Origin of the sequence: Sulfitobacter sp. G21635-S1 (assembly GCF_027213915.1) — a bacterium.
Classification (GTDB): Bacteria; Pseudomonadota; Alphaproteobacteria; order Rhodobacterales; family Rhodobacteraceae; genus Sulfitobacter.
Genome location: NZ_JAPWGV010000001.1, coordinates 225,667 through 454,717, shown reverse-complemented (window position 1 = coordinate 454,717; position 229,051 = coordinate 225,667). Strand labels below are relative to the sequence as shown.

General features: G+C 62.1%; 219 protein-coding genes and 2 pseudogenes (2 of these 221 running past the window's edge). 136 read left to right on the top strand and 85 right to left on the bottom strand.

The window, feature by feature from the left end:
* A protein-coding gene (locus O4H53_RS02175; RefSeq protein ID WP_269361043.1) for an ABC transporter substrate-binding protein crosses the window boundary here: on the bottom strand, positions 1-205 show its beginning. 1,361 nt of this gene lie to the left of the window's left edge; 205 of the gene's 1,566 nt are visible here — the first part of the coding sequence; its start codon is at positions 203-205; the stop codon falls past the left edge of the window.
* Positions 206-318: 113 nt separating this feature from the next.
* The gene (locus O4H53_RS02170) at positions 319-1,014 is read right to left on the bottom strand and encodes a GntR family transcriptional regulator (RefSeq protein ID WP_269361042.1); all 696 of its coding nucleotides are present in this window, start codon (positions 1,012-1,014) and stop codon (positions 319-321) included.
* A 109-nt stretch (positions 1,015-1,123) separates the two neighbouring features.
* On the opposite strand from O4H53_RS02170, the gene O4H53_RS02165 reads away from it, so the two are divergent.
* Genes O4H53_RS02165 through O4H53_RS02140 form a run of 6 tightly spaced genes read left to right on the top strand, consistent with a single transcriptional unit; the run spans position 1,124 to position 7,702 of the window.
* Positions 1,124-2,152: a histone deacetylase family protein gene (locus O4H53_RS02165; protein WP_269361040.1), complete on the top strand. Its 1,029-nt coding sequence runs from the start codon at positions 1,124-1,126 to the stop codon at positions 2,150-2,152.
* Entirely contained in the window at positions 2,149-3,711 is a 1,563-nt protein-coding gene (locus O4H53_RS02160; protein WP_269361038.1) for an acetolactate synthase large subunit, read from the top strand. Before O4H53_RS02165 ends, O4H53_RS02160 begins: the two co-directional genes overlap by 4 nt.
* A complete protein-coding gene (locus tag O4H53_RS02155; RefSeq protein WP_269361036.1) occupies positions 3,708-4,997 on the top strand; it encodes an ArgE/DapE family deacylase in 1,290 nt (429 codons plus the stop codon). The genes O4H53_RS02160 and O4H53_RS02155 overlap by 4 nt, the downstream gene beginning before the upstream one ends.
* Positions 4,997-6,082 (top strand): phosphotransferase, encoded by a 1,086-nt coding sequence (locus O4H53_RS02150; protein WP_269361034.1) that lies wholly within the window; start codon positions 4,997-4,999, stop codon positions 6,080-6,082. Before O4H53_RS02155 ends, O4H53_RS02150 begins: the two co-directional genes overlap by 1 nt.
* Complete coding sequence (locus O4H53_RS02145; RefSeq protein WP_269361033.1) at positions 6,079-7,389, top strand: aspartate aminotransferase family protein; 1,311 nt, start codon at positions 6,079-6,081, stop codon at positions 7,387-7,389. Before O4H53_RS02150 ends, O4H53_RS02145 begins: the two co-directional genes overlap by 4 nt.
* 25 nt (positions 7,390-7,414) lie before the next feature.
* The gene (locus tag O4H53_RS02140) at positions 7,415-7,702 is read left to right on the top strand and encodes a cupin domain-containing protein (RefSeq protein ID WP_269361031.1); all 288 of its coding nucleotides are present in this window, start codon (positions 7,415-7,417) and stop codon (positions 7,700-7,702) included.
* 103 nt (positions 7,703-7,805) lie between these two features.
* On the opposite strand, the gene O4H53_RS02135 is transcribed toward O4H53_RS02140, so the two are convergent.
* On the bottom strand, positions 7,806-10,193 hold the full coding sequence (locus O4H53_RS02135) for a molybdopterin-dependent oxidoreductase (protein ID WP_269361019.1): 2,388 nt from the start codon (positions 10,191-10,193) through the stop codon (positions 7,806-7,808).
* A gap of 275 nt (positions 10,194-10,468) precedes the next feature.
* Between O4H53_RS02135 and O4H53_RS02130 the strand changes: the two genes are divergently transcribed.
* The 8 genes from O4H53_RS02130 to O4H53_RS02095 all read left to right on the top strand — a co-directional run bounded on the left by O4H53_RS02130 (position 10,469) and on the right by O4H53_RS02095 (position 18,369).
* The gene (locus O4H53_RS02130; RefSeq protein ID WP_269361017.1) at positions 10,469-11,473 is read left to right on the top strand and encodes a 2-hydroxyacid dehydrogenase; all 1,005 of its coding nucleotides are present in this window, start codon (positions 10,469-10,471) and stop codon (positions 11,471-11,473) included.
* 4 nt (positions 11,474-11,477) lie between these two features.
* Entirely contained in the window at positions 11,478-12,155 is a 678-nt protein-coding gene (locus O4H53_RS02125) for a class II aldolase/adducin family protein (RefSeq protein ID WP_269361015.1), read from the top strand.
* Between the two features lie 8 nt (positions 12,156-12,163).
* On the top strand, positions 12,164-13,675 hold the full coding sequence (locus tag O4H53_RS02120) for an FGGY family carbohydrate kinase (RefSeq protein WP_269361013.1): 1,512 nt from the start codon (positions 12,164-12,166) through the stop codon (positions 13,673-13,675).
* Positions 13,676-13,730: 55 nt separating this feature from the next.
* On the top strand, positions 13,731-13,904 hold the full coding sequence (locus tag O4H53_RS02115) for a hypothetical protein (RefSeq protein WP_269361012.1): 174 nt from the start codon (positions 13,731-13,733) through the stop codon (positions 13,902-13,904).
* Positions 13,901-15,391: an FAD-binding oxidoreductase gene (locus O4H53_RS02110; RefSeq protein WP_269361011.1), complete on the top strand. Its 1,491-nt coding sequence runs from the start codon at positions 13,901-13,903 to the stop codon at positions 15,389-15,391. The genes O4H53_RS02115 and O4H53_RS02110 overlap by 4 nt, the downstream gene beginning before the upstream one ends.
* A gap of 31 nt (positions 15,392-15,422) precedes the next feature.
* Positions 15,423-16,460, top strand: a complete 1,038-nt coding sequence (locus O4H53_RS02105) for a TRAP transporter substrate-binding protein (RefSeq protein WP_269361010.1) — start codon at positions 15,423-15,425, stop codon at positions 16,458-16,460.
* Positions 16,461-16,524: 64 nt separating this feature from the next.
* The gene (locus O4H53_RS02100; RefSeq protein ID WP_269361009.1) at positions 16,525-17,064 is read left to right on the top strand and encodes a TRAP transporter small permease; all 540 of its coding nucleotides are present in this window, start codon (positions 16,525-16,527) and stop codon (positions 17,062-17,064) included.
* Positions 17,065-17,082: 18 nt separating this feature from the next.
* Complete coding sequence (locus tag O4H53_RS02095; protein ID WP_269361008.1) at positions 17,083-18,369, top strand: TRAP transporter large permease; 1,287 nt, start codon at positions 17,083-17,085, stop codon at positions 18,367-18,369.
* A 71-nt stretch (positions 18,370-18,440) separates the two neighbouring features.
* Here the strand turns inward: O4H53_RS02095 and O4H53_RS02090 are convergent, their stop codons facing one another.
* The 7 genes from O4H53_RS02090 to O4H53_RS02060 form a co-directional block, all read right to left on the bottom strand.
* Positions 18,441-20,372 (bottom strand): propionyl-CoA synthetase, encoded by a 1,932-nt coding sequence (locus O4H53_RS02090; RefSeq protein WP_269361007.1) that lies wholly within the window; start codon positions 20,370-20,372, stop codon positions 18,441-18,443.
* A 75-nt stretch (positions 20,373-20,447) separates the two neighbouring features.
* Positions 20,448-21,188, bottom strand: coding sequence for a FadR/GntR family transcriptional regulator (locus tag O4H53_RS02085; RefSeq protein WP_269361005.1), 741 nt, complete (start codon positions 21,186-21,188; stop codon positions 20,448-20,450).
* 159 nt (positions 21,189-21,347) lie between these two features.
* The gene (gene ggt, locus O4H53_RS02080; RefSeq protein WP_269361004.1) at positions 21,348-22,934 is read right to left on the bottom strand and encodes a gamma-glutamyltransferase; all 1,587 of its coding nucleotides are present in this window, start codon (positions 22,932-22,934) and stop codon (positions 21,348-21,350) included.
* Between the two features lie 15 nt (positions 22,935-22,949).
* Complete coding sequence (locus O4H53_RS02075; protein WP_269361002.1) at positions 22,950-23,699, bottom strand: GntR family transcriptional regulator; 750 nt, start codon at positions 23,697-23,699, stop codon at positions 22,950-22,952.
* A complete protein-coding gene (locus O4H53_RS02070; RefSeq protein WP_269361000.1) occupies positions 23,696-24,418 on the bottom strand; it encodes an ABC transporter permease in 723 nt (240 codons plus the stop codon). The genes O4H53_RS02075 and O4H53_RS02070 overlap by 4 nt, the downstream gene beginning before the upstream one ends.
* Positions 24,418-25,113: an ABC transporter permease gene (locus O4H53_RS02065; RefSeq protein WP_269360998.1), complete on the bottom strand. Its 696-nt coding sequence runs from the start codon at positions 25,111-25,113 to the stop codon at positions 24,418-24,420. The genes O4H53_RS02070 and O4H53_RS02065 overlap by 1 nt, the downstream gene beginning before the upstream one ends.
* A 62-nt stretch (positions 25,114-25,175) precedes the next feature.
* Positions 25,176-25,961: an ABC transporter substrate-binding protein gene (locus O4H53_RS02060; protein WP_269360996.1), complete on the bottom strand. Its 786-nt coding sequence runs from the start codon at positions 25,959-25,961 to the stop codon at positions 25,176-25,178.
* Between the two features lie 461 nt (positions 25,962-26,422).
* On the opposite strand from O4H53_RS02060, the gene O4H53_RS02055 reads away from it, so the two are divergent.
* Positions 26,423-27,694 carry a serine hydrolase domain-containing protein gene (locus O4H53_RS02055; RefSeq protein WP_269360995.1) on the top strand — a complete coding sequence of 424 codons (1,272 nt, stop codon included), beginning with the start codon at positions 26,423-26,425 and terminating at the stop codon, positions 27,692-27,694.
* 146 nt (positions 27,695-27,840) lie between these two features.
* Here the strand turns inward: O4H53_RS02055 and O4H53_RS02050 are convergent, their stop codons facing one another.
* The 8 genes from O4H53_RS02050 to O4H53_RS02015 all read right to left on the bottom strand — a co-directional run bounded on the left by O4H53_RS02050 (position 27,841) and on the right by O4H53_RS02015 (position 32,266).
* Complete coding sequence (locus tag O4H53_RS02050) at positions 27,841-28,155, bottom strand: NIPSNAP family protein (RefSeq protein ID WP_269360993.1); 315 nt, start codon at positions 28,153-28,155, stop codon at positions 27,841-27,843.
* A 29-nt stretch (positions 28,156-28,184) separates the two neighbouring features.
* The gene (locus O4H53_RS02045) at positions 28,185-28,622 is read right to left on the bottom strand and encodes a nitrile hydratase accessory protein (RefSeq protein ID WP_269360992.1); all 438 of its coding nucleotides are present in this window, start codon (positions 28,620-28,622) and stop codon (positions 28,185-28,187) included.
* On the bottom strand, positions 28,615-29,286 hold the full coding sequence (nthA, locus tag O4H53_RS02040) for a nitrile hydratase subunit alpha (protein WP_269360990.1): 672 nt from the start codon (positions 29,284-29,286) through the stop codon (positions 28,615-28,617). The genes O4H53_RS02045 and nthA overlap by 8 nt, the downstream gene beginning before the upstream one ends.
* Positions 29,287-29,348: 62 nt before the next feature.
* Positions 29,349-30,008: a nitrile hydratase subunit beta gene (gene nthB, locus O4H53_RS02035; protein ID WP_269360988.1), complete on the bottom strand. Its 660-nt coding sequence runs from the start codon at positions 30,006-30,008 to the stop codon at positions 29,349-29,351.
* The gene (locus O4H53_RS02030) at positions 30,005-31,417 is read right to left on the bottom strand and encodes an amidase (protein WP_269360986.1); all 1,413 of its coding nucleotides are present in this window, start codon (positions 31,415-31,417) and stop codon (positions 30,005-30,007) included. The genes nthB and O4H53_RS02030 overlap by 4 nt, the downstream gene beginning before the upstream one ends.
* Positions 31,414-31,632: a hypothetical protein gene (locus O4H53_RS02025; protein ID WP_269360984.1), complete on the bottom strand. Its 219-nt coding sequence runs from the start codon at positions 31,630-31,632 to the stop codon at positions 31,414-31,416. The genes O4H53_RS02030 and O4H53_RS02025 overlap by 4 nt, the downstream gene beginning before the upstream one ends.
* Before the next feature lie 2 nt (positions 31,633-31,634).
* Positions 31,635-31,991: an EthD domain-containing protein gene (locus O4H53_RS02020; RefSeq protein WP_269360982.1), complete on the bottom strand. Its 357-nt coding sequence runs from the start codon at positions 31,989-31,991 to the stop codon at positions 31,635-31,637.
* The gene (locus O4H53_RS02015; protein ID WP_269360980.1) at positions 31,988-32,266 is read right to left on the bottom strand and encodes a hypothetical protein; all 279 of its coding nucleotides are present in this window, start codon (positions 32,264-32,266) and stop codon (positions 31,988-31,990) included. The genes O4H53_RS02020 and O4H53_RS02015 overlap by 4 nt, the downstream gene beginning before the upstream one ends.
* 26 nt (positions 32,267-32,292) lie before the next feature.
* Here O4H53_RS02015 and O4H53_RS02010 point away from each other — a divergent pair, with 26 nt between their 5' ends.
* The 9 genes from O4H53_RS02010 (at position 32,293) to O4H53_RS01970 (ending at position 41,276) form a co-directional block, all read left to right on the top strand.
* On the top strand, positions 32,293-33,177 hold the full coding sequence (locus tag O4H53_RS02010) for an SMP-30/gluconolactonase/LRE family protein (protein WP_269360979.1): 885 nt from the start codon (positions 32,293-32,295) through the stop codon (positions 33,175-33,177).
* Between the two features lie 77 nt (positions 33,178-33,254).
* The gene (locus O4H53_RS02005; protein WP_269360977.1) at positions 33,255-34,007 is read left to right on the top strand and encodes an RraA family protein; all 753 of its coding nucleotides are present in this window, start codon (positions 33,255-33,257) and stop codon (positions 34,005-34,007) included.
* 150 nt (positions 34,008-34,157) lie between these two features.
* Positions 34,158-35,090 (top strand): LysR family transcriptional regulator, encoded by a 933-nt coding sequence (locus O4H53_RS02000; RefSeq protein ID WP_269360975.1) that lies wholly within the window; start codon positions 34,158-34,160, stop codon positions 35,088-35,090.
* Positions 35,091-35,352: 262 nt separating this feature from the next.
* Complete coding sequence (locus O4H53_RS01995) at positions 35,353-36,381, top strand: extracellular solute-binding protein (RefSeq protein ID WP_269360973.1); 1,029 nt, start codon at positions 35,353-35,355, stop codon at positions 36,379-36,381.
* Between the two features lie 411 nt (positions 36,382-36,792).
* Complete coding sequence (locus tag O4H53_RS01990; RefSeq protein WP_269360971.1) at positions 36,793-37,383, top strand: DUF4286 family protein; 591 nt, start codon at positions 36,793-36,795, stop codon at positions 37,381-37,383.
* A 129-nt stretch (positions 37,384-37,512) separates the two neighbouring features.
* Positions 37,513-38,541 (top strand): ABC transporter substrate-binding protein, encoded by a 1,029-nt coding sequence (locus O4H53_RS01985; RefSeq protein ID WP_269360969.1) that lies wholly within the window; start codon positions 37,513-37,515, stop codon positions 38,539-38,541.
* A 13-nt stretch (positions 38,542-38,554) separates the two neighbouring features.
* Positions 38,555-39,394, top strand: a complete 840-nt coding sequence (locus O4H53_RS01980; RefSeq protein WP_269360967.1) for an ABC transporter permease — start codon at positions 38,555-38,557, stop codon at positions 39,392-39,394.
* Positions 39,391-40,191, top strand: coding sequence for an ABC transporter permease (locus O4H53_RS01975; RefSeq protein ID WP_269360965.1), 801 nt, complete (start codon positions 39,391-39,393; stop codon positions 40,189-40,191). The genes O4H53_RS01980 and O4H53_RS01975 overlap by 4 nt, the downstream gene beginning before the upstream one ends.
* 29 nt (positions 40,192-40,220) lie before the next feature.
* Entirely contained in the window at positions 40,221-41,276 is a 1,056-nt protein-coding gene (locus O4H53_RS01970) for an ABC transporter ATP-binding protein (RefSeq protein ID WP_269360964.1), read from the top strand.
* A gap of 109 nt (positions 41,277-41,385) precedes the next feature.
* On the opposite strand, the gene O4H53_RS01965 is transcribed toward O4H53_RS01970, so the two are convergent.
* Entirely contained in the window at positions 41,386-41,997 is a 612-nt protein-coding gene (locus tag O4H53_RS01965; protein WP_269360962.1) for a cupin domain-containing protein, read from the bottom strand.
* 244 nt (positions 41,998-42,241) lie between these two features.
* On the opposite strand from O4H53_RS01965, the gene O4H53_RS01960 reads away from it, so the two are divergent.
* The 5 genes from O4H53_RS01960 (at position 42,242) to O4H53_RS01940 (ending at position 46,984) form a co-directional block, all read left to right on the top strand.
* A complete protein-coding gene (locus O4H53_RS01960; protein ID WP_269360960.1) occupies positions 42,242-42,979 on the top strand; it encodes an ABC transporter substrate-binding protein in 738 nt (245 codons plus the stop codon).
* 67 nt (positions 42,980-43,046) lie between these two features.
* Entirely contained in the window at positions 43,047-43,703 is a 657-nt protein-coding gene (locus tag O4H53_RS01955) for an amino acid ABC transporter permease (protein ID WP_269360958.1), read from the top strand.
* Positions 43,700-44,431, top strand: a complete 732-nt coding sequence (locus O4H53_RS01950; RefSeq protein ID WP_269360956.1) for an amino acid ABC transporter ATP-binding protein — start codon at positions 43,700-43,702, stop codon at positions 44,429-44,431. The genes O4H53_RS01955 and O4H53_RS01950 overlap by 4 nt, the downstream gene beginning before the upstream one ends.
* A gap of 12 nt (positions 44,432-44,443) precedes the next feature.
* Positions 44,444-45,700, top strand: coding sequence for an NAD(P)/FAD-dependent oxidoreductase (locus O4H53_RS01945; protein WP_269360955.1), 1,257 nt, complete (start codon positions 44,444-44,446; stop codon positions 45,698-45,700).
* A 129-nt stretch (positions 45,701-45,829) separates the two neighbouring features.
* On the top strand, positions 45,830-46,984 hold the full coding sequence (locus O4H53_RS01940) for an HPP family protein (RefSeq protein WP_269360953.1): 1,155 nt from the start codon (positions 45,830-45,832) through the stop codon (positions 46,982-46,984).
* Positions 46,985-46,996: 12 nt separating this feature from the next.
* Here O4H53_RS01940 and panC read toward each other — a convergent pair whose 3' ends face one another.
* The 21 genes from panC to O4H53_RS01835 form a co-directional block, all read right to left on the bottom strand.
* On the bottom strand, positions 46,997-47,884 hold the full coding sequence (gene panC / locus O4H53_RS01935; protein ID WP_269360952.1) for a pantoate--beta-alanine ligase: 888 nt from the start codon (positions 47,882-47,884) through the stop codon (positions 46,997-46,999).
* Entirely contained in the window at positions 47,885-48,709 is an 825-nt protein-coding gene (panB, locus tag O4H53_RS01930) for a 3-methyl-2-oxobutanoate hydroxymethyltransferase (protein ID WP_269360950.1), read from the bottom strand. It lies immediately after the preceding gene.
* Between the two features lie 105 nt (positions 48,710-48,814).
* The gene (nadC, locus tag O4H53_RS01925) at positions 48,815-49,663 is read right to left on the bottom strand and encodes a carboxylating nicotinate-nucleotide diphosphorylase (RefSeq protein WP_269360948.1); all 849 of its coding nucleotides are present in this window, start codon (positions 49,661-49,663) and stop codon (positions 48,815-48,817) included.
* Positions 49,660-51,225, bottom strand: coding sequence for an L-aspartate oxidase (locus O4H53_RS01920; protein ID WP_269360946.1), 1,566 nt, complete (start codon positions 51,223-51,225; stop codon positions 49,660-49,662). Before O4H53_RS01920 ends, nadC begins: the two co-directional genes overlap by 4 nt.
* A 4-nt stretch (positions 51,226-51,229) precedes the next feature.
* Positions 51,230-52,282: a quinolinate synthase NadA gene (gene nadA, locus O4H53_RS01915; protein ID WP_269360944.1), complete on the bottom strand. Its 1,053-nt coding sequence runs from the start codon at positions 52,280-52,282 to the stop codon at positions 51,230-51,232.
* A 163-nt stretch (positions 52,283-52,445) separates the two neighbouring features.
* A complete protein-coding gene (locus tag O4H53_RS01910) occupies positions 52,446-53,165 on the bottom strand; it encodes a 2OG-Fe(II) oxygenase (RefSeq protein ID WP_269360942.1) in 720 nt (239 codons plus the stop codon).
* Between the two features lie 7 nt (positions 53,166-53,172).
* A complete protein-coding gene (ada, locus tag O4H53_RS01905; RefSeq protein WP_269360940.1) occupies positions 53,173-54,234 on the bottom strand; it encodes a bifunctional DNA-binding transcriptional regulator/O6-methylguanine-DNA methyltransferase Ada in 1,062 nt (353 codons plus the stop codon).
* A gap of 92 nt (positions 54,235-54,326) precedes the next feature.
* Positions 54,327-55,085 (bottom strand): SDR family oxidoreductase, encoded by a 759-nt coding sequence (locus O4H53_RS01900; RefSeq protein ID WP_269360938.1) that lies wholly within the window; start codon positions 55,083-55,085, stop codon positions 54,327-54,329.
* 107 nt (positions 55,086-55,192) lie between these two features.
* A complete protein-coding gene (locus O4H53_RS01895) occupies positions 55,193-55,813 on the bottom strand; it encodes an alpha-ketoglutarate-dependent dioxygenase AlkB family protein (RefSeq protein ID WP_269360937.1) in 621 nt (206 codons plus the stop codon).
* Between the two features lie 146 nt (positions 55,814-55,959).
* Positions 55,960-56,472, bottom strand: a complete 513-nt coding sequence (locus O4H53_RS01890; protein ID WP_269360936.1) for an RES family NAD+ phosphorylase — start codon at positions 56,470-56,472, stop codon at positions 55,960-55,962.
* Positions 56,472-56,822 (bottom strand): MbcA/ParS/Xre antitoxin family protein, encoded by a 351-nt coding sequence (locus O4H53_RS01885; protein ID WP_114277505.1) that lies wholly within the window; start codon positions 56,820-56,822, stop codon positions 56,472-56,474. The genes O4H53_RS01890 and O4H53_RS01885 overlap by 1 nt, the downstream gene beginning before the upstream one ends.
* Positions 56,823-56,930: 108 nt before the next feature.
* Positions 56,931-60,026: an efflux RND transporter permease subunit gene (locus O4H53_RS01880; RefSeq protein ID WP_269360933.1), complete on the bottom strand. Its 3,096-nt coding sequence runs from the start codon at positions 60,024-60,026 to the stop codon at positions 56,931-56,933.
* Complete coding sequence (locus O4H53_RS01875; RefSeq protein ID WP_269360931.1) at positions 60,023-61,186, bottom strand: efflux RND transporter periplasmic adaptor subunit; 1,164 nt, start codon at positions 61,184-61,186, stop codon at positions 60,023-60,025. Before O4H53_RS01875 ends, O4H53_RS01880 begins: the two co-directional genes overlap by 4 nt.
* A gap of 96 nt (positions 61,187-61,282) precedes the next feature.
* A complete protein-coding gene (locus O4H53_RS01870; protein ID WP_269360930.1) occupies positions 61,283-62,023 on the bottom strand; it encodes a tyrosine-protein phosphatase in 741 nt (246 codons plus the stop codon).
* Between the two features lie 5 nt (positions 62,024-62,028).
* Entirely contained in the window at positions 62,029-62,835 is an 807-nt protein-coding gene (locus O4H53_RS01865; protein WP_269360928.1) for a metallophosphoesterase family protein, read from the bottom strand.
* Positions 62,832-63,617: an ATP-binding cassette domain-containing protein gene (locus tag O4H53_RS01860; RefSeq protein ID WP_269360926.1), complete on the bottom strand. Its 786-nt coding sequence runs from the start codon at positions 63,615-63,617 to the stop codon at positions 62,832-62,834. Before O4H53_RS01860 ends, O4H53_RS01865 begins: the two co-directional genes overlap by 4 nt.
* Positions 63,614-64,585 (bottom strand): ABC transporter ATP-binding protein, encoded by a 972-nt coding sequence (locus O4H53_RS01855; RefSeq protein ID WP_269360924.1) that lies wholly within the window; start codon positions 64,583-64,585, stop codon positions 63,614-63,616. Before O4H53_RS01855 ends, O4H53_RS01860 begins: the two co-directional genes overlap by 4 nt.
* A complete protein-coding gene (locus tag O4H53_RS01850; protein ID WP_269360922.1) occupies positions 64,586-65,410 on the bottom strand; it encodes an ABC transporter permease in 825 nt (274 codons plus the stop codon). It abuts the gene before it with no gap.
* Positions 65,407-66,351: an ABC transporter permease gene (locus O4H53_RS01845; protein WP_269360920.1), complete on the bottom strand. Its 945-nt coding sequence runs from the start codon at positions 66,349-66,351 to the stop codon at positions 65,407-65,409. Before O4H53_RS01845 ends, O4H53_RS01850 begins: the two co-directional genes overlap by 4 nt.
* 59 nt (positions 66,352-66,410) lie before the next feature.
* On the bottom strand, positions 66,411-67,904 hold the full coding sequence (locus tag O4H53_RS01840) for an ABC transporter substrate-binding protein (protein ID WP_269360918.1): 1,494 nt from the start codon (positions 67,902-67,904) through the stop codon (positions 66,411-66,413).
* 139 nt (positions 67,905-68,043) lie between these two features.
* Positions 68,044-69,702: a Na/Pi cotransporter family protein gene (locus O4H53_RS01835; protein WP_269360916.1), complete on the bottom strand. Its 1,659-nt coding sequence runs from the start codon at positions 69,700-69,702 to the stop codon at positions 68,044-68,046.
* Positions 69,703-70,061: 359 nt separating this feature from the next.
* Here O4H53_RS01835 and ugpB point away from each other — a divergent pair, with 359 nt between their 5' ends.
* Positions 70,062-71,369 carry a sn-glycerol-3-phosphate ABC transporter substrate-binding protein UgpB gene (ugpB, locus tag O4H53_RS01830; RefSeq protein ID WP_443069507.1) on the top strand — a complete coding sequence of 436 codons (1,308 nt, stop codon included), beginning with the start codon at positions 70,062-70,064 and terminating at the stop codon, positions 71,367-71,369.
* A 19-nt stretch (positions 71,370-71,388) separates the two neighbouring features.
* On the opposite strand, the gene O4H53_RS01825 is transcribed toward ugpB, so the two are convergent.
* Together O4H53_RS01825 and O4H53_RS01820 are read right to left on the bottom strand one after the other, a co-directional pair.
* Positions 71,389-71,751, bottom strand: a complete 363-nt coding sequence (locus tag O4H53_RS01825; RefSeq protein WP_269360914.1) for a type II toxin-antitoxin system RelE/ParE family toxin — start codon at positions 71,749-71,751, stop codon at positions 71,389-71,391.
* Positions 71,735-72,010, bottom strand: a complete 276-nt coding sequence (locus O4H53_RS01820) for a ribbon-helix-helix domain-containing protein (RefSeq protein WP_269360912.1) — start codon at positions 72,008-72,010, stop codon at positions 71,735-71,737. The genes O4H53_RS01825 and O4H53_RS01820 overlap by 17 nt, the downstream gene beginning before the upstream one ends.
* 51 nt (positions 72,011-72,061) lie before the next feature.
* Here O4H53_RS01820 and ugpA point away from each other — a divergent pair, with 51 nt between their 5' ends.
* The 7 genes from ugpA (at position 72,062) to O4H53_RS01785 (ending at position 78,823) form a co-directional block, all read left to right on the top strand.
* Positions 72,062-72,943: a sn-glycerol-3-phosphate ABC transporter permease UgpA gene (ugpA, locus tag O4H53_RS01815; protein ID WP_269360910.1), complete on the top strand. Its 882-nt coding sequence runs from the start codon at positions 72,062-72,064 to the stop codon at positions 72,941-72,943.
* Positions 72,944-72,951: 8 nt separating this feature from the next.
* The gene (ugpE, locus tag O4H53_RS01810; protein WP_114277507.1) at positions 72,952-73,788 is read left to right on the top strand and encodes a sn-glycerol-3-phosphate ABC transporter permease UgpE; all 837 of its coding nucleotides are present in this window, start codon (positions 72,952-72,954) and stop codon (positions 73,786-73,788) included.
* Positions 73,789-73,791: 3 nt separating this feature from the next.
* Positions 73,792-74,793 (top strand): sn-glycerol-3-phosphate ABC transporter ATP-binding protein UgpC, encoded by a 1,002-nt coding sequence (ugpC, locus tag O4H53_RS01805; RefSeq protein ID WP_269360908.1) that lies wholly within the window; start codon positions 73,792-73,794, stop codon positions 74,791-74,793.
* A 110-nt stretch (positions 74,794-74,903) separates the two neighbouring features.
* Positions 74,904-75,956, top strand: coding sequence for an extracellular solute-binding protein (locus O4H53_RS01800; protein ID WP_269360906.1), 1,053 nt, complete (start codon positions 74,904-74,906; stop codon positions 75,954-75,956).
* 65 nt (positions 75,957-76,021) lie between these two features.
* Positions 76,022-77,116, top strand: a complete 1,095-nt coding sequence (locus O4H53_RS01795; protein WP_269360904.1) for an ABC transporter ATP-binding protein — start codon at positions 76,022-76,024, stop codon at positions 77,114-77,116.
* Positions 77,109-77,972, top strand: coding sequence for an ABC transporter permease (locus tag O4H53_RS01790; RefSeq protein WP_443069504.1), 864 nt, complete (start codon positions 77,109-77,111; stop codon positions 77,970-77,972). The genes O4H53_RS01795 and O4H53_RS01790 overlap by 8 nt, the downstream gene beginning before the upstream one ends.
* Positions 77,969-78,823: an ABC transporter permease gene (locus tag O4H53_RS01785; protein ID WP_269360901.1), complete on the top strand. Its 855-nt coding sequence runs from the start codon at positions 77,969-77,971 to the stop codon at positions 78,821-78,823. Before O4H53_RS01790 ends, O4H53_RS01785 begins: the two co-directional genes overlap by 4 nt.
* Before the next feature lie 31 nt (positions 78,824-78,854).
* Here the strand turns inward: O4H53_RS01785 and hemE are convergent, their stop codons facing one another.
* Entirely contained in the window at positions 78,855-79,895 is a 1,041-nt protein-coding gene (gene hemE / locus O4H53_RS01780; protein ID WP_269360899.1) for a uroporphyrinogen decarboxylase, read from the bottom strand.
* 96 nt (positions 79,896-79,991) lie between these two features.
* On the opposite strand from hemE, the gene hemC reads away from it, so the two are divergent.
* The 3 genes from hemC to O4H53_RS01765 all read left to right on the top strand — a co-directional run bounded on the left by hemC (position 79,992) and on the right by O4H53_RS01765 (position 83,251).
* Positions 79,992-80,939 (top strand): hydroxymethylbilane synthase, encoded by a 948-nt coding sequence (hemC, locus tag O4H53_RS01775; protein ID WP_269360897.1) that lies wholly within the window; start codon positions 79,992-79,994, stop codon positions 80,937-80,939.
* A 272-nt stretch (positions 80,940-81,211) separates the two neighbouring features.
* Positions 81,212-81,712 carry a hypothetical protein gene (locus O4H53_RS01770; protein ID WP_269360895.1) on the top strand — a complete coding sequence of 167 codons (501 nt, stop codon included), beginning with the start codon at positions 81,212-81,214 and terminating at the stop codon, positions 81,710-81,712.
* A gap of 3 nt (positions 81,713-81,715) precedes the next feature.
* A complete protein-coding gene (locus O4H53_RS01765; protein WP_269360893.1) occupies positions 81,716-83,251 on the top strand; it encodes a glycosyltransferase family 2 protein in 1,536 nt (511 codons plus the stop codon).
* On the opposite strand, the gene O4H53_RS01760 is transcribed toward O4H53_RS01765, so the two are convergent.
* Positions 83,217-83,486 carry an IS66 family insertion sequence element accessory protein TnpB gene (locus O4H53_RS01760; RefSeq protein WP_269360891.1) on the bottom strand — a complete coding sequence of 90 codons (270 nt, stop codon included), beginning with the start codon at positions 83,484-83,486 and terminating at the stop codon, positions 83,217-83,219. The two genes, O4H53_RS01765 and O4H53_RS01760, sit on opposite strands and share 35 nt — an antisense overlap.
* 125 nt (positions 83,487-83,611) lie before the next feature.
* Here O4H53_RS01760 and O4H53_RS01755 point away from each other — a divergent pair, with 125 nt between their 5' ends.
* A complete protein-coding gene (locus tag O4H53_RS01755) occupies positions 83,612-84,568 on the top strand; it encodes a GAF domain-containing protein (RefSeq protein WP_269360890.1) in 957 nt (318 codons plus the stop codon).
* A gap of 129 nt (positions 84,569-84,697) precedes the next feature.
* Entirely contained in the window at positions 84,698-86,221 is a 1,524-nt protein-coding gene (gene exaC, locus O4H53_RS01750; protein ID WP_269360889.1) for an acetaldehyde dehydrogenase ExaC, read from the top strand.
* Positions 86,222-86,683: 462 nt separating this feature from the next.
* On the opposite strand, the pseudogene O4H53_RS01745 reads toward exaC, so the two are convergent.
* The 4 genes and pseudogenes from O4H53_RS01745 to O4H53_RS01730 form a co-directional block, all read right to left on the bottom strand.
* Positions 86,684-86,812 (bottom strand): annotated as a pseudogene (locus tag O4H53_RS01745) (transposase); the annotation flags it as partial.
* Between the two features lie 333 nt (positions 86,813-87,145).
* A complete protein-coding gene (gene cls / locus O4H53_RS01740; protein ID WP_269360888.1) occupies positions 87,146-88,579 on the bottom strand; it encodes a cardiolipin synthase in 1,434 nt (477 codons plus the stop codon).
* Positions 88,576-89,259 (bottom strand): endonuclease/exonuclease/phosphatase family protein, encoded by a 684-nt coding sequence (locus O4H53_RS01735; protein ID WP_269360887.1) that lies wholly within the window; start codon positions 89,257-89,259, stop codon positions 88,576-88,578. The genes cls and O4H53_RS01735 overlap by 4 nt, the downstream gene beginning before the upstream one ends.
* 291 nt (positions 89,260-89,550) lie before the next feature.
* Positions 89,551-90,135 (bottom strand): TetR/AcrR family transcriptional regulator, encoded by a 585-nt coding sequence (locus O4H53_RS01730; protein WP_269360886.1) that lies wholly within the window; start codon positions 90,133-90,135, stop codon positions 89,551-89,553.
* A 76-nt stretch (positions 90,136-90,211) separates the two neighbouring features.
* Here O4H53_RS01730 and bdcA point away from each other — a divergent pair, with 76 nt between their 5' ends.
* The gene (bdcA, locus tag O4H53_RS01725; RefSeq protein ID WP_269360884.1) at positions 90,212-90,919 is read left to right on the top strand and encodes an SDR family oxidoreductase; all 708 of its coding nucleotides are present in this window, start codon (positions 90,212-90,214) and stop codon (positions 90,917-90,919) included.
* Positions 90,920-91,063: 144 nt separating this feature from the next.
* Here the strand turns inward: bdcA and O4H53_RS01720 are convergent, their stop codons facing one another.
* Complete coding sequence (locus O4H53_RS01720) at positions 91,064-91,621, bottom strand: TetR/AcrR family transcriptional regulator (protein ID WP_269360883.1); 558 nt, start codon at positions 91,619-91,621, stop codon at positions 91,064-91,066.
* A 98-nt stretch (positions 91,622-91,719) separates the two neighbouring features.
* On the opposite strand from O4H53_RS01720, the gene O4H53_RS01715 reads away from it, so the two are divergent.
* Complete coding sequence (locus tag O4H53_RS01715) at positions 91,720-92,388, top strand: glutathione S-transferase (protein WP_269360881.1); 669 nt, start codon at positions 91,720-91,722, stop codon at positions 92,386-92,388.
* Positions 92,389-92,396: 8 nt separating this feature from the next.
* Here the strand turns inward: O4H53_RS01715 and O4H53_RS01710 are convergent, their stop codons facing one another.
* The gene (locus tag O4H53_RS01710; RefSeq protein WP_269360879.1) at positions 92,397-93,296 is read right to left on the bottom strand and encodes a LysR family transcriptional regulator; all 900 of its coding nucleotides are present in this window, start codon (positions 93,294-93,296) and stop codon (positions 92,397-92,399) included.
* A gap of 100 nt (positions 93,297-93,396) precedes the next feature.
* Between O4H53_RS01710 and O4H53_RS01705 the strand changes: the two genes are divergently transcribed.
* The 3 genes from O4H53_RS01705 (at position 93,397) to O4H53_RS01695 (ending at position 94,665) form a co-directional block, all read left to right on the top strand.
* A complete protein-coding gene (locus O4H53_RS01705) occupies positions 93,397-93,804 on the top strand; it encodes a RidA family protein (RefSeq protein ID WP_269360877.1) in 408 nt (135 codons plus the stop codon).
* 155 nt (positions 93,805-93,959) lie between these two features.
* Positions 93,960-94,238, top strand: coding sequence for an ATP-binding cassette domain-containing protein (locus tag O4H53_RS01700; protein ID WP_269360875.1), 279 nt, complete (start codon positions 93,960-93,962; stop codon positions 94,236-94,238).
* Between the two features lie 34 nt (positions 94,239-94,272).
* Positions 94,273-94,665: a metallophosphoesterase family protein gene (locus tag O4H53_RS01695; RefSeq protein ID WP_269360872.1), complete on the top strand. Its 393-nt coding sequence runs from the start codon at positions 94,273-94,275 to the stop codon at positions 94,663-94,665.
* 331 nt (positions 94,666-94,996) lie between these two features.
* Here O4H53_RS01695 and O4H53_RS01690 read toward each other — a convergent pair whose 3' ends face one another.
* Positions 94,997-95,968: a threonine ammonia-lyase gene (locus O4H53_RS01690; protein ID WP_269360871.1), complete on the bottom strand. Its 972-nt coding sequence runs from the start codon at positions 95,966-95,968 to the stop codon at positions 94,997-94,999.
* 409 nt (positions 95,969-96,377) lie between these two features.
* On the opposite strand from O4H53_RS01690, the gene O4H53_RS01685 reads away from it, so the two are divergent.
* The 5 genes from O4H53_RS01685 (at position 96,378) to O4H53_RS01665 (ending at position 102,969) form a co-directional block, all read left to right on the top strand.
* Complete coding sequence (locus O4H53_RS01685) at positions 96,378-97,334, top strand: TAXI family TRAP transporter solute-binding subunit (RefSeq protein ID WP_269360870.1); 957 nt, start codon at positions 96,378-96,380, stop codon at positions 97,332-97,334.
* Between the two features lie 82 nt (positions 97,335-97,416).
* Entirely contained in the window at positions 97,417-99,489 is a 2,073-nt protein-coding gene (locus O4H53_RS01680) for a TRAP transporter permease (RefSeq protein ID WP_269360867.1), read from the top strand.
* A complete protein-coding gene (locus O4H53_RS01675; protein WP_269360865.1) occupies positions 99,486-99,878 on the top strand; it encodes a DUF1850 domain-containing protein in 393 nt (130 codons plus the stop codon). The genes O4H53_RS01680 and O4H53_RS01675 overlap by 4 nt, the downstream gene beginning before the upstream one ends.
* Positions 99,879-99,883: 5 nt before the next feature.
* Positions 99,884-101,677: an ATP-binding protein gene (locus tag O4H53_RS01670; RefSeq protein WP_269360862.1), complete on the top strand. Its 1,794-nt coding sequence runs from the start codon at positions 99,884-99,886 to the stop codon at positions 101,675-101,677.
* On the top strand, positions 101,674-102,969 hold the full coding sequence (locus O4H53_RS01665) for a sigma-54-dependent transcriptional regulator (protein ID WP_269360861.1): 1,296 nt from the start codon (positions 101,674-101,676) through the stop codon (positions 102,967-102,969). Before O4H53_RS01670 ends, O4H53_RS01665 begins: the two co-directional genes overlap by 4 nt.
* Positions 102,970-102,996: 27 nt before the next feature.
* Here the strand turns inward: O4H53_RS01665 and phnE (O4H53_RS01660) are convergent, their stop codons facing one another.
* The 4 genes from phnE (O4H53_RS01660) to phnD form a co-directional block, all read right to left on the bottom strand.
* Positions 102,997-103,797 carry a phosphonate ABC transporter, permease protein PhnE gene (gene phnE / locus O4H53_RS01660; protein ID WP_269360859.1) on the bottom strand — a complete coding sequence of 267 codons (801 nt, stop codon included), beginning with the start codon at positions 103,795-103,797 and terminating at the stop codon, positions 102,997-102,999.
* Entirely contained in the window at positions 103,794-104,588 is a 795-nt protein-coding gene (gene phnE / locus O4H53_RS01655) for a phosphonate ABC transporter, permease protein PhnE (RefSeq protein WP_269360857.1), read from the bottom strand. Before phnE (O4H53_RS01655) ends, phnE (O4H53_RS01660) begins: the two co-directional genes overlap by 4 nt.
* A complete protein-coding gene (gene phnC, locus O4H53_RS01650; RefSeq protein WP_269360855.1) occupies positions 104,585-105,358 on the bottom strand; it encodes a phosphonate ABC transporter ATP-binding protein in 774 nt (257 codons plus the stop codon). The genes phnE (O4H53_RS01655) and phnC overlap by 4 nt, the downstream gene beginning before the upstream one ends.
* An 81-nt stretch (positions 105,359-105,439) precedes the next feature.
* On the bottom strand, positions 105,440-106,420 hold the full coding sequence (gene phnD / locus O4H53_RS01645; RefSeq protein ID WP_269360853.1) for a phosphate/phosphite/phosphonate ABC transporter substrate-binding protein: 981 nt from the start codon (positions 106,418-106,420) through the stop codon (positions 105,440-105,442).
* Positions 106,421-106,675: 255 nt separating this feature from the next.
* On the opposite strand from phnD, the gene O4H53_RS01640 reads away from it, so the two are divergent.
* Together O4H53_RS01640 and O4H53_RS01635 are read left to right on the top strand one after the other, a co-directional pair.
* Positions 106,676-107,401 carry a response regulator gene (locus O4H53_RS01640; protein ID WP_269360851.1) on the top strand — a complete coding sequence of 242 codons (726 nt, stop codon included), beginning with the start codon at positions 106,676-106,678 and terminating at the stop codon, positions 107,399-107,401.
* Positions 107,398-109,881: an ATP-binding protein gene (locus O4H53_RS01635; protein WP_269360850.1), complete on the top strand. Its 2,484-nt coding sequence runs from the start codon at positions 107,398-107,400 to the stop codon at positions 109,879-109,881. Before O4H53_RS01640 ends, O4H53_RS01635 begins: the two co-directional genes overlap by 4 nt.
* 21 nt (positions 109,882-109,902) lie before the next feature.
* Here O4H53_RS01635 and O4H53_RS01630 read toward each other — a convergent pair whose 3' ends face one another.
* The gene (locus O4H53_RS01630; RefSeq protein WP_269360848.1) at positions 109,903-110,841 is read right to left on the bottom strand and encodes a nucleoside hydrolase; all 939 of its coding nucleotides are present in this window, start codon (positions 110,839-110,841) and stop codon (positions 109,903-109,905) included.
* 153 nt (positions 110,842-110,994) lie between these two features.
* Between O4H53_RS01630 and O4H53_RS01625 the strand changes: the two genes are divergently transcribed.
* Genes O4H53_RS01625 through O4H53_RS01595 form a run of 7 tightly spaced genes read left to right on the top strand, consistent with a single transcriptional unit; the run spans position 110,995 to position 117,431 of the window.
* On the top strand, positions 110,995-111,969 hold the full coding sequence (locus tag O4H53_RS01625) for an isopenicillin N synthase family dioxygenase (RefSeq protein ID WP_269360846.1): 975 nt from the start codon (positions 110,995-110,997) through the stop codon (positions 111,967-111,969).
* A gap of 46 nt (positions 111,970-112,015) precedes the next feature.
* Positions 112,016-113,062 (top strand): extracellular solute-binding protein, encoded by a 1,047-nt coding sequence (locus O4H53_RS01620; RefSeq protein ID WP_269360844.1) that lies wholly within the window; start codon positions 112,016-112,018, stop codon positions 113,060-113,062.
* Between the two features lie 58 nt (positions 113,063-113,120).
* Positions 113,121-114,197 carry an ABC transporter ATP-binding protein gene (locus O4H53_RS01615; protein ID WP_269360843.1) on the top strand — a complete coding sequence of 359 codons (1,077 nt, stop codon included), beginning with the start codon at positions 113,121-113,123 and terminating at the stop codon, positions 114,195-114,197.
* Positions 114,194-115,033, top strand: a complete 840-nt coding sequence (locus tag O4H53_RS01610) for an ABC transporter permease (protein WP_269360841.1) — start codon at positions 114,194-114,196, stop codon at positions 115,031-115,033. Before O4H53_RS01615 ends, O4H53_RS01610 begins: the two co-directional genes overlap by 4 nt.
* 3 nt (positions 115,034-115,036) lie before the next feature.
* Positions 115,037-115,813, top strand: a complete 777-nt coding sequence (locus O4H53_RS01605; protein ID WP_269360839.1) for an ABC transporter permease — start codon at positions 115,037-115,039, stop codon at positions 115,811-115,813.
* A gap of 5 nt (positions 115,814-115,818) precedes the next feature.
* Positions 115,819-116,511, top strand: coding sequence for a GntR family transcriptional regulator (locus O4H53_RS01600; RefSeq protein WP_269360838.1), 693 nt, complete (start codon positions 115,819-115,821; stop codon positions 116,509-116,511).
* The gene (locus O4H53_RS01595) at positions 116,508-117,431 is read left to right on the top strand and encodes an NAD(P)-dependent oxidoreductase (RefSeq protein WP_269360837.1); all 924 of its coding nucleotides are present in this window, start codon (positions 116,508-116,510) and stop codon (positions 117,429-117,431) included. The genes O4H53_RS01600 and O4H53_RS01595 overlap by 4 nt, the downstream gene beginning before the upstream one ends.
* Before the next feature lie 63 nt (positions 117,432-117,494).
* Here the strand turns inward: O4H53_RS01595 and O4H53_RS01590 are convergent, their stop codons facing one another.
* Positions 117,495-118,208: an SDR family NAD(P)-dependent oxidoreductase gene (locus O4H53_RS01590; RefSeq protein WP_269360836.1), complete on the bottom strand. Its 714-nt coding sequence runs from the start codon at positions 118,206-118,208 to the stop codon at positions 117,495-117,497.
* A 15-nt stretch (positions 118,209-118,223) separates the two neighbouring features.
* Positions 118,224-119,150 (bottom strand): MBL fold metallo-hydrolase, encoded by a 927-nt coding sequence (locus O4H53_RS01585; protein WP_269360835.1) that lies wholly within the window; start codon positions 119,148-119,150, stop codon positions 118,224-118,226.
* A 413-nt stretch (positions 119,151-119,563) separates the two neighbouring features.
* On the opposite strand from O4H53_RS01585, the gene O4H53_RS01580 reads away from it, so the two are divergent.
* A complete protein-coding gene (locus O4H53_RS01580; RefSeq protein WP_269360833.1) occupies positions 119,564-120,259 on the top strand; it encodes a GntR family transcriptional regulator in 696 nt (231 codons plus the stop codon).
* A gap of 42 nt (positions 120,260-120,301) precedes the next feature.
* On the opposite strand, the gene O4H53_RS01575 is transcribed toward O4H53_RS01580, so the two are convergent.
* The gene (locus O4H53_RS01575) at positions 120,302-121,540 is read right to left on the bottom strand and encodes an iron-containing alcohol dehydrogenase (RefSeq protein WP_269360831.1); all 1,239 of its coding nucleotides are present in this window, start codon (positions 121,538-121,540) and stop codon (positions 120,302-120,304) included.
* Between the two features lie 5 nt (positions 121,541-121,545).
* Positions 121,546-123,030 (bottom strand): NAD-dependent succinate-semialdehyde dehydrogenase, encoded by a 1,485-nt coding sequence (locus tag O4H53_RS01570; protein ID WP_269360830.1) that lies wholly within the window; start codon positions 123,028-123,030, stop codon positions 121,546-121,548.
* Between the two features lie 407 nt (positions 123,031-123,437).
* Between O4H53_RS01570 and O4H53_RS01565 the strand changes: the two genes are divergently transcribed.
* From O4H53_RS01565 to O4H53_RS01545, 5 genes are all read left to right on the top strand, one after another.
* Entirely contained in the window at positions 123,438-125,042 is a 1,605-nt protein-coding gene (locus O4H53_RS01565) for a flavin-containing monooxygenase (RefSeq protein WP_269360829.1), read from the top strand.
* A 226-nt stretch (positions 125,043-125,268) separates the two neighbouring features.
* On the top strand, positions 125,269-126,657 hold the full coding sequence (locus tag O4H53_RS01560) for an amidohydrolase family protein (RefSeq protein WP_269360828.1): 1,389 nt from the start codon (positions 125,269-125,271) through the stop codon (positions 126,655-126,657).
* Positions 126,658-126,660: 3 nt separating this feature from the next.
* Positions 126,661-127,656 carry a CobW family GTP-binding protein gene (locus O4H53_RS01555; protein WP_269360827.1) on the top strand — a complete coding sequence of 332 codons (996 nt, stop codon included), beginning with the start codon at positions 126,661-126,663 and terminating at the stop codon, positions 127,654-127,656.
* Positions 127,657-127,669: 13 nt separating this feature from the next.
* Complete coding sequence (locus O4H53_RS01550; protein ID WP_269360825.1) at positions 127,670-127,957, top strand: YciI family protein; 288 nt, start codon at positions 127,670-127,672, stop codon at positions 127,955-127,957.
* The gene (locus O4H53_RS01545; RefSeq protein WP_269360824.1) at positions 127,954-128,958 is read left to right on the top strand and encodes a Gfo/Idh/MocA family protein; all 1,005 of its coding nucleotides are present in this window, start codon (positions 127,954-127,956) and stop codon (positions 128,956-128,958) included. The genes O4H53_RS01550 and O4H53_RS01545 overlap by 4 nt, the downstream gene beginning before the upstream one ends.
* A gap of 79 nt (positions 128,959-129,037) precedes the next feature.
* Here O4H53_RS01545 and O4H53_RS01540 read toward each other — a convergent pair whose 3' ends face one another.
* The 4 genes from O4H53_RS01540 to O4H53_RS01525 form a co-directional block, all read right to left on the bottom strand.
* Positions 129,038-130,057, bottom strand: a complete 1,020-nt coding sequence (locus O4H53_RS01540; protein ID WP_269360822.1) for an ABC transporter permease — start codon at positions 130,055-130,057, stop codon at positions 129,038-129,040.
* Between the two features lie 35 nt (positions 130,058-130,092).
* Positions 130,093-132,639 carry an ATP-binding cassette domain-containing protein gene (locus O4H53_RS01535; protein ID WP_269360820.1) on the bottom strand — a complete coding sequence of 849 codons (2,547 nt, stop codon included), beginning with the start codon at positions 132,637-132,639 and terminating at the stop codon, positions 130,093-130,095.
* A gap of 65 nt (positions 132,640-132,704) precedes the next feature.
* Positions 132,705-133,883: a substrate-binding domain-containing protein gene (locus O4H53_RS01530; protein WP_269360819.1), complete on the bottom strand. Its 1,179-nt coding sequence runs from the start codon at positions 133,881-133,883 to the stop codon at positions 132,705-132,707.
* A 296-nt stretch (positions 133,884-134,179) separates the two neighbouring features.
* Entirely contained in the window at positions 134,180-134,899 is a 720-nt protein-coding gene (locus tag O4H53_RS01525) for an SDR family NAD(P)-dependent oxidoreductase (RefSeq protein WP_269360818.1), read from the bottom strand.
* Between the two features lie 216 nt (positions 134,900-135,115).
* On the opposite strand from O4H53_RS01525, the gene O4H53_RS01520 reads away from it, so the two are divergent.
* From O4H53_RS01520 to O4H53_RS01505, 4 genes are read left to right on the top strand one after another with little or no spacing between them, the layout of a single operon-like run.
* A complete protein-coding gene (locus O4H53_RS01520; protein ID WP_269360816.1) occupies positions 135,116-136,033 on the top strand; it encodes an NAD(P)-dependent oxidoreductase in 918 nt (305 codons plus the stop codon).
* A 35-nt stretch (positions 136,034-136,068) separates the two neighbouring features.
* Positions 136,069-137,796, top strand: a complete 1,728-nt coding sequence (locus O4H53_RS01515; RefSeq protein WP_269360814.1) for an extracellular solute-binding protein — start codon at positions 136,069-136,071, stop codon at positions 137,794-137,796.
* Between the two features lie 21 nt (positions 137,797-137,817).
* Positions 137,818-138,879 carry a maleylacetate reductase gene (locus O4H53_RS01510; protein ID WP_269360813.1) on the top strand — a complete coding sequence of 354 codons (1,062 nt, stop codon included), beginning with the start codon at positions 137,818-137,820 and terminating at the stop codon, positions 138,877-138,879.
* Between the two features lie 14 nt (positions 138,880-138,893).
* Positions 138,894-139,793, top strand: coding sequence for an intradiol ring-cleavage dioxygenase (locus O4H53_RS01505; RefSeq protein ID WP_269360812.1), 900 nt, complete (start codon positions 138,894-138,896; stop codon positions 139,791-139,793).
* Between the two features lie 53 nt (positions 139,794-139,846).
* Here the strand turns inward: O4H53_RS01505 and O4H53_RS01500 are convergent, their stop codons facing one another.
* Genes O4H53_RS01500 through O4H53_RS01485 form a run of 4 tightly spaced genes read right to left on the bottom strand, consistent with a single transcriptional unit; the run spans position 139,847 to position 144,305 of the window.
* On the bottom strand, positions 139,847-140,146 hold the full coding sequence (locus O4H53_RS01500) for an AtuA-related protein (protein ID WP_269360810.1): 300 nt from the start codon (positions 140,144-140,146) through the stop codon (positions 139,847-139,849).
* Positions 140,133-141,476: an acyclic terpene utilization AtuA family protein gene (locus O4H53_RS01495; RefSeq protein ID WP_269360808.1), complete on the bottom strand. Its 1,344-nt coding sequence runs from the start codon at positions 141,474-141,476 to the stop codon at positions 140,133-140,135. The genes O4H53_RS01500 and O4H53_RS01495 overlap by 14 nt, the downstream gene beginning before the upstream one ends.
* Positions 141,473-143,332 carry a TRAP transporter permease gene (locus O4H53_RS01490; protein WP_269360806.1) on the bottom strand — a complete coding sequence of 620 codons (1,860 nt, stop codon included), beginning with the start codon at positions 143,330-143,332 and terminating at the stop codon, positions 141,473-141,475. The genes O4H53_RS01495 and O4H53_RS01490 overlap by 4 nt, the downstream gene beginning before the upstream one ends.
* A 10-nt stretch (positions 143,333-143,342) precedes the next feature.
* Positions 143,343-144,305, bottom strand: coding sequence for a TAXI family TRAP transporter solute-binding subunit (locus tag O4H53_RS01485; RefSeq protein ID WP_269360804.1), 963 nt, complete (start codon positions 144,303-144,305; stop codon positions 143,343-143,345).
* Positions 144,306-144,397: 92 nt separating this feature from the next.
* Between O4H53_RS01485 and O4H53_RS01480 the strand changes: the two genes are divergently transcribed.
* Positions 144,398-145,306, top strand: a complete 909-nt coding sequence (locus tag O4H53_RS01480; protein WP_269360802.1) for a LysR family transcriptional regulator — start codon at positions 144,398-144,400, stop codon at positions 145,304-145,306.
* 69 nt (positions 145,307-145,375) lie between these two features.
* On the opposite strand, the gene O4H53_RS01475 is transcribed toward O4H53_RS01480, so the two are convergent.
* Positions 145,376-146,077, bottom strand: a complete 702-nt coding sequence (locus O4H53_RS01475; RefSeq protein WP_269360800.1) for a helix-turn-helix transcriptional regulator — start codon at positions 146,075-146,077, stop codon at positions 145,376-145,378.
* Positions 146,078-146,186: 109 nt separating this feature from the next.
* Between O4H53_RS01475 and O4H53_RS01470 the strand changes: the two genes are divergently transcribed.
* A complete protein-coding gene (locus O4H53_RS01470; protein WP_269360798.1) occupies positions 146,187-146,564 on the top strand; it encodes a GFA family protein in 378 nt (125 codons plus the stop codon).
* 4 nt (positions 146,565-146,568) lie between these two features.
* Here O4H53_RS01470 and idi read toward each other — a convergent pair whose 3' ends face one another.
* On the bottom strand, positions 146,569-147,093 hold the full coding sequence (gene idi / locus O4H53_RS01465; protein WP_269360796.1) for an isopentenyl-diphosphate Delta-isomerase: 525 nt from the start codon (positions 147,091-147,093) through the stop codon (positions 146,569-146,571).
* 270 nt (positions 147,094-147,363) lie between these two features.
* Here idi and O4H53_RS01460 point away from each other — a divergent pair, with 270 nt between their 5' ends.
* The 8 genes from O4H53_RS01460 (at position 147,364) to O4H53_RS01425 (ending at position 153,475) form a co-directional block, all read left to right on the top strand.
* Positions 147,364-147,819, top strand: a complete 456-nt coding sequence (locus O4H53_RS01460; RefSeq protein ID WP_269360794.1) for a c-type cytochrome — start codon at positions 147,364-147,366, stop codon at positions 147,817-147,819.
* Positions 147,820-148,122: 303 nt separating this feature from the next.
* A complete protein-coding gene (locus O4H53_RS01455; protein ID WP_443069506.1) occupies positions 148,123-149,277 on the top strand; it encodes an ABC transporter substrate-binding protein in 1,155 nt (384 codons plus the stop codon).
* Positions 149,278-149,327: 50 nt separating this feature from the next.
* Positions 149,328-150,245 carry a branched-chain amino acid ABC transporter permease gene (locus O4H53_RS01450; RefSeq protein WP_269360789.1) on the top strand — a complete coding sequence of 306 codons (918 nt, stop codon included), beginning with the start codon at positions 149,328-149,330 and terminating at the stop codon, positions 150,243-150,245.
* 1 nt (position 150,246) lies between these two features.
* Positions 150,247-151,233, top strand: a complete 987-nt coding sequence (locus tag O4H53_RS01445; protein WP_269360787.1) for a branched-chain amino acid ABC transporter permease — start codon at positions 150,247-150,249, stop codon at positions 151,231-151,233.
* Positions 151,223-151,981: an ABC transporter ATP-binding protein gene (locus O4H53_RS01440; protein WP_269360786.1), complete on the top strand. Its 759-nt coding sequence runs from the start codon at positions 151,223-151,225 to the stop codon at positions 151,979-151,981. Before O4H53_RS01445 ends, O4H53_RS01440 begins: the two co-directional genes overlap by 11 nt.
* Positions 151,978-152,667, top strand: coding sequence for an ABC transporter ATP-binding protein (locus tag O4H53_RS01435; RefSeq protein WP_269360785.1), 690 nt, complete (start codon positions 151,978-151,980; stop codon positions 152,665-152,667). Before O4H53_RS01440 ends, O4H53_RS01435 begins: the two co-directional genes overlap by 4 nt.
* A 3-nt stretch (positions 152,668-152,670) precedes the next feature.
* A complete protein-coding gene (locus O4H53_RS01430) occupies positions 152,671-153,090 on the top strand; it encodes an acyl-CoA thioesterase (RefSeq protein WP_114276739.1) in 420 nt (139 codons plus the stop codon).
* On the top strand, positions 153,080-153,475 hold the full coding sequence (locus O4H53_RS01425; RefSeq protein WP_114276740.1) for a RidA family protein: 396 nt from the start codon (positions 153,080-153,082) through the stop codon (positions 153,473-153,475). Before O4H53_RS01430 ends, O4H53_RS01425 begins: the two co-directional genes overlap by 11 nt.
* A gap of 71 nt (positions 153,476-153,546) precedes the next feature.
* On the opposite strand, the gene O4H53_RS01420 is transcribed toward O4H53_RS01425, so the two are convergent.
* From O4H53_RS01420 to O4H53_RS01410, 3 genes are all read right to left on the bottom strand, one after another.
* Positions 153,547-154,005, bottom strand: coding sequence for a MarR family winged helix-turn-helix transcriptional regulator (locus O4H53_RS01420; RefSeq protein ID WP_269360782.1), 459 nt, complete (start codon positions 154,003-154,005; stop codon positions 153,547-153,549).
* 64 nt (positions 154,006-154,069) lie between these two features.
* Entirely contained in the window at positions 154,070-154,762 is a 693-nt protein-coding gene (locus tag O4H53_RS01415) for an aspartate/glutamate racemase family protein (protein ID WP_269360781.1), read from the bottom strand.
* Between the two features lie 18 nt (positions 154,763-154,780).
* Entirely contained in the window at positions 154,781-155,539 is a 759-nt protein-coding gene (locus tag O4H53_RS01410; RefSeq protein WP_114276744.1) for a DeoR/GlpR family DNA-binding transcription regulator, read from the bottom strand.
* Between the two features lie 252 nt (positions 155,540-155,791).
* Between O4H53_RS01410 and glpD the strand changes: the two genes are divergently transcribed.
* The 9 genes from glpD (at position 155,792) to O4H53_RS01365 (ending at position 166,277) form a co-directional block, all read left to right on the top strand.
* Positions 155,792-157,375 (top strand): glycerol-3-phosphate dehydrogenase, encoded by a 1,584-nt coding sequence (gene glpD / locus O4H53_RS01405; RefSeq protein WP_269360779.1) that lies wholly within the window; start codon positions 155,792-155,794, stop codon positions 157,373-157,375.
* Positions 157,376-157,386: 11 nt separating this feature from the next.
* Entirely contained in the window at positions 157,387-158,475 is a 1,089-nt protein-coding gene (locus O4H53_RS01400; protein WP_269360778.1) for an ABC transporter ATP-binding protein, read from the top strand.
* A 10-nt stretch (positions 158,476-158,485) separates the two neighbouring features.
* Positions 158,486-159,562, top strand: a complete 1,077-nt coding sequence (locus O4H53_RS01395; RefSeq protein ID WP_269360777.1) for an ABC transporter ATP-binding protein — start codon at positions 158,486-158,488, stop codon at positions 159,560-159,562.
* A 76-nt stretch (positions 159,563-159,638) separates the two neighbouring features.
* Positions 159,639-160,508, top strand: a complete 870-nt coding sequence (locus O4H53_RS01390) for a carbohydrate ABC transporter permease (RefSeq protein WP_269360775.1) — start codon at positions 159,639-159,641, stop codon at positions 160,506-160,508.
* Between the two features lies 1 nt (position 160,509).
* Positions 160,510-161,376 (top strand): carbohydrate ABC transporter permease, encoded by an 867-nt coding sequence (locus tag O4H53_RS01385; RefSeq protein WP_269360774.1) that lies wholly within the window; start codon positions 160,510-160,512, stop codon positions 161,374-161,376.
* Positions 161,377-161,490: 114 nt separating this feature from the next.
* Positions 161,491-161,763: a DUF2160 domain-containing protein gene (locus O4H53_RS01380; RefSeq protein WP_269360772.1), complete on the top strand. Its 273-nt coding sequence runs from the start codon at positions 161,491-161,493 to the stop codon at positions 161,761-161,763.
* 78 nt (positions 161,764-161,841) lie between these two features.
* Complete coding sequence (locus O4H53_RS01375) at positions 161,842-163,563, top strand: ABC transporter substrate-binding protein (protein ID WP_269360770.1); 1,722 nt, start codon at positions 161,842-161,844, stop codon at positions 163,561-163,563.
* Between the two features lie 75 nt (positions 163,564-163,638).
* A complete protein-coding gene (gene glpK / locus O4H53_RS01370) occupies positions 163,639-165,126 on the top strand; it encodes a glycerol kinase GlpK (protein WP_269360769.1) in 1,488 nt (495 codons plus the stop codon).
* Positions 165,123-166,277, top strand: coding sequence for an iron-containing alcohol dehydrogenase (locus tag O4H53_RS01365; protein WP_269360767.1), 1,155 nt, complete (start codon positions 165,123-165,125; stop codon positions 166,275-166,277). The genes glpK and O4H53_RS01365 overlap by 4 nt, the downstream gene beginning before the upstream one ends.
* A 72-nt stretch (positions 166,278-166,349) precedes the next feature.
* Here the strand turns inward: O4H53_RS01365 and O4H53_RS01360 are convergent, their stop codons facing one another.
* Positions 166,350-166,772, bottom strand: a complete 423-nt coding sequence (locus O4H53_RS01360; RefSeq protein ID WP_269360765.1) for a MarR family winged helix-turn-helix transcriptional regulator — start codon at positions 166,770-166,772, stop codon at positions 166,350-166,352.
* A 62-nt stretch (positions 166,773-166,834) separates the two neighbouring features.
* On the opposite strand from O4H53_RS01360, the gene O4H53_RS01355 reads away from it, so the two are divergent.
* From O4H53_RS01355 to O4H53_RS01300, 12 genes are all read left to right on the top strand, one after another.
* On the top strand, positions 166,835-167,992 hold the full coding sequence (locus O4H53_RS01355) for a substrate-binding domain-containing protein (protein WP_269360763.1): 1,158 nt from the start codon (positions 166,835-166,837) through the stop codon (positions 167,990-167,992).
* 87 nt (positions 167,993-168,079) lie between these two features.
* Positions 168,080-169,729, top strand: coding sequence for a flotillin domain-containing protein (locus tag O4H53_RS01350; RefSeq protein ID WP_269360761.1), 1,650 nt, complete (start codon positions 168,080-168,082; stop codon positions 169,727-169,729).
* Between the two features lie 43 nt (positions 169,730-169,772).
* Entirely contained in the window at positions 169,773-170,993 is a 1,221-nt protein-coding gene (locus O4H53_RS01345) for an urea ABC transporter substrate-binding protein (RefSeq protein ID WP_269360759.1), read from the top strand.
* A 66-nt stretch (positions 170,994-171,059) separates the two neighbouring features.
* Entirely contained in the window at positions 171,060-171,926 is an 867-nt protein-coding gene (locus O4H53_RS01340; RefSeq protein ID WP_269360758.1) for a branched-chain amino acid ABC transporter permease, read from the top strand.
* Positions 171,926-172,951, top strand: a complete 1,026-nt coding sequence (locus O4H53_RS01335; RefSeq protein WP_269360756.1) for a branched-chain amino acid ABC transporter permease — start codon at positions 171,926-171,928, stop codon at positions 172,949-172,951. Before O4H53_RS01340 ends, O4H53_RS01335 begins: the two co-directional genes overlap by 1 nt.
* Complete coding sequence (locus O4H53_RS01330; RefSeq protein ID WP_269360754.1) at positions 172,944-173,660, top strand: ABC transporter ATP-binding protein; 717 nt, start codon at positions 172,944-172,946, stop codon at positions 173,658-173,660. The genes O4H53_RS01335 and O4H53_RS01330 overlap by 8 nt, the downstream gene beginning before the upstream one ends.
* Complete coding sequence (locus O4H53_RS01325; protein ID WP_269360751.1) at positions 173,660-176,044, top strand: amidase; 2,385 nt, start codon at positions 173,660-173,662, stop codon at positions 176,042-176,044. The genes O4H53_RS01330 and O4H53_RS01325 overlap by 1 nt, the downstream gene beginning before the upstream one ends.
* Before the next feature lie 11 nt (positions 176,045-176,055).
* On the top strand, positions 176,056-177,816 hold the full coding sequence (locus O4H53_RS01320) for an AMP-binding protein (protein ID WP_269360749.1): 1,761 nt from the start codon (positions 176,056-176,058) through the stop codon (positions 177,814-177,816).
* Positions 177,817-178,162: 346 nt separating this feature from the next.
* Positions 178,163-179,809, top strand: a complete 1,647-nt coding sequence (locus tag O4H53_RS01315; protein WP_269360748.1) for a GMC family oxidoreductase — start codon at positions 178,163-178,165, stop codon at positions 179,807-179,809.
* A gap of 11 nt (positions 179,810-179,820) precedes the next feature.
* Positions 179,821-181,446, top strand: coding sequence for a long-chain fatty acid--CoA ligase (locus tag O4H53_RS01310; protein ID WP_269360746.1), 1,626 nt, complete (start codon positions 179,821-179,823; stop codon positions 181,444-181,446).
* Position 181,447: 1 nt separating this feature from the next.
* Positions 181,448-183,181, top strand: a complete 1,734-nt coding sequence (locus O4H53_RS01305) for an aldehyde dehydrogenase family protein (protein WP_269360744.1) — start codon at positions 181,448-181,450, stop codon at positions 183,179-183,181.
* Positions 183,182-183,200: 19 nt separating this feature from the next.
* Entirely contained in the window at positions 183,201-183,836 is a 636-nt protein-coding gene (locus tag O4H53_RS01300; protein WP_269360742.1) for a TetR/AcrR family transcriptional regulator, read from the top strand.
* A 17-nt stretch (positions 183,837-183,853) separates the two neighbouring features.
* On the opposite strand, the gene O4H53_RS01295 is transcribed toward O4H53_RS01300, so the two are convergent.
* Positions 183,854-184,465, bottom strand: a complete 612-nt coding sequence (locus tag O4H53_RS01295; protein ID WP_269360740.1) for a helix-turn-helix domain-containing protein — start codon at positions 184,463-184,465, stop codon at positions 183,854-183,856.
* 150 nt (positions 184,466-184,615) lie between these two features.
* On the opposite strand from O4H53_RS01295, the gene O4H53_RS01290 reads away from it, so the two are divergent.
* The 15 genes from O4H53_RS01290 (at position 184,616) to O4H53_RS01220 (ending at position 200,150) form a co-directional block, all read left to right on the top strand.
* The gene (locus O4H53_RS01290) at positions 184,616-185,761 is read left to right on the top strand and encodes an NAD(P)/FAD-dependent oxidoreductase (RefSeq protein ID WP_269360738.1); all 1,146 of its coding nucleotides are present in this window, start codon (positions 184,616-184,618) and stop codon (positions 185,759-185,761) included.
* Positions 185,758-187,041, top strand: coding sequence for a TRAP transporter large permease (locus tag O4H53_RS01285; protein WP_269360737.1), 1,284 nt, complete (start codon positions 185,758-185,760; stop codon positions 187,039-187,041). The genes O4H53_RS01290 and O4H53_RS01285 overlap by 4 nt, the downstream gene beginning before the upstream one ends.
* Before the next feature lie 35 nt (positions 187,042-187,076).
* On the top strand, positions 187,077-188,048 hold the full coding sequence (locus O4H53_RS01280) for a TRAP transporter substrate-binding protein (RefSeq protein WP_269360736.1): 972 nt from the start codon (positions 187,077-187,079) through the stop codon (positions 188,046-188,048).
* Between the two features lie 4 nt (positions 188,049-188,052).
* Positions 188,053-188,577, top strand: coding sequence for a TRAP transporter small permease (locus O4H53_RS01275; protein WP_269360734.1), 525 nt, complete (start codon positions 188,053-188,055; stop codon positions 188,575-188,577).
* Positions 188,574-190,022 (top strand): M81 family metallopeptidase, encoded by a 1,449-nt coding sequence (locus O4H53_RS01270; RefSeq protein ID WP_269360733.1) that lies wholly within the window; start codon positions 188,574-188,576, stop codon positions 190,020-190,022. Before O4H53_RS01275 ends, O4H53_RS01270 begins: the two co-directional genes overlap by 4 nt.
* 13 nt (positions 190,023-190,035) lie before the next feature.
* Positions 190,036-191,538, top strand: a complete 1,503-nt coding sequence (locus O4H53_RS01265; protein WP_269360731.1) for an amidohydrolase family protein — start codon at positions 190,036-190,038, stop codon at positions 191,536-191,538.
* Positions 191,535-192,434: a CobW family GTP-binding protein gene (locus O4H53_RS01260; protein ID WP_269360729.1), complete on the top strand. Its 900-nt coding sequence runs from the start codon at positions 191,535-191,537 to the stop codon at positions 192,432-192,434. Before O4H53_RS01265 ends, O4H53_RS01260 begins: the two co-directional genes overlap by 4 nt.
* 272 nt (positions 192,435-192,706) lie before the next feature.
* Positions 192,707-193,582: a GNAT family N-acetyltransferase gene (locus O4H53_RS01255; protein WP_269360727.1), complete on the top strand. Its 876-nt coding sequence runs from the start codon at positions 192,707-192,709 to the stop codon at positions 193,580-193,582.
* Positions 193,583-193,966: 384 nt separating this feature from the next.
* Complete coding sequence (locus O4H53_RS01250) at positions 193,967-195,139, top strand: DSD1 family PLP-dependent enzyme (protein ID WP_269360726.1); 1,173 nt, start codon at positions 193,967-193,969, stop codon at positions 195,137-195,139.
* Positions 195,139-195,534 (top strand): RidA family protein, encoded by a 396-nt coding sequence (locus O4H53_RS01245; RefSeq protein ID WP_269360724.1) that lies wholly within the window; start codon positions 195,139-195,141, stop codon positions 195,532-195,534. Before O4H53_RS01250 ends, O4H53_RS01245 begins: the two co-directional genes overlap by 1 nt.
* A gap of 9 nt (positions 195,535-195,543) precedes the next feature.
* A complete protein-coding gene (locus O4H53_RS01240) occupies positions 195,544-196,401 on the top strand; it encodes a GNAT family N-acetyltransferase (protein WP_269360722.1) in 858 nt (285 codons plus the stop codon).
* A 9-nt stretch (positions 196,402-196,410) separates the two neighbouring features.
* Positions 196,411-197,688 carry an NAD(P)/FAD-dependent oxidoreductase gene (locus tag O4H53_RS01235; RefSeq protein ID WP_269360720.1) on the top strand — a complete coding sequence of 426 codons (1,278 nt, stop codon included), beginning with the start codon at positions 196,411-196,413 and terminating at the stop codon, positions 197,686-197,688.
* A 2-nt stretch (positions 197,689-197,690) separates the two neighbouring features.
* Positions 197,691-199,145, top strand: a complete 1,455-nt coding sequence (locus O4H53_RS01230; RefSeq protein ID WP_269360718.1) for an aldehyde dehydrogenase family protein — start codon at positions 197,691-197,693, stop codon at positions 199,143-199,145.
* A gap of 106 nt (positions 199,146-199,251) precedes the next feature.
* On the top strand, positions 199,252-199,842 hold the full coding sequence (locus tag O4H53_RS01225) for a TetR/AcrR family transcriptional regulator (protein WP_269360717.1): 591 nt from the start codon (positions 199,252-199,254) through the stop codon (positions 199,840-199,842).
* Positions 199,843-199,856: 14 nt separating this feature from the next.
* Positions 199,857-200,150, top strand: a complete 294-nt coding sequence (locus tag O4H53_RS01220; RefSeq protein WP_269360715.1) for a YciI family protein — start codon at positions 199,857-199,859, stop codon at positions 200,148-200,150.
* 50 nt (positions 200,151-200,200) lie between these two features.
* On the opposite strand, the gene O4H53_RS01215 is transcribed toward O4H53_RS01220, so the two are convergent.
* Positions 200,201-201,535, bottom strand: coding sequence for an aspartate aminotransferase family protein (locus O4H53_RS01215; protein ID WP_269360713.1), 1,335 nt, complete (start codon positions 201,533-201,535; stop codon positions 200,201-200,203).
* Positions 201,532-202,290, bottom strand: coding sequence for a 3-keto-5-aminohexanoate cleavage protein (locus O4H53_RS01210; protein WP_269360712.1), 759 nt, complete (start codon positions 202,288-202,290; stop codon positions 201,532-201,534). The genes O4H53_RS01215 and O4H53_RS01210 overlap by 4 nt, the downstream gene beginning before the upstream one ends.
* Positions 202,291-202,518: 228 nt before the next feature.
* Between O4H53_RS01210 and O4H53_RS01205 the strand changes: the two genes are divergently transcribed.
* The gene (locus O4H53_RS01205; protein WP_269360710.1) at positions 202,519-203,406 is read left to right on the top strand and encodes a MurR/RpiR family transcriptional regulator; all 888 of its coding nucleotides are present in this window, start codon (positions 202,519-202,521) and stop codon (positions 203,404-203,406) included.
* A 135-nt stretch (positions 203,407-203,541) separates the two neighbouring features.
* Here O4H53_RS01205 and O4H53_RS01200 read toward each other — a convergent pair whose 3' ends face one another.
* Positions 203,542-204,681: a tyramine oxidase subunit B gene (locus O4H53_RS01200; RefSeq protein WP_269360708.1), complete on the bottom strand. Its 1,140-nt coding sequence runs from the start codon at positions 204,679-204,681 to the stop codon at positions 203,542-203,544.
* Between the two features lie 544 nt (positions 204,682-205,225).
* Between O4H53_RS01200 and O4H53_RS01195 the strand changes: the two genes are divergently transcribed.
* Complete coding sequence (locus O4H53_RS01195) at positions 205,226-205,999, top strand: aspartate/glutamate racemase family protein (protein WP_269360707.1); 774 nt, start codon at positions 205,226-205,228, stop codon at positions 205,997-205,999.
* A 341-nt stretch (positions 206,000-206,340) separates the two neighbouring features.
* On the opposite strand, the gene O4H53_RS27160 is transcribed toward O4H53_RS01195, so the two are convergent.
* Positions 206,341-206,442: a helix-turn-helix domain-containing protein gene (locus tag O4H53_RS27160; protein ID WP_443069505.1), complete on the bottom strand. Its 102-nt coding sequence runs from the start codon at positions 206,440-206,442 to the stop codon at positions 206,341-206,343.
* Positions 206,443-206,830: 388 nt separating this feature from the next.
* Here O4H53_RS27160 and O4H53_RS01190 point away from each other — a divergent pair, with 388 nt between their 5' ends.
* The 7 genes and pseudogenes from O4H53_RS01190 to O4H53_RS27155 all read left to right on the top strand — a co-directional run.
* Positions 206,831-207,508: a GntR family transcriptional regulator gene (locus tag O4H53_RS01190; RefSeq protein WP_269360705.1), complete on the top strand. Its 678-nt coding sequence runs from the start codon at positions 206,831-206,833 to the stop codon at positions 207,506-207,508.
* On the top strand, positions 207,508-209,100 hold the full coding sequence (locus O4H53_RS01185; protein ID WP_269360702.1) for a gamma-glutamyltransferase family protein: 1,593 nt from the start codon (positions 207,508-207,510) through the stop codon (positions 209,098-209,100). Before O4H53_RS01190 ends, O4H53_RS01185 begins: the two co-directional genes overlap by 1 nt.
* 1 nt (position 209,101) lies before the next feature.
* The gene (locus O4H53_RS01180) at positions 209,102-209,638 is read left to right on the top strand and encodes a TRAP transporter small permease subunit (RefSeq protein WP_269360700.1); all 537 of its coding nucleotides are present in this window, start codon (positions 209,102-209,104) and stop codon (positions 209,636-209,638) included.
* Positions 209,635-211,191: a TRAP transporter large permease gene (locus O4H53_RS01175; protein ID WP_269360698.1), complete on the top strand. Its 1,557-nt coding sequence runs from the start codon at positions 209,635-209,637 to the stop codon at positions 211,189-211,191. Before O4H53_RS01180 ends, O4H53_RS01175 begins: the two co-directional genes overlap by 4 nt.
* Positions 211,192-211,220: 29 nt before the next feature.
* On the top strand, positions 211,221-212,300 hold the full coding sequence (locus O4H53_RS01170) for a TRAP transporter substrate-binding protein (protein WP_269360697.1): 1,080 nt from the start codon (positions 211,221-211,223) through the stop codon (positions 212,298-212,300).
* Between the two features lie 129 nt (positions 212,301-212,429).
* Positions 212,430-213,875: an amidase gene (locus O4H53_RS01165; protein ID WP_269360696.1), complete on the top strand. Its 1,446-nt coding sequence runs from the start codon at positions 212,430-212,432 to the stop codon at positions 213,873-213,875.
* Positions 213,876-213,900: 25 nt separating this feature from the next.
* Positions 213,901-214,149 (top strand): annotated as a pseudogene (locus tag O4H53_RS27155) (aminotransferase class III-fold pyridoxal phosphate-dependent enzyme); the annotation flags it as partial.
* A 97-nt stretch (positions 214,150-214,246) separates the two neighbouring features.
* Here O4H53_RS27155 and O4H53_RS01160 read toward each other — a convergent pair.
* A complete protein-coding gene (locus tag O4H53_RS01160; protein WP_269360694.1) occupies positions 214,247-215,134 on the bottom strand; it encodes a LysR family transcriptional regulator in 888 nt (295 codons plus the stop codon).
* Positions 215,135-215,231: 97 nt separating this feature from the next.
* On the opposite strand from O4H53_RS01160, the gene gstA reads away from it, so the two are divergent.
* The 5 genes from gstA to O4H53_RS01135 all read left to right on the top strand — a co-directional run bounded on the left by gstA (position 215,232) and on the right by O4H53_RS01135 (position 219,211).
* Positions 215,232-215,846: a glutathione transferase GstA gene (gstA, locus tag O4H53_RS01155; protein ID WP_269360692.1), complete on the top strand. Its 615-nt coding sequence runs from the start codon at positions 215,232-215,234 to the stop codon at positions 215,844-215,846.
* Positions 215,843-216,223 carry a nuclear transport factor 2 family protein gene (locus O4H53_RS01150; protein ID WP_269360690.1) on the top strand — a complete coding sequence of 127 codons (381 nt, stop codon included), beginning with the start codon at positions 215,843-215,845 and terminating at the stop codon, positions 216,221-216,223. The genes gstA and O4H53_RS01150 overlap by 4 nt, the downstream gene beginning before the upstream one ends.
* A 3-nt stretch (positions 216,224-216,226) precedes the next feature.
* Entirely contained in the window at positions 216,227-216,457 is a 231-nt protein-coding gene (locus O4H53_RS01145) for a tautomerase family protein (protein ID WP_269360689.1), read from the top strand.
* Positions 216,458-216,581: 124 nt separating this feature from the next.
* Entirely contained in the window at positions 216,582-218,294 is a 1,713-nt protein-coding gene (locus O4H53_RS01140; protein WP_269360687.1) for a thiamine pyrophosphate-binding protein, read from the top strand.
* 68 nt (positions 218,295-218,362) lie between these two features.
* Positions 218,363-219,211, top strand: coding sequence for an IclR family transcriptional regulator (locus tag O4H53_RS01135; RefSeq protein WP_269360685.1), 849 nt, complete (start codon positions 218,363-218,365; stop codon positions 219,209-219,211).
* A 6-nt stretch (positions 219,212-219,217) separates the two neighbouring features.
* On the opposite strand, the gene O4H53_RS01130 is transcribed toward O4H53_RS01135, so the two are convergent.
* Genes O4H53_RS01130 through O4H53_RS01120 form a run of 3 tightly spaced genes read right to left on the bottom strand, consistent with a single transcriptional unit; the run spans position 219,218 to position 222,231 of the window.
* The gene (locus tag O4H53_RS01130) at positions 219,218-220,699 is read right to left on the bottom strand and encodes a tripartite tricarboxylate transporter permease (protein WP_269360683.1); all 1,482 of its coding nucleotides are present in this window, start codon (positions 220,697-220,699) and stop codon (positions 219,218-219,220) included.
* Between the two features lie 21 nt (positions 220,700-220,720).
* Complete coding sequence (locus tag O4H53_RS01125; protein ID WP_269360682.1) at positions 220,721-221,212, bottom strand: tripartite tricarboxylate transporter TctB family protein; 492 nt, start codon at positions 221,210-221,212, stop codon at positions 220,721-220,723.
* A 56-nt stretch (positions 221,213-221,268) separates the two neighbouring features.
* On the bottom strand, positions 221,269-222,231 hold the full coding sequence (locus O4H53_RS01120) for a Bug family tripartite tricarboxylate transporter substrate binding protein (protein ID WP_269360680.1): 963 nt from the start codon (positions 222,229-222,231) through the stop codon (positions 221,269-221,271).
* A gap of 148 nt (positions 222,232-222,379) precedes the next feature.
* Between O4H53_RS01120 and O4H53_RS01115 the strand changes: the two genes are divergently transcribed.
* Positions 222,380-223,147: an SDR family NAD(P)-dependent oxidoreductase gene (locus O4H53_RS01115; protein WP_269360678.1), complete on the top strand. Its 768-nt coding sequence runs from the start codon at positions 222,380-222,382 to the stop codon at positions 223,145-223,147.
* Positions 223,144-224,076 carry an NAD-dependent epimerase/dehydratase family protein gene (locus O4H53_RS01110; protein WP_269360676.1) on the top strand — a complete coding sequence of 311 codons (933 nt, stop codon included), beginning with the start codon at positions 223,144-223,146 and terminating at the stop codon, positions 224,074-224,076. The genes O4H53_RS01115 and O4H53_RS01110 overlap by 4 nt, the downstream gene beginning before the upstream one ends.
* 22 nt (positions 224,077-224,098) lie before the next feature.
* Here O4H53_RS01110 and O4H53_RS01105 read toward each other — a convergent pair whose 3' ends face one another.
* Positions 224,099-226,045, bottom strand: coding sequence for a sensor histidine kinase (locus tag O4H53_RS01105; RefSeq protein WP_269360674.1), 1,947 nt, complete (start codon positions 226,043-226,045; stop codon positions 224,099-224,101).
* A 355-nt stretch (positions 226,046-226,400) separates the two neighbouring features.
* On the opposite strand from O4H53_RS01105, the gene O4H53_RS01100 reads away from it, so the two are divergent.
* The 3 genes from O4H53_RS01100 to O4H53_RS01090 are packed head-to-tail and all read left to right on the top strand — an operon-like array spanning position 226,401 to position 228,624.
* The gene (locus O4H53_RS01100) at positions 226,401-227,105 is read left to right on the top strand and encodes an ABC transporter permease (RefSeq protein ID WP_269360672.1); all 705 of its coding nucleotides are present in this window, start codon (positions 226,401-226,403) and stop codon (positions 227,103-227,105) included.
* Complete coding sequence (locus O4H53_RS01095; RefSeq protein ID WP_269360670.1) at positions 227,105-227,815, top strand: ATP-binding cassette domain-containing protein; 711 nt, start codon at positions 227,105-227,107, stop codon at positions 227,813-227,815. The genes O4H53_RS01100 and O4H53_RS01095 overlap by 1 nt, the downstream gene beginning before the upstream one ends.
* Positions 227,815-228,624: a substrate-binding domain-containing protein gene (locus O4H53_RS01090; RefSeq protein WP_269360668.1), complete on the top strand. Its 810-nt coding sequence runs from the start codon at positions 227,815-227,817 to the stop codon at positions 228,622-228,624. Before O4H53_RS01095 ends, O4H53_RS01090 begins: the two co-directional genes overlap by 1 nt.
* A 44-nt stretch (positions 228,625-228,668) precedes the next feature.
* Here O4H53_RS01090 and O4H53_RS01085 read toward each other — a convergent pair whose 3' ends face one another.
* Positions 228,669-229,051, bottom strand: partial view of a DUF6505 family protein gene (locus O4H53_RS01085; RefSeq protein WP_269360666.1) — the 3' portion only. The gene runs 115 nt beyond the window's last position; the window shows 383 of its 498 coding nt (coding positions 116-498); its start codon lies off the right edge, out of view; its stop codon occupies positions 228,669-228,671.

Here is a 229,051-nt window from a genome sequence, read left to right as displayed (position 1 = left end):
CATAGCGCAGCAGGCTTTCGTAGATGTCGCCCGCGACCATCTGGGTTGGGCCGTTCTGCACGATGCCCAGCATCAGCCCCGGCGGTTCCGGCTGGATGACGACGTTCAGCGTGCCGCCCGCCTGCGGCTCCCCGTCCTGCGCGGCCAGCGGCCCCGCAAGCGCCAGGGCCGCGATCGCGGCGATGATCTTGAATGGTCTTAGCATAGTTTCTTTCCCCGTCTGTTGATGTCCATTGGGACTGTTTATGCAGTTCAAGCGTGAACCGTTCTTCGTTGATGTGCCACCCCAGCTTCTGGGAAGTGGCACATCCAGGCGCGTCATTTTTGTTCAAGCGTCTGGATATACCGGGTAATTCCATTTCTTGGTTTTTCGATATCCGCCTGCATCGCAGCGCGGGCCGCAGCGGAATCATGGGTTTCGCAGGCGGCGATGATCTGATGATGCTGCTCGACCATGTCATTGTGGGTCTTGGCGTAATAGCCCGAGATCAGTGGCCCGGTACGCAGCCACAGGCGGCTCAGCACGCCCAGAAGGATCGGCATGCCCGCGATTTCCGCAAGGGCGAAGTGGAACTTCTGATTCATTTCGATCGCCAGCGGCCATTTGCCGGCGGCAGATGCCTCTTCGTTACGCAACACGATGCGTTTGAGCATGGCAACGTCCTTGTCCTGTGCGACTGCGGCGGCACCGGCGGCGGCAAGGCCTTCAAGCTCTGTCCGGATGGCGGTGATCTCAAGATAGGCGGCGGTCGTCAGCACAGGAACGCGCAGGTCTCGCATGCTGCGCTGTTCCAGCGCGTTGTCCTGCAACAGCCGCTGCACCGCGTCACGTACCGGCGTCGAGCTGGTCCCGAGCGAGTCGGCCAGACCCCGTATCGTCAGCTTCTGATTCGGCTGCAGCTTGCCCCGGATCAGGTCCTGCGAGACCCGTCCATATATGGCATGACCCAGCGAATCCTTGTTCAGTTCTTTCATCTCACCCCTGTTGGCGGTGGTGCTATTTTGATGCATCATGCATCAAAATTGTTGATGCGGCAAATCTTAACTGCAATAGTCTGCCCAACCGCCCGGCGGCGGAGCGGGCGATGCCCGAAATTTGCACAACAAGCGGAAGGTCCCCCGGATGAAAGTCTATTTCGACGCGCGACAACTGGGCCACGCGCCGCAGGTCTACTTCAGGCGGGGCGCTGCCATGCCGCATCAGGAGCAGCCCCAGCGGGCCGAGATCCTGCGCGACATGCTGCTGTCGGAAGGGTTCGAGATTTCAGCGCCGGGCGATCATGGGGTCGGCCCGATCAAGGCGGTGCACAATCCCGGCTACGTCGATTTCCTGCCCGATGCCTATGACCGCTTTGTCGAAAGCGCAGGGGCGGAAGCGCTGGCGATCCCTACGATGCATCCCGGTGTCCGCCGCGGGAAGGAGCCGCGCGACATCCACGGCCAGCTGGGATGGTGGATGACCGACACCTCCACGCCGCTGACGCCGGGCAGCTGGGATGCGGCCTATTGGTCGGCGCAATCCGCGGTGGAAGCAGCAGAGGCGGTGTTGTCGGGCGAAAGGGCGGCCTATGCGCTGTGCCGGCCGCCGGGGCACCACGCAATGCGCGATTGTTCCAATGGCTTTTGTTTCTTCAACAACGCCTGCATCGCGGCGCATCACATGACGTCAAAGTACCGCAAGGTCGCGCTGATCGACGTGGATGTGCACACCGGCAACGGATCGCTCGATATTCTGTACGAACGGGGCGACATCTTCTTTTGCTCGCTGCATCCCGATCCCGCCACCTATCCTACCTTCTTCCTTGGTCACGCCGATGAAACAGGTGAAGGCGCGGGGGCGGGCACAAAGCTGAACCTGCTGCTGGAGCAGGGGGCGAGCCAGGATGACGTGCTGGCCACGCTCGACAAGGGCATCGCGGCGGCGCGTGCCTTCGGGGCGGAGGCGCTGGTGGTCTCGCTCGGCTTCGACATGGCGGCGGATGATCCCCTGGCGGCGGTCGCGGTCTATCCCGACGGTTTCGCCACCATGGCGCGCAAGCTGGCAGACATGGGCCTTCCGACAGTGCTGGTACAGGAGGGCGGATACCTTGGCCCGTCGCTTGCCGACAACGGGCGTGCGTTTCTGACAACCTTCCGCAAGGCGATCCAATGAAAGACCATCCCGTGATGATGAACGGCGCCGAAAGCGTCGTGCGCAGCCTGCATGATGCGGGTGTCGATGTGTGTTTCGCCAATCCCGGCACCTCCGAGATGCAGTTCGTCGATGCGCTGGACCGGACCAAGCTGATGCGCTGCGTGCTGGGGCTGTTCGAAGGCGTCGTGACCGGGGCCGCCGATGGCTATGCGCGGATGGCGGGCAAGCCTGCGGTAACATTGCTGCACCTCGCCCCCGGATTTGCCAACGCGGCGGCCAATCTGCACAACGCGCGCAAGGCGCGGGTGCCGATGGTGAACCTCGTGGGCGATCACGCACTGCGCCACCAGCAATACGACGCGCCGCTGTCTGCGGATGTGGAAGGCGCCTGCGCGCCGTTTTCGGATTGGGTCCGGTCGGGCAAGGATGCGGGCAGCTTCGCTGCCGACGCGATGGAGGCGCTGCGCATCGCCAGGGGCAAGCCGGGCCGCATCGCAACCCTGATCGCACCCGCCGATATCGGCTGGGACGCGGGCGGCGTGATGGCGTCTGAGCTGCCGTCTGACGGTCCGGTCGCGCTGGATGCCCAGGCGCTCGACAGGGCCGTTGTGGCGCTGGAGCAGGGCGCAGGCACGGTGATGATCGTGGGCGACGGGGTGCTGGAGGATGTCGGCGCGCTTGCCCTGTTGCAGGGGATCGCGGACAAGACCGGGGCGAAGATCCTCGCGCCGACCTCGAACCGGCGGATGGAGCGCGGGCAGGGGCGGTTCCCGGTCGCCAAGATCCCCTATCCGATCAACGACGCCATCGCGAGCCTCGCGCCGTTCAGTCACGCAATCCTGATCGACGCCAAGCCGCCGGTGGCGTTCTTTGCCTATCCCGGCAAACCGAGCATGTTGCTGCCCGAAGACTGCGAAATGGTGACGCTTGCCGGGTTGGATGGTGACGGGCCTCTGGCGATTGCGGCGCTGGCCGACCGGGTCGGGGCATCGGCGGCGCAAGCGCCCAATGTCACCATGCCGGACCGGCCCGCGGCGGGCGCGATCACGATGCAGAACATCGCGGTGGCCATTTCCCGGGCGCTGCCCGAGGATGCAATCGTTGTGGATGAAGCGGTCAGCTGGGGCGGTGCGCTCTACGCGGCGGGCGACGCGGCGCGGCCGAATTCCTGGCTGTCTCTGACAGGCGGCTCCATCGGCATTGGCATCCCTCTGTCGGCAGGGGCAGCCATCGCGCAGCCTGACCGGCCCGTGATCACTTTGCAGGCCGACGGATCGGCGATGTACACGCTGCAAGGGCTGTGGACGCAGGCGCGGGAGGGGTCGAACGTGACGACGATCATCCTCGCCAACCAGGCCTATGAGATCCTGAAAGGCGAATTGCACAATGTCGGCGCACAGCCGGGCGAGGACGCGCTGAGCATGCTGAATCTTGACCGTCCGGCGCTGGATTTCGTGTCGATTGCCAAGGGAATGGGTGTACCGGGTCGCCGGATCGAGGATGTGCGCGACCTGATCCAAGCCATCGAGGACGCGGCCAAGGAGCCGGGGCCGTTTCTGATAGAGGCGCTGCTATGACGATTTCCCCCGAATTGCGCGAGCGCATCCTGCAATCCGTTTCCGAGGGCTTCGACGATCAGGTGGCCTTCACGCGGCAGTTGGTACAGATACCGTCGCTGCGTGGCCGGGAACATGCAATTCAGGACCTGCTGTTCCGAGCGTTGCGCGAGCGGGGCATGACCGTTGACCGTTTCGCCATGGACCGCGCGGCAATCGAGGCGCATCCGGGCGGGTCGAAATTCTCGGACGATCATTCCGATGCGCCCATCGTTGTCGGCATTCATCGCCCGACCACGGAAACGGGCCGGTCGCTGATCCTGCAGTCGCATCTTGATGTGGTGCCCGAAGGGCTGGCGGAGATGTGGCGCGATCCGCCGTTCTCGGGCAAGGTTGAAGGCGACTGGATGTACGGGCGCGGCGCGGCCGACATGAAAGCGGGCGCGGCGGCGAACCTCTTTGCGCTCGACGCGCTGCGGCGGATCGGGCTGCAACCGGCGGCGACTGTCTATGTGCAGTCGGTGGTCGAGGAGGAATCGACCGGCAACGGCGCCCTGCAGACCTGGCTGGAGGGCTACACCGCCGATGCCGTGCTGATCCCGGAGCCGGAGGACGAAAAGCTGGTGCGCGCCAACACCGGCGTGATCTGGTTCCAGGTCAAGCTGCGCGGTGTTCCGGTGCATGTGCGCGAAATGGGTGAGGGAGCCAATGCCATCGACGCCGCCTACCGCGTGATCGCGGCGCTGCGCGAGATCGAGGCGGACTGGAACGCCGCCAAGGGCGCACATGCGCATTTCGAGGACGAGGCGCATCCGATCAACCTCAACATCGGCAAGATCGAGGGCGGCGACTGGGCCTCCTCGGTGCCGAGCTGGTGCACGATAGACTGCCGTGTCTCGATCTATCCGGGGCAGGGCGCGGAAGAGATGGCGCGCGAGATCACCGACCGGATCGCGGCCTTCGCCAAGGCCGACAGTTTCCTGTCGAACGATCCGCCCGTGGTCGCATTCAACGGCTTTTACGCCGAGGGTTACGTGCTGGAGCCGGGATCGGAAGCCGAGGGCGTTCTGGCTAGGGCGCATGAGGCGGCAATCGGCGTGCCGCTGCAAAGTTTCATGACGGCAGGGTATCTCGATACGCGGGTCTATGCGATCTACAACAAGATCCCGGCGCTTTGTTACGGGCCGATTTCGCGCAACATTCACGGGATCGACGAATGCGTGAGCCTGCCGTCGGTCAAGCGGATCACGCAGGCGATGGCGTTGTTCATCGCCGAATGGTGCGGTGTCGAGCAGGTTGAGGGCTGATGCACAAAGCCGCCGCCTTGCCGCAGTCCGGTCTGTCAGACGCCGCAGGTCGCGCCGACCTGTTGTCTCATGACGCGCCGGCGGTCAGCGCCGATCTGGCGGCGGAACTGGCGCGAAACCTCTACGGGGTCGACGGGCAGGTGCACCGGCTGACAGCCGAGAAGGACGCGAATTATCGGGTGACGATGGCGTCGGGCGAACAGGCGCTGCTCAAGATCAGCAACGCCGCCGAAGACCGGGCCGTGACCGATATGCAGACCGCCGCGCTGATGCATATCGCGGCGGTCGATCCGTCCTTGCCGGTGCCGCAGGTGCGCTGGTCGCTGAACGGGGAGGCCTCGGAGCTTGTCAGCCTGTCGTCCGGTCAGACCCATGTGGTGCGGTTGCTGAGCTATCTGGACGGCACGGTGCTGAGCGCTGCAACCGGCGGCGGTGCCCTGCACCGCGAAATCGGCACGCTGCTGGGACGGCTTGCGCTGGCCCTGCGCGGGTTTTCGCACCCGGCGGCGGGACATGTGCTGCAATGGGACATCCAGCAGGCCCACCGCCTGCGCCCGATGCTGGAGGCGGTGGCCGACCCCGCTCTGCGCGCCCGCCTGACAGCGCTGATCGACCTGTTCGAGGCGGACATCCAGCCGCGTCTTACGTCGTTGCGGGCGCAGGTCGGGCATAACGATTTCAACCCGCACAACCTGCTGGTGGACAGCGCAGAGGCGACGCGGCTGACGGGGATCATCGACTTTGGCGACATGGTGCTGACGCCGGTGGTCTGCGATCTTGCCGTGGCCTGTTCCTACCAGATCGCCGATACCGACCGCCCGTTGGACGATGTGGCGCGGCTGATCGCGGGGTTTACCGAGGTCTTGCCGCTGGAGGATGAGGAATTCGCGCTGCTGCCCGATCTCATACGCCTGCGCCACGCGACCAGCCTGACCATCGGCGCCTGGCGCGCGCGGCGGTATCCCGACAACGCCGCCTATATCCTGCGCAACACGGCCGTATCGCTGCGCGGGCTGAACGCACTGGACAGGATCGGCACGGAGGGGGCACTGGCGGCCCTGTCGCGCAAGGAGAACATGAGATGACCATGGTCAACGCCTTTGACAGCAGCCGCTCAGGCGGGCTCGACTCCGAGGATGCCGCACTGATCGCGCGCCGCGAAAGGGTCATGGGCCCGGCGTACCGCCTGTTCTACCAGGAGCCGCTGCATCTGGTGCGGGGCGAGGGCGTGTGGCTGTGGGACAAGTCGGGCAAGCGCTATCTCGATTGCTACAACAACGTCGCCTCCGTCGGGCATTGTCATCCGAAGGTGGTGCAGGCCGTTACGGCGCAGATGAGCGTGCTGAACACCCACACCCGCTATCTGCACGACGGGGTAGTGGCCTATGCCGAACGGCTGCTGGCGACGATGCCTGACGCGTTGGGGCATGTGATGTTCACCTGCACCGGGTCCGAGGCGAACGATCTGGCGCTGCGCATCACCCGGTCGCATCTGCGGCGGCAGGGGGTGATCGTGACCAAACTGGCATACCACGGCCTGACCGAGGCGGTGTCGGAGCTGTCGCCTTCGCTGGGTGATTTTGTACCACGGGGTGACCGGGTGCGGCTGATCCCGGCGCCGAACGCCCTGACAGTGCCACCTGCAGAACAGGGGGCGCGGCTGGCCGCTGATCTGGGCGAGGCCATCGCGGCGATGCGACGCGACGGGATCGAACCGGCGGCCTTCATCGTCGATACCGTGTTTTCCAGCGACGGGCTTTATCCCGATCCTGCGGGTTTCCTGAAACCCGCGGTGGATCTGATCCGCGCAGAGGGCGGCATATTCATCGCAGACGAGGTGCAGCCGGGGTTTGGGCGCACGGGTGAAGCGTTCTGGGGTTTCCAGCGACACGGGCTGGTGCCGGACATGGTCACGATGGGCAAGCCGATGGGCAACGGTTTCCCGCTGTCGGGTGTCGCCATGCGGCCCGGGCTGGTGGCCGAGTTCGGCAGCAAGGCGCGCTATTTCAACACCTTCGGCGGCAACCCGGTCGCCGCCGCCGCCGGCATGGCGGTGCTGGATGTGATCGAAGGCGATGGGCTGCAGGACAACGCGCTTGAGGTCGGTGCCTTCCTGAAGGACGGTCTGCGCGACATTGCGGGACATGTGCCGGGAATCGTCGATGTCCGGGGCGCAGGTCTGTTCCTGGCCGTCGAGATCGAGAAGCACGGCGCGCCGGATGCGGACCGCGCGGCCTTTGTCGTCAACCACCTGCGGCAGAACGGCGTGCTGATCAGCGCGACGGGGCCGGGGGCCAATGTCCTCAAGATCCGCCCGCCACTGGTGCTGCAACGGGCGGAGGCGCAGATGTTCCTCGACGCTGTCGCCGCAGCCTTTGCGGCGGGCGCCTGACACGGAAACCATGAAGGAGAATTCAATGTCGAAACCACAGGCAAAGGCGGTACCGCTGGTCGAGGACGACCGGGTGCGCGTTACCCGGTTCGAATTCGAACCGGGGGCGGAGACGGGGTGGCATACCCATGAATACGATTATGTCATCACCGCCGTGACGGATTGCACGTTGGAGCTGGAAGACCCGGGTGGAGAGGTCCGTCAGGTGACGGTGAAATCCGGCGAGGCCTATCGGCGCGACAAGGGCGTGAAGCACAATGTGGTGAACGGCGGGGCATCCCCGATGGCGTTTATCGAGGTCGAACTGAAATAGGCCTTGCTCGCGCGTATGTGTCCCTAACTTGCTGCTTAGGGTCACTTTGCCCCGGACATGCCCTGGCAGAGATTGCCCGGCTCAACGTAAGGAGGCAAAGCGCCTATAAATCCAGGGGCACACCTCTCGGGTCGATGATTGCAGCATGAAGCTGGTCTTCTGTTCCATCCTCTCGCGGCAGGATCTCCTTGTGGGGCACCACCGCTGGAACAGGTCCTTCGATACGGGAGACCGAAACCAGCGCGGTCTGACCCGAGCAACCCTGGCTGAAAGGGGAGGCGCCCCTGTCCGAGGTCACAGCATTGGGATTGCCGTTCAGGCACACCAGCCCATGACCCTCCAGATGCCTTGGTGCATACCACGCGCCGGTCGACAGCTGGATCACACCAGAAGCGACCCCCGGATCTGGAGAGGCAACCGCGAGCGTCGCGCCCCTGTCGTTCCAGATCTTGACGACGTCGCCTTGTGCAATTCCTAAACGGTCAGCGTCCCTGTCATTGAGGCGCGCGACTTCGCGACCGTCCACCTTGTGCGACATGCTGGTGGGCCCGAAATCGAGCTGGCTGTGCAACTTGCCGATCGGTTGATTGGCAATGAGTTGAAACGGACGGGCCTCAGCGCCCGTACCGCCAAGCCATTCCCTGGGTTCGATCCATGCAGGATGGCCTGGAAGGCCGGATGCGGCGACTTTTTCGGAATAAAGTTCAATCAGGCCGCTGTCCGTGGTCAAAGCATTGGTTTCGGAATTGCGATGGAATGCTTCCATCATGCCGGGGGTTTTCGAGACAGGCAGCTTGAGCGGGCCGCCGGTCATGAAATCCGCGAAGCTCGGGGGGTTCTCGCCCCGGTTTTTCATCGCGCGTTCGGTTTTTGCATAGATGTGTTCAAGCCAGCCACGGCTGCTGCGTCCTTCGGTGAACATGTCCAGGCAACCAAGTCGTTGTGCAAGCGCACAAAAAATATCGTAGTCGTCCCTTGCTTCGCCGAAGGGGGCAGTCAGCCTTTCCATCGGAACCAGATAGGGATCGCCTGCGCTGGCGCCGATGTCTTCACGTTCGGCGGTAATTGTCGCCGGAAAGATGATGTCGGCATGTGCGGTGGTCGCCGTTCCCACGCTTTCGTGCAGTATGATCGTATCGGGCCGCGCGAAGGCTTCGGACAGTTTTGCCAGGTCCTGGTGATGGTGAAACGGGTTTCCACCGGCCCAGTAGACCAGATTAATCTCTGCGTAACGTCGCTCTTCTCCGCGATAAGTATAGGTCGTCCCCGGATTCAAGAGCAGGTCGGAAATACGGGATACGGGAATGAAGTCGCCTGACCGGTTGCGCCCTTGCGGGAGCGTCGGAACCGGAACCGCAAGCGGGGGTTTGCCATGATTGCCCATGGAGCCAAGGGCATATGTGAACCCCGCCCCTTGCTGATCGGCGCGGCCAAGCATCGCCGAGAGGGCAAGCGCCATCCAGACCGGTTGTTCGCCGTTCTCTGCGCGTTGCAATCCGTATGCGACGGTTATCAGTGTGCGCTTGCCTGCCGCCTCGTCTGCCAGGTGACGGATTTCACCGGCCGTTACACCGCAGATGCCTTCGGCCCATTCGGGTGATTTGACGATGTCGTCTGCCCTGCCTTCCAGATAATCGCGCAGGACGTCCCAGCCAGAGGTATAGCGTGCAAGATATGCTTCATCGGCCTGCCCGGTGACGTGCAGGTGATGGGCCATGCCCAGCATCAAGGCTGTATCTGTTCCGGGCCTCGGGCGGATGCGGGTTGCGTTCCCGGCAGCAGAAAAATCGTCGTCCAGCGGGCTGACGGATACGAATTGGCAGCCGCGTGCCAGCCCCTGTTGGATCGAGTCGCGTGCAATGTGTTGGCTTGAACCGCCAGGACTGACCGACAGGTTGCGCAGCGGCAACCCGCCAAAGGCTATGACCAGCTCGGTGCGATCGCGGATGTGCTCCCACCAGTTGCCTTCGCGCGTGATCCGGGTGGCGTTTCCGACGACCGTGTCCAGTATGACCGACCCGGCGGCAGTGGAATAGGTGTCGACGGATGCAACATATCCGCCGAACGCCGTGTTGAGAAACCTGTGGACCTGGCTTTGGGCATGGTGAAATCGCCCGGCCGAAGACCAGCCATAGGAGCCACCAAACACATGCTTGCCTGGCACCTCGCCCCGGGGTTTTTGGCCTGCGGTGCCGCCACCCAGCCTGGAGAGTTCTGCCGCTGCAAGATCGAGTGCGGCGTCCCATTCCATCTCTACATAGGTGTCGCGGCCGCGGCGGTCATCGGGGCCGGGGCCGTCGTTCAGCCAGCCTTTTCGGACCAGCGGCTTCGAGAGGCGCGATGGATGCGCCAGCGCGGATGGGATGTTCCTCAGGATCGGGGAGGGGTCGGGATCATCCTTGAATGGCTGAACGACAAGTGCGTCACCGTCGAAATTGGCGGTGAATGCGCCCCAATGGCTGCTGTGACTCTTGGGTGTTGCTTTGTTCACGGTGACCTTCCCTTGATTTTCGCCTGCCCTGGGGCCGCTTGTCACAGGTTGACAAAAATCGGATTGACAGTCGAATGTCAATATTTATACAAGTTGTAGCACTTGAGTTGTAAATATTAGTTGTCAGATGTTCACCAAGGTCCCGAGGTGGAGCGGGCCCGGTGCGCAGTTGTGCAGCTTGGGAAAGTGTTCGGGCGCAAGCGCCCGCCAAGGAGGAAGCTGTAAAGATGGCGGGGGAAGCCCAACCAAGAATCGGGATCATCGGCGACGGGTTCATGAACCCTGGATTTTTTCGCAAGGCGTTGGAGGCGCAGCCGGGTCTGCGTAAGGCAAGCTTCAAGGAGCTTGAGCTGGGCTGGCCGATTTCGGTGACCTCGACAAAAAAGGATCCGGACCTGCCGATTGGCGAATTTGTCGGGCGGCCCGAAGATTATTTTGACTTCATTTCCGACCTGGATGTTCTGGTGACCCATCTTGCGCCCGTCACGGCGGACAGCCTTGATCATGCACCTGATCTGAAAGTGATCGGGGTGTCGCGGGGCGGACCGGTCAACATCGACAGCGCTGCCGCTGCCAGGCGTGGTGTCGTTGTCGTCAATGCGCCGGGGCGCAATGCATCGGCCGTCGCCGAATTCACGATTGCCTCTCTTCTTGCAGAGACGCGCAACCTTGTTCGCGGGCACATGAATGTGCTGGGCGGGGCGTTCAAACGCGAGTTCTACCACATTGATCACGTCGGTCCGGAGCTGTGCGAACTGACGCTCGGCATCATCGGTTATGGCGATATCGGGATGCGTGTCGCGCGTCTTGCGGCGGTGTTCGGGTGCCGGATCATCGTGTCCGATCCGTTCAAGGAACTGACCGAGGAAGATCGCGCCCTCGGGATCGAGAAGGTCGCGCTTGATGCGCTTATATCGACAGCTGATGTGGTGACCCTGCACCCAAGGGTGACCCCCGAAACGCGGGGCATGATCGACCGCTCCCGCATCGAAAGCATGAAAAAGGGGGCTTATATCGTCAACACCACCCGTGGTGAGGTGCTGGATTACGATGCCCTCTATGACGCCTTGAAGTCCGGGCATCTTTCCGGTGCGGCGCTGGATACGTTCAACCCCGAACCGCCCCCTGCCGACTGGCCGCTACTGAAGCTGCCGAATGTTACGCTGTCGCCCCATATCGCCGGCGCCTCGCGCTATAGCGTGGTGAAGGCCGCCAACATGATCGCCGAAGACGTCGCACGCTTCTTCGACGGCGAACCCCCCCTCTATCAAGTGAGATAAGACATTGGATAAACAAGAGCTTGCTCTGCGAACCGAGCTGATCGAAGCCTGCCGGGCCATGAACGGGCTGGGTATCAACAAGGGCACCGCCGGAAACATCTCGGTGCGTTTTGGTGACGGTTTCCTGATTTCGCCGACGGGTATTCCATACGACAAACTGTTGCCAGAGCATGTGGTCTACATGAACTGGGACGCGGGATTTGACGGTGATGTGCGCCCGTCCAGCGAGTGGCGGTTTCATCGGGATATCTTGCAGGCGCGCGAAGATCTGAATGCGGTTGTGCATACGCATTCCACCAATGCAACTTCAGTGTCGATCCTGAACAGGGATATTCCGGCGGTTCACTATGCAATCGCAGCGGCGGGCGGGCCTTCGATCCGTTGTGCGCCTTACGAGATCTTCGGCTCGCAGGAGCTGGCGGACAGAATCATCATCGCGCTGGAGGGCCGCCGGGCCTGTCTTCTTGCGCATCACGGCGTGATTGCCGCGCATGTTTCCATTGGCCGCGCCCTGTCTCTGGCGGTCACGGTCGAGGAATTGGCGACGCACTACCTGAATTGTCTTCCGATGGGCGAGCCTCCGGTCCTGACGGATGAACAGATCGCCGATGTTGTCGAGAAGTTCAAAACCTATGGCCAACAATCCGCGGCAACGGAAAAGTCGCTGAAGGCGGCAGAGTGACCTGAATTATGGAATCCGATCTGGTCCTCTGCCTCGATTCCGGCACCACAAGCGTCAAGGCGGCGATCTATGATCGTCACGGCAAGATGCTTGCGCGTTCTGAGGTCGAAAATTCCGCTCTTGAGCGGTCGGGCGACCGGGTAGAGCAGGACATGGCCCGCTCTGTCGCGGACGCGGAGAGAGCCATTCGGGCCTGCACCGGGCAGGTAGCGGCGAAACCGTCGGTTCTGGCGTTGACAGCACAGGGGGATGGGCTCTGGCCGATCGGTGCTGACATGTTGCCAGCCGGGAAAGCCCTGACCTGGCTGGACGGGCGGGTTCGACCGATGCTTGCTGCGATGGAGGCAGAACTGGATGCGATCGAGGCAATCACCTCCGCCCGACCCACAGCGGCATCCCAAACCGTGCAGCTTCTGTGGCTTCAGCAGAACGAGCCGGAGCGGTTTGCCACCATCAGATATGCCTTGCGGTTGAAGGAGTGGCTTTTCCTTGCGATGACCGGCGTCCTGCGGGCAGAACCGAGCGGCCTGTTGCCTGCGTGGGGTGACTGGCGCATTGGCCAACCGTCGGGCGAAATTGCCGAGATTCTCGGCCTTGAAAAAGGCATCGGGGTTCTGCCTGAAATCGGGGCGGGTGCGGACTGCGTTGCCGGTCTGTCAAGAGATGCCGCCGCGCGGTTGGGGTTGCCGGACGGCATGCCAGTCGTTCTTGGGCCGGGAGATGTGCAATCAAGCCTGATCGGGCTTGGCGTGGGGCCGGGCCTGTCGCGGTCCCGGGGTTCGATCTTTGGAACAAGTGCAATCCACGGCGGGTACTTTGAATCCATCGATGACGTGAGCGAAAAACTGTCCGGCGCGATGGTGCAGCTTTCTGCCACCGGGCAGGGGTTTGTCTGTTTTCACCCCAGTTTCAATGGCGGCACGACCTTCCGTCATGTGCGCGACCTGTTGAAGGGCGAACTGCCCGAAAACTATGGCCCTGCATATTCCTCGCTTGTCCTGCATCCGTTCTTTGAGCCGGGTGGCGAACGGGCACCGATAACCCATCCCCATGCCTCGGCTGCATTGTTCGGGATGAGCTCGGCGACCCGCTCTGACGAGCTTGGCTGGGCAGCGCGGGAGGCCTTGGCGTTTCTGACCAGGATGAGCCACGCCGATCTGGGACTGGACGAAGGGCAGGTTGTGGCCGTGGGAGGTGGCGTCGCGCGTGACGACGTCTTCATGCAATTGCTCGCCTCGGTGCTGGAGCGGCCGGTGCGCCCGCAAAAAGGGGGCGATACAGCTTTGCGGGGGCTTGCTGCGGTCGCGATGGGCATCCTTGAGGCGGGCGGAGCAAAGGGCAGGGTGGTCGACGCTTACCTTTCGCCGGCCGACGGCGAGGTTGCGCCAGAGGAAGGCGCGGTCCGCGAGTACCTGGGGCTGAAATTCGAGTTGTTTGAGCGCTTGTTGAAGGACAACGCGCGCCATTGGGGCGCGCTGGACGAGGTGGGGGAGGCCGCACGAAAGCTGAGGGGGAGCTAGCAGTACGGTGCTGCAACAGGGCGCCGAAAACAGACGGCTGCCAAGGGAGGAATAAATGAAGGTCACAAAGGCCGGAGTTTCCAGCGTTTCCGTCGATCTTTCGGCGGATTGCCTGCGCACGACCACCGGGGCGGCACCAAAACGCATTGGTATACCGGAAGATCTGAAACGCGATACAGACCGCGCCACTGAGGCGAAGGCCGCGCCATGGGCCGGGGGTGCCGCATGATCGCCATCAGCGATCATAAAACCGGCACGCGCGCCCCGGTTGCGCAGCAGGATGACCTGTTGCAGAAACTCGGGGCGATCTGTGGCCAGAGCAACCTGTTGACGGGCCGTCAAACCAGCAGCTACGCGCGTGACTGGCGTGGTCAGTACCCTTCGCACCCTCTGGCTGTCGTGCGGCCCGGCACGACGCAGGAGGTGTCTTCGATCCTGAGCCTGGCGAATGAGCACGGATGCCCGGTTGTGCCACTCGGTGGTAACACCGGATTGGTGGGAGGCACGCAGACCGACGGCGGGTTGATGGTGTCGCTGGAGCGGATGAAACGGATCCGGGCCATCGATCCCGCGGGGCGCACTGCCTCGGTCGATGCAGGCGTCATCGTCGAAGAAGTGAATTGCGCGGTTGAGCGGTTTGGCCTGCGCTTTCCCCTGGCTTTCGGTGCCGATGGTTCGGCGATGATCGGCGGGGCGCTTTCGACAAATGCAGGCGGGGCGAATGTGCTGGCCTTTGGCATGGCACGTGCGCTCTGCCTGGGGCTGGAAGTGGTTCTGCCCGACGGTCGCATTCTGGACGACATGGTTGCGCTGCGAAAAAACAACACAGGATACGACCTCAAGCACCTTTTCATCGGGGCGGAGGGCACGCTTGGCCTGATCACGGGCGCTGTGCTGACCTTGACCGACCTTCCGACGACATATGCAACGGCGTTGATCGGCGTGAACGCCCTTGATGACGGTTTGAAGGCGCTTGGCCGGTTGCGCCGGGCCTGCGGCAGCCAGCTCGAAGCATTCGAAGTCATGCCCGAAAGCTATCTTAAGCGATTGCTGGGCAGCCAAGAGGCGCCGAACTTCCCGTTCCCGGAGGTGCCCGGCGCGGCAATTCTTGTGGAACTTGCATCCTCATCGCCAATTGATTGCACGCCAAATGACAAGGGCGAAACACCATTGATTGAACGTCTGGCCACGGAGCTGGGCGATTGCATCGGGACGGGCGTCGTGACCGATGCGGTCATTGCACATAACGCCCAACAGCGTGCGGCGCTCTGGCGTCTTCGCGATACCGCGCCGGAACTGACAAAAGGCCTTACCCCGGTCGTCGCGGCGGATGTTTCCGTTCCGCTGGATCTGATTGGTGAATTCGAGCCAAGCCTCCAACAAAGCATCAGGTCCATGGACCCCGATGCGTTGTTCTGGACTGTCGGACATCTGGGTGACGGCAATCTGCACATTGTTGTTTGTACCGGCGACAAATCCCCCGAACACATGGCCCGCGTTCGCAACGTGATCGACGAAACGACCATGCGCTTTCAAGGCGCCTTTTCCGCCGAACACGGTGTCGGAATTCAAAAGCTTGAGAGCATGTCCGCCTTCAAATCACCCGTGGCTCTGGATCTGATGCGGGGCATCAAGGCGGTTTTCGACCCGAAGGGGATCATGAACCCAGGCAAGGTACTGCCGGATCGTTTGCCCGGCACAATGCACGAAAAGTAAGAAAACACAGACAGTTAAGAGGAGAAACACTGTGAAGATCAGACATGAAAATCTACTGAGAGGGCTGGCTGTAAGCACTTGCGCCGCCATGACTGCATCCATGGCTTTTGCAGCCGATTACACGATGAAATTCTCGATCAGCGATACTGAAATCGCGGAAGAGCATTTCACCCACACGCCGCTTCGCGCCTTTGAAAAGGAGATCGAGGAAAAGAGCGGAGGCCGCATTGAAGTACAAGTGTACTGGAGCGGTCAGCTGGGCAAGACCGACAGCGTGGTCAACATGGTGGCAAACGGACTTGTCGAGGCCATCATGGGGGCCGATGGTTTTGCATCGCCCTATGACCAGAATATCCAGGTGCTTGGTATCCCTTATCTCTTCAATGACAGGGCCGCGGCATATGAAGTTCTGGATGGTGAATGCGGACAGATGTTGTCCGACAGTCTGGCTGCCAAAAGCGGATTGCGCGCGGCGGTCTGGCACGAAAACGGCGGGTATCGGAACTATTCGGCGAACACTGCGCTGACCTCGGTCGAGGATCTCAAGGGATTGAAGATCCGCACCATGAACAACCCGGTTCACATGGAAATCGTGAACGCGCTTGGTGCCTCGCCTACCCCGATTCCCTGGCAGGACCTTTATACAGCGTTGCAAACGGGTGTCGTGGACGGTCAGGAAAACTCGCTTGCAATCTTTCGCATTCCAAAGCTGGAAGAGGTGCAAAAGCACATCATCATGGATGGCCACGTGTATTCTCCCGGTGCCTTGTACTTCAGCCAGTCCTGGTGGGACTCGCTGCCCGAGGACCTGCAGGAGATCGTGCAAACCGCCTCGGAGAATTTCCGTGACATGAACCGGGAGATCTCGACCAAGGCCGAAGAGTCTGACCGCGCTTATCTGGAGGCGCAGGGTGTCTCTATCTATGATCCCACGCCCGAGCAAAAGCAGCAGTTCCGCGACCTGACCCAGGCTCCGGCAATGGAGTACATCAAGGACAACGTCGACGCCGAAATACTGTCGTGCTTCCTGGAGGCTGCAGAGGTCGCCAACGCCAAGTCGGGTTCATAGGCACCACCGCCGGGCTGCCCTGACAACAGGGTGGCCCGCCACTTATCATTTGGGAGGAGATCTGATGGCCAAGGCGTTGCTGGTGTTTTGCCGCGCAATTTCATGGGTTCAGCTATTGCTGTTGCTGACCATGCTGGGCGTCATGGCGAGCCTTGTGTTCACACGTTACGTGTTCGCTTATTCGCCACCATGGTCAGAAGAGCTTACCCGGTTTGCGATGATCTGGCTGGTCATGTTGGGCGGTGCTGTCCTGGCCTTGTTCGACGATCACATCACCCTGTTCGTCTTTGTCGAATTGATGGGCCCGCGTGTCAGGGCCGCCCGAAACATCCTGGTGCGCCTGATCATGATCGCGACCAGCGGCGTCGTTGCCTACAAGGGCATCAAGTTCGCGGATGGCATGAGTGGTGTCATCGCCTGGGGTCTGAACATTAACATGACCATCCCCACCTATTCGGTGACGGTCGGGTTTGGGCTCATCTTGATTTTCAACCTGATCTTGCTGATCGACGATGTCGCCGCGCTGTTTGGAAAAAGAGCACAGCTGGTTCCGCGTCAGGATCAAGTCATGGACGGTTCGTTCCGCCCGCAAGATGATCTCTGATTTGAAGGAATTCCAGAAGTGACCATTGGCATCGTCCTTATCGTTCTTTTCGGAATGATCCTCATCGGAGTACCGATTTCCTTTGCCATGCTGGCGACAACCGGACTCTATTTTCTGACCAGCCCGACACCGTTTTTCATCGAGCTTTTGCCTGCCAAGATCTTCGAGGGTCTGGACAACATCATTCTGATCGCGATCCCGTTCTTCCTGCTGGCTGGCGAGTTGATGAGCAGATCCGGCATGGCAGACCGGTTGATGCATTTCTCCAACCTCGTGATTGGCCGCGTGCGGGGCGGATTTGCCTATGTGAACGTGATGGCGAGCCTGTTGTTTTCAGGTCTGACGGGTGTCGCCGTGGGCGACATTGCAGCACTTGGCAAGATCGAGGTGCTGGCCATGGAGAAAGCGGGCTATCCGCGTCATTTCGCTGCTGCCGTCACCGTCGCCTCGTCTCTGGTTGGTCCGATTATTCCGCCGAGCGGCGTGATTATCCTGTACTGCGCGATCATGAATGTTTCGGTCGGGGGGATGTTTCTTGCCGCTCTGGTTCCGGGCGTCATCCTGGCTCTGGCCGACATGCTTGTGATCGCGTTCCAGGCCAAGAAGAGGAACTTCCCGCTTTCGGATGTCGACCGGTCGCTGCCTGCTTTCGTCAAGGGGACACGCGACGCGGCACTGGCGCTCCTGATGCCCGCCTTCCTGATCGGCGGCATCGTGGGTGGGGTGACAACCCCGACAGAGGCGGCCGCGGCATCCGTCGTCTACGCCCTGATTGTATCGGTTCTGATCTATCGGGCGCTTTCAGTGAAGGAAGTCGGAAAGATCTTCATGAACACCACCTTCGAGGCCGCGCGGCTTTTGTTCATGATCGCGGGCGCCTTGTCGATGACGTGGATTTTCGCGCTTGAGGATCTGGCGGGGCAGGTGGCCTTCATCTTTGATTTTGCCAAGGGATCCCCCTTGTTGCTGATCCTTTTGATCAACTGCCTGTTCATCCTCCTTGGCATGTTCATGGATGCTGCGCTTGCGTTGATCCTGTTCGGGCCAATCGTGGCGCCCTTGGCCTACAGCGTCGGAGTGGACCCCCTGCAACTGGGGATCATGCTGATCATCAATGTCACTGTTGGACTTGCCACGCCGCCGATAGGTTACGTGCTGTTCGCGATGTGCAGCGTTGTCAGGCTGAATTTCAGCAAGCTGGTGGCAGAGCTCATTCCATTCCTGATGATCAAGGCCGTTCTGTTGATCATCATCGGTCTTGTGCCTGCGCTCACGACCTGGGTGCCGGGTTTGTTCGGGTTCTGAGAATGACGAAGGGACCATCCGGCACGCGCACCGTGCCGCGTTGAACCCGGCTTGCACCGCCGGGCAGAAGCCTATGACGAGATCGCCGCATCCGGTTCCGAGGCCTCTTGCAGGCGCGGATAGCCAAGCGAGGCCAGGGCGGCAGTCACCTCGTCCAGGATCGCAGGATCGTCGATTGTTGCGGGCACCTTGAACGGCTGGCCATCGGCAATCTTTACCATCGTGGCGCGCAGGATCTTTCCCGAACGGGTCTTTGGCAGCCGGTCCACTGGTGTGGCCTGCCGGAACGCGGCCACCGGACCGATCCTGTCACGCACCATCTGAACCAGTTCTGAAACGACTTCCGACGGGTCGCGGGACACGCCCTCGTTCACACAGTAGAGCGCGACGGGGATCTGGCCCTTCAAAGCATCCGCAGCGCCGATCACGGCGCATTCTGCCACATCAGGGTGATCGGCGATGACTTCTTCGATCGCGCCGGTGGACAGTCGGTGCCCCGCAACATTGATGACGTCATCGGTGCGGGCCATGATGTAAAGGTATCCATCGTCGTCGATCATGCCGGCATCGCCGGTTTCATAATAGCCGGGGAAACTCTCCAAATAAGACTTTTCGAACCGCTCATGTGCGTTCCATACGGTCGTGAAGCAGCTCGGGGGCAGGGGCAGCTTGATGGCGATGGCACCCAGAGATCCCGGCGGCAGGATTTGTCCGGCCTCGTCCAGAATTTCGATTTCATATCCCGGCATGGGGACCGTCGGCGAGCCGGGCTTGATCGGCAAGAGTTCGATCCCGGCCGGGTTGGCGGCAATGCTCCAGCTGGTTTCAGTCTGCCACCAATGGTCGATTACCGGCTTGCCGGTCTTTTCCTCGGCCCATTCGACAGTCGCCGGGTCCGCGCGTTCACCGGCGAGAAACACCAGTTCAAGCGCGCTCAGATCGTAATCCTTCAGCAGCTCGCCCCTGGGGTCGGCGCGTTTGACCGCGCGAAATGCGGTTGGTGCCGTGAAGAAACTCTTTACCTTATGTTCGGAGATCACCCGCCAGAATGCACCGGCGTCAGGTGTGCCGATGGGCTTGCCTTCATAGAGGATCGTGGTGCTGCCGTTGATCAGCGGCCCGTAGCAGATATAACTGTGTCCGACCACCCAACCGACATCCGACGCAGCCCAGAACACATCACCGGGTTGCACGTTGTAGATGTTTCGCATCGACCAGGACAATGCGACCAGCTGGCCGCCGGTCGGACGTACCACACCTTTGGGGTTCCCTGTCGTTCCCGAGGTGTAAAGAATGTAAGCCGGATGTGTGCCTTCGACCGGAACGCAGGCTGCGGGTTCGGCATCTTTCTGAGCATCGAACCAATCGAAATCACGTCCTTCGACCAATGTTGCGCGTTCCTGCTCGCGCTGAAGAATGAGACAGAATTCAGGTTTGCAATCGGCAAGTTCGATGGCCTGATCGAGCAGCGGTTTGTAGTGGACGACATGGGTCGGCTCGATTCCGCAGGACGCCGCGAGAACTGCCTTTGGCGTGCAGTCGTCCAGTCTCGTGGCAAGTTCGTTTGCAGCAAAGCCGCCGAACACGACAGAATGAATCGCGCCGATCCTTGCACAGGCCAGCATGGCGACCAGTGCTTCGGGGACCATGGGCATGTAAATGACGACGCGGTCTCCCTTGGTGATCCCCCTTTCCGCCAGGGCACCTGCAAGCCGCGCGGTCCGGGATTGCAGATCGGCAAAACTGATGTGTTCGATGGTGTTGGTGACCGGGCTGTCATAGATGATTGCGGTCCGGTTGCCGTTGCCCGCTTCGACATGCCGGTCGACGGCGTTCCAGCAGGTGTTGACCGTGGCGTCGGCGAACCATTCGTGGACGCCATCGCTGTTCTTTGACAATCCGGTCTTTGGCGGTTGGATCCAGTCGATGGCTTCGGCCTGGCGCAGCCAGAATGCATTCGGCGCGTTCCGCCAGTCTTCGTAGACTTCTTTGTAGCCGGTCATCTGATTTTCTCCGCAGTACATCCTGCGTTGCCCGTGAGGGTTCCGTATCCGGATGGGTTCCGTTTGCTGTGTTGGTCAGTTGTTCAAATCTTTGGTCGCGGCTGTCAGTCTGCGCCGTGACCGCGACAGATGAATGCGCATCGCGGCAGTCGCCATCACCGGATCACCCGTGACGATGGCTTCGTAGATTGCGTTGTGTTCTTCCAGAACGCGGCCGATCCTGCCCTTGTTCCGGTCCCGCGCCATGTTGAGCGACACGGTCAAGAGCCGCACCGTTTGCTCCTGGATCATGCGCATCGTGTCTATGTAAAAAATGTTACCGGTTGCCGCGGCAATTGATTGGTGAAAGGCCAGATCGCTTTCCGGTGTGATGAAGTCTGAAACCGCCTCGGTCGAAAGGCGGTCAAATGCCGATTTGATCGCGATGAGCTGTTTGTCCGACCTGCGCTGCGCTGCGAGGCCTGCAGCGAGCCCTTCGATCTCGATCCGGTATTCCAGGCATTGCAGGAGCACGTCAATGTCGCCGGGCTGGACAAAGTCAGCCAGCCGCTGAGAGGGGCGGCGTTTGATGTAAGTACCGCTGCCGCGTTTGCGTTCGACAATGCCGTCGGCACCAAGCCGGGACAGGGCGACACGAACAATGGGCCGGGACACACCAAGCATGCGACAATAGTCGTTCTCGGAGGGCATCTTTGCGCCGACTTCCAGGGGTCCGCTGACAATTTGCGACAGTATTTCGTCATAGACATGATCGGCGAGCGGGCTGTTCGAGCCTGCTGCTCCCGCCTGGTCCTTGTCTTCGTCGCTGTCACGCATGCCTTCTCCTCCGCATCCCTCGCCATCGTGGCAATTGAAGCTTGAAGAAGAATTATTACAGATTTTACCAAACGTAAACTTAGTACTTGTTTTATTTGGTAATTTCGGCGCGCAATCCGTTCCTTAGATGGCCGGGTTCATCGAAAGCTTCTTGCGGCTCTAGTAGCCAGCGACACAGCCATCCTTTCTGGGATCGGAGGCGCCGATCAGGGTGCCGCGCGCATGGTCGATCCGGATCGCCTGCGCACCGCCAAGCGGGTCTTCGGCCAGACGCAGGCTGTGGCCCTTGGCTGCAAGGCCGCGCAGCACTTCGGCCGGCACGCTGCGCTCGACCTCGACAACATCGCCCAGGGGAAACACGCGCGGCGCATCCAGCACGCCTTGCAGGTCGCACCCGTGATCGAAGAGGTTCGATATGACGCGGGCCTGGCCCAGCGGCTGATAATCTCCGCCCATGACGCCGAAGGACAGCACCGGCTTGCCCTGTTCTGTTACCATGCCGGGCATGATCGTGTGCATCGGGCGCTTGCCCGGGGCAAGCACGTTGGGATGATCGGGATCGAGAGAGAAGGAATGGCCGCGGTTCTGGAACAGAACGCCGGTCTCTGGGCAGAGAATACCGCTGCCGAAACTGTCGAAGATCGAGTTGATGAAGCTGACCGCATTCATGTCGCGATCCACTACGGTCATATAGACGGTGTCCGAAGTCCTGAGGCCAAGCGGGCCGATGTCGGTCATGGCGCGGTCGGGCATGATCCGCGCGCGCAATTCATCCGCCCAAGGCTTGGACAGGATCTGCTCGACCGTTATCTTCATGTCACCCAATTCGGTGATGTGCCGGTCGCGCATGGCATAGGCCAGACGCGCGGTCTCGATCTCCAGATGCAGCGCCTCGGCGCTGCCGGGGGTAAGTGCGGACAGGTCGAACCCTTCCATCAGGTTCAGCATCATCAGCGCGGTCAGGCCCTGATTGTTGGGCGGCACCTGATGCACATTCCGTCCCCGGTAATCGGTCGATATCGGCCTGACAAAGTCGCCCGCGACCCCGGCGAAATCCGTGGCAGTATGAATGCCGCCCTGCGCCTGCAACGTGCGCACCATCGCCTCGGCCACAGGCCCTTCGTAAAAACCGCGCGGGCCCTTGGCTGCGATGATCTCCAGCGTCTCGGCCAGATGTTCCTGGCGGTGGATCATACCCTCGGCCGGGCTGTCACCATCCGGCAAAAAGAGCGCGCGCGCGGCGTCCCGCTTGGCCAGATGCGCACGGGCTTTGCGCCAGTCACGGGCGACACGGGCATGGACGGGATAGCCGTTTCGGGCATAGCCGATGGCAGGCTGCAGCAAACGGGCCATGTCCAGACGCCCGAACCGGCTGTGCAACCGGAACCAGCCGTCAATCGCGCCGGGCAGCGTGACCGCGTGGATGGAATCCACCGGGATGTCGGTGAAGCCCTGTTCACGCAAACGATCCACCGAAGCAGCCGCAGGGGCGCGACCGGACCCGTTAAAGGCGATCACGCCGCCACCGCCATTTGGCGCGACCAGCGCAAAGCAATCGCCACCGATCCCGGTCATCTGCGGCTCGACCACCGCCATGACAGCCGACCCCGCAATGGCAGCATCCATCGCTGAGCCGCCCTCGCGCAGGACCTGCATGGCGGCTTCGGTCGCCAGAGGATGCGAGGTTGCCACCATGGCCTCCATCGCATGGACAGCCGACCGGCCGGGGAAATGAAAGTCACGCATTGGGGGCTCCGTCGTTTATTTGTCTTTGCGCATCGGGATGCGGCTGCCGCGAGACCGGCGCAGGTCCGCGACCTCGCGGATCATCTGCATGTTGTCGCGCGACGAGCGCACATGCGCCCGCGCCGCGGCCATCGCCCGGGGGGCGTCGCGGTCCAGCATGGCTTCGACGATGGCGCGGTGTTCGGCCACGGCCATGGTCCATTGATCGATCCAGCGCACCTCGACCCAGAGCGCAAGGCGCAACTGGTCGTAGACGCGGCGGGTGATCTCGATCAGCGGGGCATTGTGCGTGGCGGCCAGGATCACCTCATGCACCTCAAGCCCCAGCTCCAGCTCGCGCGCATAGACTTCCGGTGTGCGTTCATGGGCCTGATCCAGCGCATAGATGTCATCCATGACCCGGGCCAAAGCCTGCAATTCTTCGTCGCTTGCCGTTTCTGTCGCAATCTCGGCGGCCATGGCGTCAAGCCCTTCACGCACCACCAGCAAGTCGCAGACCGCGTCCACATCCAGATTGGCCACCGAGTAGCCGCTGTTGGGCTGGCTGACGACAAGCCCTTCGCGTTCCAGACGGTTCAGCGCCTCGCGCAGCGGAGTGCGGCCAATGCCGAACTCCTGGATAAGGCGCGCCTCGGACAGGCGTTCCCCGCGTTGCAGGTTGCCGCTCAGGATCGCGTCCTTGAGGGTCAGAAAGGCTTTTTCCCGCAGAACACCCCGTTTCTTGGGCGAGGTGGCAGGTGCGGAGTGCGGTATTGTTTCACTCATCTGATGTTCCCTGCGAGCTTGGGTTTGTTGACGGCGGCGGGTCGGATCAGATGCGCGCCAAGCCTTTTTTCGATCCGTCCGGCCAGGAAGATGAACCCGTATACCAGAATAAGGTAGAGCAGTGCCGCAAGGCCAAAGGCTTCGAAAAAGGTAAAGTCGCGCGCGCCCACGGTGCGCGCCACACCGGTGATATCCATGATCGTGATGATCGAGACAAGAGATGTGGCCTGGATCTGGTAGACCACTTCGTTCGTGTAAGCAGGCCAGCCGATGCGGATGGCGCGGGGCAGGATCACCAAGCGCAACAGCAGATACCGGTTCAGGCCAAGCGCCTTGGCCGCCTCGATTTCTCCTTTCGGGATCGCCTGGATCGCGCCACGCAGGATTTCGGAGCTGTAAGCGGCGGTGTTCAATGTCAGCGACAGCAGGGCGCAGAACCACGGATCGCGGAAGAAGGTCCAAAGGCCCAGAGCGCCCAGTTCATGGCGGAACTGCCCGCTGCCGTAGTAGATCAGGAAAATCTGGGCCAGCAGCGGTGTGCCCCGGAAGAAAAAGACATAGCCCGTGGCGGCGCTGCTCAGCACGCGTTTGCGCGACAGCCGCGCAAGTGCGATCGGCAGCGCCATGAGCAGACCACAAGAGCAGCTGAACAGGGCCAGCTGGATGGTCATCCACGCCCCTTCAAGAAATCGGGGCAGGTTCGCAAGGATGAAATCCATCAGCTTCTGGCCTCGGTCGTGCCGCGCGCAGCCCAGCGTTCAAGCCGCGCTTGACCCAGCATCGAAATGGCGGTGATCGCAAGATACAGAAGGCAGGCCGCGAAAAAGAAGGTGAAGGGCTGCCGCGTGGACCGTGCCGCGATGTCGGCATTGCGCATGAGTTCGGGCAGCTGGATGATGGAAATCAGGGCTGTGGCCTTGACCAGCACCATCCAGACATTGCCGAGGCCGGGCAGCGCATAGCGCATCATCTGCGGCAGTTCGACCTTGCGGAAGGTGATCACCGGGTTCAGCCCCAGCGCATAGGCGGCCTCGCGCTGCCCCGGTGGCAGGGCCAGATAGGCCGCGCGAAAGACCTCGCAGGCAAAGGCCGCGTAGATCACCGTCAGCGTGCCAATGCCCGCAACAAAGGGGTTGATCGACAGCGACAGGTCGTACCCAGCCTTGGCCGCCGTGTTCTGCACCAGTGTCGGCAGGCCGTAGTAGATCAGCAGCAGCAACACCAGTTCCGGCACACCGCGCACGAAGGTCGTATAGACCTCAATCAGGACCTTTCCTGCACGCGGGGCAAAAAGTTTGCCAAGGGCCGCCAGCAGGCCAAGGGCCAAAGCGCCCAGCATCGACGCAATCGCTACGCCAAGCGTCAGCACCAGGCCATCCAGCAGCAGCCAGCCATATCCCTGAAAATCGGGCATGTGATCCTTTCGGGGGTAAGTTGGGGGTCACGGGGCCGGGCGCCATGCCCGGCCCCCATGGTTCAGCTGCCGTAAACGTCGAGGCCAAACCACTTCTGCGAGATTTCCTGATAGGTACCATTGTCGCGCAGCGCCTTGATCGCCTCGGAAAAGGCGCCAGCGAGGGCCTGATCATCCTGCCGCACTGCAACGCCCGCGCCATAGCCGAAATACTCAGGATTGGTGAATTCCGGGCCACGCAGCTCGAAACCCGCACCCTCCGGCGTGCCAAGGAAGCCGTCCTGCAAGGCAACGACGTCGCCCAGAACCGCATCGACGCGGCCCGAGGCAAGATCGAGATAGGCTTCGTCCATCGTGCCGTAAAGCCGCACTTCGACATCGGGCATTTCAGCGGTCAGGTAGCGTTCAAAGCTGGTTGCGCGCTGGGTGCCGACAATGGCCCCGGACAGGCCGTCAGCCGAGATGTCCAGGTTGCTGTCTGTCGCGACCACGAAACGCGAGGGCACGTTATAATACTTGTCCGAAAAGGAGATGACCTTGCGGCGTTCGTCGGTGATGTAGAGCGAGGCGATGATCGCATCGTATTTCTTGGCCTGCAGGCCGGGGATGATGCCATCCCAGTCTTGCGTGACCCAGGTGCACTCAACCTTCATATGGGCGCACATGGCGTTGCCGAGATCAATCTCGAACCCGGCCACATTGCCGTCGGATTCGGTAAAGTTGAATGGGGGATAGGCGCCTTCTGTGCCGATCACCAGCGCTTCGGGCAGGTCCTGTGCGACGGCGGAAAATGCGAATGTCAAAGCGGTGATGGCACCCGACAGCGCCGAAGCAAATGAAGTCTTCATGGTGTTACTCCCTGTTTTTGATTGCGCGTGTTGGGCGCGCTTGGGGAAACTTGGATACAAAATAGTATACAATCAAGAATATTATTTAGAATCCCCGAAGTTTCCGCGAGTCCGGCAAGCGTTTTTCCTGCCTGTGCCGCATTTTTGATCATGAATTTTCTAGGGCTTTGGCCCCGCGACGGCTTTGGCGCTCTTGCGCGGCGGGATCAGCCCATGGGCGTCTCGGGCGCGTCACCGACAACTTTGCCGCACAGGAGTGCCGCTACGTCACTTGGCCACAGGCTGCAGCAGCGATTGCCTGAAGTTCGCTACGTATGGCACCAATTTGAGGGTAAGGATGGCCTCACCATAATGACGAGGCCAACGCATGTCTTTCGGTAGAGGGAGAAATATCGAAAGAGCCGGTGGGCAGAACGGCTACCGCCTGTGCGTTTCGCAGTTTCTAAATGGGAGGAATGAACATGAAGATTTTGAGAACAGGTGTGGTCGCTGTCACACTTGCCCTAACGGGTGTCACGGCGGGCTGGGCCGAGAACCTGCCGCGCGGCGACGCTGCGGCGCTGGGTCTGGACCCTGCGCGCGTGGCCCGGATGGACGCCACATTCGGTGCGATGGTGGACAAGGGGATGACACCCGGCGCCGTCATCATGTTGATCCGCGACGGCCAGATCGCCCATCTGTCGACCATGGGCAAGATCACCCCAGATGGCGCGCCGATGACAGAGGATGCGATCTTTCGCATCTACTCGATGACCAAACCGATCACCACCGTCGCCGCGATGATGCTGGTGGAGGAAGGCCGCCTGATGCTTGAGGCGCCGGTGGCCACCTATCTGCCTGCCTTCAAGGACATGACCGTGGTGACCGGCGAGACCGATGCCGAAGGCAAGCCTGTTACCCGTCCGGCCAAGGGTGTGATGACCATCCGTGACCTGATGCGGCACACGTCCGGGCTGACCTACGGGTTCTTCGGCGCGGGTCCGGCGCGCGATGCCTATAACGCCGCCGATGTCTGGTCGTCCGAGAACACCGGCATCGAACAGGCCAACCTGTTGGCCAGCCTGCCGCTGGAGCATGACCCGGGAACCACATGGGAATATTCGCGCTCGACCGACGTGCTGGGGGCCGTGATCGAAGTCGTCTCGGGCCAGAGCCTGGAAGAGTTCATGACCGCGCGGATCTTTGAACCGCTGGGCATGACCGACACCGCGTTCTACGTGGACGACGAGGCGGATTACCCGCGCATCGCCGAAGCCTTCCCGGATCAGGCGCAACTGGGTGCCGGGGACATATTCGATCCGCGCGTGCGCAAGCCCAATCAGTCGGGCGGCGGCGGGCTCATGTCCACCGTGCATGACTATGCCAAGTTCGCGCAGATGATGCTGAACGGGGGCGAGTTGAACGGCACGCGCCTGCTGTCGCCGAAAAGCGTGCAACTGATGACTTCGAACCAGCTTGAGGGCATCGTGCCCGGCAAGTACTACCTGCCCGGCCCCGGCTACGGCTTTGGTCTGGGATATGGTGTGCGTCTGGCCGACGGCAACGCACCCTCCCTTGGCAGCAAGGGCGATTACAACTGGGGCGGCGCCGCCGGCACCGGCTATCACGCCGACCCGGCCGAAGACATGATTGCCCTGCTGATGATCCAGTCGCCCGCCAACCGCGGCCCGCTGCGCATCATGTTCAAGACACTGGCATTTTCCACGATCGCCGACAGCCACCTGGACGACTGAGGCAGGCAAGCGTCGCGCATTCGCTTGCGAAGCTGGCGCTGAATATCTGGAGACAAAGACTACCGGGAAGATTCTCGGTAGTCTTTTTATGGGGATGCGCGTCTAATCTGTTGATATTATTTTTTAATCGACTTCACGCCGGGGGTTCAGCGGAGCGCCGAAAAGGATGTCGGTTTCAGTATCTTGTTTTCCTGCGCGCTGAATGTGCCCCGGTTGGCAACAACAAATGTTTGCCAGTCCGGATCCGCCAGCATTGCGGCGCGGCGCGTTTCGCGGTCGGCGATGTCTTCATAAGCCCAGATATGGACAACCTGGTTCTGCGGGCCGATATCCGACGTGAAAGAGCCGATGTAGTTGCCGAGATGGCGCAGTTGCACGGGCAATCCGTCCCTCTCGAAACGCATGAGGTAGTCTTCCATCAGGCCGTGTTTGACGGTGTATGTGCGGTGGTCAAGGATCATGGCGAATTTCCGGTTGTTCGGGTCTCAATTTAACGGTGGTTCTGATGCTGGTGGATTTCGGCGTGGACGGCGCTCTTGTCGAAATCCACCTCCTGCAATTCGATGGGCTGTCCGTGTTTCGTGCGCGCTGCCGCATTATGCCAGGCCTTCCTGTAGCGAAGCTGGTTCTCGCGGGAGGCGAGCGCCTGCATTTCGGCCATCGTCTCCAACGCATCCAGCCAATCCTCGTAATAGGTCTGGCTGGTGTCCGGTTTGCAGGCCTCCCGGCTCTGGCGCCGCTGCGCAGAGAAGACTTCCCCCCATTCCTGCCAGGAGAAAGCGCCGGCTTCGTTCAGCGCCACCGTCATGCTGAAAATCTGTGCCTGCCAGGGTTCGGCAAATGCGACATTGCCCTCGGCTGCCCATGTCCTGGGTTCGGTCCGGTCTGCAGGCGATCCGGCTACCCGCGAAAGATGATCATCAGACATGCCGCACCCCTTTTCCAGCTGCGCGCGCAGCCGATGCATCGGCTGGCGTCAGCGCCTGCCGGACGCCGACCATGGAATCCCGGATGACCAGCTTTTCCAGATCCTGCGCGCTCCAGCCATCGGTGCCCGCAGGACGCATCGGGACAACGATGTACCTCATTTCCGAGGTCGAGTCCCAGACCCGGATCGTCATGTCATCAGGAAGCGTGAGTCCGAATTCCGCCAGGACCTTGCGGGGCTCGATGACGACACGCGCGCGATAGGCAGAGGATTTGTACCAGGAGGGCGGCAGCCCAAGCACCGGCCAAGGATAGCAGGAACACAAGGTGCACACGACGACGTTATGCACCCGAGAAGTGTTGGCCAGGGCAACGATGTGTTCGCCTTGCCGCCCCGTGTATCCCATTGATGCAATAGCCGCTGTGGTGTCGCGCAGCAGCCACTCCATAAAGGAAGGATCCGACCAGGCGCGGGCCACGACTTTCGCGCCGTTGCGTGGACCGACCTGCTCCTCGTAGGTCTGAAGAATTGTTTCAAGCGTCTTCGGGTCGATGTAACCCTTCTCCGTCAAGAGGCTTTCCAGCGCCCGGACACGTGATTCCGTTTCAGTCAGATGCGAATGATCATGATCGTGATCCTGTCCGGTGTGATCATCTTCAGTCATGTTGTTCCCGTTGGTTTGATGAATTGTGGTCGCATTGGCTTGCACAGGCCTGATGGCGGGGCTCAGGCAGGTTCGAGGTAGGGTTCGAAAGCGTCGATGACGACCTCAAGCCCCGCTTCTGCGTTCTTGCCCCAGATTTCCGTGCCGGCGAACCGGACCGCATAAAGCCACTGCGGATTTTCGTCACCGTGACAACTGTCGTCCGGATAGACGTGGCTGCCCTGCACGAGCGTGATCACGCCCTCGCATCCGCGCACATATCGCGGCAGGCGCGTATGGGTTTCGGGATTGATGCGGCGCGCGCGGACACGGTCGCCGACCTTGAAGCGCGGTTCGTTTTCCGTCGGGCGCATGGAGGAGCTGCCCTTTGCCGCCATGACCGCGATTTGTTCCGGTTTCATTGCGCTCAATCCGGACCGGGGCGGCTGGCTGACGACACCGGAAGAAATCTCCTCGGGAGAGGCCAGGTCGTATTTCAGTGCCTGCCGTTCCATTCTGAGCAGGAAGCGGTAAAAGTATCCGCCCGGCGCAAGATAGTCCTCCGGCGCCGTCGTCTCCATCTCCGCCCGGGTCATGTCGATGTTCCACAGACCTAGGCCACCAAGTGCGACGTTCATGGCAAAGACGTGCCGTTCCCAATCGTGGTGAAAGGGCTCGGGTCCGTCTATGTCAGGAATGGCCCCGAAACCGTGCATCCCACCCATGTCGTGAATTCCGTTCATGCGGGCACCCCCTGACCGGGCTGGTATTGGACGTTCGGCAGTCCGATCTTTTGCCAGCCAGTCAACCGTTCGACCGTGTGGGCCACCTGAAGAAGGGTTGCTTCTTCAAACAAGCGACCCACGAGTTGCACCGCCAGCGGCAGGCCGTTTGAATCCAATCCGACCGGGACGCTGATCGCCGGATTGCCCATGACATTCTGCGGGTTCGTCATTGACGGAGTGGCCGGATCAAACGGCGTCGCCTCCTGCGTCAAGGAAGGTGCAGAGCCCGGGGTCGTGGCGCAAAGGATGACATCACAGGTCCGCAAGACGCCGGAGACGGCCTCGGCGAGGAGACGCCGGGCTTTCAATGCGGCGAGGTAATCCGGCGCAGAATAGGCGGGCGCGAGGGCCAGTCGGCGCGCCGACAGCGGCCCGAAGTCCTCGATACGGTCCCGCATCCTTTGTTGGTGGACATGATACCCTTCGATGATCAGCAATGCCCGAACGACGGAACCGAATGAAAGAAGATCCGGCGTGGAGACTTCGAAAACCTCGGCCCCTTCGGATCGCAGAAGGTCCGCCGTTCGCTCAACCGCGGCAAGCGTTTCCGCCGAAGCCGTTTCCAGCAGCGGCACGGCAATGCCAACACGCGTGCCGGCGACCGACCGTTCCAGCCCTTCAAGGTAATTCGGGACGGGTCCGTCATGACAATCAGGATCGCCAGCGTCATGCCCCGCGAGCACCTGAAGGGCAATTGCCGCGTCGGACACGCTGCGCGCCAAGGGGCCGCAGTGGTCAAGCGATGCGGACAGGGGGAAACAGCCACGGCGGGTGACACGGCCAAAAGTCGGTTTCAAGCCAACCGTCCCGCACCATGAGGAGGGCGTGCGGATCGAACCGCCGGTGTCGGTGCCCAGCCCCATTCGGACCAGCCCGGCGGCGATGGCGACAGCCGAGCCGCTGGAGGAACCGCCGGTGTAATGCTCCAGATTCCATGGATTGCGTGCGAGGGGAAACGCGAGGTCCGGATCCGGTCCGTAGAGCGCATATTCAAACGTGGATGTCTTGCCGATCAGGACCGCGCCGCCGGTGGTGAGCCGCTCGATTACACCCGCATCGGCATCTGCAACCGCTTCCAGCCCGAATTTCGACTGGCATGTCGTTGCGACGCCCTTTGCGTCGAACAGATCTTTTGCCGCATATGGGATGCCCTGCATCGGACCAAGATCAATTCCGGATGCAAAGGCGCGGTCCGCAGCCGCCGCCTCAGCCATCGCCCGTTCCGGCAAAAGGGATATGAAGGCATGCAACGTCCCGTTGGTCGCTTCCGCCTGCTCAAGGGTCCATCGGGTCAACTCGGTAGCGGAAAGCGCCTGGCGTCGGAGCAGCCGACCGAGATCGGCAATCGAATGATCCGCGAAGCTCATGTTTCAATCCTGCCGGAAGTGATCGGCTGGTGCAGGTTCAGCGTAGCCGGGCATCTGTTGGCAAGGTCGTGAAGGACAGCCACATTCATGCGCAGCTGGGCGTATTCGACCAGCATCTGTGCCCGCCACTCCGGCTTGATCTCAAGACCTGCGCGGCGCATCAAAGCGTCGAAATCCGCCTCGAAATCGGGGCTGGGTGCGACCGGCTCCTTCATGGTCAGACCTTCTCGACGTCTGTTCTGGGGGCAATGAACTCGCGTTCGCGCAGGATCAGCGTGCGGGAGCGTCCGACGAATTTTGCACCATCCGCCAGCAGCGCCTTGCCTTCCGGAGATTCCCTGGCTTCCCGCATGCTTTCGATACTGTCGTACCAGACCTCTGCGACGCCATCGACTGGCAGACTGATCTCCTCGACGTCCTGGCGAATGACCTGATCGAGATATTCGGACTGGACGTAGCGCCGGATCTGCTTCACGTCGCGCGCGATCGGACCATGCACTTCCTGCCAGTACTTTACAAACGCGTCGTGAGTCCAATCTTCGCGTCGAACGAGTAAGGTCAGTGTCTTTATCATTTGCCCTGTTCCTGCTGGAGCCCGGGGCCAAGAGGGATCAAACCCCTCAACGCCACAAGGCCCGTTTGCTGTGATTGCAACGCGGAAAAACGCTCGCACGCCAATCCGCTGACAGTTGCAGTTTTGAAGCTCGGGCCCGGCGCGTCAAATTTGCGTACAGCATATCCGTCATCACCCGACGTGATATCACACATTACGGCTGTGAAATTGCCAGCCCCTGCCAAAACTGTAGATTTGCCCGGGAAAGCGTCGTTTGTTCGATCAGCTTGTTTCATGCTCAGACCAACATTCGGGGACGCAATTGCCTAGCACCAAGATCGACTGCATCGTTAGCGACGGCAACCGGCTGGGAGAGAGCCCAGTCTGGAGCGTGCGCGAGCAAAAGCTTTATTGGGTCGACAGCCGTGGCCCCATGATTTTCCGTCACGACCCCACGACCGGCATCACCGAAAAACGTGAAATGCCGAGCATCATCGGCAGTATCGGTCTGCGCAGTGCCGGGGCCGGCAAACTGATTGTTGCCATGCAGACAGGGCTGCACAAGCTGGATTTTGACACCGGAACGCTCGACTTTCTCAATGATCCGGAACCGGACGAACACGAAAACCGGTTCAATGACGGGCGCTGCGACCGCAGGGGCCGGTTCTGGAGCGGCACCATGAACGATACCCGGCGCGATCCCACCGGCTCGCTTTACCGGTTTGGGTCGCAGGGCGAGGCGACGAAGATGCTTGGCGACATTATCGTTCCGAACAGCATCTGCTGGAGCCCCGACGACCGGACCATGTATTTCGCAGACACATATCGGATGCAGATCAGGTCGTTCAAGTTTGATGCCGACAGCGGGACGCTTTCAAAAGAGACGCTCTTTGCTGAAACGCGGGACCGGCCGGGGCGACCAGACGGTTCTACCGTCGATGCCGAGGGGTTCTTGTGGAACGCGGAATACAATGGTGGCCGCGTGGTGCGCTATACGCCGGACGGGCGGATTGACCGGGTCATCGACCTGCCCGTTGCCCTGCCCACAAGTTGCGCCTTTGGAGGCGCTGACCTGGAGACACTCTATGTGACCTCCGCAACCCAGCGTCTTGGCCCGGATGACCTTGCCGCCCAGCCCGATGCGGGCGGTGTCTTTGCAATCGGGGCCGGGGTTTCCGGCCTGCCGGAACCTGAATTCTTTGGGTAACCCATGGGGCGGAACGCGCTACAGGCACGAACTCGGGACCTGGGGCCTTTACTCCGACAACCGTCAAAGGAATTGGAATGATACCTGATCAGCAGCCGGAAGAGCGCGAAATCCATACACTTGGACGGCTTCCACATGAAGCATTCGGAACTTTCACTTTACCGAAAATCGCCAGCGAAGTTCTGGAGGGTTTTCGCGCCTTGCCGGATTTGACGGGCATGACCTCCGATGCGATGGACGAACTCGGCATTTCCGGCGCGGTCGCCGGTGGCAAGCTCTACCCTTCAACGCCCGGCGCCCGGCTGGTTGGTCGGGCGTTGACCGTACTCAATGTCCCGCGCGAGGACGCACCAGAAGTGGCAGTGCAGGGCGGTGTATCCATGCTTGCGGATGTTGAGGCCCATAACCTCGCCGAGCCGGGCGATGTGTTGGTGTTGCAGGGCGTGGACACGATTTCCAATATGGGCGGTCTCCTCGCCAGTATCGCAAAACGGCAGGGTGAGCTGGGGGCCATCGTCGATGGTGCTGTGCGCGACATCGCACATTCCCGCAAGATCGAATATCCGATCTGGTCACGCAGTATCAGCCCGGTAACCGGAAAATGGCGCGTCCGTACAATTGGTGTGAACGTACCGGTCAATATCTGTGGCGTATCGGTTATGCCCGGCGATATTGTCCTGGCTGATGAGGTTGGTGTCTGCTTTGTGCCGCTGGAGCGCGCCGAATCCGTGCTCGCGAATGCGCGCGAAATCGCCAGGAGCGAAGCGAAACGTCAGGAGGCCATCGTTGCCGGTGCCCCAATCCATGAAGTTATGTTGCGCAAGAAATGAGCATCTGGACAGATTTGCGGGCACTGGACATGTTTCAAAGCCGCGCATAGCTTTCTGCCCTGTCCAGCGTTTGAAGCAGTTGCGTAGGATCCTGAATCGCCAGATTTGCGGCGAAACGGCGATATTGACAGTGAGGTCTTGGGAAACTCAGTGAACGAACCCCGCGCGGAAACGAGGATAGACCTCAATCTGATGAACGTCCTGTACGCCGTCCTGGCAGAGGGCAGCGTCACGCGTGCAGCGCATCGACTTTCCATGACCCAACCCGCCGTTTCCAACGCATTGCGTCGGCTGCGCTACATCATGAAGGACGAGTTGTTTATCAAGGTTCCGGGCGGCGTGGCTCCGACAGAGCGTGCTTTGGAAGTCTGGCCCGATTTGCAACGCGCGATGGAGCAGATCCGCGCCATCGCGCTGCCTCAGGATTTCCAGTCGGCCCAAACGAACCTCACCTTCAATGTCGCGATTACCGATACGCTGGTGTCGCGCGTCGCCCCGGAACTTGCGCTGCGCTTTACGGAAGCGGCACCTTTGGCGCGGCTTTACTTTCATCTGCATTCCAATCCCACCTCGATCGATTCCCTTCAACGGGGCGGGCTGGACTGTGCCGTCGGAATGTTCCCGGATGTGGAAGAGGATCTGCAACTCGAAAGCATCCTCTCTGACAACTACGTCTGCGTGTTCAGGCGTGGCCATACCACGCTGCGCCCGCCTGTTTCACTGGAGGGTTTCATAGAAGCGGAGCACATCCTGGTAAAACAAGCCCCGCGGCAAGCCGGTATCATCGACAATTGGCTTGGCCTTGCGGGCCACAAGCGGAAAATTCGACTGGTTGTGAATCGGGCGGAAGAAGCAGTCAATATCGCCAGGCAGACCGATCTGGTGGCGGCTGTCCCGTGGAGTTTTGCGCAGAGCATGCCCGGGGCGGAGCAACTGGAAATCGCGCCGCTTCCCTTCGATCACGAGAAAATTCTTTACAAGATGGCCTGGCACAAGCGCAGCTACCGGGATCCGGCGCGCGCCTGGCTGCGCTCTCTCGTCCGAGGGACCGTGGCCGATCAATGCATGTCGTTGCAGACTTAACTCATCGTCTTGATGTCGTTTCGGCGCATCAGTTCCCGAGCCAGATTTCCATCGACTGAGGCAATTCGCCAAGTTTAACAGATGCCCCGGACCGTGGACCGATGTGCCACGACCTGTCGGCACGCCCTCAACCTGCAGTTGCCATGCGGCACGGTGATGGGCGCCATTCTGTCTGGAAATTTGACCGGGCGGGACCGGCCAATAGAGTTCTTGGAAAGACTTCAATGAAAATAATGAAAATCTGATCCAAGAGGGAATACAAATGGCCTATTCAGGAATTACGCGTCAACTCGGTTTTGCAGCGGCGCTTGCTTTTGCGACGTCGAACGCTGCGGGTGCAGAGGAAGTCACCGAGATCCGGCTGCTGGAAATGGGCGGCATTGCCGGTGACGCGGTGCAGGCTGCCTATGTCGATCCTTTTGTCCGGAAGACAAATATCAACCTCGTTCGTGAGAATCCGGCGTCGCTTGGCAAGATCAAGGCCATGGTGGAATCCGGTAATCCGACCGCGGACATGGTGCTGGTGACCGATGGCTGGCTGGCGCAGGCCAAGGAAGAGGGCCTTCTCGAACCGCTCGACTGGGAGGCCATCGACCCCGCGCCGATCATGCCGGGCGCCCGTGACGATTACGCGATTGGCTGGTCCTACGCTTCCGCGGTGATGGCCTGGCACACGGATGCCAGGACGCCCGAGACCTGGGCGGATTTCTGGAACGCCGCAGATTTCCCCGGCAAGCGAAGCCTCCCGGACAACCCTTCGATCGTACTTCCGATCGCATTGATCGCGGATGGTGTCGCGATGGATGAACTCTACCCGCTCGATCTTGATAGGGCCTTCAAGAAGCTTGAAGAGATCCGCCCGGCCGTGTCGGTATGGTGGACCTCCGCTGGGCAGTCGGCCCAGTTGCTTATCGATAAGGAAGTGTCCTACGGCATCACCTACAACGGCCGGGTCTATGGCAAGCCGAATGTCGATTTCACCTTCAATCAGGCCTATCTGGAACTGTCCTGGTGGGGTGTTCCCAAGGGGGTCTCGCCCGAGCGCAAACTGGCCGCGATGAAGTTTTTTCACGAGACGACACTGCCGGAAAACGAGGCCGTGTTCATGGAGATGGTGCCCTATTCCGGCGCCAGCACCGAGCTTGACGCCTTGCTGCCCGAAGAAAAGCGGGCGGATTTCCCGACCACCGCAGGCAACGCTGAACTGCAGTGGACTGCCGACCGTGCTGAATGGCAGAAAGTCGCATCCGAAGCCGAAAAACGCTGGCAGCAGTTCAAGCTCGGCCTGTAAGGCGATCTCCGACGGTAGCGGATGATCTGAACAAGAGGCGGCGATATGTATTTCGCCGTCTCTTCGGTTTCACGCCGGGGTTCGAATGGCTGGCCATGGTGTGCCGCGTGGCACAATCAATCCAGCAATTCATGTATGCACGCGCTCTTTTCGGCCGGAAGTTCACCGCCCGCGTCATAACATTGAATGATGAAATACATAATTTTTAGGAATTTGACCGCTTCAGCCGTGGTTTTACAGTGGTGCGCATGAAGCTGCGGAACCTGAGCATTTCGCAGGGAAAAGCCCGGAAAGACTGGTGTCTTCGAAAATTTCAGGCCCCTGTTTTTCCGCATTGACGCTCAAGGCCCGTCAGCACGGTCATCATGCAGTGAAATGTCTGGATGCCTGTCTGACGATGAGGAGTATGGAATGAAAACTGGTGACGGATTGATTGTCGTCTGGATGAATGTGGATCCGCGGCATGACGAAGAACTGCATGATTGGTACGAGGGCGAACATGTTGCGGAAGTCGCCGCAATCGATGGTGTTCTCAGCGTCCGTCGCTTTTTCGATCCGTCACATGCGCTGCGCTACATGGCGATGTTCGAATGTGTCGATGAAACCATCGAGCCCGGTGCCGGTTTCCAAAAGATGGTCGAGAACGCAACGCCCTGGACGATGCGCATACGCAAGCTTTTCGGGGAAGAGCGCCGCCGCGGCAATTATCGGCTGTTGCATGCAGAAGGAAACACCGGTGAGGGTGCCGCGCTTCTGGTGGTTCAGTCCGACATTACACCTGAGGATGGCGCATTTGACTCTGCGCGCCCACATGGCTGCCTCGGCTATCGCGCCTACGTTCAGATGCCACCGGAGAATGCCTTCCGGCCTGAGCATCAACACCTGGAAATCTACGAATTTGACGACAAGGACGCCGCCGACAGCTGGCGCCTGTCGCTTGGAGCGGGCGGTGAAACCGACCTGTCAGTAAGGACGAGAACCGGCACGCCAGTAATCACTTGATCCCGAGGTCCTTGCCCACTGCGGCGCGCCGCTGGGGACAGGACCCGGACGTCAGATCTGCTGTGAACCCACGATGAGAAACATTCGCAAATGAACGGAAACCAAAATTGGACCAGAGGAGATAGGAACATGTTTGATGCCATCAGACTGCAGGCGTTCGGCGTTGCGTCAGCGTTGATTTCTGCCAGTGCCACCATGGCGGGTGCCCAGGACGTAACGGAGATCAGGCTCATGGAGATGGGCGGGATCTCGGGCGAGGCGGTTCAAGCTGCCTATATTGATCCGTTCGAGCGCAAAACCGGGATCAAGATTGTCCGCGAGAACCCTGCGTCGCTTGGAAAGATCAAGGCCATGGTCGAATCCGGCAATCCGACCGTGGACATGATGTTGCTGACCGACGGCTGGCTGGCGCAGGCCAAGGTTGAAGGCCTGCTTGAGCCTCTCGACTGGGAGGCAATCGACCCCGCGCCGATCCTGCCGGGCGCGCGCGACGACTATGCGATCGGCTGGTCCTATGCATCGGCAGTGATGGCCTGGGACAGCGAGGCAAAAGCGCCCGAGACCTGGGCCGATTTCTGGAACCTGGCCGATTTTCCCGGCAAGCGCAGCCTGCCCGACGACCCGTCAATCGTGCTGCCGATTGCACTCCTTGCCGATGGGGTTCCCAAGGACGCGCTTTATCCGCTCGATCTTGACCGGGCCTTCAACAAGCTCAAGGAAATCAGACCGGCAATTTCCGTCTGGTGGACCTCCGCAGGTCAATCCGCCCAGCTTCTCATCGACAAGGAAGTGACCTACGGGATGACCTATAATGGCCGGGTCTACGGCAAACCGAACGTCGATTACACTTTCAACGAAGGCTATCTCGTTCTGTCGTGGTGGGGCGTACCAAAGGGAACCCCGCCGGAGCGCCAGGCGGCTGCCATGAAGTTCTTCCACGAGACAACACTCCCGGAGAACGAGGCCGTGGCGATGCAGATGATCCCGTACTCAGGGGCGAGCGCCCAGCTGGATGGCGTCATTCCGCAGGACAAGCTGGCCGATTTCCCGACGACAGCGGGCAATGCGGAGATCCAGTGGACAGCCAATCGCGAGGCCTGGCAGCAAGTAGCAGCCGAAGCCGAAAAGCGCTGGCAACAGTTCAAGCTGGGTCTTTGAATTGGCTTCCGTCATGAAACAAGCGGGGCGGTGGGGGTATCTTTTGCCGCTCCTGTGCTTTGTCGTCTTCGCGTTCGACCTTCCGGTTCTACGCATGCTTTTGGTGAGCGTCGACAATCCGGCGGACCGGTTAAGCGCCTTTCGCGAATTGTTCGCGACGCCGGTCTATCTTCGCGTTGTTGTCATCACGTTCAAGATCGCCTTCGCGACCGCGGTTCTGTGCGGCCTGTTTGGGTATATCCTCGCCTATTGGATCTACACGATGCAATCGGCCCGGTGGCGGATGTTCTTTCTGGGCACCGTCGGCATGACGTTCTGGATCAGCATCCTCGCGCGCACTTACGCGTGGATCGTCATCCTGGGAAACAACGGGCTGATCAATCGCACGCTGCTTGAGCTGAACATCGTCAATGCACCGGTCTCGCTGATCTATAACGAAGTCGGGATCCTCATCGGGACGGTCAACGTATTGCTTCCCATCGTGGTGTTGCCGCTTTACGCCGCCATGTCCGGGCTGGACGGTCGTCTGCTGGCCGCTGCGCGTTCGCTGGGTGCCAGCGAATTGCGGGTTTTCTGGCAAATCTTCTTTCCGTTGACCCTGCCTGCTCTTGCGGCCGGTTCAATGCTTGTCTTCATCCTGACGCTGGGTTTCTTCGTGACCCCCGCGATCCTTGGCGGGAACCGGGTGCCGATGGTGGCCACCGTACTGGACAGCTTCATCAATGTGATTTCTGAGTGGCAACTCGCTGCCGCCCTGTCGAGCACGCTGCTGCTGATCACCGTCCTTCTCTACTTTTTCTACAAGAAGCTGCTTGGGATGTCGTCGTCCCAGCAAAAGGAGGCCAACACATGAGCGGTTCCGGTGGCAAGACACGCATTTTCGTGCCGCTTTGCGGTGCGTTGGTCTTCATTTTCCTCTGCACGCCCATACTGATCACCATACCGATGTCCTTTTCCGCATCGAGTACGCTGGAGTTTCCGCCACAGGGGCTGTCGCTGCGATGGTATCGACATTTCATCAGCAGTCCGATCTGGGTCGAGGCCATGCTGACGTCACTTCAGCTTGCCCTGGCTTCGAGCATCATCGCGGTCGCATTGGGCTCACTGGCGGCCTATGGCCTGGTAAGAGGACGCCTCCCGGGGACGTTGTTTCTGGATGCGCACTTCATGGCGCCAATGATCATCCCGCATATCATTACTGCGATCGCGCTCTATTTCGCGCTCGCCAAGATCGGCATGCTGGGAAGCTTTGCCGGATTGGTGATTGGTCATGCACTTGTGGCGATTCCCTTTGTGATCACGGTGGTCAGCGGCGCGGTCCGCGCCTTCGACGTCCGCATTGAGCAGAGCGCCCGATCACTTGGAGCGAAATGGCCCAGGATCATCTGTTCGATTGTCATTCCGAACATCTATCCGGCCCTGTTCGTTGCCTGGGTATTCTCGTTTGTCATCAGTTTCGATGAGGTCATTCTGACCTACTTCGTGTCGGGAACATACGTCACGATACCGAAAAAGATGTTCACCGAGCTTCAACAACAAATCGACCCGACAATCACGGCGGTGGCTTCCCTGCTGATCGCGGGCAGCATGCTGCTGCTGCTCGTCACGGCACGATTCACTGCAAGACTTTCCGCGGACAACCGGGCCTAGCCCGCATGCGGACCAAGGAGCAATAAGAGATGGCACGCGTTGAAATCAACTCGATCACAAAGCGCTATGGCGACGTTGTCGCATTGGACGAAATCAATCTTGCGGTGTCGGAGGGCGAATTTCTGACACTGCTGGGCCCGAGCGGTTCCGGCAAGACCACATTGCTGAACATGATCTCCGGTCTCGGCACGCCTGACGAAGGGCGTATCCTGATCGGTGGTTCGGATATCACACATGTATCAAGTGCGGACCGGAATATCGGCATCGTCTTTCAGAGCTACGCACTCTTCCCGCATATGACCGTGTTCGACAATGTCGCGTTTCCGCTTCGGGTGCGCAGAGAGCCGGCGAGCGTCATTCGCGAACAGGTGAAAACCGCGCTCGATCGGGTGAAGCTGTCGGGTTATGCCGCCCGAAAACCCGCAGCGCTTTCAGGCGGGCAGCAACAGCGCGTCGCCCTTGCGCGCGCCATCGTGTTCCAGCCGTCGATCCTTCTGCTCGACGAACCGCTGGGCGCGCTCGACAAGAATTTGCGCGAAGAGCTCCAGTTCGAATTGCGCGAACTTCAAAAGACCATCGGCATCACCACGATCATGGTCACCCATGATCAGGAAGAGGCGATGTCGCTCTCCGACAGGATCGCGGTGTTCAAATCGGGGAGGATCGAACAGGTTGGCGATCCACGCGCAATTTATACCAAGCCAGTAAACGAGTTCATCGCGAATTTCTTCGGTGCGAACAATATTTTCCGGGGCACCGTAAAAAAGCGCAATGGGGCAATGGTTCTCTCTGCCGAGGACGGTATTGATCTCGATATCGTTGAACCGACCGCTTCGGACGGCAACTTCCTTGAGGTCATGATCCGGCCCGAATGCATCAGCGTCGGCAAACCGGAGCAGGCTGCCGGGGTGAGGGGTGAGGTTGTCGGCAGCGTCTATCTGGGATCAACGGTGCGGTATCGGGTCCGTCTGCAAGGCGGCAGAGTGCTCGACGTCAAGGCGAACGACACTCAAGTGGTGTTTTCCGAGCGCGATCAGGTGAGTGTCAGCTGGAGCCCGACCGAGTTGAAGGTCCTGTCGAACTGATATGTTTTGCTGATGCAGTTCCGCCATTTGGTGGATCGGCTTCAGGATGAAGCGGTCCGATCCTCAGTTTCTGTACATGCCTTCAAACCCTTGCCGGGGCGCAGGCACCCTACCAGACGGGCGGCGTTGTCACCCAGAGCACGCGGCCCTGCTCATTGCCGAGATTGCGGAAGCGATGCGGACGGTGGCTTTCGAAGTGGAAGGCATCGCCTTCCCCCAGCACGAACCGGTCATCCTCGACCCATAGCTCAAGCTTTCCGGACAGCACGACGCCACATTCCTCGCCTTCATGGGCATAGGATTCTTCCCCGGAGCTGCCGCCCGGGTCGAGGACAATCTCCATCACCTGCAAGGCCCCGTCGTCATGCGCGGTCAAAAAGGACTTCACCATGCCCTTGTCGCCAAAGTCGACGGTGCGCCGACGCCCTTCGCGGACGATGATCCCCGTCTCGCGGTCCGCGCTGTCAGCGTTGGCAAAAAGCGACAGAAAGGGAATGCCGATCACCTCGCAGATTGCCCTGAGGTTGCGGATCGAGGGCGAAGAAATGCCGCGCTCGATCTGGCTCAGCAAGCCGGTCGAAATGCCGACCCCCTCGGCCACGATCTGCAACGACAGCCCGCGCCCTTTGCGCGCCTGCCGCACCGCCTCTCCCAGAGAGGTGTCGTCCATCCCGCTCATCGGGTCGGAAAGCAGCTTTGCTTCATTTTCGGCTGAGGTCATCGGCGATTCTTCATCTTGGTGAACGGAAGCGGGCGATTTTGCCCTTCGGTATCCTTCTGCTTACCCGCTTCCTGAAGAAAAAACGATTAAAAACCGAACTCAAACACAGTTTTTTCACTCAAGTGAAGGTTTTCAGCAATATTGGTTGCATATGTATATTTCTTCATTATCGTGAAGAACGGATTTAAACCGCGTCACCCCGCTCCGGCGTCAAGCGTGACGCAAGACACAGGGAAGATTGCCAATGAAACTCCGTTCGCTTGCCATTGCCGGGGCGCTCGCGCTCTGCGCTGCTCAGTCCCAGGCTGAAGACCTGACCGTAGGTGTCACCACAACCGGCGTGCCCTTCACCTTCGTTGACACCGCCACCCAGCAACCGACCGGCGCCATGGTCGACCTGGCCGCCGCTATCGCCGAAGACCTGCAGATGACGCCGGATTTCGCGGTCACGCAGTTCTCTGCGCTGATCCCCGCGCTTCAGACCGGTAAGATCGACGTCATTTCGGCGGGCATGTTCGCCACCGACAAACGCAAGGAAGTCGTGGATTTTTCGACTCCGGTTTACAGCTACGGCGACGTCGCCTTTGTCAAAGCGGACGACGAGGGGAGCTACCAGCTTGACGATTTCGCGGGCGAAGTCGTTGGCGCGCAGATCGGCACCACCTTTGCAGACCAGCTTCAGGCCAAGGGGATCTTCAGCGAGGTGAAACTTTACGACAGCCTCGTCGATATCATGCGCGACGTGCAGCTTGGCCGGATCAAGGCAGGGTTCGGCGACAAGCCGATCATCGCCTACCAGATCGCGCAGAACCCGAACCTCGGGGTAAAACTGGTCGAAGGCTATACCCCCATGGGCACGGGCGAAGTCGCGCTGGCCGTGTCGAAGGAAAATCCAGAGCTGCTGGAAAAGGTGAACGCGTCGATCGCCGAGATGGACAAGAGCGGTGAGCTGGCCGAGATCTTCGCTAAATACGGCCTCTGAGCCCTTTGCGATATCTTTCGGGCCCGGTCATCGCGCCGGGCCCATGACTTTCTGACAGGAGACGTCCATGTCCCCCCTTTTTGAGCGGATCCAGGAATATCTGCCGTTGCTCACCACCGGACTGTGGCAGACCGTTGCCGTGACCCTGCTGTCGCTTGTTCTTGCCTCGGCGCTTGGGCTGGTCTGGGCGCTGATGCGCAGCTCGGGCACCCGCTGGCTGAGCCTGCCAGCGCGCTACATCGTCGAATTCCTGCGCGGCATCCCGATCCTCGTGGTGCTCTTCTACATCTATTTCGTCATGCCCGAACTCGGGCTCGACCTGACCGCCTTTCAGGCCGGGGTGGTGGGCCTGGCTTTGACCTATTCGTGCTATATCGGTGAAACCTTTCGCGGCGGGATCGAGGCGGTGGATCGTGGGCAGGTCGAAGCGGCGAAATCCATCGGCATGAAACACGGCAAGATGATGCGGCGCATCGTGCTGCCGCAGGCCTTTCGCATCGCCCTGCCGCCCTATGGTAACAACATGGTGATGCTGCTCAAGGACAGCAGCCAGGTCTCCGTGATCTCGGTTGCCGAACTGACCATGCAGGGCAAGATGCTGGCCTCGTCGACCTTTGACAACATGACCGTCTTTACCATGGTTGCGGCACTGTACCTCTGCCTGACGATCCCGCTGAACATCCTGATGCGCCGTGTCGAACTCAAGCTGGGAGCCGCGACATGATCCGTTTCGAGAATGTCCATAAATCCTTTGGCAAGCACGAAGTGCTCAAGGGCATCGACGCCGAGGTCGACAAGGGACAGGTCATGTGCCTGATCGGGGCTTCGGGCTCGGGCAAGTCGACGATGTTGCGCTGTGTCAACGGGCTAGAGGATTACCAGTCCGGGCGCATCAGCATCGACGGTGAGACGGTCAACGCCCATGCCTCGTCGATCCATGCGATCCGGACGCGCGTTGCCATGGTTTTCCAGCGCTTCAACCTGTTCCCGCACATGACTGCGCTGCAGAACGTGATGGAAGGCCCAATCCATGTGCTGGGCGAGAACCGCGACGAGGTGCGTGCCCGCGCCGAAGAGCATCTGCGCCGCGTCGGATTGGCCGAAAAGATGGATTTCTATCCCTCCGCCCTGTCCGGCGGGCAGCAGCAGCGCGTCGCAATTGCGCGTGCGCTGGCCATGCGCCCTGACGCCATCCTGCTTGACGAGCCGACCTCGGCGCTTGACCCTGAAATGGTCGGCGAGGTGCTGTCGGTTCTGCGCGATCTGGCGCAGGAGCGCATGACCATGCTGATCGTCACCCATGAGATCCAGTTCGCCCGCGAGGTTGCCGACGGCGTGATCTTTCTTGACCAGGGGCGCATCGCCGAACATGGCAGCGCCGAGGCGGTGCTGTCGAAGCCAACGCATCCGCGGACGCAGGATTTTCTGCGCCGCGTCACCCACCCCGTCTGAACGGAGCCTGACATGGCATTCCAATCCATCTGGGCCGATACCGCCCCCGCGGCCCCAACCTTTGCGTCACTGGATGACAGCCTGCGCTGCGATGTCCTGGTCATCGGCGGTGGCTTTCAGGGGTTGTCGGCGGCGCTGCATCTGGCCGAGGCCGGAACGGATGTCGTGCTGGTTGAGGCGCAGGAGCCGGGTTTCGGCGCTTCGGGGCGCAACGGCGGGCAGGTGATCCCGGGGCTGAAGGATGATCCCGACACGCTTGACCGGCTCTGGGGGCCCGAGGCCACAGCCTTTGCCGGTGGCACTGCGGACACGCTTTTTGCGCTGGTGGCGCGGCTTGGAATTGATTGCGACGCGGTGCAGGGCGGTTGGATTCAGGCCGGAAACCGCCATGTGCATCTGTCCACCTTGCAGGCGCGCATGCGGCAATGGCAGGCGCGTGGCGTGGCCGCTGACTGGCTGGACGCCGCAGCGATGGCACAGGTGACCGGCGCGCGCGGGTTCCTTGGCGGCTGGCGCGATCCGCGCGCCGGGCGGGTCCATCCGTTGAAGCTGGCACGCGGGCTGGCGCAGGCTGCAGAAGCGGCGGGCGCGCGGGTCTTTGCCCGGACAGCGGTAACCGGCCTGATGCGGAGCGGCGCGGGCTGGCAGGCCCGGCTTCCCGGCGGCGCGCAGATCACGGCAGATCAGGTGATCCTTGCCAGCAATGTCTACACGCCCGCCGCGCTTGAGCCACGGCTCGCGCGGGCCACGGTGCCTGCAAACAGCTTCCAGGTCGCCACCGCGCCGCTGAGTGCCGCGCAACTGGCGCGCATTCTGCCCGGCGGCGAGGTGGTCTCCGAGACGCGCCGGGTCGGCACCTATTTCCGCATCGGTCCGCAGAATCGCCTGATGCTGGGCGGGCGCGGCGGCTTTGCCGATCCGCAGCGCGCGGATGCATTCGCGCGGATCGAAGCAGAGATTGCAGCACTTTTTGGCACAGACCTTGAGATCACGCACCGCTGGTTCGGGCGGGTCGGCATGACCCCGGATCACCGCATCCGGCTTTGTGCGCCGGCGCCGGGGCTTCTGGCTGCGACCGGTTTCAATGGTCGCGGCGTCGCGCTGTCGGTTTCGCTTGGCAAAGCCATGGCGGCGCATCTGGCGCAGGGCACGTCACTTCCCATTCCGCCAAGCCCGGCCATTCGCACGCTGCCGCTGCATGCGCTGCACCGGATTTACGGCAGCCTCGGCATTCACTACTACCGTTTGCGCGACGCGCTGGACCGGTAACTCGCCCGTCATCACAGCTGTTGCAGGAAAGCGCGTCAGAAACGGACCCGGCAAAGGGCCTCTGGACAGATGCGCTTGCGTCTTTCACATCTTGCTGAAAATTTAGGCAAACCAGATAAGGCGGCTCTCATGACATCCCTGTTCCGTGCTCTTGGTCCGGCGGTGGCCGGGACTTCGATGGTCGAGGCGATCCGTGCCGGGGTGGGGGCCCTGGTCGGACTTGGCGTGACGGGTCTGTTTCTGCTGTCGCCCGCGGTGGACCTGACGCTTGGCCTCTACCTGATTGCCCCGTTCGGCGCGAGCTCGGTGCTGCTTTTTGCAGTGCCAAACAGCCCGCTGGCGCAGCCGTGGTCGGCGGTAGTGGGCAACACCCTTGCGGCGCTGGTCGGCGTGGCGGTCTGTCTCCTGATCACGGATCCGGTGCTCCGGATCGCGCTGTCGGTCGGGCTGGCAATCGCGGTTACCATCCTGTGTCGGGCGGTGCATCCGCCAGCAGGCGCCGTCGCCATGACCGCCGCAATGAGCCCGGAAGCAGTCGAGCGTCTGGGTTTCTGGTTTGCACTTGCCCCCGTCGCGGCAGGCACCGTCTTGCTGGTTGTCCTGGCCGCGCTTTATGCCCGTCTCACCGGCCGTCGCTATCCGTTCCGCCAATTCGAAGAGCCAGGCCGTCATGGCACCGAAGATCCCGATCCGGTGAATCGCATCGGGCTTTCCGAAGACGAACTGACGGACCTGCTGGGGCGCTATCGCCAGTCCTTCAACCTTGGCGTCGAGGATCTCGCGCGGCTGATCGGCGCAGCCGAGATGCAGGCAGCCACGCATCGGACAGGTCCGCTTCTTGCGACCGACATCATGTCACGCAACCTCGTGACCATCGACCCGGACACGCCGCTGTCTGAGGTTGCGGACCTGTTCCGGCGTCATCGTTTCACGGCACTTCCCGTGACAGGGTCAGAGGAGCGCTATCTTGGCGTGATCTTCCAGATGCACTTGATTGCCCGCGCGCGGGAGGATGCGCTTCGACTTAATCACGGCTACCTCGCCGCGTTGCGGCGCCTGCTCGACCGGGACCGCGCGCAGCCGGTTCGTGCCCTGGACATCATGAGCGTCGCCGGGCCACGGGCGATACCGACGACCCCGGTCGCGGTGCTCCTGCCGATGATGGCGGATGGCGACGTCGATGCGGTTCCGGTCCTCGACAGGGGCAGGATTGTCGGGATTGTCACGCGGACGGACCTGATTGCCGCCCTCGCACGATCAAGCCTGCAGGGCGGCGCCGCGTGAAGGCTGCCTCGCTCAGGCCGGCTCGAAAGGTTGATCTTCCGAACTCTCGACTTTCTGGCGGCCTGCAACGGCAACATTGTCGATCAGCCGGACACCATCCAGCCAGGCAGCCAGGAAAAGACGTGCGGGACGGTCGGCCTTTGTCATCAGCTGAAGGTCAGGGTCGCTGCGCAGTTCGAGGTAATCGATGCTGTCGAAGCCGGCAGAGAGCAGGGCTTCCCTTGCCGTATCAAGGGCCTGCGCGGGGTTTTCGCCCCGGGCGATGGCCTTCGCTGCGGTTGCCAGAACACGGCCGATGACCGGTGCCGTTTCACGCGGTCCGGCTCCGAGCCGCAGATTGCGCGACGACATGGCAAGGCCATCGTCCTCCCGGATGGTGGGGCAGCCGACGATCTCCGTCTTCAGGTCAAGGTCGGTCGCAAGACGCTTCACCACCTGCAGTTGCTGGTAATCCTTCTCTCCGAAGAACGCACGGTCCGCGTCAGTCTGGAGCAGGAGCTTGGTCACCACCGTGGCGACCCCGTCGAAATGGCCGGGCCGGGTGGCCCCGCAAAGGCCGTCACTGACGCCGGAAACGGAGACCGTGGTGGCGAAGCCCTCGGGATAGATTTCACCGGGCTCGGGAATGTAAAGCACGTCGATGCCGAAGGGGGCGAGTTTCTCGGCGTCGCTCTCCTCGGTGCGGGGATATTTCGCAAGATCCTCGGGGTTGTTGAACTGGCGGGGGTTCACGAAAAGCGTGACGATGACGTGATCGGTTCCCGCCCGCGCCGCCGCGACGAGGCTCAGATGCCCGGCGTGCAGCGCTCCCATGGTGGGGACAACGCCGATGGTCTCGCCGGCGCGACGCCAGGTCTCGGTCAGGGCGCGGAGCGCGGCCTTATGGCGGATGATCTGCATTCATTCGGCTCCTTCATCGGTGAAGATATGACAGGCGGCGGGGAATTCGCGGGCGCGGACCTCGGCGGCATAGTCGCGGACTGCGGCACGGGCATCGGTGGCAAGCTGGGCGTAGCGTTTCACGAACTTCGGCTTGAAGTCGTCGAAGAGCCCAAGCATGTCGTCGATCACGAGGATCTGCCCGTCGCATCCGGCCGAGGCACCGATGCCGATGGTCGGAATCGGCAGGTCGGCGGTGATCCGGTCGGCGAGGGCGGCGGGGACCTTCTCCAGCACGATGGAGAAAGCGCCGGCCTCTGTCACTGCGGTTGCGTCTTGCAGGATGCGCGCCGCGTCCTCGCCCTTGCCCTGTACCCGGTAGCCACCGAGGGCGTTCACCGCCTGCGGGGTCAGACCGATATGGGCCATCACCGGAATGCCCCGGTCCGTCAGGAAACGGATGGTCTCGGCCATGTGACGACCGCCTTCGAGCTTTACCGCCCCGGCGCCGGTCTCGGCCATGATCCGGGCGGCGCTGCGCAGGGCCTGGGCGGGCCCTTCCTCGTAGCTCCCGAACGGCATGTCGACCACCATGAGCGCGCGTTCGAGGCCGCGGGCCACCGCCTGGCCGTGCAGGATCATCATTTCGAGCGTGACCGGCAGGGTGGAGGGCAGGCCATGCAGCACTATGCCGACGCTGTCTCCGACAAGGACCACATCGCATTCCGCATCGGCGATCCGGGCGACGGGTGTGGTGTAGGCGGTCAGACAGACCAGCGGCATGCCGCCCTTTCGGGCGCGGATGTCACTGGCGGTCAGGGCCTTCTGGGGGGCGGATTGGCTCATCTGAGTCCTTTCTCTGGACGCTCGGGCAGGGACATACGGCGTCACGGTCCATTGTGCAACCGCAGCGTAATATTGTTGCGCAAAGAATGGTGCTTCCTTTTCAATTCAGAAATCCAACCCCAGGTCCAGGGTCTGCGCCGAATGCGTCAGCGCCCCGGAGGAAATATAGTCAACGCCCGTCGCCGCGACTTCGGCGATCCGGTCCAGCCGCATGTTGCCCGAGGCCTCCAGCACCAGACGCCCGGCTGTCATCGCCACCGCCTCGCGCAGGGCCAGGGTGTCCATGTTGTCCAGCAGAACGACATCGGCACCACCCTCGTCCAGCGCCTCTGCCAGCTGGTCCAGCCGGTCGACCTCGATCTCGCAGCGCACCATATGTGAGGCCTGCGCCTTCACCGCCTGCAGCACCGGGCGAATGCCGCCCGCCGCCGCGATATGGTTGTCCTTGATCAGGATCGCGTCCGACAACGAGAAACGGTGGTTGAACCCGCCGCCATGCAGCACCGCCTGTTTCTCGACCAGCCGCAGGCCGGGGGTGGTCTTGCGGGTGCAGGTCACGCGGGTCGCGGTGCCTTTCGTTTCCGCCACAAAGGACGCTGTCATCGTCGCGATCCCCGACAGCCGCCCGGCAAAGTTCAGCGCGACCCGTTCAGCCGACAGGATCGAGGCCGCGGCACCTGCGATCTCCATCAGCAGATCGCCCGGCCGGATCGCGTCGCCGTCGGTCTTGTGTGCCGTAACCACAAGCGACGGATCGACCAGCCGGAAGGCCAGCGCCGCCACCTGCAGGCCCGAGACGACACCCGCCTCGCGCGCATTCAGCCTTGCCGTGTAGCGTGTCGTTGCCGGGATCACCGTTCTGGTGGTGATGTCGCCATAGGTTCCCAGATCCTCCAGCAACGCGGCGCGGACCAGCGGTTCCAGGATCAGGTCGGGCAGGGGGGTGGTATTCATGCGGGCTCCTTTCGGGCCTGGGCGCGGATCTGTCGCGCCTGTGCAAGCGTAAAGAAGGATCTCTCGCCGGTTTCGCCCTGGACCTCGGGATGGTCCGAGCGGAAATGCGCCCCCCGGCTTTCTTTGCGGGCAAGGGCGGCGGCGGCGATCAGCGTGGCGGTTGCGGTCATGTTCAGCAGGGCGTCGCAGCCGGGCTGCGCGGTCTCGATCGCGGCAATCGTGTCAAGTGTGCAGCGCAGGCCGGCACCGGTGCGGATCACGCCGGCGCCCTCGGTCATCGCCTGCCGCAACCGGGCGACAAGCGCCGGATCGGGTTCCCCGGCCGGGGCGAGGTCGGGCAGCAGGACCGGTGCGGCAGCGTCTGTGTCCAGCCCTTTTGCTATCGCATCCGCGCAACGCCGCCCGTAGACCAGTGCCTCAAGCAACCCGTTCGACGCCAGCCGGTTCGCGCCATGCAACCCGGTCGAGGCGACCTCGCCACAGGCCCAAAGACCGGGCAGGGTGCTCGCCCCCTCGGCATCCGTCGCGATCCCGCCCATGTGGTAATGCGCGGCAGCGGCCACCGGGATCGGCTGCGTCACCGGGTCGAGGCCCGACGCGCGGCAGGCGGCGGCAACCGCCGGGAAGTCGGTCAGAATGCGTGCGCCAAGGGCCGCCCGCGTGTCCAGCGCCGGGGCCAGCCCGGCCTGCGTCTGGGCAAAGATGGCACGTGCGACGATGTCGCGCGGTGCCAGTTCGGCGTCCGGATGTGCCGCCCGCATGAAGCGTTCGCCATGCCTGTTGATCAGCGTCGCGCCTTCGCCGCGCAGCGCCTCGGTCGCCAGCGGCGCAGGGTCGGGACCTCCGGCAATGGCCGTGGGGTGAAACTGCACGAATTCCGCATCGGCGATCACCGCCCCCGCCCGCGCCGCCATGCCCAGCACCTGCCCGCGGATGCGCGGCGGGTTGGTTGTCAGCGCATAGAGCCCGCCCGATCCGCCCCCGGCCAGCAGCACCGCCGCGCCGCGCAGCACAACCGAGCGCGACAGCCCGCCCGAGCAACGTGCGACCTTGACGCCGCGCACGCGGCCATCCTCAACCACCAGCCCGGTGGCCATCACGCCTTCCAGCACCTGCACATGGGGTGCTGCGCGGACCTGCGCGGTCAGGGCCTGCATGATCTCGGCCCCGGCCTGATCGCCCCGGACCCGCACGACACGGGCAAAGCTGTGCGCCGCTTCGCGCGACAGGATGTAAGCGCCGTCTGCGGCCCGGTCGAAGGGCGTGCCCAGCCCGGTCAGGTCGAGGACATGCGCCCGCGCCTCGGCCGTGACCGCCTGCGCCACCTTGGCATCCACGGTCCCCGCCCCGGCCCGTACCGTGTCACGCGCATGCGCCTCGGCGCTGTCTGCTGGGTCCATCGCCGCCGCCACGCCGCCCTGCGCCCAGGCCGACGATGCCCCGGAGCCCAGCGGCTCTGGCGAGATCATCAGGACGGGATGCGGGGCAAAGCGCAGCGCCGCATATTGCGCCGCCAGGCCGGCCCCGACGATCAGGACGCGCGGGGTGTCGATTGGGGTCATCGGATCAGCCGGACAGCTTCCGTGACAGGTCGATCATGCGCTGCACGGCGACACGGGCCTTGTCGGCGACAGCAGCCTCGACCTCGACCGCGCCCTGCATGCTGTGCAGCGACCAGAGCACCTTTTCCAGCGTGATCTTCTTCATGTAGGGGCACATGTTGCAGGGGCCGACAAAATCCACATCCGGCAGCGCGTCCGAGATGTTGGAGGCCATCGAGCATTCCGTGACCAGCATCGCCTTCTCGGGCCGCTGGGCGGTGACATAATCGATGATGCCGCTGGTGGAGCCCGAGAAATCCGCCTCGGCCACCACATCGGGCGGGCATTCGGGATGTGCGATGATGCGGGTGCCGGGGTGCCATTCGCGGAAATCGCGCAGGTCCTGGGCGGTAAATCGTTCATGCACGATGCAGGACCCGTCCCACCAGACGATGCGCTTTTCCGGCACCTGCTGCGCGATGTTCTGCGCCAGGTACTTGTCTGGGGTCATGATGACCGTATCGCTTTCCTGCGCGCGCACAATCTGCGCCGCGTTCGACGAGGTGCAGCAGATGTCTGACGCCGCCTTCACCTCGGCGGTGGTGTTCACATAGGTGACGACAGGCGCGCCGGGGTATTTCGCGCGCATCTCGGCGATCCCCTCGGCGGTGATGCTTTCGGCCAGCGAACAGCCCGCTTCCATGTCGGGGATCAGCACCGTCTTGGAGGGGTTCAGGATCTTTGAGGTTTCGGCCATGAAATGCACGCCGCATTGCACGATCACATCAGCCTCGACCTTCGTGGCCTCGATCGCCAGCTGCAGGCTGTCGCCCACCACGTCGGCGATCCCGTGATAGATCTCGGGCGTCATGTAGTTATGCGCCAGGATCACCGCGTTCCGCTCGGCTTTCAGTTTGTTGATGGCAGCGACATAGGGCGCAAAGACAGCCCAGTCGGGTGGTGCCACGACGCGATCCATGCGGGCATAGATCCCTGACATCTCGGCGGCGAGGTCGGGGGAGGGGGTGAGATCGTAGTGATCGGCGAGTTCGGCGCGCAGCGCGAATTGATCGAGCAAGAGCGGGGGTCCTCTGATTATTGCGTGTCGCCGTATTGGGCGTGGGCTAAGGGCTGTCTACGGGCAGGTTGACGTAAGGGCAAGCTGGCGGTGGCGCAATATTTCAATGACATACGCTAACATGTGCGGGGGTTCGCCGATCCGCCGTCTGTTTCTGCACGATCTACTTAGCGTCGTGAAAAATCACCCCAAGCGTATGCCTTGTTCCGCTTCTGAGCCTGCTCACCCCGTGCCGCATGTTTACCCGGTAGTCGCGTTTCGAACCCGCGAGAGGGCGATTGCGCACTGCAAAGACAACTGCATCCCCCTGCGCCAGTGAAACGACTTCTGCACGGCTCTGCATGCGCGGTCTTTGCTCTGTCAAAACGAACTCTCCGCCGGTGAAGTCCTGTTCGGGGCGGGAGAGAAGGATCGCCATTTGCAACGGAAACAGCAGATCTCCGTATACGTCCTGATGAAGACAGTTGAAGTCGTTTTCCACATATTGAAGAAGGAGCGGCGTCGGGCGTGTTTGACCGGCGCCGTGGCATTGCGCAATGTAATCTGCATGCTCCGAGGGAAACCGGGGGTCCAATCCCATCCGTTCGTTCCATTCATTGGCGACAGGCACAAGCTTTTGGTAGATTTTTTCGCGCAGCGTCACGATCAGTCCGGGCAGCGGATAGGAAAAATACTTGTACTCTCCCCTGCCAAAGCCATGGCGTGCCATGTGAATATGACTGCGGAAGGGTTCATCCTTGGGATACAGCCCGGCCAGCTCTTCGCATTGCTCAGGTAACAGCAGCCCTTTGAGCGTAGCGCAGCCGAAGGTGTTCAGCTCAGCCGCAAGGCGCGTGTCCGATATCCCGGCAATGCGGTTCAGGAGCGGTTGATTCACGGTCATCTTCAGGTCACTCCGCTTTCCGCTCTGCCTGCAGGATTGCGCTTTTTCTTTCCACACCCCAACGATACCCGGACAGGCCGCCGTCAGAGCGGACGACGCGATGGCAGGGAATGGCGACAGCGATATTGTTTGCACCACATGCCTGTGCCACGGCCCGGGATGATTTTGGTGCCCCTATTCTTTCGGCAATTTCGCTGTAACTTGCCGTAGTCCCGACCGGGATGTCGCGAATTGCTTCCCAGACGCGTTGCTGAAAGGCGGTTCCCTGAATATCGAGTGGCAGGTTGAACCCGTATTTCGGATCGTCCACAAACCGGACGACATCGGCAATCAAAGCCCGGTAATCGGGGTCATCGCCAATCAGATCGGCTTTGGGAAACCGCTTCTGCAGATCGTCTGACACCTGCTCTGCAGTGTCGCCCAACAACATCGCGCAGACGCCTTTGGCGCTGCTGGCGACAAGAACGGAGCCAAGAGAACACTCTCCAATTGCAAACAGGATTTTCACGCCTTGCCCTCCCTTTCGTACAAGCTTTGGTGTCATGCCAAGTGCTTTGGTTGCATTTTCGTAGAAACGGCTGCTGGAGCTGTATCCGGCATCGTAGATCGCCGTGGTGATTGACCCGTCGCCCGAACCCACGATGTCACGGAATCGTTTCATGCGATGGGCGCGCGCGTAGGCTTTGGGTGTCACTCCCGTTGCCGCTTTGAATGTCCGCTGGAAATGAAACGGGCTCAGGCCGCTTTGCTGCGCTAGCTGGGCCAGACTGGGTTCTTCCCCGGCCTCTTCGATCATGCGGCATGCCTTCGAAACAAGGGAAGCCGTTTGTTCCTTCGGTGATTGCCGGGTCGGATGGCAGCGCAGGCATGCGCGAAAACCATCTGCCTCGGCCTGTTTGCTTGAGGCGTAAAAAGCGACATTCCGGCGCTTGGGACGCCGCGATGGACAAGCGGGGCGGCAATAAACACCCGTCGAATTCACAGCGTAAAAAAATTTCGGATCAGGTGCCTGTTCTCTTCCAAGAACAGCCTGCCACAGAGTATCGGTTGCCTTCAGTGCGTGTTCCATCCTACAGCCCTTTCCGCTGTTTTCTCTTTGCTTCTGTTTTGAGTTAAGTCGAAACGGGCCACCCGGCAGCCCGCTTCTTGCGCATAAATGCGTCAGATTTTGTTGACCGATACGCCGCCATCGACAACCATTGCGGTGCCGGTAACGAACCGGGAACTGTCAGAGGCGAGAAACACTGCGGCCTCGGCGATCTCTTCAGGATCAGCCACGCGCTTCAGCGCATGCAGCGCGCTATAGAACGCCATCTGATCCGGATCGGAATCCAGGTCGCCCAGCATTGGCGTATTTGCAGCGCCCGGCAAAATCGAGTTTGCCCGTATGCCGCCGGCGCCATGCTCAACGGCCAAGACCTTCGTCAAGCCGATCACCCCTGCCTTGCTCGCCGCATAGGCACCCATACCCGGGAACGCCGTTGTGTAGCCAATGACACTTGACGTGAAGATGATCGAACCTGATCCATTGCGCTTCATCGCCGGGATCTGGTGTTTTGCCGCAAAGAAGGCGCTGGTCAGGTTTGTCGAAAGCACCCCCTGCCAATCCTCGTTTTCCATCTCGGGGACAGTCGCGGATTTCCCCGTGCCAGCGTTGTTGAAACTTGCATCCAGACCGCCCCAGGTGTCCTCGGCCAACTCGACGAGCGCCCTGTTATAGTCCTCGTCACATACATCGCCCGGCAGGCAGACGGCGTTCCCGTTGCTTTGATTGATCTGCCCCGCGATGGTGTTGAGTTCTTTTTCGCGGCGCGCACCGAGTACAAGCCTGGCTCCTTCTTTCGCAAATTTGAAAGCAGCGGCGGCACCAATCCCGCTGCTCGCACCGGTGATGATTACGATTTTGTCTGTGAGTTGCATCATATGTCTCCTGAACTGATGTCCGGGGACTGAATGCAGCGGGATGGCCCGTCAAAATATCCGGTTCTTGTTGTCGAAGCAATTTTCCCGGATCGAAACGAAAGTTCTTATGCGTCTGGCTGGCGAATTTTCCGAAAAGTAAGGTTGATCCGGGCCGACGACACTTTCTTGCTCTTCGGCAGGCTGTGCAACCAGTGCGTTTGCGTCGTCCCACGCATGGTCAGAAGGCTGCCGTGTTCCAAAACCTGCGATACAGTCGCTTTTGTCTGTTTATGCTTAAACGCGAATTTGCGCGCTGCCCCGAAACTTACCGAACCAATGGTCCCGTTCCGGACTAGGTCTTTCTCGGCATCGCTGTGCCATGCCATACCCTCGCTTCCATCTTGGTAAAGGTTCAGCAGGCAGGAATTGAATGTCTCGCCGCAGGTCATCTCTACTTGCTTTTTGAGCGCCAGCAGCAGCGGCGTCCAGTGTAACGCGGTTTTGGTGACTTTCGAGTAGGTGTATGAATAGGCGGCGTCTGCGTACCATGCCACCTGGCGTTTGGTGGTGATCCGCTTGCCAAAGATGACGGCTTCGTCGTGATGCCATGCGATATCGTTTTGCAAGGATCCTAGATAAAAATCTGCTTCGGCTTCGCCAAAAATCGGTCCGTAGTATTCAACGGTTCCATCCCGGGGCAACAAGTTCCTGCGGGCGTTGTCGGTTCTGGCAAATAGATCCGTCATCAATCTAATTCTCTGGCTTTCGAAGGCATGAAGCCGGTAGCTGCGCTGCGGAAACAGGAAAATTCAATCCGTTTCTTGCGGGCAAAGTCACTTTTCTGATCGCAAGGGGCCGTTGCATCAGCCACCCCATTTGGCCAAAGCCGCGTTTACATGCGCGACAGCCGGTCCTCATCGTCCACGACCTTCAGATCGCAGCCTTCGCCTGTCCATTTCCACAGAACGATGTTCAGGGCGTTCGGTGGCGCGCCCTTTGCATAGCTTGGGACGAGGATACCGGCAAAACCCTCCGCGATTAGATGCGCCGCGAAGTCCTGTGTCGGCACCGCGCGCCCGTCGAGCATCTTCATCCGCCAGCCCGGATCGGCGAGTGCGTCGTCGGACATGCCCCACCGGGCAAGCTGCTGCGCATCGCGGGTGTCGAAAACCGGCCCCAGATTGGCGGTGTAGGACACAAGAACCGTAGGCTGCAGGCTGCCGGCCTGATTGGCTTCGCGCAGGGCCGTGGTTGGATCAAGCGCGGTATAAAGCGCCGACGTCCCTTTGGCGTTCAGACGCCCGCCATGAAGCTCTGCGCCACGGCCAGACAGCGGCGCGCGGGCATAGACCGGATTCAGCGCGCGGTAGAGCGGCCCCTTGTAGCGCCCGTCGCTAAGGGGCATCAGGCAAAGACACCTGCGTCGACCGCGTCGATATATTCGAGAACCTGTTGCGCCTTGCCTTCCTGCACGAGCTGCATCGCGGTCCGGCCATCAAAACCGGGCAGGGGCTCTGACCGATACCAGGCATAGGCCATCAGCTCCGACCCAAATCGGTGCTGGACCTTGTTGAGCACTTCGACCAGCTCGCGCAGACGGCGCTGTGTCTTGTCCGAATTGATGCGGGTGCGCCGCTGCAGCGCGTCTTTGCCAAGGCCGACGGTCATGGCGATTTCTTCCGCAGAGGTGCGGAGCGCAGCGGCGATCTTGCGCGGTTCGAATTGCCCGCCAACGGCAACGGTTGTGATCTGCATGACAGCCCTCATATCGGTCATATTGACAGCATATAGCGTCAAAAGTACTGTTCTGCAAGGTCTGAGGCACCTTTTGGCCGGGCAGGGGTGGCGGGCCGGGGTTGTAGGTCAGCCCGCTTCGGCAGCGTCAAGTTCCTGACGCAGGCGTTTTTCGGATTCCGCCTTGGGCACAGAGAACCGGGCCAGCAGCAGATAGGCGACCGGCGTGAGGTAAAGCGTGGAGAGGGTGGCCAGCCCCAATCCGCCAACGATCACCCAGCCCAGTGCCTCGCGCGCCTCGGCCCCGGCCCCGGCAGACAGGATCAGGGGCACGCCCCCCAGCACGGTGGAGGTCATTGTCATCATCACCGGGCGCAGCCGGATGGTGGAGGCATCGAGGATCGCGGCATGCACATCCTGCCCCTTGTCGCGCAGCTGGTTGGCGAATTCGACAATGAGAATCCCGTTCTTGGCCATGATCCCGATCAGCATGACCAGGCCGATCTGGCTGTAGACATTCAGGCTTTGCCCCGTCAGCAGCAGGGCAAAGACCGCGCAGGCCAGGCCCAGCGGCACGGTGGCCATCACCACCACCGCCGAGATGAAGCTTTCGAATTGCGCCGACAGCACCAGGAACACCACGAGGATGGCAAAGCCGAAGGTGATGAACAGGCCGCCATTGGTCTGGTCCAGTGTCGCAGCCTCGGCCAGCGGCACGATGCGGTTCTGTTCGGCCAGGATTTCATCGCCGATGCGGTCGACCTTGGCCATGGCGTCGCCCAGCGACAGCTCGGGCGTGAGGCCTGCCGTCAGTTCGACAGAACGGTTCTGCCCCTCGCGGTCCAGTTCCGGGGCGAGGGCGCGTTCCTCGAAGGTGACAAAGCTGGACAGCGGGATCATCTGGCCGTTGCCCGCCTGCATGAAGATGTTTTCCAGATCGCCCGAGTCGTTCACCGGGTCCGAGGTGGACAGCATCTGCACCCCGAAGTTGGTATCTCCGATAAACACCGAGGCGACCTCGCGCCCGTCGAGCACCGCCTGCAATGCCTGGCCCAGCCCGGTGATGTCGACCCCAAGGTCAGCGGCCAACGTCCTGTCAATTTGCACGAAAAGCTGCGGCTGGGTGCGTTCGTATTCCAGCCGCACCTGGCCCATGGCGGGGTTCTGGCTGAGCCTGTCCACCATGGTCTGCGCGACTTCGGCCAGCTGGTCATAGTCGTTTCCGGTGATGGCAAAGGCCAGCCCGCGCCCGGCACCGCGAATGCCCAGCGAATTGGGCTGGATGGCAAAGGCGCGGACGCCGATGATGTCCCGCAAACCGGCGTTGATGTCGTTCACGATGTCCTGCTGGCTGCGTGTCCGCGCGTCCCATCGGGACAATGTGAAGACCATGAATCCGCGGTTGGAGGCCCCAAAGCCGGTGATCGAAAAGACATTGGTCACTTCACCCGCATCCTGAAGAGGTGCCACCGCATCCTCGATTTCGCGCATCTTGCCCTGGGTATATTCCAGCGACACCCCCTGCGGAGCGGTGACGCTGAGCAGGGCCACGGCGCGGTCCTCGCGCGGGGTCAGCTCCTGCCGGATGCCGCCGGCCATCAGGGCCGCGGTGGCCGCGACAAAAACCGCGATCAGGACGATGACAAAGGGCATGGCCAGCGCGCCGCGCAGGGTTTTTTCATAAAGGGTGAACAGACGGTTGCCGAGCCAGATCATTGGGCCCCGCGGGTTCTCCGGCGGCGCTGCGGTCAGCAGGCGGCTGGCCAGCACCGGACAAAGGCTGAGCGCCACGACGGAGGACAGCAGCACCGCCATGGCCAGGGTAAAGCCGAATTCCCGGAACAGCCCGCCCGCCTGACCCGGCAGGAAGGACAGCGGGACAAAGACGGCGGCCAGCGTCGCGGTGGTGGTCACCACGGCAAAGAACACCTGCGCCGTGCCGTTGACCGCAGCGGCGCGCGGCCCCATGCCGAGGGTTCGTTGCCGCACGATGTTTTCCAGAACGACAATGGCGTCATCCACCACCATGCCGGTGGCCAGCACCAGCGCCAGCAGGGTCAGGATATTGACAGAGAAGCCCACCAGGTAGATCGCCGCAATCGTGCCGATCAGGGAAACGGGCAGGGTCAGTGCGGGGATCAGCGTGGCGCGGAAATCTCGCAGGAACAGAAAGATCACCGCGACCACGATGGCCACCGCAAAGGCCAGTGTCTTGAGCACCTCCTCGATGGAGCCCGAGATGAAGATCGCATCGTCGGAAGTCACGAAGATGTTCACGTCGTCGGGCAGGGTCCGGTTCAGTTCCTCCACCACGGCGCGCACGTTCTCGGAGATTTCGAGCGTGTTCGACGTGGCCTGCCGGATGACGCCGATGCCCATGCCCTGCTGTCCGTTCGCACGCAGGATCGTTTCGCCCGGCGCCGGGCCCAGCGAAACGCGGGCAATATCGCCCACCGTCACGTTTTCCCTGATTTCCAGCGCCTCGAAAGCCTGCGCGGTTGCTACGCTGGCCGTGGTGCGCACGTTGATGGACTGGCGGTCTCCCGACAGGTCACCGGCGGGGGTGTCATAGGCCACGTCGGCCAGCCCGCGCTGCACGTCCCCCAGGGTCAGGCCCCGGCTGGCCAGTTCCAGCAGGTCGATATCGACCCGAAAGATCTGTTCCCGGTCGCCGTAGATTTGCAGGTCGGCCACGCCATCGACAGAGATCAGACGGTCCTCGATCCGATCCTGAACGATCTGGGTCAGTTCCTGCGGTGACCGCCCGGTGGAGGTAACGGCGATCCGCATGACCGGCTGGGCGTTTGCGTCCGCTTTGACGATCTGCGGCTGCTCCGCCCCCTCCGGCAGCTGGTTTGCGATCCGGGCGACCGCATCGCGTACATCGGTCGCGGCCACGTCGATATCAACAGAGTCGTTGAATTCGAGCGTCACGCGGCTGCGGCCAAAGCGGGAGTTGGACGAGATCGACCGCACACCCGAGACGCGGCCCACGGCACCTTCGATGCGGCCCGTCAGTTCCTGGTCTACCGCCTCGGGCGAGGCACCGGAGAACTGGGTGGTGACGGTGACCACCGGGCGGTCCACGTTCGGCAGCTCCCTGATTTCCGCACCGAAAAGACCCGCAACACCGGCCAGCACAATCAGCGCGTTCAGGACGAAGGCCAGGATCGGCCGGCGCACGAAGAGCGCGGTGCCCGGTGCGCGTGGTTCCGGCGCGCTCACAAGGTTTCCTTGCCGGTCTGGCCGTCTGCTGTGGCCGGGTCGTTGACCGGGCTGACCTCTGCCCCGTTGCGCAGGGTTTGCACGCCTTCGGTCACGACATTCTCGCCCGCCGCCAGCGCGTCGGCGCGGATCAGGACGGAATCACTGTTGCGCTGTGCGATGGTCACCGGGACCTGTACGCTCTTGCCGCCGCGCACGGCCCAGACAAATGGCCCGTCGCTGGACCATTGCAGCGCCAGCGGGGGAATCGACAGGTAGCTGTCGCCGGGGAAGGTCATGGCCACCGAAAACGCCATGCCCGCGCGCAACGTGTCATTGCTGTTGGCGACACGGCCCTGCACCAGCAGGGTCCGGCTGGTCCGGTCCACCACCGTGTCGATGGCGGCCACTTCGCCGGTCAGGACGGTATCGCGCAGACCCAGCGGCACGACGGTGATCTGCTGGCCCGGCCGTATCTTGCCCACGACCCGTTCCGGTACGCGGAAATCTATCAGGATGTCGGAGCGGTCGGTGATTGTTGCCAGCACGTCCTGCGCATTGACGCGGTCGCCGACTTCGACATCGGTGATGCCGACCCGGCCCGAGATCGGCGCGGTGATCTGGCGCTGCGACAGGTCGAACTGCGCTTTGCGCACGGCCAGCTCGGCACTGCGCAGGGCCACTTCGGTTTCCCGCAGGCGCACTTCGGTTACCGCACCGGTCGATGACAGCTGTTTGATCCTGGTCTCTTCGCGCTGCGCCTCGTCAAGGTTGATCTGCGCTTGCTCCAGCGCGATCTCTTCTTCCTCGTCCAGCAGGCGGGCAAGCACGGTTCCTGCCTCTACCGCGATGCCCGGCGACAGGTTCAGTTCGGTGATGACCCCCACCGCATTGGAACGGACGGTGACCGACCGTTTTGCGCGCCCGTCGCCAATGGCGGTGATCCGGTCCGCGATCGCGGTTTCCCCCACCGTTGCAATCGTGACATTGGCCGGGCCGCCGCCGCCACGGGGCCGCTCCTGTTGTGTCGCGGCCTCGGCCTGGGGAAGCTGGATGCCCAGCAGGTCGGGAATGCCGCTGCGTTCAATCAGGGGGCGGGCCGCTGGAACATAGATGATCCAGACATAAAGGCCTGCACAGAGCACAGCCAGAAATATGAGTGTTTGTTGCAAGGCTTTCATTGGCGGTTTTGCTATCTCAGGTCAATGCGGGCGAAGCTTACCCCGTTCTTGCGGGGTAAGCATCATAATCATTAGGGTAAGGTGCGATCTGACGGATCACGCTTTTGTCAGACGCAAATAGAGCCTTTGCAGGTCGGATCGAGGCAATCCGATCTTTTCCAGATAGCCCCTGACGCCGCCATAGTTCCGGTCGATGTGATCCAGTGTTGCGGCTATGGCGGTTGCGGGGCTTTCCAGCAGTCTGGCATAGCTTTCCACATCACCGCCGCGCGCGCGGGACAGGTCCAGGAATTCTTCCACCAGATCGGGGATGAGATCGGCGGTCAGGGCATAATCCGCGATGATCTGGTCGCGGTCCACATCCGCGATGCCCAGCAGCAGGGCAGCAATGATCCCGGTGCGGTCCTTGCCCGCGGTGCAATTGAACAGCACGGCACCCTCAGGCAGTTCGGCCATGGTGGACAGGACATTGCAGATCGCTGTGGCCCGCGTTTCCAGCGCTGCCAGGTAAAAGGTCAGCAGGGGATGGGCATCTGCCACTTCGGCGCGGGCCATTGCCTGCGGCGACAGGTCGTCAAACAGCGGCAGGTTGGCAAAGTGAACATCCGCAAAGGCAGCAAAGGGATTGGGCGCGCTTTCGACCTCATCCGGCGTGCGCAGGTCGATGACCAGACGCAGACCCTCATCGTAGAGCCGCGTAACATCTGCCGGGTCGAGCCGGTGCAGGCTGTCGGCGCGCAGGAACCGCCGCCAGGGGATCACGCCGCCGCCCGCGGTGGTGTAACCGCCCAGCTCGCGGATGTTATAGGCCCCCCGGACCGGCAGATGGCGCGACATCGGTCTCACGTGAACGCCAGCAGCCTCTTGCGGTCGATCATGCGCAACTCGCGCGCGGCGGGCGACAGCGGCACAAAGCTGACCGAAAGGCCCGAGGGGCGCCATTCGCAGATGCCCATGCCGGTGCCTTCGACAATGCGCAGGCCGTCGGTTGCCAGCAGGTCGATGGTGGAATCCTGACCGTTGGAGATGACAATCGGAATGCCGTGCCAGTGGTTGACCTGGTTGATGTGGATATGCCCCGAAAGGATACCGGCCACCTTCTGGCCCTGCAGCATCTCTGCCAGCCGTTCGGTCGCCGGCATGTCGATGCTGCCCCAGGGCAGGCCATCTGCATCCACGCGCGGAGGGTGGTGCATGACGATCAGACGCGGCAGGTCAGAGCGGCGCGACAGCGCATGTGCCAGAAAGTCGAACTGCGCATCGCAGATCGTACCGGCCACATGCCCCGGCTTCATCGTGTCCAGTGTGATCACATGCATCCCGCCATGCACGACATCGTGGAAATAGGGTGCGTCCGACCCCGCATTGCCAAGGACCTCGTGGAACGGCACGCGTTTGTCGTGGTTGCCCAGGGCCATCACCAGCGGCGGGGCAAGCGGTTCCAGGATCTCTTGCAGCAGGCGGTAGCTGTCGGCATCGCCCATGTTGGTCAGATCGCCGCTGGCCACCACAAAGGCGGGCTGCCGCTCCATCGCGTTGATCACCTGCACCACCCGTCTGAGCGTTTCCACCGCGCCGGATTTGTCGCTTGGGTCCGGCGATCCGGGGTGCGAGATGTGCAGATCGGTCAGGTGGATGAAACGGGTCATATGGATACTCCGGCGGCCTTGAGCAGGGTTTGCGTATAGCTGTGGGCGGGTTGGCGCAGGATGCGGGCGGCGGGTCCGGCTTCCAGCGCCTTGCCATGCTGCATGACCAGCAGATGATCGCAGATCGAGGCGACAACCGCCAGATCATGGCTGATGAAAAGGATGCCCAGCCCCAGGTCGTCCTGAAGATCCATCAGCAGGTTGAGGATCTGCGCCTGCACCGACACATCAAGCGCCGAGACCGCTTCATCCGCGATCAGCAGGGCGGGACGGGTGACAATGGCGCGGGCGATGGCGATGCGCTGGCGCTGTCCTCCCGAAAATTCATGCGGGTATTTGTCGCCGTCGCGCGGGTGCAGGCCGACCTGTTCCAGCGCCTCGGCTGTGCGACGCGGAGTGTCTGCATCCACGCCGATGGCGCGCAGCGGTTCCGCGATGGACCAGCCGACGGTGCGGCGCGGGTCGAGCGATCCGAACGGGTCCTGATAGACCATCTGGAAGTGTCGCCGCTGGCGGCGCAGTGCCGCGGCAGACAGGCTGTGCAAGTCCTCGCCCTGAAACAGGATTTCGCCCGCGTCGGGTCGTTCAAACGCCATAACCATGCGCGCCAGTGTGGATTTGCCCGAACCGCTTTCCCCCACGACCCCCAGCGTTTCGCCCGCGCGGATGGTAAAGCTGATGTCATCCACCGCCGTCAGCACCGGCGCGGCACCCAGCAGCGTGTTGCGCGGCAGCTTGTAGCGCCGGGTCAGGTTGCGGGCGTCGAGCAGGGGGGCGGTCATCTCGTCCCTTCCGTCAGCAGATGGCAGCAGGCGCTGCGTCCCTGGCCGAGGTCGGTCAGGCCGGGGCGGGTGCTGGCGCAGCGCGCGATCTCGACCGGGCAGCGCCCCGAAAAGCGGCAGCCCTGCGGCAGGTCCGGCAGCCCGGGCACGGTGCCGGGGATTGTTGGCAGGCGCGGGCGTTTGTCGCCCGGTGCGCGGGTCTGTGCGACGGGGTCGGGACGTGCCGCCAGCAAGCCGCGGGTATAGGGATGGGCCGGGTCGGCCAGTACCTGATCGGTGGGGCCGCGCTCGACCATGTCGCCACCGTACATGACCACGATGTCACGGGTCGCGCGGGCGACGGCGGCAAGGTCATGGGTGATAAAGACCAGTGCCATGTCGCGCTGGCCGGCCAGCCGCACCAGAAGGTCGGTGATCCGCAAGGCGATATTGGCATCCAGTGCCGTGGTCGGTTCATCCGCGATCAGCAGCGCGGGATTGCAGGCAAGCGCCAGCGCGATCAGCACCCGCTGGCGCTGACCTCCGCTGAGCTCATGCGGGAACTGGCGCATGCGGGCTGCGGGGTCGGGAATGCCCACCTCTTCGAACAGCGCCAGCACGCGGGCCTTTGCGGCCTGGCGGCTGAGACCCTCATGGACCATGATCGGCTCTGCCACCGTGTCGCCCACCCGCGCCAGGGGGTTCAGCGCCGCCATCGGTTCCTGAAAGATCATGGCGACACGCCGCGCCCGCAGGTTTTGCCAGCTGTTCTCCTCTGCATGGGTCATGTCCTGCCCGTCGATGCGCAGCGCCCCGCTCAGCTGCGCGCCATCGGGGGCCATGCCCATCAGACAGAGCGCCAGCATGGTCTTGCCCGATCCGCTTTCTCCCACGATGCCCAGCCGGTCACCGGAACGGATCGTCAGCTTGGCATGGCGCAGGGCGGTGGCAGAGCCGAAAGCGGCGGAGAGATTGTCGAGCTCGAACATCTACCGCTCCCGCGCCAGCCGGGGGTCGGTCATGTCGCGCAGCCCGTCGCCCAGCAAGCCAAAGCCCAGCACGGCGGTGACGATGCACAGGCCCGGATAGATTGCCAGTTGCGGGGCGAGATACATCAGCGTCTGCGCCTCTGACAGCATGCGGCCCCAGCTAGACGCCGGGGGCTGGGCGCCAAGACCGAGATAGGACAGCGCCGCCTCGGCCAGGATGGCGACGGCAAATTCGATGGTGGCCTGCACGATGATCGCGGCGGCGATGTTGGGCAGGATGTGATCGCGGCTGATGGCAAAGCGGTTCATCCCCGCCGCCCGCGCCGCCGAGACGTAATCCAGCGTCCAGACCTGGTTGGCCGATCCGCGCGCCACGCGGGCAAAGACCGGGATATTGATAAAGGCGATGGCCAGCACCGCGTTGGTCAGCGACGGGCCAAAGACTGCCGCCAGCATGATCGCGAAAAGAAGCGCCGGAAAGGCAAAGCCGAGATCGGCCAGCCGCATCACGCCGTCCTCCACCCAGCCACCGATGGCCGAGGCCAGCAGCCCCAGTGTGACTCCGACCGATCCGCCCAGCAGCACCGCGATCAGCGCCACCGCCATCGAGTTGCGGGCCGCCGCCATCAACTGGCTGACCACGTCGCGGCCCAGTTGATCGGTGCCCAGCCAATGCGCGGCGGAGGGGTCCGCGAACTTGTCGCGGATGTTCATCGCGGTGGCGTCATGCGGGGTCCAGACCAGCGACAGCGCGGCGGTGCCGACGACCAGCGCCACCAGCACCGCGCCGATGACGAAGTTGGCGGGCAGGCGGCGGCGGGTCATGCGCGGGCCTTCAGGCGCGGGTCGATCACCACGTAAAGCAGATCGACGACGAAATTCGCCGTGACCACGATGGCAGCAAAGAGCATCACCAGCGCCTGCACCGTGGGCAGGTCACGGTTGGAGATCGACTGGAAGATCAGCCGCCCGAGGCCGGGCAGGTAGAAGACGTTTTCGATGACGATGGTCCCGGTGACAAGGGCGGCAAACTGCATGCCGACGATGGTGACGATGGGCACCAGCGCATTGGGCAGAACATGCCGCCACAGCACCCGGCGGCGCGACAGGCCAGAGGCGCGGGCGGTGCGGACGAAATCCTGCCGCATGACCTCCAGCGCGGAGGACCGCGTGACACGGGCCAGCACCGCTGATTGTACCAGCGCCAGCGCGATGGTGGGCAGGATCAGCGACCGGGCTGCCGCCACCGGGTCGGACCAGCCGGCAAAGCCGCCGGGCGGCAGCCAGCGCAGCTTGACCGCGAACAAAAGCACCAGCAGCATCGACAGCCAGAAGGCGGGCACGGCAATCCCGAGCTGGCTGAGGAACATCACGCCCCAATCCCCGATCCTGCGGTGCCGCGCCGCGGCGCCGATCCCGAGGGTCAGGGCGATGGCGAGCGTTGCGATCATCCCGGCGACCGCAAGCGCGACGGTCATGCCCAGCCGTTCGCCGATCAGGTCGGAAACCGGTACGCGGAAGGAATGGCTGACGCCGAAATCGCCCTGCAGCGCGTTCCATATCCATGAGAAATAGCGCGTCAGCAGCGGCTCGTTCAGGCCCAGCTGTTCGCGCAGGGCCGCCAGCGCGTCATCGGTGGCATCCAGCCCCAGGATGGTCAGCGCCGGATCACCCGGCAGGACATTCATGACCGCGAATACCACCACGGACACCGCGAGCAGTGTCAGGATGAAACCGGCGGTCCGGCGGAACAGGAAATACCACATGAAAGATTACAATCGGGCCGGGGGGCTGCGCGCGCCAAAAGCCCGCGCAGCCGGTCCTGTCAGCCGCCGTTGCTGACCCCCTTGAGGGGCATGTAAAGCACGGGTGAGGAGGACCAGTAGCCTTCGACCCCGGTGCGGAACACGCCCAGCAGCGGCAATTGGAACAGGAAGGCATGAACCGACTGATCTGACAGATATTGCTGCCCCTGCTTCAGCAGCTCGTCCCGCTTCGCCGGGTCGGCCTCCGTCTCGATGCTGTTCCAGAGCGCGGTGAATTCCGCGTCGTCATAGCCATAGAAGTAGTCCGGCCCACGCGCAAAGTTGCCCATGTCGTTGGGCGAAGTATGGGCGATGATCGTCATGTCGTAGTTCTTTTTCTTGTAGACCTCGTCGATCCAGAAACCCCATTCCACGTTCTCGACCTTTGCGTCGATGCCCGCGTTGGACAGTTCCTGCTGGATGATCTCGGCAGAGCGCATGGCATAGGGGAAGGGCGGCACGCGCAGGGTCATCGTGGTGCCTTCGACACCGGCCTCGGCAAACATTGCCTTTGCTTTCTCGGTGTCATGGGGATAGGCGCCGGTCAGGTCCACATAGGCGGTGCCATGCGGCGGATAGAAGCTGCCGATGGGCACGGCCTGGCCGTACATCGCGCCTTCGATGATCTCGTCACGGTCGATGGCGGTGGCCACCGCGCGGCGCACCTCGATGTTGTCAAAGGGGGGCTTGGCATTGTTCATTGCCAGGATCACCTCACCCTCGGTCGAGCCGATGTTCACGCGAAAGCGGGGATCGGCCTCGAACTGCGGCAGCAGTTCCGGCGCGGGAAAGCCGGGGAAGGCGTCCAGCTCCTCGGCCATCATCGCGGCGGTCGCGGCAGCAGGGTCAGAGATGAAGCGGAATTCGACCTTGTCCAGCGCCACGCTGTCCGCATCGCGGTACTCGGCGTTCTTGACCAGTGTCAGCCGGTCGCCGCGCGTCCAGCTGTCCAGCTTGAAGGGTCCGGTGCCGACGGGGTTGGTGTTGTTGGTATCCGCCGATTCAGGGGCGACGATGGAACTGTCGCCCTGGCCCATGTTGAACAGAAAGAACGCATCCTTGTTCTTCAGCTTGATCTCGACCGTCTGCGGGTCCAGCGCGGTGACGGAGGCGATGGGTTTGAAAATGTCCTTGGAGGGGTTCACACTGTCCTCGGCCATGGCGCGGTCGAAGGAGAACACCACATCCTCTGCGTCAAAATCGGTGCCATCGTGGAACTTCACCCCCGAGGCGAGTTTGAACGTATAGGTCAGGCCGTCGTCGGAGACCTCCCATTCGGTGGCCAGGTTCGGCCCGACCTGGCCGTTCTCGGCCACGATGGTCAGGGATTCGTAGACGTTCATCGTCAGCATGCCGTCGATGGAGGCGGTGGCATCCGCTGTCGGGTCAAGCGAGGTTGGTTCCTGCTGAAGGCCGACCACCAGCGTATCCGCCAGCGCAGACAGGGGTGCGGCCGTCAGGCCGACGGACAGGGCCAGAACGGACAGGGCGGGAAGTTTCGATAAGCCAGGCATGTGCAGAACTCCTTGCTGAGCATGAGGTGAGGGGCGGCAGCCACCCCGCATGACAGCAGTTTGCGCAGCAGGATCGGCCGGGTCAACGCAGATGCACGGGAATCGCGAAAACATCGCAAAGTTGAAACCTGCCTGGGGGTCAGCTCAGACGGCTTTTCAACAGGTCGCCGGTTCTGGCAAGGATCGGATAGCCGACCATGGAAAATGCCGTGTTGATCTGCTTGAGCGAACGCAGGGTTTCCTGGTGGATGCTGCTGGTTTCGATGCTTTCGGCAAGCCCCTCACGCAATCGGCCTAGGTGGTTGCGCTGCAGCTTCTGTTCCACCGCGCGGACCTTTTCCTTGGCTTCGACAAGGTCGCGTGCCTCGGCCGGGTTCTGGTTCATCATCACGTTGAGTGCCAGGTGCACGTTGCCCTGCACCCGGTCGAGAAAATCGTTGATCTCGTCGCGGCCGACCTCGGAAAAGGCGACGCCTTCGCTCTCGCGGCGTTTGGCCAGCGTCAGCAGGCTGCGCACAATGGTGTCGGAGGCGGCTTCCAGCGCGGTGGAGATGCCCGCCAGTTCCATCGACCGTTTGCCCAGATCCTCGTCCAGACCGCCGCGGCCAAGCTGGGCAAGGTAAAGCTTGATCTCGAAGTGGATCTTCTTGACCGTCTTGTCCTGTTCGCGGATCGCTGTGGCGGCGGCGCTGTCCCAATGGTCATAGAGGGGGCCCGTGGCATTCAGCATCCCTTCGATCTTCTGACCCATGCGCAGCAATTCGCGGGCGGTGGAATCGAGGCCGCGGCCGGGGCGGTCCAATGCATTCGGGTCCAGCGCGCTGATTTCTGCCAGTGTAGAGGTCTCCTTGTCGGAGGCGCTTGTGATCAGTTTTGCGCTGAGCGCGGACAGCGGGTGGATCAGCCCGAGGGCCGCCAGCGCCAGGACCGCGTTGAAGGCCAGATGCAGGTTGATGGCCTGACGGCTGGCATTCGCCCCAAGATATTGCAGCAGATCAGGTTGTCCCGACAGGACCAGCAGCAACAGCACAGCACCGCCGCCGCGCAGCATCAGGTTGGCGCAGATCATCTGCCGCGCCGGGGCGGGGGAGGCGAGGGTGAGAACATAGGCGATGAACCCGCCGCCCAGGTTGGCCCCCAGTACCATGGCGGCGGCCCCTTCGACCGGCAGCAGCGATTGCGCGGCAAGGGTCACGAACAGCAGCACAGCCGCGACGCTGGAATGCACCGCCCAGGCAAAGAGCGCGCCAACCGCGAAGGCGGAGAAGATGTCGCGCCCGAGATAGGCCATGACCGCCTGTGTGCCGGTGCTGTGGACCATGGGTGCCGTGGCATCCCGGATCATGTCCAGCGAAAGGAAGATCAGCGCCAGACCGATCAGGATACGCCCGGTCTGGCGCAGGGTCCCTGACTGCCCGCGCAGGAACAGCGCGACGCCCGCCAGCAGCAGCAGCGGGATGAGAAAGGACTGCCGGATCAGCAGCAGTTGTGACACGATGGCAGAGCCAAGGTCGGCCCCCAGCAGGATCGCCAGCCCGATGGCGGGGATCAGGCTGCCCTTGGCGACGAAATTGGCAACCAGCACCGCCACTGCGGTGGAACTTTGCAGGAAGACCGCGGCCAGAGTGCCGGTGCCCGCTGCCAGCAGCCGGTTGCGGGAGGCGCGGCGCAGCGATTGGCGCAGCTGGGTGGCGAAAGCACGCTCGACCCCCGTGCGCACCAGACGCACCGACCAGATCAGCAGCGCGGCAGCCCCGGCAATATGGAGCAGAAAGGAAAGGAGTGCGGGTTCTTGCAATGGAAGACTTTCAATGCTGGCGGGTCGCAGGCCGTAAAACGGGGCCGGACGAGGGTTTGTAACAGGTTTGTAAAGATAGGCCAGACGCGTCATCTGTCGACGTCAAAGCCGGTACAGGATCTGCCGGATTGGCAGCGATAACCCAAGCGGTGCGGCGCATTTTTCTGCCCGTTTCCACCCTGCCCCGAGGTTGGCCCCGGCGTCATGGAAAAATCCCCCGGCTTTGCAGAAAACGTCATAAATTCGTTACAGAACAGGAGGATACAACGCCGCGCGCGAAAGATGAATGATGTGTTGCCAGCACAGGTAGTTACCCACTACGCTGGCGTAGCCACTGAAAATGGGGGAGAGATGTAATGATGATGCGAAACACGATGATGGCCAGTGTTGCGGCCATGATGGCGGCGGCGCCTGCCATGGCGCAGACCGAGGTCGAGTTCTGGCACGCCTTTACCGGCCGTCTGGGCGAGCTGGTGGCGGAGCAGGTCGAAACCTTCAACAACGCACAGTCCGACTATGTTGTGACCGCGACCCACAAGGGCAATTATTCCGAGACGTTGAACGCAGGCATCGCCGCGTTCCGCGCGGGCGAACAGCCGGACATCCTGATGGTCTTCGAGGTCGGCACCGCAACGATGATGGCCGCCAAGGGCGCGATCAAGCCGGTCTATGAGGTGATGGCGGATGCCGGTGCAGATTTTGATCCCGATGGCTTTATCGGATCGGTCAAGGGCTATTACACCACTGCCGACGGTCAGATGCTGTCGATGCCCTTCAACTCCTCCACGCCGGTGCTCTGGGTCAACCGCGATGCGCTGGAAGCGGCTCAGATCGATCCCGATGTGGACCTGAGCACCTGGGAGCAGGTGGGCGAGGTGCTGGATACGCTCAAGGCATCGGGCAACGACTGCCCGCTGGTCACCGCATGGCAAAGCTGGATCCATCTTGAGAACCTCAGCGCCTATCACAATGTGCCCTTTGCCACCGAGGCCAATGGTTTTGCCGGGCTCGATACCGAGCTGTCGCTGAACGGCCCGGTCCAGGCCAAGCACATCGGCACGATGGGCCAATGGGCCAAGGACGGCAAGTTCATCTACACCGGCCGGCGCAACGAAGGCGGTGCAAACTTCCGCAGCGGTGAATGCGCGCTCTTTACCGAAAGCTCTGCCGGTTATGCCGGGATCAAGTCGGAGGCGACTTTCGACTTTGAAGTGCGACCGCTGCCCTATTGGTCGGATGTCGAAGGCGCACCGCAGAACACCATCATCGGGGGTGCATCGCTTTGGGTGATGGCCGGTCAGTCGGATGAGGAATACAAGGGTGTTGCGACCTTCCTGAACTTCCTGTCCTCGCCCGAGATCCAGGCCAAGTGGCACCAGGACACCGGCTATCTGCCGATCACCCAGGCAGCCGCCGACCTGACGCGCGAGCAGGGCTTTTATGAGGCGAACCCCGGCACCGACATCGCGGTCACGCAGATGACAGCCAAGGAGCCGACGGAGAATTCCAAGGGTCTGCGCCTGGGGTCCTTCGACCAGATCCGCGGCATCATCGACGAGGAGCTGGAAGCGGTCTGGGCCGGTGACAAGGACGCGCAGGCAGCGCTGGACAGCGCGAAGGCACGCGGCGACGAATTGCTCCGCCGTTTTGAGCAAGCGAACCGCTGAACGGAACGGGATGGGCAGGTCAGCCTGCCCATCCTTCTTCTTTGCCAAGACGGGCAACAATGTGTTTGAAATGATCCTGACCGCTCCTGAAAACAGCGAATATGCGGATGACCTGCATGTCCGGATCGGGGTGGAACCAGAAGATGCATCGTTCGATCGTGACGTGTCGTATGCCGTCCATGAGGGCAGGATGCTGAGTGCCGATCTGTGGCACGCCGACAAGCCGTTCTGCGAGGTCCAGCATCCTGACGATGCCGTCGCGCGCCAGGGCCATCGCTTCGTCCGGTGCATAGCCGAATGCGATCTGCGATTTCAGCAAATGCGCATGGTGCAGGTCGAGATCGGCGTAGGCTTCTTCGGAAATTTCAATCGTCCAGGTCAAACGTGCCCGCCTTTTGGTCCAGTGTCCGCATCATGTTCTCGCGGAACATCGACAACGGCACGAAGCCGCCTTTCGCGCGGCGTTCGAGCAGAGTGCGAAACGCCTCTTTCTCCGCCTCATATTCCTCGTCCTCCTTGCGCTTGGCCTCAAGCGCCTGCTGGATTACTGCGGAAGTCGATGAAAACCGGCCCTCGGCCACCTGTTTGCGGGCATATTCGGCCTGTTGATCCGAGATGGAGACGGAAATCTTGACGGTCATGGCTGAACTCCTTTCCGATAAAGTGCTACTCAGTCGCACCGGAGTCAAGTGATGGAAAAGCGCGTCACCTTCAGGGGCATCTGGCTGCCCCTTCTGCTGGTTCTGCCGCAGCTGATCGTCACGGCGGTCTTTTTCTTCTATCCGGCGGGGCAGGCGATCTGGCAGTCGCTGTTCATTCCGGACCCTTTTGGCCTGTCGATGCAATACGTGGGGTTGGGCAATTTCGAATATCTGCTGGGCAATGCCTATTACCGGGCAAGTTTTGTCACCACTGCGATCTTTTCCATCGCGGTGACCGTAGTGTCGATGGGCGTGGCGCTCTACCTCGCGGTGCTGGCGGACCGGCTGATCAAGGGATCGGGCGTTTACCGCACGCTGCTGATCTGGCCCTATGCGGTGGCCCCTGCAGTGGCCGGTGTGCTGTGGCTGTTCATGTTCAACACGCGGGTCGGCGTGGTGACATGGTACCTGGGCATGCTGGGATATGACTGGAATCATGTCCTGAACGGGGAAGAGGCGATGGGCCTTGTCGTGGTCGCCTCCGCCTGGGGGCGGATCAGCTATAACTTCCTGTTCTTCCTGGCGGGTCTGCAGGCCATCCCGCGCAGCGTGATCGAGGCGGCGGCGATTGACGGCGCGCGGTTCTGGACCCGGTTCCGTACCATCGTCTGGCCGCTGCTGTCGCCGACAACCTTTTTCCTGCTGGTGGTCAACATCGTCTATGCCTTTTTCGAGACCTTCGGCGTGATCCACACCATCACCAGCGGCGGGCCGCAACAATCGACGACGATCCTTGTCTACAAGGTCTACAAGGATGGCTTTGTGGGGCAGGACCTTGGCTCTTCCGCGGCGCAATCGGTGATCCTGCTGCTGATCGTGGGGGCGCTGACCATCGTGCAGTTCAAGTTCATCGAGCGCAGGGTGCATTACTGATGGCAGGCATGGTCGAAAAACGCGGTCTTGGGCACTGGATGACCCATCTGGGGCTGATCGTCGGGTTGCTGTTTGTCTTTTTCCCGATCTGGCTGGCCTTTGTTGCCTCGACCGTGTCGCAGCCGGAAATCGTCAAGCCGCCGATGCCGCTTCTGCCGGGCGACCAGTTCCTTGAAAACTACCGCAAGGCGCTGGTGTCGGGCATCAATGCGCCAGTGGCGCTGATGATGCTGAATTCACTGGTGATGGCGCTGGGGATCACCATCGGCAAGATCGTGATCTCGCTGCTGTCGGCCTTTGCCATCGTCTATTTCAGGTTTCCGGGGCGGCGCCTGTTCTTCTGGCTGATCTTCCTGACGCTGATGTTGCCGGTGGAGGTGCGCATCGTGCCGACCTATGAGGTTGTCGCGAATTTCGGGATGCTCAACAGCTATTCGGGCCTGATCTTTCCGCTGATCGCCAGTGCCACGGCGACCTTTCTGTTCCGCCAGTTCTTCATGACCGTGCCGGACGAACTGGCCGAGGCGGCGCGCGTGGACGGGGCAAGGCCGATGCGGTTCTTCTGGGACATCCTGTTGCCGATGAGCCGGACCAACATCGCGGCGCTTTTCGTGATCCTGTTCATCTATGGCTGGAACCAGTACCTCTGGCCGCTGCTGATCACGACCGACCCGTCGATGAACACCATCGTCATGGGCATCAAGCAGATGTTCCCCAGCGGCGACGACATCGCCGACTGGCCGGTGATCATGGCAACTTCCATCCTGGCGATGATCCCGCCGGTGATCGTGGTGATCAGCATGCAAAAGCTGTTCATCCGCGGTCTGGTAGACAGCGAGAAATAACACATGGCGACAGTCAGCCTGAAGGGCATCAAGAAGACATTCGGCAAGACCGAAGTGATCCACGGGATCGACATGGAGATCGAGGACGGCGAGTTCATCGTGATCGTCGGGCCATCCGGCTGTGGCAAGTCCACGCTGCTGCGCATGGTGGCCGGGCTGGAAACCGTGACCGGTGGAGAGGTGCAGATCGGCGGCGCGCGGGTGAACGAGCGTGAACCGATGGAGCGGGACATCGCAATGGTGTTCCAGAACTACGCGCTTTATCCGCATATGTCGGTCTTCGACAACATGGCTTACGGCCTGAAGATCGCAGGCACTCCCAAGGCCGAGATTGCCGAACGGGTGAACGAGGCGGCGGGGCTGCTGCAGCTTGGCGATTACCTTGACCGGCGGCCGCGCGAACTGTCGGGCGGGCAGCGCCAGCGTGTGGCCATGGGCCGGGCCATCGTGCGCAAGCCTTCGGTGTTTCTGTTTGACGAGCCGCTGTCCAACCTGGATGCCAAGCTGCGGGTGCAGATGCGGCTGGAGATCAAGCAGTTGCAGCGCCGTCTGGGGGTCACGTCGCTTTATGTGACGCATGACCAGGTGGAGGCGATGACCCTGGCCGACCGGATGATCGTGATGAACGCGGGCCGCGCCGACCAGATCGGCGCGCCGCTGGAGGTCTATGCCAACCCGGCGACCGAATTCGTCGCCGGATTCATTGGCTCGCCGCCGATGAACTTCCTGCCTGCCGGTCTGGCGACGGACGCACCGGAAGGGGCAAAGACGCTGGGCATCCGGCCCGAGAACCTGGCGCTGGCCGGGCAGGGGACCCGGGCCACCGCGATCTATAACGAGGCATTGGGGGCGGAAACACTGGTGCATGTGGATCTGGCGGATGGCACCCGCGCCACGGTGCGGCAAGACGCCTCTGTTCCGATGCCTCCGGAAGGTGCCGCGGTGAACCTCGAATGGCAGGACGCGGATCGGATATTCTTTGACTCCGATGGCAGACGGTGCTGATCATGGCGCCATTGAGAACCCTTCGGGTGTCACACCGCTGTCATATGTGAACACTACGACCCAGGAAGCCCGGCGCGGCCTGACCGCACCGGCACAATTTGGAGAAAATCATGAAAACCATCCTGACAACCGTTGCCGTCCTGGCGCTCTGCTCTGCCGCGCAGGCGGACACGCTGCGCCTTTTGACCTGGGGCGGCTATGCGCCCGAGAACGTGATCGAGATGTTCGAGGCCGAGACCGGCCATACCGTCGAAGTGACCAAGTCGAACAACGAGGAAATGATCGCCAAACTGCGCGCGACCAATGGCGGCGGTTTTGACCTTGCCCAGCCCAGCCAGGACCGCATCGCGGGCCCGCAGGCCGAATTCGGCATCTACAAACCGCTGGACATGTCGAAGATCGACGCCAGCCTGTTCATCCCTTCGATGCTGGAAGCGACCAAGGGCAACACAACGGTGGATGGTGAGATCTATGCCGTGCCGCATGTCTGGGGCACTTCGGGCCTTGTGGTGAACACCGCGATGGCGGCTGACGTGAAGGACTATACCGACCTCTGCAACGCCGATGTCGCCGGGAAAGTATCTTACCGTCTGAAGCGTCCGACATTGATCGGCTTCGCCTATGCGATGGGTCTGGACCCCTTTGCGGCCTATGGCGATGAAGCGGCCTACAAGGCGATCCTTGATCAGGTCGAAGCCAAGCTGGTGGAGTGCAAACCCAACGTCAAAACCTATTGGGATGGCGGCGACGAGCTGAAGAACCTGCTGCGTTCGGGCGAAGTCGTGGCGTCGATGGCATGGGACACCGGCGGCTGGCAGCTGAACGACGATAACAAGGACATCACCTTTGTCGCGCCCACATCGGGTGCGCTTGGCTGGATCGACACCTTTGTTCTGCCTGCACGGGGTCGTGCCGACGATGCGGCCTATGCCTGGATCAATTTCGTGATGAAACCGGAAATTGCGGCGATGATCACCGCGTCAGCCGGAAACTTCACCGCCTCGCAGGGTGGCGATGAGGGCGTGGACGACGCGCTGAAGGCCAAGTATCAGGCCAGCTTCCCGCAGGAAGCCATCGACAACATCAAGTGGTATCCGACGGTTCCGGCTGGCCTTGAGGCGCTGGAAGGTGCGGCGCTCGACCGGATCAACGCGGCCAACTGATCGGCCATGAAATGACGCAGGGGGAGCGCGGCAACCGCGCTTCCCGCTTTTATTGAAGGCCTCCCATGTCCGAAACCCCCGACCTTGAATGCCGCGACATCTGCAAGAGCTTTGATGACTTCAAGGCGGTGGACAACGTCAGTTTCTCCGTCCCGCAGGGCAAGTTTTTCTCCATCCTCGGGCCGTCGGGCTGTGGCAAGACAACGCTGCTGCGAATGATCGCGGGGTTTCAGAAACCCACCAGCGGTGACCTGCTGATCAAGGGGCGGTCGGTTGTGGATGTGCCACCGAACAAGCGGCCCGTGTCGATGGTGTTTCAGCACCTTGCCCTGTTCCCGATGATGAACATCGGCGCCAACGTGGGCTTTGGTTTGCGCCAGCGCGGGGTGAACAAGACGGATGCCAAGAAACAGGTGGAGCGGGTGCTGGAGCGTGTGGGGCTGGCCGGTGTTGCGGACCGGGCTGTCAGTTCGCTGTCCGGCGGGCAGAAACAGCGTGTCGCCATCGCCCGCTGCATGGTGCTGGAGCCGGACGTGCTGCTGCTGGATGAACCGCTGGGCGCGCTGGATCTGAAGCTGCGCGAACACATGAAGATCGAGCTCAAGCAGTTGCAGTCGGAATTCAACACCACCTTTGTCTACATCACCCACGATCAGTCAGAGGCGCTGGTGATGTCCGACCAGATCGCGGTGATGAACCACGGTGTCTTTGAACAGGTCGGCACGGCGAAAGAGCTCTATTATGAACCGCAGACCGCCTTTGTCGCCGGGTTCGTGGGTGAGGCGAACAAGTTTGCCGCCACGGTCGAGGAAATGGGCGGCGGGCTGCTGACCCTGCGCAGCGAGGCGGGCAGGGTGATCACGGGCGTCGCGGCGGGGCAGGGGTTGGCCAAGGGCGACAGGGTGCGTGTCTTTGTCCGGCCCGAGGCGGTGCGTCTGTCGCGCGCGCCGCAAGACACCATCGGAAACGGGGGCGAGGGGACGGTGCAAAGCGTGCTGTTCAACGGGGCCAATTCGCAGGTGCTGCTGCGCGATGCGCAAAGCGGCGCAGAGATCAGCGTGGCCTTGCCGCAGACCGGCGAATTCCGCGACCTGCAACAGGGCGATACCGTTCATTTCCGCTGGGACGCGGAGCAGACGCGGGTCTATGCCGATGGCTGACCGGTCGAAACTGACGTTCTATCTGCTGCTGGCCCCGCTGCTGCTGTGGCTGGTGACGCTGATCATCCTGCCCCATGTGGGCATGTTCATCGTCTCCCTGCGTGAGAAGGTGGGCGTCCGGGAATACGAGACCAGCTTTGCCAATTATGCCGTGTTCTTCAACGAACCGCTCTACTGGAACACCTTCGCGCGCACGGCCTATATGTCGATCGCCTCTACGGTGCTGACGCTGCTGATCGGCTTTCCGATCGCCTATTACATTGCCAAGCTGACGCGCGGGCGCAGCAAGACCACGCTGTTCCTGATGTGCCTGATCCCGTTCTGGGTCAGCGAGCTGGTGCGCACCTTTGGCTGGATGATCCTGCTGCGCGAGACCGGGATATTTTCGAACCTGCTGCAATATGTCGGGCTGGCCGATGCGCCGGTGGAGATGCTGTACAACGATGCCGCCATCATGGTGGGGCTGGTCTATACCTCCATGCTGTTCATGGTGGTGCCGCTGGTCACGACGCTGGACAGTCTGGACGACAGCCTGATCGAGGCGGGCTATGACCTGGGGGCCAGCGGCATCGCCATCCTGCGCGAGATCGTGATCCCCCATGCCATGCCCGGTATCGTGTCGGGCTGCATCGTGGTCTTCATGCTGAGCCTTGGCAACTACCTGACGCCGATCCTGCTGGGCGGCAAGGACAGCCTGTGGTTTACCGGGCTGATCTACAGCCAGTTCATCACCCGCTTCAACTGGGAGCTGGGATCGGCATTTGGCTTTCTGTTGCTGGGGCTGTCGTCGCTTATCGTCTTTGTTGGCCTGAAACTGACCCGGCAATCGCTGGGCAAGACGATGGCCCAGACATGATTACCGGCATCCCCCAAAGCGGCGCATTCAAATGGACCTACCGGGCATATGTCGCCCTGTTCTTCGTTTTCCTGGCGCTGCCGCTGATCACTGTCTGCGTCTTTGCCTTCAACGATTCCGTGTTTCCCTCGCTGCCCTGGGAGGGGTTCACCTGGGCCTGGTTCTTTGGCGATGAGGCACCCTATATCGGTGTCTTTCACGAGCGACCGATCCTGCGGTCCATCGTGACATCGGGCATCGTGGCCTTCTGGGTGGCGCTGCTGTCGGTGGCGGTGGGCACCTGCAACGCCTTTTTGTTCGTGCGGCACGATTTTCCGGGCAAGGGCGTGCTTTATATCCTGATGCTGCTGCCGCTGATCATTCCCGGCATCATCCTGGGGATTTCGATCCTGGTGTTTTCATCCTCGGTCGCGAACACGTTGGAGGACGCGACGGGCCTGTGGTTCGACGGGCTGCGGCCCGGTCTGATCCTGGTGGTGCTGGGGCAATTTTCCTTCATCACCACATTTGCCACGCTGGTGATTTCTGCCCGGCTGCAAAAGTTCGATCCCGCGCTTGAGGAAGCGGCGCTAAACCTGGGTGCGACCCGCTGGGGGGCGGTGCGGGCGATCACGCTGCCGTTCCTCTACCCCGCAATGGGGGCCGCCGGGGTCGTTGCGGTGCTGATGAGTTTCGAGAATTTCAACACCACCCTGATGCTGGTCGGATCAGACGCGCCGCTGACGATCACCATGTTCGACCGGCTCAAGCTGGGTTCGACCCCGGTGCTGAACGCGGTTTCCCTGTTGCTGATCGTGGTGTCGGCCCTGTTGGGGCTCGCCTCCCTCTTGCTGGAGAAACGACAGGATTGACGGCCGGGGCCGGCAACGCCCCTGACAGGGGTCAGCCCCGGCCTTCGCGGACCGTGTCGATCATCAGCTGCACATTCTCGGGGTCGGCGTCAGGCGTGATGCCATGGCCAAGGTTGAAGATATGTGGCCCGCCCGACAGTGCCTTGACGATGCGGCGGGTTTCGCTGACCAGCGCGTCGCCACCCGTGACCATGTGAGAGGATTTCAGGTTGCCCTGCACGCAGCCTGCGGTCTGGACGTGGCTGGCCGCCCATTCGGCACTGACGCCGTCGTCAATGGCGATGCATTCCGCGCCGATGGCCTTGTGCGCCCCTTCATAGCGCGCATCGGCTCCGCGCGGGAAGGCGATGACCGGCACACCGGGATGCATCTCGTGCAGGGCGCTGGTGATGCGCTGCATGGGCTTCAGGGAATAGGTGTCAAAGTCAGCCTCCTGCAGCGACCCGGCCCAGCTGTCAAAGATCTTGACCACCTCTGCGCCCGCCTTGATCTGTTCGGAGAGATAAAGCACCGTCGCTTCGGTGATCTTGTCCATCAGCGTCTCGAACACCGCCCGGTTCTCGGATTTCAGCGCATGGGCCGGCCCCTGGTCGGGCGTGCCACGGCCAGCAATCATATAGGTGGCCACGGTCCAGGGTGCACCGGCGAACCCGATCAGCGTGGTTTCCTCCGGCAGGCCCTTGGACAGAATACCAACCGTCTCGTAGATCGGGCTCAGCCTGTCATGGATGGCCTCGGCGGGTTTCAGGGCCTCCACTTCGGCCTGGGTGGTGATGGTGGACAGGCGCGGCCCCTCGCCGGTGACGAACCACAGGTCGGCCCCCAGCGCCTGCGGCACCAACAGGATGTCGGCAAAAAGGATCGCCGCGTCAAAGCCATAGCGGCGGATCGGCTGGAAGGTGACCTCGGCCGCCAGTTCGGGATTGTAGCAAAGAGACAGGAAATCCCCCGCCTGGGCACGCGTCGCCTTGTATTCCGGCAGATAGCGGCCCGCTTGCCGCATCATCCATATGGGCGGGACCGGAAGGGTTTCGCCCGCCAGCGCACGCAGGATGGTTTTTGTCTTGTTCATGGGGGTACTCTTGATGGAAGTGTTTCATCTATCATGCTTTTTCAGCGGGGGAGAGACAAGAGTTGTCAGCCCGTTAATGCAAATGTACGAAAGGCCATGACCTTTGATTTGCCCAACCCGCAGAACCCCCTGAACATCGGCACCCGAGGGTCCCCGCTGGCGCTTGCCCAGGCGCATGAGACCCGCGACAGGCTGGCGCAGGCTTTTGCCCTGCCGTTGGAGGCTTTCACCATCGTCGTGATCAAGACGACGGGGGACAAGATCATCGACCGCCCGCTGAAGGAGATCGGCGGCAAGGGCCTGTTCACGCGTGAGATCGAAGATGATCTGCTGGCAGGCAAGATCGACATCGCGGTGCATTCGATGAAGGACATGCCGACGCTTCAACCGCAGGGGCTGCTGCTGGATACCTACCTGCCGCGCGAGGATGTGCGGGACGCGTTCATCTCGCCCCGCGCCAAAGGCCTCGCTGATCTGCCCGCAGGCACGGTGGTGGGGACCTCCAGTTTGCGCCGGCGGGCGCAGTTGAAACTGCGGCGGCCCGATCTGGAGGTTGTGGAGTTTCGCGGAAACCTGCAGACCCGGCTGATGAAGTTGGATCAGGGTGTGGCGGAGGCGACGTTCCTGGCCATGGCCGGTCTGAACCGGCTGAAGATGGATCAGGTGCCTGCGACTGCAATCGAAGTGGACATGATGCTGCCCGCCGTGGCGCAGGGCGCCATCGGGATCGAGCGTCGGAGCGGTGACAACCGTATGGCGGAAATGCTGGAAGCAATCCATGACCGGACCACCGGCCAGCGGCTCACGGCCGAACGGGCGTTTCTGCAGGAACTCGACGGCTCCTGCGAGACCCCCATCGCCGGGCTGGCCGTGCTGGAGGGGGGCACGCTGCAGCTGCGCGGCGAGGTGCTGCGTCCGGATGGGTCCGAAGCGCTGAGCGACGCGATCACCTGCCCGGTGGAGGATGGCGCCAGGGCGGGGCAGGACATGGCCCGCAGGCTGCTTGCACAGGCCGGTCCGGGGTTCTTTGACTGGCGGGCGTGAGACCCGGCAGGGTGCGAGGCGCGCCGCACCCCGGGGCGGCGGCTGAACCGACCGCCGACAACCGGGCTGCAAAAACACAGATGCTGTGACTTTCGCGGCAATTGCCTTATGTGAAGCTATGGTAACAGCATCGCTTGCAGTCAGACCGCGAAGAATGAACGCAAGGCCTGACGGCGGTGTTGCGATGGTTGCTGTTGGCCATTGCATTTCCTGCCGTTTTGAAGCATCGCCGGTATCCCAAGGGCAGCCCTGTCACTGTGGTGAGTAAAGTAATGGCATCAAAGTTCGATCGGTATCTGGTTTTGGAACGGAATCCTGCCTATCGGCCGGTTGTGGCCGAGGACAAGGCCGGTGGCTATTCTGCGGAAGACGTGAACCGGCTGTTGCTGGATGCAGAGCAGATCTTTGACGCTCAGCTGCGCAAGGTGGAGGAGCGGGCGCGGTCCTTGCGCGTCACACTGGCGACGCGCGAACGGGAACTTGCGGACCTTGCCAATCTGGCCGATCAGCGCAGCAATGCGGCAGAGGCGGAACTGACCGCCCGTGCCAGTCAGTTGGAAGCGCAGGCGGGCGCGCTTGCAAAGCTGGAGGCCGAGTTGAAAGCCGGTGCAGCAGCGCTGGCCCAGCAGAAAGACGAAAGCGCCCTTGAGCATCAGCAGCAGGCCGGGGTTATCGCAGACCTCGAACAAACGCTTTGCGATATGCGTGCCAGCAGATCCTGGCGTCTGACCCGGCCACTACGCTGGCTGGCACGCGGCCGGGGGCGGGGCTAGGCAATGCCCCAGGACCCGATCAAGGTCATCGAAGACAGCGCGTTGTTCGATGCTGGATGGTATCGCCGGACCTACCCGGATGTCACCTTGTATGACCGGTCGGCGGCACATCACTATGCGGTCTATGGTGCGATGATCGGCCGTGACCCGGGCCCGGATTTCAGTTCCACGGGCTATCTTGCCCGCAATCCAGAGGTTGCCGAGGTCGGGCACAACCCGCTGTGGCATTATGAGCTTTTTGGCAAGCACGAGGGCAGGGAGGCATCGCGCAGCCTGCTGGCTGACAGCGCCCCGTTCGATCCGGTGATGCAATCCCTGATCGATCGCAGCGTGGCAGAACCCTTGCCTGCCGCTGCGCAGGAAACCCTGCAAAAGACATTTGCCGCCAGGTTGCATCAGCGGCCCCATCGGCTGATGACAACATTCGACCATGCGGCGGCCAGACGCTTCGTGAATGCGCTGAGCGCGCAGCATGATGCGGATCTGGTGGCACGGAACACCTTCGTCAGCGTGATCATGGCGACCTACAATCGGGGCGCGACCCTGACCGCTGCGGTGCGTTCCGTGCTGGCCCAGTCGCACCACAACCTTGAGCTGATCGTGGTGGACGACGGCAGCACCGATTTCACAATTGACGTCCTGAAGGGCCTTTCAGCCGATCCGCGGTTGATCTGTTGTCACACCGAACATGCCGGGGTGTCCGCCGCCCGTAACGCGGGGCTGGCCCGGGCATCGGGCGAGGTGATTTTCTACCTCGACAGCGACAATCTGTGGACAGCCGATTTCCTGCGTCTGATGCTGATCGCGCTGGAGACCTCCGGCGCGCGATGTGCCTATGCCGCGAGCCTGTTGCTCAACCGCGATGGCGCGGTGGCAGGCTACCGGGGCGAGCCTTTTGACTGGGCGCATTGCGTCGACGGCAACTACGTCGACCTGAACGTGTTCTGCCATCGGGCCGATATGACAGGCGAATTCGGCACCTTCGATGGCCAGTTGCGGCGGATGGTCGATTGGGATCTCATCCTGCGCTACACACAGGCGGAACGGCCTGTCTATTGCCCTTTCATCGGATGCCTCTATTCCGACGACGCGCAGGACAAGTCGCGGATTTCCACTTCAAAGCCCTATATTTTCGAGCGGGTCGTTTCCTACAAGAACGCGCGTGGCTTTGCCACGATAGCAGAAACGTTGGCCGATCTGCGGTTTTCCATCGCGATCAAACAATCCACTTCGCCACAGGGTGACACGACAAAGCGCCTTGTGACCGAACTTGAGAAACGCGGCCACCGCCTGCAGGTGGACGGACCGGATACATGGGCGGTGCGCCATCCACATGTGAATGAGGTGGTGCTGATCCTGCCAGACGCATCGGATTACCCGCCGCATCCCGAACAGTTCAATCTGGCTTTGGGTGTGGCTGCCGATGATCGGGAGGTTGTCCAGGGGGTTGTCGACGCGCTGGATCGCGACGCGGAAAGCATCGCTGACGAGATCGAAGCGCGGATCAGCGCGTACCTGCAGTTTCGCCACCCGGCATAACATGTGCCTCCCTGATAATATCGAGCGTGTCTAACCGTCCCGCAACGACGGGGGCGACCACAGGCACTGCCGCTTGATCCACTTCAACCGGCACAAATCCCATGCCCATCGAATTGGGAAACACCAGCTTGCCCTGCCGCGCCATGCGACGCCGATCCGACACCGTGCTCGGAAACAGGTCATAGCGCTGAGCCACCCTTTTGACTGTTTCACCCTCAATCAACGTCTCCGTCACAACCTTGGCACATTGATGCCGTCGGGGGTGGTCACATCATCAAGGCCCCCCAGATCCAAGACTGTTGCGCGATCAAGGGAATCGCCTGTAGGCTGCTGCACACCCGCAACCGCCAGAGGTCAGCCGTGCCCCGCGCCCCGTCCCACGCCGACAAGGTCCTGCAAGCAACACAGTCGTCTTCTGCTGCTGCCCGGTCCCAGATCGCGGCCAGCTGGCACCGGTCGGTGCAAAAACACGGGCTGACCCCCGACGAACACCGCGCGCCCGAACGGCTGGAGCAAAGCGCCCTGAACCAGCGCCGCGCCGAGCTGGAACAATTCCTGAGCGTAGCCGCCCCGCGTCTGGACGCGCTTTATGCGCTGGTGGGCCTGTCCGGCTTTGCCGTTCTGCTGACCGACAGCGACGGGGTGGTGCTGGACCAGCGCATCTCGGACGCTGACACCGCGGCCTTCGAAGGCTGGGGCCTGTGCGCCGGGGCGAACTGGAGCGAGGAACGCGAGGGCACCAACGGCATCGGCACCTGCCTGACCGAACGCCGCCGCGTCATCATCCATCAGGGCGACCATTTCCTGTCCCGCAACACCGACATGAGCTGTATCGACGCGCCGATCTACGGGGCCGATGGCGCGATCATCGGCGCGCTGGACGTGTCATCGGCCCGCGCCGACCAGACCGAGGCGTTCAACCGGCTGATCAGCGCGCAGGTCGCCCAGACCGCCCGCGCCATCGAAGAGGCCAACTTTCGCTCCACCTATACCCCCGCGCGGATCATCGCCGCAGGCAATGACAGCGACGCCGCCACGCTGCTGGCGGTGGACGGCAACGATCTGGTGGTCGGCGCCACCCGTGCCGCACGGGCGCTGTTCGGCATGGCAGGCACCGGCCCGCTGACCGCCCGCCCCGCCGCCGACCTGCTGGGGCGCGACGACGAGGTAACCGGCTTTGAACGGGCCGAACGCGCCGCCGTGCTGCGCGCGCTGGCCCGTGCCGGTGGCAACGTCTCGCAGGCCGCACGACAGCTGGGCGTGGGCCGCGCCACCCTGTACCGGCGCATGAAGCGGCTGGGGCTCGACGAAACCTAGGCCCGCCTGTCTCATTTCCGAGACAGTTTTCCCGAACTTTCAATTTCCCCCTGATGACGGCTGCCCCGCGCCCCGTCACCTTGTGCGCAATCCGGGAGGGAGACCCGGTGTTATCAGGAGGAAACACACATGAAAGATCTCGCACATACCGAATCCGGCACCTACACATCGCCGTTCAAGACCCGTTACGACAACTTCATTGGCGGCGCGTTCGTCGCCCCGGTGAACGGGCGCTATTTTGAAAATGTCACCCCGATCACCGGCGAAAAGATCAACGACTGCGCCCGCTCGGACGCCGCCGACGTGGAACTGGCGCTGGACGCCGCCCATGCCGCCAAGGGTGCATGGGGCAAGACCTCGGCCACCGAACGCGCCAACCTGCTGCTGAAAATCGCAGATGCCATCGACGCCAACCTCGCGCTGCTGGCGCAGGCCGAAACATGGGACAACGGCAAGCCGATCCGCGAAACCATGGCCGCCGACATTCCGCTGTCCGCCGATCACTTCCGTTATTTCTCAAGCGTGCTGCGCGGGCAGGAAGGGTCAATGAGCGAGATCGACGCCGACACCGTCGCCTATCACTACCACGAACCGCTGGGCGTGGTCGGCCAGATCATCCCGTGGAACTTCTCGATCCTGATGGCCGCGTGGAAACTGGCACCCGCATTGGCGGCTGGCAACTGCATCGTGATGAAACCCGCCGAACAGACCCCCGCCGCGATCATGGTGCTGGCCGAGATCATCGCCGACATCCTGCCCGCCGGTGTGCTGAACATCGTCAACGGCTACGGGGCCGAGGTCGGCGCGGCGCTGGCCACGTCCAAACGCATCGCCAAGATCGCCTTTACCGGCTCGACCGCAACGGGCCGCACGATCATGAAAGCCGCCACCGAAAACCTGATCCCCGTCACGCTGGAACTGGGCGGCAAAAGCCCCAACCTGTTCTTTGCCGACATCATGCGCGAGGATGACGCGTTCCTGGACAAGGCGGTCGAAGGGTTCGTCCTGTTCGCCTTCAACCAGGGCGAGGTCTGCACCTGCCCGTCGCGTGCGCTGGTCCAGGAGGACATCTATGACGCCTTCATGGAGCGCGTCATCGCACGGGTCAAAGCGATCAAACACGGCGACCCGCGCAACCCTGAAACCATGGTGGGCGCGCAGGCCAGCAAGGCGCAGCAGGACAAGATCCTGTCCTATTTCACCATCGGCCGCGAAGAGGGCGCCGAAGTGCTGATCGGCGGCGCGGCGGCAGAGTTCACCGGCGAATTGTCGGGCGGCAACTACATCCAGCCGACCATCCTGAAGGGCCACAACAAGATGCGCGTGTTCCAGGAGGAAATCTTTGGCCCCGTGGTCTCTGTCACCACCTTCAAGGACGAGGCCGAAGCCCTGGCGATTGCCAATGACACCATGTACGGGCTGGGCGCCGGCGTGTGGTCGCGCGACATGAACACCTGCTACCGCGTCGGCCGCGCGATCGAGGCGGGCCGGGTCTGGGTGAACAACTACCACGCCTACCCCGCCCACGCGGCCTTTGGCGGCTACAAACAGTCGGGCATCGGGCGCGAAAATCACAAGATGATGCTGGACCACTACCAACAGACCAAGAATCTGCTGGTCAGCTACAACCCCAACAAGCTGGGCTTTTTCTAAGATCCGGCGAAGCGGCCCCCCGATTCGGGGGGCCGTATTCGGTTCAATCCGGACGACTTGGGGCCACAACTGCGCTGCGTGCAGCACACGCAACATTTTCCCGGCCAATTCGGTTTCAACTTGGACAACGATAGCTGCTGTCACATCAACTTGCCTTGTCTGCGAGAGAGTTGGCGCCGTAAATCTGAACAGTCGGGACAGGTGGAGTTTCCGCGCTACAGCTGCATGATACGGATCCGTCGCAAAGTTTGCACTGACACGACGTAACGGGCAGCCCTCACCGGGTTGCCCTTTCCGGATCATGTGCGCTGTTTCGATCCACTGCGCTTCAGTAGGATGTGCAATCGCCCCTTTCGGGACATTGCCGCGCGATGCCCTGACGGGCAGTGGATAGCCAAACCGCCGCCGCTTGGCGGCTCGGTCTTTCATCCTAGTCCGCAGTTCCGCACCGGCAGGGCGATTCGAAGGCCACTTGTAAAAAATTGCATCGCTGACGCCGTGCTTTCGGCGCAACTCTTTAGCGCCCAGCCCAGCCTGATGCTCTTTCAATATCCAAATGATCTGTTCCTCGCTGAAACGGCTTCTCTTTATCGTCTGACTCCTCAGTTGGAGAACAGGCTAACCTCAAATCGAGGGCCTTTCAGGGAGCAGGTCAGCTGACTTGGAAAATCGCTCCACTACCGGCAAATTGCTGCTCCGAGCCGCCGGCGAATTGTGATGGCGGAATAACAAGACCGAAATGAACCAGCAGGTGGCGCGGCGGCGCCACCTGCTTCTATGTGGCGGCCCGGTATTGTCACGGGTTGTGTCGCAAATGCCTGTATAGGCTGAAATGCCCCGACTTCGGGACAGAGTTATGCTGCGCGTTCAGCGAATGGCCGGAATGCTGAAGTCCCGGCTCTTCGTCAAGCGAACCTGCGCCGGTCAAAGTACGGGGCCGATTGTGGCAATCACGTTATTCCAGATGCGCCTGTGCCGTGGCCATGCAGCCACCAGATCAAGGGTCACGGGAGCGGAGCGCGCGATATAATCCGCCTGGCGCTCGCGCACGGCCCGGGTCACGTCCTGATCCTGCAGCAGAATGTTGTTCTCGTAGTTGAGGTCAAAGCTGCGCAGATCGAGGTTCGACGAGCCCACAAGCGTCACCTTGCCATCCAGCGTCAGCGTCTTGGCATGCAGCAGGCCGCCCTCGAATTCATGGATCTCGCATCCGGCAGAGAGCAACCTGCGATAATAACTCCGGCTTGCCGCGGCGACGATCCAGCTGTCATTTACCCTGGGAAAGATCAGCGTCACCCTGACGCCGCGATGAGCGGCGGAACACAAGGCTTCCAGAACAGTCGCATCCGGCACGAAATACGGGGTCGAGAGTGTCAGGCTTTCCTGCGCACAAGTGATGAGGTTTGAGAAAAGCTGCGGCGTGGCGCCCCGACGCTCGGTCGGGCCATCGCCCATCACCTGCGCCGGGAACCCCTCATCGGTCGGGCTTGCTGTCAGCGTGAAGCCGTCGGGCGTGTTTCCGGTGGCCTGCATCCAGTCACTGAGGAACAACAGTTCATTCTGCGCGACAATGGCGCCTTCGAACCGCAGCATGATGTCGACCCAGGGGCCATACTTTGCCTTGACGAGAAATTCCGGATCGGCCGAGTTCCGGCTCCCGCAATAGGTGATCCTGCTGTCGATGACCGTGATCTTGCGGTGATTGCGCAGGTCTATGCGACTGGTCAGCAGCGTGCGGATCAGGTTCCCGAAAGGCAGGGCCACGGCCATCTGCACGCCCGCATCCTTCATCTGCTGCCAGAGCGGCGACTTGATCAGGGCCCGCGACCCCAAACCATCGGCCATGGCCCGGCAGGTGACACCCCGCTGTGCCGCGCGGATCAGGGCCTGCGCGACCTCTGTGCCGGTCCGGTCATCGAGCCAGATGTAATAAAGCACGTGGACATGGCTTTGCGCGGCGTCGATATCTGCGATGAGATGCGCATTCGTGGCTGCCGCGTCGGCCATCACCTCAGCCCGGTTCCCGGCAACCGCGTGGAATCCGTTGATCGACGCCGCATATCGAAAGGCCGACCTGTAAAGCGGGTCGATCAGCCGCTCCGTATCATCCGGGTTCCCCATGAGGTGAGGTGCCCTGGCACGGATCTGGTCGAAAACCTCCTTGTGGCGCTGGTTCGCATGGTTCCCGACGTCGATTTCGCCAAACAGGAAATAGATCACAGTTCCGACATAGGGCAGCACCGTAAGGATGATGAACCATGCCAGACGTGCCTGTGGCGAAAGATCATCGCGCAGCAGGATACGGAGCGTAAACCCGATCACGACCAAAATATGAGCCGTGAGCAGAATTGTCGTCATGTCATGGTCTCCGTGAAGGCAATGTCGATGACGACGGGCAGGTGGTCCGATGCGCGTTTCGCCAAAGTGGAATGATGCACATGTGCCGACACTGCGCGTAACCCCTTGCCGAGAACAAATCTGTCAAGCGCAGCGGTCGGACGGGTTGCGTGGAAGCTCGGTCCTGGAGAGACAACATCTGCCGGCGCATCGAAGGGCAACCGGCCGACATTCCACTCGTTGAAATCGCCTGCCAGCAGAACAGGATGATCGCGATCTTTCATCACCTCTTGCAAGGTCGACATCTGTTTGCGCCGCATACCCGGCGTAAGTCCGAGGTGGACGCCGATCACCTCAAGCTGCGGTTGCTCCAGCCGCACCGAAACTGCCCCGCGCGGCTCCAGTGTCGGTAGCTCGATCCTCTCCGGGATATGATCGGCAAAGCGTGATCGCACGAGTATCGCGTTCCCGTGCCAGCCATGGCTGAGCGGGTGCAGGGAAACATCGGTCATGATGTAATCAAACTCGGTTTCCAGGCGATCCAGAGGCAGCACACCTGCCCGGGTGCCGACCCGCCGGTCCGCTTCCTGAAGAACGATGATATCCGCATTGATTTCAGCCAGGACATCAACAATCCGATCCGGGTCGCGCCGCCAGTCAAGGCCAACGGCTTTGCGGATGTTGTAACTCGCGACCCGCATATATTCCTTTCCTGCGATATCTTTGCGGCCCCACTACCGCAGATCACCGATCGCGCTGTCAAGCTGGTTGTCCGCGACATACGCTCACGTAGGGAACTTCATTTCTCACGCTCGATCTTTCCCGAAAGATGAAAGTGTAGCGCTCACCCGTTGAAACCGCCGGGCCCTATCGAACTTCACCACGCGTGCCGTGTCGGATGCGGCACTGGACAGAACGGCGAGAAATTTCAACCTCATAGGGTCCCGTGTGCAGGTATCAGGCCAGCCCTGGATAGCGACGGCACTACATGGTCATTCCATCGTGAGCGCCTGTCCCGCCAGACGCGCCGTTGCCAGCAGCCTGTCCGCATCATGCCCTTCCCGCGCCATGGCAGAGAGGCCAGCCATGAGTGTGCCGACAAAATCGGTCACCCGGTCCGCTTCTTCCGGGGCGCGCGCAGCGACATAGGCGTGAATCTGATCCAGGGCTGCGCGATGGAAGACCCCTGCCGCAGCGCGTGCCTGCGCGTCATGGCAGCGGGTCCCTTCCAGTACCAGACATCCCGGCGCTTCGGGATCTGCGCCGTAACGGCGCGCCGCTTCTTCCAGCAGCGCCTTCAGACCCTCGGCCACCGGCTGATCGTCGTGCAGGATCTCGGAAAACGGAATGGCACCGGTTTCAGCGTATCGGTCCAATACACGGGTGTAGAGCCCGTTCTTGTTGCCAAAGGCGGCGTAAAAGCTGGGTGGCTTGATCTGCAGGGCATCGGTCAATTCTGCCAGGCTCACCCTGTCATAGCCTTTCGCATGAAACAGCCCTTGCGCCATCGCGACAGCCTGATCCGGATCGAAACCTCTGGGCCGACCGGCAGTACGCCTAGTTTTTGTAGTAGTCACTATAAAACTCCTTGACCGGATCGGCAAAGTTAATATGTATTGAGCACTACAGAATTTCAACAAGGAATATCCAACCATGTCAGACGTAAGAACCGTATTGGTCCTGGGCGGCAGCCGGGGCATTGGCGCGGCGATCGTGCGACGCTTTGCCGGGGCGGGCGACAAGGTGACCTTCACCTATGCCGGTTCGCATGAGGCGGCAGAGCAGCTTGCCCGCGAGACCGGGAGCACCGCCGTTCGCACCGACAGTGCCGACCGCGATGCGGTCATCGCCTCTGTGCGCGAAAGCGGGCCGCTTGACGTGCTGGTCGTGAATTCCGGGATAGGTGTTTTCGGCGATGCGCTGGATCAGGACCCGGACGCAATTGACCGGCTTTTCCAGATCAACATCCACGCGCCCTATCACGCAGCGGTCGAAGCCGCCCGGCACATGCCCGAAGGCGGCAGGATCATCGTGATGGGGTCCGTCAACGGCGACCGCATGCCGGTTCCCGGTATGGCCTCCTATGCGGTGAGCAAGTCGGCGATGCAGGGGTTGGCGCGGGGGCTTGCCCGGGATTTCGGGCCGCGCGGTATCACGGTCAACGTGGTGCAGCCGGGGCCGATTGATACGGACGCCAATCCGGCGAACGGACCGATGAAGGATCTGATGCACGGTTTCATGGCCTTCAAGCGCCACGGTCAACCCGAAGAGGTTGCGGGCATGGTCGCCTGGCTCGCCGGACCGGAAGCCGGTTTCGTCACCGGCGCCATGCACACGATTGACGGGGCCTTCGGCGCCTGAGCGCTGTCCTGCCCGGGCCATGCCTGCCCGGGCAGAGCGGCCCTCTCCGCAGGGCTGGTCCAGATGATGCAACGAGCGGAATTATCGGCGCGCGCCGCCAGGTCGCATTTGGTCCCAATACACTGTTACTGCGACAGGTTCGGGTCACGCACCCAGCAGGCCGCTCTCTCTGAATGTCGCAATGAGGTCGTCATAACGGCGCAAACCGCCTGACCCGCGCGCCGTCAGTTGCGCCCCGGCCACCGCTGCATAGATCGCATCGGCGCGGCGCATGGCGATGTCTTTGGATACAAGCGTGGAAAGATGCCCGGCAAGCCATGTCACGTTGATATCAATAAACGCCCGGATCGCTTCGCGTATTTCCTCGGGAACATCATCGCTTTGGGCGGACAGGAAACTTGCCAGACAGATGCGCGTGTCGCCCTCCAGCGCCTTGCGGAATATGCCCGGATACGCCAGCAGGCAGGCGCGCGGTGAAGCGTGAGCTTGCGAAACCGCATCAAGGGCAGCCTGAACATCGTCACAATAGCGCCAGGCCACGGCAGCACCGAGGGCCGCCTTGCTGGGGAAGTGATGATAGAGGCTGGGTGCCCTGATACCAAGCATTGCCGCAAGATCCCGAAAATTCAGGCCGTCGTAGCCATGCGCCTGTACGCGCATTCTGGCGATGGCGAGCAGTTTCTCTTTGGTGTTTTCGGACATGGGCGTTGGCTTCCAAAATCTCGGTATTGCGGGAGATTGACTCTGTGTCGTTTCATGTCAATGTGCCTACCAACTGATAGGTAGCGGAGCAACCACCAATGATGATTGTTCATGATTTCAACCACGGGCCTTATCCGGCGCGCGTCCGCATTGCGCTGGCAGAGTTGGATCTGCAAGACAAGGTACGCTTTGTCGAAGTGGATCTGAGAACGGGTGCCCATAAAAGGCCGGAGTTTCTGGAGAAGAATTATTCCGGCACCCTGCCGGTTCTCGAACTTGCGGATGGGACATTCCTGGCCGAATGCACCGCTATCACGGAGTATCTGGATCATCTTGGCGACCAGCCCCGGCTGACCGGCGTCTCGGCACGCGAACGGGGTATGATCCACATGATGAACAAACGCGCCGAGATCGAGTTTCTGGACCCGATCAGCGTCTATTTCCATCACGCCACACCTGGACTGGGGCCAGAAGTCGAACTCTACCAGAACGCGGGATGGGGCGAGAAGATGCGCGAAAAGGCGTTGCGTGGTGCGTGCTATTTCGACGAGGTCCTTTCGACGCGGCCCCATATCGCCGACGAGACGTTTTCGATGGCGGACATAACCGTTGTCGCCGCTTTCATCTTTGCGGATCTCGTCAAGCTGGAGATCCCGCCCCACCTCGGCCATTTGCATGAATGGCACAGCCGGATGTTGGCCCGACCAAGCGTCCAGGGGTGGCGGGGAATGGGGCGCGCCACCGAAAGCAGTAAACATAGAGCCTAATGCAGGACTTAATGCCCGGGCATGTTGGCCGCCAGCATGTCAATAAACCGCCGAACGCGGGGTTCCAGGAACCTCTTGTGCGGATAGAGCGCGACGATGGGAACCTCGCCAGTCGCAACGTCTGGCAGAATGCGTACCAGCGCACCCGCTGCAAGGTCATCCTTGACCAATATGCTTGGCAACAAGGCGATCCCCATTCCCGCCAGTGCGGCCTCGCGCAGAGCCTCGGCATTGTCCAGCCGCAAGGTGACCTGTCCCGGCGCATTGCTCCAGAACTCGGTGGCGTCCTGCAAGACCCAGACCTGGCGCTGTCCGACGCTTGAGAACTGAAGCAGGTCATGTGTGCTCAGATGATCTATTCTGCTGGGTGTTTCGCGGCCGTCCAGATAGGATGGGGATGCGCACAGCACGGGTCTGTCGGTCATCAGGGTGCGCGAGATCAGGGATGTATCCGGCGAGGTGACCCCGATCCGAACCGCAAGGTCGAAACCCTCCTTGATGATGTGACGCAGGGTATCGGAAAAACTGATCTCGAAACGAACCTCTGGCCAGTCTTGTTGAAACTGCCGCACAACGGGCATCAAAAGCCGCCGCCCAAGCGCGTCAGGTGCGGCGATGCGTAGGGTGCCCTTGGGAATGCCCTTGCCACCGGCCATGCTCAAATCGGCATCTGCAATCGCCGCCTGGATCGCCAGCCCCTGCTTGTACAGTCTTTGCCCTTCCTCGGTCATGCTGATGGCGCGGGTTGTGCGGTTTAGCAGGCGCAGGCCGTATCGTTCTTCAAGGCGCGAAACCGCTTTTCCTGCCGTTGACCGGGAGAGACCAAAAGCCCGTCCCGCAGAAGCGAAACTTCCCGTCTCTACGACGGATAGAAAGACCAGAATGTCATTTACCTTTGATTCAGCCATTTGCCCTCAATTGAAGAACTCAGTTCGCCTCAGTCACGAATCCTGTTCGCCTATGGTTTGGCTTACCTAGCGAGCATCAAGCAAAGCAAGGAGAATTGATGTGTCAAATGCAATCGCGCGAATGAATCCGGATACGCTGCCCGATGCTGGTAAGGTGGGCTATTCGCAAATATCCATCGCCAACCCCGGCAGGCTGGCTTTTATCTCGGGGCAGGTCGCCTGGAGCGCCGACGGATCTGCCGTGCCGGAAACGCTTGAGGGGCAAACCGGTCAGGTCATATCAAATCTGGCGGAAGCCTTGCGCGCCATCGGTGCGATACCGCGTGATATTGTCCAGATGCGCGTCTACATGACGGAGCTGAACGATGCGACGATGGTCATCGTGATGACCCAGATAACGGCGTTCCTTGGCGGAGAACAACCAAGCCTTACCGGTATCGGTGTCGCATCACTGGCCAATGAAGATTTGAAAATCGAGATTGAAATGGTGGTTCAGATACCCGCGTAGATTTCTGTGCTGGCCGTTGAGAGCGCTGATACCCGTCCGGCCGGCACCCTCAAATAGGTCGCAGACACGGGATCCCGAAACTCCTCGTCACCCCCTGAGCGGCTTCCTTGATAGACGTCAGCAAGTGTTACGGGGATGTTGAGGTCCTCAAGGGGGTGGGACGAAAGATTGCCGATGGCACCTTCTTTACACTTCTGAGCCCAAGCGGTTGCGGCAAGACCACTCTGCTGAGGATTGTAGCCGGTTTCGTCTTCCCGACATCTGGGCGGGTGACGTTTGGAAAAGACGATATGACCTTCGTGCCGCCGCATCGGCCCGCTGCGCGCCCGGAGGGCAGCGCGGTGGAAGGAGAGCTGACGGGGCGTGTCCATTCGCTTCAGTTTCAGGGGTATCGCACCAGCTATCACATCGTTCTGCCGGAGGCCGACACGTGAACCGTTTTTCCTCTGGTGTCTTCTTACCTGTCTTGTGCTGGCGTTCCTGCTCATTTTCGTCGGTGAAAGCGACGGCATTTCGTTCGACGGAATTGCGACTTTCCTGACCAGGGACCGCGTAATCGCGCAGCGGATCGTTGCCGCCAGCGCCGACGCGGACGTGCTCGTGGGTGCCGGAGATTTCGCGATGCGGGGGATCGGGCTATCGGATACACTGGATATCCTTAAGGGGGTGAGGGTTCCCTTGATTGTGGTTTCAGGCAACCACGACAATTCAAAAGAGCTGCGCCAGGCATGTGAGGCCGCCTCGATGCTACGCTATCTAGACGGGGACGGGGCGACCTTTGGCGGTGTGACATTTTTCGGGATCGGACGAGAGATCCCCTTTCAAAAGAACGCGCCTTGGAGCGAAAGCTACTCCGAGTAGCAGGCAGATGAGGCGCTGCAGGCCTGTCCCGAGGGTGCCGTCCTGGTCTCCCATGCGCCTCCGTTCGGAATTGCTGACCATCAGGCTGATGGCCGTCACGACGGCAGCCAAGCACTCTTGGACACTCTAACACGGAAAAAACCGAGGCTGCACCTGTGCGGGCATCTCCACCATTGCGCCGGGCGGAACGCGGTTCTGGATCAAACCAGGATATTCAACTTGGGACCGTCGCTTACGTTTGTCGAAATCTAGTCTTGGAAGGCGTTCCAGACGTCGTTTGCACCTGTTTTAGTCTCAGGACACCGTTACTCCTTATCGCCGCCAAGCTGTCTTATTGTCCCAATATTCTGTCGTAACGTTCGAGAGAAATGTTCGAGCCGCAGGCGATGATTGCCACTTTTTGCCCTGCGCAGATTTCCTTTAGCGGGCCGCAAACGGCCGCGAGCGCCGCAGCGCAGGCGGGCTCGGCAATCAAGCGCAGAGCGTCGAAGTAAAGCCGCATGGCGGATCGAATTTCGTCGTCGGTAACGCGCGCAATGGCGCTGACATTTTGTCGGGAAATCTCAAAACTGTAGGGCAGCGCATAGGGTGAACCAAGGCTGTCGGCAATTGTGTCGACTTTTGCAATCGTCACAGGTTTGCTCTCTTCGAGGCTTCGGAACATCGTGTCCGCACCCACCGGCTCCACGCCAAAGATCTTTGCGTCGGGGCGCGCTTGGCGTACCACTGCAGAGATACCACTGATGAGCCCGCCGCCACCAACCGGGATGACAAAAATATCGGAATCAGCGGCATCCTCAAGCAGTTCGATGCCGCAGCTTCCGGCACCGAGTGTCATGTGTCTGGCTTCAAAAGGGTGCATGATGGTGCGCCCTTCGCTTTGTTCCGTCTCCGACATCAAGTCGAAGGCTTTGGCAATATCGGAGACAAGCGTGACTTTTGCGCCCAGCTTGCGGCACGCATCGATCCTCAAGGGATCAGCGGTTTCCGGCATGAAAATCGAGGCGTTCACGCCGACAGCCCTTGCGGCCCATGAAACGGCGATGGCGTGATTGCCGCCACTTGCGGCGACGACTCCCGCGGAACGTTGTTCCGGGGTCAGCTGTCTTATTCCTAAAATCGCGCCCCTGGCTTTGAATGAGCCGGCATGCTGAAACAGTTCAAGCTTTGCACGCACTTGAACATCAGCCGGAAAACGCTCCCGGAAGGGCGCATGCGCTAAAGTCAGCGTAGGCGTGCGGATGACCTGGTCGCGCAATGCAACATGCGCGGTCTGGAACTCTTCGACAGATGGCGCTTGCATGCAATAACTCCTGTTTAGGACAAGGCTCGATGGTCGGCGAAAACCAATCTCCAAGAAACGCTTATATCGGAGACGTTTACGCAATGATGTTTATTCACAGACCACACCTTTGGAAATCCTTGATAGATTCTCCCTGCCTGTATCCGCCAAAAACTTCGGCCAAAGTTTGCAGCGCAATCCGATGATAGGTTTTGCTTCAAACCGATCATGCCCGATCTGGGCGGAGCGCGGGATGTTGACGGAAAAGCCACCAGGCCTGTGCCCTGGCTGTTTCTGGCCAGAACCGTGGTCATTTCTTGCCAGGTATTATGGGTCCTCCGGCGGCATTTTCTTGTCTCTGCCGCCTGTCGCAACCGACTGTAGCCAGCGTCGGGCCCCCGGGCCTTCGATCATTTCTGGGAGGAAAACCATGATCAATTTCAAATCCGCTCTGCGCGGTTGTGCACTGGCGACGTCACTGGCGGCAGCTCCGTTTGCCGTACAGGCGCAGGAGTTCATCAACGTGCTGACCGGTGGCACATCCGGCGTCTACTATCCGCTGGGCGCGGGGCTGGCCAATATCTATGGCGAGAAGATCGACGGCGTGCGCACGCAGGTGCAATCGACCAAGGCCAGCGTCGAGAACCTGAACCTGTTGCAGGACGGACGTGGCGAGCTGGGTTTTGCGCTGGGTGACTCCGTCGCGATGGCCTGGGAAGGGAACGCGGATGCGGGCTTTGCGCAGAAACTGGACAAGTTGCGGGGCATCGCGGCGATCTATCCGAACTACATCCAGATTGTTGCCAGCACCGACAGCGGCATCACCGAGTTCGGCGATCTGGCAGGCAAGAGCCTGTCGGTGGGCGCACCGGCATCGGGCACCGAGCTGAACGCACGCGCCATTTTCGGCGCGATGGACATGTCCTATGAGGATCTGGGCAAGATCGAGTATCTGCCCTTTGCTGAATCGGTTGAGCTGATCAAGAACCGTCAGCTGGACGGTACATTGCAATCTGCGGGGCTTGGCGTTGCCTCGATCCGCGATCTGGCTTCTTCGGTGCCGATTACCGTTGTAGCGATCCCCGGCGATGTGGCTGAAAAGCTGGGCGCGCCCTATGTTGCGGCCACCATCCCCGCAGGCACCTATGACGGTCAGGAGGCTGACGTGCCGACCGTTGCCGTGTCAAACTTCCTGGTCAGCCACGAGGGCGTCAGCGACGAGATCGCCTATCAGATGACCAAGCAGCTGTTCGAGAACCTGGATACGCTGGTTGCGGCCCATCAGGCGGCGGCGCAGATCGACATGGCGAAAGCGCTGGAGGGCATGCCGATTCCGCTGCATCCCGGCGCAGAGCGGTATTACCGCGAGATGGGCATCCTCAAGTAAGCACACCCGTGTTTCGCATATGGTTGGGGTGCGCCGTGTGGCGCATCCCATCCGGTCTCTCTGATCTGTCCAAGGTGTTCTCATGTCCAATCCCGTTTCACCCCCCGACCCGCAAGAGGGACACGAGGTGTCGTTTGGCGCTGGTCCCGTTGGCCGTCTGCTGTTCTGGATCGCGGTTTTGTTTTCGGTCTTTCAGATCGTCACCGCCGCGCATCTTGTCGATCTTTCCAGCCAGATCACACGCGCTGTGCATGTCGGCTTTCTCACGTTGCTGGCCTTTCCCCTGATCGCCTATGGCCGCCGCATGTCGGCGTCGCTGAAGGCTCTGGCCTGGGGTTTTGCCCTGGCGGGCGTTGCGGTGGCGCTCTACCAGTGGTGGCAGTACCAGCCGCTGATCCTGCGTGCCGGGCGTCCGCTGACGCAGGACATTGTCGTAGGCGTGGTGGCGCTGGTTGTGGTCTTTGCAGCCGCCTGGACGATGATGGGCTTTGCCCTGCCGCTGATCGCGGGGCTGTTCCTGGCCTATTGCCTGTTTGGTGAATATCTTCCCGCGCCGCTGAATCACCGTGGTTACGATTTCTCTCAGGTGATCGACCACATGGCCTATGGGACCGAGGGGATTTATGGCATCCCGACCTATGTATCCTCGACCTATATCTTTCTGTTCATCCTGTTTGGGTCGTTCCTTGAACGGGCCGGGATGATCCGCCTGTTTACCGATGTGGCGCTGGGTCTGTTCGGTCAGCGGCAAGGCGGCGCGGCCAAGGTTGCGGTGGTGTCCTCGGGGCTGATGGGGACGATTTCGGGCTCGGGCGTTGCCAACGTGGTGACCACAGGTCAGTTCACGATCCCCCTGATGAAGAAATTCGGCTACCGGCCCGCCTTTGCCGGGGGGGTCGAAGCGACTGCCTCGATGGGCGGGCAGATCATGCCGCCGGTGATGGGGGCTGTTGCCTTCATCATGGCCGAGACGCTGGACGTGGCCTATGTCGAAGTTGTCAAAGCCGCGCTGATCCCCGCGATGCTCTATTTTGCCTCGGCCTTCTGGATGGTTCACCTTGAAGCCGGGCGTCACGGGTTGCGCGGGCTGAGCAAGGATGATCTGCCCTCTGCCCGCAAGGCGATCCGGGAAAACTGGATGCTGCTCGTGCCTTTGGGTGTGCTGGTTTACCTGTTGTTCGGTGGTTACACGCCGCTGTTTGCGGGCACCATCGGTCTGGGGCTGACCGTGCTCTTGATCCTGGGCGGGTCCGCTGTGCTGAACCTTCCTGCGGGGGCCATGCGTACCGTATTCTGGCTGTGTCTGGGTCTTGTCGCCGCCGGGTTCCTGCAATTTGGCATCGACGTGCTGATCGCGGCACTGGCTGTGCTTCTTGTCTGGTGTGCCCTGTCACACGGCGGGCGTGAAACCCTGATCCTGTGCCGGGATTCCCTGGCCGAGGGGGCCAAGACCGCGCTGCCGGTTGGGGTTGCCTGTGCGCTGGTCGGCATCATCATCGGGACGATGACCCTGACCGGGGCGGCCAATACATTTGGTCAGTTCATTGTGGCAGTGGGGCAGAGCAGTCTGTTGCTGAGCCTGATCCTGACGATGTTCACCTGCATCCTGCTGGGCATGGGGATCCCCACGATCCCCAATTACATCATCACCTCGTCGATTGCGGGGCCTGCCCTGCTTGAGCTTGGTGTGCCCCTGATCGTCAGCCACATGTTCGTCTTCTACTTCGGCATCCTTGCGGATCTGACACCGCCCGTGGCGCTGGCCTGTTTTGCGGCAGCGCCCATCGCCAAGGAAAGCGGGCTCAAGATCAGCCTGGAGGCGATCAAGGTGGCGGCCGCCGGCTTCGTCATTCCGTTCATGGCGGTCTATACGCCTGCGCTGATGTTGCAGGCGGGCGGGCCTTTGGCCGAAACGATCGGGTATTGGCCCGCCGTCGCCTATATCGTGTTCAAGACGGTCCTGTGCATCGGGATGTGGGGCGCTGCGGTGATCGGCTGGCTGGGCCGTCCGCTGGGCTGGCCCCTGCGCATCCTGGGCATCGTCGCGGCTGTCACGCTGATCGCGGCCTTGCCTGCCACTGATGAAATCGGCTTTGCCCTGGCGGCGCTCTTTGTCGGCGGTGTCGTCATCATGCGGCGCAGGGCGGTTGCGTGACCGGGTGTCTGAGCGTGGGGGCCGCAGTGCTGCATCTGGCGCTGGGGTCTTTCACGCTGCAATGGACCCATTCGGTCGAACATGTCGCCTGGCAGGAAGACTGGCGCGTCGATGGTGACGTGCTGACGCTGGAAGGCTCGCGCCTCAAGGGTTCGGGCGCGGGGATGGAGCCGGGGCCGGATGCGGTTCTGAAGGATGGATGGTGGGTCTCTGCCGGCCATCTTCAGGTTCCGGCGCTGATGCTGGCGGCCTCCGGTGCGACGGGCGCAGGCTGGACGCTCTGCGCGGACGGTCGCTGTCAGGTCATCGGCGCTGATCGTGCCGCGCCGATCATGGTCGCGCCTTGTAAAACGGAGGCTGTAAAACGTACCGAACCCGTGCCAGACTGAGGGCCATGATCCGTACCGGCCATATACGCACTTTCCTGTTCATGCTGTGCCTTGCGCTGCTGGTTGCGGGCATGGGCGGGATGGTGGCCTATCGGGTGGAGATTCTGCGCCTTGCCGAGACGCTGGACCAATCGCTGACCCTGACGCGGCGGTCCATCGAGACGGAGATCGACCGGTTCCGGTATCTGCCGGAGGTGGCGGAACAGGACGTGCGGATCAGCCGGGCGGTCACGGCACCGCAGGATGCCGGGGCGGTTGCTGCCGCAAACCGGTATCTTGAGACGATTGCCGCCGTATCGGGTGCCAACCAGCTGTATCTGCTGGATCAATCGGGCATCGCCATCGCGGCCAGCAACTGGAACACGCCGGATAGTTTCGTGGGGATCGACTACAGTTTCCGGCCCTATTTCCGTGATGCGATGGATGCGGGTGCCGGGCGTTTCTATGGGATCGGGGTCACCACGGGCCGACCGGGATATTTCCTGTCGTCGCGTCTGGATCTGGGGGGCGGGGATCTTGCCGTGCTGGTGGTCAAGATTGACCTGACGCCCTTGCAGGCAACCTGGCGGCTGGCCGCCGTCGACACGGCGATTGCCGATGCGGACGGGATCATCTTTCTGTCGGGTCAGCCTGACTGGCTTTACCGGCCGCTGTTTGCCCTCGGGGCGCAGGCACGCGACCATATTGCGGTGACAAGGCGCTATGAGGGGGTCAATTTCGACACGGCCGACGCACTTTTGGCGGCGGCGCCGTCGTCGCTGGCTGATGTACAGCCTGTGGACCTGTCGGGGCGGTCGCTTCTGCTGCGCCGTCTGGCCATGGAACAGGAGGACTGGCAGGTGATCCAGGCCAGCCCGGTTGCCACCGCACGGCTGACCGCGCTGGCAACGGCGGCGATCCTCGGGCTGACAACGCTGGCGGCGGCGCTGCTGGTGCAGACCCTGCTGCAGCGCCGGCGGATGATCCGCATGCGGTTGCAGCAAAGCCGGTTGCTGGAGCAGCAGGTGGAGCGGCGGACCCGCGAGCTGGCCGCCGAGATCGAAACGCGCATCGCGGCGGAACAGGAGCTGAACCGTGCCCAGGATGCGCTGATCCATTCCGAGAAGATGGCCGCACTGGGCCGGATGTCCGCCGCCATCGTCCATGAAATCAGCCAGCCGCTTGCCGCGATGGAGGCGACCCTGGCCGCCGCTGCCATTGGCGGGACGCGGGATGCCGGCGGCACGGCGAAACGGATCGAAACCACACGCGGCCATATCCGGCGGATGCTGCGGACCATCAAGCACCTCAAGAGTTTCAGCCGCAAGGATACCGGGACACTGACCCCGGTGAACATGGACCGGGTGATCGACAACGCCATCGAACTTGTCCGCCACCGCGCCGATGACATCGGGGCCAAGCTGACCTGTGATTGCCCCGGTGACGCGCCGCCGGTGATGGGTGGCATGGTGCGGCTGGAGCAGGTGTTGGTGAACCTGCTGCTGAATGCGCTAGACGCGGTGGTTGCCACTGCGGCGGGTCAGGTCGTGGTCACGCGGAGGGTGACCCCCGAGGCGGTGATCGTGACGGTGAAGGACAATGGTGTGGGCCTGGACGCCGAGGCGATTGCCAAGATCGGAGAGCCTTTCTTCAGCCGCAAGCAGGAAGGCGAGGGGCTGGGGCTGGGCGTTGCGATTAGCCAGTCCATTGTGCAGGATTTCCACGGAACACTGCATTACGACGCCGCTCCGGGGGAGGGCACCTGTGCGACCGTGACGCTGCCCCGCGCTGAGCAACGCAACCGAAAGACCGCCGCATGAGCCGGGCCGAAATCTGGGTGGTCGATGACGATGACGATCACCGCGAGGGTCTGTGTGATCTGATCGCGGCGGCGGGGCATCATCCGGTCGGCCTGTCAGGGGGCATTGCCGCGCGTGATGCGCTGGAAGGGCCGCTGCCTGACCTTGTCCTGACGGACCTGCGGATGCCCGGCCTTGACGGCATCGGGGTATTGGATGCGGTCCGGGAAGTGGCGGCCGATCTGCCGGTCGTTTTGCTGACCGGACACGGCGATGTTGCGCATGCCGTACGTGCGATGCAGCGCGGGGCACAGGATTTTCTGGAAAAGCCCTATGATGCCGATCATCTTTTGACAGTGGTCGAGCGCAGCCTTGCTGCCGGGCGTCTGCACGCAGAGATCCGGATGCTGCGCGAGCGTCTGAAGGTCGAGGGCGCGCATCTGATCGGGGAGACCACCGCAATCGCCGCCGTGCGTGCGCGGCTGACGGAAATTGCGGGCCTGCCCGTCGATGTCATCCTGCAGGGCGAAACCGGGACCGGCAAGGAACTGGCGGCGCGCAGTCTGCACGACCAGTCGGGGCGCAGCGGCCCGTTTGTCACGATCAATTGCGCAGCCTTGCCGAACAGCGGGTTCGGGGTGGACCTGTTCGGGCGCATTGATGCCACGGGCACCTTGCAGCCGGGGCGCGTGGGCCTTGCCGAGGGGGGGACATTGTTCCTCGACCAGATTGATGTGATGCCGCTTGAGTTGCAGCCGCTCTTGTTGCGCCTGCTGCAATCGCGGCAGATCGAACCGGTGGGCGGGCAGGCCCCGATTGATGTCGATCTGCGGGTTGTGGCCTCGGCCAGCGAGGACCTGAAAGAGCTGATTGCGAAGGGGGCTTTTCGGCAGGACCTGTATTATCGGCTGGCAGGGGTCGAGATTCAGCTGCCGCCGCTGCGCCAGATCGCGCCGGATATTCCGGTGCTGTTTGTGCATTTCATGACCCAGGCGGCTGTGCGCCACGGTGTGCCCGTGCCCGAGATCACCTTTGCGGAGCGAAAGGCGCTGCAGAGCCATGACTGGCCCGGCAATGCCCATCAGTTGCGGCAGGCGGCGCAGCGGCGGATACTGGGGCTGGACGGGGTTGCCGATACCCGGGATCTGGCGGTGAAAGGCACCTTGAAGGACCGCGTGGCACGTTTCGAGGCATTGGAGATCATGCGTGTCCTCGATCAATGCCGGGGCAACACGGCGCGGGCCGCCGCACAGCTGGGCATTCCGCGCCGGACCCTGAACGCCAAGATGAACCGCCAGGGGATCAAACCCTGAGGCGATGCACGGCTTGCCCCTGCAAGGTCACAGGATGCGTTTGCGCAGGTACATCGACACCACTTCACCCAGGATGACGAAGGCAAGGATCGCCAGCAGTATGGTCGAGACTTCGGGCCAGTTGAACGTGTCGATGGCGCCCTGAAGGATGATCCCGATGCCACCCGCACCGACCAGCCCAAGCACCGTGGATTCGCGCAGGTTGATGTCCCAGCGCAGGATCGAGACGGCAAAGAATGTGGGCATGACCTGGGGCACGATGGCATAAAGCACCACCTTGAAGCGCGTGGCACCACTGGCTTGCAGGGCCTCGACGGGACGCGTGTCGATCTCCTCGATGGCTTCGCCCAGCAGTTTGCCCATGAAGCCGATGGACCGGAACATGATCGCAACGATCCCCGCGATGATGCCGGGGCCGAAGATGGCCACGAAGAGCAGCGCCCAGATGATCGTGTTGACCGACCGTGACGAGACAAGGATGAACCGGCCAATCCACAGGGTCACCACGTTGGGCGTGGTGTTGCGCGCGGCGATATAGGCGACGGGCAAGGACAGTATCACAGCGAAGAGCGTGGCGATCGTGGCGATGTTCACGGTTTCCCACATGGCCTGCATGATCGTTGACAGGTTCTGCGGGTCGGGCGGCACCATGCGGCTGAACAGGTCGGCCATTTGCGCGGGTGAATCCCAGACCCATTCCCAGATCACGTCGATGCTTTGCAGCGCCCAGGCGACCACCAGCAGGGTGGCCAGCAGCACGGCGTAGCGTTTGATGCGCTGTTTCGGGGTGAAGCGGGACCAATGGTCCAATGCGGCGGGGTTGTTCATGCCAGTTTCTCCCGAATGATGCCGCTGACGGCTTCGGACACCAAGATAACCCCGACGATCACCATGGTGATGGCCAGCGCAAAGTCGTAATCATAACGGCCAAAGGCATTGGCCAGCGTTGCCCCGATGCCGCCCGCGCCCACCAGACCAACCACGGCGGAGGCGCGCAGGTTGCTGTCGAGCTGATAGATCGACAGGCCGACCTGACGGGCCAGAATCTGCGGCGCGATGGCGTAAATCAGCGTGCTGAAGAACGGTGCCCCGGCAGAGCGCATCGCCTCGACCTGACCAAAGTCGATCTCTTCGATGCGTTCGGCCAGCAGTTTGGCGACAAAGCCGATGGAATAGACGGTCAGCGTCAGCACACCGGCAAAGGGGCCAAAGCCCACGGCTTTGACAAAGATGATGGCGACGATGACGGGGTGGAAGCTGCGGGCGATGATGATGGTGGCGCGACCCAGATAATAGACGGGCCGGGGTGCGATGTTGCGCGCGGCGCAAAAGGCGATGGGGATCGACAGGGCCACACCGGCGACGGTGGCCAGCAGTGCGATCTTCAGGCTTTCCAAGAAGCCGTCGATCAACAGGTCGGCGCGGGCAAAGCTGGGCGGAAAGGCTCCGCCAAAGATCTTGGCGGCGCGGCCCATGCCTGCCGAAACGCGTTCCCAGTCGATTGGCAGGGTGGCCATGGTGAACACCACATAGGCCAGAATGGCAATCCACAGCCCGCGCCGGAGCAGGGTGTTGCGGATGAAGGGCGGCTTGCGCCATGTGTCGGGAAAATCGCTCATGCCGCTGCCCCCTGGGCTGCGCGGTCCTCGGCGGGCACACCGGCATAGATTTCATCCATTGCGGTGGCGTTCAGTGCGTCGGGCACATCGTCAAAGATGATCCGGCCATAGCGCATGCCGACGATGCGGTCGGTGTATTGTTTGGCCTCGGTGACGTTGTGGATGTTGATGATGACGGGCAATTCCAGTTCGTTCGCCAGATCGCGCAGCAGCGCCATGATCTGTTCCGATGTCTTCGGATCGAGCGAGGCTGTGGGCTCATCCGCCAGCAGAATTTCGGGCTGCTGCATCAGCGCGCGCACCACGCCGACCCGCTGGCGTTCGCCACCCGACAGTTCGTCGGCGCGTTTGTTGGCGTAATGGGCGATGCCCACGCGTTCCATCAGCTCATAGGCGCGGCGGATGTCCTCTTTGGGATAGCGGCGCGTCAGCGCGGCCCAGGTCGAGATATAGCCCAGACGCCCCGACTGGACGTTTTCCATGACTGTCAGGCGGTCAACCAGATTGAAACTTTGAAACACCATGCCGATGCGGCGACGGGCCAGGCGCAGTTCCGATTTCTTCAGCTGGGTCAGATCGGTGCCGTTCAGTGTGATCGTGCCCGATGTGGGTTCGACCAGACGGTTGATGCAGCGCAACAGCGTGCTTTTGCCAGCACCGGATGATCCGATGATCGAGACGACCTCTTGGCCGCCGACCTCAAGGTCGAGGTCTTTCAACACGGGATCGCCGCCGTTGTAGCGTTTGACCAGTTTTTCGATTTTCAGCATGGTGACCTCTTACGGACAGATGGGCGCGCGCAAAGGGGCACGGGGCAACCGCGATGGGTCGTCCCGTGCCGTGTTTGACGCTTAGTTGGCAGCGAGGCCTTGGGGTGTGTATTCCACGCCGTTGCTGGCCTGGATTTCGCGGATCACCGCCCATTGGTCCTTGTAGGTGATCGGGATGAACTTGCTCACGCCCTGGAATTCTTCACCCAGCTTGGTGCCTTCGAACTGGAAGCTGAAGAAGGCTTGCTTGATCTTTTCAGCCAGTTCCGGGTCCAGATCATGGGCCACGGTGAAGGAGGTCGTCGGGAAGGGCGCGCTTTCCCAGATCAGGCGCACGTCGGCGGGGTCGTAAAGACCACGTTCGGCCATGCGCTCGACCACTTCCGAGGCCACCGGGGCGGCATCATAATCGCCTGCAACCACGCCCAGCATGGATTGGTCATGGGAACCGGAATAGGTGACCTCGTAATCGGTGTCGGGTGTCACACCCAGACCGGGGAACAACGCGCGCGGTGCCTGGTTGCCCGAGTTCGAGGTGGGCGAGGTATGGGCGACGCGCTTGCCCTTGAGATCGGCCATTTCCTTGATGTCGGAATCGGCCTGGGTGAAGACCTGCAGCTTGTAACCGAACTGCCCGTCATCCGCGCCCATGATCGCAAAGGGCACCGCACCGGCAAGGTTCACCGCGAAAGGTGTGGGGCCGGTCGAAAAGCCCGCGATGTGCAGACGGCCCGAGCGCATGGCCTCGACCTCGGCCGAGTTGGACTGAACGGCAAAGAACTGCACGTCGCGGCCTGTGGCCTCTTCCAGATGCGCGATGAATGGTTCCCAGATGTCGGCGTAGACGGCGGGGTCTTCGACCGGGGTATAGGCGAAGACCAGCGTTGACGGGTCGTTCAGCTTGGCCGGGTCGGTGGGGGTGTCGGCAACCAGATCGCCGTTGGCGTCGCAATAGATGGCGTCCAGCACGCCACGTTCGGCGCAGTCGTCCTGGGCAAAGGCGGCCGTGCTTCCAAGGGTCGCGGCAACGGCGGTGCCAAGCAGGGTTTTGGTGATATTCATTTTGTTCCTCCCGTAAATACATGTGTCGACCGGCAGTCAGGGGCGCCCGTTCCTCCGCAGCCCCTGGGTGGTCGATCCGGGCCGATGCTAGTCGGCAATGACCTGCGCGAGCCACTGCACAAGTGACTAACAGAGTTACCGGGGCGCGGCGCAATGTTAACAGAGTTACAATACGGGGGCGTTTGGTTGGTTTTTCACCACGTCACCCTTTCAGGACGCTTGGCGGCTGTGCCCGTGCCGTGACATAGCTTGGTCATGACACGTACCGCCCCACAGCCCCGGATTGCCATTGTCGATGACGATGCCCAGGTCCGGCAGACGTTGTCCGCCTTGCTTGAGCAAAGCGGCTACCGGGCGATTGCCTGTGCCGACAGTGCTGCATTTCATGCGCTGGGTGATCCTCCCGCGATTGAGCTTGCGCTGATCGACCTGCGGCTTCGGGGCGAAAGCGGGTTGATGCTGGCCATCCACATCCGCGAGAAATACAACCTGCCGATTGTCATGCTGACCGGCGTCGGGGATGAGATCGACAAGATCATCGGGCTGGAAACCGGCGCAGATGATTACCTGATCAAACCCTTCAACCCGCGCGAACTGGTGGCGCGCATTCGTGCGGTGCTGCGCCGCTATGGTCATGGCGCGGTAACGCCGCCCGCGACGGGTCACGAGATCGGCTTTGGCGACAAGCGGGTGGATTTGCAGAAACGCGAGTTGCAGGACGCGGCGGGCAACGAGATTCCGCTGACCAATGCGGAATACCGGCTGCTGGATTACTTTGTGCGCAATCCGGGTCGGATCATCCCGCGCCCGGAACTGCTGGAGGAACTGGGCAGCGACACCGAACGCTATCTGGACCGTACCATCGACGTGCTGATCCTGCGCCTGCGCCGCAAGATCGAGCCGATCCCCTCCAAGCCGGTGCATCTGCAAACACGCCGTGCGCAGGGCTATATCTTTGTGCTGGACGGGCGCAGGGCATGACAGGCGCGGGCCTGTCGCGGCTGAGCATCCGAACGCGGCTGCTGGGGGCCATCGGGCTGTTGTCGGTGGTGGCGGCGGCGATCGGGATCATCGCCTTTTACACGTTGGAGCGGGCCGACCGGCAGATCGAATTGCTGCACAGCGTGACCCTGAGCGAAGTGTCGCGGGCGCTGGAATTGTCACAGAATGCCGCGACCCTGTCGAAGTCCGCGCCCTTTCTGTTGTCGCTGAATCCACCCTTCGGGATAGCCACCGAAACCGATGAAATCTATGCGGCGATCACCCGGCTGGAAGCCATGGCCGAGGGCGATGCGGAATTGTCGCTGTCGGTGGCACGGATGCGGGCGGCGGTGGATGATCTGGTCGAGATCATTCCGCAGCGCAACCAGATCCGTCAGGATATTGCCGGGATAGATGCGGCGCTTGAGGTGCTGCTGCGCCGCTATCGGCAGTGGATCACCACGCGCGAGGCCACGACCTATCAGCGGCAGGCCTGGGCCGCGTTGCAACAGCTTGCGATGGAGGCGGTAGGGACCGCGCGCGCCAATACGCTGACCTCGATCTGGGAATTCCGACTGGGGTACAGGAACATCCGTGCCGACATTCTGGCGGTCGCCACGCCGCAGATAGCCGACAATGTGCAGGAGATCGACCGTACCATCAGCCGCGATGATACGCTGTTCAATCTGGTCTATCGCAGCCTGGCGATTTCGCTGGACGCGGAAAACGCCCTGTTCCGAATCCGGACCGAGGCGGAGCGGATCAATCTGCTGGCCGCACAAAAGGTGACCGCTGCGCGTGAACGGCTTGAGTTGTCACAGGCCGACACCCGCGCCCGTCTGGCGCTGGCGCAATGGGTGATGCTGGTGCTGATGGCGGTCAGCGTGGGGGTGGCGGTGGTCTCGGCCGTGTTTGTCTCGCGCTATGTGGTGATGAACCTGCACCGGATCGCTCAGGCCATGCGCAGGCTGGCGGCCGGGGATCGTGCGACGCGGCTGGAACGCAGGCTGGAAAGCGAGGACGAAATCGGGCAGCTGTTCTCGGCTTTTCGCATCTTTCGTGCCAATGCGCTGCGGCTGGACCGCAATTCACGGCTGATCCGGCGGCAGAACACGCTGTTTTCGCGGGTGTTCGAGAACATCACCGACGGGGTGGTGATCACGGCTGCTTCGGGGCGCATCCTGGCGCAGAACCAGCGTATCCGTGCGCTATTGCGTCTGCCCGAGGGGGCGGCAGCAGTGGAAACGGTGGAAGATCTGCTGGCGCAATCGCCTTTTGAGTTGCGCGAGACGGCGGTCACGGCGGCGGGTTATCAGGAATATGAAAGTGCGGCGGGTCACGTGATGGAACTGCGCCGCTCGCCCTTTCCCGAAGGCGGCGCGGTCTGGTTGTTTTCAGAAGTCACCGAACGGCGGCTGGTCGATGCGCGGCTGGCGGAAATCCAGCGGGTCGAGACCCTGGGCAAGGTGACGGGCGAGGTGGCCCATGACTTTGGCAACATCCTCTCCACGATCTCGGGCAATCTGCATCTGCTGGAAAGCGCCGAAGGTGATGCGGCCAGGCGCCTGCGGGCGCGGATAGAGGATGCAGTGGATCTGGGCGTGACCCTGACCGAACGGTTGCTGGCCTTTGCCCGCAAACAGCATCTGGAGCCGCAGCGCACCGATATTGTTGATTTGCTTCATGCAATGCATGATCTGCTGGAGGTTGCCCTGCCCGAGACGGTCACGCTCACGGTCACTGCGCCGGACGGGCCGGTCTGGGCGACAATCGACCCCGGCCAGCTGGAAAGCGCGATCCTGAACCTTTGTGTCAACGCGGGTCAGGCGATCAGCAGCAGCGGGCATATCGAGATTTCGGTCACCGAGCGGGAGGATGGCCATATCGCGCTGATAGTAGCGGATGATGGTCACGGCATGAGTGCCGAGGCCTTGCGCTATGCGACCGAGCCGTTCTTTACCGCGCGCCGCGATGGCAGCGGCACCGGGCTGGGCCTGTCGATGGTGGATGGATTTGTGCACCAGTCAGGCGGCAATCTGCACATCGCCTCGGTGCCGGAGGAGGGGACGCGTGTCACTCTGCTGTTCCCGCCGGCGGCTGAGGAAACCGCCGTGATGCAGCATCGGGGGCGGGCGCTGGTGATTGATGACGATCCCCGCGCGCTGGCGGCAGCCGCCACGGCACTGGAAACGCTGGGCTTCGAGGTGAGCACCGCCGCCGATTTCGCGGGCGGCCATGCGGCGCTGGAAAGGGCGCCCCGGCCCGATCTGGTGCTGAGCGACCTGAAGCTGGATGCGCAGCACAGCGGCTGGGATCTGATCCGCAAGGCGCTGGATGGTCACCCGCAGACCCGCGCCATCGCCATGTCGACTCAGTTGCCCGCCGCAGACCGGATCGGGGAGGCCGACCGGGGCCGCTTTGCCCGTGTGGACAAGCCGGTGTCTGTCGACGCCTTGGCGCAGGCTTTGGCAGGGATCTGACCCTGCCCCATCCGGTGGCGTTCAGAGCTTTGCGAGCGCCGATTCCATCCTTGCGTATACTTCTGCCGGATCGTGGCAGGCATTGAGCCAGAGGCAATTGTCGGGCTTGCCGGTCTGGCGCAACCAGTCCACGACGGTCATGCCTGTTGTCAGCTCTCCGGCGCATTCGATATCGACAGGGCATAACCTGCCGTCAAAGAGCTCGGGCCAAAGGAGCGCGGATACGGCGATTGCGTCATGCAACGGGCGGGTTGCAGTGCCGTATTTGGCGTTGCCGTAGCGTTCGAAGAATTCCATCATGCCGGCGCAGGCGCGCATGACAGGGGTGCCGTGATCGGCCAGGGTCTGTGACCAGCCAAGCGGGGCAGGTGCCTTGTGGGTGCAATCCAGCGGTACGGCAGTGATCGGAACCCCGGACCCCAGCACGATGCGCGCGGCTTCGGGGTCGACGAGGATATTGTACTCTGCCGCGGGCGACATGTTGCCGCCTTCGAAAAACCCACCCCCCATGAAAACGATCCGGTCGATCTGCTCGGCAATCTCGGGGGCGCGGCGCAGTGCCAGCGCGATGTTGGTCTGCGGGCCAAGCGCGATCAGCGTCACGGGGTCCGGATGGTTGCTGATGGTGTCGATGATGAAATCCACCGCATGACCCGGTGCAGGGGGATGCGCGGCCGGGGCCCAGTCCCAGCCGTCGATCCCGGTGTCGCCGTGGATCTCCGGCACCGGGCGGGGCGCGCGCAACAGCGGGCGCGGCGCGCCCGCGTGAACCGGTGTGTCGCCCCGCCCGGCCAGTTCGACGATGCGACGGGCATTATCGGTTGTTTGCGCCAGCCCCATGTTCCCGGCGACCGTTGTCAGGCCGAGCACGTCAAGTGCGGGGGCGGCAAGTGCCAGCAGAATCGCAAAGGCGTCATCCTGTCCGGGGTCGGTGTCGATGATGACGGGTTTGGGCGTCATGGCGGAAGTCCTTTTGATTGGGAGCGGAGGAGAAGATCGAATTTTAGGCGTTGCGGGGTTTTTGCCCTGGAAGGGCCGGATTTGGGAATGGAAAGGGTTGCCCTGCCCTCATTTATGTACATTGTATACAGAATTGGCATAAGGAGAGAGTCCATGAAAGGCGATTTCGACAATATCCCGATCGTCAGCCTTGCCGGTCTGGCTGATGATGCAAATTCAGGCGACAGGTCCAAAACCGTTGCGGCCCTGAAAGAGGCGCTTGAGGTTTCCGGCTTTGCCTATCTGTCGGATCACGGCGTGTCCGAGGATCTGGTGGAGCGGATGCGGCAGCAGAATGTGGCCTTTCACGATCAGCCGATGGAAGAAAAGCTCAAGCTGAAGATCAATGCGTTTCACCGTGGGTACATGCCCATGTCCACCTCGACGATTGTGACCTCGTCCGTTGCCAAGGTGACCAAGCCGAACCGGTCTGAAAGCCTGATGTTCATGCATGAGGTTCCCGAAGACGCCCCTTATGCGGGCGAACCCTTGCAGGGGCCGAACCAGTTTCCCGAAAATCTGCCGGAGGTGCGCAGCACCGCGCTGGAGTACATGACCCAGATGACCGCGCTTGGCGCACGGCTGGCCGGTGGCATTGCCGAGGCGGTGGGGCTGCCGCGCGACTGGTTCAAAGAGCATTTCGACAATCCCACGTTGTTCCTGCGCCTGCTGCATTATCCTGAACAGCCCGACGAGGAGGAATTGTTCGGATCGGCGCCGCATACCGACTACGGCTTTGTCACGCTGCTCAAGCAGGATGATGTCGGCGGCCTTGAAGTGCGCAACAAACGCAACGAATGGATCCCGGCACCGCCAATCAAGGGTACATTCGTGATGAATGTCGGCGACATTCTGGCGAAATGGTCGAACGGGCGGCTTGTCTCCACCCCGCACCGGGTGCGCAACCTCAGCCGCCGCGACAGGTATTCGCAGCCCTTCTTCTATGACCCGTCGATGAGCGCATTGGTCGCCTGCCCGGAGGAGATGCTGGACAAGGGAGAGACCGCGAAAATGGAGCCGGTGCTTTATGGCGATTACCTGCTTGAGCGGCTCAACAAGAACTACGACTACCGCAAAAAAGCCTCGTGAAGGGCGCGGGTTGCATCATGCATCATAAAACCACAGGGAAACTGAAATGACACAGATGAACCGACGTACAATGTTGACGGCATTGCTTGCGCTTGGCGGCGCAAGCGTGCTGCAGGTCCCGGGCGTGCGCGCTCAGGCAGAGAAGCTGGTGATCACCACCTATGGCGGATCCTGGGAGAAATTCTGGCGCGATACGCTGATCCCCGGCTTTGCCTCGGAGACGGGCATCGACCCGCAGCTGGATATCGGGCTGGGGCGCGTCTATACCACCAACCTGCGCGCCGCCGGGAAGGACAACCCGCCCTACAGTTGTCTGATGACGAACGAGATCTATTCCACCGTCCTGCGGGACGAGGGATATTTCGAGAAGCTGGACCTGTCGATGTTACCGAATTATGCCGATCTCTATCCGGTGGCGACCAAGGCATCTGATGGCTATGCGGCGGTGGGGCTGATTTCGCCCATCGGGATCGGCTATCGCACCGACCTGATCCAGACGCCGCCGACATCGTGGAAAGACCTTTGGGAGAACCCGGAGGTTGCCGGGCAACTGGGGCTTTACAATATCCAGAACTCGGCCGGGAAAATGTTCCTGATGCTGACATCGATGATCTATGGATCGGGGATTGATGACCTTGAGACAGGCTTTGCCAAGCTGGCGGAACTGGGGCAGGTGTATCAGACCGATTTCAACATGAGCACCGCGCTGGCCACCGGCGAAGTGGCGATTGCCCCCTTCGATTTCGGCGAGATCGCGCGCCTGCGGGCGCAGGGCCTGCCGGTGGATTGCATCATTCCCGAAGAAGGTTTGATGATGTGGGACCAGACCTTCAACATCTGTGTGAACGGTGCCGCGCGCGAGGATGCCTATAAGTACCTCAACTTTGTTCTGGGCCCGGTGGGGCAAGATCTGTTGATGCGCGAATTCTTTGTGTCGCCGGTCAACCGTAACGTCGAGGTGCCTGCAGATCTTCAGCGCGACGTGCCGGTCCATGGCGAGGCGATGGCGCAGTTCATCGACTGGGACTGGAAGCTGATGAACGCCAACGCCGAGGAAATCGCGCGCCGCTGGAACGAGATTTTCGGCGCGTGAAAAACAACAAATGCCTGCCCCACAGGGGGCAGGCGATGCCGGAAAGAGGGCTCCCTGCATGACCGAAGTTTCGCTGCTGTCGCTTGTCAAATCCTATGGCAAGTCGACGGCGCTCAAGGGGATATCGCTTGACGTGGGCCATGGCGAGTTCGTGTCGCTACTTGGGCCGTCGGGATGCGGCAAGTCGACGACGCTGAAATGCATCGCCGGTTTCGAGGATGTGACCGATGGCAAGATCCTGTTCGACAGCAAGGACATCTCGCGCAAATTGCCCGAGGATCGTGATATCGGGATGGTGTTCCAGTCCTATGCGCTGTTCCCGCATATGACGGTAGAGCGCAACCTGGCCTTCGGGCTGGAAATGCGCCGCATGGCGCGGTCTGAAATCGCCGAACGTGTGGCCCGCGCGATGGATATGGTACAGTTGACGCCCTATGCGGACCGCTATCCCAAGGCCTTGTCGGGGGGCCAGCAACAACGTGTCGCTCTGGCCCGCGCGCTGGTGATCGAACCGGCAATCCTGCTGCTGGACGAACCACTGGCCAACCTGGATGCCAAGTTGCGCGACGAGATGCGCGGGTTTATCCGCGATCTGCAAAAGCGGGTCGGGATCACCACGATCTATGTCACACATGACCAGAACGAGGCGATGACCATGTCGGACCGGGTCGTTGTCATGTTTGACGGCAAGATCGCACAGGCGGCACCGCCCGAGGATGTCTATGACCGACCTGCATCGGAACGGGTTGCACGGTTCGTGGGCAATGCGAATATCCTCGACCTCGCCGTGGCGGGCCAGATGCATGGGCGCACCTCGCTGAGCGTGCCGGGCGGCGGCAGGCTGGCTGTGGCAAGCGGCGGCGATACGCCTGCGACCCGGTTGCGGGTGATGGCGCGGCCTGAACAGATCGCGCTGACCGGGCCCGGTGAGGGGCATCTCGACGGGCGGATCACCAAGCGGTATTTCAGTGGCGGCCATGTGGAGTATCATGTGGAAACCGAATGCGGGACACTCAACGTGCTGTCCCCGACGACACAGAACATGGCCGAAGGGGCCAATGTCGGCCTGACTTTCGATACCCAACGCCTGTGGCCACTGCCGGATCCTGCCCGCGCGGCGGAGCCTGCCGCATGAAGCGCGCGCGCATCCTGATGCTGATCGCCCCGGTTGCGGTGCTGATCTTTCTGTTCATCGTGCTGCCCTATGTCACCGTGCTGCTGATGAGCTTTCGCGCCCCCGCCGACGGCCAGCCCTATGGCGCGGGGTTCAGCGTGGAGGGGTATCGCCAGTTCTTCAGCCAGAGCTATTACGCGCTGTCCTTGCCGCAAACGATGGGGCTGGGCATCGTGACCTCGCTGGTGTGCCTGCTGCTGGGCTATCCCGTGGCCCTGCATATCGCCACGGCACCGAAACGCTGGCGCGGGCTGCTATATGGCATCGTGCTGTCGCCGCTGCTTGTGGGGATCGTGGTGCGCAGCTACGGCTGGACCATCCTGCTGGGCAATGCCGGCGTGATTAACACGACGCTGCGCAATCTCGGGCTGATCGAGCGGCCGCTGCCGCTGATGTATAATGAATTCGGCGTTGTGCTGGCGCTGGCGCATGTCTTTCTGCCCTTCATGGTGCTGCCGCTTCTGGCGTCGTTGCAGACAGCGGATCCGGCGGTGCGGCAGGCGGCGCGGTCACTTGGGGCCGGGCGGTTCACGGTGTTTCGCCGGGTGACCCTGCCGATGTCGATGCCGGGCATACAGTCAGGCTGCATCCTGGTCTTCGTGCTGGCGATTTCGTCCTATGTGACGCCCGCACTGGTGGGCGGCATGCGGGTCAAGACCACGACATTGCTGGTGGTGGATGCGCTGATCGACCAGTTCCAGTGGCCCTTCGGGTCGGCAATGGCGCTGACGCTGGCCATCAGCGCGGGGATCGTGGTGCTGATCTTTGCCCGCCTGACCCGCATCAGGTGGAGCTGAGCCATGGGTCTTGTCACACCGCTGCTGTCGCTGCTGCGTGCGCTTGTCTATGTCTTTCTGCTGGCCCCGATCGTCGTGGTCGTGCTGGCTTCGCTGAACGCGGGCAATTTCCTGACCTTTCCGCCGCAGGGCCTGAGCCTGCGCTGGTTCTGGACCTTCCTGAACAACGATGTCTTCATCGACGCCATTGTCTATTCACTGATCCTTGCGGCGCTGGCCACGGCGGTATCGCTGGTGCTGGGCACGATGGCCGCGCTCTACTTTGTTCGTCATGCCCGCCGCGAGGCCGAAGTGGTGCGCATCGGCGTGCTGCTGCCGCTGATCCTGCCCGAGATCCTGACCGCTATCGCCTTGCTGTTCTTTTTCTACGAGATCGGCATCGGTACGCAGTACAAGATTGCGCTGTTCACCGGCCACGTGCTGATGACATTGCCGTTTGTATTTCTCAACGTGACCACCTCCCTGCAGGGGCGCGACGATGCGGTCGAACTGGCTGCGCGCACCCTTGGCGCTTCGCGGATGACGGCGTTCCGGCGCATCACCCTGCCGCTGATCGCGCCGGGCATGGCGACCGGTGGCGTGTTTGCATTCATTATCAGCTTTGATACCTTCGGAGTTTCCTTCATCCTGAAGGGAACCGGATCAGCACCGCTGCCGATCCAGCTTTATGACTATCTGCGTTTCAATTTCACACCCGAGGCTGCTGCCGTGTCCACTGTTTCCATCCTGCTGACCCTCGTCCTTGTCACCCTCTCCAACATGTTGTTCGGACGCGATTGACCGGAATGGACGATACTGTGGATACATCACTGGGGCTGCGGCCCATCGGGGTCGAGGTCGCGGACCGTCTGGAAGCCGCCATCGTGCGGGAGACTTTCGCACCGGGCGAAAAGCTGCGCGAAGTGGACATTTGCACACGCTTCGGCGTGTCGCGGTCGCCCCTGCGCGAGGCATTCCAGATCCTCGAAGCGCGTGGTCTGGTAGAGCGGCGGCCGCGGCTGGGCACGCGCGTGACCGAAATGACCGTCGAGGTGCTGGACGAGATCACGACCTGCCGTCTGGCGCTGGAATGCACCTGCAGCCGGTTGCTGGCAGAACGCGAGGATCACGCCGAGATCGCCGACGCGCTGGATCAGGTTCTGGCCGAGATGCGCAAGGCCAGGGCGCAGCGCGACTTCAGATCGGGGTTCGAGGCCAACGTGCGCCTGACAGCCCTGATGCACAAGCAATGCGGCAATTCGGTGCTGATGCGTCTGCTGGATCAGCTCGACACATCCGCCCTGCGCTATCGGTTCCGGGCCTATCTGAGCACGGCGGGGATGCTGGATGACATGATCGAGGGCAACAGGGCGCTGATTGGTGAAATCCGCAATGGCCAGGGCCAGCGGGCCGCGGAGATGACCGACCGGCTGATCCGCTCCGCATGGCAGACCACCCGAGATCTTTTTCTGAGCACTTCCGAAAGTACAAAGACATGAAAAGACCCGACGTCGCCTTCCTGGGGTTCAAGATGGATACCGTGATCACGCAGGTCGCTGCATTCGCCACCCCCGTGCTGGCGGATGATATTGCCGCGCTGTCGCCGGAACGGCGTGCTGCGATCACCTGTGCGGTCACATCGGCGGTCAACGGTGCATCGGGCGAGCTGCTGGATCTGTTGCCCAACCTCTCTCACATCGTATCCGCCGGTGCCGGGCTGGACCGGTTCGATTTTGACGACCTGCGGGCGCGGGGCATCACGCTGAACGATACCGGGCATCTGGTCAGTTCGGACACTGCGGAAATGGCGGTGATGTTGCTTTTGGCGATGGCGCGGGATGTTGTCCGGGCGGATGATCATGTGCGCAGTGGCCGCTGGGCCGACGGGCATTTCGGCTATCGCATCCGGGTGGCGGGCAAGACGGCGGGGATTGTCGGCCTGGGCCGGATCGGGCGGCTGATCGCCGAGCGGCTGACCGGACTTGGCCTTGACGTTGCCTATCACACCCGCGCGCCCAGGCCGGATGCACCCTGGCCCCATGTGGGCGACCTGGAAGAACTTGCAGCGCGGTCCGATTTCCTGGTGGCGGCTGTGCCCGGTGGCGCGGCCACGCGGAACTTGTTCGATGCGGGCGTTCTGCGCGCTCTGGGGCCGCGTGGCTATTTCGTCAACATCTCGCGCGGGACGGTTGTTGACGAGGAGGCGCTTATTTCGGCCCTGACGGAGGGCACGATTGCCGGTGCCGCCTTGGACGTATTCGAGAACGAGCCGCATCCCGACCCTCGGTTTGCTAAACTGTCGAATGTCACCCTGACGCCCCATGTCGCCGCGATCACCGAGGATTACGCCGCCGAACTGGCCGCCGATATCGCACGGCAGGTGGCGGCGCATCTGGAAATCAGTCTGCCACAGGCCTGAGGGTCGTCCTGCCGGGAAACCCGTCAAAGCCCGCGGCTGCCAGCGCTTCATCCGCCGTGCAGGTCAGCCGACGGTCACACCGCCACAGACAAAGAGCGTCTGTCCGGTGACAAAACCGGCGCGATCATCGCAGAAAAAGCTCACGGCATTGGCGACATCTTCGGGTGTGCCCATGCGGCCCAGAGGCAGGGCATCCACGATCGCCTTGGTCTTTGGGGCGTCTGGCGGGTTGTTCTCCCAGAACGCGGTTGTTGCGATGGGGCCGGGGGCCACGCAATTGACGGTGATGGAGTCTTTGCCCAGTTCAAGCGCCCAGGTGCGCGCCATGGATTGCGCGGCACCCTTGGTGGCGCTGTATAGCGTCCGGTCCAGTTTGCCCTTTGTCACGCGGCTGGTGTTGAAGACGATCCGCCCGCCACCGTGTCTGCGCATCTCGGGCACGACAAGCTGGGCGCAGATGATGGATGTCCGCAGATTGAGATGCATGAGCCTGTCAAAATCCTCAAGCTGCACGGCCTCCAATGGGGCAGGGGCGACCAGCCCGACATTATTGACCAGGCAAGTGACCTTGTGGCCGGCAAGAATGCCGCGCAGCGCCTGCCGTGTGGCTTCCGCATCTGTCAGGTCGACCATGACGGCATCCGCCTGCAGGCTTTCGGCCTCCGGCTTTGCGACATCAAGCGCGAAAACGCGGTAACCGTCCTGTTGCAGACGCAGCGAAATGGCCTGGCCGATGTTGCGCCCACCGCCGGTGACGATTGCTGATTTCTGGGTCATGATCTTGCCCGATGCCTAACCAGTGACCGGGGAGTAGCCGAGCCGCGGCGTCACCGCCTCGCCGTGAAAGCGGTAGGTGCCATCCTCGGCCCTTTCCAGGTCTCCGAGACCGGGGTAGGGGAAGTGATAGCCGTGATAGCGGATGTTGTTGTCCACGACATGGGCAAATATCACCGATTTTGCTTCCGCCCCCATCTGCGGATCGCTGTCGTAATCCATGTGAAAGAACCATTCCGGGTGGATCGGGTCAAAGATGTGGTGATGCGCAACGTCGCCGGTGAACACGACCTTCTCGCCCTGGCTTTCAAAGATGAAGGCGCATTGCCCCATGCTGTGCCCGGCAACAGAGAGCGTCGTGACACCGGGCAGGATGTCATCACCCAGTTTGAAAAGCCTGACCCGCTCGCGGTAGGGCGCAACAGCGGCCAGCGTCCCCTCGGTCCAGGGTTTTCGGAAATCGGTGCGGGACAGGCTTGCCTCGTCTGTCCATTCCTCCCAATCGGTATCGGAGACATAGAGATCGGCATTCTTGTAGACCGGCGTTCCGTCCGGGTGGATCAGCCCGAAGGAATGATCGGGGTGCAGGTGGGTCATCAGAATGACGTCGATATCGTCGGGGTTGATACCGCTCGCCTTCATGTTGTCGAGGGTATGGCCCATCGTGTCGCCGAAAAGCTGAGAGGTCCGGCCCATGCCCGCGTCGATCAGGATCAGCTTGTCGCCGGTGTTCACGACCACCGGGATCAGATCCATGGGAAAGAATTCGCCCTGGGGCAGGCGGTAGGCTTCTTTCAGACGCGCAAGCTCGGCAGGATCGGCGTTGGGGAACAGGCCTTCGTACCCGTGATGAATATATCCATCCCATATCGCCGTGCATTCCAGGGCGCCGACGTTGAAACGATACCATCCGGCGTTCTGCGTCTTGAGCTGTTTTGCTGTCATGATTGTAATCCCCCCTTGAAATGTCCTCTGAGCGGCGCGGTTGCGGGCCAGATTCCGTATCCTGTCCTACCGTAATACGGTAATAGCGCAAACGCGTCCACCCGCTATTTCAATCCGAACGGGGCAGAGGCGCAAGCCTGCCGAAACTGATCAGACCGGGGGTGCCTGTCGCGGTTAATTGGCCCGAAAACTGGCGAAAATTCAACCAACTGCGCGTATCGGCCACTTTACGAGTGTTTTTGGCGTCTTTAGTGTATTCTCGCCTCAGTAGTGGGGGCGAAGCACGTTGACTGTAATACTGTAATATCGTAGGATGGTCTTGCTGTGCACTCGCCCCTTACCGACTGAGTGTTGTTGCCGGTCCGCCTGTTGCAGGGATGTCCGGTCTATTGTGAAGTAAAACGGAGAAATGCATGGCGAAGTCGACCGTGATTGCAAGAACTGCGGCCCCTCTTCGGCAGCAAGTTGTCCGACTGGTCCGAGAGGACATCCTTGAGGGTAAACTTGTTCCCGGGCAACGTCTGGTCGAAAGCACGCTTTGCGATGCTTACGGGGTGTCCCGCACCGTGATCCGAGAGGCGCTGCGCCAGCTTGAATCGGAACATCTGATCGAAGTGGTTCCGAACCTCGGGCCGATCGTGGCTGTCCTGACGGAAAAGGAAATCAGGTCGATCTATGTGGTGCGGGCGGCCCTTGAGGGGTTGGCCGGCAAGCTCTTTGCCGAGAATGCAGATGCCACCCAGGCGAAAAACCTGGTGAAACTGCGGGACCGGCTCGATCGCGAATACCGCAAGGGCGACATTGAAAGCCGCGAGCTGATCAAGGCCGATTTCTATCGGCAGCTGACCGAAGGTGGCGGGAACGAGATTCTGGCGGAAAGCCTGAGGAGCATGCATGCCCGGATCGCGATGTTCAGGCGGTTTGCATTTGTGGACGAGGCCCGGATCGAGCCATCCATCGCCGAGCTGGAGACGATCATTGATGCCGCCGCAATTGCCCGGAATGGCGAGGCCGCATGGGCGGCCTGCGAACATCACATTCTTCTCGCGGGCGAGCTTGCGATTGAGGAATATGTAAAGCGGAACAAGGACATCCTGCCTGACGGCTGAGAAGGCGGGCGGCGCTTGTCGCGCCGCGCCTGCTTGTCCATGTCAGGGTTTTTCCCACCAGCTTCGGTCACCGGCGACACCGCGGGCCAGAAGCGCCTTGATGGCCTGCTCCGTCATCAGGGCCGGGTTGTTGAGAACAAGCCGCGTCGCCTTGACCGAGGATGCGGCGATCTGGTCGAAATGTTTCTCTTCGACGCCGAGTGAGGCCAGTTCCATCGGGGTGCCGGTCTTTTCCAGCAGTTCCTCGATCCGGGTGATCGCCGCGCGGCCCTGATCGCGCTCCGACTGGCCGGGCCGGGCCACCCCGAGAGTTTGACCGATCTGGGCAAACTCGGAGGTGCAATAGGGCAGGTTGAACCGCATGACATAGGGCAGCAGCGCCCCCACCCCGAAGCCATGCGGCGTGTGACCGATGGCGGCCATCGGGCTTTGGATCGCATGGGCGGCCGCCGTGCCGGTCGTGTTGATCGCCATGCCCGCGCAATAGGCGGCAAACATGACATCAGAACGCGCCGCGAGATCGGAAGGATCGTCCACGACGGCGCCAAGAGACTTGTTCATCAACGTCAGGCCCTGTGTGCAGAACATGTCGGTGATGCGGTTCTTGCCCACGTAGATCTGCGTGGCGATCTGCTGCGGTGTCGGGTTCTTGGGCCTGGCTGTATAGGCTTCGACCAGGTGGGACAGCGCGTCTGCCGCCGTGGCCGCCGTCAGGCCGGGCGGGCAGCTCAGCGTCAGTTCCGGGTCGATGATCGCGATGGCCGGGGCGATATGGGCATCGGCGATGGCCATCTTCATCTGGTTCTCGTCGTCATAGACAATGGCAAGGCTGGTGACCTCGGCACCGGTGCCGCCGGTGGTCGGGATCGTGATGATGGGAATGCCCGGGCCGGGGACCGCAAATTCGCCGAAATAGTCCCTGACATCGCCGCCATGGGCAAGGATCACGGAAACCGCCTTGGCCAGATCCATGCAGGAGCCGCCGCCGATGCCCACAATCACGTCGATACTGCCCCTGGCGAACGGCGCGGTGGCGTCGATGACGTTCTGGCGGGGCAGGTCGGGCAGCGCCTGATCGTAGATCGAAATCTTCATGCCCGCCGCCGAAAGATCGTCATGCATCGCCTTGAATTCGGGCGTGGTTGCCATGCGTTCGTCGGTCACCATCAGGACCCGCGTGCCAAAGCCGCGGGCATAAAGGCCAAGTTGCCCACGTTGTCCGGGGCCGAAAAGGACGGTCTTGGGTTGACGGACAAGACCAAGGCCGAGCGTGTTTTCCATCGACATCAGGCAAAGGCCTCATTCACCGTGACGGCCATGTATTTCTGTTCCGTGAATTCGTAGATGCCATCGTTGCCCGCCTCGCGGCCGATGCCGGATGTCTTGGTGCCGCCAAAGGGGGCCTTTGGATCTGCCATGATACCTCTGTTGATGCCAACCATCCCGAATTCCAGCCGCTCACCAAAGTTGATCGCGCGGGACAGGTCCCTGGTGAACACATAGGAGGCTAACCCGAAGTCGCTGTCATTTGCAAAGGACAGCGCTTCTTCCGGGCCCTCAACAGAAAAGATCGTGGCGATGGGCGCGAAAAGCTCGTTGGAACACATCACGTCATTGCGCCCGACATAGCGCAGCACGGTCGGCTCGAAAAAGAAACCGTCACCGGCAATCGGCTTGCCGCCGGCAAGCAGCGTGCCGCCCGCCTGGGTGAGCTGCGCAACGGTATCGGATAGACGGTCTCGCTGCCTGGCCGAGATCATCGGCCCTACATCGACCGGGTTCATGCCGTCACCGACCGTCAGGGCCTTGACCTTGGCCACGAATTTCTCGGTGAATTCCGCTTCGACGCGGGCATCCACGATGATGCGGTTTGCCGCCACACAGGCCTGACCCGCGTTGCGGAACTTGCAAATGATCGCCTGATCGACGGCAAGGTCGATGTCGGCGTCATCAAGGACGATGAAAGGCCCGTCGCCACCCAGCTCCATCGATGCGTTCATGATGTTGCGGGCACCCTGTTCCATCAGCAGGCCGCCGACCCCGGTGGACCCTGTGAAAGACACCTTGCGCAGGCGCTTGTCCTGCATCAGCGGTTTCGACACGCCGGAGGAATTGGTCGTATGCAGCAGGTTTGCCACGCCCGGCGGGAAGCCCGCGTCATGCAGCACCTGCATGAAAAGCGCGCCGGTCATCGGCGTTTCCTGCGCGGTCTTGGTGATTGTCGTGCAGCCGGCCGCCAGCGCTGCGCCCCCCTTGCGCACGATCATCAGCAGCGGAAAATTCCACGGTGTGATCAGCAGGCAGGGGCCGACGGGCTGGTGCGTCACCATCACCCGGAAGCCGCCGTTCGAGCTCTCGGAATAGGTCCCATGCAGATGCGCGGTCTGTTCCGCGAACCACAGCAGGAAGTCTGCCGAGAGAAGGAATTCGGCGCGGGATTCGGTCAGCGGTTTGCCGCTTTCCAATGTCATCGTATGTACGAAGGCCTGTTCGCGCTCCAGCATCAGGGCGTGGGCGCGGTGCATGAGATTGGCACGAGCACGCGGGGCCACGCGCGCCCAGGCGGCCTGCGCGGCCTGCGCACTGTCAAGCGCCCGCAGCGCATCTTCACTGCCCGCGTCAGAGACTTCGGCAATGGTTTTTCCGGTGGCCGGATTGATCACGTCAAACTGAGTCGCGGCATCTGTCCAGGCCCCGTCAATGTAAAGCCGCGTGTCGGGCAGAAGGCCGCCTTCCGGCTTTGATACAAGGTCCTTGGGGTGATTTGTCATGGTATTTTCCTTGTGGACTTGGCGGCTGTTCCGCGCTGATGGCGTGAATAGATATTGCGTAATACTGTATTATCGGATTATGTTCCTGACAAGCGCATTTTGCTGGCGGGGCGCTGTCCGGCCAGAATTTCCCAAGCAGAATTCAGCTTGTTGACGGTATTACGGTATTACAGTAAGCATGTGGCAAGAGAGTTGATTTCCGGCTTTGAAAGAAGCGGGTTTCGGCTTCTGCGCCGATAGCTGTCGGCGGAGAATCAAGGGAGGATTTCAGTCAATTGCAGGGGGTTCAGGCGCCCATCGGGCGCGCAGCCCTCAGGGGAAACGCCCAACCGGCACGGCGTGGCCCTTGGCTGACAGAAGATTGAACGCGGCACTGCCGCAGGTGAGATGAAAAAGGGAGAACTGGCATGAACGAGACGACATTGAATGGCCTTGAGCTTGACGTGGCGGTCATCGGGACGGGGGTGGGCGGCCTGTACGCGCTGCACCGGACACGCAACGAAATGGGCATGAACGTTCAGGCGTTCGATGACGCCGGGGGCGTTGGCGGCACCTGGTACTGGAACCGCTATCCGGGCTGCCGGGTCGATACGGAATCCACCGTTTACACCTATTCTTTCGACCTCGACATGTTCCAGAACTGGGAATGGTCGGAACGCTACGCAAAACAGCCCGAAGTTCTGGGCTATCTCAATGCGGTGGCTGACAAGCATGACCTCAAGCGGTCCATCAACTTCAACACCCGGATCACCAGGATGGTGTGGAACGAAGATGAGGGCCGCTGGACCCTGACCACGGCCAAAGGCGATGTGGTCAAGGCAAAATATGTCATCGAGGCGGTTGGCCTGCTGTCGTCTTCCTATGCGCCGCAGTTCCCCGGGCAGGACAAGTTCAAGGGTGACGTATTGGTCGCCTCGCGCTGGCCGGAGCAGGAGCCGGACCTGAGCAACAAACGTGTCGCAGTGCTGGGTACGGGGTCGACCGGCATCCAGATCGTCACGGCACTGGCCGACAAGGTGGGCCACCTCCATGTTCTGCAACGGACCGCGCAATGGGTGGTGCCCCTGGGCGTCGGCCCGTTCCCGCAGGAAACCCGCGAAAAGATCAAGGCCGATCCCCGGGGGTTCCGCGACTGGGCGCTCAGCACTGGTGCGGTATTCGGTTTCGACGAGGCGACAACATCGGCGCTTGAGGTGTCCGAGGCTGAACGCCAGAAGGTTTATCAGACCGCCTGGGAAAAAGGGAACGGCTTTGCCTTCATGCTTGAGACATTCTCCGACATCCCGGTGACGGCAGCAGCCAACAAGACCGCAACCGATTTCATCAAGGGCAAGATCGACGCAATCGTGACAGACCCGGAGGTGGCCGCAAAGCTGACGCCCAGCGATTATTACGCGCGGCGCCCGCTGGCGGCGGATGGCTATTACGAGGTCTACAACCGCGACAACGTCACCCTGCACGACGTCAAGGCGCACCCCATCGAGAGCTTCAGCGAAAACGGGTTGATCATCGACGGCGAGGAGCTGGCGCTGGATGTGGTCATCATGGCGACGGGGTTCGACGCCATGACCGGCAATTACCTCAAGATCGAAACCATCGGGCGCGATGGCACAAAGCTGCAGGACGCCTGGAGCGATGGCCCCCATGCCTATGCCGGGATGTCGATTGCCGACTTCCCCAACCTGCTGATGGTCTTTGGTCCGTTCAGCCCCTTTACCAGCCAGCCGCTTGTCCATGAATGGCAGGTCAACTTCCTGACCGACATGATCAAACATGCCGAAGAGGGCAGCGGCGTGATCGAAACCACCAGGCAGGCGCAGGACAGCTGGGTCAGGGTCTGTCAGGAAGGCATGGCAGGCACGCTGTTCGAGGTGACGGACAGCTGGATCAACGGTGCAAACATCCCCGGCAAGCCGCGCACCTCGATGTGGTACATGGGCGGCATGGGGAACTATGTGACAGAGATGAACGCCATCCGCGACGACAATTATCGCGGTTTCGAGATCCGGTAAATCACGCTTTGACCAGCGGTCGGCCTGCCCGTATCGGGTGGGCCCATCGCGTTCATTTTCACTGCCTCGCGGGACCTGTGGGGCAGAGTTTTCATTTCGGTAATTTTTCCAACCTTTCGTTCCGGGTATGCAGGGCATCAATGGTGGCGGGAGGGCCAGCGGCCGGATTGCGTCTGTGGACGATACCGCTCGTGGCCGGGAATTCAGGCTGTGGAGGAGCACAGAAATGGCACGCAAACTCATTCGCAATGCGCATATCATCTCGATCGATCCCGAGGTGGGGGTCATCCCGCGCGGCGACATCCTGATTGAAGGCAGCAAGATCGCGGCAATCGGCACAGACCTTTCCGTTTCTGATGCAGAGATCATCGACGGCGAGGGCCGCATTGCCATTCCGGGTTTCATCGATACCCATCGCCACACCTGGCAGGCGCTGCTGCGCGCCAGCGGGGCCGACTGGACGCTGGCGCAATATTTTGCGGGCGTGCGGGGTGTCATGGGCACGCTCTACACCCCCGATGACATGAAGATCGGCAACCATCTGGGCGCGATTGCCGCCCTCGATGCCGGGATCACCACGCTGTACGACTGGTCCCACAACAACAATTCGCCCGACCATTCCTCGGCTGCGGTCGAAGGACTGATGGCCGCCGGGATGCGGGCTGTCTTCGGCTATGGCAACTCGGATGCGGAATGGGTCCCGGTCAGCGACGCGCCATCCGATTTCGAGGACGTGGCGCGGGTGAAGCGCGAATATTTCTCCTCCGACGATCAGCTTGTCACTATGGGTTTCGCAGCGCGCGGCAATCAGTTCGCCACGATGCGCGTCACCAAAGAAGACTTCGTCAAGGCCCGGGACCTTGGCTTGCGGATCAGCGTTCACATGGGTGACGGGCTGTGGGGCATGAACAAGCCGGTGGTCGATCTGCATGCCGAAGGGCTGACAGGGCCGGACGTGACCTATGTCCACTGCAATTCACTGCAGTCAGAGGATTTCCAGATCATCGGTGACACCGGCGGCACCGCCTCTATTGCGCCGGAGCTTGAGCTGCACATGGGGCATGGTTTCCCGCCCACGCTGTCGCTGATGAAGGTCGGGGTGCGCCCGTCGATCTCCATCGATGTGGTGACCACGGTGCCCGATGACATGTTCTCGGCCATGCGTGCGCTGCTGTCAGGCACGCGGGCGGTGGTGAACAATCAGGCGCTGATCGACAAGGTGATTGTCGACCCTCTGCCGCTGATGGCAACAGATGTTCTGGAATTCGCCACGCTGCAGGGCGCGATTGCCTGCGGGCTGGGTGACAAGACGGGATCGCTGACCGTCGGCAAGGAAGCGGACATCGTGCTGGTGAACTGCAATTCGCTGAACACGATGCCGATGAACAACGCCTATGGGATCGTTGTCGAGGCGGCCCATGCGGGCAATGTCGAAACGGTGATTGTCGCCGGTAACATACGCAAGCGCGATTTCAAGCTGGTCGATTTCGATCATGCTTCCTTCAAGACAAGGGTCGAAGCCGCGCGGGACGGTCTTTTTGAAAAGGCTGGCGTGCCCTCTGACGGCTCATGGTTGCCGCGCCCCTTCGAGGCCGCCACCGACAGCGAGTTCTGAGCGATGGCCGGGGTCCGCCAGCGGCCCGCGCTTTCCGTTGTGGGCGGCGGGTTGGGCGCGGGAAAAACCTCTCTGATTGCGCGGCTGCTTGAGCAGCCGGGCATGGGGCGCACCGGGGTCGTGGTGAATGAATTCGGTGAATTCGGCGTCGATGACCTGATGCTGGGGTCATCCGCCCCGGATGCGCAGCTGGCGCTTCTGCGCAATGGTTGCATCTGCTGCCGTCCGGGCAATGACCTGTCCGAAGCCGTGCGCAAGATGATCGCGGCGGCACCCGAACCCTTGGTGCGGATCCTGGTGGAAACCTCCGGCGTTGCGGAATTGTCTGCGGTGCTGGCCAAGATCGGCGCGGATCACGTGCTGCGCGGGATGGTGCGTCTGGATGCTGCTATCGCCGTTGTAGATGCCACCGCCCCGGATGAGACGCGGGCCGAGCATATCGCCTGCGCCGACCGGATCGTGGTGACGAAGACCGACCTGGTGGTGCCAATCGCCGCCGCGGCGATACGGCGGCGTATTGCCGCGATGAACCCGACGGTGCCCATCCTTGACGGCCAGGCGCGGCCCGACCCGGACGTCCTGTTCAATGCCGGCCTGATCGACGGGCGCAGCGGCGAAGTGCAGGCAGATGCATGGCTGCGCGCGCAGGGCAGCGTTCATGTCCACCATCATGGCGAATATCCCGACAGCATCCGTTCGTGGCTGATCGAGACCGGGCCTCAGGACTGGACGCAATTGTCACAACATATCGCCCGGATGAGCCGCGCGGCCGGTCCGGCCCTGTTGCGGCTCAAGGGCATTGTCGCGGACAGGGATGATGCCCGCCCGCTGGCACTGCAAATGGTGCGCTACCAGATCTACCGGCCGGTGCGGCTGACCCGTGAGGCGGGCGATGGCCGCAGCCGGATTGTCGTGATCGCACGCGCCACCGCGGCCCCGGCGGTCGAGGCGCTGGCCAAGCGGTTGAGCGCGGCCGAGGTCGCCATCGAAGTTCCATAACAGGAGAGACATGATGCACTACATCGTTCATTGCCTTGATTATGTCGGGCAGGTTCAGAAACGTCTGGACCACTACGACAGCCACAAGGCCTATCTTGCGACGAATCCGATCAGGACACTGATTTCGGGTCCGTTGCTGGCGGAGGATGAGGAGACGATGATCGGCTCGTGCTTTCTGGTCGAAGCGCAGAGTATGGAGGAGGTCATGACCTTTCACCGGAATGATCCCTTTTATGCGGCGGGGATCTGGGAAAAGGTGTCCATCCGTCCGTTCAGCAAGCGCGTGGACAATCGCACATGAGCGGGCCGGTACGTGTGGCGCTTGCCGGCCTTGGCTGGTGGGGACAGAAGATCACCGCCGTTTTGCAGGCCGCCCCGGACGAGGTGACAATTGTCAGGGCAATCGAGCCAAACGCCGAGGTCGCGATGGCCTTTGAAAAGGCGCATGGCATTCCGGTGACCGCCGAACTTGATGCAGCATTGGTCGACCCTGATGTCGAGGCGGTGCTGCTGGTCACGCCGCATAGCCTTCATGCGGCGCAAATCGCGGCCTGTGTGGCGGCGGGCAAACATGTCTTTTGCGAAAAGCCCCTTGCGATGACACGCGCCGGCGCAGTCGCGGCGGTGGATGCCGTTGAAGCGGCGGGGCTGATCCTGGCGACAGGGCACGAGCGCCGCTATGAGCCGCCCATCGCCCGGATGATTGCGGCGGCGGACAGGGGCGAGATGGGCCGGTTGATGCAGTTTGACGCCACTTTCAGCCACGACAAATTCCTGTCGCTGGACCCAACGAACTGGCGTCTTGGTGCCGGGGATGCGCCCGCCGCCGGGATGACGGCGACGGGCATCCACCTGCTGGATCTTGCGGTGCGGCTGATGGGTCCGGCAAAGAGCGTCATCTGTTCCTGCGAGACGCTTGCATCGGAACTGCCGCAGGGTGACACGATCGCTGCCTTCGTGATGTTCAAGGGGGGTGGCACAGCGACAATTGCCGCCAATCTCGCGATGCCCTTTGTCTCGCGCTGTTCGCTGTTCGGATCCGAAGCCTGGATCGACGTCAGGGACCGCGCCCATGTGGAGGCCCCCGATGGCTGGGTTGTCACCAGCGCGCGCAAGGGCGGAAAGATCGAGGTGGAAGAGGTCGGCCCGGCAGAGCCCGTGCGCGACAATATCGTGGCTTTCGCGCGGGCGATCCGTGGGCAGGCCGCCTATCCCATCACCACCGGCCAGATGATCGAGACCGCGGCCCTGCTTGAGGCGATTGTAAGCAGTTCGAAGTCGGGGGAGCTGGTTACTCTTTAATCAGCCACAAGGCTGTTGCAGCTGGCGCCGGGAAACCGGCGCCAGTTTTGTTTTGTCTGCAGTGAAGGAAAGCGCGGTTTCAGCCGCCACGCCGTTTGCGGCCCTGCATTTCGGACAGGAACATGCCCAGGGCAATGGCGACACCCTGAAAGATCATCTGCCAGGACGTCTCCAGCCCCAGGACTTTCAATGTCTGGCCAAGCTGGATCAGGAACAGGGCGGCACCGGTGACCGCGATCATAGACCCGATCCCGCCACTGATGGCCGTGCCACCCAGGACGGCAGCGGCAATCGGTGCCAGCAGATAGGGGTTGCCGACGTCCAGTGTCGGATTGCGGATAAAGGCCGAAAGCAACACGCCGACGATGCCATAGAGGAAGGAGGCCGCGACAAAGGCACCAGCCTGGTATCGCCGGATCTCGACCCCCGTCGCATAGGCCGCACGCGGGTTGGCACCCACCGCCTCGAAACGGCGTCCAAGCTGGGTCCGGCGCAGCAGGATCGTCAGGACCAGCGTCAGGGCAATGGTGATCCAGACCGTTGTATTCAGTCCCAGCCAGCGGGTGCCGCCAAAGCCTGCAAGGGCGGTGGGGACGCCGGATTCGGCGGGCAGCCCGGTCCGGTACCAAAGCGTGATCCCCGAGACGATTGCGCCGGTCGACAGGGTGACAATCAGGGCATTGAGCTTGAGCCAGGCCACCAGCAGGCCGTTGATCAGACCGACGCACATCGCTGCCAGGATGGCCATGAAAGTTCCGATGACCACGGAGCCTTCCGCGCCGCCCGATGTTCCCAGCAGGACCGTGCTGGACAGCGTCACGATGGCAGGCACCGACAGGTCGATGCCGCGCGCCATGAGAACCAGGGATTGGCCCATTGCCGCAATGGCAAGAAAACCCGCGAAGGGCAGGATGCTGATGATCGAGGTTGCCGAGACACTGCGCGGCAGAAAGACCGCGCCGATCAGCAGCAGTATCGCCAGGGCAATCCAGATGGCGGCGAATTGCATCTGGATCGCCGGCACGCGGCCTTTGCCGCCCCGTCCGCTGCGTGACGTCCGTGTGTAATGTGACAGGGCAGGCGTTGTTGAATCTGTCATTTTTCCCTCGTCGGTTTCTGGGTCCGGGGCGGGCATCAGGCGGTCGATCTCTTGGTGGCCCGGATGACCTTGCGGCGGCGCAGGGCCGATTGCATCAGTGTTTCGACTTCACCCAGCCCGGAGTAGAGGAAGATCGCAAAGAGCGTCATGGCGCCGCTGGCGATGATCCCGAAAGAAGTGGAAAGGCCCAGAAGCGTGATGACATTGACCATCAGCGCAAAGAACAGCGCACCAAACAGGGCACCCACGAAAGAGCCGCGCCCGCCAGAGAGCGCCGCACCGCCAAGGACGGCAGCGGCGATCGAGGTAAGCGCATAGTTTGCGCCGACCGTCGGCGCACCCACCCCAACCTCCGAGCCGAGGAAGAATCCGGCAACCGTCGCCATGAGGGCGGCAAGCACATAGGCCCTGACATGGACACGGTCCACGCGCACGCCGTTACGCTGCGCCGCAACCTCGCGAAATCCGACGGCCTTTGCCTCCAGTCCCGAGCGTGTGCGATGCAGCCAGAAGTCGAAGGCAATGGCGACGCCGAGCAGAACGAAGATCGAGATCGGCAGGAAGCCGATGCGTTCGCGCAGGAGACCCGTGAATTCCTGCGAGATCATCCCGGCAGGTGTGGGCCGGCCCAGCAGGGCGGCACCCTGAAGGACGGACAGCATGGCGATGGTCGTGATCACCGCGTTGATATTGGCAAAGCGGACCAGGGTGCCGTTGATCAGACCAACCACCGCGCCAATGGCAAGGCATCCCAGCACGCCGAGGATCTGCATCCCGATGGGCATCTGAAAGGCGATCATGAAGGATGCGGCAACCACCGTGAGGCTCATCATGGAGCCCACGGAGACGTCGAGGCCGCGCACCAGAAGCACATGCAACTGGGCCATCGCCACCATCGCGGCAGGCGCGGTTGCCAGCAGGATGTAGCGGATGTTGACATGGCGCAGGAACACATCTGTCTGCAGCGCCGCATAGCCGCCGACGATCAGCGTCAGTGCCGCCAGGAACACAAGCGGCACCCACCAGATGTTCGACCCCGAAATCAGCGTGCGGAAAACGCGGGACATCATGCCCGCCGCTGTATCTCCGGCCTGTTTTGCATCTCGTGCCCGCAGGAAACTGGATACGATCTGTTCTTCGTTGACGTCTTGGCCGGTCAGTTCCGCCACGATACGCCCGCGCGAAAAAACCAGCACCCGGTCGCAGATGCCCGCAAGCTCCTGCGCATCCGAGGAATTGATCACCAGGGCGCCATCCTCGCGCAGGTTGGTGCGGATCGCCTGATAGATGTCGTGGCGCGCGCCTGCATCAACGCCCTGGGTCGGTTCGTCGATCAGCACGGCCTTGGCATCGGTCCGGAACGACCGGGCCAGAACGACCTTTTGCTGGTTGCCGCCCGACAATCCGCTGATCGGTGTTTCCAGCGTTGCCGTAACGACGCCGAATTCATCGCGCATCGTGGCGGCGTGGTCCTGTTCCTGCCGGTTGGACAGGAGGCCGCGCCGGGCGAAGTCGCGCAGGCGGGGCAGGGTCATGTTCTTGCGCACGCCAAGGTCCGGGAAAATGGATTCCCCGGCACGGTCGGCAGACAGGCAGAGCACGCCCGAACGGATCGCATGGCGCGGTTCCGTTACATCGACGGCCTTTCCCTTGCAGGTGACAGTGCCGCTGTGGCTGGCTTCAAGCCCCGCAATGGCGCGCAATGCCTCGCGCTGGCCGTTGCCTTCGGCGCCGGCAAAACCCACGATCTCACCCCGGTTGGCGACAAAACTGATGTCTTCGAATGCATCCCCAGACAGGCCATCGACCACAAGGACGGGATCGGGTTCGATCCGTCCCGCCTTGGCGGGGTATTCGCTTTCGACGTCCCGACCGATCATGCGGGAAACTAGCTCCTGTTCCGAAGTGTCATCGGTGACGTCAAATGTGCCCTCGTGCACCCCGTCGCGCAGGATCGTGACCCGATTGGCGAGGTCCAGAATTTCGGGCAGGCGGTGGCTGACATAGACGACGCCGGTGCCCTTTGCCGTCAGGTCGCGCACCAGCGATGTCAGATGTGCCACGCCATCGTAATCCAGCGTGGACGTCGGCTCATCCAGCAGCAGCACACGCGGGTTGGAGAGGAGCGCCTTGACCACCTCGACGAACTGGCGATGTGCGGGTGTCAGATTCCCGACAGCGGTGGTTGGTGAAATGCCCAGGTTGAAGGGGGCCAGCTGTTCTTCGGCCCAGCGGACCATGCTGCCATAAGGCACGCTGCCTTTCGGCGTGGCGAGAAAGAGGTTCTGCGCCACGGACAATTCGCGCACCAGGCTGTCGTCCTGATAAACGGTGGCCAGGCCATATGATATCGCCTCTCGCGGGTCGGCATGGGCGAGGTGCTTGCCGCCGATTTCGATCCGGCCGGCATTGGGTGTGATCGCACCGGATGCGATCTTCATCAGCGTCGACTTGCCGGAGCCGTTTTCGCCGAGGATCGCGTGCACTTCGCCCGCGTGAACATCAAAACTGAAATTGTCGAGCGCTTTCACGCCCGGATAGGATTTGGAGACGCTCTCCATCTTCAAAACGATATCAGCCATGCGGCGTTCTCCCCCACTCGAACGTCCGGCCATGGCAGACAGCTGCCGCCATGGCCGATGTGTGCTTACTTGAACATCGCGCGAAGCGTGTCCGGATCGACGAGGGTCGAAACCGAGACTTCGTCGGGCAGGCTGGCATCGCACTGGTCAACCGTTGCCTGTTTCATCGAGAAGGGCACATCCAGGTTGGCAGGGATCTCAGCGCCGCCGTGGGCCATCATGCCGGCCGTCAACGCCAGACGCGCCTGGTAGTTCTGGCCGGAGGAGTAGAAGACCTTGAAGTTGGGGTTGCCCGCCGCCTTCATGTCGCAGAACAGCCCCTGCTCATCGGTGCGCAGGGCAACGGTGAAGTCGAGCGGTTTGTTGGCGGATTCATAGGCGCGCACGCCGCCCCGGAACCCGTCTGCGTAGTCATAGATATACCCATCAATCTTGTCGAAACGGGACAGGATCGCGGAGACCGCGGAAAAGGTGCCTTCCTGGGTCCAGTTGGTGTCTTCGGTGGCAATGATTTCGACACCGTCGAGGGTTGCGACCTCTTCCGCTGCGCAGCCCTGCCATGTGGCCGACAGCGGGTTGCCGGGTGTGCCACCCAATGCCGCGATGGCTTTTGCTTCGGGGTTGCCGGTGCGGACCGCGCGGATGAATTCCTTGCCCAGCTCGCAGATGTTTTCCGAAATGTTGGTGACATAATCTTCGCCCGGCGTGCCTGCGACGGTGCCGTTGTGCAGAATGACCGTGATCCCGGATTCGGTCGCTTCGCGGATCGAGGGGGCCAGTGCCTCGCCGTGGTCGGCAAAGGTCACGATCACATCGACGCCCTGGGCGATATAGGCGCGGAAATCCGACAGCGCCTTGGCGGCGTCACCGCGCGCCGAAGTATAGACGATCTTGCCCACCTCCGGGTAGGTCAGCGCCTGCATGATGAATTCCATCTTCGTCACCTGGCGCCAGACGTTCTCGCCAAAGCCGTCGGCATAGGCAACGGTCAGCTCTCCGCCGGTGCCGGTGTCGCATTGGTTGTCGTTCCAGCACTGGATCGCCTTGGCGCGGATTTCTTCGCTGACCGGCATTGCAGCGTGCTCAAAGGCTTCCTGGAAAACCGGGCCGACATCGGTGGTGCCAAGCCGCGAAGACATCATCTCTTCGGCGGATTGTGCTGCAGCAACCATCGGCAAGCCGAGGGTCATCACGGTGAGCGCCGTCAGGCGGATGGGCCACGTCAGGCCGTTGTGTTGGGTCATTTTAGATTCCTCTCCCTGGTAAACGGGCCGGAGGTCTCCTCCCTGGCCCATGATCGCGTCCGGCCGACATTTGGTGATGCTCCGCCGGGTCGTATGTGTCGCCGGCTTGTACAGCAGGCGGGGTCTGTCTCTTTGACTTACTATAATACCATAATACGGTCATACGTCAACTCGTGAATTCTGGCAGCATTCCGTGATCGTCCGGATGCTTGCCGGATGCCTGAATGTGCCAACGTCGCCCCGATCGGGGGCGACGCAAGATTTCCATTTTGGGATTATTTGATTTCCCTGTGCCGTTACTGCGCGAGGTAACCGCCGTCGATAACAAGCTCGGCGCCGGTGACAAAGCTCGCCTCATCCGACGCCAAGTACAGGCAACCATTGGCAATTTCCCGTGGCGTCCCGGCCCGGCCCATTGGCGTCATGCCGATGACGAATTCGTTTATGGCGGGGTCCTGTGCCTGGGTCAAAGGGGTGTCAATAAACCCCGGATGAACCGAATTCACGCGAATCCCCTCTTTCACATAGGTGATTGCCGCGTTCTTGGTCATCATCACCAGCGCGCCCTTGGACGCATGATAGGCATGGGCGCCCGCGACGGCGGCCTTTCCCCAGATCGAGGAAATGTTGATGATGGAGCCGGACTTTTCCTTTTGCATATGCGGGATCACTTCACGCATTCCGAAGAACACGCCGTCCTGGTTCACCCCGATCACCTTGCGCCAGTTCTCTGTCGAGCCGTCGGCCACACCGTCATAGACGGCAATCCCCGCGTTGTTCACGAGGCAGTCGATTCGGCCCCGCGCCTCGACGATCTGCTTGATCGCGGTTTTCCACTGGGCCTCATCCGCCACGTCGAGCGTGATGCCGGTCACCCCGTCCGGGTAGACACCTGAGGGGTTGCTGGTGCTGCCAGCATATACGATTGCACCTTCCTCGTGAAAACGTTCGACAATGCCCAGCCCGATTCCGCGGGATGCCCCGGTCACCAGGACAACTTTTCCATCCAGTCTCATTTACTTCCTCCCTTGACGCGCATTTGCGCGGTTTTCGAATTTCTGCAATATAGTAATACCGTATTATCATAAGACGTCAAAACTCTTGTCATGTTCGATTTCTGCAGAACGCAAGGGCCATGCCGCAGCGAATTTTTTCCATATTGGTCGAAACAGCCGGCTTCAGCTTTGCTGCGCGGTCGTAGTGTCGGGTCGAAAGACACAGGGAGGATCGGTATGTCCGCAACGAAAGCAGGGCCGGTAGGCTGGATTGGCACCGGAAAGATGGGCGCACCGATGGTTGCCCACCTGGCAGGGTCAGGCCAAGCCTTGCAGGTGTTCGACGCGCGGCCCGCTTCCTATGCTGCCCTGCTGACAGAGACCGTCACAGCAGCACCAGGCATTGAGGCAATCGGGCAGAACTGCGGTGTCGTCTTTACGTCCATCCCCGATGATTCCGCCCTGATTGCCATTGTCGAAGGGCAGGGGGCCAGTGGCGGGCTGGCCCGGTCCATGGCCGCAGGTTCGATCCTTGTCGAAACCAGCACTGTCAGCCCGGAGGCTTCGCAGCAGGCCGCGCGGGCCTTGCAGGCGGCTGGCATCCGCTATGTCCGCGCGCCCGTTTCCGGCAGTACCAGCATCGCACAGGCCGGCGGTCTGACGGTGCTCGCATCGGGCGACAAATCCGCCTGGGACGAGGTCGAGACCCTTCTGGCGCAGTATTCCGCGCGACGGTTCTGGCTGGGGGAAGGGGATGCGGCACGTTACATGAAGCTGGTCCTGAACACCCTGGTCGGGGCAACCGCCTCCGTGCTGGGTGAAGCGCTGCTGCTGGGCGAACGGGGCGGGCTGTCGCGGGCCGACATGATGGATGTGATCCTGGAAAGCGCCGTGACCTCGCCCCTGCTGAAATACAAGAAAGACACGGTTGTCGGTCACGACACGGACCCGGCCTTTCAGCTTGATCAGATGGTAAAGGACTATTCGCTGATCATCGCTGCCGCCAGGAAAGAGAATATCGAAATGGAAGTCGCGGAGCTTGTTCTTGAGCAATACCAGACCGCCGCACAGGCCGGTCGCGCCGCGCAGGATTTCTTTGCGCTTGTCGATTGGATCGGGGATGCTGCCCACCCAAGGCAGGACAGCGCGGGCTAACTGGCCGCGTCCGCGCTTGAGGAGGAAGCTGCCGGATGACCGAATACGAAATGCTGCGCATCATCGACTTTCTGAACGACCTGAACGGGCCGTTCGGAACAGTTGTGCCGGACAGCAGGGGCGATCCGATATTCGCGCTCACCCTGTCGCTGATGCAGGCGCATCTGACCGGGCGTGACATAACCAAAAGCGCGCTGGCGGAATCAGGCGGGGTGCCCTTCGTCACGGCAATGCGCCACATCAGCCAGATGATCGACGACGGGCATATCATGCTGGACCCGCGCACCTCGACCGGGCGCAGTTTCTATGTGCGCCCCAGCGCGGAACTGATGGAACGGTTCACCACCTATTGCCGGGGCGTGAAAGCCACCATCGGCCGGACCTTCGGCACGATTGATTCAATCGACGATGTCGACGGGTTCTACTTTGGCGGCTCCAACTTCTCCCGGGTTGTCATTCCGCCGCCCCGGTTGCAAACCCATCGGGCGTCCGGCGGAAAGGAGCTGCGTTTCCTGTTTCGCAAGGACAATTACTTTGAGGCGCTGCGCAACACCTGGGCCGACCTGCGGTCGAATGTCGGGTCGATCCAGAATGTCGACCTTTTGCCGCTGCCCCATCTTTACGACCGGATCATCGAAAATGGCGGGCGGGCCACGTCGGAGTTTGACGTGATCTGTGTGAACAAGCCCTGGGTCGGTGACCTGGTGAACCGCGGGCTGGTCCGCCCGCTAGACGATCTGATCGGGCAAAGCCATGTTCAGCCGCTCGATTTCTCGCCGATGGTCTGGGAGTCCGCCTCCTGGCAAGGGGCGCAATATGGCGTGCCGATCTATACCACGGTTGAACTGTTCCTGGCGCGACAGGATGTGTTCGAGCGCAGCGGCATTGCCTATCCCCGCACCTTTGACCAGGTGATCGAGGCCGGGCGGGCGTTGCAACGGCCTGAAGAAGGGTTGTACGGCGTCGCATGGAACGGTGCCCGGGGGATGCCGGTGGCGAACACCTTCATGGTGTTGCTGGGGTCGTGCAACTCTGCCTGTCTGAACCTGCCGCGCCGCCGCATTCACACACCGATGCATGATCTCGTGTCCGACAAGCTGCGGGCGCAACTGCTGACCGATCAGGCGTTCGAGGTGCTCGATTACATGCATCGTCTGAAGGAGGTGTCACACCCCGATGTCCTGGCAATGGACTGGGATCGCAGGGTTGATGCGCTGCTGACCGGAAAGGCGGTCATGGGATATTGCTGGTCGATGCATGCTGCGCTGATGGAATACCACGTCAAATCGGTCGTTTCGCGGCGGATGCGCTATCTGGAGCAGCCCAAAGGCAAGGCCGGGATGCATGCCAATCCTGTCGGTGGTTTCCACCTGATGATCCCCAGCAACCTTGCCGAAGACCGGGTGCAGCTCGCCTTTGATGCGATCAGCTGGATGTGTTCGCCGGAAGTGATGAAGGAACATGTGTCGGAGGGTTTCCCGGTGGCCCCGCGTTTCTCTGTCGCGGCTGACCCGGAAGCGGCGGCAAGTTCTCCGGTCATGGGCGTGGTGGACCGCTTGCTGCGCTCCAACTCGGTCTGCACCTGGTCGCGACCCGCCGTGCCGGAGTTTCACGGGATCGAGACGATCCTGGGCGAGGAAATTCATGCCGCCCTGCGCGGTGATGCCACCGACCGTGAGGCGCTTGAACGTGCGCAGCGGCGCATCGACGACCTGCTGCGCGTGCGCAATGTCGCGGCGGTGCAGGGCGTATCGGCTCAGTAAGATGGACAAGGAATGACGGACATGGACGATTTCGTATTCAAAGGCATCCCGACTCGGGTGATCTTTGGCACCGGCACGCTGGCGGCGGTGGCCGAAGAAGTGGCGCGGCTGGGCGGCAAGGCGGCGCTAGTCCTGTCCACGTCCCATCAGGCAGAAGACGCCGGGCGGCTGGCCTCTGATCTTGGCGGGCGTTGCGTCGGGGTCTTTTCCGAAGCGGCCATGCACACGCCTGTTGCCATCACCGAAAAGGCGCAGGAGGCGGCAAAATCCCTTGGCGCGGATTGCCTTGTTTCGCTTGGCGGCGGGTCCACCGTGGGATTGGGCAAGGCGGTTTCCATCCGCACCGGTCTGCCGCATCTGGCGGTGCCCACAACCTACGCAGGGTCCGAGATGACCGATATCCTGGGCGAGACAAAAGACGGCGAAAAGACCACCCGCCGCAATCCCGCCATCCGGCCCGCGACAGTGATCTATGATGTCGCCCTGACGCTTGGCCTGCCGACCGACATGACGGTCACCTCTGCGCTGAACGCCGCCGCCCACGCGGTCGAGGCGCTTTATGCCGCCGACGGCAACCCGGTGATCAGCCAGCTGGCAGGCGCGGGCCTTGCCGCCCTTTTCAAAGGTGTGCCGCAGGTGGTGGCCGATCCGACAGATGCGGCGGGGCGCAGCGATGTGTTGTATGGTGCCTGGCTCTGCTCGACGGTTCTGGGTCAGGCCGAGATGGGCCTGCATCACAAGCTTTGCCATGTTCTGGGCGGTTCCTTTGACCTGCCCCATGCGCAGACCCATGCAATCCTGCTGCCCCATACGGCGGGGTTCAACGCAGCGGCGGCCCGTGCGCAGCTTGCCCCGGCGACAGCGCTTTTTGGCGAGGATCTGGGTGGCGGCCTTTGGGATTTTGCCAAGGCGGCAGGCGCGCCGCTGGCCCTGTCCGATCTAAGATTCACGGAAAAGGATCTGCCCCGCGCGGCGGATATCGCCACACGCAACACATATTCGAATCCACGCGCGTTTGACGCCGGGGACATTACCGCATTGCTGCGGGCGGCGGTGAACGGAACCCGCCCTCGGCCCATCTGAACGAAAGTGGAAACATGACAGAGACAGTGACAGAAAGCGGCTATTTTTCCGAAGACCAATCGGCAGAGGTGGTGATTGCCCGTAATGCCAAGGCCAAAGACGCCAGACTGGCCGAAGTGATGGCGGTACTGACCCGCCATCTGCACGCCGCCGTCAAGGAGATCGAGCCAAGCGAGGAGGAATGGTTTCAGGCCATCCAGTTCCTGACCAAAACGGGCCAGATGTGCAGCGATTGGCGGCAGGAATACATCCTGTTGTCCGACGTTCTTGGTGTGTCGATGCTGGTGGATGCCATCAACAATCGCAAGGCCAGCGGGGCCAGCGAATCCACCGTGTTAGGCCCGTTTCACGTCGATGATGCGCCGGTCATGGAAATGGGCGCGAACATCTGCCTGGATGGCAAGGGCGAGCCGATGGAGGTCAGGGGCACGGTGCGCGACCTGACAGGCGCGCCGATCGCCGGGGCCGAGCTGGATGTCTGGCAGGCCAATGACGAGGGGTTCTATGACGTTCAGCAAAAGGGCCTTCAGCCCGACTTCAACCTGCGGGGACGGTTCCGGACGGGGGCCGACGGCAGCTACAGGTTCTGGGCTGTGCGCCCGAAATACTATGCCATTCCCGATGACGGTCCGGTGGGTCAACTGCTTGCCCAGCTGGGCCGCCACCCCTATCGCCCCGCGCATCTGCACTACATCCTGACCGCCCAGGGGTTCGAGACTCTGACGACACATATCTTTGACCCCGACGATCCCTATATCCGGTCGGATGCGGTTTTTGGCGTCAAGGAGAGCCTGATGGCCAGATTCGAGAAAATCGACAGCCCATCGGAAATTGCAGCAGCGCAAGGCGATGGCTGGTTCTGGCGGGTGGAGCATGATTTTGTGCTGGAGCAGCAACCGGCGGGCCGCCCCTGAGCCGCTGCTGCGAGCGGTCGCCGCCTATGAAGCCTCTCAGCGAAGGCTGTCTTTCAAACCGGCATCTCCAGCAGGACGGAGGCCAGGCATTTGCCATGGGCGTCAAGCGCGAGCGAGCGTGTGACACCGCCGGTCAGGGCACCCCGGATCACGAAGTTGAGGGCCTGCAGCTGTGGCAGGTCGTAACGGGTGACATCCCTCGCATCGAAAGTCCCGAAATGCGCCGCAACCCGTTCCGGCGTCACGGCATCCCGGATCAGGGGCCAATGCGCCGCGTCATAGGCAATGACCGATATGTTGGAGATGTCGCCCTTGTCGCCGGTCCGGGCGTGGGCGATGTCATGCAGTCTCATGCTGTACCTCTTGCATTTCAAAGGTCACGGCAACACGGTCTGCAGGCATCAGGGTCGAGGCGATGGCAAGCACCTCGCGTATGCCCTTGGTCACACCACCTCCGCCCGCCGGACCGGCAAGGTAAAGCCCTTCCACTTCCTCCCCGACAGCGCGGGCGGTCTGTGCATCAGGGCAGCGTGCGGCATAGCGCATGCGTACTTCGGCGGGGCAGGCGCTGGCAGAAGTTGTTGGGAGGACTGAGTTCACGCCGATCAGTTCGCCACGCTGTTCCAGCAGTGCGCCGGAGATATGCGCCAACCGGTCCCGCACCAGGTCGATGGCAAGTTGTCCCCGTGCCAGGCAATTTGCCCCGGCATAGCTGATCTGGCCTTCGCCGAGCCAGCCATCGCGGTATCCGACGGAAACTTTCAGCAACCCGGTGGCGGGGGTGCCGGATGCGCCGGTCACGGCGACACGGTCCGCGCCGATCTCCCTGAACTGCACGCCTGAGAAATCCGCAACCACATCGGGTTGCAGATAACGCGCGGGATCGTGGATTTCGTAAAGCAACTGTTCGATGCAGGTCGCCCGGCTGACGCAGCCCCCGCTGCCGTCCAGCTTGGTGATGACGGCATTGCCGTCACAGTCCACCTCGGCCAGCGGATGCCCGATATTTGCCAGATCAGGCACCTCTTTCACTCCGGGGTCGGCAAAATAGCCGCCGGTGATCTGTGCCGCGCATTCCAGCAGATGCCCGACAAGGATGCCACGGCCCAGGCGGGTCCAGTCGTCGCGGGCCCAGCCGAATTCGTGGACCAGGGGGGCCAGAAACAGCGAAGGGTCAGAGGCGCGCCCGCAAATGACCACATCGGCGCCCGCGTTCAACGCGGCGACAAGGCCGTCGATACCGATATAGGCATTGGCCGAGACCAGCCGGTCGCCAAGCGCTGACGCGGTTGTGCCGGTTTCATCCAGAATGAAATCCCCGATCCGGTCCACCACGTCGTCGCCTGTCACGGCTGCGACCTTGAGCCCGGTCAACCCAAGCTCCCGCGCGACGGCCCGGGTTTTTTCGGCGGCAGCGCGCGGGTTCGCTGCCCCCATGTTCGTGACAATCCGCGTGCCGCTCCGCACACAGGCGGGCAGCACCGCCCGCATGCGCCGCTCAAGCAAGGGATCGTAGCCCTGTGACGGATCGAGGCTGCGGGCCTGTTGGGCAAGGGCGATGGTACGTTCCCCCAGACATTCGAACACCAGGTAATCCAGCTGTCCCCGTTCGGCCAGCGCGATGGCAGGTGCGATGCGGTCACCCTGAAAACCGGCACCCGCCCCGATGCGCAAGACACTCATGCCAGCGCCCTCCGTTGGACGCGGCCCGTGAAATGTGCCGCGACAAGGATCGCAAGCGCCAGGAATGGTGTCACCGGCTGCGGATAGATCGCCAGTGCGATGACCACGGCGTAGATCGCGACATCGACCGGCTTGCGGCCGTAAAGCCTGGCCCCTGACAGCAGGGCCGGGACCGCAAGCACCAATACCAGCCCGGCAGCCACGGCTTCGAGGATGTCCAGCGCGCTGCCACCCAGCAGCATCCCGGGATAAAGCAGCAGCAGGAAGGGCACGATATAGGTGACGGCACCCAGCCTGACAGCCTCTCCCGCTGCGGGCAGCCAGTTGGTCCCGGCGATCCCCGCGCCGACAAAGACCGCGACACAAACGGGCGGTGTAATGACGGATATGGTCGCGAAATAGAACACAAAGAGATGTGCCGCCAGCGGGTCCACCCCCACCGCCGTCATCGCCGGTGCCAGCACTGCGGCGACCAGGACGTAAGCGGCGGTCGTGGGCAGCCCCATGCCCATGATCAGGCAGACCAAGCCCACGATCAGCGCGACCAGCACCATGGAATCTCCGGCCATGCTGACAATCAGTGACGACAGGGTGACCCCGATCCCGGTCAGGTTGATCATCGACACCAGTACCTGCGCACCGGCCAGCAAGACGCCGATGATGACAAGTCCCTTGCCCGCGTCTTCCAGCCCGTTCAGCAGTTTGCCCGCCATCTCGCGCAGGCTGAGCCGCCCGGTTTCCGTCCCGAAAAAGGCGATCAGCAGTCCGATGATGCCGTAAAACGCGGAGGTCGAGATCGAACGCCCCATCCAGATGCCGATGCCAAGCCCGCCAAGCGCACAGAGGATCGGCAGCACGCGGCGCGGGGCAAGGATGCTCCCCCATGCGGGCATTTCATCCTCCGGCACGATGGCCAGCCCCCGCCGCAGCGCCACGAAATGCACGGTCATGAAGACCGACAGATAGAACAGCACTGCGGGCAGGATCGCGGCGACGATGATGGTCAAATAGGGCACGCCAAGGATTTCGGCCATGACAAAGGCCGCGGCGCCCATGATCGGCGGTGCGATCTGTCCGCCGGTGGAGGCAACAGCCTCGACCGCTGCCGCGAAGGGGCGTGGATAGCCGAGGCGGATCATCATCGGAATGGTGAAGTTGCCGGTGGTCGCCACATTGGCCACGGCAGAGCCGGAGATCATCCCGAACAAGCCGCTGGCGATGGTCGCAATCTTGGCGGCACCGCCGGGCTGGCGACCGCCCAACCGCATGGCCAGATCCATGAACGCCTGCCCGCCGCCCGTGTGCAGCAGCAGCGCGCCAAAAAGGACGAAGGCCGCGATCACCGTCGCGGCGACACCCGTCAGCATGCCCCAGATGCCCAGATCACCCAGAAATATCGTCTCTGTCACAAAGGCCGTATCGAAACCGCGATGGCGCAGCGGCCCCGGCAGGTGGTTCCCGAACAGTGCATAGCCCAGCCCAAGCAGCACCAGGATCGGAAAGATGATCCCGACGGTGCGCCGGCCCAGCTCCAGCACGGCCAGTACCAGACCGACGGTCAGCGCCTTGTCCAGGGCCGTGGCCCAGGGAAGGGTCGTCATGATCGTGTCGTAGTTCACCACGACATAGGCACAGGCCGCCACCGATACCGCACAAAGCGCGAGATCGACGGCAAGCACCGCCGGACGCCAGGATTTCCCGGCACCCAGCGGAAACAGCGCAAAGCCCAGACAGGTCACCAGCGCGAGGAACAGGGCCCTCTGGATCAGTCCCTCGAAAGGGCCGGTTGCCGCTGTGTAGAGGACGAAGAGACCGACAAAGATCGCCAGACCCCGCTGCACACGCTGGAGTGTCATGGAAAGCGCCTTACTCTGCCGGTTTCAGCTTGGCGGGCAGGTCGATGCCCTGCTCTTTGAACCAGCGCGCGGCACCGGGGTGCAGCGGGATCGTTCCGAACTGCAGCGTGATGTCGGCCAGGCTCTCGCCCTTCAGGCTGGCCATCGCATTGGCCTGCGCTTCGGTATCCTCCATCACGGATTTGACGATCTGATAGGCGGTTTCCTCGTCCATCGAGGAAGGCGCTGCAACGCCGACGCCAAAGCTCCAGGTCGTATAGGCGGGCACGCCATCTGCCGCACCCTCGGGGATATCGACGACGGAGATATCGGGCATCTCGGCCCTGAGCTTGTCCGACTGCTCCGGCGTCAGGCCCAGAATGGCAATCTCGGTCGATGTGGCGATGTCCATCGTCGATCCGTCCAGTTTGTTGCCCGACCCGGATTTCACATATCCCGCGACCCGGTTGTCCTTGATCATGTCGACCACATCCGTTGTCGAACCGCGCACGTAATCCGCCGTCAGCCCCAGGGTGTTGAAAACAGCTTCGGTGGTGGATTCAGTTGCCGACCCCTTGATGCCCGGATTGAAGCGCACACCGGCAAGGCCGGACAGATCCGCGACACCAGCATCCGCCCGCATGATCACGTTCTGCGGCGCGCCGGTATAGACCCAGAGCAGCATCAGGTCCTGCTGCTTGCCTTCGAATTCATTGCTGCCTGCGACAGCGTGCTGGGCGACGTTTGTGGTGACCAGCCCAAGATCGACCTGCCCCCGCTCCATCCGCCGGATGTTGTCCATCGTGGCACCCGTCTCGACCACCGATGCACGCAGGCCCTCGGCGTTTTCATTGATCAGCTGGCCCACGGCAACAAAATAGCCATAGTGGCTGGACGAGGCCGAGGTCGATCCGATCAGCAGGTCGGTGTTTTGTGCGGACAATGGTCCGGCAAGCATGGTTGCACCCAAAAGGGCGTGAACGAAATGTTTCATGGTTTCCTCCCATTTTGCACCGCATGGCGCGCTGCTGAAAGGTGCCTCAAGTGGTCTATTGTGAAAAGTGAGATATTGTTGATAATTGATGCATGAAACGCAACACTCCCTCTCTCGCGGATTTCCAGGCCGCCCTTGTCGTCAGTGAAAGCGGGACGTTTCGCGCGGCCTCCGAAGTTCTGGGCATGTCGGCCTCTGCGCTATCCCGGCAGATCGCCGCGCTGGAGGCCCGGCTGGGCGCGCGTCTGTTTGACCGCGACACACGCAATGTCACGCCCACCACCTCCGGGCTGGCCTTTGCCAAACTGGCAGAGCGGATGGTCAACACATCAACGGATGTGATGGCCGAATTCGATGCGCATCTGTCCGCCAGCAACGGGCGGCTGACCATCGCGGGGTTGCCATCGGTGACTGCGGGCCTCTTGCCGGATCTGCTCGCCAGTTTCTCCCGGGCGCATCCGGACATCGACCTGCGTATCATTGACGCGCTCTCCGGCAGCGTGGTTGAGGCGATAGAGACCGGGCGCGCGGACATCGGGTTCACGGCGGGCACCGTATCGGCGCGGATGCGGCTGACGTTTCATCCCCTGATGGACGATACATTTGTGGCTGTCGGCGCACCGGGCGGGCCGCTGGAACAGGATCGCATCTATGACATGGCGGAATTGGTAGAAATGCCGCTGATCGCCATGGAACGCGGCACCAGCGTGCGCGAATTGTTCGACGGCGCCTGCCAGCGCATCGACAAGGTGGTGTCGCCACGGTTCGAAGTGGCCCACCTTGCCACTGCGGGGGCGTTGGTGGCGGTGAACCTCGGTATCATATTGCTGCCCACCCTGACGCTGCCGGTCCTGCCGATGGAGCGGCTGGTGCGGCGAGGGATTTCCGATTTCGGGGCCAGGCGGCGGATCGGACTTGTGCACCAGCCCGGAAGGTCGCTGTCACCCACAGCGTCAGCCTTCCTGGCCCATGTGCGGCGCAATATTCCGGCTGGTAAGTAATCGAACAAGCGGATGCCGGGGCTCTGACTACAGACCAGTCTCGGCGCCTGAATTCGTCTCTAAAGGGCCTTACAGAGCCTCGAAGCGGGCGCGTTCCGTGTCCATCGCGGCTTTCCAATCGCTGCGCAGATGGTCCATGCGGCGCAGAATCCTGTCCTCCAGCACCTCGGCGCTTTCGATCCGTTCGGTACGGAAGTAGCGAAAGGATTGCCGAAGCTCGCACCAGGCTGCGATGATCCGGCCTGCGTCCCGATATCCCAGAAGGATCGGCCAGATGATGCGGTCGGTCCTGATGCCGCTTTCATCCACATAGGTCAGCCTGATCTTTGATCGCTCGCGGATGGCCCGACGGATTGCAGAGGCCTCCAACCTCTCTGTCGGCGAGGCCACGGGTGCCACGCTGGTTGCCGGCTGATAGAACAGGGACTGCGTGGCAGGGGGCGCAACCGCTTCCAACCGGGCGAGCAGGGCCTCGGCGGCGCGGGCCAGTTCCGGCTCTCCGCGGGTTTTCACCCATTGTGCGCCCAGAACGGCGGCTTCGATCTCTGCCGCTTTCAGCATCAGTGGCGGCATGTGGAATCCGCTTTCAAGGATATAACCCACACCTGCCTCACCCAGGATCGGAACGCGCTGCGCCATCAGGGCGGCAATGTCGCGGTAGACCGTGCGCTGTGAGACCTCCAGCTCGGCGGCGATGCGGCTTGCAGGGATCGGGCCACGGGCGCGGCGCAGGATTTCGATGATCTCGAACAATCGGTCACCGCGTCGCATCTGGGTCTCCTTCGGACTGCTGGTATCATGGTGACATGATGCTGCCACCACGCTGTCAGCATGGTGCAGATATATCCGCGCCATACTCAACCAGGAAATGGAACGGATCATGGAAATCAAGGGAAGCTGCCTTTGTGGTGCAGTGGCATTTGTCATCGCGGGAACGCCAAAGAGCATGGGCAGCTGTCACTGCTCGCGCTGCCGCAAGCTGGGCACATCGACGGTGGTTTTTGTCGGGCGGGACCAGTTCAGGCTGGCGCAGGGCCGCGACATGATCGAGACCATCGCACCCCCACCGGGCAGCACCTATATGCGGTCCTTCTGCAAGGGTTGCGGCACGTCACTGGGCGAGCCCTTGTCACCGGACGAGGCTTTTCCGATCAACGCGCAATGTCTGGACGGTGATCCGGGTCTGCGGATCAGCTATCATGAATTCACCTCCGACGCGCCCGCCTGGGCACCCTCAGAGCAGATGGGCGCGGGATAGCGCCTCAGTCGAAGATCAGGCTGCTGTGCTGTTCCAGGTAGATGCGCAGCCAGGGCGTGAAGAGGGCGGGCGTTGCCGCGATCTCTGCCGCCAGCGCGGCGGGGGTGATCCAGCGGGTCGCCATCACCTCGGCGGGGTTCGGGGCAAGGGGCAGATCGGCGGGGGCCTCGGCAAGGAAGACCTCGACCAGTTCATGTTCGATCAATCCGTTGCCCACCTCGGCGCGGTATTCGACCTGCCCGCGATGGTCCAGGTCGAGCCCCGTGATGCCCAGTTCCTCATCCAGGCGGCGGTTGGCGCAGGCCTGCGCCGCCTCGCCCCATTCGGGATGTGTGCAGCAGGTGTTCGCCCAGAGCCCCGGCGTATGATATTTGCCAAGCGCCCGCTGCTGGATCAGTATCTTTCCGGCCCGCATGACAAAGACCGAAACCGCCAGGTGGCGCAGCCCGCGCTGGTGCGCTGCCAGTTTTTCGACGGGCGTCAGCGTGCCGTCGATCCAGGCGGGGATCATGATATCGGTAGGCGTCATGCGGCCCTTCCTGCCACCAAACCTGTCGGCTGTGCAAGGTCTTCGATCTACTCCCCGAGGCGCCCTTTTATCCTGTCGATTCCGGATGCATTGGAGGGCGACATATGAACGCAGTGGATCACTGTCAGCCTCATGAAATGTCATGTTATTCATATGGTTGAGGGTAAACTGCGTCTGCGTTCGGCCGATGCCCTGGCTTTGCAAGGTTGCATTCGCTGCCTTGGAAGATGCACTAGGGTAGCGGGTGAAGCATATGAACAGGAGTTCGTCATGAATATTGTAAAGACAGCCGTGCTTGGTGTTGCGCTGGCCGCTGGTCCTGCTTTTGCTGACAGTCACGCAACGGGTGATGCCGCTGCGGGCGAGAAAGTCTTTGCCAAGTGCAAGGCATGTCATTCAATTGTCGATGCCGGTGGCGACACGATTGTCAAAGGGGGCCGGACGGGACCGAACCTTTATGGGATCTACACCCGCGTTGCCGGTGCAGATGAAGATTTTGCCAGCAAGTACGGCAGTTCGATGATCGAAGCCGGTGAGGCCGGGCTGGCGTGGAACGAGCAGGATTTCATTGCCTATGTGCAGGACCCGCGCGCGTTCCTGCAAAACTATCTTGATGACCGCAAGGCGCGGACCAAAATGTCGCTCAAACTGCGCAAGGAAGAAGACGCGCGCAATGTCTGGGCCTATCTGGTGTCCGTCGGACCGGAGGTTGAAGCGTCGAACTGATCTGCCGCAGGAGGCTGAAAATTGGCGGTGCTGCAAAGGCAGTGCCGCCAATTCACGTTTGACGGATGGCGATCCCGATTAGAGACGGTTTCAACGCATGACCCTGACCATGGGGTGGGGCGGCTGTTTTACGGTAATTAATTTCAAGCTCAAAATATTTTTGCTTGAAGTAAATTTGCCCGACCGCTAACTTGGAGTCTGAGCCAAAAGGGAGTCATGCGGTCGCTTGCTTGTGGCGCAGAACTTTTACAAGCTCAGTCGAGCGCAAAAATGCGCCGGTCCAATTGGGAGATTATGATGACAATGAAATTCACAGCCCTTGCCGCTGCTGCACTGGCGATGACCTTTGGCAACGCCGCGCTGGCAGATGCGCATTCAGGAAAAGTAAAGATCGGACTGATCACCACCCTGACCGGCGGCGGCGCCGCTTTGGGTGTCGATACCCGCGACGGGTTCATGCTGGCCATCGACCAGGCAGCCAATGACGCCGTCGAAGTTGTGGTGGAAGACGACCAGCGCAAGCCGGATGTGGCCGTGCAGGTTGCCGACAAGATGATTCAGTCCGACAAGGTGGACATCCTGACCGGTATCGTATGGTCCAACCTGGCGATGGCCGTGGCACCCGCCGCGAACGCGCAGGGCAAGTTCTATATCTCGACCAATGCCGCCCCGGCGCAGCTGGCGGGCAAGGGCTGCAACAAGGACTATTTTGCCGTGTCCTACCAGAACGACAACATGCACGAGGCGGCAGGCGCGCATGCCACTGCTTCCGGGTACACCAACGCCTTCATCCTTGCCCCGAACTATCCGGCCGGGCAGGATTCACTGACAGGCTTCAAGCGTCTCTATGAAGGCGAATTGGCAGGTGAGCTTTACACCAAGCTTGGCCAGACAGACTATGCCGCCGAGATTGCGCAGATCCGCGCCTCGGGCGCCGACAGCATCTTTTTCTTCCTGCCGGGCGGCATGGGGATTTCGTTCCTCAAGCAATATGCCGACAGCGGGATCGAACTGCCGGTGATCGGGCCATCCTTCAGCTTTGATCAGGGAATCCTGCAGGCGGTCGGCGATGCGGCCCTTGGCATCCACAACACCTCGCAGTGGAACAAGGACATCGACAATCCCACCAACAAGGCCTTTGTAGAGACGTTTCAGGAAACCTACGACCGTTTGCCGACGCTTTATGCGGCGCAGGCCTTTGACACCGCAAACCTGATCCTTGCGGCGGCGGGGCAGGCGGACATCGCGGACCGGGATGCGTTCCGGGCAGCGCTGAAGGCGGCTGATTTCAATTCGGTGCGTGGCAAGTTCAGGTTCGGCAACAACCAGCATCCGATCCAGGACATCTATGTGCGCGAAGTGATCAAGGAAGGTGACGTTTACACCAACAAGATCATCTCGACGATCCTGACCGATCACCAGGATGTCTATGCGGCCGATTGCGGCCTGAGCGACTAAGGCAATTACCGGCGGCCCGTATCGGGCCGCCCATTGGTTCCGGGGCAAGCATGTCGATAATTCTGCTGATAGAGCAAATCCTGAACGGCCTGCAGTTCGGAGTGATGCTGTTCCTGATGGCTGCCGGCCTGACGCTGATCTTTGGCGTCATGGGGCTGATCAACCTGGCGCATGGATCGCTTTACATGATCGGCGCCTTTGCTGCTGCGGCCGGGGCCGCCGCCACAGGATCCTTTGTGTTGGGTCTGATTGCCGCCCTGACCTCGGCGGCGCTGTTTGGCGCGTTGATCGAACTTACCGTGATCCGCAGGCTTTACGCACGCGACCACCTGGATCAGGTGCTGGCAACCTTTGCCCTGATCCTCATCTTTTCAGAGGCGACGCGCTGGGTTTTCGGCTCTTTCCCGCTGTTTCTGGACACGCCTGCTTTCCTGTCCGGCACGGTGACCCTGCCGGGAGGCATCCTGTATTCCAAGTACCGCCTTGCGATCATCCTGATCGGGCTGGCGGTGGCTGTGGGCCTGTTCCTGCTGATCTCCAAGACCCGTGTCGGCATGCGCATCCGCGCCGGTGAAAACGACCGCGAGATGATCGGCGCGCTGGGGGTCGATATTTCGGTTCTCTATACAATGGTCTTTGCCCTGGGGGCGGCGCTGGCCGGCCTGTCCGGTGCGCTGGTCGGCGCGATCCAGTCGGTCGAGGTCGGCATGGGCGAGCCGGTGTTGATCCTGGCCTTCGTGGTCATCGTGATTGGCGGCATCGGGTCGATCAAGGGGGCGCTGGCCGGTGCAATTCTGGTCGGGCTGACCGATACGCTGGGGCGCACGCTGCTGCCCGTCCTTCTCGCCAGTTTCATGGATCCTTCTGCCGCGACCACCGTCGGCTCGGCGCTGGCGTCGATGCTGATTTACATTCTCATGGCGGGGGTCTTGCTGTTCAAACCCACCGGCCTGTTCGGGAGCGCCTGACATGTTGCCGGAACGTATGATCAATCTGCTGATCCTCGGCCTGTTGCTGGCGGTGCCACTGGTGGCGCTGGCGATGGATGAGCCCTTTATCATCACATTGGCAACCAAGGCCGCCGTGCTTGCGGTGGCGGGCGTGGGGCTGAACCTTGCCCTGGGGCAGGGCGGGCTGGTCAGCTTTGGCCATGCCGCCTATTTCGGGGTGGGCGGCTATGCCATGGGCATCCTCGCCAGCCACGCGCAAAGCTATACACCGCTGATGGAGGCACCGTTCCTGATCGAAGGAACCAAATCCATGCTGGTGATCTGGCTGGTGGCGATAGTCGCCAGCGCATTGGTGGCCCTGCTGGTCGGCGCATTGTCGCTGCGGACCTCGGGGGTCTATTTCATCATGGTGACGCTCGCCTTTGGCCAGATGCTCTATTACTTCGCAATCTCCTGGCCGGCCTACGGCGGTGAGGACGGGCTCTCGATCTATGTGCGCAACGGATTTCCCGGCTTGAACACGCTGGACCCGATCCAGTTCTTCGGCCTGTGTTTCGCCGTTCTGCTGATCGTGCTTTTTGCCGTCAACCTGCTGAACAAATCGCCCTTTGGTCTGGCCCTGAACGGTGCCCACCAGAATGAAGAACGCGCGCGCACCGTGGGCATCAATGTCTACCGGTTGCGGCTGACCGCCTTTGTCATCTCCGGTGCGATCACCGGGCTGGCCGGGGCGCTCTTTGCCGATCTGAACCGTTTCGTCAGCCCGACCATGTTCAGTTGGCAGACGTCAGGCGAGATCATGGTCTTCATCATCCTTGGCGGTGTTGCGCGGCTGTGCGGCCCGGTGGCGGGTGCGGCGGTCTATATCCTGCTGGAACATGTGTTGGGGGGGCTGTCGGAATACTGGCACATCTATCTGGGTGCGATCCTGCTGTTTGTGGTGCTCTTTGCCAAGGGCGGGCTGGTTGGCGGATTGTCCCGCCGGGAGGTGCGCCATGCCGGGTGAGGTGATCCTGGATGTGCGCGACCTGCACAAGAGCTTTGGCGCGCTCAAGGCCAGCGACGGCATTTCGCTGGACCTGCGGGCGGGCGAGATTCATGCGCTGATCGGGCCGAACGGGGCGGGAAAATCGACCCTGATCAAGCAGATTGCGGGCGGGCTGAAGCCCGACCGGGGTGCGGTGCATTTCATGGGGCGCGATGTAAGCGCGCTGTCAGTGGCGCAGCGGGCCCATGCGGGTCTGGCGCGGACGTTCCAGATTTCGGCCCTGGCGATGGAATATACCGTCATGGAAAACGCCGTGCTGGGGGCGATCGGGCAAAGCGGGCGCACCTTTGGTTTCTTCCGCCCGGCGATGAAGGACCGCGCATTGCTGGACAGTGCTGCAGCGGCGCTGGAGCGTGTTGGCCTGACCGACCATGCCAGCACGATCACGTCGGAATTGTCCCACGGCCAGCGACGGCAGCTTGAAGTCGCAGTTGCCCTGACACTGGCCCCAAAGGCCTTTTTGATGGATGAACCGATGGCCGGCATGGGGGCCGAAGGCTCGCGCGAGCTGACCGGGTTTCTGCAGGACCTGAAACATCAGGCCCCGATCCTGCTGGTAGAACATGACATGGACGCGGTCTTTGCCCTCGCCGACCGGATCAGCGTGCTGGTCTATGGCAAGATCATCGCGACCGGCAACGTTGACGAAATCCGCAGCAACGCGGATGTCAAAACCGCCTATCTGGGCGAGGAGGACGCGGCATGAACCTGCTTTCGCTCAACGGGATCACCGCCAGCTATGGTGCGTCGCAGGCCCTGTTCGGGGTGGACCTGAATGTGGCCGAGGGCGAGGTCGTGGCGCTGATGGGCCGCAACGGCATGGGCAAGTCGACCACGATCAAGGTGATCTGCCGCCTGTTGCAAAACACCCATGGAGAGGTGCAGTTCGCAGGCCAGAACCTGGCCGGGATGCCCGCGCATCGTGCGGCCAAGCTGGGCCTGGGCCTGGTTCCCGAAGGACGCCGGTGTTTCACCAATCTGACCGTGCGCGAGAACCTTCATGCCTCGGCCCGGCCCGGCGCCTGGGATTTTGCCCGTGTGCATGGGCTGTTTCCCCGGCTGGAAGAACGCGGCGACCAGTTGGCGGGATCGCTTTCGGGGGGCGAACAGCAGATGCTGGCGATTGGCCGCGCGCTGATGACAAACCCGCGCCTGCTGATCCTGGACGAGGCGACCGAGGGGCTGGCCCCCGTGGTGCGGCAGGAGATCTGGGCCGCCATCGCCACGCTCAAGGGCGACGCGGGCCTGTCGATCCTCGTGGTGGACAAGACAATCAGCGAATTGCGCCGGATCGCCGATCGGGTGGTGATCCTGGAACGCGGCAAATCTGTCTGGACCGGTGGCATGGACGATCTGTCCGGCCCCGTCAAAGATCAGTACCTGGGGGTCTGAGCCATGCCGTTTGTGTATCACCAGAAGGTCAAGTTCAGGCATTGCGATCCGGCGGGGATCGTCTTTTACCCCCGCTATTTCGAGATGATGAACGACACGGTCGAAGATTTCTTTGAAAAGGTCGCCTTGCTGCCCTTTTCCGGGATGCAGCAGAAATGCGGTATTCCCACGGCAGGGATAGAAGCGCAGTTCCAGGCCCCCAGCCGATTGGGCGATCAGCTGGAGATCGCTTTGACCATCACGCGACTGGGGCGGAGCAGCCTCGGTTTGGCTTATGACGCGCGCTGCGAAGGCGCGCCACGTTTCACGGCGAGCTCGACAGTTGTCTTCATCGACGACAAAGGCCGGCCCGCCCCATGGACGGATGCAATCCGCACCCGGCTGGACAGATTTATCAAGAAGGAGACGCCAGATGGCAAATGAGGTTATTCAGCCGGAAGGATGGGCCCCCGCCAAAGGCTATGCCAATGGTGTGAAAGCGGCCGGACAGCAGATCTATATCGGTGGCCAGATCGGCTGGACCGCCGAGCAGAAGTTCGAAAGTCACGATTTCATCGGGCAGACCGAACAGGCCCTGCTTAACATCCGGGCGGTGCTTGAGGCCGCAGGCGGCAAGCCGGAGGATCTGGTGCGCCTGACCTGGTACATCACCGACAAGCGCGAATACCTGGCGAAGCAACGCGAGATGGGCGAAGCCTATCGCAGGGTCCTGGGCCGCAACTTTCCGGCCATGGCGATGGTCGTTGTCGCCGGATTGATCGAGGATGAGGCGCTGGTTGAGATCGAAGCAACGGCGGTGCTGCCGTAGCATCTGTTGTCTGGCAGAACGCGCTGAGGCCAGAGCCTAACCGTACCACTGTTGTTCATGTCTGGGGTAAATCAGCTTTCCGGTGCGGCAGCGGCAGCGGCATCGGCGCGGTGCAAAAGGTCGCGGATCAGGTCCAGGTCGTCATGCCCCAGTCTGGCAAAGATCCGGTCGACCAGCGCCTCATGTCCTGCGGCCAGAACCTCGAACTGCTTGCGGCCCTTGTCGGACAGGCTGACATTGACCACACGCCTGTCGCTTGCAGCGGCGATGCGGACCACCAGACCGTCCTTTTCCAGCCGGTCCACCACGGTAGAGGCATTGCCGTTGGAGACCAGCAACATCTGGCTGAGCGCGCTCATCTTGATGGGTGCATCGGCGCGGTAGAGTGCGGCCATCACGTCAAACCGGGGCAGGGTGGTGCCATGGCTGACACGCATATATTCGCGCAGGCTGTTTTCGGTCTGCCGGGTCAGACGCAGCAACCTGATCCAGGTGCGCAGACGTCTGCGGGACAAAGTGGTGTCGCGCATTGCGAATTCCTTCGGTTGCCGCACAAGGGGTGCCTTGCAAGGCTACCTTTCGGCGCTGCGGCTTTCAACCTTGCGCACCGCGCCACAACAGCGCGGCGGCATCCAGAATACCATAGACCGGCCGCCCCGTGGCCCGCCGGATCGCGGCAGCATAGGGCGGCAGGTTTCCGCATTCCAGCAGAAAGCAGCCCAGCCCGGGGTGCTGCGCCACCATGCCCCGGGCCAGATCGGTGCAATGGCGCGCGATTGCACGGCTGTCCAGCACATCCGGCTGATCGGATTTGTGGCTCAGGATGGCACCGGCAAAGGCAGCGCAGTCCTGCATGCCCGCAACATGTACCGCGCCGGGATCAACCCCCGCCGATTGCAGTGCGCCGCCCAGCAAACTGTCCCGCGAGGCGGTCAGGATGCCGATGGGCTTCGTGCCAAAGGACAGCCGCAGGGCAGGATAAAGTGACAGCGTCGAGACCATCACCGGAATCTCCACCGCCGCTGCCAGTGCGTCCTGGATATGCACCAGGAATCCGCAGGTCGAAATGATGCCAAGGGCGCCTTCGGCTTCCAGCGCGCGGGCGGCGGCAACAAAGGCAGCGATCAGCGCCGGGTCTGGTGCGCGGCCCCGCACGATGTCGGGAGATCCGGCGCCGGCAACCACATGCAGCCGCACCGGGAAGGGATAGCTGTCAGCATTGCCCGCATCCCCGACAACGCGGGGAAAGGCCGTGTCCAGCATCAGGATCCCGATAAAGCCGCTCATGAAGAGCCGCGGTGGCGGTCAGGCATAATGAACCTTGGTGCCCGCTTTTTCGCAGAACAACCGGCATTGCTCGGAGAGGGGCCGGTCGGTGATAAACCGGTCCACATCGGCCATGGAGGCAATCCGCGCAGGTGCCTTGCGCCCGAACTTCGAACTGTCGGCGGCCAGGAAGACCTCTTGCGACTGTTGGATGATGGTTTTGCTGACGCCGACCTCCTGCACGTCGAAGTCCAGGATTTCGCCGTCGTGGCGCAGCGCGGAACAGCCGATCACCGCGTAATCGAACCGGAATTGCCGGATCGTCTGGGTGGCAAGGTCACCGACCAGCCCGCCGTCCGACCGGCGCAGGTGGCCGCCGGTGACGATCACTTCGACGTTGTGGTTCTGCGACAGGATCATCGCGATGTTGATGTTGTTGGTCACGACCAGCAGCCCCTCATGGTGCAGCAGTTCTGCCGCAACAGCCTCTGTGGTGGTGCCGATGTTCAGGAAGACGGAGCAATCATTGGGAATGAACTTTGCGCAGGCACTGCCGATGTCGACCTTGGCGGCCTGATTCAGCTCGCGCCGCTCGCTGTAGCCGATGTTGGTGGTGGTCGAGGGAAGGACCGCGCCGCCATGGACACGCTCAAGCCTGCCATCGTCGGCAAGTTCGGTCAGATCGCGGCGGATGGTCTGCGGCGTTACACTGAAATGTTCCGCCAGCCCGTCGACCGTGACCTTCCCCTCACGGCGGGCGATCTGGATGATCTCCGGTTTGCGCAAGGTTTGACTCATTCTACCCCTCGAATCGAAAGAATACGACCTTGCTACACCGTTTGATCCGGCTCAGTCACGCTTTTCACGGGGATATTCGCGCCTGTCCGCCTTCGGTCAAAGGGGCCTCATCCCTCATGTCAGCGAAAATAGTTGATATTTTTCAATTTACTATCGAAAACGCGCAATAACGAACATTTTTCTCTTCCTTTTTGATGCGTTTTTTGTCACCTTCTCCGAAAGCGAGCATTCTATCGCTGGGGGGAGGACACCATGACGCCCGATTTCGACCTGCTGGTTATCGGCGGGGGCATCAACGGCTGCGGAATTGCGCGCGATGCGGCGGGCAGGGGGCTGTCCGTTTGTCTGGCCGAGATGAACGACATCGGGTCGGCCACTTCGGCCTCCTCCACCAAGCTGTTTCACGGCGGCTTGCGGTATCTGGAATATTTCGAGGTGCGCCTTGTGCGCGAGGCCCTGGTGGAGCGGGAAACGCTGTTGCGGGCGATGCCGCATATTTCCTGGCCCATGCGGTTTGTGCTGCCCTACCACGATTCCATGCGGTTCGACACGACCACACCGACATCGAAACTGCTGAACACCTTCATGCCCTGGATGAAAGGGCGCAGGCCCGCCTGGCTGATCCGGCTGGGGCTGTTCATGTATGACAACCTTGGCGGTCGGAAGATCCTGCCGGGGACCAGCAGCGTCGATCTGCGCAACAGTCCCGAAGGCGCGCCGCTGAATGCCAAGTTCGAACATGCATATGAGTATTCGGATTGCTGGGTCGAGGATTCGCGCCTTGTGGTGCTGAATGCCCGCGATGCGGAGATGCGCGGCGCACGTATCCTGCCGCGTCACAAGGTCGTCAGCGCGGACCCTTCCGGCGACGGCTGGACCGTGACGATACAGGATACCAACACCGGGCAGGACATCACTGTCACCGCGCGGATGATCGTGAACGCGGCAGGCCCCTGGGTTGGCGACGTGTTGCGGGGCACGATCAAAAGCAACCAGACAGGTGGGGTGCGGCTGGTGCGCGGCAGCCATATCGTGACCAAGCGGCTGTTCGATCACGACAAATGCTATTTCTTTCAGGGGATGGACGGGCGGATCATCTTTGCCATTCCCTATGAGACCGACTTTACCCTGATCGGCACCACGGATCAGGAACATCACGACCCGGACGTGAAGCCGGAATGCACCCCGGAAGAACAGCGCTATCTGGTTGATTTCGTGAACGAATATCTGGCCAACCCGATTTCGACCGATGACATCGTCTGGACCTATTCCGGTGTGCGCCCGCTCTATGACGACGGGGCCAGCAGCGCGACGGCGGCGACCCGCGATTATACCATCCATCTGGATCAAAGCCGGGGCGCCCCTGCGGTAAACGTCTTTGGCGGCAAGATCACGACCTATCGGCGGCTGGCTGAAAGCGCGCTGGAAAAGGTTGGCGAGGTTCTGCACGTCAAGGGACCATGGACCGCCGGTGTGGCCCTGCCGGGCGGCGATTTCCCGGTCGACGGGGTGTTGCCGCTGATGGACGGGCTGATGCGCGACTACAGCTTTCTTGACCCGAAATGGGCCCGCCGTCTGGTGCGCGCCTATGGCACCCAGGCCCGTATGGTCCTTGGCGATGCCACTGTCCCCGCCGATCTGGGGCAGCAGTTCGGGGCGGGATTGACCGAGCGCGAAGTGCGCTGGCTGATGGACAATGAATACGTGCAGCGTGCCGAAGACGTGGTCTGGCGGCGCAGCAAGCTGGGTCTGCGGATGACAGCAGCGGAAATCAAGGCACTTGACGGGTGGATCGCCAGGGCGTCGGATCATCCCGTTTCAAAGGCCGCGGAGTAACTGGGGGAAAGATGGCGCTGGAATTCAAAAACGTGTCCAAGGTGGTCAATGGTGAGACACATATTCACCCGACCAACCTGACACTTGAGGCGGGCACGATGAACGTGCTTCTTGGTCCGACCTCGTCGGGCAAGACGTCGCTGATGCGGCTGATGGCGGGGCTGGATGTGCCAACCGGCGGCCAGGTGTTCTGGGACGGCACCGATGTGACCGGGATGCGGGTGCAGGACCGAAAGGTCGCCATGGTTTATCAGCAGTTCATCAATTACCCGTCGATGACCGTCTATGACAATATCGCCTCGCCGCTGCGGCTGATGGGCAAGTCAAAGGCAGAGATCGACGTGGCCGTGAAACAGGCCGCCGCGCTGATGCAGCTGGAACCGATGCTGGACCGCAAGCCGCTGGAACTGTCCGGCGGGCAGCAGCAGCGCTGCGCCCTGGCGCGGGCGCTGGTCAAGAACGCGGGCCTCGTCCTGCTGGACGAACCGCTGGCCAATCTCGACTACAAGCTGCGCGAGGAACTGCGCGTGGAGATCCCCAAGATCTTCGAGGAATCCGGCGCGGTCTTCGTCTATGCCACCACCGAACCGGAAGAGGCGCTGCTGCTGGGCGGCAATACCGCCACCATGTGGGAGGGGCGCGTGACCCAGTTCGGCCCGACCCCCACGGTCTATCGCCAGCCGGTCGATGCCACCACTGCGCGGGTGTTCAGCGATCCTCCGATGAATTTCCTCGATATCACCAAACAGGGTGGCACGCTGACCTTCGGGCAGGGGCACACTGCCTCGGCGACAGGTCCCTTGGCAGACCTTCCCGATGGCATCTACATTGCAGGTTTCCGGCCCAACCACGTCGAAATCGCGCAGCCTGCAGAAGGCGCCGTTACGTTCGACACCCGCCTTTCCGTCACCGAACTGACCGGGTCCGAAACCTTCGTCCACCTCGATTATGCTGACCGCAAATGGGTCGGCCTTATTCACGGCGTGCATGATCTGAAGCTGGGCAGCGCGCTGCCCGTCTATCTGGACCCACGTCACATCTACATCTTCAGCGTAACGGGCGACCTGGTGGCACCAGCGTCCTACGCGCTGGCAGCCTGAGGAGCGGGACATGGCCAAGATCACCCTCGACAACCTCGCACATTCCTATCTGTCCAATCCGACGGGTGAGGATGACTTTGCCCTGAAGGAGCTGAATCACGTCTGGACCGACGGCGAGGCCTATGCCCTGCTGGGGTCTTCGGGCTGTGGCAAATCCACGCTGCTCAACATCATCTCTGGCCTGCTGCACCCCAGTCAGGGGCGCATCCTGTTTGATGACAAGGACGTCACACAGGCCACCACCGCCGCGCGCAACATCGCGCAGGTGTTCCAGTTTCCGGTAGTCTACGACACGATGACGGTGCGCGACAATCTGGCCTTTCCATTGCGCAACCGGGGCGAGGAACCCGGCTATATCGCGGAACGGGTCCAGAAGATCGCCCAGATGATCGGCATGGAAGACGTGCTGAACCGCCGTGCGCGGGGGTTGACCGCTGACGCCAAGCAAAAGATTTCACTGGGCCGCGGCATGGTGCGCGAGGATGTGAACGCGCTGCTGTTCGACGAGCCGCTGACGGTGATCGACCCGCATATGAAGTGGGAATTGCGCACGCAGCTGAAATCGCTGCACCATGAATTCGGCCACACGATGATCTATGTGACCCACGACCAGACCGAGGCGCTGACCTTTGCCGACAAGGTGGTGGTCATGTACGACGGCCGCGTGGTGCAGATCGGCACCCCGCAAGAGCTGTTTGAGCGGCCCGAGCATACCTTTGTCGGCTATTTCATCGGTTCGCCGGGGATGAACGTGATCCCTGCCGAAATCTCCGGCACGCAGGCGGTGGTCAATGGCACCGCGCTGACCCTGCAGCAGAACTATGGCGCGCCGACAGGCAATGTCGCCCTGGGTGTGCGGCCCGAGTTCGTCAGCCTGACAAAAGGCGATGGCCTGCCGGTAAAGGTGCGCCGGGTCGAAGACGTGGGCCGCCACAAAATCGTGCGCGCCGATCTTTTTGGCAAGGAAATCAATATCGTGTCCCCGGAAGGACAAGAGATTTCGCCTGACATGAACCACATCACCTTCGCCCCGGATCATGTGAACGTCTATGTGAACGACTGGCGTCAACAGGGGGCGGCGGCATGACAAAGCACATCCGCCACACAGCATGCCGGGCCGGACGCGCCTGCCAAGGGCAGAAAATAGATGAGAGGGCCGCCTGATGAACAAGACAGTCAACCAAAAAGCATGGTTCCTGGTGCTGCCGGTGTTGCTGCTGGTCGCCTTTTCCGCCGTGATCCCGCTGATGACGGTGGTGAACTATTCGGTGCAGGACACCTTCGGGCAGAACCAGTTCTTCTGGGCAGGTCTCGAATGGTTCGAGGAGATGCTCGATTCCGACCGCATGTGGACGGCATTGGGACGGCAATTGATGTTCTCAGGCATCATTCTGGCGATTGAGGTGCCGCTGGGCATCTTCGTGGCGCTGAACATGCCGAAAAGCGGGTTCTGGTCCAGCTTCTGCCTTGTGCTGATGTCACTGCCGCTGCTGATCCCGTGGAACGTGGTCGGCACCATCTGGCAGATCTTCGGGCGGGTGGACATTGGTCTGCTGGGCCATACGCTCGACGCGCTGGGGATTTCCTACAACTATACGCAGGATACCTTCGCCGCCTGGGCGACCATCGTGGTGATGGATGTGTGGCACTGGACCTCTCTGGTGGCGCTGCTGGCCTTTGCCGGGCTGAAATCGATCCCCGATGCCTATTATCAGGCCGCCAAGATCGACCAGGCCAGCCGTTGGGCCGTCTTCCGGTTCATCGAACTGCCCAAGATGGCGGGCGTGCTGATGATCGCCATCCTGCTGCGGTTCATGGACAGTTTCATGATCTACACCGAACCGTTCGTGGTCACCGGCGGTGGACCCGGCAACGCCACGACGCTGCTGTCAATCGACCTGGTCAAGATGGCGCTGGGACAGTTCGACCTTGGCCCCGCCGCGGCATTCTCGCTGATGTATTTCCTGGTGATCCTGCTGATCTCCTGGGTGTTCTACACAGTGATGACCACCATCGACGCGAAGGAGGGATAAGATGACCGATACCGCAACCATCCCCGCCGACATGACCGGCAGCGCATCTGCAAAACGCCGTCGGCCGCGCATCAACGGTTCGGCCGTGGTCATGGCGCTTTATCTGCTGTTCCTGCTGTTGCCGATCTACTGGCTGCTGAACATGAGCCTGAAGACGAACACGGAGATCCTGAACAGCTTTACCCTGTGGCCGCGCAACCTGACGTTTGACAATTATGCGACGATCCTGACCGATCCCGCATGGTACATGGGCTACGTCAATTCGCTGATCTACGTGGTGATGAACACCGTGATCAGCCTGACCGTGGCGCTGCCTGCGGCCTATGCCTTCAGCCGCTACAGTTTCATGGGCGACAAGCACCTGTTCTTTTGGCTGCTGACCAACCGCATGGCGCCGCCCGCCGTTTTCGCGCTGCCGTTCTTCCAGCTGTATTCATCTGTGGGCCTGTTTGACACCCATATCGCCGTGGCACTGGCGCATTGCCTGTTCAACGTGCCGCTGGCGGTCTGGATCCTGGAAGGCTTCATGCGCGGCGTGCCCAAGGAGATTGACGAAACCGCCTATATCGACGGCTACGGCTTTGGACGGTTCTTCATCAAGATTTTCATGCCCCTGATCGCCAGTGGCATCGGGGTGGCGGCCTTCTTCTGCTTCATGTTCTCCTGGGTCGAACTGCTGCTGAGCCGCACGCTGACCACGGTGGACGCGAAACCCATTGCCGCGATCATGACCCGGACCCAGGGCGCCAGCGGCATCGACTGGGGCGTGCTGGCAGCAGCGGGCATCCTGACCGTCGTGCCGGGGGCATTGGTCATCTATTTCGTGCGCAACTACATCGCCAAGGGCTTTGCCCTCGGGAGGGTGTGATGCAACCAATGGTTAACAAATACCCCGTGATCTTCGGGTCTGACCCGTGGACCTCGTGCATCAGTGCCTGCATCACACCCACAGATACAACCGCAAAGACAGGAGCACGCTGACATGGACTGGATGGCATGGACCTGGCCGACGGCGATCTTCTTTATCGTCATTGCCTGCACCCTGATCACTTTCACCTTTCTGGCGATCAAATTTCCCGAAACGCCACGCCGTGGCGTTCTGGGCATGGAGACGACGCGCGGCGATCGTCTTTTCATCACACTTCTGGGCAGCGCCTTCATCAATCTGGCGTGGCTTGGAATTGTCGGGGCGAACCAGCCGTATGCCCTGATTGTCTGCCTTGTCTATGCCGTGGCGGTGTTTCGCTGGGTCTAGGCAATGTGGTTCCACCGCGGCCGGATGTCATCCGGCTGCATACGATTACATAACGTTTCGAAAATTAGGGAGGAAACGATGAAACTTAATCTGAAATCAAGTACAGCCGTTGTGCTGGCACTTGGAATGCTCAGCGGCCCGGCATTTGCCGACATGGATGCCGCCAAGGCGTTTCTGGATGCCGAAATCGGCGATACATCGGTGCTCAGCCGCGCCGATCAGGAAGCTGAAATGCAGTTCTTTGTCGATGCTGCAGCACCCTATCAAGGCATGGAGATCAAGGTCGTCTCCGAAACCATTACCACGCATGAATATGAAAGCCAGGTACTGGCCCCCGCGTTCACTGCGATCACCGGCATCAAGGTCACTCATGACCTGATCGGCGAAGGCGATGTTGTCGAAAAGCTGCAAACACAGATGCAGTCGGGCGAGAACATCTATGATGCCTATATCAACGACTCTGACCTGATCGGCACCCACTGGCGCTATCAGCAGGTGCGCAACCTGACCGACTGGATGGCAGGTGAGGGCGCGGACGTGACCCTGCCGACGCTGGATCTGGACGATTTCATCGGCACCTCCTTCACCACCGGTCCCGATGGCAAGCTGTACCAGCTTCCGACCCAGCAATTCGCGAACCTCTATTGGTTCCGCTATGACTGGTTCAACGACGAAAAGAACAAGGCCGACTTCAAAGAGAAATACGGCTATGATCTGGGTGTTCCGGTCAACTGGTCGGCCTATGAGGACATTGCCGAGTTCTTCACCGGTCGTGATCTGTCGCACATGGATGTGAACGGCGAAGTTTACGGCAACATGGATTATGGCAAGAAAGACCCCAGCCTGGGCTGGCGTTACACCGATGCCTGGATGTCCATGGCCGGTATGGGCGACGTGGGCGAACCCAATGGCCTGCCGGTCGACGAATGGGGCATTCGCGTGAACGACCAGTCGCAACCGACCGGGTCCTGCGTGACCCGTGGCGGTGCCACCAACTCGCCTGCTGCCGTCTATGCGGTGACCAAGGCGATCGAATGGCTGCAGAAATACTCGCCGCCCGCTGCGGCCGGTATGACATTCTCCGAAGCGGGCCCGATCCCCGCTCAGGGTAACGTCGCTCAGCAGATGTTCTGGTACACGGCCTTCACCGCCGACACGGTGAAACCCGACCTGCCGGTGATGAACGAAGACGGCACGCCCAAGTGGCGCATGGCCCCTTCGCCCCACGGTGCCTATTGGAAAGAGGGCCAGAAGATCGGCTATCAGGACGCAGGCAGCTGGACGCTGATGAAATCGACCCCCGTGGACCGCGCACAGGCCGCATGGCTTTATGCACAGTTCGTGGTGTCGAAAACGGTTGATTTGAAGAAATCGGATGTGGGTCTGACCTTTATCCGTGAATCGACCATCGACAGCGACCATTTCACCGAACGCGCACCGCGTCTGGGTGGTCTGGTGGAATTCTACCGCTCACCCGCCCGCGTGGCGTGGTCGCCCACTGGTACAAACGTGCCGGATTACCCCAAGCTGGCCCAACTGTGGTGGCAGAACATCGGCGACGCCATGTCCGGTGCGAAAACACCGCAGCAGGCTCTGGATGCGCTCTGCGCAGATCAGGAAAAAGTGCTTGAGCGTCTGGAGCGCGCGGGTGTGCAAGGTGACCTTGGTCCGAAGCTGAACCCGGAGGAAAGTGCCGAATACTGGTTCGAACAGCCCGGCGCGCCCTATCCCAAGCTGGCGAACGAGGACGAAGAGCCGAAAACCGTCGCTTATGACGAGCTGATCAAATCCTGGGAATAACACCCGGTTTGCAAGAAACTGCGGGGGGCCTTGAACGGCCCCCCGTTTTGCCCTTTGATCCAGAGCGTGCGCCCCATGAAATATATCCTGTCGATCGACCAAGGCACCACATCGAGCCGTGCCATCCTTTTTGACGAAACCCTGAACCTCAAGGCGATGTCGCAAGAGGAGTTTCGCCAGATATTTCCCAACTCCGGCTGGGTCGAACATGATCCTTCCGATTTGTGGAGCACGACCGCAGGCACCTGCCGCGCCGTGATCGAACGCGCGGGCATCGACGCCCGCGATATCATTTCCATCGGCATCACCAACCAGCGCGAAACCACCGTCGTCTGGGACAAGAATACCGGCAAGCCGGTCCATAATGCCATCGTCTGGCAAGACCGCCGCACCGCCGATTTCTGCAGATCTTTGCGCGATGCGGGGCACGCCGACATGGTGGCCGACCGCACCGGCCTGCTGCTGGACCCGTATTTTTCCGCGACCAAGGTCAAGTGGATCCTGGACAATGTCGACGGCGCACGTGACGCCGCACAGGCGGGCGATCTGCTGTTCGGAACCGTCGATTGCTATCTGATCTGGAAGCTGACAGGCGGCGAGGTGCATGCCACCGACGCCACCAACGCCGCGCGCACCATGCTCTATGACATTCGCAAGGGACGCTGGAGCCAGACCATCTGCGACCTGTTCGACATTCCCATGTCGATGATGCCGGATGTGCGCGACAGTGCCGCCGATTTCGGCACCACCCGCGCCGATCTTTTTGGCCGCCCGATTCCCATTCTGGGTGTCGCAGGCGACCAGCAGGCCGCGACCATCGGGCAGGCCTGCTTTGAACCGGGCATGTTGAAATCCACATACGGGACCGGATGTTTTGCCTTGCTGAACACCGGCGATACCCCGGTAAGGTCGCAAAACCGTTTGCTGACCACCATCGCCTATCAACTGGATGGCAAGCCGACCTATGCGCTGGAAGGGTCGATTTTTGTGGCGGGGGCCGTGGTGCAATGGCTGCGCGACGGGCTGAAAATCATCCGCGAAGCGTCAGAGACCCAACCGCTGGCCGAGGCTGCCGACCCGACACAGGAAGTCGTGCTCGTGCCCGCCTTTACTGGGCTGGGCGCGCCTTATTGGAACCCTGACTGCCGGGGCGCAATCTTTGGGCTGTCACGAAACTCAGGCCCGCAGGAACTGGCCAAGGCCGCCTTGGAAAGCGTCGGCTACCAGACCCGCGACCTGCTGGAAGCGATGCATGCCGACTGGACCGGGCAAGGGGCCGACCCGGTGTTGCGCGTCGATGGCGGGATGAGCGCATCGGATTGGGCCATGCAGTTCCTGTCCGACATCATCGACGCCCCGGTTGACCGGCCCAAGGTGCTGGAAACCACCGCCCTTGGTGTTGCCTGGCTGGCCGGGATGAAGGCGGGCGCGCTGCCGGACCAGGAAGCCTTTGCCAGGGGATGGGCGCTGGACCGGCAGTTCCAACCGGCAATGGACGCCCGGACCCGCGACCGGAAATATGCCGGCTGGAAGCGTGCCGTGGACTCTACGCTGGCGTATTGACTTTGCCAGAGGCCCGTCTGCATTTCGGCATTTCATGTCCGACGTCGGTGCATTTTGGCGCGGGCAAGGCCACAGAGCTGCCCGGCCTGCTGCCTGACGCGCTCGCGCGTATCCTCTTTGTCCAGGGGGCAAGCGGCCATGCCGCGGCAGGTGTCCTCGCGGCGCTGCGCGCGGCCGGTCACGATATCACCCTTGTCAGTTGCCCCGGCGAACCTTCTGTTGATGCGGTCAATGCGGCATTGGCACAGCTGGACGATCCGACGCATGTGATCGCCTGCGGCGGCGGCGCGGTGATCGACATGGGCAAGGCGCTGGCGGCACTGGCTGAGCATGGCCTGACCTTGCCATTGGATTTTGCAACATTGCCGCCCTTGACCGCCCGGCGGAACATCCGCCTGTTGGCCCTGCCAACAACAGCGGGCACCGGGGCGGAAGTGACCGCCAATGCGGTGATCGACGTGCCCGCCAAAGGCGCGAAGATCAGCATCAGGGGGGCCGCATTGATCCCCGATATCGCGGTGATCGACCCGTTGCTGGCGCAAACGGCCCCTGCGGGTGTCGTGCTCGCCTCCGGGCTGGACGCCGTGACACAGGTGATCGAAAGCTATACCTCCTGTGCCGCGACGCCTTTTTCGATGGCATTGTGCCGCCCTGCGATACCACTGGGCCTCGCCGCGCTGCGGCAGGTTATCGAAACCCCCGACATCGGGGCCTGGGAAAACATGTGCTGGACCAGTCTGTCCAGCGGGCTTGCGCTGGCCAACTCTGGATTGGGTGCGGCGCATGGGCTTGCCTCTGTGCTGGGTGCGCAACTCGGCGCACCGCATGGCGCGCTTTGTGGCAGATTGCTGATCCCGACGCTGCGCGTGAACCTTGAATACAGCCGCGAAACCCCGGAAATACAGGACAGGATCACCTATTGCCTGCAGGCCGTTTCAGATGCATTTGCCCAAACACGCGCCGCCGACCCGCTGACGGGTTTTGAGGCCTGGGTGAATGCGAAGGGGTTGCCAAGATTGTCAGACATGGGGCTGTCCCGGGATCGCATCGCAGCTTTGGCGGAACTGGGCAGCAAAGCCTCTTCCAGTCAGAAAAATGCGGTGCCGCTCCCGGTGCAGGCCTATGAAGCGATCCTGCAGGAGGCATTCTGACGCTTCAGAGAGAACGCATCCGCCGAAGGTGGGAACAGGATTCTCATGGGCGGGATGCCTGCCCAGATTGCGTCATGCCAGCTTCAACAACAGCTGCTTGAGCATTTCGCCATTGTCCGAGTCCAGAAGCGCGCTGAGCGCGCGGTCCTGTTCCTCTGCGTCCTTGCGGATCTGGAGCATACGCCTGCGGCCGAGGTTGGTCAGCAGCAGGTTGATCTGGCGCTGATCGGCGGCGGAAATCTGACGGTGAACCAGGCCATCCGACACCATGCGATCCACCAGCTTGCTCAGCGCCGGGGGATTGATCAGCGCGCGTTTGGCCAGTTCCCCCATTGTCAGCCGCTGGTCGATGTCGAGGCATTCCATCACGCGCCATGCGGTGATCTGGATGCCATGTGCCTTCAGCCGGGCACTCAGCGAATTGCTGACCGAACGATGCGCGGCTTCCAGTGCATAGGAAAGATGGCGTTCAAATGAGATCGGCTCAGTCGTCATGATCGTATCCGCTTGTTAGGTCTTTGAAATTAGTTGACTTGGAAATTAATTTCAATTGCAATGTGCGAATTGCCATCCTGATCCGGGGAGACAGGGCGCTGGGATATAGCACGGACGACGTTGCGCTGCCGATCGAACTTGCGGATTTCCGCGAGAGCGGGCTGCTGGCCGCCTCGGGCAGTTTTCGTGTGGCGCTGCTGATCCCGATGTGTGGCCCGGCGGGTATCTGGGCACCCTCCTGCATTTCCAGCGCACAGGTCGCGGCCGCAGAGCTGAACCGCGCCAATGGTATCGGCGGGCGGCGGGTTCAGCTGATCATGATAGATGCAGCGGTGGAAGCCGATGAGCCGATCGAGGAAACCGTAAACGACCTGATCGAGCTGAATGCGATTGACGCAATCGTGGGGATGCATCTGAGTGCCGTGCGCCAGCGCCTGTCCAAGGTTGTCCGCCAGCGCATCCCCTACATCTATACGCCGCTCTACGAGGGGGGCGAAACGACACCGGGCTTGTTTGCCATTGGCGAGACGCCGCAGGAACAGCTTGCCCCGGCACTGGCCGAGATCCAGGCCAGATATCACCCGAAAAGCTGGGCGCTGATCGGCAATGATTATGTCTGGCCGCGCAGTTCCCATTCCCTGGCCAAGAGCGTTCTCAGGACAGCGGGGGTTGAGCTGGCGATGGAATGTTACGTGCCTTTCGGCCTGCCGAACATGTCCGATCTGGTTGACCGGGTCGAGGCCTCGGGGGCCGAAGCTGTCCTGGTCTCGCTGGTCGGGCAGGACGCCGTGAACTTCAACCGGCTGTTTGGAAAGCGTGGGTTGCACCGCAAGGCGGTCAGATTGTCCTGTGCCCTGGAAGAGAACGGTCTGATGGCCTGCGGCCGGTCCAATCTGGAGAGAATGTTCTCGGTCTCCTCCTACTTCGGGTCGATATCGACAGAGGCGAATGCCAGTTTCAAGGAACGCTACTATGCGCTGCACGGTGACGCCGCGCCTGCGTTGAATTCCATCGGTCAATCGACCTACGAAGGGATACATTATCTGGCCTCTCTGCTGCGGGATTTCGGCGCTGTCTGGCGGATGCGGACCAGCCAGGACCTGCTGCCGGTGATTCATTCCAGCGGCCGTTCCTTTGCCCGGAACGATGCCGCGCAGCGGCCCGATGTGTACCTCGCCCGGGCCGATGGTATCAACTTTTGTGACTTCAAGGTACTGTAAATAATACATATTTACCTTATTAATTTCCATTTCAAATAAATTACTTGAAATGGAAATTAAAATCGCTCACCGTTGCCGTTACAGGCCATGACCCCGCACGGGGGGCAGGGCGCGGCAGGAGAGATCACATTGTATTGGCTGTTGGCATTTGTCGTTTTCATCGTCGTCCTGCTGGGCGGAATATGGTTCCTGCAGCGGTTCTACGCCAAGGCAACGCTAGAGACTGCCGTGGTGCGCACGGGCATGGGCGGGCGCCGGGTGCTGACCGATGGCGGCTGTGTGGCCCTGCCGATCGTGCATCAGCTGCAACGGGTGTCGATGCAGACAGCTGCCGTCACGATGGTGCGCACCGGCCGCGATGCAGTCCTGACGGCTGACGCGATGCGCGCCGATCTGGTGATGGAGTTCGAATTGCGCGTGGCCTCCGATGTGCAGAGCATCGCAACCGCGGCACAGGCTTTCGGCCACAGGATTGCACGCGGCGGCGAAGCATTCGAGACCGTGCTGGCGGGCCCCCTCGCCAATGCCATCCAAACCGCTGCTGCCGCCCGCGGCATCAACGAGATTCATTTGGAACGGGCCGCGTTCACGGCGCAGGTTTCAGCGATGGTTTCGGAGCACGCCGCACGGCTGGGCCTTGAGCTGGTCACGGCGGCGCTGGTTTCCGTCGATCAAAGCGACTTCGCTCAGCGGGACGAGAACAACAGCTTCAACGCGCGGGGCATGCGGCGGCTGGCCGAGATGGTTGCCGAAGAACGCAAGGCCCGCATCGCGGTAGAGACAAGCACCGAGATCGCCGTGCGCGAGCATCGCTTGGCCCAGCATCAGCGGCAGATCGAATTGCAGCGCGCCGAGCGTGAGGCCGAAATTGCGCAGCGTGAGCACCTCGCAAGGCTGGAGGCGGAATCGGAAAGCCGCTCTGCCCAGTCCCGCGCAGAGCAACATCGCGCCTCCGAGACCATCCGCATCCGGGAAGAACAGGAAGCAAAGACAGCCCAGGTGTCAGCCGACGAGGCCCTGCGCAAGGCCGAGATGAAGGCGCTGCTGGAACTGGAAGAAGCGAAGATCGCGCATGGTATCAGCCTGGCACAATCGCGCACCAAGGAAGCCAAGGTGAAAGCCGAGGAAGAAGCAGCGCGGGCGCAGGTAATTCTGGCTGCCGAGAGTGTTCAGGCTCAGAAAGACCGCGCCGTGACGGAACGCGAGCGTGAGATTGCGAAACTGAAGCAGGCACGCGACATCGAGCTTGAGGACGCGCGGGTGAAAAGTGATGTCAGCACGTTGCTGGCAAGGGCCCAGGCAGATGCATCGGCGCGCACGGCAACGGCCAATGCCGAAAAGATCGCGATGGAAGCCGAAGCCGCCGGGCGTGTTGCCCTGAACAAGGCGGAGAATACCCTGAGCGATGCCGTCATCCGCATGCGTCTTGAGGAGCGCAAGCTCGACAAGATGCCGGAGATCATGACCCAGATGATGAAGCCGGTCGAAAAGATCGATTCCATCCGCATCAACCAGATCAGCGGGTTTGGCGGTGGTGCGGGATCGGGCGGCGACGGGGCAGACAGCGCCTTTGGTGCGGCGATGGACCAGATCCTGGGAATGGCCGTGCGCCTGCCCGCGATGAAACAGATGGGCGAAGAGATCGGGCTTGATTTCGACGTGCCCAATGCGGGGCGGACCGCAGATTACGCAAACCGCATCAAGGCGAAAGACGACCCACAAAATTCAAAAGAGTGACCCGCAGTCACCTTCAATGAAACTCACCAACGGAGGACAATATATGTCTCTGAACAGAAGAGAATTGCTTGGCGGTGCGACCGCCCTGACCACGGCGGGCCTGCTGCCACGGGTGGCGTTTGCCGCTGACGCCATCAAGCTGGGTTCGATCCTCGACAAATCCGGGCCCTTCGATGCCTATGGCAAACCGATGGACATGGCGACGCGGCTGGCCGTCGCAGAGATCAACGAGGCCGGTGGCCTTCTGGGTCGCGAAGTCGAGATCATTGCCTATGACACCCAATCCGACATGGCGCTGTATTCACAATACGGACAGCAGCTGACCCGGCAAGACAAGGTAGATGTGGTGCATGGCGGCATCCTGTCGGCCTCCCGCGAGGCAATCCGTCAGACCATGCGCAAGAGCAAGACGCTCTATTTCTATAACGTGCTTTACGAGGGCGGCGTCTGTGACCGGAACATCTTTATCAACGGAGTCACCCCGGCCCAGCAGGTCGAGGCGCTGGTGCCTTATGCGATGAACAACTCGGGCAAGAAGGTCTATATCCTCGCGGCCGATTACAACTATGGCCAGATCACCGCGCGCTGGATCGAGAAGTTCGTGCGCGACAATGGCGGCGAGGTCGTGGGCACCGATTTCTTCCCGCTCGACGTGAGCGACTTCGGCTCGACCATCGCCAAGGTCCAGACGGCGGCGCCGGATCTGGTGATCGCGCCTCTGGTCGGCGGTGCGCATCTGTCATTCTTCCGCCAATGGGCAGCGGCCGGCATGAAGGACAAGATCGCTTTGGCCTCCACTACCCTTGGTGTCGGCAATGAGCACAAGGTGCTGACACCCGAAGAGGGCAACGGCATCATGTGCGCCTACAACTACAGCCAGGAGCTGGACACCCCCGAAAACGCGGCCTTCAAGGAGCGGTGGGCGGCGATGTTCGACGGCGACCAGTCGATGCATGAAATTGCGGTTTCCCACTACCATGGGCTGCATACCTGGGCAGAGGGGGTGCGGACAGCGGGCACAATCGACCGCGATGCCGTGATCGAGGCGCTGGAAACCGGCATCTCCATCACCGGACCGGGGGGCAAGGTCACCGTCGACCCCAAGACCCACCACGCGGTGCTGGACGTGCATCTGATGGAGATGCGGGACCAGAAGATGGAGGTCATCGAAACGCTGCCCCAGCGCCAGCCGATTGACACCCAGGCGGTCTGTGATCTGAGCGCGAACCCCGATGACAACACGCAATATGAGATCGAGATCTGATCCGGTTCTCCCCGGGGTCGGGGCGGCTTTGGCGGCCCTGACCCATTTCTCTGAACGGCAGGTATCATGGACCTCACATTCGTAATCATAGTGGAAACGCTCTACGCGGTGGCATCGCTGGTGCTGATCAGCGCGGGGCTTGCCGTTGTCTTCGGGATGATGAAGGTCATCAACCTTGCCCATGGCGAATTCATGATGATGGGCGGATATGTGACCATCACCGCCGTGGGTCTGGGGGTGAATGTCTTTGTCGCCATGCTTGTCATCGCGCCCCTTGTCGTCGGGCTCATCGGTCTTGTTGTTGAGCGTCTGGTGATCCGCCATCTTTACGGGCGGCTGGTGGATACGATGCTTGCCACCTGGGGGCTGAGCCTTGTCTTTATCGGGCTTGCCACGATGATCTTTGGCAATACCACCACGGGCATCTCGACCCCGATCGCGGGTTTTACTGTCGGTAATTACCAGATCAACGGCTATAATTTCTTTATCATCCTTGTGTCCATCGCGCTGGTCATCGGGATCTACGCGGTTCTGCGGGGCACCCGTGCCGGGCTGATTGCACGCGGCGCGATGCAGCGTTCCGACATGGCCGCCGCACTGGGTTACAGCCCCGACCGTATCTATATGGCGACTTTCTTTTGCGGCTCGGCCCTGTCCGGGCTGGCAGGCGCGGTCCTGGCACCGCTGGTCGGTCTGGTGCCGACCTCCGGCGGGGCCTATATCGCCAAGGCCTTTATCACCGTGATCGCCGGGGGCCCGGCGCTGATTGCCGGGCTGGTCAGTTCGGCCACCAGCTTCGGGGTCGTCAGCCAGGTCTTTACCTTTGCGATCTCGCCGGTGATCGGTGAAGTCGCCCTTCTGGTCCTGGCGGTCATCCTGTTGCGCGCGATGCCGCAGGGGATCACCGGACGGCTCTTCAAGGGGAAACTGTGATGGCGCGGACAGCCCTGCAGGACGTGCTGCTGACGCTTGTCGTGTCGGCACTGCTGATCTGGATCATGCCGATGCTGATCGGAACCTACACGCTGACGGTGCTGGTCATCTACGGGATGCTGGGCCTCAGCCTCGGGCTGATCTGGGGGTTTGGCGGCATCCTGTGCTTCGGACAGGCGGCGTTCTTTGGCCTGGGTGCCTATACCTATGCCATTGCGGCCATCAACATCGCGGAAAGCACCCTGCCGATGCTGTTGGCCGTTCTGGTGCCCGCCATCTTTGCGGCATTGCTCGGCGCGATGATGTTCTATGGTCGGCTGACGGATGTCTACCTGGGGGTGATCACCCTGGTGGTCACGCTGATCCTGTTCAAGTTCGTCAATTCCACTGCCGGCCCACATTATGTGATCGGCAAGGCCCGGCTGGGCGGTTTCAACGGGATTCCGGGTTTCCAGACCCTCAATGTGCCGGGCGATCCGGGGGCCTACATCTGGGGTGATCCCTATTACTATGTCTGCGCGGTGGCACTGGTGATCGTGTTCCTGCTGGTCACCTGGCTGTTGCGGTCCTCTTTCGGCCGCATCGCATTGGGCATTCGCGAAAACGAGGTCCGGATGGGGCTGATGGGTTATGACGTGGCAGCGCGCAAGACCGTGATGTTCGCCATCGGTGCCGCCATTGCAGGGCTGGCCGGGGCGCTGTTTGCCAATTGGGGCGAGATCGTCACACCCAGCCTGTTTTCGCTGGGTCAATCCGCCGAGATCATCATCTGGTGCATCGTCGGGGGCCTTGGCACCCGGATCGGACCGATCATCGGGGCGGCAGGGCTGGCCTATCTGAAGTTCCTGCTGGGCCAGCAAAGCCTGATCGACAACACGCTGATCACCGGGCTGATCCTGGTGCTCTTCGTCCTGTTCCTGCCAAAAGGGCTGGCTCCGGCCATCGCAGCACTTTTTCGGGCCGTTTTTGGCCGCACAAGGCGCAAGCCGGACGCCCGCCGGATGCGGAGGATGCGGCATGGCTGAGACGGTACTGGAAACCCAGGGGCTGACCATGCGCTTTGGCGGCGTGACCGCCAGCGACAACGTCAATTTCAAGCTGAAAGCGCGGGAGCTGCGCTGCCTGATCGGCCCCAACGGCGCGGGCAAATCGACCTTTTTCAAATGCGTCACCGGGCTGCTGACCCCGACCGAGGGGCATGTCTTCATGCGGGGTCAGGAGGTGACGGGATGGCACCCGCATCAGATCGCGTCACTTGGGGTCGGGATCAAGACCCAGACACCGAATGTCCTGGATGCCTTGAGCGTGCGGGAAAACATCTGGCTTGCGGCGCGGCGCTTTCACCCCGTGAAAGAGGCGCGCGCCCGCAGTGACGAGATGATCGACCGGCTGGCGCTGGGATCCATTGCGCGCAGTTCGCTGGGCCAGCTGGCACATGGCGAACGGCAGCGGGTGGAGCTTGGGCTTGTCGCCGTGGCCGACCCCTGGCTGGTGCTACTGGACGAGCCTGCGGCGGGTATGAGCGCACAGGATGTGGAGCGCATGACCGCCATCATCCACGACCTGACCAAAACGGCAGCCGTGGTGATTGTCGAACATGACATGCAATTCATCCGGTCCATCGCAGATACGGTGACGGTATTTCACCAGGGTGCCGTGCTGATGGAAGACCACGTGGACCGGGTGATGTCAGACGCCCAGGTGCGGGCCGTTTACCTGGGGAAAAAGACCTGATGCGCGAAGAGAACGAGATTTTACTGTCGACCAAGGGGCTTTCCGGCGGCTATGGCCGCGTGCCGATCCTGCACGGGATCGACCTGGAGGTGGCGGAAAACGAGGTTGTCGGGGTGCTGGGGCACAATGGCATGGGCAAGACCACCTTGCTCAAGACATTGATGGGTTTCCTGCCGGCGGCCTCCGGGCAGATCAGGTTTCGCCAGACCGATCTCACCCGCCTTCCGCCGAACGAGCGCAGCCAGCTGGGGCTGGGCTATGTGCCGCAGGGGCGGGGGATTTTCCCGCAGCTGTCCGTTCGCGACAATCTGCGCTTTGCCTGGCACGACTTTGGCGCAGGCACCGAGGCAGAAGTGATGGAGAATGTGCTGGCCGATTTTCCGCGCCTCACCCGGTTGCTGGACCGCGAAGGCGGTGCACTCTCCGGGGGCGAACAGCAGCTTTTGTCACTGGCGCGCTGCCTGATGGGCGATCCCGACTTCCTGCTGCTGGACGAGCCGACCGAGGGCATTCAGCCCTCGATCATCGAGGAGATGGCCGAGACCCTGCTGAAGCTGCGCGAAAAACGCGGGCTGTCGATCCTGCTGGTTGAGCAGAATTTCGATTTCATCGCGGACCTGTCCGACCGGGTGCTGGTGCTGGAGCGTGGCCGGATCACCGGAACGCTCAGCCGGACCGACCTGTCGGATCAGGCCAAGGTCGACCAGTTCCTCGGCTTTGGCACCGCGCGGGGCACGCGGCAGGAGACTGCCGCGCCGGGTCCCACACGGGCCCTGGCAAAGGACCGACCCGTGCGCGGGCAGAGCTTCCCAGGGAATACCCCGCCAGCCGTCTCTGATACCCGACATTCCAACCCTTCAACGGTGAACATAATGACGATCAAACGCCCCACACTGGCCCAAATGCGCAGCATGGCCGATCGCTTCGGCATGTCACTCTCTGACGAGGATCTGCTGGAATACACCGAGATCATCGAGCCCTATATGCAGGCCTATGACCGGCTGGACGCCATGCCCGACAACTTGCCCGAAGTGCGGTATCCGCGCAGCCCGGGCCGCTTTCCGGACCCGTCGGAAAACCCGCTCAATGCCTGGTATGTCAAGACCGAGGTGCGCGGCGCGCCGGACGGCAAGCTACGGGGCAAGCGGATTGCGCTGAAGGATACGATCTGTCTGGCCGGGGTGCCGATGATGAACGGATCGTCGATCATGGAAGGCTATACGCCCGAGATCGACGCCACCATCGTGACACGGATGCTGGACGCGGGCGCGGTGATCGTCGGCAAGGCGCATTGCGAGAACTTCTGCCTGTCGGGCGGATCGCATACCAATGCCAAGGGGCCGGTGCACAACCCTTACAAGCGCGGCTATATGGCCGGGGGGTCTTCTTCGGGTTCGGCGGCACTGGTGGCGGCAGGCGAGGTGGACATGGCCATCGCAGGCGATCAGGGCGGGTCGATCCGCATCCCGGCCTCGAATTGCGGTTGCTACGGGATGAAGCCGACGCATGGGCTGGTGCCCTATACCGGGGCCATGCCGATCGAACAGACCATCGACCACCTGGGGCCGGTGACCAATACCGTCGCAGACAATGCGCTGCTGCTGGAGGTCCTGGCGGGCGAAGACGGGCTGGACCCGCGCCAGTACAAGCCCAAGGTTTACAGCTATACCGAGGCGCTGGGGCGCGGTGTGGCGGGGATGCGGATCGGCGTCCTGAAGGAAGGCTTCGGGCACCCGAACTCGGAATCGGATGTGGACCATAAGGTCATGATGGCCGCCGAACGGTTCCGCGATCTGGGCGCGCGGGTCGAAGAGGTCTCGGTGCCGGACCACCATGTCGCGATGGATGCCTGGACCGCGATCACTCTGGAGGGGCTTCAGGACGGCATGATGTGGGGCAATTCCACGGGCACCAACTATCGCGGGCTGTTCCTGCCGTCGATGACGGACCATATGGCGCAATGGCGCGGGCGCGCGGATGAGCTGAGCCATTCGCTGAAGACCTGCATGTTCGTCGGCGAACATTTCCAGCGCCAGTATCGCGGACGCTTTTACGGCAAGGCGCAGAACATCATGCGCCGCTGCAACGAAAGCTATCATGCCGCGTTGAAACAATATGACCTGCTTCTGATGCCGACCCTGCCGATCAAGCCGCAGCCGCATCCGCCTGCCGACAGTTCTCTCAGCTTGTATGTGCAACGGGCTTTTGAGATGGTCGCGAATACCGCACCTTTCAACGGGGGCTTGCCCGCGATGAACGTGCCCTGCGGTTTCAGCGAAGGGCTTCCGATCGGGATGATGCTGGTCGGCCCGAACTACGGCGAGATGAAGATCTACCAGGCGGCCCATGCTTTTGAACAATCGGGCGACTGGCGCAACATGTAAGGAGGCCTTTGATGACGATCCTGAATGAAAGCATTGCAAACCGGATTCAGAATTTCGGCCTGGACTCCCGGTCAGAGACGGAAGGCTCCCTCGCCCCGCGCGACGGTAAATCCTATGTTCAGGGCGGCAAGCAGCCTGAACTTGCCTTTGCCACGATCCCGCAACTGCTGCGCGATGCGGTGTCCCGGTATGGCCCGCGCGACGCGCTGGTCTTTCCCCAGGCACGGCTGAGCTATTATGATATGGACCGCGCGGTGGATGCGCTTGCCTCGGGTTTCCTGGCACTGGGTCTGCAAAAGGGCGACAGGCTGGGCATCTGGTCGCCCAACCGCCTGGAGTGGATCCTGACGCAATTCGCAACAGCGCGGATCGGCGTCATTCTGGTCAACATCAACCCGGCCTACCGCCTGTCGGAACTGGAATATGCGCTGAACAAGGTGGGCTGCAAGGCGCTGGTCCTGGCGCAATCCTTCAAGACCTCGAACTATATCGAGATGCTGCGCAGCCTGGCCCCGGAACTGGCCAGCTGCGAAAAGGGCCGGTTGCAGGCTGCCCGGCTGCCACATCTGCGTCATGTCGTCGTGATGGGAGAGGCGGGTCAGGCGGCGGGGGCCTGGAGTTTCGACGAGGTTTCAAATCTGGGCGGCCCCGCCCAACAGCTCCGCCTGCCGGAAATCGACCGCACGCTTCAACCCGATGATGCGATCAACATCCAGTTCACGTCAGGCACGACAGGACAGCCCAAGGGGGCCACGCTGACGCATTACAACATCGTCAACAATGCGCGTTTCGTGACCGACAGGATCAGGCTGACCGAAAATGACCGGCTGGCGATCCCGGTCCCGCTTTATCATTGTTTCGGGATGGTGATGGGGGTCCTTGGCGCCGTCAGCAAAGGGGCTGCAATGATCTTTCCGGGGGAAGCATTTGACCCGGCGCGGACGTTGGACGTGCTGGCCACCGAGAGTTGCAGCGTTCTTTACGGCGTCCCGACCATGTTCGTGGCGATGCTCCAGAACCTTGATGAGACACCGCGCGACATGTCCTCGCTGCGCACCGGGATCATGGCCGGCGCGCCCTGTCCCGTGGACGTGATGAAAAAGGTCAATGACCGGATGAACATGAAAGAGGTGACGATCTGCTACGGCATGACGGAGACCTCGCCGGTGTCCTTCCAGAGCTTTGTCGATGACACGACAAGGCAGCGCTGCGAGACCGTGGGCCGGGTACATCCGCATCTTGAGGTCAAGATTGTCGACGAGGACGGGCAGATCGTGCCGGTCGGCACCCAGGGGGAGCTGTGCACGCGGGGATATTCGGTCATGAAAGGCTATTGGGAAGACCCCGACCGCACGAGCGAAGCGATCAGGGACGGCTGGATGCATACCGGCGACCTCGCCGTTCTCGACGCGGAAGGTTTCTGTTCGATCACCGGGCGTGTCAAAGACATGATCATCCGTGGGGGAGAGAACATCTATCCCCGCGAGATCGAGGAGTTTCTGTTCGGACATCCCGACATCAGCGATGTCCAGGTCTTCGGCATTCCCGACAAAAGGCTGGGCGAAGAAGTCTGCGCCTGGGTCATTCCAAGACAGGGCAGCACCCTGACCGAAGATGCCGTATTGGCCCATTGCCAGGGCCAGATTGCCCATTTCAAGATCCCGCGCCATATCCGCATCGTGGATGAACTGCCCATGACGATCACCGGCAAACCGCAGAAATTCATCATGCGCGACCGGATGATCGAAGAGCTTGGCAAGGCCGGCGCTTAGCACGACCAGCAATAGAAACGACTGCAACCGGCCACGCCACCTGCTGAAATCCCACCATCCAGGTGCGCGGCGCTGAGAAAATGAGGCGCCGTTTTCGATACGCATTCAGCGCCTCGTTTCGTGACTAAACTGCGGTTTAGAACCGCATTCAGATTGTTTTCCCGCAGGTCTCTCGGGCGTTGAGCACTCCCTTTGAACGCGGCGCAAATTCCTGCGCCAAACCCGGGTGCGCCATTGGCGTGAACCGGCGGATTTCTGCACTCTGATACTTTTTCTGGACACATGTTCAGAATATGTGTTCATCTTATTGGGCAGAGTGGGGAGACTCTGTTCAGGGAGGAAGATTATGCCATTCAAGACTTCATTCGACTACGTGATCGTGGGCGGTGGTTCTGCGGGATCTACGCTCGCGGCGCGGCTTTCCGAGGATTCTTCACTGTCCGTCTGTCTGTTGGAAGCGGGAGGTAACGGCGATCACATCCTGATCCGCGCGCCCGCCGGTGTTGTCGCCATGCTGCCGGGACACGGAAAGATCTCGAACTGGGCTTTCAACACCGTGCCGCAACCCGGCCTGAATGGCCGCAAGGGCTATCAGCCGCGCGGCAAGGGACTGGGCGGATCAAGCGCGATCAACGCGATGCTCTATGTCCGGGGCCACAAGTCTGACTATGACGATTGGGCCGATGCGGGTTGCGACGGCTGGTCCTGGGATGACTGCCTGCCCTATTTCCGACGATCCGAAAACAACGAAGCGGGCGCGGGTGACTTTCACGGCAACCGCGGGCCTCTCCATGTTTCCAATCAGAAAGCGCCGCGTCCGATTTCGCGCGCCTTTGTCCAGGCGGCCACGGAATGCCAGCACCGCGAGACGGCGGATTTCAATACCGGCGACAATGAGGGTGTTGGGCTTTACCAGGTCACCCAGTTTCACGACAAGGACAGGAACGGCGAAAGATGCTCGGCAGCGGCGGCCTATCTTCACCCGATCCAGAAAACCCGCAAGAACCTGACAATCATCACCGGGGCGCATGCGACAAAGATCCTGACCGAAGGGAAACGCGCCACCGGTGTCAGCTACCGCAAGGGCCGCAAGGACGCGCGCGTGACAGCCAGACGCGAGGTGATCCTGTGCGGTGGCGCCTTCAATTCACCCCAGCTTCTGCAGTTGTCCGGCATCGGCGCGGCAACGGAACTCCAGCGCCATGGCATCGAGGTCGTGCATGACCTGCCCGGCGTCGGCAAGAACCTTCAGGATCACCTCGACTTTGTCCTGGCCTACAAATCAAAGGATACCGACAATTTCGGCATCGGCCTGACGGCAACCGTCGACCTGACGAAACATATTTTCAAATGGCGCAAGGACGGCAATTCGATGATTGCCACACCTTTTGCCGAGGGGGCGGCGTTTCTCAAGACCGAGCCGAGCCTCGACCGGCCGGATATCCAGTTGCATTTCGTGATCTCGATCGTAGACGATCACGCGCGCAAGCTGCACCTGGGCCATGGCTTTTCCTGTCATGTCTGTACCCTGCGGCCTCACAGCCGGGGCGAGGTGTTTCTGGCCAGCAGCGACCCGATGAAGGCACCGGGTATTGACCCGCAATTTCTGTCCGACCCGCGTGACCTTGAGACCTTGATCAAGGGGGCGAAGATGACCCGCGAAATCCTGGAAGCCCCGGCCATGAAACGCTTTCGGCACAAGGAATTGTTCAATGTGAAAGACGGGATGACGGACCAGGAGTGGGAAAGCCACATCCGCGCCCGCGCGGACACGGTCTATCACCCGGTTGGCACCTGCAAGATGGGCGTGGACGATATGGCGGTGGTCGATCCCGAACTGCGGGTGCATGGGATGGAGGGGCTGCGCGTCGTGGATGCCTCTGTCATGCCGACATTGATCGGCGGGAATACCAACGCCCCGACAATCATGATCGCAGAGCGCGCGGCGGACATGATCCGCGGCATCAAACCCGCTGCAATCGCGGCAGAATGAAGGAGACCAGGATGTCTGGAACGATGATGTGGCAAGCTCTGACGACGGGCTCACTGATAGAACATGCAGAGAAGTATCACGCCGGTACGGAGGTTGTCTCGGTCGAGACGGATGGCAGCATCGCGCGCTCCAGCTGGGGTGAGATTGGCGCGAATGCCCGGCGGATCAAGTCGGCGCTCGACGTCCTCGGTGTTCCCGCGAACGCCCGCTGCGCGACCATTGCCTGGAACAACCGGCGGCACCTTGAGCTTTACTTTGGCATCGGCAGCGGCGGACGGGTCACGCATACGATCAACCCGCGACTGACGCCGGAACAGATGGTCTATATCCTGAACGATGCCCGGGACGAGGTGCTGTTTCTCGACCGGACCTTCCTGCCCGTTGCAGCCAAGCTCGGTCCGCTGCTGAAATCGGTTAAGCATTACGTCCTGATGGGCCCCCGCGACGAAGAGGCGGCGGGCATGGTCGAGGGACTTCTGTTCCATGACGATCTGTTGCAGGCGGGGGATCCCGCTGCCGAATGGCCGGACCTGGACGAGAATGCGCCCGCCGCGCTGTGCTATACTTCCGGCACCACCGGCAATCCCAAGGGCGTGCAATATTCGCACCGCTCTCTCGTGTTGCATTCCATCGGTGGCAACCAGCCCGACGGCCTGAACATGGCGGCCCGCGACGTGGTGATGCCGGTGGTGCCGATGTTCCATGTCAACGCCTGGGGCGTGCCCTATGTCGCCGCATCGGTCGGTGCAAAACTGGTGATGCCCGGCCCGAAACTTGATGGTGAAAGCCTGGCCCGGCTGATCGATCAGGAGCAGGTGACGCTGTCTTTGGGGGTGCCGACGATCTGGATGGGGCTGCTGGCAGGGCTGAAATCCACCGGCATCAAGCCGACCTCGATGAAACGCACGGTGGTCGGCGGGTCGGCCCTGCCGCCGTCGATGATCCGCGAATTTCGCGACACCTATGGTGTCGAGCTGATCCATGCCTGGGGGATGACAGAAACTTCGCCGCTGGGCACGTTGAACCAGCTTCTTCAGAAACACACCGGGTTGAGCGCCGACGCGCAGGCCAGGCTGCGCGAAGGGCAGGGGCGTCCGCCCTGGGGTGTCGACCTGCGGATCGTGGACGACGCGGGCCAGGAGCTGCCCCGTGATGGCAAGACCCAGGGCGCGCTGCACATCCGCGGCCATTGGGTCGTGGACAGCTATTTCGGTCAGGACGCCACGGCCCTGACGCAGGACGGCTGGTTCGACACCGGCGATGTGGCGACGCTGGACGGGGACGGCTACATGGTGATCCGCGACCGGTCCAAGGACATCATCAAATCGGGTGGTGAATGGATCTCGACGGTGGAGCTGGAAAACATCGCCATCGCCCATCCGAAGGTGGCAAATGCCGCCGCCATCGCCGCGCGCCATCCCAAATGGGACGAACGGCCCGTTGTTTTGGCTGTCCCCGCCGAGGGCGCATCCCCGACCGAAGCGGAGATCCTCGAAGCCTACGATGGCAAGGTTGCAAGCTGGCAGGTGCCCGACCGGGTGATTTTTGTCGGTGAACTGCCACTTGGGGCAACGGGCAAGGTGCTGAAAAACAAACTGCGCGAAGCCTATGGCGACGTGCTGATAAAGGAGGCATGAGATGAATCAGATCACCACAGACCTCATCCCGGATCATTCGGCTCTCGACCGTGACCTCGATGCGCTGGTCGCCGCCAAGGACATCTGGGCGCGCACAACGAATGCGGAGCGGATCGCGGTGCTGGAAGAGATCAAGGACCGGCTGCTGGCAGTCGCCGAGGGCTGGGCCGAAACGGCGGCCCGGCACAAGCTGATCGCGCCGGGCTCACCGCTTGCCGGCGAAGAATGGATATCGGGGCCCTATGCCGTCATGGCGGCGTGCAACGGGCTGATGCAGACGATTGCCGGGGTTGAGGGAAAGACCTTCCTCGATCATCTGAAGAAACGCCAGACTGCGAACGGTCAGCTTGCCGTGCGCGTGGTGCCGCACACAATCTGGGATCATCTGCTGCTGTCGGGCATCAACGCGGAGGTCTGGATGGAGCCCGAGGTCACCGAAGGCACGCTCGCCGCCAACACGGCCACTGCCTACGATGGACCGGCTGAGGCGCGCGAAAGCGGGGTTTCCTTGGTGCTGGGGGCGGGCAACATCGCCTCTATCGCCCCGCTCGACGTGTTCCAAAAGGCATTCTCGGAACACAAGGTCGTCATTCTGAAGATGAACCCGGTGAACGACTACCTGACACCCTATCTTGAGGCGGCGCTCCAGCCGCTCATCGAACGCGACGCTCTGCGCATTGTCCGGGGCGGTGCCGATGTCGGCGGATATCTTTGCACTCACAAATCGGTGGACGAAATCCATATCACCGGTGCCGCCGCATCTCATGACGTGATTGTCTGGGGGCCGGGGGCGGAGGGCGCAAAGAACAAGAAAGCAGGCACGCCGAAGCTGACCAAACCGATCACCTCAGAGCTTGGCGCGGTCTGTCCGACCATCGTGGTGCCGGGGCATTGGTCTGCCGCCGACCTGCGGTTCCAGGCCGAACATATCGCCACGCAGAAGCTGCACAATTCCGGCTTCAACTGCGTCGCCTGCCAGATGTTGATCCTGCCCGGCCAATGGCCGCAAAAGGTGGCGCTGATGGGGCACCTGCGCGACGTCATGCAGCAGGTCGAGGCGCGCCAGGCCTATTATCCCGGTGCCGCCGACCGGATGGCGCATTTTGCCAGCCACGCGCCGGACGCCGAGCGGTTCGACCGGGGGGCAGCCCCCGCCTGTGTCGTGGCCCCGGTGGGGGATGGCGAAAGCTGGTTCACCCGGAACGAAGTTTTCGCCCCGGCCATGTCCACGCATGAAATCAGTGAGGCCAACCCAGAGGCCTACCTGATCGAGGCAATGCGCTATGCCAACGACACCCTGCACGGCACGCTTGGCGCCAATATCCTGATCCATCCGAAAACAATTCGTGAAATCGGCAAAAGACGGTTCGAAGAGATCATCAGCGAGCTGCGTTATGGCACCATTGCCATCAATGCCTGGACAGGTCTTGCCTTTCTAGCCACGGCCTGCCCCTGGGGCGCCTTCCCCGGTCACACGCTGGATGACGTCGGCAGCGGGATCGGCTTTGCCCATAACACCTTCATGTTTGACCGCCCGCAACGGGTCGTGGTGCAGGCCCCCTGGCGGCCCTTTCCGCGCAACATCCTGTCTGGCAAGGCAACCCTGCTGCCACGCCCGCCCTGGTTCGTCACCAACCGACGCCAGCATGTCCTTGGCCGGTTGCTGACGCGGTTCCAGCACAGTCCGGGATGGTTGAAGTTGCCGCGGATTTTCGTCAATGCACTGAGGGGGTGATCCTGGAGGCCATGACGACGTGACCAAAATCGACAAAATGTCCCGCCTCGTGGAAAAGGCAGACGCCAAATCCGCAAAGCGCACGCGCAAGAAGGACGATCTTGCCGACAGCGCCATCGCGGCGCTCAAGCAGCTTGGCTATGCCCGCACCAGCCTGCGCGACATCGCCGAACTGTCGGGCGTGGCCGTGGGCACGCTGCATTATTATTTCGAGGACAAGGTCGATCTGATTACCTATTGCGTCCGGCGCTACAAGATCAGCTTCATGAAGGAAATGCAGTCGATCCTGTCGGATGATGTGGAGGCCACCCAACTGGCCGAGCGCTTCATCAAGGGGTTGTCGCGGTCAATCCGGCGCGATGCGGAGACTCACCGGCTTTGGTACGACATCCGGTCCCAGGCGATGTTCGACCCCGCCTTTCACGAGGTCGTGCAGGACATCGAGAACGGGTTGATCGACATCGTCGGAGAGTTTCTGACCCGGACAGGCAACACCCATTCGGAGGCAACGCCGGTTTACCTCGTGCTGGACGCCGCGTTTCGGTTTCACCTGCAGAAATATCTTGCAGGCGATCAATCAATGCCTGCCAGGTTCGAAGCGCAGGTTTCGATGCTGCTGGCCTCGATCACTGCCGCACCCACATCCGGTGACTGACGGGACCGGACCGGCTTTCAACCGGGCTGATCCGCCTCGCCGGGCCTGAGGCGTTGGGAGTCGGTGCAGACGCACAGGACTTCGGCCTCCTGCGTACCGGTGCTGAGATAGGCATGTCCCATGGTGCTGTCGAGGTAAACGCTTTCCCCCTGCTGCAAGGTCACCGGGGCATAGAATTCGCTGCGCACTTCGACGGTTCCTTTCAGCACGATAAGGAATTCTTCGCCTTCGTGTTGTTCCAGCCTGCCGAAATCATGAAGGGTCGAGGATTTGATGCGGGCAAGGATCGGCACCATGCGCTTGTTCGTCAGCTCGGCACAGAGGTATTTATATTCGTAGTTGTCGGTGTCGATGACGATGCCGTCGTCGATCCTGGAGGGCAGCATCCGGCTGTTGGGAGGGCGCTTGTCATAGGCGCTTTGTTCATCCCCGATCAATTGCCCGATAGACAGTTCCAGCCCCTCGGCCAGACGCAGAACCTTGTCGAGCGTTGGTGACAGCGCGCCGTTTTCGATCTTGGAAATGGTTGAAACGGAGACACCCGAAAGCGATCCCAGGTCCGTCAGTGTCATCTGTTTCGACTTGCGCAAATGCCTGAGGCGCGCGCCAAGAGCTTGGGCAGTGGTCATGGATTCCGGGTCTCCGATAGGCTTCGGAATACTTTTAAGCCGGATTCTCCTGGAAGGAAATTATTTTCGTATGTGAGAAAATTTTGTTGCATCCTGCGAAAACCTGCCTAGCCTGACGGCAATGGAATCGACCCCATAGAAAGTGCTGCAATGGCTGAACTGACCCACTCGGCGGACGTGATCATCATCGGCGCAGGCATTGCCGGGGCATCGGTCGCGGCGCATCTGGCCGCCTCATTGCGGGTTGTGCTGGTCGAGATGGAAAGCCAGCCAGGCTATCACACCACCGGGCGTTCCGCCGCCGTCTTTGCCCCCAGCTATGGGCCCGAAGCCGTGCGCGCGCTGACCCGTGCCTCTCGCGGGTTTTACGATCAGCCGCCCCAAGGTTTTGCATCCGAAGCGCTGCTGACGCCCCGCCAGATCCTGATGATCGCCCGTGCGGATCAGCTTGCAGCGCTGGAAAGCTCGATTGCTGCGGTGGCAACCGGGACCAGGGTGCAGCGGCTTGATGCGAGCGGTCTGCGCGCCCATCAACCCTTGCTGCGCGAAGGCTATGCAACTGCGGGGATGCTGGATTGTGGCGGGCAGGACATCGATGTTGCCGCGCTCCATCAAGGTTATCTGCGGCTGTTCAGGGCGCGGGGCGGTGTGACCCGTACAAAAGCCGCTGTTGAGGGGCTGAAGAGGGAAGGCAACACCTGGGTTGTCCGCACCTCTGGCCAAGACCACATGACCGCGCCGGTGATCGTCAACGCGGCGGGGGCCTGGGCCGATCAGATCGGGCAGCTGGCAGGTGCCGAAAACATCGGACTGGTGCCCAAGCGGCGCACGGCGATGGTTGTGGCGGAACCGGCGGGTTTCACCCGGCGCGATGCCCCCATCACAATCGACATTGACGAAGAATTCTACCTGAAGCCCGACGCGGGCCGGTTGCTGATCTCGCCTGCCGATGAAACACCAACCGATCCCTGTGATGCCCAGCCCGAAGAAATGGATGTCGCCATCTGCGCGGACCGGATCATGACAGCCTTCGATCTGGATATCAGACGGATCGAAAACAAATGGGCGGGACTGCGCAGTTTCGTCTCCGACAAGGAGCCGGTCATCGGGTTCTCCTGGAGGGTTGACGGTTTCTTCTGGATGGCGGGGCAAGGTGGATATGGTATCCAGTCCGCCCCCGCCGCCGCCGAGGTTGCGGCGGCCCTGATCCTGGGCGCGGAGATGCCCGCGGTGGTGACCGACACCGGCTTTGACCCTTCGCAGGTCTCGCCCAACCGGCTGGCGGTGCCGGCATGATCTGGATCGTGCCCTTCATCGCGGCGGCCTTTCTGGCCTCTGGCCTTGCGCTTGCCTATGTCATCGGCGGCGCGGCAGTGCTCAGCTTTGTCATTTCCGACAACACCCGCTACCTGGCAGTCCTGCCGCAAAAGGTGTTTTCCCAGATCAGCGTGTTTTCCCTGCTGGCGATGCCGCTGTTCATTCTTGCAGGCGAATTGATGAACCGGGGGGGCGTGACCAAGTCGCTGATCGACCTTTCGATGGCACTGATTGGACGGCTGCGCGGTGGGCTGGGGCATGTGAATATCATGACTTCTGTCTTTTTCGCGGGCATTTCAGGGTCGGCCGTGGCCGATGCGGCGGCGCTGTCAAACACCCTGGTCCCGGCGATGCGGGAACGGGGCTATACGGCGGAATATGCCGGTGCGATCACTGCGGCCTCGTCGATCATTGGCCCGATTGTGCCGCCCTCCATCATCCTGATTTTCTACGGCGCATTGATGCAGACCTCGGTTGCGGCGCTGTTCGTTGCGGGCATTCTGCCGGGCCTGCTGCTGGCTGTGGCGCTTTTCGCGGTCAATGGTTTCTTTGCCTGGCGCGACGACCACCCGCGCGTCGAAAAAGGCGAAGCGCCGAACCTGCTGTCCGCAGTCTTTGCCGCCCTTCCGGCATTGTGCCTGCCGCTGGTCATTGTGGGCGGCATCGTTCTGGGCTGGATGACCCCGACCGAAGCGGCCTCTGTCGCGGTAGGCGCCGCGATCGTCGCATCATTCTTCTATTCGCCGCTGACGGCCTCCGATGTCTGGGAGAGTTTCTCGCGCACCGCCGTCCTGACCGGGTCGATCTTCATGATCCTCTGCGCCGTGGCCGCCTTTGGCCATCTCGCCGCACTCGAAAGAATTCCGCAGGCGATTGCCGGGCTGGTCGATCAGATGGGCCTTGGCCCCGTCGGTTTCCTGATCGTGATGAACATCCTGTTTATCTTTGCCGGGATGGTGATGGACGTGCCCGTTGCACTGGCCTTGCTGGTGCCGCTGCTGGCACCTGTCGCACTGGCCAACGGGGCGGACCCCGTACACCTGGGCATCGTCATCTGCTTCAACCTCTGCATCGGGTTGGTCTCGCCCCCGCTGGGCGGCTGTCTGCTGATCGTCTCCACCGTGACGGGCGTGGATTACTGGCGGCTTGCCCGCGCGGTCATGCCCTTTGTCTTTGCCGAAATCATTGTCCTGGGCGTGCTGGTTTTCACGCCCGAGATCAGCCTCTGGCTGCCCCGCACGCTGGGGCTTTGGAAATAGCTCAAGACCACACCAACAAGGGAAGGAACCAGAAAATGAGAATGACAACCATTCTGACCGCTTCAGCCATCACCGTCGCCCTGACACTGCCCGCGACGGCGGAAGTCAAGATCGCGCTCGACAGCCCGCCTGATCTGGAGAAATCAGGCACCTACATGTGGGCCCATACCTTTGGCGAATACCTCAACGCCAATGGCATCGAAGCCACGGAGTTTGAACGCAACTCGCTGGGCGAAGAGGCAGAGCGTCTGGACCAGGTCAGCCAAGGGTTGCTCGAAGTCTCCATGTCCGACGCGAAATCGGCAGGGGCGCTCGACACCACGATCAACGGGTCGATGATGCCCTACTTTTTCGACGACATGGCGCAACTGGACATGGCGCTGGACGCAGGCGGCATGCTGGCGCAGATCAACGCGGGCACCACCCCCAAGGGCGTGCGCGTGCTGGACATCGTCTATACCGGCACCCCCACGGGTATCTTCACCACAGAAGTGCCGATCCGCACGTTTGAGGACATGAGCGGCGTGCGGATGCGTGCCCTGGACGAGGTGCAGATCAACACATTCGAGCAATGGGGCGCGAAAGGGACCATCGTATCCTGGTCCGAAGTGCCCAATGCGCTGCAAACCGGCGTCGCGGGCGGTTATATCAACCCGGCCTTCGTGCCGCTGACCTACGGGCACACCTCCTTCATCAACTATTTCACCAATGCCCGGATGAGCCCCTCTGTCCGCGTCGCGATTGCTTCCGAGGACTGGTATCAAGGTCTGACGGACGAAGAGCGCGCGACCGTGCAGGCGGCCGTCGCAGCGGCCCATGAGGCGAACCGCAAGCTGGTTTCCGACGATACCGAAGTGCTCAAGCAACTGGGTGAGGCGGGGATCGAGGTGATCGAACTGACACCGGAGGAGCGTCAGAAATTCCGTGACGCCAGCCAGCCGCTTTATGAATCCACCGAAATGCCCGATGGCGCGCTTGCCGCCTGGAACGCAGCGGTCGGGCGCTGATCCCATGCGGGCGGTGGCAAATCTGCTGGACCGGCTGTCGGGCGGGCTGAACCGCGTGGCGCTGCTGGGCGCTGCCCTGGCGGTCGCGCTGATGCTCTTCGCGGCCGGCTGGCAGGTCATCGCCCGCTACCTTCTGAACCAACCTCCGATCTGGACAGAAGAGCTTGCGCGCTTCTCCATGGTCTGGGGCGGATTGCTGGGCGCGACCTGCGCCTTTCGGTTCCGCAGCGACCCGACCCTTTTCCCCGAGGCCCTGAAAGCCACCGGAACCCGCGGGTTTGCGGCCACTCTGGTCCGCGCCTTCGGCGTATTGTGCTTTATCCTGCCGATCCTCTGGTTCAGCTTCCTCGGGCCCGGCGCCGATCCGGCGCGCGGCTACCTCGCGCGGCTGACGGGCAGGCAAACCGAAACGATGGACCTGCCGATGGTGGTCTTCGGGATAGCGATCCCGCTCGCCTTTTCGCTCATTCTCCTGCACGTGCTGGCCGATATCGCGCGGGCCATCGCCGAACTGAAAGACACCCGATGAAACTCTTCATGGCTTCGCTGGCAACTGAAACCAATTCGTTCTCCCCGATCCCGACGGGGTGGAGCGGGTTCAAGGAACATCTTTACACCAAGCAGGCATCGCGGGGCGAAGCGGGGCTTTACGCCGCTGCCGTCACGGTCTGGCGACACCGCGCCGAAGCGCTGGGATGGGAAGTGGCCGAAAGCCTGTCGACCTATGCGCAACCGGCGGGCCCCACCGTCGGCCATGTCTACGAGGCGATGCGCGATGACATCCTGAGCGATCTCAGATCTGCCATGCCGGTCGACGTGGTGCTCTTGTCGATGCATGGCGCGATGATCGCACAAGGCTACGACGATTGCGAAGGTGACCTGCTCGACCGGGTGCGCGTCATCGTCGGGCCCGATGCAAAAGTTGGGCTGGAGGTTGACCCTCATTGCCACCTTACCGAAGCGATGCTGGACAATGCCACCGCGATCATCTGCTACAAGGAATACCCCCATATCGACGTGACCGAACGCGCCGAAGAACTGTTCACCATCTGCGCCGATGCAGCGGCGGGCCGGGTCACGCCGGTCATGCGCGACTATGACTGCCGGATGATGGCCATGTATCACACGCCGTTCGAACCGGTGCGCAGCTACGTGGACCGGATGAGCGCGATGGAAGGGACGGGCGGTATCCTCTCTGTCTCTCTGGTGCATGGCTTTCCATGGGGGGACAATCCGCGCTGCGGGACAAGGACGCTGGTCATCACCGATGGCGACGCGGATCTTGCCGCAGAACGGGCCGAGGCCCTGGGCCGGGCGCTTTGGGACATGCGCGGCGACCTGCGCCGCTTCCCCGGCATGGACGAAGGGATCGACCGTGCCGTCGCATCCAACGCCGCACCCGTCGTGCTGGCGGATTTCGCGGATAATGCGGGGGGCGGGGCGCCTTCGGATTCCACCTATGTCCTCCAGGCCGTGCTGGAGCGCGGGCTGAAAGATGTCGCCATCGGCACCTTCTGGGATCCTGTGCTTGTCGGCATGTGCATCGACGCGGGCATCGGGGCCACAATGGCCGTGCGCGTGGGGGGCAAGATCGGACCCATGTCAGGCGATCCGGTCGATCTGACCGTGACGGTGCGCGGCATCGCCCATGATGCCGTGCAGCATCTGGGCACGGCGGAAATGAACATGGGCGATTGCGTCTGGCTCGAAGCGGATGGTGTGCATCTTGTCCTGAACACGCGCCGCACCCAGACCTTCCACCCTGAAGCCTTCGAAAACCTTGGCATCAACCTTGCCGCAATGAAATACGTGGTCGTGAAATCCTCACAGCATTTCTACGATGGCTTCGCCCCGATGGCGGCAGAGGTTATCCACCTCGGCACCCCCGGTGCCATCACCCCGGATTTCACCAGACTTCCGCTGACCAAACGCGACGGGAACTATTGGCCAAGGGTCGATAACCCTTTCTCATAGAATGGAATAATCCATGACAGATATCCCCGACATCATAATCCGCAATGGCCGGGTGATGGACCCGGACAGCGGCTTCGATCAGGTCTGCGACATCGCCATCTCGGGCGGGCAGATCACCCGGATCGGCGCGGTATCTGACAAGGGCAAGACAGAGATCGACGCAACCGGGCTGATCGTCTCTCCCGGTTTCGTGGACATTCACGCACATGGCCAGTCGGTTGCGGCGGACCGGATGCAGGCTTTTGACGGTGTTACCACAACGCTGGAACTGGAGGTCGGCGCGCTTCCCGTGGCGGGATGGTACGACAGGCAGGCGGGTATTCCGCGCGCGCTGAACTATGGCACCGCAGCGGCCTGGCTGTTCGGGCGCAAGGCGGTGATGGGTGCCATCACACTGGACGTCGGCGTGCATCCGATCGACCAGATGGGCGCCGGTGCGGAAGATATGCGCTGGTCGACTGAGGCCGCGGATGCGGATCAAACGAAAGCCATCGTCGCCCATGTGCGGCAGGCGCTGGATGAAGGTGCCATAGGCATCGGTATCCCCAACGGATATGCCCCCGGCGCGGGGGTCAAGGAAATGACCGAAATCTGCGATCTGGCTTTTGAATACGGCACACCGACCTTCACCCATATCGCCTATCTCAGCAACATCGACCCGCAAAGCTCGGTCGACAGCTATGTGCGGCTGATTGGACTGGCAGGGGCGACCGGCGCGCATATGCATATCTGCCACCTGAACTCGACTTCGCTGATGGACATCGAGCGGGTGACGGAACTGGTCGCCAAGGCGCAGGCCCAGGGCCTGCCGGTCACGACCGAGGCCTACCCCTACGGCACGGGGGCCACTGTTGTCAGCGCCGGTTTTTTCAGTGACCCGGACTTTACCCGGCGCACCGGCAGCGATTATTCCAATGTCGAGCTGATCCGGAACCACCACCGGTTCACCGGACGCGAGGATATTGAAAAAGCCCGCGAAAACGCCCCTTCCGACCTGGTGATGTGGCATTTCCTGGATGTGGAGGTGAACGATGAGCACCGCCGCCTGCTGGACCTGTCGGTGACCTATGCGGGCGGCTCGATCGCCTCGGACGCGATGCCCTGGATCAACGAGGACGGCAGCATCTATGAAGGGCTGGAATGGCCGTTGCCCGATACCCTTTCCGCGCATCCGCGTTCATCCGGCACGTTCACACGGTTTATCAGCCGCTATGTGCGGGACCGCCAGACCATGTCCCTGATGGAAGGTCTGGCAAAATGCACGATCCTGCCCACCAGGGTCATCGAAGGATGTGCAGCGCAGATGACGCGCAAGGCCCGGCTGCAGGAAGGGTGCGATGCCGATATCGTCGTTTTCAACCTCGAAACCCTGGAGGATCGGGCCGATTTCACCGCAATGAACCGCCCGTCGGTGGGTGTGTGCCATCTGTTGGTCAACGGGGTGGCTGTCATCACGGATGGCATGCTCAACCCCGATGCCGCGCCGGGCAGGCCGATCAGACGCGAGACCTCATGAGCGTACCGATCCTGGTTGTCACCGGGTTTCTCGGCGCCGGGAAGACCACTTTCATCAACACATTGTTGCAAAGCGGTCATGGCCTGCGGATCGCGGCCATTGTCAATGACTTCGGGTCTATCAACATCGACGCCACATTGATCGGCACATCGGCAGATGGGGTGATCGGGCTGAAGAATGGCTGCATCTGCTGCTCGCTCCAGGGCGACCTGCTGCGCACGCTGCGCACGGTCATGCGCCAGACACCGGTGCCGGAACTGATCGTGGTCGAAGCCAGCGGTGTGGCAGATCCCACCGGCATCATCCAGTCCCTCATGGACCCGGTGATCTGGCAGTCCGCGCGCCTGCAGTCGGTCATCGGCGTCGTCGACGCCACAGATGCACAGCATCGCATGGAAGACCCCTTGTGGCAGACGCAGGTCCGCGGCTCGGATGTGCTGCTTCTGGCCAAGGGGGATTGCACGACCACTGAAGCGTTGAGCGCATTGCGCAGCCGCCTGTCCGTCGCCTTCAGAAAGACCATCCTCGACCTTGCGGAGGCGCCCTCGATATCCGCCTTGCTTGAGCTGCAGGAGACAAACCGCAGCTTCCCCAGGACAAACCCGGTGCCGGACAATCGCTTTGCCCACGCGGAATGGATCCATGAAGGTGCCATTGATCTTGGTGCATTTCAGAAAGTGATGGGCCAGCTCGCGCCGGGGTTGTTGCGGGCAAAAGGGTTCATTCGGTTTAAGGGTCAGGCTGACATGATGCTGTTCCAGCTTTCAGGCAACCGCGCCACGCTGGCCCGCGCAGAAGAAGGGGTGGATCCCGTCTGCCGGCTTGTCCTGATCGCAGAGCGTGACAAGACCGGGTTGGACGAGGCCATCGGGCTGCTCCGCAGGCTTGAAACCTGAATTGTACTGTCAGTGGCCCGGCTTGCACCGGAAATGCCTGGCGGTTGGAACAGGAAGCGCGGTTCAGCTATCGCTCACAGCCGATGGCAATGTTGGTTGTGCGTAATATCAAACCAGTTTAGCAGAATAATTGGCTGGCCAGGCCAAATGAAGTGAATTCTACCGATGCATTGAAGCCATTATCAGGACAACAACTATTGTTCCCGCGCTAAGCTCACCGGTGGGATGTGACCGGGAAAATAGCGGATCAGATCGCTGGAGGAGGAGTCTCGATGGGAAAATCCGTTCGCATTAAGTCCTTCGAGCTGGTCGCGCAGGATATTTCCGATGTCGATGTTCACCTGTTGCATGCCCTTTCAGCCGGGGTGGGCTGGCCGCACCGTCCCGCCGACTGGGAGTTCCTGCGGCAGGTTGGCGAGGGGATCGTCGCGGTGGACGAGATTGGCCGCGTCTTTGGCAGTGCGATGTGGTTTCAGCAAAGCGAAGACTTTGCAACAATCGGGCTGGTGATCACGACGACCCGCTCGCAGGCGCAGGGGGCGGGCCGCTGGCTGATGGCGCAGGTGCTGGAGCGTTGCAAAGTCAGCAACCTGGCCCTGAATGCGACAAAGGCCGCCTATCCGCTTTATCTTTCTCTGGGCTTTGAACATGAGGCGACGGTTTTCCTGAATGCGGGCAAAGTGTCCGCTGTGCCGGAACTGGGCCCCGCACAGGGAAGTCTGGGCAATTTGCCTGTCTCCCAGATCGACGAGATCATGGATTGCGACAGCCAGGGCTTTGGCGTGAACCGTGCTCCGGTGCTGGAAAAACTGGCGGAAACGTCTTCCATCTGCGTTCTGCGCCGGGATGGAAAAGTGGTTGGTTATTCGATGCGCCGTCCCTTCGGGGGGCTTGAGGTGATTGGCCCGATTGTCGCCAGCAACGATGAAGATGCGATCCAGCTTGCCGCCTGGCATCTGAAAACGATGAAGGGGTGTCAGGTGCGGATCGACACACGCGAAGAATCCGGCCCGTTTGCCGAGTTCCTGACCCAATGTGGGCTCGCCCCGGTCGAGACGACGATCACGATGTCGAAGGGCCGCAGGTTCCTGAACCGCTCTGCGACCGCACCCTGGGTCTTTGCTCTGGCGGGCCACGCCCTGAGTTGATCGCGCGGGGCTGAGCCACGCCATCCCCTTGCCGGATTGTACTCCCCGCGGGGACCCTCACCCCGGGCTGACCCTCCCATCCAAGGCAAACTTCCGTAGTTCTGCGGCAAGTGTGAACCCTGCGGTTTTTCATGGAAGTACGAAAGAAGATGTCGCGACTGGCTGCGGAAACGGAGAATCCTGCGGCGCGCGAATGGTCATTCTGATCCCAAGGGCACCAGGGCCGTCCGGTTCGCCCGAAAGAGAAGATATGCAGATGCCAGCCAACAGAACTGCCGGAAAGAACACGCCCCATTGGTGGGAAGCCGCACCGGCCGGATCACCGGCGTTGCGACCGGGCCGGAGCCGGGCACTGCCGATCACCACAAGTTACGGAGCCTGAAGATGTCCTCAATCCCAGCAAATCCACCATCTGAGGCCGGTCAGTGCCTGGAAACCCTTGCCACCCCCTGTCTGGTTCTTGACCGTGACCGTATGGACCGCAATGTGACGCGGTTGCGGGGACGGCTGGCGCAGCTTGGGCCCGAGCTGCGCCCGCATCTGAAAACCTGCAAATCGCCCGAGGCCGCGCGGCGGGTGATGACCACGGCAGCAGGTCCGGCGACGGTATCGACGTTGAAAGAGGCCGAGGAATTTGCCGCCGCCGGTGTCACCGACATCACCTATGCCGTGGGCATCACCCCTGACAAGCTGGACCGCGTGCTGGCGCTGCGCGGGGCAGGGGTGGATCTGGCGGTAACCCTGGACACGGTGGTTCAGGCGCAGGCCGTGGCCGAGGCTTCGCGCAGGGCGGGTGCTGCGATTCCGGCGCTGATCGAGATTGACTGTGACGGCCATCGCTCCGGCGTGCTGCCGCATGACCGCGAGAGGTTGCTGGCCATTGCGGGGGCGCTGACAGAGGCGGGCGCCCTGCGCGGGGTGCTGACCCATGCCGGTGACAGCTATGGCGCGCGCGGCGACGCGGCGCTGCGCGCCTGTGCCGAGGGCGAGCGGGCCAGCGCGGTCGCGGCGGCCACCATTCTGCGCGAGGCCGGCTATGAATGTCCGGTGGTCAGCGTCGGGTCGACCCCGACGGCGCATTTTGCCGAGAATCTTGACGGTGTGACCGAAGTGCGGGCCGGTGTCTTTGTCTTCTTCGATCTGGTGATGGCCGGGATCGGCGTCTGTGCGGTGGACGACATCGCGGTTTCGGTGCTGGCCACGGTGATCGGACATCAGCAGGAAAAGGGCTGGATCCTGGTCGATGCCGGCTGGATGGCGATGTCGCGCGACCGGGGCACGTCGAAACAGGTGCTTGATCAGGGCTATGGGCTGGTCTGCGACATTGATGGTGCGCCGCTGGCGGATCTGATCATGGTGGATGCCAATCAGGAACATGGCATTCTTGCCCTGCGGCCAGGATCAGGCGCCGTGCTGCCCGATCTGCCGATCGGCACCCGCCTGCGGATCCTGCCCAATCACGCCTGCGCCACCGGCGCGCAGCATGACCGCTATCATGTGCTGCGCAGTGACAGCCGCGATGTCGAAGCGGTCTGGCCGCGGTTCGGAGGCTGGTGATGCGCGCGGCAGAGATCACCCCGGTTTCGACCAAGGATGCCCCCGCTGCTGCGGGTCACTACGTGCAGGCGCTGCGGCATGGCGGGCTGGTCTATGTCTCGGGGCAGCTGCCCGTCGCCCCGGATGGCAGCCACCACCCGCAGGCGGATTTCGAGACCCAGGCGCGGCAGGCCATCGCCAACCTGCTGGCTGTCACCAGGGCCGCCGGGGCCTCGGCCGAGACCCTGCTGAAGGTGACGGTTTATCTTGTGGACGTCGCCAACTGGCCACGTTTCAACGCGATCTATGCGCAGATGCTAGGCGATCTGCGCCCGGCCCGTTCTGTCGTGCCGGTGCCCGAGCTGCACTACGGCTATCTCGTTGAAATCGACGCCATCGCCGCCTGCCATGCGTGAGGAGAAGACATGGATCTGAAGACATTGCCCGTAACCCTGCGCCCGATGACCGCAGCGCAGCCTGATCTGGAAAGTGCGCTGAACCTGTCGCAAGCGGTCGGCTGGGCCTATCGCCTGGAGGACTGGCGCATCGCGCAGACCCTGGGGCAGGGGGTTCTGGCCGAAGAAAACGGCGCGGTCATCGGCTCTGCCCTGTGCTGGCCCTATGGGGATGGTTTTGCCACCTGTGGCAGCATCATCGTGTCACCCGCCATGCAGGGGCGCGGGCTGGGGCGGGTCTTGCTGACCCGTTTGCTGGAACTTACCGGCAGGCGCGCCGTGATGCTGAATTCCACGACCGAGGGGATGCGGCTGTATCAGAGTTTCGGTTTTGAGGCACAGGGAACGGTTCATCAGCATCTGGCACCGGCCAGCCTGAACGTGGCACCGGATGCGGCAGATCCGCAGGTGCGTGCCGCCCGCGCCGAGGACATGCAGGCGATCCTGCAGATGGACCGGCGCGCCTTTGGGGCCGACCGCCAGCGGATGATCGCGGAATTCTTCCAGACCGGTTCCGTCATGGTGATCGCGGGTGACGCGGGGCCGCAGGCCTATGCCATCTGCCGCCCCTTCGGGCTTGGCCAGGTGATCGGGCCGGTGGTGGCAGGCGGGGCGGCGGACGCCAAGGCGCTGATCCGGTATTTCCTGCGGTCCAGGGCCGGTCAGGTCCGGCGCATCGACATCGGCGGCGACAGCGGGCTGGGCGCCTGGCTGACGGAGCTGGGCCTGCCCGAAGTGGATCAGGTCACTACCATGATGCGGGGCAAGCGCCCTGCAATTCCCGGGCCGGAGCGGCTGTTCGCTCTGGCCAGTCAATCCTTTGGTTGAGGCAAAGAAATGAAACTTGTTTCTTACTGGCACGACACCGCCCCCAGGTTCCAGGGTTGCGAAACGGGGCCTGTGGAAGGCGATTATGACGTGGCCGTGGTCGGCGGCGGCTTTACCGGGTTGTCCGCTGCCATTGCCCTGGCGCGCAAGGGCGCAAGCGTGGTCCTGCTGGAGGCCGACCGGCTTGGCGGCTGCGCCTCGGGGCGGAATGGCGGGATGTGCAACAATGGCTTTGCCCAGGATTATGCCGGTATGGTCGGCAAGCTGGGGGCCGAAACCAGCCTGCGGCTTTACCAGAGCTTCAACACCGCCGTGGATACGGTTGAAACCCTGATCCGCGCGGAGAACATCGATTGCGACTTTCAGCGCGTCGGCAAGCTGAAGATGGCGGCCAAGCCTGCCCATTATGACAAGCTGGCCCGTTCGCATGAGCTGATGGTGCAGGGGGCAGACCCCGATGCGCGGCTGGTCTCGCGCGCGGAGCTGGGCACGGAAGTGGGTACGGACCGCTATTTCGGGGGGCTGATCTTTCCGCATGCGGCACAGATGCATATGGGCAAATATGTCCATGGGCTGGCCACTGCTGCGGCCCGCCATGGCGCGCATCTGCATGAGAGCAGCCCGGTCACCGGCATCAGGCGGCTGAACGGTCAGGCGCATCGGTTGACCACGCCACGCGGTTCGGTCAATGCCAGACAGGTGTTGCTGGCCACGGGCACCTCGGCTGTCGGGCCGCTGTCGTGGTTCCGCCGCCGCATCGTGCCGGTGGGGGCGTTCCTGATTGTCACCGAGCCCCTGTCCAGAGAGCAGCTTGACGCTCTGGTGCCGGGCCGCCGCAATGCCACGGACACCCGCAACTTTGTCAGCTATTTCCGCGTCACCCCCGACAACCGCCTGCTGTTCGGGGGGCGCGCCCGGTTTGCCGGGTCCAACGCCAGGTCGGATGTCAAAAGCGGCGCCATCCTGCGGCGCTCCATGGTCGAGATCTTCCCGGACCTTGCCGATACCAGGATCGATTATTGCTGGGGCGGGATGGTCGATATGACCGCCGACCGGCTGCCGCGTGCGGGTGAACGCGAGGGGCTGTTCTATTCGATGGGCTATTCCGGGCACGGGACGCAGATGGCGACCTACATGGGTCAGATCATGGCAGAGGTGATGGACGGCAATACGACTGCCAATCCCTGGGGCGATTTCGACTGGCCCGCGATCCCGGGGCATTTTGGCCCGACATGGTTCCTGCCCTTCGTGGGGGCCTATTACAAATTGCAGGATTACCTGCACTGATGATGAAAGAGGTGAGCCCGATGGATATGACCAAAACCAGGCAATTCTACATTGACGGCGCATGGGTCGATGCATCGTCCGATGCCGGTATCGCCTTTGCCGATCCCGCGACGGAGCAGCAGACAGGCAGTATTGCGGCAGGCACCGCTGCGGATGTGGACCGCGCCGTCATCGCCGCGCGCCGGGCGTTCGACAGTTTTTCGCAGACCACGGTGGCAGAGCGCCGCGCCCTGCTGGGGCGCATACAGGCGCAGCTGGAAGCGCGGGCCGAAGACCTTGCGCAGGCGATGACCCGGGAAATGGGCGCGGCCATCAGCTTTTCCCGCAGCACCCAGGTGCCCTTCGGGATTGCCCATATCCGTGCCGCCATCGAAGTGCTGGGCGATTACGACTTTCTTGTCCGGCAGGGCACAACCGCAATTCTGCGCGAGCCGATCGGCGTTTGCGGGTTGATCACCCCGTGGAACTGGCCGTTGTATCAGATCACCGCCAAGGTCGGGCCCGCCATCGCCGCCGGTTGCACGGTGGTTCTGAAACCCAGTGAGCTGTCACCGCTGAGTGCGATCCTTTTTGCGCAGGTCATGCATGATGCGGGCACGCCTGCGGGTGTGTTCAACATGGTGACCGGCACCGGGCCGGAGGTGGGTGCCGCCATCGCCTCGCATCCGGGTGTGGATATGGTTTCGATCACCGGCTCGGTGCGCGCCGGGGTGCAGGTGGCGCAGGCAGCTGCCGTGACGGTCAAGCGGGTGGTGCAGGAGCTGGGGGGCAAATCGCCCAATATCCTCTTGCCTGATGCCGATTTTACCCGCGTCGTGCCGCTTGGTATCGCTTCGGGCATGCGCAATGTGGGCCAGTCCTGCAGTGCGCCGACACGGATGATCGTGCCGACCGAACGCCTGGAGGAGGTCGAGGCGCTGGCGCGGGAACATGCCGCCACCCTGGTTGTCGGCGACCCGAAGGATCCGGAGACAACCATGGGACCGGTGGCCAACCGGGCGCAATATGACCGCGTGCAGCAGATGATCCGCGTCGGGATTGAGGAAGGCGCGCGGCTGATCTGCGGCGGGCCGGGCCGGCCCGAAGGGATCACCCAGGGGTTTTATGCGCGGCCGACGGTCTTTTCGGGTGTGCAGAGCGCCATGCGCATCGCGCAGGAAGAGATCTTTGGCCCGGTGCTGTGCATCCTGCCCTATGAGAGCGAGGAGGAGGCCGTGGCCATCGCCAATGACACGGTCTTTGGTCTGGGCGGCCACGTGCAATCTGCCGATCTGGAACGCGCGCGGCGCGTCGCGCGCCAGATCCGCTCCGGTCAGGTCCATATCAACCATCCGGCCTGGGATGCCCATGCGGCCTTTGGCGGCTACAAGCAATCGGGCAATGGCCGCGAATACGGTGTCTTTGGCATGGAGGAATGTCTGGAGACCAAGGCCATCCTGGGGTTCTTCCCGGGCTGATCGCGGCTGCTTTGCCTGCCAGTGAGCACACCATTGACAGGTTAGGACAAGCGACCTAATGATAATGCCTAGGACGTTTGACCTAGGCATTATCCGGGGCGCAGGCATGACAGCGGAACCAACAGCGACGCGGGAGAAAATCGTAACGGCGGCGGACAGGCTGTTTTACGAACGGGGGTTCGAAGCCACGTCTTTTGCGGATGTCGCGGAACTGGTCGGCATTTCGCGCGGTAATTTCTATTATCACTTCAAAACCAAGGATCAGATTCTGGATGCGGTGATCGAACGCCGTATCAGGGACCGGCACGAGATGCTTTGCGGTTGGGTCGATGACGGCCAGCCGCCCCGGGACTGTATTGCGAATTTCATTGGCATCCTGCTGAAGAACAACAGGAAAATCCGGTCCTTCGGCTGCCCTGTCGGCACATTGTTTTCGGAACTGGCCAAGCTTGACCATCCCGGGGAAACCGGTGCGCGCGGCCTGTTCGACCTGTTCCGCGTGTGGCTGCGCCACCGCTTTCAGGACATGGGCTGCGGAAAAGAGGCCGATGCGCTTGCCCTGCATATTCTGGCCCGCAGCCAGGGTGTGGCGACCCTGGCCAATGCCTATCCGGACGAGGATTTCCTGGAGAGGGAAGTCGCGCAGATGCTGGCGTGGCTTGATGCCGTCGCTGATCAGCACAACAACCACCACTGATACGAGGACAGATCATGTATATCGTCACGCTTTTCCTCACGGCACAGAAATCAAAGGCATCGGAGTTCATGGCGGCCCATAATGCCTGGATCGCCCGTGGTTTTGATGAGGGTGCCTTTCTTCTTGTGGGCAGCCTGAAACCCCAGGGGGGCGGCGCCATTCTTGCCGCAGGCAGTGATCGGGCGGCGCTGGAACAACGCATCGCGGATGACCCCTTTGTACAGGAAGGTATCGCCATCCCCGAGATTCAGGAAGTCGCCCCGGCACGTACCGACGAGCGGTTGTCGTTCCTGACCGCGGCGTCATGACCGGATAAACCGGTGCAGCCGTGCTGCGCCGATGCAGATGGTGTGACGGGTCAGAGATCCAGGATCACGGTATTGACGGCGCGCGACAGGCGGTCGACCATCTCGTCAAGTTCGGCTTCGGTAGCGATGAAGGGCGGGGCCAGCAGCACATGGTCGCCGTGGCGTCCATCGCGGGTGCCGGGCATCGGGTAGCAGATCAGCCCCTCGGCAAAGGCGGCTTTCTTTACCTTGCCCGCAATGCCCAGTGCCGGGTCGAGCGGTGCTTTCGTGCCGCGGTCGGCGACGAATTCGATCCCCCGGAAAAGCCCGCGACCGCGGATGTCCCCGACATGGGCGTGCTGGCCGAAGCGCTGTTCCAGCGCCGCCTGCAGGTGTCGCCCCCGCGTGCGGACCTGCGCGGGCAGGTCCCTTTCCAGCAGTTCGGAGACAACGGCGAGCCCGGCGGCGGCCGCGACCGGGTGGCCGATATAGGTGTGCCCGTGCTGGAAGAACCCGGTGCCCGCCGCGATGGTGTCGTAAATCCGGGCAGAGCAGAGCATGGCCCCGATGGGCTGGTACCCCGCGCCAAGACCCTTGGCGATGCACAGGATGTCGGGCGCGATGCCGTCACCGTCGCAGGCAAAGAGGTGGCCCGTCCGGCCCATGCCGCACATCACCTCGTCGAGGATCAGCAACACGCCGTAGCGGTCGCAGATCTCGCGCAGGCGCTTGAAGTATCCCGGCACGGCGGGCACGGCGCCCAGCGTTGCGCCGACCACCGGTTCGGCGATGAAGGCCATGACGCTGTCCTCGCCCAGGCGCAGGATCTCGGCCTCAAGCTCATTGGCGACGCGCTGGCCGTAAGCCTCCGGAGTCTCGTCTTCCAAGCGGTCGGCGTATTCGTAGCAGGGGGCGATATGGCTCATCTCGACCAGCAGAGGGCCGAATTGCTGGCGGCGCCAGGCGTTGCCGCCCGCCGAAAGCGCGCCGATGGTGTTGCCGTGATAGCTTTGGCGGCGGGCGATCAGATGGCGGCGCTGCGGTTCGCCGTTTTCGACATGGTACTGGCGGGCCAGTTTGATGGCGCTTTCCACGGCCTCGGAACCGCCGGAGACGAAATAGACCCGGTCGAGGTCACCCGGCGCATTGGCAATCAGCAGATCGGCAAGTTTCTCGGCGGGGTCCGAGGTGAAAAAGCCGGTATGGGCAAAGGCCAGCTGGTCGACCTGCGCCTTGATCGCTTCGCGCACCCGCGCGTTGGAATGGCCGAGGCAGGAGACCGCGGCGCCGCCGGAGCCGTCGAAGTAACGCTTGCCGTCGGTGTCGATCAGATAGCAGCCCTCACCGCCGATGGCGGTCGGCAGCGTGGCGTGGCAATGGCGGGGGAAGACGTGGCTCCGGGTCATGACAGATGGTTCTCCAATAAGGAACGCAGCGCCGCGACGGAGGCGGCGTTGTCAGGGTGGGGGTGGTTGCAGTGATCGGTCAGGCTGTTTTCGAACCCCACGCGCAGCGCGCCGCCTGCGCGGGCTGCGGCCAGCAGGCAGGCATGTTCCTGGCTGCCAAAGGCGCAGACCATCCATCCCGCAGCCTTTGGCATGGCGTCACGGAAAGGTTGCAGATCGTCGGGGGAAGACGCCTGGCCCGGCGTGTAGCGGCCCAGCACGAAGATCACTTCGGTTTGATCCGGCTGCACTATGCCCTCGGCCTGCCAGCGGTTCAGCAGCGCGATGTCGTCGGTGTCATAGAGGATGTGTTGAACCTCGGTCCCCAGGTCGGCGCAGGTGCCATAGACCTGTGCCGCCAGCGCCGGGTCGCGGGCGATTTCGCGCACCGAGATCGAGGCCCAGCCAGGTTTCACCGCCTTCAGGCAGGCAAGCTGGTCGGCCACGTCAAAGATACCGCCCGCCTCTGTCGTGATCTGAAGCCGCAGGGCAGGCGCCCGAGCCGCGATTTCGGCCAGCGCCTCGCGGTAGCGTCCGGCGTCGAGCGAATGTCGCCCGTCGTCGTCCCGCACATGCAGGTGCAGGGCATCGGCCCCGGCGGTGGCACAGGCCAGGGCAGTGGCGGCGATCTGGTCGGTGGTGACGGGCAGGGCGGGGTGATCCGCCCTGCTGCGCCGGGCCCCGTTCGGGGCGACCATGATGAAGGTGCGTGTCATGGCTCAGACCCTCCTGCGGTTGCTGTCGGGTCATGGGCGCGGTTCATTCCCGCGCTGCCGCCCTTGACGACAACGGAAGCGTGCGGGGGGAGCGTGTCGGCCATCTGTTCCTGCCTTGTCTTGCGGCGGTTCGGGGTTGCTGTGTCTGTCTTCACCCTTGCGGCGAAAACGAATTCCGTCAATATCATCACAAAATAACGTATGTTATGTCCGGAGGAGCCGTTTTACATGGATCCCACGTTGCGCAGCCGCATCCTCGCAACCCTCAAGGACCAGATCCCGGATCTGCCGAAAGGGCTGCGCACCGTGGCCAAATATGTCGTCGATCACCCGTCCGACTTCGGGCTGGATCCGATCAGGCAGACGGCGAAGAAGGCGGGCGTGAGCACATATACCCTTGTCCGGCTTGCCGAACGTCTCGGCTTTGGCGGCTACGACGAGATGCGCGAACCCTTCCGTCAGGCGCTGGTTTCGGCGGGGGGTGTGATGGAAAAGCCCGCGTGGATCGACCGGCTGCGCGAAGCGGATGAGGTGGGGCGCATCCAGGCGGAGGCCGCGCTCAACAGCATGAGCATCGTGCAGCGCACGCTTGAGCAGCAGGACGCCGCGCAGATGGAGCGGGTGGTGGACATGCTGATGGCGGCGCCGACGGTCTACCTTACGGCGGTGCGGGCGACCTATGCGCTGGCCTATTACCTGCACTACGTCGGCCGGATGGCGCTGCCCTCGCTGCAACTGATCCCGCGACATATGAACAGCCCGGTGGACGAGCTGCACGACGCGCAGCCGGGGGACGTCATGATCGCCCTGACCTTTACCCCCTATTCCCGCGAGACCATCGAGGCCTGCAAGCTGGCGCGACGCAAGGGTGTGAAACTTATCATGATTTCAGACAGCGAGATCGTCGCACCGGACTTCAGTGCCGACGAAACCATGATCGCCTCTGTCCTGTCGCCGCATTACTTCAGCTGTTACGCTGGCGCCATGGCTCTTGTCGAGGCGCTCATCACCCAGCTGGTGGCGGCCAGAGGCGATGCGGCGCGACAGCGAATCGCTTCTTACGAGGCCATCCACGCAGAGAGCCATGCCTATTGGTCAGCGCAGAAAAAACGTTAGTTTTTGGTGTTTGGGGGCAGAAAGGGCCGTTCCGAAGGCCGGTTCTTCAAGGACCGCCCGAAACAGGCATCGGACAGGCGTGACTCGGGACACCATCGGGCAATATCTGCGTGTCGGGCCCCGGTTACCGACGCATCAGCGTAGAACCGGCGTATCCCAGAGATTGAGCTTCACGCCGATCCCCTTCTCGATCGCATTGCGATAAAGGACCGTCCCCCATGCCACGTCCTCGACCGGCATGCCGCCGACGGAAAGCATGATGATCTCTTCATCGTTTCTGCGCCCGGGTGCGATGCCTGCGACGATGTCGCTCAGATCCTCCAGATCGTCCATTGTCAGACGTCCTTCGTCGACAAGGTCCATGAAACGCATCCCGACTACGGGGATCGAATTGTGGGTCGGTTTGGGCACCTCATCAAACCAGGCCTCGTACAGGCCGGTATAATCCAGCACCTTGCGCACCTCCGGCCCTTCGACGCCCTTGTCGAAATTCCCCAGTGCGGGCATGGCCAGAAACGTGCCGGGGCTGATCCAGTCCCGTTCAACATGCGGATAGGCCGACGGATCGCCTGTCGCGCCGGAAGAACAATAGGCCACGACATCGGAGCCCCGCACCAGTTCTTCATTGGTTTCAACTTCGCGGATCGTCGTGACCTGGGGATAGGTCTCCCTGACCCATTCGAGGAAGTTTTCCAGGTTCTTGCGGCCGCGCCCTTTCACCTTCACCGTGTCGATCCCGGGGCAGGCCGCAATGAAGGCACTGAGAGAGGTCTTGCCCATGACGCCAGGACCGAGAATGCCTGCCACCCGTGAATCTTGCCGTGCGAGATGGCGCGCGCCGACGCCCGGAATGGCGCCTGTCCGGTAGGCCGAAAGCAGGTTAGCCGACATCAGCGCGAGGGGCGCGCCGGTGTCGGTGTCTGTCAGGATGAACATCAGGATTGACCGCGGCAGGCCACGTTCGCGGTTTTCGATGTTCGAGCCGTACCATTTCACGCCGACGGTGCCGAAGTTGCCGCCCAGATAGGCGGGCATGGCCATGAACCGCCGGTCCACCGTGGGCTTTGGCATGTTCGGAAATGGCGAGTTTTCGGGAAAGAGGATCAGCGATCCGTGCGAGCTGTTGTTCGTGCCTGCCATGCGGTAATCGCCCCTGGACAGGAGTGCGAACATCTCTTCCATTGCATCCACGCAGGCGGGCATATCGGTCACACCCGCGCGGACCATGTCCGGTTCGGACAGGTAGATGAAATCTATCTTGGTGGAAACACTCATGGCTTCTTCCTCCTGGTCTTTCGTGCCGTTCACCCGCCTGCAGGGCAGGCCGCGGGCCGTTGCCCGGGCAGCAAGACGCGATGGTCTTAATACCCGGCCACCTGCGGAGCCGCGGCAAAATGTGACTGATTGTTACCGGGTCGCGGGACAGCCGGGAACGGCACTTGCGGCCAGTTTCTTGACAGTTCCGGCCAGGTGGCCTGAGCGTGCGTGCCAAAGCTGTTGGCGCCCCCTCGACGGTAAACAATCCCTTGACGGTATTTTATTTCATACATAAAACTATGCATATACATAGAGCGGGGTAGGGCATCGTCGTGCCATCCATAAGCTGTGAAGTACGCATCGTTTCGAGTGAGATCGAAAAGGTGACACGGATCGAAGTGGCCCCTTCGACCCAGATGGTATGGACCGCTTTATGACTGTCAGCGCGGCGACTGCGGCACAGGCCGATGCGATGTGATTGAATGCAATCCGGAACAGCGAGATGTCATCCTGAGCGACATCCAAAAGACCGCCAACAAGGTTGTAAGAAACGGAGAGAAAAATGAAGATTTGGTATCAGAGCTATGTTGATTACGAAAACGGTGCCACCTATTGGGAGCACCTGCGCGAGAACCTGAACGCGGCCATGTCTCCGGGGACAACCGTGGATATTCACGGTATCACACCTTACGACAGCTATGCCCATCCGCTGGTAGAGTTCCGCTGCGCCCGCGAGATGATTGCCAATGTGATCCGGGCAGAACGCGAAGGTTACGATGCCGTTGTGGTCGGGCATTTTCAGGATGCGGGATTGTACGAAGCGCGCAGCGTTGTCGACATCCCCGTGATCGGCCTGGGCGAGGCGACGATGCTCTGGTGTTGCCAGCTGGGGCAACGCCTTGGCATCGTGACGATCAACCCGCGGTTCATCCCCTGGTTCCACCAGCAGATCGGCAAATACGGCCTGCGTGACCGGGTTGCGGGCGTTCATTCCCTGAAGTTTGAGCCGGGTCAGATCCTTGGGGCCTATGGCGACGCGGACAAGGCGCTTGAGGTCAAGGATCTCTTCGACAAACAGGCGGCGCCCCTGGTGGAACAGGGCATCGACGTGGTGATCCCGGGTGGCGGCATTCCGATGGTCCTTTTCGCGCAGTTCCAGAACCACAATGTCGGCGGTGCGCCGGTCATCAATGGCATCCCCATAGCGATCAAGATGGCGGAGATGGCTGTCAGTCTGAAGCAATTGACGGGCCAATCCGTCAGCCGCACCGGAGATTACGTGAAGGCTCCGCCGGAAGTGATCGAGGAATTCCTGACGCATCCGAAAGGTCTGTAAGGCACCGTAAAGTTGTCAGGCGTTGGCCCAAGCGGAGGGTCGGAAGGAGAACGCCTGTACCCCGGCGCATACGGCGTGTTCCGGGCCTGGGTGCCAGTGATCGACGGCAGCAAAGTCCCGCATCGCCGCTCCACAGCCCGGCGATGCGCTTCGTTGCGCAAGAGCGGTTTGAATGGGAAGTTCACGGCTTCCGACACCAGAAACCGAGATGTGGGGTCGAACAGGTTGAGCGCCTGTTCGATCTGGGTCATGCCCGGTCGCACATAGGTCGGCAGGGCCTGCCCGGCGGGCGTCAGGCTCACGCCTTCGCGGCTGCGCTTGAACAGCCGGTTTCCGACCAATTAGTCCAACCCGCGAATGATCCGCGATACGTTTGGGTGCGCGGTATGAAGCGCTTCGGCGGCCTTTGTAACCGACTTGCAATCCGCGACCTGCGGAAAAATTCCAATTGGCGCATCTTGATCGGGCGACGGCTCACGGGCGTTTCCGCCGTGAAGAGGTTCGATGTCGCATATTCATCTCGAAGCGCGCCCTGGTCTGGGTCTGGCTTGCAAGGCGGTTCAAAGCAGATCAGCTCTTGGTCGAAGTCTAGTGAAGCCCTGCCATCGCAGAGCACCGGATTCTGGCCCGGAGACCGCGCGCAGGGGCGGTGGGCGCCCCTTTTCCCGTGTTGTCACCGGTGAAATGCCTTTGATGCCGGGCAGGAATTTCCAAAATACATAATAAAAACAATAATATGTCTCTACAAGTATGCGAAACATCATTTTTGTATGCAATTTCGCTTTACAGAATGCAGAAACAGAATCTAGCGTAGAGAGGACAGGAGAACCCATGCCCCATACGCTTCGACAACAACTCGCCGACCTCGTTCTTCTTGGGGAGCTGAAACCCGGAGACCGCCTTGATGAACACAAGCTTGCCGAGCGTTTCGGCGTGTCACGCACACCCATCCGCGAGGCGATCCGACAGCTTGGCGCCTCCGGCCTGATCGAAATCCGGCCCCGCCGGTCGGCGGTCGTGCGCAGCTTTGACCGGACCGAGCTGAGCGAGGCTTTCGAGGCCATGGGAGAGATCGAGGCGCTTTGTGCCGCCCGCGCCGCCGTGCGGTTCAACGAATCCGAACGGTTGCGCCTGCGTGCCCTGATCGCCACGTCCGAGGATATCACCGCGCGCAAGGATCGCTCCGCTGCGCTGGAGATGGATTTCGAATTTCACGGATTGCTGCATGACGGCGCGCGCAACTGGATGCTCAAGACCGTGGCGGAAGAGACCCGGCTGAAGATCACCCCTTACAGCGCCGCGCTGTTCACCATGGAAAGCTATGATGCCGATCTGGGGCGTCCGCATAATCAACACGCCGAAATCGCCGAGGCGGTGCTGGTCGGTGATGGGGATCGCGCCGGGGCGCTGATGCGCGAACATATCGCCCAGGCCCTGATCGCCCTCCAGCAATTCTTTGAAGAGACGGCGGCGCAGCCGGATGCGCCCAAGGCAAAAGGCAGAACCTGATGAGCCATGCATATCTCGGCCCCGGCCGCGCACAGATGTTCGCCACCGGCGCGATGTGCGCCACGTCGCACCCCTTCGGCGCCCGCGCGGCAATCGAGGTTCTGGGGCAGGGCGGCAATGCGGTGGATGCGGCGGTGGCCGGGGCGGTGGTTCTGGGGTTTTGCGAACCTGCGATGACCGGGCTGGGTGGCGATGTCTTTGCGTTGATCCATGATGCCAGGACCGGTGAAAGCCGCGGCCTGAACGGGTCTGGCCGCGCGCCTGCGGCGCTGGACGCGGCGGATCTGCGGGCGCAGGGGATGCGGGCCATCGGGCTCGATTCGGTTCATTCCGTCACCGTGCCCGGGGCCGTCGATGCCTTTGGGCGGTTGATCGCGGAAGAGGGTCGGCTGGACCTGGCCACGGTGCTGGCCCCGGCGATCCGCTATGCCGAAACCGGGGTGCCGGTGCATCGCCGCACCGCCATCGACGCCGACCATTTCAGCCACCGGCTTCAGGGGGCGGGGCGGCAGCATTTCCTGAACCACGGCAAACCCTACCGCGAGGGCGACATCTTTGTGGCACCCGGCCAGGCCGAAGCACTCCGTCTGATCGCAAAGGACGGTGTGGGCGCATTCTATGAAGGCCCGATCATGGAGGACATTCTTTCGAGCCTGCGCGCAGCGGGCGGTGTCCACACGGCCGAAGATTTTGCCAAGACCCGCGCCGATGCGGTGACCCCGATCCGGCGCGCCTATCGCGGCCATGATCTGGTTGAATTGCCGCCGAACGGGCAGGGGGCCACCGCCCTTCTGATCGCGGCATTGCTTGAAAAGTTCGATATCGGCGCACTTGACCCCAATGGGGCAGAGCGGGTTCACCTGGAAGCCGAGGCCACGCGCCTGGCTTACGGTGCCCGCAACCTTTTTGTCGGCGATCCGGGCAAAGCGACGCTGTCTCTCGACGGCATGTTGTCCGAGGCGGCAATCGATGCGCTGGCCGCCGAGATCGACCCGAAACGGGCCGGCACCCTGATCCGGCCGCGAACAGAGGCTTTGCACAAGGATACGGTCTATATCACCGTGGTGGATGGCGACGGGCTTTGCGTGTCGCTGATCTATTCGATCTTCTGGCCCTATGGCTCCGGTTTCGCGTCGGAACGTTTCGGGATCGGGCTGCAGAACCGGGGCGCGGGCTTCACGCTGGAAGAGGGCCATGTGAACGAGCTGCGCGGCGGCAAGCGTCCGCTGCACACGCTGATCCCCGGTCTGCTGGAAAAACCCGGCGAATATGCCATGCCCTTCGGGGTGATGGGCGGGGCCTATCAGGCGACGGGCCACGGCCATTTTGTCTCCAACCTTGTCGATTATGGCATGGACATCCAGGCCGCCATCGACGCGCCGCGCAGTTTCCTCGACATCACCTCCGGCATGCTTGATCTGGAACAGGGCTTTGACGACAGTGTTGCGGCCCGCCTTGCAGAGATGGGGTACAAGGTGCAACGCCCGCCGGTCGGCATGGGCGGGGCGCAGGCGATCCGCCGCGATGTGGCCGGTGGCCTTCTGACCGGCGGCAGCGACCCGCGCAAAGACGGCATGGCCCTGGGGGTGTAGGATGAACGGTCCGACGCCTTTCAAATCCCGGACCCGACCCCGTTTCAGTTTTGCGGGCGCGCTGCGCGGTCTGGCGGCTGTCGCCGTGATCTCGCTGCTGATGTTGCAGATCGTCGTCGTGGCCCTGCGCTATGTCTTCTCGATCGGCGCGCCATGGGCCACCGATCTGCTGACCTACCTCTTTTTCTTCATCGTTTCGCTGCCGCTCGCCGGGGTGCTGCTGCGCAATGAAAGCGTGCGCGTGGACGTGATGAACCAGCGCTTCCCGCCCGCCCTGCGCGACTGGATAGACCGCATCGCCCTTCTGGGGCTGCTGTTCCCGGCAATGGCCTGGGCGGCGTGGAAATCGGTGCCGATGGTACAGACCTCCTGGCGGGTTCTGGAAAGCTCTCCGACCCTGGGCGGCCTGCCGGGCTTTTTCATCCTCAAGACGATCACGGCGCTGCTTTTTGTCACGCTTGCCGTTGTCGCCCTGATCCTCGGGCTCCGGCCCCGCCTCTACCGGCGCAATCCGAGTGAAGAAAGCGATGCGACATGAGCGGTGCCCTGCTTGTCCTTCTCGGGGTCACGCTTTTATGCGGTATCCTCTCCGGTGCGCCGGTGTCCTTTGTGCTGATCGGGGTGCCGACGGTGGTCGCCTTCCTCGGCGCGGGGCTGGGCGTGTTCGATCTGGGCTTTCTCGCCGCCTTCCCGTCGCGGGCCTTTGGCATCCTGACCAACGACGTGTTTCTGTCGGTGCCGCTCTTTGTCCTGATGGGCGGGCTTCTGGAGCGGTCGAGCATCGCCAAGCGGATGATGCTGACGGCGGGCGCGCTTTTCGGGAACCGCGAAGGCGGCATGGCCTATGCGGTGGTCATCGTCGGGGCGCTTCTGGCGGCGTCCACCGGGGTGATCGGGGCGACGATCTTCATGCTGGGCATGATCGCGATGCCGGCGATGCTTGAGGCGGGCTATTCGAAATCCCTGGCGTCGGGGGTCATCTGTGCGGCCGGGTCGCTGGGTCAGATCATCCCGCCCTCCATCCTGCTGATCCTGCTGACCGATCAGATCTCGGCGGCCTATCAGGCCGGGCGGCGCTCAGCCGGGGAATGGGCGGTCGAACCTGTCTCCGTCGGGGATCTCTTTGCCGGGGCGTTCCTTCCCGGCATCCTGCTGGTGGTCCTCTATATCCTCTACATTCTGTTCACTTCGATCCGGACCCCGGCCAACTGCCCGCCGGTGGTGACACGTGATGCCGCGGGCAACCGGACCCGGCCGGACCTGCGCGAGGTCACCTATTCCCTGCTCATGCCTTTGCTGCTGATCGTGATCGTGCTCGGTTCGATCCTTGGTGGCGTGGCCACAGCGACCGAAAGCGCGGCGCTTGGCGCGGCGGGGGCGCTGGTGATGACAGCGATGAACCGCGACGGCGTGCCGCTCTGGCGCATGCTGTTGTTGATGGCGGTACTGCCCGCCGCCTTTGCGCTGGTTGCCGTCAAACTGTCCGGCGGTGCGCAGGCCTCGCCGCTGGCGGGGGGCATCGGGCTGGTGGCGCTGGTCGTGATGTGCCTTGGCACCCTCAGTGCCCTGCTGCAGGAATTGCGGCGCGGTGGCATGTGGGACGCCGCTGTCGACACCGCCAGTATGGTCGCCATGCTGACGCTGATCGTGCTGGGGGCGACGATGCTGTCGCTGGTCTTCCGTGGCCTGCACGGCGAGCAAATGGTCGAGAGTTTCCTGCACGGCCTGCCGGGCGGAGAGCTGACGGCGGTGCTGGTCGTGATGGCGATCATCTTCGTGCTCGGCTTTGTCATCGAATATGTCGAGATCATCTTTATCGTCGTGCCGATCGCCGGGCCGCCGCTGATGGCGGCGGGTGTCGATCCGGTCTGGTTCGCCATCCTGATCAGCATGAACCTTCAAATCAGCTTCCTCACGCCTCCCTTCGGCTATGCGCTGTTCTACTTCCGCCGCGTCGCACCCGAGAGCGTGAAGACCCTGGACATCTACAAGGGGATCCTGCCGTTCATCCTCTTGCAGATCGTCGCGCTGGCCATCGTCTTCCTGGTCCCGGACCTGGCGACCTGGCTCCCCGACACGATCTACAAATGAGCGGCCCAACCAACAGGGATGATAAAGAAATGAAAAGAAGAGCCTTCATCACCGCCGCATCCGTCGCCTCGGTGACCCTCGCGGCCCCCCGGATCGCCAGCGCCCAGGCGCAGCATAACTGGAAACTCGTCACCTCCGTGCCGCGCGGCCTGCCCGGGCCCGGCGTCTCGGCCCTTCGCTGGGCGGAGCGTGTCACCGCGATCACCGAGGGCGCGATCAACGTGCAGGTGTTCGGCGCCGGCGAGCTGGTGGCGCCCTTTGCCACCCAGGAAGCCGTCGAAAGCGGGACCGCCGAGGTCTACCACGGCTCCGGCACCTGGTTTTCCGGCCGGGACATCGCGCATGCCTTCTTCACGGCCGCCCCTTACGGGCTGACCTTCGATGAGATGCATGCCTGGATGTATTACGGCGGCGGCCAGGAGCTGCTGGACGAATTCACCAATCCGCGGAACCTCAAAGTGTTCATCGGTGGCGGCTCCGGCCTGCAGACCGCCGGCTGGTTCAAGAAACCGATCACCTCGCTCGACGACCTGCAGGGGCTGAACTTCCGCGCTGCCGGCCTTTATGGCGAGGTGCTGCGCAAGCTCGGCGTCAATCCGACCTCGATTCCACCGGGCGACATCTTTGCCGCGCTTCAATCCGGCGCGCTGGACGGCGCCGAATGGGTCGGTCCGTCGAACGACCTGGCCTTCGGCCTGCAGAACGTCGCAAAGTACATGTATGCGCCCTCGCCGGTTGAGATTTACGGCGGCATCGAGTTCGGCATCGGCATGGACGCCTGGAATGCGCTGACCGACGGCCAGCGCGTCATGGTCGAAGCGGTGACCGAGGCCGAGGCCAACCGGTCCTCCGCCGATACGCTGCATGCGCATTTGCAGGCCTATGAAAAGCTGAGCGCCATGCCGGACCTGACCATCGACACATTCCCCGATGAGGTCTGGACCGCGATCCAGGACGCCTCCCGCGAGGTGATCGAAGAGGTGAAGGAGACGAGCGATTTCCACCGCCGTTTCGTCGACGCCTACTATGCCTATGTCGGTCAGGCGACGCAGTACAAGCGCTTCTATGACACGGGCTTCCTGCAGGCACGGCAGAACTTCATCCTTTGAAGTTCCCGGCGATCTTCCCGCCGCTGATCGGGTTCCTGATGGTGCCCATGGGATCGGCGGCGGGTTGTTCAGGGTGATCCGGTTTTGAACAGGCGCCAGGCCACCCCAACCGTCACAAAGAGATACCCTATGACCCGCGAAACCCCCATCTATACTGGTCCCGAGCTCTGCGCGCTCAGCGCGGTCGAAGCGGTCGATCTTCTGCGCCGGGGCGACGTGTCGGTCCTTGAGCTGATCGACGCGGCCCAGACCCGGCATGCCCAGACGGATCCGGCGATCAACGCCATGCCGACACCCTGTTTCGACCGGGCGCGGGCGGCGGCGGGGGCGCTTCAAACACCCGGTGAAGACCGGGGCGCTTTGTATGGCCTGCCTGTCGGGATCAAGGATCTGACTGCGGTGGCCGGGGTGCGGACCACTTTCGGCACGCCGGGTCTGGCCGATTACGTGCCCGAAGCCTCCGACCCGCTGGTTGACCTGATCGAGACCCGGGGCGGCGTGGTGCTGGGCAAGACGAACACGCCTGAATTCGGGGCCGGGGCCAATACGTTCAATGCCATCTTCGGTGCCACGCGGAACCCCTGGGACACCCGCCTGAACCCCGCCGGGTCCTCGGGCGGGGCGGCGGCACAACTGGCTGTCGGGCAGGCATGGCTCAGCCAGGGTTCGGATCATGGCGGCAGTCTGCGAACCCCCGCGGCCTATTGCGGTGTGGTGGGCCTGCGGCCCAGTCCCGGGCTTGTCGCGGGCGGACCGGCCCAGGCGGGTTATATCACCGAAGGCGTGCAGGGGCCGATGGCGCGCTCCGTCGCAGATTGCGCGCTCTTCCTCGACACGATGACCGGGTTCGATGCGCGCTACCCGCTGTCCTACGCCCGCGCGTCCGCGCCCTATCTTGCGGCGACAGACCGGGCCGAGGTCACCAAATTGCGCATCGGCTACCTGCCGGACCTGTCCGGTGAAAGCGCGGTCGACACCGACATGCGCAGCCATATCGACGCGGCGATGCAGAAGATGGCGCGGGCGGGCGCTTCGGTCGAGGAGGTTGCGCCGGATCTGTCAGGTATGCGGCGGGCCTATTACATACAGCGCGGCCTGCTCTGGGCCAGTCTGATGCGCGACATCGACCCGGCGATCCGCAGCGGGTTCAAGCAGACGCTGGAGGACAACCTGCAGTTCGGCCTGAACCTGCAGATGGATGAAATCATCGACTCGCAACTCATCCGCTCCCGCCTCTACGACGAGACCCAGACGGTCTTTGCACAGGTCGACGTGCTCGCGGCGCCGGTCGTCGGCTGCATGCCCCATCCGGTCGAAGAGGAATGGGTGCGCCGGGTCGGTGGCCGGGACCTGGATTTCTACATGGACTGGCTGGATTGCGGCTTTCTCGCGACAGCTGTCGGCCTGCCCGCCATGTCGGTGCCGGTCGGGCTCAATGCGCAGGGCGTGCCGGTCGGGCTGCAATTGATCGGCAAGCCGAGGGGCGAGGCGGACCTGCTGGCGGCCGCCCGCTGCGTCGAACTTGTTTTCGGCGGGCCGATGCCGGTTTTTGACCCCAGGGTGACCCACGTCTGATAGGAAGCGCAACGGCGGGTGGTCGATCGCCACGATGTCCGCAAGCTGGCCGCATCTGAAGAATCCGTTTCACGCCATTTCGCCGGTGTTCCACCCCGATGAATACCCTCCGCGCCTCACCCTTTCGGCGGCGCATGAGGTGGCGCTTTGCCTCTATTTGATGGAGGAGGCGATCACCAAGGGTCTCAACGGCGGCGTTGCGGCGATCATGGTCGAGCCGATCATGGGCAACGGTGGCCATATCGTTCATGCGAAAGCCTATCACAAGGGGCTGTTGGTGTCCTGCGAGCTGGTCCGTGACCGGCAGGCCAAAACCTCATCCCCCAGGGCCGCGGCAGAGGTAAGCCGGCGCGGGCCGGTGCGCCGCGCATTCAAAGGGTCGCGTTACGGTCCGAGACCCATTTCCAAAGGGCATTTGCGACCGGACCCGGAGAAGACTCCCGGCGGCGCATGGCAAAGATTTCAGAACGCCGCGGAGAGAAACCATCGACCGCTATTGGACGTAATGAGCCATCTGCGATTTCCTGACGGATCAGGTGATCCGGCATGCCGCCCCAGCCGAGCCCGGAGAGGATGACCTGTTTCTTGGCGGCAAAGTCCGAAACCGTCCATCGGCGGGCACCGGGCAGAAGGTCGCGGCTCTGGCTGTCGTCGGGTCCCGCGGTGCCCGAGACAACGATCTGCGGGATCGCCTGCAACACCGACAAAGGCAGCGTGCCAGGCCCGAGCCGTTCGGCCAGCGCGCGGCAGGCCACGGGCCGGATATGGACCACGGCCAAGGGGCGTGTCTCGACCTCCTCCAGCGGCACACCGTCCAGGGTCGCTATCGCGACATCGGCCCGGCCTTCCATCAGGCGCGCAATCGGACCGCCCATCATTTCCGTGGACAGCCGCAGATGCGTCGCCGGGAAACTTTTGCCGAGGTCGGCCAGCACCGGCAAAAGCAGGTCCAGCGGCAAGGTTGCGCTGACGGCGAGGCGCAACTCCGGCTCCTCATGTGCGCGGAGCCGGGCCGCGGTCGCATTCAGTTCCCGCATCTCGGTCAGGACGCGAATGGCTTCGCGGTAGAACACCCGCCCCTCGGCAGTCAGGGTCGGGCGATAGGTGTCGCGCGACAGAAGCTTCAGCTCCAGTTCGTCTTCAAGCTGGCGTATCGTGTGGCTGATGGCGCTTTGGGATTTGTTCAGCCGTTCTGCGGCCCCGCGAAAGGTGCCGGTGGCGACGACGGCGTCCAGGGCGAGCAGTTGATGATGTTTCATGATGATTAGGTATATTGATTATTTATGTGAAAACTCGATATTATCTATAAATCATCATGCGCGCTAGAGACAGGGTATTCCCAGACCAGGAGACCCCATGATGAAACTCTACTACAAACCCGGCGCCTGCCCCCTTGCCAGCCACATCGCGCTTTACGAAACCGGTGCGGCCTTTGAAATCGAGGCGGTCGATACCGATACCGGTCGCACGGAATCCGGCGCGGATTTTCGGGCGATCAACCCCAATGGTTACGTGCCGGCCCTCCGGCTTCCTGACGGGGCCGTTCTGACCGAAGGTGCTGCAGTTCTGCAGCTGATTGCTGATCGCCATCCGGAGGCCGGGCTGGCACCGGCGCCGGGGAGTTTCGACCGCGCCCGTCTGCACGAGGCGCTGAACTGGATTTCCGCCGAACTGCACAAGGCCTTTGGCCCGTTGTTCCGCGCAGGCACCACCGAGGACGAACAGGCCGCCGCCCGCATCGCGGTCGGAACGAAATTCGATCGGGTAGAGGCCCAGCTCTCGGATGGCCGCATCTGGCTCGTGGCCAACCAATTCTCGGTCGCTGACGCCTACCTCTTTGCCGTGGCGAACTGGGCAAACTTCACCGGGATTGAACTGTCGAACTGGCCGAACCTTGCCGCGCTGGTCGATCGCGTGGCTGCCCGGCCTTCCGCCCAAAAGGCGATGAAAGCCGAAGGATTGATCCAGTGAATCCCGTAGAACACCACCGCATTGCAGAGCTGATGGAGGTCTATTTCGAAGGTCTGCATCAGGCGGACAGCAGAATGTTGCGCCGGGTCTTTCATCCGCAACTGGCCTATGTCTGCGCCACCGAGGGCGACGAGCTGTATCTCGACCTTGAAACCTACATGACCCGCATCGACGGGCGCGAGCCGCCCGCCCGGCGCGGTGATCCGCGCGACGAGGCGATCCTTGAGATTGCTTTTGGCAGCCCCCGCCTGGCCCGCGTTACCGCGCGCATGAGCATGATGGGGCGCAGCTATCTCGACCACCTGACACTTGTTCCGCATGACGGTGCATGGTGCATCGTGACCAAGGTCTTCACTTACCTGCCGCGAGAGGACTGACCCATGCCCTATGTCAACATCAAGATCACCCGCGAAGGCGGTCCTGAAGGAACCGGCCCTTCGGCTGAGGAGAAAAGCCGCCTCATCAAGGGCGTCACCGATCTGTTGCAGGAGGTCCTTGGCAAGGACCCCGCGACGACATTTGTCGTGATCGACGAGGTCGCGCTGGATGACTGGGGGATTGGCGGGTTGCCGGTGCCGGATTATCGGCGGCAGCAGGGAAGCCCCGCCTGACCGCAGCCTATGGCCTGTCAGCAGTGGCTTCGTGCATTCACCGTATAAAAACCACTATGCGGTTAATAATTGCGCTTGCCGGAATTAATTGACACGACTAGGGTGCGGGGGAAGAGGAGACCCCATGAAAACCAACGAAGGCGTTATCAACACATTCATCGAGGCCGGGATTACACGCGGATTCACGCTGCCCGGCCTTGGCATCACCTGGTCGCTGCCGGCCTTTTACGACCGCCAGGAGGAGTTCGAGCTTGTGCTTGCGCGCTCGGAGCAAAGTGCCTCGGTCATGGCCCAGGTGGCGGGCAAGCTGACGGGAAAGCCGGGGGTGCTGATGGCGCAGGGGCCCTTTGCCACCAGCACGGGGGCCTTCGGGATACTGGAGGGGTATTTCTCATCCTCGCCGATGGTCGTGATCACGGATACCTCCTGTTACGACGGCTTCGCGCAGCATGGTGTTTATCAGACCATGACGGGTGATTACGGCGCCGGTGATGCCTTTGCCGTGCTCAAGACCATGACGAAATACGCCACTTACGCGACCACGCCGACCGAGGCGGTCTATGGCACCCAGCTTGCGATCAAACATGCGATGACGCCCCGGCAGGGACCGGCGGCGATGATCATGCGGACCAACATCATCCGCGAGGAGGTGCCGGAAGACGCCCGTGCGCGGCTTTATCCGACCGAAGGCTACCTGCGGCGCACGCCGATGGTGCCGGACCGCAAGGCGTTGCAGGCCATTGCCGAGGCGCTGGCAGGGGCGAAGGCGCCGGTGATCATCGCGGGCAACGGGGTCTATATGAGCCGTTCGGGCGAGAAGCTGCAGCGCTTTGCGGAAGCGCAGGGTGTTGCCGTCGCGTCGAGCTATCATGGCAAGGGTGTGATCGACGAGACCTGTCCGATTGCGGTCGGGATGATGGGCAACTGGGCCTCTGCCTCTGCCAACCGGATGGTACAGGCGGCGGATGTGATCCTTGTTCTGGGGTGCAGCCTGGGGCCGGAATACACGCGGTTCCGCGATGCGCAGATGATGCGGCCCGGAGATCAGACGATCATTCAGGTGGATACCGATCCGCATAACGCGGGCTGGGTCGTGCCGGTGGATATGGCGGTGACGGCGGATGTGGCCTATGTGCTGAATTTCCTGCTGGGGGTCGAGGAGCCAAAGGCGGGCGTTGTTGACGGGCGTCTTCGCCGGATTGCGGCGATCCGGGAACAGAACGATTATGGCGTGCTGCCGGAGTACAAGACCGCGCCGGGGACGGTGCATTATGCCGACATCATGCGCGGTCTGGGAGGATTCCTGGAGGCGCAGGACCTGCTGACGCTGGACGCCGGGACAAACCGGATCTGGGCGACCTCGCGCCTGCCGCTGCGCCATCCGCATCAGCTGGTCGCGCCCGGTGGGATCGGCGGCATGGGGTGGAGCACGCCCGCTGCAACCGGGGCCAAGATCACCTGCCCGGAAAAGCGGGTGACCGGGCTGATCGGGGACGGTGGTTTTGTGATGACGATGGATGCCGTCGCCACGGCGGCAGAACAGGGGATCGACGTGGTCTATGTTGTTGCGAACAACGCCGGGCTCGGGATGGTACGCGACAATCTGGGCAACCAGCGGATCGGTGTCGATTTCATGGATCATGATTTTGCCAAGGTTGCCGAAGGGCTGGGCGGTTCGGGGCTGACGGTGACGGAAGCCGACCAGATGGGCGATGCCCTGCGCGAGGCGCATGGCCGGTCCGGGCCGGTCGTGATCGACGTCAAGGTCGACCCGGCAGCCAGCCACCGCGATTGTTCGGACTATGGCGATCTGATGGATCCTGCGACGCTGAAGTGACCTTTGGCCGGGGTTGATGCGCACCTTCGCACAAGACACGCGAATTCATATGGGGTAATGCAGGCCCCATGACAGATGCAAAGAAACCCAAACTCACCGCCAACCGGCGGGGCAGACCGCGGCAGGACATGGGTGCCGCGGCCCTGAACGACGACCGGCCCTTTGTCACCTCGCTGGCGCGGGGCCTGTCGATTCTGCGGGCTTTTCAGGCCGAGGACATGGTGCTTGGCACCCAGGTCATCGCGGAACGGACGGGGCTTCACAAGACAACCGTGTCGCGGTTGCTGGGAACGCTGACCAAGCTGGGATACCTGCGGTATCTGCCGGAATATGGCAAATACGCCGTTTCAAACCAAGTTCTGACTCTGGGTTTCGCCGCCATCGGGCGGTTCGGTTTCGCCGAGATGGTGCGGGGCCATATGGAGAAGATCGCCAGCGGTGGCGATTGTGCCGTTGCGCTGAGCGTTCGGGACGAGCGCGACATGATGTTTGTCGAGCTGATCCGCAAGCCGACGGCGGTGGCGCTGAACCTGAATGTGGGGTCACGTATTCCGCTGGCGCTGTCTGCACCGGGGCGTGCCTATCTGGCCTTTGCGGAGGGGCAGGAGCGTGAACGCGCTTTTGCCGATCTGGCAAAGCTCTATGGCGACAGCTGGGAGGAGCGGGTGCGCCCGGATTTGCAGGCCGCGCTCGACCGTTTTGTGACGCAGGGCTATGCCGACAGTTTTGGCGACTGGAACGCCCAGCACAACGCCATCGCAGTGCCGGTGCGCGAGCCCTTGACCGGTGACATCTATACCATCAGCGTCGGTGGCAATGCCGCGCTGCTGCCGCCGGAAACTCTGCGCGCACAGCATCTGCCGCAATTGCTGAGCGCGGCACAGGCGATTTCCACCCTGGGCGGTCGGGTGCATTGAGGCGGGTCAGCCGGACCGCCTGAAGCGGGACCGAAGCAGCGGCCAGAGCAGGATTGCCGCTGTCACCGCAAAGAGCGCCAGTGCGATGGGACGCTCCAGGAAGGCCAGGACATTACCGTCCGTCAGGATCAGCCCCTGCCGCAGTGACATCTCGATGGTTGGTCCCAGGACCATGCCGATCACGATGGGGGCCAAGGGGTAGGAGAGGTAGCGCAGGAGGGCACCGCCGACCCCGGCGGCAAAGGCCACCCAGATGTCGAAGGTGCTGCCATTCACCCCATAGGCACCGACCGTCGAGATGATCAGGATCAGGCCGATCAGGATCGGTTCCGGGATTCGCAGGATGCGGGTGAACAGCGATGCGCCAAGGGCACCGGTGGCGAACATCACCAGATTTACCAGGATCAGGCAGAGGAAGATCGCATAGATCAGATCGAGGTGGTTGGCGAAAAGCTGCGGACCGGGGGCGATGCCCTGTACCACCAGCGCCCCCAGCATCACTGCGGTCACGGGGTCGCCCGGAATGCCGAGGGCGAGGGTCGGCACCAGTGCGCTGCCGGTCACCGCGTTGTTTGCGGATTCGCAGGCGACCAGCCCGTCGGGCTCGCCCTTGCCGAAATTCTCCTGCCGTTTCGAGGTGCGCCGCGCTTCGGAATAGGCGATGAAGGCGGCGGTGGCGGCCCCGGTGCCGGGCAGCGCACCAACGAAAGAGCCGATCATCGAGCCGCGCAACAGCATCCCCAGCCGGATGCGCCATTCCCGCCAGGGCGGCACGCGGAAGCCGACGCGCATCTCGGCGGGATCGGGCTTGTCGCCGTCAAGATTGAGGACTCTCAGGAACATCTCTGAATAGGCGAAGATACCGACAATGACAGGGATCAGCGCAATCCCGGCGCTGAGTTGGAAGCTGCCGAAGGTATAGCGCATGTCGCCGGTCACAGGGTCGACGCCGATGGCGGCCAGCATCAGCCCGATGCCGCCCGAGACCAGCCCCTTGGCCATCTGCCCGGAGGAGACACCGGCGATGCAGGTCATCGCGAAAAGGCCGAGGGCGAAATATTCGATCGGGGTGAATTGCAGGGACAGGGCCGCGAGCGACGGGCCCGCGATGATGAAGATCGCGACGGAGAACAAACCACCAAGGGTCGAGGCCACGGTGACCCAGCCGAGCGCGAGATCGGCATCACCGCGCCGCGCCATCGGGAATCCTTCGAGCGCGGTGGCCGCCGCCTGGGGCGTGCCCGGCGTGTTGAGGATGATTGCGGTGATGGAGCCGCCATAGACCGAGCCGCAATAGACGCCCAGCATCAGCGCGATGGAGGGGATCTGCGGCAGGGAGAAGGTAAAGGGCAGGGCCATGGTCAGCCCGATGACGGAACCAAGCCCCGGCAGGACGCCCACGACAACGCCGACGATGGTGCCGCAGATGATGCAGACCATGGTCAGCGGGGTGGCGATCTGGGCCGCGGCGGTTATCAAAAGCTCCATCGTGATCCTATCTCCGGCTGTTCAGAAGCCGATGTCGAAGGGGCTGGCAGGAAGGATGATCAGGAACACCCGCTCGAACAGGAGCCAGACGGCGATGCTGTAGACCAGCGCGACGGCCACGATCGTGACCCAGGTGCGCCGGCCCAGCAGCAGCGGCACGGCGATCCCGAAGAGGATGCTGGCGATGAGGAATCCGGCGAACTGGATCAGGGCGCAATAGGCGGCGGTGGCCAGCACCAGCGACGCCACCCGCCAGGTCGGGCGCGGGCCGTTTTGCACGGCACCGCGCGGAGAAAAGACATTTGCCAGCAGGAAAGATTCCGCGATCAGCAGGAAGATCAGCACAAGGCGCGGGAAAAAGTAGGGGCCGCGTCCGGCGCTGTTTTGGGCAAAGGCGCTGACCTCGCCGAAGGTGAGCATGAGGAAGACCGCAGTGACCGCCACGATGCAGAGTGCCACGACCCGGTCCGCGATGATCGTGGACCGGAAGGGCGGGCGAGACGTCTTTTCCATCAGGTCGGGTCCTCCTGCCCAAGGCGCTGCCGGTCGATCCTGGCAGCGCCCCCGGTTCACTTCGAGAGCAGACCGGCCTTCTCAAGCAGGACGCGGTTTGTCTCGTATTTCTCCCGCACGAAAGCGGTGAACTCCACTGAACCCATATAGGCCGAGGGCTGTTTGACCGCTTCCATGCGTTCCTGGAACGGTGCGGAATTTACCGCAGCTTCACAGGCCCCTTCCAGGCGGGTGACGTCTTCCTCCGTCAGACCCTTGGGCGCGACGATACCGCCCCAGATCGGGAAGTCGAGATCATATCCCTGTTCGGCCGCCGTGGCGAGATCGGGTTGTTCCTTCAGACGTTCGGATTGCAGCATCGCCAGCGACTTCAGCTGTTCGGCGTTGCTGCTGAAGAAGGAGACATGCGGGATGAAGACATCGGCGGTGCCGTCCAGCAGCGCCTTGAGGGCGGGGCCGTCGCCGTTCACCGGCAGATAGGTCATTTCGATGCCCGCCGCTTCCGCCAGGGCCAGCCCCGCGATATGCGGCACGGAGCCGATGGCCTGTACCGCGAAGGTCACCTCGCCGGGGTTTGTCTTGGCGTGGCTCACCATCTCCTCAAGCGTGGAGAAGGGTGCATCCTTGGCCACGGCGATGACGGTCGGGGCGGAATAGGCGAGGCAGATGTAATCGAAACTGTCGATGTTGTAGGGGAGGGCGCGCAGATGCGGCTGCGTGGTCAGCGGACCGACCGGCGCCATGCCAAGCGTGCGTCCATCCGCGCGGGCGCGGGCGACTTCGCCGACACCCAAAGTGCCGCCGGCCCCGGCGGTGTTCTTGACGACGATATTGGCGTCAAGCGCGTCGGTCAGGCCGGATTGCATGGCGCGGGTGGTGATGTCGGTCCCGCCACCTGCGGCGAAGGGCACGACAACGGTGACCGGGCGATTTGACTGCGCCGATGCGCCGGTCGCAGCCATTGTCACGGCGATGGCCGATGCGACCCCTGCCAGAGTTCTAATTGCATTGCGTTTCATACGGCCCTCCCAGACTCGTCCATTTTCCATTTCACCGCAGCCTTCTCCTCTTTACTGCGGTCGAATGTTTTGTATAACGGGATTATGTAAGATATAATGAAATATGCAAGAGCCAATTTGAGCGGCTGTGGGGAGTGAGAAAGATCGCATGAAACGTATGTCGGGACGTACCGCACTGATCACCGGCGCGGCGGAAGGGCTGGGCAAGGCTGTCGCCGCGCGCTTGTCGGAGGAGAGCGCGCGGGTGGTCGTGATCGACCGGGACGCAGCAGCGATCAAACGCGCTTCGGCTGAACCGGATATGGCGGATGTCACCTTCCGCCAGGTCGACATGATGGATGGCGATGCCCTTGCCGCAACACTGGCAGAGATCGAAAGCGCCGGCTTTGACGTGGATATTCTGGTGAACAATGCAGGCGGGTCCCTGCACACGCCGCGCGACTTCTTTGAGGAGACGGATGCCCATTGGGATCAGGTGATGGGCCTGAATGTCACCGCTGCCGTGCGCACCCTGCGGATGATCTTGCCGGGCATGAAACGGCGCGGTTATGGGCGGATCGTCAACCTGGGGTCCAAGGCCGGGCGCTATGGCAGCCTGTTCACCGGGGCCAATTACGTGGCGGCAAAGGGTGCCATCCAGTCCATGACGCTGCAACTGGCGCAGGAATTCGGACCCTATGGGATCACCTGCAACGCGGTCTGCCCAGGTGCCATCCACACCCCCCGCGTCATCGGCCTGCTGAAGGAGCGGATGACGGATGACGAACAGCAGGCGGTGCTGGACACCATCCCGGTGCGCCGCGCGGGCCGGGTGGAGGATGTGGCCGCCGCCGTTGCATTTTTCGCAGCGGACGAGGCCGGGTTTATCACCGGGCAGTTGATGGATGTGAACGGCGGGCAGGGGATGTCGTCGTGAGTTGTGCGACAGCATTCCGGTTGCCCCTGACGATTGGTCCGATCCTGGTGACGGGCGGCGCCGGATTTCTTGGCCGCGCCCTGACACAGGCGCTTGTGGCCGAGGGGCATCGGGTTGTTGTCAGCGATTTGCGACTGCCGGACGAAGCGCAGCGTGTGACGGGAGCGACCTATGTCCAGAACGACGTGCGCGACGGCGCGGCGGTGATGTCGCTGGTCGAGACTCAGGGCATTGCTGCCATCGTCCATCTTGCCGCCCTGGTCATTCCGGCCTGCCGGAAGGACCCGATGCTGGGCGCCGAGGTCAATGTTCTGGGCCATATCAACCTGCTGGAAGCCGCCCGCCGCGCCGGGATCAGGCGACTGGTCTATACCAGTTCACTTGCCGCGCGGCCGCGCGGGCCGCTGGACAGCCCGGCCAACCTCTATGGTGTCTACAAGGCGGCCTGCGAGGATATCTCGAAGGTCTACCTGATGGACCACGGCCTGCCCTCCGTCGGGTTGCGGCCCAATGTGGTTTACGGCCCCGGCCGCGTCGAAGGTGAAACGGCGGCCATCAGCCTAGCCATGCGCGCGGCGGCGAGAGGCGAGCGTTTCGAAATCCCCTTTACCGGGCGCATGTGCTTTCAGCACGTCGATGAGGTGATCGAGATCTTCAAACGGTGCCTTGCGGCGCAGAATGATACCGCTGTTGTCAGTGACCTGACAACAAAAGTGCATTCCATCGGCGATGTGCTTGCCGCGATCCGCGCCTGCGTGCCGGAGGCAGATGTGCACGCAGCGCCCTCCTTGAGGGCCGCGCCCGACGGGTTGGACAACAACCCGCTGCGCCGGCTTCTTGGCAATTGGAAGAGTGTTTCGCTGGCTGAGGGAACGGCACGAACGATCGCGCGCTGCAGGGAGGCGGCGGTTGCAGGCCCTCTGCGTTAAGGATTGAAAGATCAGACCGGGATCAGGCGGCAGTGAGCCAGACCACAAATTCCGCGCCCTTCGGCTCAAGATTGCGCACAGTGATGATCCCCCCTGCGCGCTGCACCAATGTCTGCGAGATCGACAGGCCCAGCCCGGTGCCTTCGCCGCGTTTGGTCGTAAAGAACGGATCAAAGACCGATGCCAACAGATCCTCCGGCACGCCGGAACCAGTGTCCCGCACGGCCAGGGCAGCGCCTGACACGCCATCGCGGGTTTCCGGGTAGAGATGCAGGGTGATCTGCCCCTGCTGGCCCATGGCCTGGGTGGCATTGACCACCAGATTGACGATCACCTGCTGCACCTCGCCTGAATCCGCGCGGACCAGCGGGATGTCCTCGAACTCACAGATCACATCGATGTCGCCGCGCGAAATCTGATGGTCGACCAGAACAAGGCAATCCTGCACAATTGGCCGCAGGTCTATCCCCTCGTGATAATCCGAAAAATCCGAAGGGGCGGCGAATTTCAACAGCTTGCCGACAATCACTTCGATCCGCGACACCTGTTTGTCGATCAGCGCCAGTTCGGCCTGCACGGGTTCTGCCGCATCCCCCAGCGTCTGCCGGATCACATCCACATTCCCCAGGATCACCGCCACGGGATTGTTGATCTCATGGGCCACGCCGGCAGTGATTTCACCGATGGAGGCCAGTTTTTCGCTCATCACCAGTTGGCGGAAAGTCTGTTCCAGTTTTTCATTCGCCTCGCGCAGTTCGGCGGTGCGTTGATCGACCCGCTGGTTCAGCTCCTCGTTCCAGCTGCGCAACCGGCGGTCGCGGTCCTGTACCTGTTCCAGCAGGCTGTCCAGGTGATGCGCCACTTCGCCGATCTCGCCCTTTGCGCCAACGGGGCCGATGCGGGCGGAAAGCTCGCCCTTGCCGACCCGGCTCATGATCTGGGTCATGCGTTCCAGCGGCGAAAAGATCCCGCGCGCCATCCACAGGAAGACCGGCACGGATAGCGCCAGCACCGCCACAAAGGCGGCCATCATCCACAGAAAGGCCTCCCGCTTGGCCTGTTCGAAAGGCGCTTCGAGAAAGCCGACATAGAGCATGCCGACGCGGTCACCGAAACTGTCGGTGATCGGCAGGTAGCCGGAAATATACCAGTCGTTCACGACAAAGGCGCGACCCAGCCAGGTGCGCCCTTCGGTCAGCACCCCGGCGCGGACCTCGGCAGAGACCCTTGTGCCAAGGGCGCGCACGTCCTCGAACAGGCGCACATTGGTCGAGATGCGCACATCGTCGAGAAACAACGTGGCCGTGCCCTGCCGGTCCCCGCCTGTTGTGGCGTTGAGATAGACCAGATCGTTTATGGTATCTATGAAATCGAGGTTCCGGTTCAGCAGGGTGCCGCCGACAAGAATGCCGCGATGGCCCGGGATGGTCACGGGGCTGGCGGCATGAACTACCATGCCCCGGTTCTCGACCGCGCGGGTGGTCGGCACCGCGGCGGGGGTTTCGATCAGCGGGACAACCGCGCGTTTTGCCAAGTCGGGCGACAATCGGGTCAGGGTGTCCTGGGCAAAGACATCAATCTGCGTCGCGCTTTGCCCGGCGGCGGCCTGGGCGATGACCGGCCAGGCCTCTTCCTGCTCTGCGATCCGGTCATCGGGCAGGTAATACAGAAAATCGAGGCCCAGCCGGACCCGGGTCTGGTCAAAATAGCTTTCCCGGTCTGCTGCCGAACTGTTCATCAAGCTGTTGAACTCAACCGAGGCGACCACGGCATCCAGCTCGTCTCCGGTCTTGGCCAGCAACCGTGCGAGGTATTGGCTGGCGATTTTCAGGTCGCTTCCGACATTGGCGTTCAAGACCTTGTCGTAATCGGCAGTCCAGCGGGTCATGCCGAGCAGCAGCAGGAGCGGCATCAGCACGATCAGCGGCGTCAGGGCAAGAATGAGAAGGCGGAGGCGAACGGATGTCATCGATCTTTCCATAGGGTTCCCGCCTGTCCCGGCCTCACTGTCAGGCAACAAAGATCACCACATCATGATCTTGCGCAAGGTTTTGCAAGGGCGTGACCCGCCGCGCGGCAGGTGGCAGAGCATGAAACCCCTTTGTCAGAGACCAGTATAGGCCCGAAAAGGGAAGGGCGGCACGGTTTCTTGCGGTGGTCTTGTTTCAAATGCGTGATCCCGGCCATTTTGTCTACCCATGCGGGTGGGATCGAATTTCCTGTGGTCACTCTGTCCTGCGGGCTTTTTTCCCCTCGCGCGGGGGTGGAAACGGGTGACATGACCTGACAAGGTTGCGCGAAGAAGTCGGGGGGGCCATCACCATATGGTCGATTTATGGAGCGGTCTGGCGCAAGCCTTCTGGCTGGTCGTGACGCTGGATGGCGAATTGGTCGAGATCGCGCTGCGGTCGCTGCGGGTGACGCTGAGCGCGCTGGCCGTGGCCTGTGTGATCGCGCTGCCGCTGGCGGCCTTTGTCGCGGTGAAACGGTTCCGCGCGCGGCGGTTGGTGATTGCCATCCTGAACGCGCTGATGGGGCTGCCGCCGGTGGTGGTGGGGCTGATTGTCTATGTGTTCCTGTCGCGGTCCGGTCCGCTGGGGGTGATGGGGCTGCTGTTCACACCCACGGCGATGATCATCGCCCAGACCATCATCATCGTGCCGCTGATCGCCTCGATTGCCCATCAGTCGATCCGCGACCTTTGGCAGGAATACCATGACCTGCTGATCTCGATGAATGTCACCCAGGGGCAGAAGATCCGCACGCTGCTGTGGGATTGCCGCCGCGCCCTGCTGACCGCTGCGCTGGCCGGATTTGGCCGCGCGATCGGTGAGGTCGGCGCGATCATGATCGTCGGCGGCAACATCGACCATGCGACACGGGTGCTGACCACGGCGATTGCGCTGGAGACCGGCAAGGGCGAATTCGCGCTGGCGCTGGCCCTTGGCTTTGTGCTGATCGGGTTGGCGGTGGCGGTCAATCTGGCGATCCACTGGCTGGGCCGGACCGAACGTGAGGGGGCATGGTGATGGAATTGTTCCCGATGCAGGCCAGAGGAATTGAAAGCCGCAGGCACGGGCAGGTCCTTGTCGGGCCGGTTGATCTGAGGCTTGAGGGGCAGGGGGCCTGCGTAGTGATCGGGCCGAATGGTTCCGGCAAGACGACCCTGTTGCGCCTGTTGCACGGCACCGCGCGGTTGTCGGCGGGGCGGATCGACTGGGCCTGCTCGACCGAGGAAGCGCGCCATCATCAGGGCTTTGTCTTTCAGCGGCCGGTGATGCTGCGCCGCACGGTGATGGAAAATCTGGCCTTTCCGCTGCGTCTGCGCAAGGTCCCGGCGGGTGAGGCCCGCGCGCGTGCCCGCGACTGGGCCGCGCGGGTGGGGCTTGAGGGGATGCTGGAACGTCCCGCGCCGGTTCTGTCAGGGGGAGAGCAGCAAAAGCTGGCCCTGGCGCGGGCGCTGATATCAGAGCCTAAAGTGCTGTTTCTTGACGAACCCTGTGCCGCGCTCGACGGTCGCGCCACCCGCGAGATCGAAGAGATCCTGGCAGCTGCGAAATCCAACGGAACGCGGCTGATCCTGTCCACCCATGACATGGGGCAGGCGCGGCGGCTGGCAGATGATGTGCTGTTCCTGCTGGGCGGGCGCATCCATGAAAGCGGTCCGGCAGAGACATTTTTCAACCGGCCCGAAACGCCACAGGCGCGGGCTTTTCTAAGAGGAGACATAGTCGAATGATGAAACACTTTGCAGTGACGCTGGCCGCGCTGGCCATCGGCACCGCCGCTCAGGCGGCGGATGTGATGAAAATGGCGGTGACGACGTCGTTCAACAACTCGGGGCTGGCGGATGTTCTGCTGCCCGAGATCATGAAGGATCTGGACCTTGAGGTGCAATTGCTGGTCGTGGGCACCGGTCAGGCGATCAAGCTGGGCGAGGCGGGCGACGTGGACGCCATTCTGGTCCATTCGCGCAAGGCCGAGGAGGCCTTTGTCGAGGGTGGCTATGGCACCCATCGCACCGAGATCATGTATAATGACTTTGTGTTCATTGGCCCCGCCGAAGATCCCGCTGGCATCAAGGATGCAGATTCTGCGGCAACGGCGTTGACGGAAATTGCCGGGGCCGAGGCCCCCTTTGTCAGCCGTGGCGATGACAGCGGCACGCACAAGAAAGAGCTGTCGCTGTGGAAAGCGGCGGATCTGGACCCTGCGGGCTTTGGCGAATGGTACAAGGCCGTGGGGGCCGGCATGGGGGCTGCGCTGAACACCGCGTCGGGCATTCCGGCCTATATCATGTCGGACCGCGCAAGCTGGCTGAATTTCGGCAACAAGGGCGATCTTGCGCTGCTGTATTCGGGCGATCCGGTGCTGTTCAACCAATACGCCTATCTGCCCGTGAACCCTGAAAAGCACGCCCATGTGAAAACCGAACTGGCGGGCAAGCTGGAAACCTGGCTGACATCGGAACGCGCGGCTGAATTGATCAACGACTACAAGATCAACGGCGAAACCCTGTTCGTGTTCAACGCCAAAGCCGCGGAATAAGCCCGTATCAGAGACAGATCGCGCTCCTGTGATGGGGCGCGATGCTATTCCGGCAGGTCGCCGTGAATGGCGAACTGTTCCAGCCCGGCATCCTGCGGCTGGATCACGCGAAAACTTTCGCGCACTCCTGCGTCGGTCAACTCGCGCGCCACGGTCAGCAGGGTGTTCGCATCGTGGTCGGCGCACATATCCATCATCTGCGCCAGCTCCTCGGCGGCGACGGGGCGGGCGGCCTCCACGTCCGGTGCGCCATAGTAGGTGACGAAATGCTGCGCCAGCATCTCGGTCAGCGTCGCAACCTCGGCGGGCTCCACCTGCGTCACTGCGACGAATGTCACGCGGCCGAAGGTTTCAAGACCCAGCCAGCCGTTGGCAAAGGCCTGCCGCGCCTTGCCGGTCAGGTCGCCCTCGGTCCAGTCGGAGAATT

Coding starts and splice junctions, on each gene's coding strand:
- O4H53_RS02170 (WP_269361042.1), bottom strand. CDS start 1,014: ATGATGCATCAAAATAGCACCACCGCCAACAGGGGTGAGATGAAAGAA.
- O4H53_RS02165 (WP_269361040.1), top strand. CDS start 1,124: ATGAAAGTCTATTTCGACGCGCGACAACTGGGCCACGCGCCGCAGGTC.
- O4H53_RS02160 (WP_269361038.1), top strand. CDS start 2,149: ATGAAAGACCATCCCGTGATGATGAACGGCGCCGAAAGCGTCGTGCGC.
- O4H53_RS02155 (WP_269361036.1), top strand. CDS start 3,708: ATGACGATTTCCCCCGAATTGCGCGAGCGCATCCTGCAATCCGTTTCC.
- O4H53_RS02150 (WP_269361034.1), top strand. CDS start 4,997: ATGCACAAAGCCGCCGCCTTGCCGCAGTCCGGTCTGTCAGACGCCGCA.
- O4H53_RS02145 (WP_269361033.1), top strand. CDS start 6,079: ATGACCATGGTCAACGCCTTTGACAGCAGCCGCTCAGGCGGGCTCGAC.
- O4H53_RS02140 (WP_269361031.1), top strand. CDS start 7,415: ATGTCGAAACCACAGGCAAAGGCGGTACCGCTGGTCGAGGACGACCGG.
- O4H53_RS02130 (WP_269361017.1), top strand. CDS start 10,469: ATGAACCCTGGATTTTTTCGCAAGGCGTTGGAGGCGCAGCCGGGTCTG.
- O4H53_RS02120 (WP_269361013.1), top strand. CDS start 12,164: ATGGAATCCGATCTGGTCCTCTGCCTCGATTCCGGCACCACAAGCGTC.
- O4H53_RS02115 (WP_269361012.1), top strand. CDS start 13,731: ATGAAGGTCACAAAGGCCGGAGTTTCCAGCGTTTCCGTCGATCTTTCG.
- O4H53_RS02110 (WP_269361011.1), top strand. CDS start 13,901: ATGATCGCCATCAGCGATCATAAAACCGGCACGCGCGCCCCGGTTGCG.
- O4H53_RS02100 (WP_269361009.1), top strand. CDS start 16,525: ATGGCCAAGGCGTTGCTGGTGTTTTGCCGCGCAATTTCATGGGTTCAG.
- O4H53_RS02090 (WP_269361007.1), bottom strand. CDS start 20,372: ATGACCGGCTACAAAGAAGTCTACGAAGACTGGCGGAACGCGCCGAAT.
- O4H53_RS02085 (WP_269361005.1), bottom strand. CDS start 21,188: ATGCGTGACAGCGACGAAGACAAGGACCAGGCGGGAGCAGCAGGCTCG.
- ggt (WP_269361004.1), bottom strand. CDS start 22,934: ATGCGTGACTTTCATTTCCCCGGCCGGTCGGCTGTCCATGCGATGGAG.
- O4H53_RS02075 (WP_269361002.1), bottom strand. CDS start 23,699: ATGAGTGAAACAATACCGCACTCCGCACCTGCCACCTCGCCCAAGAAA.
- O4H53_RS02070 (WP_269361000.1), bottom strand. CDS start 24,418: ATGGATTTCATCCTTGCGAACCTGCCCCGATTTCTTGAAGGGGCGTGG.
- O4H53_RS02065 (WP_269360998.1), bottom strand. CDS start 25,113: ATGCCCGATTTTCAGGGATATGGCTGGCTGCTGCTGGATGGCCTGGTG.
- O4H53_RS02060 (WP_269360996.1), bottom strand. CDS start 25,961: ATGAAGACTTCATTTGCTTCGGCGCTGTCGGGTGCCATCACCGCTTTG.
- O4H53_RS02055 (WP_269360995.1), top strand. CDS start 26,423: ATGAAGATTTTGAGAACAGGTGTGGTCGCTGTCACACTTGCCCTAACG.
- O4H53_RS02050 (WP_269360993.1), bottom strand. CDS start 28,155: ATGATCCTTGACCACCGCACATACACCGTCAAACACGGCCTGATGGAA.
- O4H53_RS02045 (WP_269360992.1), bottom strand. CDS start 28,622: ATGTCTGATGATCATCTTTCGCGGGTAGCCGGATCGCCTGCAGACCGG.
- nthA (WP_269360990.1), bottom strand. CDS start 29,286: ATGACTGAAGATGATCACACCGGACAGGATCACGATCATGATCATTCG.
- nthB (WP_269360988.1), bottom strand. CDS start 30,008: ATGAACGGAATTCACGACATGGGTGGGATGCACGGTTTCGGGGCCATT.
- O4H53_RS02030 (WP_269360986.1), bottom strand. CDS start 31,417: ATGAGCTTCGCGGATCATTCGATTGCCGATCTCGGTCGGCTGCTCCGA.
- O4H53_RS02025 (WP_269360984.1), bottom strand. CDS start 31,632: ATGAAGGAGCCGGTCGCACCCAGCCCCGATTTCGAGGCGGATTTCGAC.
- O4H53_RS02020 (WP_269360982.1), bottom strand. CDS start 31,991: ATGATAAAGACACTGACCTTACTCGTTCGACGCGAAGATTGGACTCAC.
- O4H53_RS02015 (WP_269360980.1), bottom strand. CDS start 32,266: ATGAAACAAGCTGATCGAACAAACGACGCTTTCCCGGGCAAATCTACA.
- O4H53_RS02005 (WP_269360977.1), top strand. CDS start 33,255: ATGATACCTGATCAGCAGCCGGAAGAGCGCGAAATCCATACACTTGGA.
- O4H53_RS01995 (WP_269360973.1), top strand. CDS start 35,353: ATGGCCTATTCAGGAATTACGCGTCAACTCGGTTTTGCAGCGGCGCTT.
- O4H53_RS01990 (WP_269360971.1), top strand. CDS start 36,793: ATGAAAACTGGTGACGGATTGATTGTCGTCTGGATGAATGTGGATCCG.
- O4H53_RS01985 (WP_269360969.1), top strand. CDS start 37,513: ATGTTTGATGCCATCAGACTGCAGGCGTTCGGCGTTGCGTCAGCGTTG.
- O4H53_RS01980 (WP_269360967.1), top strand. CDS start 38,555: ATGAAACAAGCGGGGCGGTGGGGGTATCTTTTGCCGCTCCTGTGCTTT.
- O4H53_RS01975 (WP_269360965.1), top strand. CDS start 39,391: ATGAGCGGTTCCGGTGGCAAGACACGCATTTTCGTGCCGCTTTGCGGT.
- O4H53_RS01970 (WP_269360964.1), top strand. CDS start 40,221: ATGGCACGCGTTGAAATCAACTCGATCACAAAGCGCTATGGCGACGTT.
- O4H53_RS01965 (WP_269360962.1), bottom strand. CDS start 41,997: ATGACCTCAGCCGAAAATGAAGCAAAGCTGCTTTCCGACCCGATGAGC.
- O4H53_RS01960 (WP_269360960.1), top strand. CDS start 42,242: ATGAAACTCCGTTCGCTTGCCATTGCCGGGGCGCTCGCGCTCTGCGCT.
- O4H53_RS01955 (WP_269360958.1), top strand. CDS start 43,047: ATGTCCCCCCTTTTTGAGCGGATCCAGGAATATCTGCCGTTGCTCACC.
- O4H53_RS01950 (WP_269360956.1), top strand. CDS start 43,700: ATGATCCGTTTCGAGAATGTCCATAAATCCTTTGGCAAGCACGAAGTG.
- O4H53_RS01945 (WP_269360955.1), top strand. CDS start 44,444: ATGGCATTCCAATCCATCTGGGCCGATACCGCCCCCGCGGCCCCAACC.
- O4H53_RS01940 (WP_269360953.1), top strand. CDS start 45,830: ATGACATCCCTGTTCCGTGCTCTTGGTCCGGCGGTGGCCGGGACTTCG.
- panC (WP_269360952.1), bottom strand. CDS start 47,884: ATGCAGATCATCCGCCATAAGGCCGCGCTCCGCGCCCTGACCGAGACC.
- panB (WP_269360950.1), bottom strand. CDS start 48,709: ATGAGCCAATCCGCCCCCCAGAAGGCCCTGACCGCCAGTGACATCCGC.
- nadC (WP_269360948.1), bottom strand. CDS start 49,663: ATGAATACCACCCCCCTGCCCGACCTGATCCTGGAACCGCTGGTCCGC.
- O4H53_RS01920 (WP_269360946.1), bottom strand. CDS start 51,225: ATGACCCCAATCGACACCCCGCGCGTCCTGATCGTCGGGGCCGGCCTG.
- O4H53_RS01910 (WP_269360942.1), bottom strand. CDS start 53,165: ATGACCGTGAATCAACCGCTCCTGAACCGCATTGCCGGGATATCGGAC.
- ada (WP_269360940.1), bottom strand. CDS start 54,234: ATGGAACACGCACTGAAGGCAACCGATACTCTGTGGCAGGCTGTTCTT.
- O4H53_RS01900 (WP_269360938.1), bottom strand. CDS start 55,085: ATGCAACTCACAGACAAAATCGTAATCATCACCGGTGCGAGCAGCGGG.
- O4H53_RS01895 (WP_269360937.1), bottom strand. CDS start 55,813: ATGACGGATCTATTTGCCAGAACCGACAACGCCCGCAGGAACTTGTTG.
- O4H53_RS01890 (WP_269360936.1), bottom strand. CDS start 56,472: ATGCCCCTTAGCGACGGGCGCTACAAGGGGCCGCTCTACCGCGCGCTG.
- O4H53_RS01885 (WP_114277505.1), bottom strand. CDS start 56,822: ATGCAGATCACAACCGTTGCCGTTGGCGGGCAATTCGAACCGCGCAAG.
- O4H53_RS01875 (WP_269360931.1), bottom strand. CDS start 61,186: ATGAAAGCCTTGCAACAAACACTCATATTTCTGGCTGTGCTCTGTGCA.
- O4H53_RS01870 (WP_269360930.1), bottom strand. CDS start 62,023: ATGTCGCGCCATCTGCCGGTCCGGGGGGCCTATAACATCCGCGAGCTG.
- O4H53_RS01865 (WP_269360928.1), bottom strand. CDS start 62,835: ATGACCCGTTTCATCCACCTGACCGATCTGCACATCTCGCACCCCGGA.
- O4H53_RS01860 (WP_269360926.1), bottom strand. CDS start 63,617: ATGACCGCCCCCCTGCTCGACGCCCGCAACCTGACCCGGCGCTACAAG.
- O4H53_RS01855 (WP_269360924.1), bottom strand. CDS start 64,585: ATGTTCGAGCTCGACAATCTCTCCGCCGCTTTCGGCTCTGCCACCGCC.
- O4H53_RS01850 (WP_269360922.1), bottom strand. CDS start 65,410: ATGACCCGCCGCCGCCTGCCCGCCAACTTCGTCATCGGCGCGGTGCTG.
- O4H53_RS01845 (WP_269360920.1), bottom strand. CDS start 66,351: ATGTGGTATTTCCTGTTCCGCCGGACCGCCGGTTTCATCCTGACACTG.
- O4H53_RS01840 (WP_269360918.1), bottom strand. CDS start 67,904: ATGCCTGGCTTATCGAAACTTCCCGCCCTGTCCGTTCTGGCCCTGTCC.
- ugpB (WP_443069507.1), top strand. CDS start 70,062: ATGATGCGAAACACGATGATGGCCAGTGTTGCGGCCATGATGGCGGCG.
- O4H53_RS01820 (WP_269360912.1), bottom strand. CDS start 72,010: ATGACCGTCAAGATTTCCGTCTCCATCTCGGATCAACAGGCCGAATAT.
- ugpA (WP_269360910.1), top strand. CDS start 72,062: ATGGAAAAGCGCGTCACCTTCAGGGGCATCTGGCTGCCCCTTCTGCTG.
- ugpE (WP_114277507.1), top strand. CDS start 72,952: ATGGTCGAAAAACGCGGTCTTGGGCACTGGATGACCCATCTGGGGCTG.
- ugpC (WP_269360908.1), top strand. CDS start 73,792: ATGGCGACAGTCAGCCTGAAGGGCATCAAGAAGACATTCGGCAAGACC.
- O4H53_RS01800 (WP_269360906.1), top strand. CDS start 74,904: ATGAAAACCATCCTGACAACCGTTGCCGTCCTGGCGCTCTGCTCTGCC.
- O4H53_RS01795 (WP_269360904.1), top strand. CDS start 76,022: ATGTCCGAAACCCCCGACCTTGAATGCCGCGACATCTGCAAGAGCTTT.
- O4H53_RS01790 (WP_443069504.1), top strand. CDS start 77,109: ATGGCTGACCGGTCGAAACTGACGTTCTATCTGCTGCTGGCCCCGCTG.
- O4H53_RS01785 (WP_269360901.1), top strand. CDS start 77,969: ATGATTACCGGCATCCCCCAAAGCGGCGCATTCAAATGGACCTACCGG.
- hemE (WP_269360899.1), bottom strand. CDS start 79,895: ATGAACAAGACAAAAACCATCCTGCGTGCGCTGGCGGGCGAAACCCTT.
- hemC (WP_269360897.1), top strand. CDS start 79,992: ATGACCTTTGATTTGCCCAACCCGCAGAACCCCCTGAACATCGGCACC.
- O4H53_RS01770 (WP_269360895.1), top strand. CDS start 81,212: ATGGCATCAAAGTTCGATCGGTATCTGGTTTTGGAACGGAATCCTGCC.
- O4H53_RS01765 (WP_269360893.1), top strand. CDS start 81,716: ATGCCCCAGGACCCGATCAAGGTCATCGAAGACAGCGCGTTGTTCGAT.
- exaC (WP_269360889.1), top strand. CDS start 84,698: ATGAAAGATCTCGCACATACCGAATCCGGCACCTACACATCGCCGTTC.
- cls (WP_269360888.1), bottom strand. CDS start 88,579: ATGACGACAATTCTGCTCACGGCTCATATTTTGGTCGTGATCGGGTTT.
- O4H53_RS01735 (WP_269360887.1), bottom strand. CDS start 89,259: ATGCGGGTCGCGAGTTACAACATCCGCAAAGCCGTTGGCCTTGACTGG.
- bdcA (WP_269360884.1), top strand. CDS start 90,212: ATGTCAGACGTAAGAACCGTATTGGTCCTGGGCGGCAGCCGGGGCATT.
- O4H53_RS01720 (WP_269360883.1), bottom strand. CDS start 91,621: ATGTCCGAAAACACCAAAGAGAAACTGCTCGCCATCGCCAGAATGCGC.
- O4H53_RS01715 (WP_269360881.1), top strand. CDS start 91,720: ATGATGATTGTTCATGATTTCAACCACGGGCCTTATCCGGCGCGCGTC.
- O4H53_RS01710 (WP_269360879.1), bottom strand. CDS start 93,296: ATGGCTGAATCAAAGGTAAATGACATTCTGGTCTTTCTATCCGTCGTA.
- O4H53_RS01690 (WP_269360871.1), bottom strand. CDS start 95,968: ATGCAAGCGCCATCTGTCGAAGAGTTCCAGACCGCGCATGTTGCATTG.
- O4H53_RS01685 (WP_269360870.1), top strand. CDS start 96,378: ATGATCAATTTCAAATCCGCTCTGCGCGGTTGTGCACTGGCGACGTCA.
- O4H53_RS01680 (WP_269360867.1), top strand. CDS start 97,417: ATGTCCAATCCCGTTTCACCCCCCGACCCGCAAGAGGGACACGAGGTG.
- O4H53_RS01670 (WP_269360862.1), top strand. CDS start 99,884: ATGATCCGTACCGGCCATATACGCACTTTCCTGTTCATGCTGTGCCTT.
- O4H53_RS01665 (WP_269360861.1), top strand. CDS start 101,674: ATGAGCCGGGCCGAAATCTGGGTGGTCGATGACGATGACGATCACCGC.
- phnE (WP_269360859.1), bottom strand. CDS start 103,797: ATGAACAACCCCGCCGCATTGGACCATTGGTCCCGCTTCACCCCGAAA.
- phnE (WP_269360857.1), bottom strand. CDS start 104,588: ATGAGCGATTTTCCCGACACATGGCGCAAGCCGCCCTTCATCCGCAAC.
- phnC (WP_269360855.1), bottom strand. CDS start 105,358: ATGCTGAAAATCGAAAAACTGGTCAAACGCTACAACGGCGGCGATCCC.
- phnD (WP_269360853.1), bottom strand. CDS start 106,420: ATGAATATCACCAAAACCCTGCTTGGCACCGCCGTTGCCGCGACCCTT.
- O4H53_RS01640 (WP_269360851.1), top strand. CDS start 106,676: ATGACACGTACCGCCCCACAGCCCCGGATTGCCATTGTCGATGACGAT.
- O4H53_RS01635 (WP_269360850.1), top strand. CDS start 107,398: ATGACAGGCGCGGGCCTGTCGCGGCTGAGCATCCGAACGCGGCTGCTG.
- O4H53_RS01630 (WP_269360848.1), bottom strand. CDS start 110,841: ATGACGCCCAAACCCGTCATCATCGACACCGACCCCGGACAGGATGAC.
- O4H53_RS01625 (WP_269360846.1), top strand. CDS start 110,995: ATGAAAGGCGATTTCGACAATATCCCGATCGTCAGCCTTGCCGGTCTG.
- O4H53_RS01620 (WP_269360844.1), top strand. CDS start 112,016: ATGACACAGATGAACCGACGTACAATGTTGACGGCATTGCTTGCGCTT.
- O4H53_RS01615 (WP_269360843.1), top strand. CDS start 113,121: ATGACCGAAGTTTCGCTGCTGTCGCTTGTCAAATCCTATGGCAAGTCG.
- O4H53_RS01610 (WP_269360841.1), top strand. CDS start 114,194: ATGAAGCGCGCGCGCATCCTGATGCTGATCGCCCCGGTTGCGGTGCTG.
- O4H53_RS01605 (WP_269360839.1), top strand. CDS start 115,037: ATGGGTCTTGTCACACCGCTGCTGTCGCTGCTGCGTGCGCTTGTCTAT.
- O4H53_RS01600 (WP_269360838.1), top strand. CDS start 115,819: ATGGACGATACTGTGGATACATCACTGGGGCTGCGGCCCATCGGGGTC.
- O4H53_RS01595 (WP_269360837.1), top strand. CDS start 116,508: ATGAAAAGACCCGACGTCGCCTTCCTGGGGTTCAAGATGGATACCGTG.
- O4H53_RS01590 (WP_269360836.1), bottom strand. CDS start 118,208: ATGACCCAGAAATCAGCAATCGTCACCGGCGGTGGGCGCAACATCGGC.
- O4H53_RS01585 (WP_269360835.1), bottom strand. CDS start 119,150: ATGACAGCAAAACAGCTCAAGACGCAGAACGCCGGATGGTATCGTTTC.
- O4H53_RS01580 (WP_269360833.1), top strand. CDS start 119,564: ATGGCGAAGTCGACCGTGATTGCAAGAACTGCGGCCCCTCTTCGGCAG.
- O4H53_RS01575 (WP_269360831.1), bottom strand. CDS start 121,540: ATGGAAAACACGCTCGGCCTTGGTCTTGTCCGTCAACCCAAGACCGTC.
- O4H53_RS01570 (WP_269360830.1), bottom strand. CDS start 123,030: ATGACAAATCACCCCAAGGACCTTGTATCAAAGCCGGAAGGCGGCCTT.
- O4H53_RS01565 (WP_269360829.1), top strand. CDS start 123,438: ATGAACGAGACGACATTGAATGGCCTTGAGCTTGACGTGGCGGTCATC.
- O4H53_RS01560 (WP_269360828.1), top strand. CDS start 125,269: ATGGCACGCAAACTCATTCGCAATGCGCATATCATCTCGATCGATCCC.
- O4H53_RS01555 (WP_269360827.1), top strand. CDS start 126,661: ATGGCCGGGGTCCGCCAGCGGCCCGCGCTTTCCGTTGTGGGCGGCGGG.
- O4H53_RS01550 (WP_269360825.1), top strand. CDS start 127,670: ATGCACTACATCGTTCATTGCCTTGATTATGTCGGGCAGGTTCAGAAA.
- O4H53_RS01545 (WP_269360824.1), top strand. CDS start 127,954: ATGAGCGGGCCGGTACGTGTGGCGCTTGCCGGCCTTGGCTGGTGGGGA.
- O4H53_RS01540 (WP_269360822.1), bottom strand. CDS start 130,057: ATGACAGATTCAACAACGCCTGCCCTGTCACATTACACACGGACGTCA.
- O4H53_RS01535 (WP_269360820.1), bottom strand. CDS start 132,639: ATGGCTGATATCGTTTTGAAGATGGAGAGCGTCTCCAAATCCTATCCG.
- O4H53_RS01530 (WP_269360819.1), bottom strand. CDS start 133,883: ATGACCCAACACAACGGCCTGACGTGGCCCATCCGCCTGACGGCGCTC.
- O4H53_RS01525 (WP_269360818.1), bottom strand. CDS start 134,899: ATGAGACTGGATGGAAAAGTTGTCCTGGTGACCGGGGCATCCCGCGGA.
- O4H53_RS01520 (WP_269360816.1), top strand. CDS start 135,116: ATGTCCGCAACGAAAGCAGGGCCGGTAGGCTGGATTGGCACCGGAAAG.
- O4H53_RS01515 (WP_269360814.1), top strand. CDS start 136,069: ATGACCGAATACGAAATGCTGCGCATCATCGACTTTCTGAACGACCTG.
- O4H53_RS01510 (WP_269360813.1), top strand. CDS start 137,818: ATGGACGATTTCGTATTCAAAGGCATCCCGACTCGGGTGATCTTTGGC.
- O4H53_RS01505 (WP_269360812.1), top strand. CDS start 138,894: ATGACAGAGACAGTGACAGAAAGCGGCTATTTTTCCGAAGACCAATCG.
- O4H53_RS01500 (WP_269360810.1), bottom strand. CDS start 140,146: ATGAGACTGCATGACATCGCCCACGCCCGGACCGGCGACAAGGGCGAC.
- O4H53_RS01495 (WP_269360808.1), bottom strand. CDS start 141,476: ATGAGTGTCTTGCGCATCGGGGCGGGTGCCGGTTTTCAGGGTGACCGC.
- O4H53_RS01490 (WP_269360806.1), bottom strand. CDS start 143,332: ATGACACTCCAGCGTGTGCAGCGGGGTCTGGCGATCTTTGTCGGTCTC.
- O4H53_RS01485 (WP_269360804.1), bottom strand. CDS start 144,305: ATGAAACATTTCGTTCACGCCCTTTTGGGTGCAACCATGCTTGCCGGA.
- O4H53_RS01480 (WP_269360802.1), top strand. CDS start 144,398: ATGAAACGCAACACTCCCTCTCTCGCGGATTTCCAGGCCGCCCTTGTC.
- O4H53_RS01475 (WP_269360800.1), bottom strand. CDS start 146,077: ATGCGACGCGGTGACCGATTGTTCGAGATCATCGAAATCCTGCGCCGC.
- O4H53_RS01470 (WP_269360798.1), top strand. CDS start 146,187: ATGGAAATCAAGGGAAGCTGCCTTTGTGGTGCAGTGGCATTTGTCATC.
- idi (WP_269360796.1), bottom strand. CDS start 147,093: ATGACGCCTACCGATATCATGATCCCCGCCTGGATCGACGGCACGCTG.
- O4H53_RS01460 (WP_269360794.1), top strand. CDS start 147,364: ATGAATATTGTAAAGACAGCCGTGCTTGGTGTTGCGCTGGCCGCTGGT.
- O4H53_RS01455 (WP_443069506.1), top strand. CDS start 148,123: ATGAAATTCACAGCCCTTGCCGCTGCTGCACTGGCGATGACCTTTGGC.
- O4H53_RS01450 (WP_269360789.1), top strand. CDS start 149,328: ATGTCGATAATTCTGCTGATAGAGCAAATCCTGAACGGCCTGCAGTTC.
- O4H53_RS01445 (WP_269360787.1), top strand. CDS start 150,247: ATGTTGCCGGAACGTATGATCAATCTGCTGATCCTCGGCCTGTTGCTG.
- O4H53_RS01440 (WP_269360786.1), top strand. CDS start 151,223: ATGCCGGGTGAGGTGATCCTGGATGTGCGCGACCTGCACAAGAGCTTT.
- O4H53_RS01435 (WP_269360785.1), top strand. CDS start 151,978: ATGAACCTGCTTTCGCTCAACGGGATCACCGCCAGCTATGGTGCGTCG.
- O4H53_RS01430 (WP_114276739.1), top strand. CDS start 152,671: ATGCCGTTTGTGTATCACCAGAAGGTCAAGTTCAGGCATTGCGATCCG.
- O4H53_RS01425 (WP_114276740.1), top strand. CDS start 153,080: ATGGCAAATGAGGTTATTCAGCCGGAAGGATGGGCCCCCGCCAAAGGC.
- O4H53_RS01420 (WP_269360782.1), bottom strand. CDS start 154,005: ATGCGCGACACCACTTTGTCCCGCAGACGTCTGCGCACCTGGATCAGG.
- O4H53_RS01415 (WP_269360781.1), bottom strand. CDS start 154,762: ATGAGCGGCTTTATCGGGATCCTGATGCTGGACACGGCCTTTCCCCGC.
- O4H53_RS01410 (WP_114276744.1), bottom strand. CDS start 155,539: ATGAGTCAAACCTTGCGCAAACCGGAGATCATCCAGATCGCCCGCCGT.
- glpD (WP_269360779.1), top strand. CDS start 155,792: ATGACGCCCGATTTCGACCTGCTGGTTATCGGCGGGGGCATCAACGGC.
- O4H53_RS01400 (WP_269360778.1), top strand. CDS start 157,387: ATGGCGCTGGAATTCAAAAACGTGTCCAAGGTGGTCAATGGTGAGACA.
- O4H53_RS01395 (WP_269360777.1), top strand. CDS start 158,486: ATGGCCAAGATCACCCTCGACAACCTCGCACATTCCTATCTGTCCAAT.
- O4H53_RS01390 (WP_269360775.1), top strand. CDS start 159,639: ATGAACAAGACAGTCAACCAAAAAGCATGGTTCCTGGTGCTGCCGGTG.
- O4H53_RS01385 (WP_269360774.1), top strand. CDS start 160,510: ATGACCGATACCGCAACCATCCCCGCCGACATGACCGGCAGCGCATCT.
- O4H53_RS01380 (WP_269360772.1), top strand. CDS start 161,491: ATGGACTGGATGGCATGGACCTGGCCGACGGCGATCTTCTTTATCGTC.
- O4H53_RS01375 (WP_269360770.1), top strand. CDS start 161,842: ATGAAACTTAATCTGAAATCAAGTACAGCCGTTGTGCTGGCACTTGGA.
- glpK (WP_269360769.1), top strand. CDS start 163,639: ATGAAATATATCCTGTCGATCGACCAAGGCACCACATCGAGCCGTGCC.
- O4H53_RS01360 (WP_269360765.1), bottom strand. CDS start 166,772: ATGACGACTGAGCCGATCTCATTTGAACGCCATCTTTCCTATGCACTG.
- O4H53_RS01350 (WP_269360761.1), top strand. CDS start 168,080: ATGACCCCGCACGGGGGGCAGGGCGCGGCAGGAGAGATCACATTGTAT.
- O4H53_RS01345 (WP_269360759.1), top strand. CDS start 169,773: ATGTCTCTGAACAGAAGAGAATTGCTTGGCGGTGCGACCGCCCTGACC.
- O4H53_RS01340 (WP_269360758.1), top strand. CDS start 171,060: ATGGACCTCACATTCGTAATCATAGTGGAAACGCTCTACGCGGTGGCA.
- O4H53_RS01335 (WP_269360756.1), top strand. CDS start 171,926: ATGGCGCGGACAGCCCTGCAGGACGTGCTGCTGACGCTTGTCGTGTCG.
- O4H53_RS01330 (WP_269360754.1), top strand. CDS start 172,944: ATGGCTGAGACGGTACTGGAAACCCAGGGGCTGACCATGCGCTTTGGC.
- O4H53_RS01325 (WP_269360751.1), top strand. CDS start 173,660: ATGCGCGAAGAGAACGAGATTTTACTGTCGACCAAGGGGCTTTCCGGC.
- O4H53_RS01320 (WP_269360749.1), top strand. CDS start 176,056: ATGACGATCCTGAATGAAAGCATTGCAAACCGGATTCAGAATTTCGGC.
- O4H53_RS01315 (WP_269360748.1), top strand. CDS start 178,163: ATGCCATTCAAGACTTCATTCGACTACGTGATCGTGGGCGGTGGTTCT.
- O4H53_RS01310 (WP_269360746.1), top strand. CDS start 179,821: ATGTCTGGAACGATGATGTGGCAAGCTCTGACGACGGGCTCACTGATA.
- O4H53_RS01305 (WP_269360744.1), top strand. CDS start 181,448: ATGAATCAGATCACCACAGACCTCATCCCGGATCATTCGGCTCTCGAC.
- O4H53_RS01295 (WP_269360740.1), bottom strand. CDS start 184,465: ATGACCACTGCCCAAGCTCTTGGCGCGCGCCTCAGGCATTTGCGCAAG.
- O4H53_RS01290 (WP_269360738.1), top strand. CDS start 184,616: ATGGCTGAACTGACCCACTCGGCGGACGTGATCATCATCGGCGCAGGC.
- O4H53_RS01285 (WP_269360737.1), top strand. CDS start 185,758: ATGATCTGGATCGTGCCCTTCATCGCGGCGGCCTTTCTGGCCTCTGGC.
- O4H53_RS01280 (WP_269360736.1), top strand. CDS start 187,077: ATGAGAATGACAACCATTCTGACCGCTTCAGCCATCACCGTCGCCCTG.
- O4H53_RS01275 (WP_269360734.1), top strand. CDS start 188,053: ATGCGGGCGGTGGCAAATCTGCTGGACCGGCTGTCGGGCGGGCTGAAC.
- O4H53_RS01270 (WP_269360733.1), top strand. CDS start 188,574: ATGAAACTCTTCATGGCTTCGCTGGCAACTGAAACCAATTCGTTCTCC.
- O4H53_RS01265 (WP_269360731.1), top strand. CDS start 190,036: ATGACAGATATCCCCGACATCATAATCCGCAATGGCCGGGTGATGGAC.
- O4H53_RS01260 (WP_269360729.1), top strand. CDS start 191,535: ATGAGCGTACCGATCCTGGTTGTCACCGGGTTTCTCGGCGCCGGGAAG.
- O4H53_RS01255 (WP_269360727.1), top strand. CDS start 192,707: ATGGGAAAATCCGTTCGCATTAAGTCCTTCGAGCTGGTCGCGCAGGAT.
- O4H53_RS01250 (WP_269360726.1), top strand. CDS start 193,967: ATGTCCTCAATCCCAGCAAATCCACCATCTGAGGCCGGTCAGTGCCTG.
- O4H53_RS01245 (WP_269360724.1), top strand. CDS start 195,139: ATGCGCGCGGCAGAGATCACCCCGGTTTCGACCAAGGATGCCCCCGCT.
- O4H53_RS01240 (WP_269360722.1), top strand. CDS start 195,544: ATGGATCTGAAGACATTGCCCGTAACCCTGCGCCCGATGACCGCAGCG.
- O4H53_RS01235 (WP_269360720.1), top strand. CDS start 196,411: ATGAAACTTGTTTCTTACTGGCACGACACCGCCCCCAGGTTCCAGGGT.
- O4H53_RS01230 (WP_269360718.1), top strand. CDS start 197,691: ATGAAAGAGGTGAGCCCGATGGATATGACCAAAACCAGGCAATTCTAC.
- O4H53_RS01225 (WP_269360717.1), top strand. CDS start 199,252: ATGACAGCGGAACCAACAGCGACGCGGGAGAAAATCGTAACGGCGGCG.
- O4H53_RS01220 (WP_269360715.1), top strand. CDS start 199,857: ATGTATATCGTCACGCTTTTCCTCACGGCACAGAAATCAAAGGCATCG.
- O4H53_RS01215 (WP_269360713.1), bottom strand. CDS start 201,535: ATGACCCGGAGCCACGTCTTCCCCCGCCATTGCCACGCCACGCTGCCG.
- O4H53_RS01210 (WP_269360712.1), bottom strand. CDS start 202,290: ATGACACGCACCTTCATCATGGTCGCCCCGAACGGGGCCCGGCGCAGC.
- O4H53_RS01205 (WP_269360710.1), top strand. CDS start 202,519: ATGGATCCCACGTTGCGCAGCCGCATCCTCGCAACCCTCAAGGACCAG.
- O4H53_RS01200 (WP_269360708.1), bottom strand. CDS start 204,681: ATGAGTGTTTCCACCAAGATAGATTTCATCTACCTGTCCGAACCGGAC.
- O4H53_RS01195 (WP_269360707.1), top strand. CDS start 205,226: ATGAAGATTTGGTATCAGAGCTATGTTGATTACGAAAACGGTGCCACC.
- O4H53_RS01190 (WP_269360705.1), top strand. CDS start 206,831: ATGCCCCATACGCTTCGACAACAACTCGCCGACCTCGTTCTTCTTGGG.
- O4H53_RS01185 (WP_269360702.1), top strand. CDS start 207,508: ATGAGCCATGCATATCTCGGCCCCGGCCGCGCACAGATGTTCGCCACC.
- O4H53_RS01180 (WP_269360700.1), top strand. CDS start 209,102: ATGAACGGTCCGACGCCTTTCAAATCCCGGACCCGACCCCGTTTCAGT.
- O4H53_RS01175 (WP_269360698.1), top strand. CDS start 209,635: ATGAGCGGTGCCCTGCTTGTCCTTCTCGGGGTCACGCTTTTATGCGGT.
- O4H53_RS01170 (WP_269360697.1), top strand. CDS start 211,221: ATGAAAAGAAGAGCCTTCATCACCGCCGCATCCGTCGCCTCGGTGACC.
- O4H53_RS01165 (WP_269360696.1), top strand. CDS start 212,430: ATGACCCGCGAAACCCCCATCTATACTGGTCCCGAGCTCTGCGCGCTC.
- O4H53_RS01160 (WP_269360694.1), bottom strand. CDS start 215,134: ATGAAACATCATCAACTGCTCGCCCTGGACGCCGTCGTCGCCACCGGC.
- gstA (WP_269360692.1), top strand. CDS start 215,232: ATGATGAAACTCTACTACAAACCCGGCGCCTGCCCCCTTGCCAGCCAC.
- O4H53_RS01145 (WP_269360689.1), top strand. CDS start 216,227: ATGCCCTATGTCAACATCAAGATCACCCGCGAAGGCGGTCCTGAAGGA.
- O4H53_RS01140 (WP_269360687.1), top strand. CDS start 216,582: ATGAAAACCAACGAAGGCGTTATCAACACATTCATCGAGGCCGGGATT.
- O4H53_RS01135 (WP_269360685.1), top strand. CDS start 218,363: ATGACAGATGCAAAGAAACCCAAACTCACCGCCAACCGGCGGGGCAGA.
- O4H53_RS01130 (WP_269360683.1), bottom strand. CDS start 220,699: ATGGAGCTTTTGATAACCGCCGCGGCCCAGATCGCCACCCCGCTGACC.
- O4H53_RS01125 (WP_269360682.1), bottom strand. CDS start 221,212: ATGGAAAAGACGTCTCGCCCGCCCTTCCGGTCCACGATCATCGCGGAC.
- O4H53_RS01120 (WP_269360680.1), bottom strand. CDS start 222,231: ATGAAACGCAATGCAATTAGAACTCTGGCAGGGGTCGCATCGGCCATC.
- O4H53_RS01115 (WP_269360678.1), top strand. CDS start 222,380: ATGAAACGTATGTCGGGACGTACCGCACTGATCACCGGCGCGGCGGAA.
- O4H53_RS01105 (WP_269360674.1), bottom strand. CDS start 226,045: ATGACATCCGTTCGCCTCCGCCTTCTCATTCTTGCCCTGACGCCGCTG.
- O4H53_RS01100 (WP_269360672.1), top strand. CDS start 226,401: ATGGTCGATTTATGGAGCGGTCTGGCGCAAGCCTTCTGGCTGGTCGTG.
- O4H53_RS01095 (WP_269360670.1), top strand. CDS start 227,105: ATGGAATTGTTCCCGATGCAGGCCAGAGGAATTGAAAGCCGCAGGCAC.
- O4H53_RS01090 (WP_269360668.1), top strand. CDS start 227,815: ATGAAACACTTTGCAGTGACGCTGGCCGCGCTGGCCATCGGCACCGCC.